The sequence below is a fragment of the Flavobacterium aquariorum genome (genome assembly GCF_003254745.1).
GTDB lineage: Bacteria > Bacteroidota > Bacteroidia > Flavobacteriales > Flavobacteriaceae > Flavobacterium > Flavobacterium aquariorum.
Genome location: NZ_QKXH01000006.1, coordinates 57,672 through 288,357 on the forward strand (window position 1 = coordinate 57,672; position 230,686 = coordinate 288,357).

Below are 230,686 nucleotides of genomic sequence, written 5' to 3' on the forward strand. Positions count from 1 at the left end.
TTTCATTTTGTATTATTTGTTAAAGTAAAAAATAATGGCAATACAACAAGTATTATCAATAATTTACAAAAACTATATTTTGACAACATGACATCGCGTTATGCGAGAGATAAAGGGATAACTCCTAAACAATTTATTGAAAAATTTGGAGAGGTTAAACCTCATTTAGAACGCTTATCGGATATACGCTTACATACCATAACGAGTGGTTTGATAGAAGAAAAAGGTAATTTTCAGTTTTTGCTGATTATGGTAGGACTATCTATTTTAATCTTAGTTCTTTCGATAGTAAATTATGTAAATTCCGCAACTGCAAATGCTATTAAAAGAGCAAAAGAAGTTGGTGTTCGTAAGATAGTTGGTGCTTTAAAAGTAAATATTATTCAGCAATTTATTTTTGAAACAACAATTTTAGCTCTCGTTTCGATTTTGCTTTCTCTTGTTATCATTGAGCTTTCATTGCCTTATTATAATGAATTTTTAGGAAAAACAATCACTATACAAGGAAGTCTATTTTACCTGCAATTAATTGCAATATTCCTTATTACCGTTTGTATGGCAGGGATTCTTCCGGCAGTGTACGTTTCTAATTTTGAAACCTTAAAAGTTCTGAAAGGCAATTTTGGACGAAGCAAAAATGGTGTATGGCTTCGCAACGGAATGCTAATCTTTCAATTTGCTGTAGCAACCTTTTTTATCATTGGTTCTTATATTGTTTATGAGCAGATTGAATATATGAATACGAAAGACTTAGGTTTTAAAGCCAATCAAATTTTAAATATATCTTATCGAAATGTATATGGAGAACAAATAACCGATAAATATAGATTCGATAGATATTCAACAATTAAAAATGAATTGTTGCACATAAAAGGAGTAAAAAAAGTAACTGCTGGTGGTTTTGTTTTTGGAAAAAATGCACCTATAACCACAACCTATTATTATAACGATTTAAGTGTTGACGGAAACAATGTTCCTGTCGATTTTGGAATGCTGGAAATGATGCAGATAAAAATGGTAAAAGGAAGATACTTTAATCCAAAATTTGCTCAGGATACCATCAATACGATGTTGATAAATGAGACGGCAATGAAATTATTAAAAGAGAAAAATCCAATTGGTAAAAAAGTCAAGTGGGATGACAAAGAAATTACAATTGTTGGCGTTGTCAAAGATTTTAACATGGGTAATCCGAGTGAAGTTATTCCGCCTATGTCCTTTTTTCACTTCAAAACATTTCCTTGGTTAATTGGTACGCTAAATAATATTTACATAGATACCGATTCAAAAACTATGGACCAAACTTTGGCTGATCTGGAAAATTTTTGGTTAAAAAAAGTGGATTCTGATTATCCGTTTGCATACGATTTTGTAGATAAAGAATATAAAAGATCGTATAGCAGTTATGTAAAGCAAAAAAATATGTTCTCGATATTAAATATTGTGGTGATACTGATTGCACTTTTTGGTTTATTCTGCCTAGCCTCATTTTCTATAGAAAGACGCATGAAAGAAATTGCCATAAGAAAAACTCTGGGAGCTGAAACCAATGTTTTACTGAAAGATTTGTCTTTACAATACATCGTTTTCTGCATAATTGGATTTTTAATTACCGTATTTCCAACTTATTATTTACTCAACAAATGGCTAGAGAATTTTGCCTATAGAATTGATATTTCGATCTATCCATTTCTTATTGGATTTATTGCTTTACTAGCCTTAACCTTAATAGTTGTGCTTTCTAGAGCATATCAAGCCACAAGAGTTGATGTTTTAAAATACTTAAAATACGAATAGAGATGCTAAAAAATTGGATAAATATATTTACATACCATATCAGAAACAATAAGCTTTTTACGGCTTTGAATATTTTGGGTTTGAGTATTGGAATAGCAGGATTGATTTTTGCTACTTTATATTGGAATGACGAACACAATTACAACGATTGGAATCCTGAAAAAGAAAATGTTTATCAGGCATTGAGCGTGGTTGGCAAGGATATGATTTGGCCGAATAACTTGTCTAGTTATGAGCCTTATTTCAAAAAGGAAATCAAGGAACTTGATTCGTACTGTTATTTTGAAAATTGGTATTCAAATAGAATCATTAAGTACAAAGACAAAAAAGGCATTTTTACGATAACCAATACCCAAAAAACCTTTTTTGATTTTTTTCCTTTCGAATTTATAAAAGGAAACAGTAAAACTGCTTTAAATGATGAAAACAGCATTGCGCTTTCCGAAGAGGCTGCAACCAAGCTTTTTGGTACAGAAAACCCACTGGGAAAGGAAGTTTTATATTCCGATAAGAAACTGATCGTTCGAGGTGTTTATACTATTCCAGGCAAATCATCCCTTGCTCCTCAAGCTTTAACTTGTTTATTAGATGCACGATTAAAAGACGACTACGACAAGTGGGGAAATTTCAATTATGGTTTAGTGCTCAAAATTAAAAATCCAAATAATAAAGCTGTTGTTATCCGAAAAATGGAACAGTTACTTTATCTGAACAGAACTGTAAAATGGGCCAAAGAAGAAGGTATTACTCCCAAAGAATGGAATGAGAAAAATGGTTCAGAAAACACAAAAATAATATTAGAACCATTAAAAGACGCAAGATTACATTCCATAGTTGACGGATACGCAGAAGGCAGAGGCAATTATCAGTTTTTGATGATTATGATGGGGTTATCGGTTTTAATATTAATCCTGTCTGTTTTTAATTATGTCAATTTGGCTACTGCCAATGCAATAAAAAGAGCCAAAGAAGTAGGTGTCCGAAAAATTTCAGGTGCATCAAAAAGCAATATTGTACTGCAGTTTCTTTTTGAAATTGTGCTGATTACTTTCTTTTCCTTACTCCTATCACTGGCAATTGTGGAATTATCGCTGCCTTATTACAATGAATTTTTAGAAAAGAAATTAGTAATCTACGGCAGTCAGTTTTATTATGAATTAGTGATTATTTTTATTGTGACAGTGATTATTGCGGGAATATTTCCGGCTATTTATGTTTCCAATTTTGAAGCTTTGAAAGTACTAAAAGGCAACTTTGGGCGAAGTAAAGGTGGCGTTTGGCTGCGCAACGGAATGCTGATTTTTCAATTTGCCATTGCTTCCTTTTTTATTATTGGATCTTATATTGTATATGAGCAAGTACATTTTTTGAGTACCCGAGAATTAGGATTTAAAGGAGAGCAAGTACTTCAAATAAAGTACAAGAAACCCGATTATGACTTTAACGATAAAAATTTCTCGAAAAAGTTATTCACCAGATACGAAACCCTCAAACAGGAAATTACCAAGATTAATGGCGTTACCCAAGTGGCCACAGGAGCTTTCTCATTTGGAAACAGTGATAATTCATCTTCCAGTTTTACTTATCATGATATCAATATTCAAGGTCAAAATATGGCTGTTGATTTTGGAATGCTCGAAATGTTAAAGATAAAAATGGCTCAAGGGCGTTATTTAGACAGCCGCATTTCATCAGATACTATTGATGCAGTAATGGTCAATGAAGCAGCTTTGAAATTGATGAAAGAAAAGAGTCCAATTGGAAAAATTGTCAATTGGAATGGCAACAAACTCAAGGTTATTGGGGTTGTGAAAGATTTCAATTTTTGGGGGCCAAAAGCTGAAATTCCCCCAATGGTTTTCTTCCATCTCAAAACAATAGATTGGATGAACTCGAATGTCAATAACATATTTGTGAAAGTGAATCCCAATGAAATGGAGAATACCATTCCGGCTCTCGAAAAATTCTGGGCTAAAAACATAGATTCTGATTATCCGTTCAATTATGACTTTGTTGATAAAGCTTATGCGCGGACATACAAGGAATTTGTAAATCAAAAAAACTTGTTTTCATTGCTGAATATTGTGGTTATTCTCATTGCCTTGTTCGGATTATTTGCCTTGGCCTCCTATTCAATAGAAAGACGAATGAAAGAAATTGCCATTAGAAAAACACTCGGAGCAGAAACCACTGTTTTGCTAAAAGAATTATCCAAACAATATATTGTTTTTTGTGTAATTGGATTTCTGATTGCAGTATTCCCAGGGTATTATTTACTCAACAAATGGCTGGAAAATTTTGTTTTTAGAATAGACATGACGGTATTCCCATTCGTTTTTGGGTTCATAATACTGTTAGTTTTAACACTGATAATTGTGCTATCCAGAGCGTATCAGGCAACAAAAACAGACGTTTTGAAATATTTGAAATACGAATAAACACAAAGAATTCACAACTGTTTACAATTAACCTATTAACTCAAACTATGTTATTAAACTATATAAAAATATTTATCTACCATTTAAAGCAAAACAAACTGTTTTCATTTCTGAATGTTTCGGGATTGGCGATAGGAATTGCAGGATTGATTTTCGCGTTGCTGTATTGGAATGACGAACAAAGCTATAACGATTGGAATCCTGAAAAAGAAAAAGTTTATCAAGTTTTAGTTCAATTGACTGATATGCCGGTTTTTTCAGATTGTTCTTTATTTCTAAAACCTGTTTTAGATAAAGACTCCAATGTCGAAACAGTATTGTATGCTGACAGTTGGTATCAAAAAGATAAAATTATTTACAATGGAAAGAAAGAATTAGTCGATAAAATCATCAATGTACAGCATAATTTCTTTTCTTTTTTTCCTTTCAAAATCATAAATGGAGATGCTATTTCGGCCATAAAAGATGATTCCAGCATTGCCATTTCTGATGTAATTGCCAAAAGAGTTTTTGGTAATGAAAACCCAATCGGAAAACAAATAAAATGTCTTGACCAAATGTTTATTGTGCGTGCGGTATATCACATACCAGGGAATTCATCAATCGCTCCAAATGCCATAATGAATAAAATGGAGAAATTGGTGACTTCAGGTATGACAGCTCCATTTGTTTTCAAATTATTACTAAAAATAAAAGATCCATCAAAAATTGAACATACGCGAAAGAGCCTTGAAAATATATATAATGGTGATTTCATTAAAAGAATCGCGAAGCAAGAAGGATTTACCCCCGAGGAAATGGCTAAAAAAATAGGCCATTTTACCGTTGTCATGGAACCACTCTCAAAAGCAAGATTGCATTCCATAACAGATGGTTATCCAGAAGGTCGGGGCAATTATCAATTTTTATTGATTATGGCTGGATTATCTGTTTTAATTCTCATTTTATCCATTGTTAATTATATAAATTTGGCTACAGCCAATGCCATAAAACGTGCTAAAGAAGTGGGAGTACGTAAAATCGTTGGCGCATCAAGAGGTAATATTATTACACAATTCATTTTTGAGACTATTCTCATAAGCTCACTTTCAATTTTATTGGCTTTAGTGATCGTAGAATTGACATTACCATATTATAATGACTTTTTAGGCAAAAATTTAATGATTATTGGTAGTCAATTTTATTTGCAATTAATTCTGATTTTCGTAATTACAGTTTTGGTTGCCGGAGTTTTTCCATCGATTTATGTTTCAAATTTCGAAGTTCTTAAAGTGTTAAAAGGCGATTTTGGAAGAAGTAAAAGCGGTGTTTGGCTGCGTAACGGAATGTTGATTTTTCAATTTGCAATAGCTACTTTTTTTATTGTCGGATCCCATATTGTTTATCAGCAAGTCAGCTATTTAACCAATAAAGATCTGGGATATAAAGGAGATCAGGTAATAGATGTATCGTTACACTTTCCATCATCCGACTATAAGGCAGAAAATATTGGCAAGAATATTTACAATAAATATTCAACCATAAGGCAAGAACTAGCCAAAATAAACGGGGTGGAACAAATTTCAACAGGTCTTGTTTGTTTTGATGGTTCAGATAATTCATTAGGAGGAGTATTGTATAAAGACGAGCTTTTTAAAGAACGAACAATGGCGGTAGATTATGGGATGCTCGAAATGATAAAAATAAAAGTCATAAATGGAAGAGGACTTGAACAAAAATATTCTTCTGACACTATTTCTTCGGTACTCATTAATGAAACAGCTCAAAAATTAATGAATATGGAAGAGCCAATTGGACAAGAAATCATTATTAAACAACGAAAGTTAAAAATAATAGGGGTAATTAAAGATTTTAATTTATTGAGTCCAGAAGCCGAAGTACCGCCAATGTGTTTCTATCATTTAAAAACTGTTGATATAGCTCAAAATATAGACAGAGTTTATATAAAGCTAAAATCTGGTGATGTAAAAAATACTATTACGGATATTGAAAAATTATGGGCAACGATAGACACCGAATATCCATTTAAATATGATTTTGTAGATAAACAGTATGCCAGAACTTATGAAAGTTACGTAAAACAGAAGAACCTTTTTTCATTGCTGAATGTAGTTGTAATTGGTATTGCGCTTTTTGGATTGTTTGCGTTGGCTTCCTATTCGATACAAAGGCGCATGAAAGAAATTGCCATTAGAAAAACGCTTGGCGCGGAAACGAATCTTTTGTTGAAAGAATTATCCAAACAGTACATTTTGTATTGCATAATTGGCTTCTTAGTTGCTTTATTACCAGTGTATTATTTATTGGATAAATGGCTCGAAAATTTCGCCTTTAGAATAGATATTACCTTATTCCCATTCGTTTTTGGGTTCCTAATACTGTTAGTTTTAACACTGATAATTGTGCTGTCAAGAGCGTATCAGGCAACCAAAACTGACGTTTTGAAATATTTAAAATATGAATAATAAAAACTTTTTGACGACAGTCTTCATACTATTTTGCGCTTTTGCAAGCGGTCAGGGAAACTCCTGGTCGCTCACAAAGTGCATAGATATGGCCTTGCAGAATAATATCGAAATAAAAATCAGACAGCTTGAAATAAAAAGAACTCAAAAATCACAAAATTCAGTTTTAAACCGAATGTTACCCGTTGTCAATTTCTACGGAGAACAAGGGTACAATTTTGGATCTAGTATTGACCCTTCGACTAACGGAAGGGTAAGCTCTAATTTTCAAAATGATAATTTCTATCTCAATGCCAAAACAAATCTGATTGATTTTAATGCTTTTGCAAATGCCAAAAAAGACAAAATCAATATTGAACTCGCCAAAGCAGAGAAGGAAGTTATAGAAAATGAATATAAACTGCAGCTTTTGGAAAGTTATTATCAGGCACTTTATACACAGGAATTATTAAAAATCCAAAAAGAACAACTCAAGCAGGCTTCGTTCAACTTAGAAAGAGTAACTAAAGAGGTCAACATTGGGAGTAAGCCCCAAAGTGATTTGTATGATATGCAGTTGAGCTTTTCGGAAGAAGAAAACCGTAATTTAGAAACCGAACAGTTATACGGAATAAAAAAAACACAATTGTTTCAACTGATGAATGTTATGGATGTTGTAACTGATGAAGTGATTTTGGAACCTTATCTAAAAGAAAGACCAACTTATATGGTTGAAAGTACATCCTACAATCCTAAAATAAAGTTTGCTGAACTAAATTATCAAAGCAGTCTAAAATTAATAGGTTTGGAAAGGGCCAATAATCTGCCCGTATTGTCAGCCTATTATGGATTTTCTACTTTCTATTATAAAACGTTAAGCCATACAAATGCTAGTTCTGATAGCTTCCAAAATCAATTAGCTGACAATAAAAGCCAGCAAGTAGGCATCCAGTTGAATGTTCCTATTTTTAACGGCTTTAGAAACAACAAAAAAATTGATGCATCGAAAATTGAAAGCGAAAAGACAAAATTAGTCATAGAACAGGAAAAGCAACAGCTGGACAAACAAGTGGCATTAGAAGAACAAAACAAAAAGAATTATTTGCAAATTCAGAATAAGTGGATGGAAAAGCTGCGATATGCCAAAGCCTCGCTAACCACTACTGAAGCCAAATTTGCCAGCGGAAAAATAGAAGCTATCGTATATTCTTCAGTGAAAAATCAATTTCTTTCTGCAGAATATGAAGTTTTAAAAAATAGCCTTCAGCTACAATATATCGACTTGAAAATAAATTTATTGATAAAGAATCATTTATAAAACGTAATACTCAAATTAAAAAGCATTTAAAGTTATTAATGTCAACTACTTTAAATTCTGAAAGAAATAGTTTGTAAATCGTACTGCATGACCCACTAAAATTTAAAAACCTCCAAAGTCATTTGATTTTGGAGTTTTTTTGGTCAAAAATTATTTCGGCTTTTCTTTAATATTGATAAATTCCATATTAACTGAAAACTTTTCTTTCTTTGGAAAAGTAATAAAATGGTGGAAAGAGGCTCTCTTGAAAAATTTTATTTCACAAAATTTACAGCACTTTTATAGGCGTTATTTTTTTGGTGCGCATATAAAGTTAATGATTCTCATTGATAAAACTCTTTAGGATACAAAGGAAACCATTTCAATACGGAGCGGATTTCAGTTTTAGAGTTCAGCTATATTTTCTTTAAAAAGCTTAGTTTTTAGGCATAAACAAAGGATAGTCACCACATTTAAAACTATTTGATTTTAAGGCATTTACAATTAACATAAGTTTAACTAAAAGAATAACGGAACGTTCGTTCCGTTATTATATCTTTGCTCCATCAAATATTTAAAAATACAATCATGAAAAAATTAATTAAAAAAGTAGCATTGTTTTCATTAGCTATTTTATTCGGTGTTTCAGCAGAAGCACAAAGCCAAAATGTTAAGGCTGCAAATCCGCCAGCAAACTTTAAGCATGCAACTGCAAATGTAAATGGTGTAAACATTCATTACGTAATTGGTGGAAAAGGAGAGCCATTAGTATTGGTTCATGGATTTGGCCAAAACTGGTATATGTGGAACAGACTGTTGCCTGAACTTTCAAAACACTTTACAGTAATTGCTCCAGATTTAAGGGGAGTGGGAGAGTCTGATAAGCCAGCTGACGGTTATGACAAAAAAACAATGGCTTCTGATATTCACGAACTGGTAAAAAAATTAGGCTACGAAAAAATCAATTTGGCTGGTCACGATATTGGACTGATGGTTGTATATGCTTATGCGGCGCAATATCCAAATGAAGTTAAAAAACTAGCCTTAATGGATGCTTTGCTTCCGGGAATTGAACCAGTTTGGTCTCAGGTTTCAGCTTCAGCGTGGTGGTTTGGATTTTTTGGATGGTCAGCTTCTGGCGATATAGTAGCAGGTAAAGAAAAAGAGTTTTTGACTAATTTTTGGCCAGTAGTTGCTTTTGCAAAAGATTCTTTCACAAAAGAAGAAACGACTGAATTTATCCGTGCTTATTCTGTTAAAGGTTCGACAACAGGGAGTTTTCATTGGTTTGGGGCTTTCAAGCAAGATGGAAAAGATAATGTTGAATTGATGAAACAAAAACTAACTATGCCTGTATTGACTATGGGGGGGCAGTATTTTGCCGCAGCATTTTTAAAAGATCACACAAAACTTGTGGCGAACGATGTTAGCGAAACAAATATCCCCAATTCAGGTCACTGGTTGGTTCAAGAGAATACAGCTGCCGTTCAAAAAGGTTTGTTGGACTTCTTCTTGGATAAAAAATAATTTAATAAATAAATCAATAATAATTTAAAAGTAAAAAAAATGTCAAAATTAGTAAACAAAGTAGCCCTAGTAACAGGAGGAAATAGTGGAATTGGGTATGCAGCTGCCGCAGAATTAGCAGCACAAGGTGCCAAAGTGATTGTCACCGGAAGAAACAAAGAAGCTTTGATAAAAGCTGAAACTGAATTGAACGTAACAGGAATTGTAGCAGATCAAGCAGATTTAAAATCAATTGATAATTTGGTTAGTGAAGTAAAATCTAAATTTGGGAAACTGGATATTATTTTCTTAAATGCAGGAACAGCTTCTTTTGCTCCGCTAGAATCCGCTTCAGAAGAGCATTATGACAGCATTATGAATGTAAATGTAAAAGGAGTGTATTTTACGGTTCAAAAATTACTTCCAATTTTGAATGACGGTGGTTCTATAATTTTTAATACTTCGATCAACGCCAATATTGGTATGCCAAATTCAAGTGTATATGCAGCAAGTAAAGGAGCTGTTTTGTCTTTCAATAGAGTATTAGCTACCGAACTTGCAACAAGAAACATAAGAGTCAATGCCATTTCTCCTGGTCCGGTTGAAACACCGATTTATGGAAAATTAGGATTAAGTAAAGAAGAAGTTGAAGGCTTTGGTTCAGTTTTGGGAGAGAAAATTCTTTTAAAACGTTTTGGTCAGCCTTCTGAAATTGCCAAAACAGTAAGTTTTTTAGCTTCAGATGACTCTTCATTTATAACTGGGACTGAAATAGTTGTTGATGGTGGACTTACTGTAAATTCAGTAGTTTAATTTTTTGCTTTAATTTCAGAATGAACGTTCCAATTTAATATCTTTGTACATCTATAAAAATTAAGTTTATGGCAAGATTAAAAGAATTCAATGAAGAAGATGCTTTGGATAAAGCAATAGAAATTTTTTGGAGCAAAGGGTACAACGGGACATCGGCACAAGATTTAGTGACACATTTAGGTCTAAGCAGATCCAGTCTTTACGATACTTTTGGAGATAAACATTCCTTATTCATTAAGGCTTTGCAACGATATCAAAAGAAATCTTATGACGATATAGCCGGTCTTTTACAAAAATCCACAAATATCAAAGAAACGATTAAAGAAATGTTTGCGCAGGCAATCCTTGAAAGTTTTGAAGATAAAATCACAAAAGGATGTTTTATGGTCAATAGCACTGTTGAATTGGCGATTCACGATGCTGAAATTGAAAAAGTTGTCAATGATAATCGGCTAAAAATGGAAGAAGTTTTTTTTCTGGCTGTCAAAAGGGGACAAGAATTAAATCAAATTTCATCGGCTACAGATCCAAGATTATTAGCCCGTTTTATATTCAATAATTATTCGGGAATAAGAGTTTTGGCTCGTTCAACTGGAACACCAAAACAGGTTTTCGATGATGTGTTGAAAGTTTTGTTATCAGTGTTATAGTATTCCAATATAATTGTAAACCACCCATTTTTGTGGGTGGTTTTTTTATGGATTAAATTGAAGAAAATCATTGGTCTAATAAAATCGTTTAAGACTCGATAGCGTGTTTTTGATAATGGAAATTTGGGAGAATGAGGTGTATCCACACTTTGCACTTGAGGAGAACTCAAATGTTAATTAATATTAATATTATCATAAATGTATTATGTTCTGGGAGTGTATTGAGAATAAAGGGGAAACAATAGCGTTCTTAAACAAAACGATATTATGGGTTTATTTGATTTTATGATAGTGGAAATCGCTATGGATTTGGGGACGGCTAATACTTTAATAATTCATGATGGAAAGATTGTTGTGGATAGCCCTTCTATTGTGGCGAGGGATATTAGAAACGGTAAGATAATAGCAGTAGGTAAAGAGGCCAGTTTGATGCAAGGTAAGACACACGAGAATATTAGAACAATCCGGCCTCTTAAAGACGGGGTTATTGCAGATTTTGATGCCTCTGAGAAAATGATTAGCTGGTTTATTAAAAATATACCTGATTTAAAGAAAAGCTTTTTTACTCCTGCACTACGAATGGTGGTATGTATTCCGAGTGGCATTACCACAGTGGAAAAAAGAGCGGTAAAAGAGTCCTGTGAACGAGTAAACGGAAAAGAAGTGTTTTTAATTCATGAGCCCATGGCTGCTGCTATAGGAATTGGTTTAGATGTGATGCAGCCTAAGGGGAATCTCATCGTGGATATTGGTGGAGGGACTACAGAAATAGCTGTTATTGCCCTAGGAGGAATAATTTGTGACAAATCTATAAAAATTGCTGGTGACGTTTTTACCAATGATATATTGTATTTTATGAGAACACATCATAATCTATATATTGGAGAAGCTTCCGCAGAAACGATAAAAATTGAAGTAGGCGCTGCAATGGAAGAACTTGAAGATGCTCCTGCTGATTTAACTGTTCGTGGAAGAGATATGCTTACCGGGAAGCCCAAAGAAGTTTTGGTTACCTTTAGGGAAATAGCAAGAGCTTTGGATAAATCAATACAAAGGATTGAAGATGCCATTATGGTAACGCTTTCACAGACACCACCCGAACTGGCTGCAGACATTTATCATACGGGTCTTTATCTCGCAGGAGGAGGAGCAATGCTTCGAGGTCTTGACAAAAGGATTTCACTGAAGACAGATTTACCGGTATATATTGCAGAAGATCCTTTAAGGGCCGTGGTTAGAGGTACAGGAATTGTTTTAAAAGACATGGATAAGTATAAAACTGTATTGATAAAATAAGTTCGTTTTTACTTCCGCAGAATTGAGTTTTTTGGAATTAATCACTTTATTTGTAATAGGATTTATTGCAAATGAGTTATCTATGGGGTCATCTTTTTTCGAACAAGATGCTAGAATAAGGACAGACCAATCGTCAATAGAATAATTACTTTTTTCATGGTTATCATTATTATTAAGTTTTATTAAGAACAGCTAGATATATGGATATAATTGTTGTTCAGATGCGAAAAACATACTTCCTGTTTTTGCAAACTTAAATTATATGTAAAAATTGCTACTTTACTTCTTTTTTATGTTGGGTTGTAATAGTCATTAGGTAAAAAAATATCTAGACAGAGGTTTATTTTTTTAGTTTTATTTCATGGATATCTCTTTTCAGTTCTAGAAACATTTCTTTTACTGAATCGGATTCTGTGGGCAGGAGTTTAGCGTCGTCTCTTCCAATATGGCATACATATTCCCAAATCTCCAAAATATCAGAAAGTTTGATTTCGTAAGGACTGTAGATAATATTGTCTGAAATTACGGTTACCGAATCATCGTTTTTATTTCCGAGCCGTTTATAGGTAATTCCCTCGCTGAAGGTAATGAATATATAGGTTTTGTTCTGTTTTATTTCCCCCAGATTGTCCACATATTTTCCGACTACAAAGGATTTATTAGTGTGTGGCGGCATAGAATCGCCATTAATCGGGAAAGCCCTCATTTTACCCAAACCCAAAAACGGTAGCGCTATCTGCTGTAGGTTTTCTATATATTCTGTTTCAGCATAACCACTAAGATAGCCAGCTTGTGCTTTGTGCGGAATAATTTCAATGAGGTTGTTGCCGTCTTGATCGACGGTTATGGGCAAAACAATTCGGTTGTCATCTAATTGCATTAAATTATCAATAGATATTTTTCGAAGATCAACCGTCAAAAGTAAATCGATGCTGATATGATAATACCGGGAAATAATCACCAGCGTTTCTGCAGGCGGCGTGTTTTTTCCGTATTCATATTTCTTGTAGCGATCAAGTGGCAGAGCCATTCCGTCTGCCACTTCTTGTTGGGACAAATTTCGTTTGCTTCTCAGCCATTTAAGATTGTCAGAAATATACAACATACGTTAAAGGGATTTTAAGTCACTACAAATATAGGTACTATAGTGATTTAACGTCCTAATTTTGCTAAATAATTTTGGATCAAAGCAGTTACAAGAACAAGAATAATATTCACGTTATATACTTTATGAAAAAGCAGGAATATGCCATAGTAGATATAGAAACTACAGGAGGCAATGCCAGAGGGAGCCGTATTACAGAAATAGCCATTGCTATTCATGACGGAACTAAGGTTATTGACCGTTGGGAAACACTTGTGAATCCGGAACAGGAAATACCGCTTGCCATTTTTGCGCTCACCGGAATTGATAACGGCATGGTGCGAAATGCTCCAATCTTTGATGATATTTCCGAAAAAGTTTTGGAGATGCTTACCGACCGTATTTTTGTGGCACATAATGTCAATTTCGATTATTCTTTCGTTCGACATCAATTGGAAAAGTCTGGATTTAAATGGAAAGCCAGAAAATTATGTACCGTTCGTGCCGCAAGAAAAATTAAACCCGGATTAGGCTCTTATAGTTTAGGAAATCTTTGCAATTCATTAGATATATGTATAGAAAACAGACATCGCGCAGGGGGTGATGCAGATGCGACCGCTATATTATTTTCCAAATTACTGGAATGGGACTGCGAGGGAGTGATGGATAAGATGATTAAGAAAACAGCACAGGATCAGCGCCTGCCACCTAATTTGCCTCAGCAGGACTTTGAGCAATTGCCTGAAAAAATAGGAGTATATTATTTTTATAATCAACAAAATAAGGTTGTTTATGTTGGAAAAGCGATTAATTTAAAAAAGCGTGTGGCTTCACATTTCAGCGGTCATAACGTAAATGCGCAAAGACAGAATTTCTTGAAGGATATCTACGGAATTTCATATGAAGTCTGTGCCACCGAACTTATGGCGCTGTTGTTGGAATGTGATGAGATTAAAAAGTTGTGGCCTGCTTATAACAGGGCATTAAAACGTTTTGAATCTAAATTCGGATTGTATCAATATGAAGCCCGAAATGGATATAAATATTTATCAATAGGAAAATTAACCAAGTTTCAGACCTGTATTCAGGAATTCAACAGCCAATACGAAGGAATAACTGTATTGCAAAACCTTGCGCAGCAGTTTAAAATTGATCACCGATTTTGCCAATACGGTGTGTCAATAGTTGGAGATTTTTTTCCAAAAAAAGACTTGACAAATTTGCCGGATGTTACCCATCATAACGAGACTATCGAAAACGCGATTGCCTTTTTGTTAGACAACAGGACAAGTTTTGCGATTATAGACAAAGGCAAAACAATAGAAGAAAAGAGCTGTATTTGGGTTGAAAATGGACATTTTTATGGGATGGGATATTTTCCGTCAGATATTGGATGTACTGAATTATCGGAGTTAAAAGATTATATAACACCCTACAGAAGTAATCAATACATTATGCATCTCATTTATGCTTATGCCGAGAAATACCCAGGAAAAGTAAAACGTCTCCAAATGATAGAAACATAAAAATAAAATTGCATACTTATGATTCTCTTTAACGACACCGAAATGTTTTCACAAGGAACAGCCGGCAAAATAATATTTGACGCAACTGATGCTGACGTAATGTTGATTGATAGTTTTTTTACCAAAGAAGAATCCGATAATTATTATAACATTTTATTAAACAGTACTCCATGGCGCGAATACGAAATGCCGATGTATGATAAAATAGTTACTGCTCCGCGTATGATTGCCTGGTATGATGAAAGTGAGGGTAATTTTGGTAAATCAAATTGGCCTAAGGAATTAATAGACATTAAAGCCAGGGTTGAAAATGAAACCAAAATAAATTTTAATGCTGTTTTACTGAACTTATATAGAAATGGAAAGGACGGAGTTTCTTGGCATAGCGATAAAACGCAAAGCGAGAATAAAAACATGAATATTGCATCTGTTACTTTTGGTGAAACCCGAATATTTAGGCTGCGTCATAAATTTCTAAAACATCTTCCACAGCTGGATATTCCTTTGCATCATGGGGCTTTCCTATTAATGGCAGGAAAAACAAATAGTTTCTGGGAACATCAAGTGCCTAAAACCACAAGAGATGTGCTTCCACGGATTAACCTTACTTTTAGGCAGGTGAGGATATAAAGCAGATAAATACTAATATCATGCCTCTGCAAAATTTCGTAATTTTTAATGCAGACAGATTAGAGAGATTCAACCTTGCGCAGACTTAATACTTTCTAGAGATACCGCAGTTTTTCTTCTTCAATATCCAAATAATGCATTTGTCTTCGTATAATTGACTCGTCAAGACTTTGATCTTCTCTGTTTTTATTGATGAGCCAATGCCTTTGCTGATTTAATAAATCCAGATAAATAACTTTCAGATCTTCACCAATTGATTCGTCATCGATTCCATTACTGTGCTGTTCCCATTTCAGAATAAGATGCTGTAATGGAGGATTACTTTCTACTTGATCACCATAATTGGTTTTTAAGTAATGTGTTGCAAATTCAGCTAATTCCTGTCGGATGTTATTATAGACTTCATTGCGGGATAAGGTATCGTCATCATTATCGGTTAGAATTTTTTTAATAAAATAGGGTAATGTTAATCCTTGAATTAATAAGGTCAAAAGAATAACAATGAAAGTGATAAACAGGATGAGATTACGCTGTGGGAATCCGTTGCCGTTATTGAGGTAAACAGGTATTGATAAAGCTGCAGCCAGTGAAACTACACCGCGCATTCCGGTCCAGCCAAGTATAAAAGGCACTTTATAACCCGGATTTTTGCTGTCTGCTACTTTGATGAAATTACGGGCAATGAGTGTTACAATTACAGCACCATAAGAAGACAGAATCCGGCTGACAATCAAAACAATCGTAATCATCACACCGTATCCAACTGCTGTAGGAATACTAATATTCACTTCCTCCAGTCCTTTGGTAATTTGAGGCAGATCTAATCCAATCAGCATGAAAACAAATCCATTAAGTATAAAACAAAAACTTTCCCAGACGTTTACCCCGCGAATGCGGGATCTGCTACTCAGAAAACGATGTCTGTTATTAGATAAAAGCAAGCCAGCACTTACAACTGCCAATACACCGGAACAGTGAACCTCTTCGGCAGCGAGATAGATAATGTAAGGAGTCAGCAATGTCAGCACGCTGTCTACATTCACATCAGTGGGCAGGTATTTATGAGCTTTCATAAAAATCCAACCAATGAGTAAACCAATTGACACACCACCAACAATCATCCAACTAAAACTCGCTGCCGCTTTGTGAAATATAAATTGCTCGGTTGCCACAGCAATCATCGCAAATCTAAAAATAATTAACGACGAAGCATCGTTCAATAGACTTTCACCTTCTAAAATAGACGAAATGGTTTTAGGGACTTTAACAAATTTTAAAATAGCACCGGCACTTACAGCATCTGGCGGTGAAACAATACCGCCTAGCACAAATCCTAATGCCAATGAAAATCCTGGAATAATATAATTGGCAACTAACGCTACCGAAAGCGCAGATACGAAAACGACCACAAAAGCAAAGCTTGTTATAATGCGTCTCCATCGCCACATTTCTTTCCACGAAACAGTCCATGCAGCTTCATAGAGTAACGGAGGCAGGAAAATAAAGAATATCAGATCGGGTTCTATGTTTATTACTGGTATGCCAGGAATAAAACTTATGATCAAACCTGCCAGAACTAATAGTATAGGGTAAGCTACTTTTATTTTATTAGCCAGCATAATAAGCAATAAAATAACAAGCAGTATACCAAGATAAAAAGGAAAATTTTCTAGCATTCGTTTGGTTTTTAAGAACAGTTTCTAGTTTAGACTTCTGTATTCGATTAGAATGTTGCGGCTATTTAAAATATGGTTCAAATGCTGTCTGAATAATGGACTTATCAGTATCAAAAAAATCATTCTTCGGCTAAATTAGTCAAATTAAATTGAATGTGGTTCTCAGCAGATGTGCTTGTCTTTTATTTTATTAAATCATCACATTTTAAAAGATTGAGTTAAAGAAAGTCATTAGTCAGATATAATTATTTAAGACTCAAAAGTAGATTCTATTTAGCGTTATATCGCAATTGTTTTATGGGCGAAAACGATATGTCGTAGTTTATTCACTTTGAAATAATATAGAAAGTCTTGATTTTAAAGGGATTGTATTGAAAGGCATGATTATAGACTATATGTCTGTGTAACAATAGAATAATTTAATTATGCAAACTGAAAATCAAAAATCAATTCTGTTTATCACTGGTGCTTTTGTAAGTAACGAATCTTGGAATGAGTGGAGCCATTTTTATGAAAGCAGAGGCTATAAAACGATTGCTCCCGCCTGGCCTTTTAAGGATGCCTCTCCGGCAGTTCTCCGCAGACGTCATCCAGATTCCCAGATAGCATCAATTCGGCTGGCACAACTTATAACGCATTTTGAAGAAATTGCAAGGTCATTCCCGGAAAGACCAATCATCATTGGTCATTCGATTGGAGGTTTAATTGCCCAAATTTTGAATCAGAAAGGTTTGGCATCAAAAGCTGTTGCTATTCACTCCGTTCCTCCGCAAGGTATTTTGACTTTTAAATTATCTTTTCTGAAAGCTGGTTGGGGACCTCTTGGTTTTTTTACCTCAGCTAAGAATACATTTTTAATGAGTTTTTCCCAATGGCGATATGCTTTTGCCAACGGAATGGAATTCGAATTACAAGAAAGAGGATATCTGCAATTAGCAATTCCCGAGTCAAAATTGGTAGTTCGAGATACAATTACTTCAGTGGCAAAAGTAGATTTTAAAAAACCGCACCATCCTTTATTATTAATTGCAGGCGATATGGATAATACAATCCCACATCAATTGAATTATGATAATTATAAAAAATACACCGATAAAAACTCGGTTACTGATTATAAAGTTTTCTCAGGCAGAAACCATTTTGTATTAGGTCAGCCGGGTTGGCAAGAAATTGCAATCTATATTTTGGAATGGCTTCAACAACACAAAAACGAATAATAACAACTTTTAAATTTTACAAATATGAAATCAACTATCAACCATAACGCATGGTACAAAACAGTAAAAGTTTTTTTAGGACTTGCAATGATTACTCTTTTTTTTCTAACTGCTTGTAAAAAAAGTGAAGAACCTTCAAATGCAGCTGTTCCAGAATCAACAGAAGAACCAGCGTCGCCAGATGTCAAGCCGGCTGATCCACCGACTAATTTTAAACACCAAACGGCTTTAGTCAATGGCGTAAATATTCATTATGTCATTGGTGGAACAGGAGAGCCTTTGGTACTTGTTCACGGATTTGGTCAAAACTGGTATATGTGGAACCGACTGCTGCCGGAGCTTTCAAAACATTTCACGGTTATCGCACCCGATTTGAGAGGTGTGGGTGAATCAGATAAACCTGAGTCGGGTTATGACAAAAAAACAATGGCCACAGATATTCATGAGTTAGTGAAGAAATTGGGCTACAGCAATATAAATCTTGCCGGACATGACATTGGACTTATGGTGGCTTATGCTTATGCGGCTCAATATCCAAATGAAGTTAAAAAACTGGCATTGATGGATGCTTTGCTTCCGGGTATAGAACCTGTTTGGTCGCAGGTTTCGGCTTCAGCCTGGTGGTTTGGATTTTTTGCCTGGCCTGCTTCCGGAGATATTGTTAAAGGAAAAGAGAAAGAGTTTTTAACCAATTTCTGGCCAATAGTTGGTCATGTGAAAAATCCTTTCAGCCCCGAAGAAACTGATGAATTTGTTAGGGCTTATGCCGTTAAAGATGGTGCGAAATCAAGTTTTAAATGGTTTGCCAACTTTCCGCAGGATGGAAAAGACAATATGGTATTCATGAAAACAAAACTTAAAATGCCTTTGTTGGCAATGGGTGGAGAATTTTTTGCGGCGGCGTTCCTTAAAGAGCATTCTAAACTTGTGGCAACAAATGTATCCGAATCAAAAATTGCGGGCTCCGGACATTGGTTGGTACAAGAAAATACGGCTCAGGTGCAAAAAGACCTATTGGCATTTTTTCTGGCAAAATAGGGTATTCAAAATAAAACTAACAGTATAATTAATTCGAACACGATGAAACGAATATTTTTAATACTACTATTTTTTTCCTGCCTGTTGATGCAATCTCAAGAAAAAGCAGACTTGATTATTTATAACGGAAAAATCGCCACGATGCAAAAAAACGGTGAATTTGTTCAGGCTGTTGCTGTAAAAGGAGGGGTTATTTTAGCCACTGGAACTTCAAAAAGTATTTTGGAAAGTTATAAAACTGCAAATACTCAAACAATTGATGCAAAAGGCAAAACGGTTATTCCGGGGTTAAATGACAGTCATATACATGTAATACGCGAAGGACTCAATTATAATGCAGAGTTGCGTTGGGATGGCGTGAAAACCCTCAAACGAGCAATGGAAATGCTCAAGGAACAGGCCGCACGAACTCCTCCTGGAGTTTGGATTAAGGTCATAGGTGGCTGGAATGAATATGGATTTGAAGAAAAAAGACAGCCGACGATTGATGAAATCAATGCTGCTGTTCCTGATAAACCTGTTTTTATAACCTATTTGTACGGCAAAGCTTTTTTGAACAAAAAAGGAATTGAGGTTTTGGGCTATACCAAAGACACGCATTACGAAGGTAGTATTTTGGAACAAGACAAAAACGGAAATCTAACTGGATTAATGTTTGCCAAAGAAACTCCAAAAGCAATTTATACTACTTTGGCTTTAACCACAAAATTAACTCCCGAAGAAAGAATTAATAGTTCGCTTCAGTTTAATCGAGAACTGAATCGGTTTGGTTTGACATCTGTGGTTGATGCTGCGGGCGGTGGACAAAATTTCCCTGCCGATTATGGAACTTCAATGGAATTGGCCAAACAAGGGAAATTAAATCTTCGCATCTCCTATTATTTATTTGCCCAGCAAAAAGGCAAAGAACTTCAGGATTATGAAAAATGGGTGGCCGAAACCGTGGTCAACAAAAATGATAATCTTCTGGTTGCAAATGGCTATACCGAAGAAGGAGCTGGAGAAAATATTGTGGCATCCGCTGCCGATTTTGAGAATTTCTTAGAACCTAGAATTGTTCTTTCGGATCAAATGGAAGGGGATCTGGAACCGATTATTCGTTTACTTGTCAAAAATAGATGGCCGTTTCGATTGCACGCTACTTATGGCGAATCTATTGACCGAATGCTGAACGTTTTTGAGAAAGTAAACAAAGAGATTCCGTTTAATGGTTTACGCTGGTTTTTTGACCATGCCGAAACCATTACGCCTCAGGAACTAGAAAGGGTTAAGAAACTCAATGGCGGAATCGCTGTTCAATTCAGAATGTATTTTCAAGGGGAGTTGTATGAAAAATTATATGGTGTTCCAAAAACACAATTGCCTCCAATAAAGAAAATGCTCGAAATGGGAATTCCTGTCGGAATGGGAACAGATGCTACCCGTATTTCAACTTATAATCCCTGGATGGCGATGCATTGGCTCATTACAGGTAAAACTTTAGGTGGAATGCAATTTTGGCCAAAGGATCAGGTTCTTGACAAATTTACGGCACTGAAATTATACACATCGGGAAGTGCGTGGTTTTCTGGTGAAGAAAAAGAAAAAGGAAAATTAGTAAAAGGAATGTATGCCGATATGTCGATTTTATCCGATGATTATTTTACGGTTTCTCTTGATAACGTTCGCAACATCGAATCGGATTTAACAATTGTGAATGGAAAAGTGGTTTATGGAACAAGAGATTTTAAAGCTCTGGATCCTGTAATTCCTCCAGTAATTCCAGATTGGTCACCTGTTAAGTATTTCGGTGGGTACCAAAAATAAACATTAAGTAAAACAATCTAATGAACATAAAATCATGAAATATCATAAATTAATTTTAGGAATTGCAATCGTATTGTGTTTGCTTATAAACACTGTTGGGTATGCACAATTTCCTATGCCGGATCATGTTCCGATTTGGGATGCCAATAAAGTAACCTTAAAACTATTTAAAATTACCGATAATGCGTACGCAGTTTTGCCCTCAACAGTAGAAAGTGAAACTACAAAAGGTATTCCACAGGCTACTTCGGCCGGGTTTATTGTTGGTAACAAAGGGGTTTTGGTTATAGAAACGATGCTCAGCAAAGTGCTGTACGATCAACTTTATAAATTGATTAGATCGGTAACCAATAAACCGATTGTGTATGCTGTAAACACAAGTGATCACGGAGATCATTGTTTTGGAAATTATTTACTTCCTAAGGAGACAATTATCATTCAGAACGAATTCTGCAAAGAAAACCTATCCAAAAATTATGAGAATATCAAGCAGTTTATGATTATGCTTTTTGGCAAAGGAAGAGGTATTGAAGAAAGTGTGTATCGAGCTGCAGACATTACAATTTCAAAAAATCAAAACCTCAAAATCGATATGGGCAATAACAATATTGTAGAGCTTATTAATGTTGGAACCGCCCAATCTCCCGCAGATCTTTTTGTGTTTTTAAAATCGCCTTCGAAAAATGTATTATGGGCAGGAAACCCATTTATAGCCGAAAGTCCAGCTATCCCGTGGTTGTTTGATGGCTACTTTTTGGAACCCGTAAATAACCTCAACGCCATTTACAATATGATTTCGGATAGTGATATTGTGATTCCAGGACACGGGCGCATTACCAACAAGGCGGGGATAAAATACACTATCGATTATGTTTCGACTCTGAAAACAAATGTTGAAAATGCGGTTAAAAAAGGACTTACTCTTGACGAAACCAAAGCGACTGTCGCGATGAAAGAGTTCAATAAAGGATACGAACTTTTTAACTGGTTGCATTTTAATTTCAATGTTCCCAACGCGTACAAGGATATCAAACAAAACGGTACCAAATAATCGTCTGAAGAACTGGTAACGATTTAAAAAAATAGATATGAAAAATAGAATGCAGTTACTGGTTTTATTGATTTCATTATCCTGTTTAGGGCAACAATATCCTGGATTTAAATCGCTTCGATTTGATGAAAATTACAGTTTTTTAAAAAAGGATACACTGCAACACGATTGGTATAGAACAATGAAATTTATACCGTTATCTTCTTCCAAAAACACCTACATCAGTTTTGGAGGAAGTATAAGATACCAATATTTCTATGCTAAAAACGAAAATTGGGGAGATGGACCGCAGGATAATGATGGGTATATATTGAGCAGGTATTTATTTCACGCCGATTTTCATGCCGGTAAATTTTTTAGAACATTCGTACAAACACAAAGCAGTTTGGCAGATGGAAGAATTGATCCGAGTCCGGTTGACCAAAATCCGCTTGAAGTACATCAGGTTTTTGCTGATTTTAATATTATAAATGATGCCAATAAAAGGTTGATTCTAAGAGTGGGAAGACAAGAAATGACCTATGGATCACAGCGTTTAGTCGCTTTGAGAGACGGACCTAATAATCGCCAGTCTTTTGATGGAATTAAAGTGATTGCCTCAAAAAACAACTATTCTGCCGATTTCTTTTACAGCCATTATGTTGTAGCGCACGATGGAATTTTTGATGATGATTCCAATAACGACAAACAGTTATGGGGAAGTTATCTGGTCATCAGCAAAGTTCCATTTTTCAAAAACATTGATGTTTATTATCTAGGTTACGAAAGAGCTCATGCCGTTTTTAATGACGGAGCAGGCAAGGAAAACCGACATTCCGTGGGAACCCGCATTTGGGGAAAATCTGAAAACTGGCGATACGATGGAGAAACACTTTATCAGTTTGGTGATTTTGATTCAAAAGACATTAATGCTTGGACTGCGTCGCTAAATTTAGGTTATCGCTTAAATATGGTAAAGTTTCATCCTGAAATTGGTTGCAAAGTGGAAGTGATAAGTGGTGATAGGGAAGTGGGCGATAATGGATTGGAAACTTTTAATCCGCTTTTCCCAAGAGGCTCTTATTTTGGACTCGCATCCGTAATTGGACTTTCGAACCTTATCGATTTTCATCCTTCTTTGAACTTCGAACTCGCCAAAAATATAGAATGGGGAATCGATTATGATATGTTTTGGAGATACAGCAGCAACGATGGTATCTATGCTCCAAATGTATCGCTGATTTATCCAGGAGATACAACAACAAGCAAGGAAATTGGTGGTCAGCTTGAAAGCGAAATAGTATGGCAACCCAATCAATATTTATATTTTCGGGTTGAAGCGACTTGGTTTAAAGCGGGGGAATATATCAAAGCTTCGGGAACGGGGAAAGATATTTTCTTTACGGGAATTACGATGCAGCTGAATTTTTAATTCCCAAATTGAATTGTATTAATTGATTTTTAAAAATAATTATTAACCATAAATTTATTTGCTATGAAAAATTTATCACTTGCGGCAGCTCTAATTTTATCTGCCATTTCAGGATTTGCACAAAAACCTGGACCAGCTTTATTAGATCCAACTAACCATGCATTAGTGTTAATCGATTATGAGGGGCAGATGGCTTTTGCTACCGCAAATATCCCCATCGATCAGTTAAGAAATAATACGGCAATAGTTGCAGGAGCTTCAAAAATTTTTGGTATTCCTACAGTGGTTACAACAGTAGCTGAAAAATCATTTAGTGGACCAGTATTTCCAGAAATTCTTGAACTGTATCCTGAATCGACTTATATAGATCGTACGACGATGAATACTTGGGAAGATGTGAATGCGTATAAAGCCATCGTTGGGAAGAACAAGAAAAAATTAGTTATGGGCGGATTATGGACAAGTGTTTGTATTGTCGGTCCAGTATTATCTGCAATTGCCGAAGGTTTTGATGTGTATGTGATTACGGATGCCTGTGGGGATGTGAGCAAAGAAGCACACGATCAAGCCATAACTCGCATGGTTCAGGCTGGTGCACATCCTATGACTTCGCTTCAATATCTTTTGGAACTTCAAAGGGACTGGGCAAGACAGGCGACTTATAAACCTGTAAATGATCTGGTGGTTAAGTATGCCGGCGGTTATGGTATAGGCGTACAATACGCACGTCAGATGCTGAAGCATTAAAATAAAGGGCACAATCGTGTTGATTTATTATAAAAGCAACAAGTAGCAGAAATAGTAATTAAATATTAAAATTATGAAACCAGCTAATATTTTTTTGACCGTAACAGCAGTGCAAACCGATGCAAACGATGCTGTCAATTCTAAAACTCAATTTGCGGAAACAAAAGGTAAAAAGATTGCTTATCGTTCCATTGGCAATGGCGATTCTATCATTTTGGTAAATCGTTTTCGCGGTACTTTAGACACTTGGGATCCTTTATTTCTGGATAGTCTTGCAGAAAATTTTAATTTGGTAACTTTTGATTATACTGGCATTGGTTCATCATCCGGGACTTTACCAACAGATATCGTGGATGTAGCGACAGATGTTAAGGATTTGGCCGAGTTTCTTAATCTAAAAAGCATCGCCATTTTGGGTTGGTCTTATGGCGGTTTGGTAGCTCAGATTGCTACACTGCAATATCCGGAATTGATTTCGCATGCCATATTAGTTGGTACAAATCCTCCTGGACATAATGAAATCCCTTTGGAACAAGCGTTCTTGGATTGTGCTTTAAAACCAATTAATGATTTTAATGATGAAGTCATTTTGTTTTTTGAACCCAATTCGGATGCCAGTGTAAAAGCAGCCAAATTATCACACGACAGGATTGCCAAAAGAATTGATGTTTCCAAAATCCCGAGTACGATGGATGTTTTTCAGCTTTATTTTGCCGGAGGGGCAGGTTTGAGAGAAGACAATTTAAAATTCAGGGATCAATTAAAAACAACCAAAACACCACTTTTGGTTATATCTGGCGATCACGATATTTCTTTTGCTGTCGAAAACTGGTTTGCATTGCTTCGAGAGTTGGCGACTACACAAATAATTGTGTTTCCTCATACAGGTCATGCGCCGCAACATCAGTTTCCTGAACTTTCAGCAAAATACATTTCCAACTTCATTCAGTTAACAGCAAAATAAAACCAGCCTGGAAGTTAGTATCAGCCTTATAGCAACTCCAAATTAATTTACATAATCAATATTCTCTTTAAAAATGGAAAATCAAGGAGCAACAGTTGTAATCACTCACAATGTTTTAGTAGGGAAAGAGCAAGAATATGAAAATTGGCTAAATGAAATTAGTCCGATCAGTAAAAAATCAACTGGATTCTTAGATTGGCAAATCATTCGCCCTATTCCTAATTTGACCTATACTTTTACGGTTATTCTTCGATTTGACACTATTGAAAATCTCAAAAATTGGATGGAATCGAAAGATCGAAAAAAACTGATTGAGAAAGCTTTGCCATTTTTTTCCAAAGAAGACAAATTCTATATAAAAAGCGGTTTGGATTTTCTTTTCCTATCAGAAAATGAGAATGTAAAAATACCGGTTCGTTGGAAACAATATTTAGTGACATGGTCGGCAATATTCCCATTGGCAACATTTATTCCAATGCTCGTATTACCTATAATGAGAAATTTTGCTTTCCTCCAAAATCGTTACATCGAGTCATTTTTTGTTTCGGGCATAATAGTATTCATTATGGTATATCTGTTAATGCCACGATATACAAGACTCATAAAAAAGTGGCTTTACAAATAATAATTTGAATTGATAAAAAGGCTGCTTTATATCAACAGATATACACTTCGTAAATGACTGTTAATCATTAAAATATTAAGCATTATGATAAAATCAAAATCCATCATTCTCATACACGGAAACTTTGTGAATAATACTAGTTGGGCAAAGTGGAAAAGCCGTTATGAAGAAAAGGGATATACCGTGTACACACCCGCAAACCCGGGTCACGATGGAATCCCAACAGATTTGAGAAACAAAGTCCATTCTAAGCTTGTGGAAACAGGATTTATTGACGTGGTTAAGAACATTGTAAAACTCATTGATATTTTACCTGAAAAACCATTAATTATTGGACATTCAATGGCAGGTATGGCAGCAATGAAATTGTTAGAATTGAACAAGGTAGCAGCCGCAGTAAGTATTGACGGAGCTCCGCCAAAGAATGTGTTTCCTCCATTTGCAACATTAAAATCAGTATTGCCTGCATTTGGCTTTTTTTCTTCCAATGACTATTTTATGGGCAGTCGTGATTGGTATGACAAATGTTTTTTCAATACAACACCTGTAGCTGAAAGAGCGGATGCTTTTAAAAGTTTTGCCGTACCCGAAAGCTATAAAGTAAGCCGTGAATTGGTGTTGAACTCTTTTTCAAACATCGATTTTGGTAAACCGCATGAGCCTATTTTATTTATTGGTGGTGGCAGTGACAATATTTTTCCTCCTTCACTTACAAGCACTTTGGCAAATAAATATAAAGACAAAAAGAGCCGAGTTGATTTGAAAATTTTTGAAGGTAAAAGTCATTTTATATGCGGAGAACCAGGCTGGGAAAAAGTTGCGGACTATATTTTGGACTGGTATGAGAATTTATGATTTTTTGTGAATGAAACTATTAATAACCATTAAAATAAACTAAAATGAGCAAGATTACAGTAAAAGACGGAACAGAAATCTATTACAAAGATTGGGGAACAGGTCAGCCTATTTTCTTTCATCACGGTTGGCCATTGTCTGCAGACGATTGGGATGCACAAATGTATTTTTTCTTAGATAAAGGATTTAGAGTAATTGCATATGACAGACGCGGCCACGGAAGATCTACGCAGACTTATAAAGGAAACGAAATGAATACTTATGCAGCAGATGTTGCAGAACTTACAGCATTTTTAGACTTAAAAGACGCCATACATATAGGGCATTCAACTGGCGGAGGTGAAGCTATACGGTATGTTGCAAAATATGGTAAAGATCGTGTATCAAAAGTGGTGCTTATAAGTGCAGTAACTCCCTATATGATCATGGACGAAAACAATCCAAACGGCGTTCCATTGGCAGTGTTTGATGATATTCGTTTTAATACCGCCAATAACAGACAGCAATTTTATCACGACATCACTTTTCCATTTTATGGGTACAATAGGGAAGGTGCCAATATAAAGAAAGGAATTCAGGATAATTGGTGGCGTCAGGGGATGATGGGGGGCATTAAGGCACATTATGACTGTATAAAAGCTTTCTCGGAAACCGATTTTACCGAAGACTTAAAAAGTGTTGATATGCCAGTACTCGTCCTGCACGGAGAAGATGATCAAATTGTTCCTTATGAAATTACCGCTTTAAGAGCAGCTAAGCTTTTGAAAAACGGAAAATTGATTACCTATCCAGGTTTATGCCACGGAATGCCAACAACAGATGCAGATACTGTTAATTTAGATATACTGGATTTTATTAAATCTTGATATAACTAACCTGAGGGCGATTATTTTTTGGAGCAGAAAGATTTGCTTCTTTAAGCAGCATTGGTCCCGCTATCCGTTGCAATCTCCCGAAAAAAATCGGGAGGATTTCCACTACTATCGGGGCTAAAGGAGACATTTTGTTTTTTAAATATAATAGTTTTTAACCGCAAGGGATGCAAAGATTTTATCGCTTTGTATATAATTCCGTAAGGGGAGCAAAGCTTTGCGTTCCTTGCGTTTTCAAAAAAGCAAATTTTTGCGTTCCTTGTGGTAAAAAAAGCAATAATAAAACTCAGGAATCTAACTAAAAAAATAATCAAAAATGGATGCAAGTACATACTCAAAAACGGCGTTGATATTGGTTGACCCGTTTAACGATTTTCTCTCTGAAGGAGGAAAACTATATCCTCTTACGAAAGAAACAGTTGAAGGCATTTCTTTGGTAGAAAACCTTAAAAAGTTGGTAGCGGCAGCCAGAGAACGAAAAATACAAATTATCTATGCTCCACACCATAACACAAGCGAAGGGGATTATTTAAACTGGCGATTTCTTTCACCATCACATATGGGGAGCAAGAACGTAGTTTTATTTGAAAGAGAAAGTTGGGGTGCCCAATTTCATCCAGAACTTCAACCAGAAATTGGAGATCTTATTGCCCAAAATCATTGGACGGGCAGCGGATTTGCCAATACCGATCTTGATTTTCTTCTTCGCATGCACAACATTGATCATATTATTCTTGCTGGTATGAGAGCAAATACCTGTATCGATTCAACCGCTAGATATGGTGTGGAATTGGGATATCATGTAACTTTGATTAAAGATGGTATTGCAGCATTCAATTGGGAAGAAATCAGAGTTACGGTTGAAATTACTTTTCCAAATTATGGACATGCAATGCTCTCAATAGAGGAATTTATAAATACTCCAAAATCGTAGGGTCATGAAAAAATATTTTGCTAAAACGGTACAAATACTAGTTCTTTCTTTGTTTGCAACCTTTTCCTTAATGGGGCAGTCATCGTCAATTTTTAAAAGAATGGATTCCTACCAGACACTCGATAAAATGTGGGAATTGGAGCCAGACAGCAATAGTGAAACCTTCTTATTAACGGCCTATAAGCCTATTTACATAATGCCATTCCGGTTTTCAAGCCATAGACGCGAGGTCCCTTTTGAAACAGCGCCGGTTGATCCTGCTGTAACTGATGAAGAAATCCAATTGGACAATGTAGAAGCTACCATGCAGTTCAGTTTCAAAACCAAATTAGCCCAAAGAATTTTTGGCAGAGGCGCATTATGGTTAGGTTATACTCAAAAATCGTATTGGCAAGTTTATAATGCGGAGTTTTCAAGGCCTTTTAGGGAAACCAATTATGAACCGGAAATTATATTTAACTATCCAGTAAAATTTGATTTTTTAAAGATGAAAATGCTTGGGTTTGCATTTAATCATCAGTCAAATGGAAGGGAGGGGCACAAATTTACCCGAAGTTGGAATCGATTTATTCTGCATGCCGGTTTTGAAAACAATCAGTGGAGTTTAATTGTGAGAACATGGTTTGCCACCGAAATTACAGAAAACCCGGATATCGAAGATTACATGGGCAGAGGAAGTATTCTTTTTAATTATAGATTAAAGAAACATTTATTGACATTGAAGGCACAGCATTCTTTGCGGTTTGGCGATGATAATCATGGCAGTGTTGAGTTCGATTGGACTTTCCCTATATATAAAAATCTAAAAGGGTATGGTCAGTTTTTTCATGGATATGGAGATGCCATGATTGACTACAATCAAATTCATACCATTGGAGGAATTGGGATTGTATTTGCAGGAACTTTATAAAAATTGGTTGTTTTTGTGAATATAAAAAAAAGCGCCGTACGTATTTGTTAAAATACTTACGGCGCTTTTCCAATAATTAATAAACCCCTTATTGTTTGATGAATTGTAATTCAAAATTTAATTTAATTTCTTCACCAACAAGAACTCCTCCAGTTTCTAAAGCAGAGTTCCAGTTTAAACCCCAATCTTTTCTATTGATTTTCCCAGTGAGAGAAAACCCAGCTTTGGTATTTCCCCAAGGATCTTTTGCCAAACCGCCAAATTCAGTATTCAATTGAACAGGTTTAGTGATTCCGTGAAGGGTTAAATCCCCGGTTAATTCAAATTCCCCTTCATTAATTTTTGAAAAACCAGTTGAGGTGAAGGTAATTTCAGGAAAAGTACCTGCATCAAAGAAATCTGGGCTCAATAAATGGGCATCACGATCTTTGTTTCCTGTAGTAATTGAATCTGTTACTCCTTTAAAACTGAATTTAGCATTGTCAAAACTATCTGATTCTGTTTCTACAGTTGCATCAAATTGTGTAAAATTTCCAGATACATTAGTAAACATCATGTGTTTTACTTTAAATCCAATTTCTGAATGTGCTGGGTCTATAGCCCAAGTTGTTTTTGTTGACATTTTATTTGTTTTTTTATTGTTATTATTTAATGTATTTATAATCTATATGCTTAATTTATGGTACAAATTTCGGTCGTTTTCAATTCCTATGCATTGAACTAGGACAAGAAATGATTGTTTGTAATTTTTTTAATAAAAAAAATGCTTTACAATAATTCCGATACAAAATTAGATCGGATAGTATTTTAAAGCATTGAACTAAGACAAGAAATGAAACTTACTGCTTGGCGAGTTTCGTTCTTACTTTGCTTAAAAATTCTGCAGAAATCCCAAGATAGGAAGCAATATGATGCTGCGCTACCCGTTGCGGTATTGTTGGGTAAAGTTTTATAAATTCTAAATATTTTTCCTGGGCCGATTTGGCAATGGTATCGATTAGTCTGTTCTGCATGGCAGAAAGGTTTCGTTGTATCAATAATCTGAAAATGCGTTCAAACTTAGGAACTTTTTGCAAAAGCATTTCTTTGGTTTCGGGGGTTAAGATCAATAGCTGACAATCTTCGAGAGTCTCTATGAATAATTTGCTAGGTTTTTTTTCATGAAAACTGGCAATATCACTTATCCACCAGTCTTCTATGGCAAATTGTATTATTACTTCAAAACCATTTTCATTAATGTAATATTTCCGAATACAGCCTTTTAGGATATAAGCTTCAAAATTGCAAATTTCGCCTTCCTGTAGCAATAATGTTTTTTTGGGTACTTCTTTATACTGCAATATCGTATTGAAATACTCGATTTCGTCGGGCGTAAATTCATTTTTTTTGCAAATATTAGCATTAATTGATTCAAACATATCAGGGAAAATTTATGGATTAGAATTTAAGCTTGATTCTGGGATAATTTTCTTTTTCGTCGCTTTTCCAAAACTTCAAGGATTTCACATTTTAGTAGCCCGCTTCCACCTCCGTAGTGCAATATGATTTCGATTTCGGGTTGTTCAGTCTTAAAAAACTCTTGCATTTTTTTTTCAGATGCTGCTTCAATGCCTGAACTGAATAAAACAATATCCAGAAGGTTTTGTTTAAAATAGTCTTTGGCTGTTTCTTCGTCACTAAAACCCACTGCGTGCCAATCTTCGTTTGCATTCACAAGGCGTAACAGGATTTCCAGAATAGGTTCGTTTTTTCCGAGTATTAAAAATTCTAGTTTCTTCATGGCTTCATAATTTAGAATACAAAACTAAAGCACAATTCTTTATTAAAACATAATCTAGGACAAGAAAGGCTTTGTCATTCCATTGTTTCAGAATTAATTATATTTTTCTCTTTTGCTTCTCCAAAATAACTTTTTCAAAGTTAAGTTTTAACAAAGTACCATTGTTGTTCTCGATAGAAAAAGTCCCATCTAAATCATCGCTTAATCCTTTGATTAAACTCATTCCAAATGAATTGTTTTTCTCTTTAAAGGCAACAGGAATCCCAATTCCATTGTCTTGAATAGTCAGTAGATATTGATTTGCATCAGTAGCAATCAGCGTAATGGAAATGATTCCGTCTTGATCATTCGGGAACGCATATTTTATGGAGTTAGTTATGGCTTCGTTTATAATTAATCCCAATGGAACGGCCTGTACTACGTCTAATTCCAGTTGTTCTATTTTTATTTCGAAACGAATGCGCTGTTTTAGTTGGAAAGAATCTTTTAAATATTCAACCAATTCCTTGATGTAAATTGGCATACTGATGGTTGAAATATTTTCGGACATGTATAGCTTTTGATGAATTAACGACATGGCATGAATTCGGTGCTGGCTGCTTTTTATTGTAGAAAGAGCCATATCATTGTCAACATAAGCAGATTGTGAGTTGAGCAAACTAATTACTGTTTGCAGGTTGTTTTTTACCCTATGATGAATTTCTTTCATCAGCCATTCTTTCTCATCGAGTAAATGCTGAAGATTTGTATTCTTAAGGCTAATTTCCTTTTCTTTAATTTTTAGTTTTTTATTACTTTTTTGTTTTACTCGATACAGCTTGTATAATAATCCAAGAATTATGAATAATAGCATAAGTAATCCAATCGACAAGTTGATTGCGAGTTTTGATTTTTCTAATTGGCTTTGCTGTAAGTCAGTTTGGGCTTGTAAGGTTTTAATGTTTTGCTCTTTCTGCGCAGTTTCATATTTAAATCGCAACTCTTCAATTTCTTTGCGTTTGGAATAGTTTATTATTGAATCATTACTTTCTTTAAATTTTTGATAATGTCCAATTGCAGATAAATAATTTCCGTCAAGGGAATCAATTTTGAATAATGAAAGATCTATAATATGGTAATTAACTTTAATTTTATAATTACGCTTAATGGCTAATGCTTTGTTTATGTAGGATTTAGCTTTAATTGCCTGACCTGTCTTAGCATAAAAAAAAGACATCTCGGAGTAGACTGTAGCTACATCAAAAGCGGTTTGTGGATTAATTAATTTTGATATGTACTTTTCAATAGCTACATAATTTTTTTCGGCATGTTTAGTATTACCTATTTTATCATAACATAATGCAGCGGTGCGGCCAACAAGCATTTTGTCCAATAAATTGTCAGGAGGAAATTTTTGAGTTGTCTTTTTTAAATAGTCTAGGGCTTCTTTATGTCTGCCTAGTTCAGACAAGGTTTGTAAGTAACTTAAAAAACTCTTATACCAACTTCGATTATTTGATTTTTTTTGACCAATCTCGATGCTTTTTTTATATAAATGAATCGCTTCTTCAAAATTTCCCATTTGACTGTAAATATCGGCTAATCGCATATAATATTTGTCTGCTACGGCAAAATCCTGGGTAGCCTCCATAGTTTTTACTCCATCTATTGCATAATAAAGTGATTCTTTTTGGTTTTTTAGGACTAGGTCTATATATGAAATGGTTGCTGCGTTGTAATGAGTATGTTTAAAGCCTATGTTTTTTAGAAAATTATACACCTGAATGGACTCTTTTTTGGCAAGAGGCAGGTTTCCAGTCCAGAAATGAACTGTTACAAGTTTCATTAAAGTTTCTACTTCTTTTTCCTTTTGTCCTGTTTCTTTATAAAGTTGCATTGCCTCGGTCAGGATTTTTTCTTTATCAGGATTGTTGTCCAAAAGAAAAGTTCCTTGATTTTCGAGTGCTTCTGCCAAAGCTTTTTTGTCATTTAGTTCTCGGCAGTTTTTTACAACAGTTGAAAAAGTGGCTTGGCTTTCCAGATTGCTGCCTGCCTGAAAATAATATTTGCCCAGCAGTATATTACTTTGTTGCTGCCATTTTGGTATTTTCAGCTGATTGCTTAATTCGACAGCCTGTTTTATATAAAATAAAGCATTTTGGAGGTCTTTTTTTTTGCTTCCTGGCTTAAAAAGGTAATGACCACCTAATTGCAATAATAACTTGACACGATCTGTTTTTTGTGATTTAGCAAGTATTTTTAATGCAGCCGTTATATTATTATTGTCCATCATTTTACTTCCCAACAAATAGTTTCCGTCATTATAGCCCTCATCATAGGATAATGATACAGGTGTTTTATTTGCAGCACAAGCCAGTACCATGGCACTGTCAATATCTATATTTCCTTGATTAATGGAATATATATAGACACCTGTTGTTTTGACCAATAATCGTTTTTTTTTGATATCGTAGATTTTGAATTGAGGAGTTTGGCAAAAACTACTTATAGATATGGCTAAAGACAAACACAGAAGAAATAATTTTCTCATAAAAAGGAATTTTAATTGTGTATATAATTAGCTGTAATTTAAATGGATATATAAAGTTAAGCTTTTTGTGTAATTAAAACTAGTATAAAAATAATGCCTTGGTATTCCTAAAAAAAAAAACAGTATTGTTATCGTTTTTATGGCTTTAGTTTTTTTTAAGTTTGATTTTTAATAACTAATTTTATATCAGCCATTTGTAATTATATGAATGAGCTTTCAGGTGATTGACTTTAATGAATCTAACTTTGATATTAATCTCTTGTTTTCTACTAATCAATAATAATGGCTTTATGAATGCAGTAACCAAAGATGTAAGCATAAAAGAAAGTTTATCTACTAACAAAAAAATATTAATAGTTGAGGATCAATTTATTGAAGCTCATGATTTGCAGCTGATTTTGGAAAAAGCAGGTTATGAAGTGATGGGAATAATGCGTTCGGTTGCTCAAGCATTGGAATGCATAGAAAAAGAAATACCAGACCTTGTTTTTTTGGATATTTTTCTCAAAGGAAAAGAAACGGGAATTGATTTGGCCAAAATACTGAAAGAAAGACATATTGGATTTATTTATCTCTCCGCCAACTCCAGTAAAAGTATATTGGAAGAAGCCAAAAAGACACAGCCATATGGATTTATAGTCAAACCATTTCGTGCTCAGGATGTCTTAATAACTCTGGATATTGCCTGCTATCGCCATAAACATAGTATAGAAAATCAGCTGTTAGAAGAAAAAATGCTGGAGAAAAGCATCAATGAAATTACTTTTTCTTCTTTAAAATGGGAACAGGCTTTATTACAGCTTGGTAAAACATTACAAACCTATATCCCTTTCGATTATATGGAAACGGGTTTTATTAATGAATTATCTAGTATTGTTGGAATGCTTAGAAGGAATTTTGATATTTATGAAATGATTAACATTGATAAATTTTCCAAAATAACAAATTTTAAAAAAGATGAGTTAATCGATCTAGATTCCAAGTCCTTAAAACTGGAAATTGCCCAAATTTATCAGGGAGAATCTTTTGAAAAAGTAAGTCAGGATTCAGTTATAAAGCGATTGGTGCTGCATACATTTGGAATCAAATCTTTTATAGTGATTCCGCTGACCATTGAAGAAAAAAAATTTAATTTTTCATTCCATAGCCGACATTTTGAAATATTTACAGATGAACATTTAAGATTGTTGATTAAACTTCAAGGTGTATTGACCAAGTTTGTTGGCGACATGTACATTAGTGATAAAAAAATCAACGGAAAAAATAAAGTAGTTTTGAATATCTCCAAAAATCTTCCACAAGGTTTTGAATCAATGATAGGAACCAGTAGAAAAATGATCACTGTTTTTGACTCCATAAAAAAAGTGGCTCCTTTTGAAACATCTGTATTAATATTGGGTGAAAGTGGAACCGGAAAAGAAAAAGTGGCTCAAAGTATTCACAACCTCTCCAGTCGAAAAGGAAAACCGTTAGTTATTATCAACTGCAGTACCATTCCTGAAAATTTAGCAGAATCCCTGCTTTTTGGTCACGAAAAAGGTGCTTTTACCGGAGCAGCAGACAAACGCGCAGGCAAATTTGAAATGGCCGATGGAGGAACTGTTTTTTTGGATGAAATAGGAGAAATGCCTATAGATCTTCAGGTGAAATTATTGAGGGTTTTGCAGGAAAAGGAAATTGAAAGGTTGGGGGGGCGCTTCCCAATAAAGATTGATGTTCGTATTATTGCCGCAACCAATCGAAATCTGGAGGAAGAAGTGGCTGCAGGACGATTTCGTTTGGATTTGTATTACAGACTTTATGTTTTTCCAATATTAGTACCTGCATTAAGGGAAAGAACGGAAGATATTCCTATTTTGGCTTCTCATTTTATTAATTTATTCAGTGAAAAAACGGGATTGAAGGCACCGATACTTCAGGAGGCAGTGCTTCATCAGTTGCTATCTTATGAGTGGCCTGGCAATATTCGAGAATTGGAACATGTTATAGAACGCAGTATTTTGATGAGCGATGGAAATATGATTAAAGAAATTCAGCTTCCTTTTGCAAAAAAACAAGAAGAGGGCGAAAAACAAGAGGAGTTCTCCATCAAAACCATTCATGACAATGAACGTGATTATATTATTTACATCCTAAAAAGATGTAAAGGAAAGGTTTCGGGAACGGGTGGAGCAGCCGAAATTTTGAATATTCCATCTTCGACACTCAATTCCAAAATCAAAAAGTTAGGTATAAAACACAGTCATTTTTCTTAAATAATAAAGACTTTTTTTAAGTAAATGCAACAACAATTATTTTGTAAACATAGGAAGTGGATTTTGGGGATGTTTAAGAAAACGTTTAAATATCTTATTGATGAGGAATATATGAAAACCAAGATTTGGAATTTTCTTCCTGAATTGTTTGATTTTTTGGCTGTCGTAACCAAAAGTGACTAGCCCTAATGATACATCAATCCAATCTGCTTTTCTGAAAAATTCTATAGTTTTGGAATGTTTTCCACGGTATTCGCTCATTTTATGGTGCCAATAAATCATCATTGTAATTTCCTCTATCCAATCTTGTTTTTCTGATTCTATCAAATAGATTTTAGCCTCTTCCATTGAAGGATCTAAGTAATCGATAGTGTTGTCAGTCCAGATTCCGATATCATGAAATACACTGGCAATAGCGTACTTATCTATATTATTTTCATCCGAATCCATTAATTGGCAATTTAAAAATACGCGATAGACATGATTTCTATATCGATCATAATCTTCGCCAAACATTGGTTTGTATTTTTGAAATAAGCCCTCAATAATTTGATTTGAATATTCCATCATAGAAGATTTTATTTTAAAGTAACAAAAATAGATGATCTAACGGCCTTTTTAAGGTTTCGGGTACGATGTCCTTTTCCAAAAGTATCTTCTACAAGTAAAACGTTTCCGGGTTCAAAAGTTCGTTTTTCTCCCAAAGAGGTCTCGATTTCAATCTCACCATCCTGCAAAATAATATATTGCCGAGTTGGAGCCTGATGAAAATCGAAATCATAATTTGGTTTTACCTTTCTGAAAATGATTCCAGAGACGGGTTGTGTTTCGGATAGAAAACCAATTTCACTACTTTCTTTGAGCGGGATTTTAATATCTTCAAAATGACTTTCTCCCACATCATCCGAAAATATTCGTGTTATTGTATAGTATTCCATCTTATCAAGTTATTTGTTTAGTACTTTGAATTTTAGAAACATATTTTTGTGATGAAAATTTTTAACCGCAAAGTTCACAGAGCTTTGAGTGCATAATGTCTCTTTTTGTGAACTTTGTGGTTAAATGTAAATATTTTAAAAGTTGTTTTTAAACCAATTAACAGACAGTTCTACATCTTCTTGGGTTAAATTATGTCCCGTATTTATTTCGTGAAAAGTGACATCCAAGTTGTTGTTGTTTAATATCTCAAGATACTCATTGGTGCTTTCAACTTTTACGGTTGGATCATTTTTTCCTGAAGAGAAAAACAGCGGTGTATGGCTTTTGCTTTTTACATTTTCCATTTTTCTGAAAGGCTGCATTGGTCGGTATAATATTGCCCCAGCTAAAAAATCTGGATGAAGCATTAAAGTGGCTCCTGCAATATTAGCCCCGTTGGAATAGCCCAAAGCAATGATTTTTGTACTGTCAAAACCTTCTTTTTCTGCAATTTCTTTTAGAAAATGAACCATTTCATGTGTTCTGAATTCTAAATCTTTTTCATCAAAAATGCCCATTCCCAGCCTTTTAAAAAATCTAGGCATTCCATTTTCATTTACGTTTCCGCGAAGGCTTAGAATATTGATATCATCACCAAAGTTTTTTGCCAATGGTACCAAATCATGCTCATTTCCGCCAGTTCCATGCAAGAGCAAAAGTGTTTTTGCGCTTGCATTTCCTGTGCCTTTAAAAATATAGTGCAACGGTTGAAAGTCCATAATTATAAATTAGTTAATTTTTGCCAAATGTTTTTCTATTTCCTCTCTGCGGCTTTCATATTGAGGAGGTAATTTTAAATCTTTCCCAAGATTTTCCAGTGTTTCGTCAACGGTGAATCCAGGATTATCGGTGGCTATTTCAAAAAGAACGCCCCCTGGTTCTCTAAAATAAAGAGAATGAAAATATTGTCGGTCAATTTGAGGTGTTATCCCTAATCCCAACGCTTCAATCTTTTCTCGGAAATACATCAGAATTGCATCATTTTTTACTCGGAAAGCAACATGATGAACAGAACCGTTGGCTATATGACCTTTCTTTTCCTCAGGTAATTCCACTAAGTCCACAATGGCAGCATTTTCGACGGCGGTAGTTGCATAACGGTAGCGATTCACATTTTGGTCGATTAATTCGTATCCAAATACATTGGTCAAAATTGATGCTGTTGGTTTGATCTCTTTAAGCGTCAATGTAATGTTATGAAAGCCTTTCACGGCATTTTCTGTTTTTATTTCGTCGGTTTCCCAAGATTTTCTGTTGTCTTCCGTTTTGGATTCTATTAATTCTAATTTTAAGCCATCTGGATCTAAAAAAGAAACATATCTCTCTCCAAATTTTTCCGAAGGCTTGTTGTAAATTACATTATATTTATCCAAACGCTTTACCCAGAATTCTAAACTGCCTTTTGGAACTGAATAACCAATTTCTGTAGCCATTCCTGATCCTTTTCTTCCTTGTTGGATTCCCTCTCCCCAGGGGAAAAAAGTCAGGATAGTTCCAGCGCTACCTATTTCGTCCCCAAAATAAAAATGATAAGTTCCAGGATCATCAAAATTTACCGTTTTTTTGATGAATCGCAATCCTAAAACATTAGAATAAAAATTGAAATTACGTTCGGCATCCCCTGCAATTGCTGTAATATGATGAAGCCCTAAAATTTTATTTTCCATGATATGAGTTTTAAATATTTATATAGCAAATTTATGTCGTTTAAAAAGTTAAGTCATTGAACTAGAACAAGAAAATGAAAATGCATTTTTTTGTTAATTGGCATTTAAGTTTTGTATAAGCTCTTTTCAAATGGTCGATAAGTTTTAGTTTGAAGGATTGAACATTATATTGCATTTAATAAAACTCAAGAATTATACCTTTTTAGTAAAGCCTCGTAATAGAGGTAATTGTTTGTTTGTTAAATCGAAATATTAGCGAAATACAGAAGTTTTAAGAATTTTCGGAACGATATATAGTAAATATAGATTATTTCGATTCGGATGTAAATCGTAAAATAATTAGTGGAAGTAGGAATATTATATAAAAAATTAAATCTGCGTAGTTATTTTATAACGAGACAAAGTGTATGATGCAAATTCCAGTGATATTGATCACCCAATTCCAATTTAAAGCTACCACCTGATTCTGTAGCAAAATAACCAGCTTCATTTTCATTAAAAGCTACTTTTTTTCATTAATATAAAAAGCATATTTGAAGGGACAATGGAGGCTGTGCATAACAACTACAATGGATTCGGGCGGCACTCCAAGACATTATACTTTATCTCCTGAACGATAGCGCTGATTTAAAATTAGATTTAAATCATATAGTTCTTGAACAGGTGCAGATTTGCAAATCCATGCTATCATAAAAAATCTGAATCGATAGAAAATAGAAAAAAATAACCTCATTTAAGCCATTTTAAACAAGGTTTTATTTTTAAGCAAAAAGAGAGCTTATAGAGTTTCTCATTTACTTTGTATTTTCGTTTAGCGGAAGGCAAGCTATAACAAATTCCGCAACCTCAACAAATGCTGCCAGAACACTGTCTATAACTTTAAAGCAGCATTATAAAATAAAACCAACAAATACATAACAACATATTTATGAAAAAAAATGGATTAGTGGGAGGAAAAAGTTGGTTATCTACAATGGAGTATCATAAGTTTATAAATGAAGATGTAAATTCAAAATTAGGTGGATTAAATTTTGCGGAATGCATTATTTATTTTTTAAACTTGGGAAAGATTCAAGCAGAAAGCTGGGACAATTCCTCTGAAGTATTATCGGATGCTTGTGAGAGCTTGAAAAAAAGTGGAGTAGATCGCATCGTTTTGTGTGCGAATGCAGTACTTCTTTTTGCGGGCGAACGCCTGTAACCTCAATTACGGAGATTTCGGTAGCCAGAAATTGTTAGTTCTCGAGAAAGTTTTATCTTGGCAGAGAGAACTCACTTCGCTTTGATTTGCAACTGCGGTTACAGGCGAAACTTTGAGGCTATGCTAATGAAGACCAAGGCAATTCAAAACTATTTTAAATTAAACTAAAATGAACATTAAATTATTTCTTTGGTTGTTATTAATAACTTTACCCAAAATGGTATTTTCTCAATCGGCCGATTTTACCATTCAAGATGTAAAGTTTGAAAGCCAAGGCATCACTCTTGCTGGCTCAATTTTAACGCCTAAAAAAACATTTGCAGCAGTTGTAATTGTTCATGGGTCTGATCTTGTAAAAAGAGAAATGGAGTTCGCTAAACGTCTTGCCAAAGAAGGCATTGCTGTATTGACATATGATAAACGTGGAGTTGGAGAATCAGGCGGTGTATATGTAGGACCATCTGTTGGAACGAATAATATTGACACTACTAATCTTAGTTTATTATCTCAGGATGCAAGTGCAGCAGTAAATACACTTCGAACCTATTTGAAAGATAAAAAAACACCAATTGGATTAGTTGGTTTCAGTCAAGCAGGATGGATAATCCCAATTGCTGCAAACAAAAGTCCACAAATAGAATTTATGGTTTTATTTAGTTGCCCTACAATTACAACCCTGGAACAACTTCGATTTCAGTTTTATACTAATGGAAATAATAATTTTTGGGAAAATCATACAGAATCAGATGCTCTTGAACATATCAAAAATGAGCCAGACAGGTATCAATTTACAGCTACTGATCCAAAAATTTCTTTGGATAATCTTTCAATTCCAGGACTTTGGCTTTTTGGTGAGAAAGATATCCAAATTCCAGTAAAAGTGTGCATAGAGCAATTAAATACATTTAAAGTTCAAGGCAAACCTTTCGAATATACTTTGTTTTCAACATTAGGACACAATACTTCTTCTGGCAATATTACAGTACCTGTTGATATTTCAATTCAGTGGATAAAACAGAAAGCCTTGGACATTAAGAAGTCTAAAGTATTAAAATAAAGCACTGCCTACAACAGCTACAACGGATTTGGGCAATAGACTTAAATGGAAGTTGGCTTTGCATTTGGTATCATTTGTCAAATCCGAAAATAGAGCTTAATTTAGTATACCACTTCTAGGAAGGAAACGAATATAGCGATCAGCCAAAACAACATCAGGGGCGATAATGAAAATAGAGAACATAAAACCATTTGACGGACAGCATTGCGAAACAACGGCGACAGGAACTTTGTTGCTACAACTGGATATTGAACTTTCCGAGCCAATGCTTTTTGGGTTGGGCGAAGGACTAGGATTCATTTTTTGGAATATGAAATCTATGGAATTCCCTTTCATTGGTGGACGAGTAAAACCAGACGCTCTAACTGAAAATATTGCGAGAAATTTAAACCTTGAATTGACAGTTAAGGAAACTTCATCAAAGCAAAAGGCTTGGGACAACGTAAAAGAATTAATTGATAATGGACAAGCAGTGGGCTTAAAATTAGACTGTTTTTATTTAGAATATTTTTCACGACCATTTCATTTTGCAGGACACTATACTGCAATTTATGGTTACGACAGTGAAAATGCTTTTTTGGTAGACACAAAACAACAAGGCGGACAAGTGAAAACAAGTTTGAAAAGTTTGTCATTAGCAAGAGCAGAAAAAGGTCCAATGTCATCAAAAAATTTGTATTACATTTTGCGTAAAACAGATCATAAATTTGACTTAAAAACTGCACTATTAAAAGCCATTAGAAATAACGCTACTGAATATTTAAATCCACCAATAACAAATATTGGGTATAAAGGAATTTTAAAAACAAGCACCGAAATAATTAAATGGTTTAAGACGAGTAAAGACATTGAAAACGACTTTAAAACTTCTGCAATGCTTATGGAAAAAGCTGGGACAGGCGGAGCATTATTTAGAAACTTGTACCGAGATTTTTTAAAGGAAAGTTACGACTTGCTTAGATTAGACAAACTGAAATCAGGACACGAGGCTTTTACAGAAATTGCAGAACTTTGGACTTCGGTTTCACAGTTATTTGAAAAAGTCAGCCAAACGAAAGACTTTAAGTATATTCAACAAGCATCAGACATTTTAAAAACCATATCAGACAAAGAAAAAAAGACAATGGAAATGTTAGCGACAATATAGCCGAATCGCAAACAACTGATTAGGGCAATTGGTCTAATGGGAAGTTGACTTTGTATTTAGAATTATTTGGCAAATCCGAATAATGGGCTTAATTTAGTCCCAAACCCGTAGTACCAGAACATTATACACAAGTATATAAAGCACAGGGGAAATAATTGAAAAAATGAAAGAGAAAAAAGAAGACTTCAACAGCTACTTTTACCAGCAGGCATCAAAACTGGCTAGAATTGGAAGTTGGGAATTTGATGTGGTAGGTGACAAAATTTACTGGTCAAATATTGTACATGAACTCCACGAAACAAACCCGAAAACTTTCATCCCTGATTTAGGAACATCTCTTAGTTTTTATAGGGTAGATTTTCGGTCAATGGTAAATGAAATTTTACAAAATTGTATTAAAACTGGTGTTGCATTTGACTTTGAAGCTGTAATAGTCACTAAAAAAAAGAAAGAACGATGGATTCGGGCTATTGGTAATGTAGAGATGGTTGAAGGGAAATGCCAGCGGATATATGGCAGTTTTCAGGATATTCATGTTTCCAAAATGCTGGAGCTTCAGATTCGGGAGATTTTGGGAAGTATATCTGATGCTTTTTATGCCGTTGACAAAAACTGGAAATTTACTTATTTCAACAAGGAAGCCGAGAACTTACTCTTAAAGAAGGCTGATGAAGTTTTGGGCAAGAATATTTGGGAATTATTTCCAGCAAGTGCAAATACCTCCATTCGGAAAATTTATCAAAGGGTCGCCCGTACAAAAAAACACGGAATCCTTTGAATACTATTACCCTGGAAATGGAAAATGGTATGAAATTAATGCCTATCCATCGCAGGGTGGCGTATCTGCATACTTCAAGAATATTGATGAACGCAAACAGGTGGCAGAAAAACTTGAAAAAGCCTATCAGGAGAAAATTAACATATTGGAAAGTATTGGAGATGCTTTTTTCTATGTGAATAAAGATTGGGTAGTAACCTATTGGAACAAAGAAACCGAAAAGCTTTTAGGTAGGAAAAGAGAAGCCATCATTGGTAAAAACCTTTGGGATGAATATCCTGACGTCGTTGGAACTGGTTTTTACCGCCAATATCACAAAGCCCTGGAAACTCAGGAAAACTTGGACTTTGAAGAGTTTTACCCAGCATTAAATATGTGGCTCGAAGTGACGGTATATCCCTCAACCACCGGACTATCTGTATATTTTAAAGATATTACTCTGAGAAAAGAGTCGGATATACGCCTTCTTCAATCCAATGAACGCTTTGAAAAAGTTGCAGAAGCGACCAATGATGCGATATGGGATTGGAATATCTTAGAAAATACGCTGTATTGGGGAGCTGGCTTCAAAAAACTGTTTGGATACCAAATTGAAAAAAACACCCCAACTTTAGAGTCCTGGACTAATCACATCCATCCTGAGGATCAAGAATGGGTATTGCAAAGTATTTATAGAGCACTCGAAAAACCTGACCAATCTAACTGGATTGCCGAGTATCGATATCAAAAAAATGACGGTACTTATGCTAATGTGATTGACAAGGGCATTGTAATCCGAGATGAAAAAGGAAATCCTATCCGCATGGTAGGAGCCATGAATGATATAACGGAGCGAAAGAATTTTGAAATAAGCAGAAGTAGATATGTGAGCCAAATTGAAATACAGAATGAAAAACTTAAAAATATTGCTTGGACTCAGTCACATATAGTACGGGCTCCTCTCGCAAGAATGTTGGGGATTATGAATGTTATTGAGGATAATGATAAAAATCTGGATGATACTTTAATGTGGCTAAAACATTTAAGAGATTCCGCAAATGAATTGGATGAAATTATAAAGGACATGGTCGATAAAGCACAACACTTAACCTGAAGAAATGAACAAAACAATACTTATAGTTGATGATGATCCAATTGTCAGGATGATTATCCAAAAAATGATTCATAATATGGACAGTTCAGTTAATTGTCATCAATGTGATAACGGAGAAGTTGCTTTGTCGGTATTAGAAACACTACGAGAGACAATCGATGATATTGTTGTACTTTTAGACATTAATATGCCTGTATTAAATGGATGGGGATTTTTAGACAACCTAAAAAAAATAAATCTCAATTCTTTTACCAAATTTCAACTGTACATTGTCACATCCTCAACAGATGAAAGCGATATGCTAAAAGCTCAATCATATCCTGTGATTAAGAAATTTTATCATAAACCACTTTCGAAACAAGATATCGGGGTAATTTTGAACTCCGATGAAATAACTTGAGTTTTAGATGGTCAAACCGTCGTAAATTTGACTTTAAATACTTTAATAAAACAGACAAGTACCTGTATCTAATTTAGATGACACAACTGATTTTGGCAATTGGCTTAATGGAAAGTTGGTCTTGTATCTGTGATGATTTACCCCGTCCTCAGGGTAGCTGCATAACTTTATGGACAATGGAGGGAACACCCTATCAAAACTCGATAGACAGACAAAAAATGAACAAAGACGACATTATACATTCACAAATCAAACCACTTCTGGACTACTTTCACAAAGTAATCCCTTTAAACAATGAAGAAAAACAATTGGTGACAGAATTATTCAGACCACGGCTTTACCGAAAAAGACAATATGTATTACAGGAAGGAGATGTTTGCAATCAGTTCAATTTTATTGTGCGTGGATGCCTAAGAATTTATAAAATTGATAACAAAGGAAATACACATATTTTACAATTTGCTGCCGAAAATTGGTGGTTGAGCGATATCGGCAGCTTTCACGAACGTAAACCATCTGAACTCAATATGGATGCTTTGGAAGATACAATGGTTTTACAGATTAGCCACGAAAATTTATTATTACTGTTTACAAAAGCACCAAAGTTCGATCGCATTTTTAGGGTGTTAATTGAAAATAGTTTTGTATCACTTCAAAAGCGATTATTACAAAACATTAGTTCTACTGCCGAGGAAAGATACAATTCATTTCTTGATAGTTATCCACATCTCACAAAAAGACTGCCACAAACACAAATCGCTTACTTCTTGGGCATTACGCCAGAGTTTTTAAGTCGCTTACGAAACAAGCAAACTAAAAAGTCTTAATCTACATCAATACTATTTCTTGACGCAGTTCATTGGAGAGAGCCTTCTTTCCAATGCATCTTTGTATTATTAAATTACCAATAAAATTTAAAAAGAAATAGTATGATAACAACTTCAAAAGTAGCCGTAATCGGCTTAGGAAACATCGGGAAAACAGTAGCCAAAAATTTTGTAAAAGGTAACAGACCCATAATTATTGCAAGCCGCAAATTGGAGGAAGCAAAAGCATTGGCACAAGAATTAGGAAGCCTTGCAACAGCATCTGAAACTGTCGAGGCCATTAAGAATGCCGACATAATTGTACTTTCAGTTTGGTTCAACACCATACAGGAATTTTTCAAACAATATGGTACTGAACTTCAGGGAAAAATCATCATAGATCCTTCCAATCCAATCGCGCCAGATGAAAATGGTGGCTTCAAAAAAATTATTAATGAAAACGAATCAGCGGGACAATTAAATGCAGCCCTATTGCCAAAAGGAGCAAAATTAGTAAAAGCATTCGGAACATTAGGTGCAGCTTCGTTGGCAGGTGCAGCTCATCAATCGCCTCAAAAATCGGTATTGTTTTATGCAACTGACGATACCACCATTAATGCAGCAGTTGAGCAGCTTATACACGACAATGGCTTTGACGCAGTAAAAGTAGGCGGCTTGGACCAATCTATTCGTATCGAAGTTTTTGGTGATTTACATGAATTTGGAGCAATTGGAAAACCTGTAAACGCAACTGAAGCAAAAGCAAAAATCTAATTAAAACTAAAAAAAGAAGTTCTATGAAAAAAATAATCATTCTAATAACATTTTTTTTATACTCAAATATTATTTTTAGCCAGCAACTTAAATTGGGTAAGCAATTTTTTGAGCTGCACAATGTTACAGGGTCTATGTGTTAATACATATCGTATTTTAGTGTAGAATAATTGAAGAATTAAGCAGCATCCCATCTGTATTTTGTTTTGTATATGCAAGGTGTTTACTTGTCCCATATTTTGTAAATATTTGTGACAAAACTTTTTCATATTTAATTTTCCTTTTACTGCAAAGTGTGTATTGTTCCGCAATTTGAATTTGATTATTTTATAAAATGAAATTGTGTCAAGTGTGTCAATTGTGTCAGGAGCCTTCAAAAGCATATTGAAAACAGTTTGAATCGGACAATTTGAATTCATAATCAATAAGTTAATTTGATTTTATAACTTTACAATGATTTGTCCAGATTATGTATTTAATTTTACAGTTTGAAAATTAAGTCAGTATTTATTCAAATTTAAGGATGGAAGCCAAATTATTATTACAAGATCATATAGCCAAAACGGCTTCAATTACAGACGAGCAATTCGATTATGTATATTCTCATTTTAAGCCCTTATTTTTCAAGAAAGGTCAGACTATCATTATTTCTGGCGATAAAGTAGATTGCGAATATTTTGTGGTTTCGGGTTGTTTAAAAGCTTTTTTTATCAATGATGAAATCAAAATGTATATACTGCAGTTTGCGATGCCTACATGGTGGACTTCAGATTATAGTGCGCTGTACAATCAAACCAAGGCAACAATAAATATTGACTGTATTACAGATGCCGAAGTGCTTTGTCTTTCTAACGATGATCGTGAAAAACTTTGCAAGGAGTTTCATCAGGTGGAGCATTTTTTTCGATGGAGGACCAATAAAGGATATATCGCCTCTCAAAAACGATTATTATCTTTTATGAATAATAATGTAAAAATTCGCTATGAAGAACTTTTGGCATTATATCCACAATTATACAATCTTGTTCCAAAGCATTTGATCGCGGCTTATTTAGGAGTATCGAGAGAAACCTTAAGTCGGCTTTATGCTTCACATTAACCCAAATCAGAATGTGATGTAGGTCACGTAACCAATTTCAATATCCAGCGTTCCTTTGCATTGTACTTTTAAATACAATAAAAATGGAAACAAAGAATTTTAAAATCGTCAGTTCAAACAGCAGTGTCGATTGGACCGGTCGAAAAGTGACCGGTGCACATAATGGTACAATTGGTATCAAAGAAGGTAATTTCGTCCTAAACGATGGAAAATTAAAAAGTGGAATTGTTGTTATTGATACGGCAACCATTAAAATATTGGATATAACAGATTCAGATACAAATGCGCAATTTGCAGGTCATCTTGCCTCTGATGATTTTTTCTCTATCGAAAAATTCCCTACGGCATCTTTTGATATTCTTACTGCAAAAGAGTTGTCAAACATCGCTTATTATCTTGAAGGAAATCTTACTATAAAAGGGATTACACATCTTGTTGGTTTTGAAGCAGCCGTAGAAAATAGTAGAAATGTAATTTCTCTTAATGGAAAACTAATTATTGATCGTACGAAATATGATATCAAATTCCGTTCCGGTAATTTCTTTAAAGATTTGGGGGATACATTGATTTACAACAACTTTGAGTTGGATTTTAATATTAATGCCGAAGCCATATTCTCAGAACAATCTAAAAACTAAAGCCATGCCTTACGTAAAAATAGAATTGACTCGTGAAGGGTTAACTTCTAAATAAGGCTGATTACCGATTCAATTATCAATGTCGATTAAGGCAGTGGTGCTGGGCATAATTTAAATTAAGATGAAAAAATTTGCAATACTAATAGCTTTAATGTTCTGTGTAACATCAGGACTTAAAGCACAAAATAATATCAAAATGGAAAATCAACAAGAAGATGTATTAGCCATCACAGACGCAGTAGAAAACTGTTATTTTAAAGGAATTTATGAAGGAGATGTAATACTGTTAGGGAGTATTTTTAATCCTGGAACATTGGTTTATGGAGATGTAAAAGGACAGCCGTATTTTAAGACAGTTGATTTGTATTTGGAGGGCGTAAAAAATAGACAGAGCCCAAAAGATTCTGGTAAACCTTTTAAAGGGGAAATTTTGAACATAAAAGTCGTAAATTCAATTGCGGTGGCGGAGATTAATGTCAAAATGTATGACTTTAATTATCGAGATTTTTTATCTTTTCATAAGATTAATGGCAAATGGCTCATTGTCAATAAAATGTTGACAGATTTAAGCAAATAAACTAAAATGATAATATCATGTGGTACAATACGAAAGCTTCAGCGTTGTTAGGAATAAAGTATCCAATACTTCAGGGACCATTTGGAGGTAATCTGTCATCGGTAGAATTAACAGCAGCGGTTTCCAATGCAGGAGGTCTTGGCGGTTATGGAGCGTATACAATGAGTCCGCAGGAAATTTATGAGGCAGACAGGCAAATAAAAGCAGCTACTAATAAACCTTATAATCTAAATCTTTGGGTATCTGATTCGGATATGCATTCAGACGGTATAACGGATGAGCAGTTCAACAAAGCTAAAGAGGCGTTTAAACCTTATTTTGATGAAGTGGGTATTCCTTTGCCGGAGAAACCAGCATCATTCCAATCCAGATTTGAAAATCAGTTGAAAGTGATTTTGGATGTTCGTCCAAAAGTGTTCAGTTTTATGTTTGGCGTTCCTTCTGCGGATGTTTTGGAGCAGTGCAAAAAAAATGGTATTGTGACCGTTGGTGCGGCAACAACTTTGGATGAAGCTATTTTTTTGGAAAATTCAGGAGTAGATATGATTATCGCGTCTGGTTTTGAAGCTGGTGGTCATCGACCTTCCTTTTTAGTTTCGGCAGAATCTTCTTTAACAGGGACTTTTGTTTTACTGCAATTAATTAGGGAAAAAGTAAAAATTCCGGTTATTGCAGCTGGCGGAATTGCGAATGGAAAAGGGGTTGCAGCAGCTTTAGCTTTGGGGGCTAGTGCAGCTCAAATAGGAACAGCTTTTTTAGCCTGTGATGAATCAAATGCTTTACCAATTCATAAACAAATGCTGTTTTCTGATGCAGCAAAATATACCACATTGTCACGGGCATACACAGGAAGACTCGGCCGGGGAATAATCAGCAGAATTGCTAAGGAAATGATAGGCAAGGAAGCTAATGTACTGCCATTCCCATTGCAGACGACTTTTATCTCGCCATTGCGAAAAGCAGCGCTTGATCAGCAAAAATGGGATATGATATTGTTTTGGGGCGGACAAATAGCGCCAATTTTGAAACACACAAAAGCTAATGAGTTAATGCGTTCTTTAATTGAGGAAACCTCAGCTTACTTTAATGATTTAAAGGCATAAGAACAAAAATCAAATATGGCTTTGTCATGTTGACATTTTAAAAAAAAGTTAAAATATTTGCAGTTAAGACCGAACGGTCTATATTTGTGCTTTAAACTAAAAGGCTATGAGTAAAGCAGAGCGCACCAGGCAATTTATAATTGAAACATCCGCTCCTATAATTAACAGAAAAGGGATGGCTGGAACTTCTTTGAGTGATATTATGGAGGCTACTAAGCTGGCTAAAGGCGGTATTTATGGGAACTTTGAGAACAAAGAAGAGATCTGTATGAAGTCATTTTTATATCTAAGATCTCAATTGGCCAATAAGTTAGATAAAGCTGTATTGGAAGGTAAATCGGCCAAGGCAAAGTTTTATAATTTATTGGATGTTTATGCAAATGATAAAAATACTATAGATGGTTGTCCTATTTTAAATTTTGGAGCGGAAGCAGATGATACAAACCCGGTTATGAAAGAACACGTAAAAAATGCTATTTGTTCCGCCCAAAAAAGATTTTGTAATATAATCGAGAATGGTATTGAGAGTCAGGAATTATCGCCAAAAGTAAATGCTGAACATTTTAGCATAAAAGTTTTCGCTACGATTGAAGGAGCTATTTTATGTAGAAAAGTTCTAGGAAATAATGACCAAATGAAAATTATTTTGGAGAGTATCAAAACTGAATTTGACACATATTTGCTGTAGTTTTTTTTTTTTTTTTGATTATTTTAAGACCAATCGGTCTATTTTGTTAATTGTTAATATAAAAATAAATGAAAAATTTAAAAGAAAATCATCAAGGTTTTAGTACCATATTGGCCTTGGCACTTATTCCGTTATCGGGATTTGCAACAGATATTTATTTGCCGTCACTTCCGTCCATGGCTAAGGATCTGCATGTTTCAGCATCTGCCATTCAACTTTCGCTTGTCTTCTTTATGTTCAGTTTAGGAGTTAGCCAGATTTTCATCGGGAGTATATTGGATAGCTTCGGACGCTTTAAAATTAGTATTGCGTCACTGGCGGTATTTTCGGTTACAAGCTTCATTATTGCTTTTGTTCCCAATATTTATGTGATATATGCTATGCGAATTATTCAAGGAATTGCAATTGCATTTATTGTAGTCGCTAAACGTGCTTATTTTGTTGATCTTTATTCGGGCGAAAAATTAAAAAGTTATATTAGTATATTCTCTATAATTTGGGCTTGCGCACCTATAATGGCGCCGTTTTTAGGAGGATACTTGCAAAGTAATTTTGACTGGAGATCGAACTTCTATTTCCTTGGCGGGTTATCATTACTTTTTCTGATTTTAGAACTTTTATATAGTGGCGAATCTATAAAGTATTATCATCCTTTTAAATTAAAATCTATAGCAAAAACCTACTCCGGTATGCTAAAATCTGGTGATTTTACGTTGGGATTATTAATTCTTGGTATATGCTTCGGTCTTGTTGTAGTTTATAGTCTATCAAGTCCTTTTATCGTAGAACGTGTATTTGGGTATTCAGCAATTACCACGGGCTATAGTTCTTTATTATCAGGTCTATCCGTTATGACTGGAGGGATTATTTCCAAATCTCTTATTCATAAACCTTTAGGGAAGAAAGTAACTATTGCGGTTTCTGTACAAGTTATTTTGGTTTTACTTATGATTTTTACAGCTTCGATAGAAAGTAATATTTATACTTTGATTGGCTTCACAATGGGAATTAACGTCTGTGGTGGTTTTATTTTTAATAACATTTATGGATATTGTCTAAGTCGTTTTTCTAAAAATGCAGGAGTGGCAAGTGGTCTTACTGGCGGTGGTACATATATGGTAAGCTCATTATTCAGCTATGGATTTGTAAATTTATATGCTGTAAAAAGCCAGTTATTACTAGGATTTGCAAATATTTCACTAATCATGCTTATCTGCCTTATTTTCATGGCTTTTAACAGATTTAGGTTACTTAATTTGGCTATTAGTGCTACCAAATAATAAATTATAAAGCCCAAATATTAGGGTTTTTATCTAGGTTTTAAATGAATACCAGTTTCCCCAAGACTGTTTGTCAAATTGATTGCTTTTTCTAGCTATTGATAAAAAACATTAAAACAAATAAAGAATTTTTCAGATTAAGGACATACAGAAAAATTTGACTTTCAACATTGTCTACTTCAGCTCCAATTTTGTCCTATTCCCTTATTTATTAGTAGCGTATACTTTGGTGGCGTATTAATTTTGACACATAATAAAATAAATCATTAAAAAAAGAAACAATGGAAAATATCAAAAAATCAGAAACTACTAGAGTGGTTAAAGTTGCCGCTGTACAAATCAGTCCAGTATTATACAGTAGAGAAGGTACTGTTGAAAAGGTGGTAAACAAGATTCGTGAATTAGGAAAAAAAGGAGTGCAATATGCCACTTTCCCTGAAACAATCATACCCTATTATCCTTATTTCTCTTTTGTTCAGGCTCCTTACGCAATGGCGAAAGAACATCTGCGATTATTGGAAGAATCAGTTACCGTACCATCTGCGGACACCGATGCTATTGGTAAGGCAGCTAAAGAAGCAAATATGGTGGTATCGATTGGTGTAAACGAACGTGACGGAGGAACAATTTATAACACACAACTACTATTTGATGCAGATGGAACACTTATTCAGCGTCGACGCAAATTAACACCAACCTATCACGAGAGAATGATCTGGGGACAGGGAGATGCATCTGGTCTACGTGCTGTTGACAGTACTGTAGGACGCATTGGACAATTGGCCTGTTGGGAACATTACAATCCATTATTCCGTTATGCACTTATCGCCGATGGTGAGCAGATTCACTCAGCGATGTATCCAGGGTCTTTTTTGGGTCCTTTGCACAGCGAGCAGACAGAAATTAACGTTCGTCAGCACGCTCTTGAATCAGCTTGTTTCGTGGTTGTCGCAACAGGTTGGTTGGATAAAGATCAATTGGCACAGATAGCATCAGATACTGGAGGCCCAATTGGCCCTATATCAGGAGGCTGTTTTACGGCAATTGTTGGTCCAGATGGTCAACTTATTGGAGAACCAATTAAAGATGGCGAAGGTGAAGTTATTGCCGATATTGATTTTGCACAGATAGATGCGCGTAAAAGATTAATGGATGCCAGCGGCCACTATAGTCGTCCTGAATTATTGAGTTTGCTTATAGACCGTACACCGACTGCTCACGTACACGAACGTGTAGTTTATACAGAGCCAGTCACAGTTCAAAGTCAAGTTTTGAAAGAGTAATAAAGAGGGCGAGAATAAAGAATAAAAATTAAAAGGAAAAGAAATAAAAAAATGAAAAATTCAAGAAATATTATGGGTCGTGCTTTATGGACTGGGGTGTTAGCATTACAGTTAACCGTTGCTGCGGCGCAAGGAGGATCAAAAAAAGCGGATGTAAAAAATGATGAGGCTATCCGCCCTTATCGGGTTGCTGTTTCTAATACAGATTTGAAAGATCTACGGGAACGGTTATTGGCTACAAAATGGCCTAGTAAAGAAACTGTTGCTGACCAATCACAAGGTGTACAACTTTCTAAATTGCAAGGTTTGGTGCAATATTGGGGCACCAATTATGATTGGAGAAAAGCAGAAGTAAAACTAAATGCATACCCTCAATTTATAACTAAGATAGACGGAGTGGATATTCACTTCATCCATGTTCGTTCTAAAGAGCGTGACGCTATGCCGCTTATATTAACGCATGGATGGCCGGGTTCAATATTTGAATTTGTTAAAGTCATTGGGCCACTAACTGATCCAGTAGCTTATGGTGGAAAAGCAGAAGATGCTTTTGATGTTATTATACCTTCATTGCCAGGTTTTGGTTTTTCAGGAAAACCAACTGAAGCAGGATGGGATGTGGACCGAATAGGAAAAGCTTGGGCAGTATTAGTAAATCGTCTTGGATATAAACATTACGTTGCTCAAGGTGGAGATTGGGGTGCTGGAGTAGTTAATTCAATGGCATTGCAGGCTCCTGAAGGATTATTGGGTATCCACAGCAACTTACCTGCAACATTACCTACAGAAGCAGGTAAAGCACTAGGAAGCGGAATAGCACCAGAAGGGTTTTCTCCTCAGGAAAAAGCAGCTTTCGATCACCTTAGTAAATCGATCAAAGAGGGAAATTTTACCTACAAATCAACAATGACTTCACGTCCACAAGCGATTGGTTACGGTATGAACGACTCTCCAGTTGCTCTTGCTTCATGGCTTCTTTTGCATCCTGGTTTTTCTAATTGGTCTTACGGAAATGATCCTAAACAGTCTCTAACAAAAGATGAGGTATTGGATGATATTACACTTTATTGGTTAACCAACTCTGGAACTTCCTCAGCTCGAATTTACTGGGAGAACAGAAACAAAGAAATTGTTAGCGCAGGTTCAATGAAAACCGATCAAATCAAGTTGCCGGTTGCTATTACAGTATTTCCTGAGGATGTATTTACATCTCCGCAATCATGGGCCCGTCGTGCTTTTAATAATCTGATTTACTTCCATGAAGTGGATAAAGGGGGGCATTTTGCAGCATGGGAGCAACCACAATTATTTACACAAGAATTGCGCCTGGCATTTAAATCACTGCGCTAATCCATACGAAGGGCAACACATATTAGTTGCCCTTCTATTACCACAATAAATGGAACATATGAAAAAGAGAAAAAAAATATTGCTGATTGCCATTATTATCATGGGTATTGGAGCACTACTGTTCCCAAATGATGCTTTAGCACAACAGTCTGGAATAAAACGGACAGAACTTCAACGACAAGATCTTAGCGTTTCCGGACGTGAGGCTATTCAAGTAAGGATTGACTTTGAAGCTGGTGCTGCCTTTGGAAAACACTCGCATCCTGGTGAAGAAATTATCTACGTCCTAGCAGGTTCGCTAGAATACGAAGTTGAAGGTTCACTACCCGTTACACTTAAAGCAGGGAATGTACTCTTTATTCCTGCAGGACAGATTCATGCAGCGAAGAATAATGGAAACGATAAGGCTGTCGAGTTGGCCACCTATATTGTTGAAAAAGGGAAGCCTGTACTAGTTATGAAAAAATAAAACAATTTATAAAACAAATATTAATTTTAATACACTTAAAAATGGAAACTAACATTGAAAAAGTACTTTACACAGCTGTAACACATACTACAGGTGGTAGAACAGGTGAATCTAAAAGTTCTGATGGTCAATTAGACATAATACTTTCATCTCCGGGGAGCAATAGACCCGGGACAAATCCGGAACAATTATTTGCTGCTGGTTGGTCAGCATGCTTTATTGGAGCAATGGGGAAAGCGGCTGCCAATTTAAATGTAAAACTTCCTGCGGACCATTCCGTAAGCGCTGAGGTTGACTTAGTATCAAGCGACGAAGGCTATTCGTTGCAGGCACGTTTAAATATAAGCTTACCCGGATTAGAGTCGGATGTTGCTAATAGCATTATTGAAGGCGCAGCACAAACCTGTCCATATTCAAAAGCGATACGCGGTAATGTTAAAACCGAGTATAATCTTATCTAATGATCTAAGATTGGTTTAATGATTGGTTTTGTTCCCTATTTCAGGGGGTAGAACCAGTTTTAAACATGCAATAAATTGCATTATAGCCTTAATTGATTAAATATTATAGTAATACAAAGTCATGAAACAAAGAATTGCAGCCGCTTTTATTATGGGCATTATTACCACTGGCCTTATTTCTTTTACGCTAATTAGCATAAATGTTGGTTTTACTGAAAAATTTTTAGCAAGATGGATCAAATCCTGGGGAATGGCTTACGTCCTAATTGTACCTGTCATTCTTTTTGTTGGGCCTAAAGTGCAACAATTGGTGTCCTATTTATTTAGAAATAAATGAGGCGCAAATTAGGTCTTGATCACGATTGAAAAGATTAAACGCTAACAATAAATATAGCTTATTTACAAAAAAAACATAATTAATTAAAAATAATCAAATAATTAAACACGATGAATGATTTATTAGAATTTACAATTAATGCTCATGGCGGTCTAGAGAACTTCAACAAGTTTGAAACTGTCACAGCAAGACTTATCTGCGACGGGGTACTTTGGTCAATGGTAGGACACCCAGGATCAGTCGATGACATTTATGTTACTTCTCACACAAATAAGCAATTTACTTCACACAGCCCTTTTCTTAATAAAGACTGGCATACTGCATTTACATCCAGACATGTTGCCATCAAGAATAGTAAAGGAGAGGTTGTTGAAGAACTGTCTAATCCCAGAGATTCATTTGCTGGTTACACTACAGAAACACCATGGAGTCAACTCCAGCTGGCGTATTTTACCGGATATGCTATGTGGACCTATTTTAATGCTCCCTTTAATTTTGGCGATGCAGGTTACAAACTAAAAGAATTAGAACCTTGGGAAGAAAACGGGGAAGTATTTCGAAGACTTCAGGTTATTTTTCCTGAGCAGGTAGCTACACACAGCCCCGTTCAAACCTTTTATATAGACAAAGACGGTCTTATAAAAAGACATGATTACAATGTAGATATTGCAGGAGGAGCCACTGCTGCGCATTATTTGTCGAATTATATAAACGTGCAAGGTATTAAAATAGCGACCAAAAGGGAAGTATATGTAAGACTGGAAGACAATACACCACTATTTCCTGAACCTTTGTTGGTATCAATTGATCTGAGTGAAATCAGCTTTAAATAAAAAGACTTACTTAATTGCATGAAAAAATATCGGAATTTTGTTCCGATATTTTTTTTGTGAAACATGTATGAATTGTATTAATGCAAATTCCAGTGATATTGAGCGCTATTTATATATTATTGTATTTGCATGCTTTTTATAATAAATACGTTGTTAAATATTATCTTATATTGATTGTAAATAACTGGATGCTATTAATATATAGTAACTTTGCTCTTTTGTAGTGTCTTTTTTAAAGACTAATAATATTGTTTTAGGAGTGTTGACTAAAGTATTTTGTTTTTCCAATAGTGATTGATGAAAACTTTGCAATAAGCTGCATCAGGAAGAATTTTTTTTTCGCTGGTGCTCTAATAAAGGATATCTTATTTATCAGAAAAGACTTTTATCCTTTATAAATAATGATACAATAAAGCGCTATGAGGAACTTTTGGCGCTGTATTCTAAATTGTATAAAATTGATTCTTAAATCCTAATTTGCATTATGTCTGGGTATTTCCAGAGAAACTTTGAGCAGGCTTTGTGTCGTTCATTAATACCCTTTTTTAGAATGTGATGTAGATCACGTAACCGACTTCTGTTTCTGTTTTTACTTTGTACTATAATTTAAAAACAAAAAAAATGAAAACAGAAAAATTTGAAATCGCAAGCGCACAAAGTCGTATCGATTGGATTGGAAGAAAAGTAACTGGAGCACATAACGGGACTATTGAAGTAAAGGAAGGTTCCTTCTTGCTTACCGATAAAGAAGTAACTGGAGGGCAAGTCATCATTGATATGTCCACACTCGTAATTTTGGATGTAACTGATTCGGCTACGAATACGCAATTTGCAGGTCACCTTGCCTCGGATGATTTTTTCTCAATTGAAAAATTCCCAACGGCTGCTTTTGAAATTGTATCAGCAAAACCACAATCGGGTAATCAATACCGTTTTGAAGGTAACTTGACTATCAAAGGGATTACCCACGCTGCAGGATTTGACGCAATTGTCAATAGCAGTGAAGACACTTTTAACTTAGTTGGTAAACTTATCGTTGACCGTACCAAGTATGACATTAAATTCCGTTCAGGTAATTTCTTTAAAGATTTAGGCGATACGCTAATCTATAATGATTTTGAACTTGATTTGAATGTAACTGCAAAAGTAGCATAAACAAAACTTTTTAAAAATTAAAGACATGCCATTTGTAAAAATTGATTTGACTCGCGAGGGAGTTACCCGAGAGCAAAAACAGCAATTAATCAGCGGGGTAACCAATCTGATTACTGAAGTATTGAACAAAGACCCACACTTGACCCATGTGGTGATCAACGAAATTGAATTAGACAATTGGGGTTACGCAGGAGAACAAGTATCAATATTAAGAGAAAAAGGCATTACAGCCGATAAAAAATAAATAATTATGAAAAAACAAACAATAATCGTTACTGGTGCAGCATCAGGTATCGGTAAAGGAATAGCCAAATATTTTTTGGACAGAGGTGATAATGTAGTAATCAATTCATTTACTCCAACTTCACTGGAAAAAGCATATAATGAATTTGGCGCAGGTGATAACCTGGCAATGCTTGCCGGTGATGTAAGCGATAAACGTACAGGGGAACAATTAGTTGCATTAGCTGTTGAAAGATTTGGTACTGTGGACGTACTTGTGAATAACGCTGGAATCTTTGACAGTAAACCATTTTTGGAAGTTGATGAGGCATACCTTGATAAATTTTTGACAACTAATTTAAAAGGAGTTTTTTTTACTACTCAAGCTGCAATCCCTCAAATGTTAAAACAAAAAGATGGTGTTGTAATTAATATCGGTACTCCACTTGTAAACCATGGATTGGGTGGATGGCCTGCTACTGCACCAGTTGCAAGTAAAGGGGCTATTCATGCACTAACAGTACAATTAGCGGCCGAATTTGGGAAACAAAATATAAGAGTAAATACCGTTGCTCCAGGTGTAATTCGTACTCCGATGCATGGGGATAAAGCAGATCAGAATGCCGGTTTACATTTATTAAATCGTGTAGGTGAAATTGATGATGTTGCAGAAATGGTATATACTGTTGCCAAAAGTAATTTCATTACCGGAACAGTTATCAATGTTGATGGAGGTAAAGCTGCCGGTCATAATCTTAATTAATTAAAATAATTGTAGTATAAGCTTCTTTGCCCGATACTTTATTGGGCAAAGAAGTACAAAAAATAAATAAAATGAAAAATATAATGAAATCATTGTTAATTGCAGTTTTTGCAATACTAAGTTTTGCAACATATGCACAAAAAAACACTAAAGCAAAAATCCTTTTTGTTTTAACATCCCACGATAAATTAGGTGACACAGGGAAACCGACCGGTTCATGGATAGAAGAATTTGCAACACCTTATTATTACTTTTTAGATAAAGGAATTGAAGTAGTAATTGCTACACCAAATGGAGGGCAGGCTCCTATTGATCCAAAAAGTACTGACCCATCATTTCAAACACCGTCAACTAAACGGTTCTATGCTGATATAAATGCACAAAAAGCATTGAGTACTACGGTGAAACTTGTGGGTGTGAAACAACAGGATTTTAAAGCGGTATTCTATCCAGGAGGACATGGCCCAATGTGGGATCTTGCAACAGATAAAAACTCAATAAAACTGATTCAAGGTTTTTACAATAATAGCAAACCGATTGCTTTTGTATGTCATGCTCCGGCAGCTTTGGTAAATGTTAAAGATAAAGAAGGGAAATACCTGATTGCAGGAAAAAAATTAACTGGTTTTAGTAACACTGAAGAACAAGCTGTTGAATTAACTAAAGTTGTTCCATTTTTATTAGAAGATAAATTAAAAGAGCATGGAGCAAACTATTCTAAAGGTGCTGATTGGAGTTCTTATGTAGTGGAGGATGGCTTATTACTTTCCGGTCAAAATCCACAGTCTTCAGAAGAAGTAGCATCTAAACTACTTTCTAAAATTAATTAATGCTATCAACAGTTATTATTTCAAGTTAATAAAATCATTACAGTGATATAAATTGATTGAAGCTTAATTCTAATTTTTGATTTGGTATAGTTTGAAACAACTATACCAAATCTTTGTTTTATGGTATTTAAGCGTATTGAACATGAGAAGCCATTTATATCTCACTTATTTTTTGTTTCATAAAAAACATATTCAAGGCTATAAAGTATTTGAAAAGGATAAAAGATTGCAGAATAAATCAGACCTTTAGCTAGGTCTTTTTAAAATTTAAATTAAGAATTTCTATGAACAACCAACCCTTTAAAGTATCACCCTGGCTTATTTGGAGCAGTTCTTTAGCTATTGGACTTTTGTCATCAGTTCCTAAAATAGCAGAACTACATATAAAACCTGAAGAAGCATTGGTTAACTCACTTATTACCTTTTTGTTTGCCATTTTTGTTTGGTACCTTAATATTTATATGCTTCCCAAAACATATAAAAGGAATGACTCAAAAGGAGTGTCAATTTTAAGACTTTTATGGAACTTAATCGTTGGGATTGGTGTTATGCTGGCACTATCCTATTTGCAACAGTTATTGCTTCCTTATTTGGAATTTGGCCCTGCCATGTTAATGTTTGAAGTTCGAGGGGTATTTATTAATCTTATATTCTACATGTTTTTGCAAATACTTTATCAAAGTCACTATAATCAACAAGTCGGAGTCGCCTTTGAACGCTCTAAATCCATTAATCTAGGCGCTCAATATGAGTTATTGAAGCAACAAATTAATCCACATTTTTTATTTAATAGTTTAAACACTTTAAAATCTATGGTGGAAACGAATGATGAACACTCGGTAGAGTTTATTTTAAAGCTTTCGGATTTTTATAGGTTTACCCTTGAAAGCCGAAAACTTGATTTGATTAGATTAGGTGAGGAATTACAGATTGTTAACGCTTATATGTTTTTACTTAAAAGCCGATTTGAAGCCGGTATTGATTTGACGATTGACGTTGAAGAAAAGTACATGAATTCATTGATTCCCCCTTTTACGTTACAATTATTAATTGAGAATTGTGTCAAACATAATGTGGTATCACTCGACAAACCATTGCTAATAAAAATATATAGCGAACGCGATTTTATTGTTATTGAAAATGGAATTCGGCTTAAAACCAATTCTGAAACTTCAACTGGTATTGGCATAGAAAATATAAATCAACGATACGTTCATTTGGCAAACAAAAAGATAGAAATAACTGATGCGAATAATACATTCGCTATAAAACTACCTATAATATATGAACATTTTAATCATTGAGGACGAACTGAAAGCTGCAAAGTCATTAACAACAATGATAGCCGCTGTAAGACCCAACGCAAAAATTTTGTATCAAATTCAAAGTGTGGAAAGTGCAATAAAGTTTCTTTCCGAAAATGAGATGCCCAATCTTATCTTTATGGATATTCAGTTGGCAGATGGACTTTCTTTTGACATTTTCAAAAGTGTAGCTATTAATTGTCCTGTTATTTTTTGTACAGCCTATAATGAATATTCTTTGGAAGCTTTTAAAGCTAACGGTATTGATTATATACTAAAACCTTTTTCAAAGGAAGATATAGAAGTCGCTTTTGAAAAAGTGGACCAACTTAAAAACTACTTTCAACAGAATCTTGTTCCTGATATCGGAACTTTATTGAGTAGATTGGAGCCGCAAGGAGGAAAGAAGAGTTTTTTGGTATTTAAGCATAACAAGTACGTTACCGTTCATACAGATACAATAGCTTATTTCTGTATCAAACATGAGATGGTACATATCGTTTGTCTTGATAAGCAGGAATACCCGCTTAACCAATCACTGGATCAAATTTATTCACTATTATCGTCTTCTATGTTTTACCGATTGAACCGACAGTACATTATTAATTTTAATGCGATTAAGGAAATAGAGCCTTATTTTGCTCGCAAATTGTACGTGAAGCTAATCATACCAACTGAAGAAAGACTTTTAATCAACAAGGAAAGATCAAGTAACTTTTTGCATTGGATGGAAAATAGATAGTATTATTTTCTGTCTGTAGTTTTTGTTTTGATTGTAGTACAATATTAAATTTTTAAAAGTATAATTTATTTCACAAACAAAAGCCGCTCTTATAAAGAGCGGCTTTCAACCTAAATAAACAAATTAAAAAACAATTATAAGTCCAACTTATTTTAGTAATGATGCCTTGATAATTACGTCGGCAACTGCTTTTGGTTGTGAAATATATGATACATATCCAGCTTTCAATTCTGTAACTTCGACTTTAGCATTTTTGTACATGCTTCTTTGAAGATCTGGATTAACAGTTCGGTCGTTTAGAGTCAAAATTCCATAACTTGGTTTTGTTCTCCACGCTGCAGAAGTTAGGGGAGTTTCAAAGCAATCTTTATGAATTGGTATTTGGGATGCATTCATAAAATCGGCATCCTCTTTACTTAAATCACCCGCCACACCAGCTCTAAAGGTGCTTCTGTCATAAAATACAAATCCGCCATTGTCAGGAGCTTCGGTTCTCATTTCAGGAGGTTTGGGAAATGTTTTTGCCAATTGTCTAGTGGTTTGGCCCTTATCCGGCATAAACCCGGTTACGTAGACTAAACCCGCTACTTTTGGATGCATGCCTGCTTCTGTAATCACGGTTCCGCCCCAAGAATGTCCAACTAGAATAGTTGGCCCATCCTGATTGTCTAAAATATTATTGGTTGCTGCTACATCATCTTTTAAGGATGTCAAAGGGTTTTGTACCAAAGTTACATGGTAACCTTTTTTGGTTAGTATGGAATAGACTCCTTTCCAACCCGAGGCGTCTAAATAGTGACCGTGTACAATCACAATATTCTTAACTAATTTTTCCTGTGCATCAATTTTTGTGGTTCCCGCAAATAAGGCTGCCGCTGCTAATGCAAAAGTTACATACTTTTTAAACCACAGTTGTTGTTTTTTTGAGGTCTTCATTTTTTAACTAATACTAAATTAAGTTAATTGTAACCTTGATGTTACCACGTGTAGCTTTTGAATAAGGACATACTTGGTGAGCACCATCAACGATACTTTGAGCCACTTCTGGATCTAATCCGGGTAAGCTTACATTCAAACGGGCTTGTAATTCATAACCATCATTGGTTAGTACTAAGTCAATCTCAGTGTTTACATAATGATCTGTTGGCAATTTTACATTTAAACTGGCTGCAGTTTTTCCCATAGCACCGATAAAACATGCTGACCAACCAGCTGCAAATAATTGCTCCGGATTTGTTCCTGGGCGATTGCTTCCTGGGGATGAAAGTATAATATCTAATTGACCGTCAGAACTTTTAGATTCACCTGTTCTACCGCCTGTTGTGTGAGTTACACCTGTGTAAATCACTTTTTCATTGTTTGTTTCCATTTTTTTTTTGATTTAATATTAAATTATTGGGGCAAATGTATATTGGTCGTAGACTGAACTCAACCTGTTTTTTATTTAAGAGGACAAACTTTACCTTGAAATAGACATTTTGATATCTGAGCATTCTATTGCTTTGTTTGAGTTACTGTTTGCGGCGTGTTTTGGCTTTTTTTATTCCAATGGAATTATAGAAAAATAATTTTAGCATATAGTAATGGCATCCTATCTGTTGTTCTTTGATTTGTCTTAGAATAAATTATAGTTGTAACTTCTTTGTTAACAAATAGATTACGTTATAATTGATTCAGATGAAAACAATCTGAATCAGTCTATAGGTTATGTATCTGATATAAAAGAATATAAAGTGTAGTTTCAAAGTGGTATTACAAAATAAATGGAGGCAGCTTTTGACTACTTTGAGTGGGAATTTGTCTATTTGGGCTAGTTTGTAGTGATTGGCCCGTTCTTTAACTGCTAATTTCGTTGAATAATTAAAAAAACACGTAACATGACACACATTAAATTAACATCCGTTTTATTTCTTTTAGCATTAGTTTGTAACATCTCAGCTTTTGGACAAAACAGTACCGACAAGATTACCAAAACAGGTTTTGCGGTCTTGGAACTGTTCACTTCGGAAGGATGTTCCAGTTGTCCTCCCGCAGATGACTTAATGGGCAAAATCCAAAATGAATATAAGGACAGACCTGTTTATGTTCTTTCCTATCACGTTGATTACTGGGATAATCTGGGCTGGAAAGATATTTTCAGCAATGCGGATTATACAAAGCGACAATATGACTATGGCAAGTGGCTTAAAAAGGAACCTGTTTATACTCCGCAATTGATTATCAACGGTAGAGCGGATTATATAGGCTCACAGGAAACCGTCGTTAGAGCAGGGATTACTAAGGCACTTTCAAAATCGACTGAAGTAAGCCTTGATTTTTCAGCCCAAAAAGAATCGGAGGGGCTAGTTGTTAACTATAAAGTTAATGGAAATTCAAAGAACACACGTTTAGTATTAGCGTTAGTGCAGAAATCAGTAAAAAGTAAAGTTAAGAGAGGTGAAAACGAGGGGAGATTACTCTCTCATTATCAAGTCGTGAGAAATTTGACTTTTCAAAAATTAGCAATTGACGAAAAAGGAAGCGCGAACATTTCTTTTCCTAAGAATTTTGATTCTCAAAATGGAGAGATAATAGGATTTATTCAAGATAATAGTACAGGAGCTATTTTAGGAGCTGCAAAATCCAGTTTTTGACATCTGTCTAATTAAAAAATACCGTAATGAAAAATAAAGATAAAGTGGTATGGATAACGGGAGCTTCTTCAGGTATTGGGAAAGCTACCGCTAAACTTTTGCTCGAATATGGCTATGTGGTTTACGCATCAGCGAAAAAGAAAGAAAAAATTATGGATCTGAAGCGACTAGGTGCCCATATAATGTCGACGGATATTAATAGGCATGGCGATGTTCAAAGTGGTTTAGCTGAGATAATTGCAAATGAAGGGCGAATAGATATTCTTATTAACAGTGCCCGATTTGAATTAATGGAAGCGATAAATGGCGCACCCATTTCGGAAGCCAAATCTCACTTAGATTCAAGCGTTTTTGGTTTGGCAAGATTATCACAATTGGTTTTGCCTTATATGAGAAGACAAAAGTCGGGTAAGATAGTTATGATGCCTTCTTTTTTAAACAAAAGGAATGGTAGATTATCGGATTGGTATAATGCCAGCAGATTTGCTTTAAAGGCTTTAAGCAGCAGCATTAGGAAGGAAGTACGACCATTTGGTATTGATATTATGCTTATCGAGCCAGATGATTTGAAATTGGATTTGAGTACAATTGCTGCAGAAAACTTAAATAAAATATCTGAAGGCAAGTCATACAGCAAACTGGTAGAACAATTTTGGCACCATCAAAGTAGACCTTCTCAAAAAATGTTAAGTCAGGGGTAGTATTTGTTCTTGTATATAGCCAAAATGCGGTATGACCGCTTTATATTAATTACAAATTAATAAAAGGTTCGATTAAAATTATCTACATTTTTATGCTGGATTTACTCATAAACCTTTAATTTTATGTTGCACTAATAGCTGATTCAATCAATTATCAAATTGAGTATGATGGAAATTCTTAATGATTTATTGCAGACTGATCCCAATTGGGTTTATACTTTATGTAGACTGGTAGCCGGAATTATTATTTTTCCTTATGGAATGCAAAAATTATTTGGTTGGTTTGATGATTTTGGAGGAGGAGTAGGAATCAAACAATCGCTGTTAAGTTTCAAAAGCAAAAAGATTCCAGCCGCTATAGCATGGTTAGTGATAATCGGACAGTCTTTTGGGAGTATAATGCTAATGGTTGGCTTTTTTGCAAGATTTGCGGCAATAGCTAATTTTATAATCTTTGTGGGAGCACTATTGAGTCATCGTGAGGATGGTTGGACTATGAATTGGGTTGGATCGAAGAAAGGTGAAGGTATTGAGTATTTTATATTATTACTAACTTTACTTATAGTTGTTATTTTTAAAGGAAGCGGAGTGTTTTCCGTCGATTTTTTATTGTGGAAATTACGGAAGTAGTGAAAAAAAACGGATCATTTCAATACTAGTATTGTTGTAATTCCAATATTACTATTAATTTAATAAATATTAAATATGGAAAATTTAAAAAAAGCGTACATCGCAGGAGGCTGTTTTTGGGGAATGGAAGACTTATTCCGCATGCGTCCGGGCGTAAAGGATACTGAAGTAGGCTATTTGGGAGGTCAGAATGAAAATCCGACCTATAACAATCATCCAGGGCATGCTGAAGCAATAGAAATTACATACAATCCAAATGAAACATCATATAAGGAGTTATTGGATTATTTTTTCAGAGTGCATGACCCAACAACAGTAGACAGTCAAGGGAACGACAGGGGCTCCAGTTACCGATCTGCAATATTTATCCAAAACGAGCAAGAGAGAGAAGTTGCCAACGAAGTCTTTAAGATTGTTGATGATTCAGGAAGGTGGCCAGGTAAAGTGGTTACGACATTGGAGCATTATACAAAATTCTGGCCTGCTGAAGAATATCACCAGGACTACCTTATAAAGAGTCCCAATGGATACACTTGTCATTTTGAGCGGTTTGGTACTTTTCTATAAAAATGGCTGCGGGGAGGCAATATCTTCAAAACTTTTTTTGATATTGCTAAACTTTTAGCTTCGGCTTTTGATTTTTTATTTTTAAAAGTGGATACAAATTTAATGTCATTCCCTAAAGGCTTATCGGCTTTTTTATATTGCATTAAATATTTTGAATAGTCCGTTTTACTAATTTCTTGTTTAGAATTATTTTGCTTGTACAATTCTCAAATAAAAATGAACTCTTGTCTGTAGACTTGTTTTTGTTCAAAATGATAAGTGATTTTTCTGACTGCATCAGGCATTTTGATTAGACTAAGGACTTCAGGAATCCAATGCTTATCAATTAAACTATTAATATTGATTGCTGTAGTTTTTTGATTTGTAATCTATGTAAAAACTAACTAATTTATCTTTTGACCAATAATAATCAGGCGCATTAGTTTTAATTATGATTTTGAAAAAAATAATGAAGTTTTCCAGTGTCTACATGTGCCATAATTTAGCCAAAAAAATATTTTTTCTGTCTCAATTTCGGGATACAATTCAGGTATAGATTCAAACAAAATATCACTTAGTATTCAAAAGAAAAAAGTAAGTAATAAACAAGTTAATTTGTTGTTTATTAATATGTTAACGTGTTTGTTTAGTGATGTTATGTTCTGCTGTTTTCGCAGATGGAAATTTAAAAACATCCATTCGCAATTGATGATTACCATTGATATCAAAATGAGGAATGCAGTAGCCACAAAGTAACGGTCATTTACAGGCATACAGATAGAATTATACCTAATTGTTTATTACAAGGCTACTGCAATCCTAAATTTTTAAACAACTCTTGATAATTTGGATTGTTTGGATCTAATTGTTTCAATTGAAAAGCAGTTTGTTGCGCTTTTGTCTGATTTCCGGTCTGGATGTACACAAAAGTAAGCGCATAATAAAGATCTGGTGTATCAGGGCTTATGGCAATTCCTTTTTGTAAAACAGCTTCGGCTTCTTTGAATTTTTTCTTGGCATTCAACATCAAACCATAATTATAATACACTCTAGGATTTTGTGATTTTAAGGCTATAGCTTTCGCAAAAGCGGATTCGGCTGCAGTTGTATTATTCAGTTCATTATAAAGCAAGGCTAAATTATAATAAATACGCTCGTTGTTTGGATCATTTTTTAAGGCACGTTGTAACATTTTTAATGAAGCATCATTTTTTCCAACAGTATTATACAATGAGGATAAATTAAGGAGCGCATAATTCATTTGGCTGTCTTTTTTTAGTCCTTTGAGGTAGAAAGACTCGGCATTTACATAATCCTGAATTTTGAGATAATAATCGGCAAGCATTATATTCCCTACCGAAAAATCGGTTTGATAGTGAAGGAAACTAACTAGTTCTATATTTGCAGATTCAAAAGCAGTTGTGTACAGACTTGGAATTTGATCTTTTGGCAGACTCACAAAAAGATCAGCAGCAGCAATACGAACCGCTCTCACTTTATCTGATAATAAAGGGCCAATATTTTCAATCCAACTGTTTGGTGAGAAACTTGATAAACTACGTAAAGCCCTATAACGAACTTGGGCATCGTTATGATTTAAACATGACAATATGGTATTTAAACTGGTTTGGGTATTGAAACTACCCAAGTAAAAAACAGCAGTTGCTTTAATGATATTTGGTGTGGTTTTGATATTGATCAATTGTATCAAATGAGGCTCACTGTTAGCGTCCAGTTTGCTTCCCGGAATCAAATCATCTGCAAAATGGTATTTACGATTTGGACCATACCATTTGATTACGGCATCGGCCAATATTTTTTCTGATTTGTCTTTATGGCAATTGCTACAGGCATTTGGTGTACCGTATTTGACCGAAAGATCGGGACGGGGAACTCTAAAACTATGGTCATGCCTTAAATCATTACCCATGTATAATTTTCCTGGCATGTGACAGTTTACGCAAAGCGAACCTTTGGATTCTGTTGTATGAAAAGTATGTTTTGGCGTGTCATATTTTTTTGGGATATGGCATTGTATACATGTTTGATTGTCTATATGTTTGAGTTTAATGCTGTGTGGATTATGGCAGTTACTGCATTTAACACCTTTGCTGTACATTTTGCTTTGTAAAAAAGAAGTGTAAATATAATCTTCATCCTTTACCTGTCCATCGGCTTGGAAAAATTCCGTATCGGGAATCTGCGGAATATAGTTATCCATTATTTCTTGGCTCTCGATATGCCTGGGGCTTATTTCAGAAACTCGGGCATGACATGGAGCACAGGTGTTGATCTGTTCCAGTTGCCCTGAAATTTTACCCAGTTTCATAAAACTGCCGGTTACCTTATCTCCAGATTTATAGTCAGAACTTTTTATATAATCCAAATGCTTTTGCCCAGCACCATGGCAGCTTTCACAGCTTACATTGATAATGCTGTAGCTGGTTTTGTACGTGTCTGTTTTGGTGTCGTAATTTTTATGAAGGTTAGTCGAATGGCAAGTGGCACACATAGTGTTCCAGTTTTGAGCATTGCCTGTCCAATGCAGCCAATCATGGGAAGGTATCTTTTGACCCGCATATTGATTGAACCATTTTTTTTTATTCACATCCCAACTCAAGCGGGGGACCTGCATTCTTCCTCCCGGAAAATGAACCAGATATTGCTGCAAGGGTTTGTAGCCAAAGATATATTTTACTTCAAAATCATGATTTTTGCCATCACTGCCTTCGGTATTAATGAAAAATTTAGAACCTTTTTTAAAGAATCTGCTTGTAACACCATCAGCAGTGAAAGTCACATTATTGAAATCACCACTTACTGTCGAATCATTGGCGGGAAGCATCGACATATAATGATCCGACTGTTTCCATTGATGATGTTCGGCAGTATGGCATTTTATACAGGATTTATCACCTACGTATGCATTATTTGAGGAAAGGGCTTCGGTATATGCAGCATCTTTTGAGCTGCAGCTGTCAACAATAAAAACCCTGAAAATTACAAAAAGAATAAGAAGGACTACAATGATAATTGATGACTTTTTGAGCATAAAACAAAGGTTTCTCAAAAATATAGAATTATCGAATAGAAACAAAAGAGTTATAAACAAATAATTTCAAGCTAGAATCTATACTCCTGTATCTATAGTTGTGGGCAAAGCGGATTTCCCAAAATTTTAGATTACATGTTGTAACATTATATAATATAATGTCAAAAAAAGTAATTATAATTCCAATGTCCTTACTATTTAATTGATTGTCTTATAATTTTAGCCACACAAAAGGTTCAAAAAATCTGTAGAATCTTGGTAATGAGTCTACAATAGTTCAAAAGAAAATTACCCCCTTGGAAAGCCTTGCCATTTAGATTAACTGTTAAGTAATTACTTTTTAACAATTGTCTAACAATCAACGAATAAAGTTTTTTTAAAATTAATTGTATGAATTTTATTAAAAAAAAGAATATCTTTGAGTACATGGGATCTTCTTATTACAGTATCATTTTTATTGATCTATAAATTGAAATGTCATGAAAGTTTGAGTAGCATGGAAACGGGTACTTTGTGAATAGGAGGCTACATTTAAAAATAGAATTAAAGAATTTACAAATAAAATAAAATAATGGAAAATTATATTTCATCTACTGACAACGTAAATATCCACTATACAGAAATAGGGAAAGGAAATACCTCCATAGTTTTTGTTCACGGTTGGCTTGGAAACATAAATTGGTGGAACAGTCAAGAGACTTTTTTAAAAGAAAAATATAAAATTATTAAAATTGACTTAGGTGGTCACGGAAAATCTGATAAAACAAGACAGAACTGGACTGGAGAACAATATGCAGACGATATAAAATCGGTTATAAATAAAATTGACACAACCGAAATAATCCTTGTTGGCCATTCAATGTCAGGTGCTTATGTGCTTGAAGCATCTATAGATTTGCCTAAAGTAAAAGCTATTATTTTGGTCGACACTTTAAAAGACTTAGACCAAGATTTTACTCCTGAACAAGCTGAACAGTTTATGGATAGTAATTATCGTAAAGATTTTAAATCAGCGGTAGAAAACATTCTACCTCAATACCTCTTCGTTCAAGAAACCCCAGCAATTGTAAAAAATCAACTTCAAAATGAATTCATTCAAAATGACTCTGAATTAGCTATAAATACACTTAAGCCTTTATACGAAATGGATATTCGCAAAATAGCAAAATTGGTAAATATTCCTGTGAGGGCAATTAATTCTGATGCTACGCCAACGAAAATAGAAAACAATCAAAAATATTTCAAGAATTATAATTACAGAACTATTGTAGGAACAGGACATTATCCAATGCTGGAAAAACCTGATGAGTTTAATAAAATATTGGCAGAATTAATTGAAGATTTAACTGCCTATAAATAAGACAAAAAACTGCTATTAACAGGTACTACAACGGATTAGGGGCAATTGACTTAATGGTAAGTTGGTTTTGTATTTGAAATTATTTACTTCGTCTGTTCGTTCCGCTAATTAGCGGGATTCGGGTGGCAAATCTGAAGATAAGGCTTCATTTAGTAGCAAATCCGCTATATAGTCCTAGAATGTTAGTGGTGAGGCTATGACAGAGAATCTTCCAACAAACTTAGAAAAAAAAATAAATATGAATCTCAAAAACAGAATTAGAATGAAAAAAACTTACGATAATCTTATTTGCAACTTTTGCATTCATTTCTTGTAACAATCAAAAAATAACAACTATAACAACAATTGAAAACGAAAAAATCGTAAGACAGTATTTTGAGTACTTCAGCAATCACGAATGGGCGAAAATGGCTAAAGTATATGGACTTGACGTGCCTTTTCATGGATTGGTTTATTCAAAGGATGGAAGTCTTTCTTATTTTATCAAACGGTTTGACAGATACAGCAAGGGGAAGAAATATGCCACTGAGGATTTTGCTCAATTAACAGGCAATTCAAGAGATACAAAGTATGATTACACCATGGAAAAATAGGTTAAAGTAATTGATGAGTATTGTACGTTTCCTGCGATAGAGAAAGCTGATTTCTTTAAACGGGTTTTGTTCTGTTTCATAACAGGTAATGAAGATATGCATTTAAAGAACTTTTCGGTAATTACAAAAGCAGGAAAAACTACTTTGTCGCCAGTGTATGATTTTTTAAATTCTTCGATTTCCATTAAAAATCCACAGGAGGAGTTAGCCTTATCTCTCAAAGGAAACAAAAGCAATTTTAAGTCAACGGAATTAGTAGATTATTTTGCAAAAGAGCAACTGGAACTTAATGACAAGACAATTGATGCCATTTTGTCTGCCATGAATAAAAACGTATCCAAATGGATTGAACTTGTAGAAATATCTTTTTTATCAGATGATATGAAAGAAAAGTATCTGAAGTTGATCGACAATAGGATTAGGAGATTTTAATAAAAAAAGCCCTTTTGTTTACAAAAGGGCTTTAAATTTAAATCTTATTTTTTTGATTCTTCAACAGAAACTTTTCTAAACTCTTTTAAAAGTTTTTCAAGTTCCAATGTTGATTTACGGGCTCTTGGTCCTGCAGCTTTCACACCTTTTTCAATAAGTGATTCTGATTCTGTTTTGAATGTTTCGAATTCGGCATTGATTTTTGCAACTAAATCTTTCATAATAGTATTGTATTAAATTAAGCCGCAAAAATAGAAGTTTACTAATGTGATAGGAATAATTTGTTGTTAAAATTACTGTAATTTAGTTACGATTGTATTTTCAATCGTATAAAAAATCATCTTTTTTTTGTAAATACTTGATACTATTAGGGTTGTTTTTTCTTAGTTCTTCCATAAAATAAGTTGTGGGTGTATGGATAAAGTATTAAAAACAGTGAAGTGCTATCGGAAGACACAACGGGGCATATATGCCATAGCAGTGTTATACTATTCTTTGTTTATAGGAGAATAAAAGAGTAGAGATGTGGCATATTTTTAGGTAAATTAGGATTGACCTAAAAAATATAAATTAAAATATAATAATGCTATAAATGCAATCTAGTTTAGCTGTTCAGTGCTTTTCATTCGTAAACAATGTTCAGTTCCTAAATAGAGGGGGTTTCCATGTTTTTCAGACCAAAAACCATCCAAAACATCTTTGGTTATGCATCGATAAACAGCTACTCCTTTGTAGATTTTGTTGTATTCCCCTTTATAGCTAAAATTAATTACCAGAATGTTGTCTTTAAAGAAACCGTAGCCTTTTTGTTCGTCTGTGCTGTTAATTAGCCATTTGGCTAATATTCGGTTGTTCTCATCTAAAGATAAATGCAAAACATCTTTGTAGGTTACTTCCCGGTTCTCGTCTTGATTACTTCCAGTAATTGAGTATTCGCCAATTAAATCTTGTATAGTCATTTATTTTCCAATACAGAAAATAACATTCCTTATTTTAATAGGGTTTTCAACTTTAGTGGTACAATTATGGTACAATTTAAAGCAAACTATCGCAAAACAAAACAAAGTATCCTTATCAAGATAACATAAACTCATAGGAGTTGTTTACACAAAAATAGTTATAAACTTTTAATATTGATTATATCATTGATATAAAAAAAGCTGAGTAATATATGATTAGAGTACTTACACATGAAGGTTAAAAAGTAAAAAGGTCAAAAATCTAAATATTAGATTTTTGACCTTTTTTCAATATCGTTTTGGATTTCTAAATAAGTTTTTACCCGACCAGACTTAATCCATTTCATTAACTCATGTCTATAAAAATAAATACGTTTACCTTGTTTATTAACTGGGATTTCCCTTTTACACACTTTACTATAAATTGTTGATACCGATAGATCCAAAAGTTTTGATGCTTCTTGAATGTTTAGAACTTCTTCTTTATTTTCTTCTACATTGGAAATTCTTACAATAAGTTTTTCTAAATGCTCTAATTTATCATGAATTTTGTTCATCATTATAGGTATTTGGTCAAAAGTAAATGGCTTCATGGTGATCGGTTATTTAAATCTCATGTAAAAGTATTTATTACCGACTTTGAAGATATAAGATGTCCTTAAAAAGGGGAGTTTGGCTTTTAATTTCTAATCATTATAGGTTATAGGACTATAAGAAATCTAATCCATTAAGGAGAAATGTTGGCTCTAATATTTGGTTTATTAGCCCCATCCGAATAAATTTGAACTATTGCATCGAAGATTTGTAAAAATTGAAAAATATTTCCAAGTAGTATTTGTTCTTATCTTTAGTTACTGTTAAGTTATCTTATTCAGTATTTTAAAATTTTTAATTTCAAAAGCATAAAATAAAAAAAAACTATTTTTACAGTCTTGAAACTTACAAACACCATATTGTCAATTATAATTCTGATTCTTTCCTGTATGCCTTGTGCAGATAAGGAACAAGATGTATCGTTTGAAAAAATGACTATAAACAATACTTCAAAGCAACATCACAATAAAGATATTTGCTCCCCTTTATGTGTTTGTAGTTGCTGTGGATGTCAAGGTTACGTTCACAACACTATTTGTTCTTATAATATCTTTTCGGTTAAAACTATAATTGATAAAAATCTTCCTGAATACAAATCAATTATTACTTCCAATTTCTTCGGGAGTATTTGGCTGCCCCCACAAATTATTGCTTAATTTTTTTGATGATTAAAAGAATACAATTCTACTTGATAGAGTTAGTTACAAAGTTTTCTTTATTTAAATTAATTACAGTTATAGATATAATAATGGCAATGCAAAAAACAAAAAGACCGAACAACCCTAAACCTAAATCCAAAAAGCCAATAACGGTTTACACTGTTATTCGTACTATAATGATAATACTACTTTTGTTGCTTTTGTTATTGGGAGTTGCTGCAAAATATTGGTACTACTACAATAAATATTACAAATAATTAATAATCATTATAAATAATTTATTAATTATAAAAATAAAAATCATATTTTTACAGTCTTGAAATTTACAAACATCATATTGTCAATTATCATCGTAGTACTTTCCTGTATGCCTTGTGCAGACAAGGAACAAGGCGTTTCGTCTGTAAAAGTAACTATAACCAATAGTTCAAAACAGCACCAAGATAAAGACAGCTGTTCTCCTTTATGCATTTGTAACTGTTGTGGCTGTCAAGGTTTCGCATACAATTCAATATGTAATTACAATTTTTTGGCCGTCAAAAACATAATTGACAAAAAACTACCTGCATACAAATCAATTTTCACTTCCAATTTCTACGGAAGCATTTGGCAACCGCCTCAAATTAATGCTTAATAATTTATCGATTAATGAATAAATAAAGTGAATAAATGCCATGCGCATTCATTTTGCTATTGTTTTACATTAATCATTTCGCAGTATTTGAATTTATCATTACCGTGAATTATAATTTATTATTAAACATTAATCATTACAAATAGTGTTAAACAAAATCATTCATTTTAGTATAAACAATAAATTCATCATTGGGTTGATGACTTTATTCTTGATCATTTGGGGAGGGTGGAGTGCTTCCAAATTACCTATTGATGCAGTACCGGATATTACAAACAATCAAGTACAAATTATTACGCTTTGCCCCACTTTGGCAGGGCAGGAAGTAGAACAATTGGTAACTTTCCCAATAGAACAAAGTATTGCAAATCTTCCCGATTTGGAAGAAACCCGAAGTATTTCACGCTTTGGTTTATCAGTAATCACAGTCGTTTTTGATGATGATGTCAATATTTATTTTGCACGACAACTTATTAGTGAACGCCTTAAAGAAGCGATTAGTCAAATACCACAAGGAATAGGAACACCCGAATTAGGTCCCGTTAGTACAGGACTTGGCGAAGTGTACCAATATATTTTACATCCAAAAAAAGGAAGTGAAAATAAATATTCGGCAATGGATTTGCGTTCTATGCAAGATTGGATAGTAGCAAGACAACTAAACGGAACTCCCGGAATTGCTGAAATAAATAGTTTTGGTGGTAAATTAAAACAATATGAAGTTGGGGTGAATCCAAATCGCTTAAAAGCAATGGGAGTAACTATTCCTGATATTTTCAACGCTTTAGAAAAAAACAATCAAAATACAGGTGGCGCATACATTGACAAAAAACCAAGTGCCTACTTTATTCGTGGTGTTGGATTAGTCACTTCTTTGGAAGATGTAAAAAATATTGTTGTAAAAAGCAATCCAAACAGCGTTCCGATTTTTATAAAAGATGTTGCCGATGTAAAGTTTGGCAGTGCTGTACGTTATGGAGCAATGACTTATAACGGAAAAGTTGATGCAGTTGGTGGTATTGTGATGATGCTAAAAGGGGCAAACAGTAATGAAGTCGTACAAAGAATAAAAGACAAAATGATTGTCATACAAAAATCATTACCTGATGATGTAATCGTTGAACCATTTATTGATCGAAGCACCTTTGTAAACCGTGCCATTTCTACGGTTGAAAAAAACCTAATCGAAGGAGCATTAATAGTAATTTTTGTATTGGTTTTATTTCTTGGAAATCTTCGTGCAGGACTTATAGTAGCTTCGGCTATACCGCTTTCTATGTTGTTTGCTTTGGGATTGATGAAAGTTTTTGGAGTAAGTGCAAACCTAATGAGTTTGGGAGCTATAGATTTTGGATTAATTGTAGATGGTGCCGTAATTATAGTGGAAGCTTCTCTCTATTTTTTAGAACACAATAAAACTAAGGTAAAGCTGACCCAACCACAAATGGATCACGCCGTAGAATATAGTGCTAAAAAAATGATGAGTAGTGCAGCTTTTGGTCAAATCATTATCATGATTGTTTATTTCCCTATTTTATCTTTAGTGGGAATTGAAGGGAAAATGTTTGGACCAATGGCAAAAACAGTTTCGTTTGCCATTATTGGAGCAATGATCCTTTCATTGACCTATATTCCTATGATGAGTGCCTTGTTTTTACCTAAGCTTATCAGTCATAAAAAAACATTTTCAGACAAGATGATGGACTTTTTGTATAAAAAATACGAGCCTCTTTTGGTAAAGGTTATTGAGATAAAATACAAAATAGTTGGAATTACTGTTGCATTACTATTAGTTACCTTTTTTATTTTCAGCAAAATGGGCGGAGAGTTTATCCCAAATTTAGCGGAAGGAGATTATGCGTTTGAATTTAAAATGCCTCTCGAAACTTCTTTATCCCAAAGTATTGAAACCTCGATGCAAGGCGCAAGAATTGCAAAACAATTCGACGAAGTAAAAATTGTAGTGGGAAAAACGGGAGCTGGTGAAGTACCTACTGACCCAATGCCACCTGGAGCAACAGATATGATGATTATTCTAAAGCCGCAAGACGAATGGAAATCAGGTAGAACTTATGATGAATTGGGTGATGCAATAGAAGAAAAATTAAGTGTGATACCTGGTGTTTTTATCGAAAAAAGTCAACCGATTCAAATGCGTTTCAATGAATTAATGACTGGAATCAAACAAGATGTCGCTATAAAAATATTTGGAGAAAACTTGGACAGCCTTTCCGTATATGCAAAAAAAGTCGAAAATGTGATTGTAAATGTAAAAGGGGTTTCATCTCCTCAAGTAGAACAAGTAGATGGTTTGCCACAAATCAATATAGAATATGACCGTTTGCGAATTGCTAATTATGGTCTAAATGTAGAAGACATAAATAGTATTGTAAGTACTGCTTTTGCAGGAAAAGCTGCAGGTGTAGTTTACGAAAACGAGCGAAAATTTGATTTAGTGGTGCGGTTGGACAGTACATCAAGAAGAAGTATTGAGGACGTGAATAATTTATTGATACCGACACCTTCAGGAAATCAAATACCATTATCACAAGTGGCAAAAGTTGATTTTAAATTAGGCCCTGCGCAAATTAGTAGAGAAGCTGGAAAACGTAGAATCGTTATTGGTTTCAATATACAGGATAGAGATGTACAAAGTGTTGTAAAAGAAATTCAAGACAAATTAGCAACAAAAGTAAAATTACCATCTGGTTATTATTTTACTTATGGAGGAACATTTGAGAACTTACAAAAAGCGTCTAATCGATTGATGATTGCAGTTCCTATTTCCCTATTATTGATTTTTATGCTTTTGTACTTTACATTCAATTCTATGAAACAAGCCAGTTTAATATTTTCTGCAATTCCAATGAGTGCAATTGGAGGAGTATTCGCATTAATCCTTCGCGGAATGCCTTTTAGTATTTCAGCAGGAATAGGTTTTATTGCATTGTTTGGAGTAGCTGTATTGAATGGAATTGTACTTATAGGTACATTCAACCAACTCGAAAAAGAGGGCTGGGATGACGTTATCAAACGCGTTATTGAAGGAACAAAAATCAGACTGCGCCCCGTTTTAATGACGGCTACCGTTGCCTCATTAGGTTTCTTACCAATGGCAATGTCACACAGTGCAGGTGCCGAGGTGCAAAAACCATTGGCAACTGTAGTAATTGGCGGACTGCTCTCAGCAACATTTTTGACTTTATTTGTGTTGCCTTTACTATATATCATATTCAATACAAAAATTAAAATAAAAGGAAAATCGATAACAACCATTTTAGTTGTCGGACTGTTTCTTTCATTCAGCAATGGTCAGGCACAATCACGCAAATCTATCGATGAAGTCTTGAATTTGGGTCTAAAGGATAATTTGCAATACAATATCAATCAGTCACAAATAACAAAAAACCAGCTTTTGATAAAAGGAAATAAGGAGTTTCCTAAAACTGGCATATTTGTCGAGAACGAAGATCTTCGCCCTTCGGATAAAACCGGTATTTGGAAAATTGGTTTACAACAAGCTTTCTATATGCCGCAAGTAAACCAAGCCAAGAAGAATTACTATAGTGAGCAAACCAAGTACTACGAGGTTAACAAAGAAGTAATCAATACAGAGCTGAAAAAAAACATCCGTTCTGTTTATTACCAATTATGGTATTTGCAAGACAAGGCAGCTTTATATCAGCAATTAGACACTATTTATGCAGGCTTACTAAAAACGACCACCATAAAAGTAAAAACTGGAGAAAGCGCTGGTATTGAGAAGATTTCAGCAAACGTGAAGTTGAAAGAAATTGAAACAAACATCACGCAGCTTCAAAAAGAAATGGTAGTGCAACAGCAAGTACTAATGCAATTATTAAATAGCTCAGAAGCCATTTTGCCTCTTTCAAAATCTTTAGAAAAGTTGGAATATGGTTTGCAGAATTCAACCGAAAATCATCCAAGTCTTCTGTTATTGCAACAAAACATAGCGATTGCCAATAGTGAAATTGCTATTCAAAAAAGCAATAATTTACCTGAATTTTCCGGTCGTATTTTTTCACAGAAATTATATGGTGTAGATGACCCGTATAGTGGTTTTTCATTTTCAACATTATTCCCAATATTCGGAAGCGGTGCCAATCATAATAAAATAAAAGCCGCCAGAACCGAAAAGGAAGTACAAGAACAACAACTGCAATACAAAACGCAAATACTTAAATCTGACCTGACTCAACGTCAAACCGAAGTGGAAAAAAGCTTATCTGGTTTACAATTTTATGAAACTTTGGGTTTGCAGCAAGCTGATGAAATTATCAAAGCCGCTAACCAATCCTACCGAGCTGGAGAAACAAGTTATGCTGATTTCTCATTGTATTTGAGTCAAGCCATCGAAATACGGAAAAATTATTTAGACAATCTAAATGCCTACAACCACGCCATAATTGAATTCAATTATTTCACAAATAAATAAATTAAAAAAAAAATGAAATCTTTAAAAGTATATAAGAATCCCCTTTTGTTATTTGCCTCTTGTCTTTTGCTTGTTTCTTGCGGTAAGACCGAAACTAAGCCAGAAGAAGAACAAAAAGCAACAACAGAAGAAGCTGCTCCTACAATCGCATCACTCACAGCCGAGCAAATAAAAACGGTAGACATACAATTCGGGACTATAGAACAAAAACAATTAACGGCAACACTCAGAGCCAATGGTGCATTGCGAGTGCCTAACAATAACAAAGCCAATGCAACTTCGCTGTACGGCGGTGTAATAAGAACCATTAATGTACAGTTAGGTGATTTTGTGAAAAAAGGTCAAGTAATTGCTACAATCGCCAATCCGCAATTTATACAACTACAGGAAGAATATTTGAGTACTTCCAGTAAAATAGTCTTTGCCGAACAAGAATTAGCGAGACAGAAAGAACTCAATGCAGGGAATGCGGGGGCACTAAAAAACTATCAAAATGCAGATGCAGAACTAAAATCAATTAGAACTCGCCGCGCTTCTTTACAACAACAAATCCAGTTAATGGGTATCAATCCAAATAGTTTAAATAATAGTAATTTGCGTTCTGCATTGTCAGTGACCAGTCCAATAACTGGCACCATCAGCAATGTGTTTTCTAAAATTGGAAGTTATGTTGATGTGTCTTCACCCGTTGCCGAAATTGTAGACAACTCACAATTGCATTTGGATTTGAATATTTTCGAAAAAGATTTACCTATGCTAAAGGTGGGGCAAATTATACATTTTAGAATTACCAATAACTCAGGACAAGATTACAATGCTAAAGTGTATTCAATAGGTGCAGCCTTTGAGAATGACAGTAAAAGTATTCCTGTGCACGCTACTGTTCAAGGGAATAAAACGGGACTGATAGACGGAATGAATATAACTGCAATTGTAAGTTTAAATAATGTTACTACTGACGCAGTCCCTACTGATGCCATTGTAAGTGCAGATGGAAAGGAATATATTTTCGTTGTAACCGATAAAAAAGCGGAAGAAGAACCACAAGAAGAAGAAAACAAATCCGAAGAACCAAAAAGCAAGGAACCGACAACAAATTTTGAAAAAATTGAAGTGGCAATAGGCGTTTCTAATATGGGATATACCGCTATAACATTGGTAAAAGAGATTCCTACTAATGCGAAAATTGTAACAAAAGGCGCATTCTTTGTAAATGCAAAATTGACCAACAAGGGAGAAGAATAAAGAGTAAACAACCCATTGGTGTAATTATTATAAATAGCAGTTCACTAAAATTTTAAAAACTAATTACCCTAATGGGTTAATAAATCAAAAAAAATGAAACACCAACACAAATACGATGCAAACGGCAAACAGCTTTGTTGCACATTGGAAGAAAAAATAAATCACAAAACCGACAAACGAACTGGCTGTTGTACAACTCACAATGAACCTGAAAATCATTCGGACGATGATGGACACGACCATGATCATTCAACCGAAGGAAAGTCTACTTTTCAATTGTTCTTGCCAGCAATAATAAGTTTTGCGTTATTACTCATTGCTATTGGTTTTGACAGCTATTTTCCTCAATCGTGGTTCACAGGATGGGTGCGTATTGCTTGGTATGGAGTAGCTTATGTACCTGTGGGTTTTCCTGTAATAAAAGAAGCTTTTGAAAGCATTCGTAATGGCGAAATATTTTCAGAATTTTTATTAATGGTAATTGCAACTATTGGAGCATTTGCCATTGGTGAATATCCCGAAGGTGTTGCTGTTATGTTATTTTATGCTGTTGGTGAAGTATTTCAAACATTAGCTGTTCAAAGAGCAAAAAGTAACATCAAATTATTATTGGATCAAAGACCTGATACCGCTACAGTAATCAAAGATGGAAATACTATTGATAAAAAAGCATCTGAAATTACTATCGGCGAAATCATCCAATTAAAACCTGGAGAAAAATTAGCTCTCGACGGAAAATTACTTTCTGACAATGCTTCCTTGAATACATCTGCTTTAACGGGTGAAAGTAAACCCGATACGAAACAAAAAGGAGAAACTGTTCTTGCCGGAATGATTAATCTAAATACTGTTGTTCAGGTGGAAGTTACAACTGCCTATTCTGATAGTAAGCTCTCAAAAATCTTGGAAATGGTTCAGGATGCAACAGCGAAAAAAGCACCAACAGAACTATTCATCCGAAAGTTTGCTAAAATTTATACGCCTATAGTTGTTTTTTTAGCAATTGCAATTTGTGTGTTACCTATGCTTTTTGTCGATAATTATGTGTTTAGAGAGTGGTTATACAGAGCATTAGTTTTCTTGGTTATTTCTTGTCCTTGTGCGTTAGTAATTTCGATTCCTTTAGGATACTTTGGTGGAATTGGTTCAGCCAGTAAAAACGGAATCTTATTCAAAGGTTCTACTTTTCTCGATATAATGGCATCCATTCAAGTAGTGGTAATGGATAAAACAGGAACGTTGACCAAAGGTGTTTTCAAAGTTCAAAAAGTAGTAGCCGTTGATATTCCCGAAGCCGATTTAGTAAAATATACATCGGCACTCGAAACCAAATCTACTCATCCTGTTGGAACTGCTATTATTGAATATGCAAAAGGTGCTGAAAAAAATGTAAACGTTACCGATGTGGAAGAAATCGCAGGACATGGACTAAAAGGGAAAGTAGATGGAAAAGAAATTCTAGCGGGAAATGTAAAATTGATGAAGAAATTCAACATCAGTTACGATGCAGAAATTGACAATACGCCATTTACAATAATCGTTATTGCCATCAATCAAAAATATGCAGGTTACTTTCTCATTGCTGATGAAATCAAAGAAGATGCTAAACAAGCTATCGAAAGTTTGCATAAAATAAATGTAAAAACAGTAATGCTTTCAGGTGATAAACAAGCTGTTGTTGATGCTGTGGCCAAAGAGTTAAATATAGATCAGGCTTATGGTGATTTATTGCCTGAAAACAAAGTCGAAAAAGTCGAGGAATTAAAATCTCAAAACTTAAAAATTGCCTTTGTGGGCGATGGTGTAAACGATGCCCCTGTCGTTGCTCTTGCTGATGCAGGAATTGCAATGGGAGGTTTAGGCAGTGATGCCACTATTGAGACCGCTGATATTGTAATACAAAATGACCAGCCTTATAAAATATTTACAGCGATAAATATTGGTAAAAAAACCAAACAAATAGTTTATCAAAACATTGGACTGGCATTTGCAGTAAAAGCGATTGTTCTTGTTCTTGGGGCTGGCGGTCTGGCAACAATGTGGGAAGCCGTTTTTGCAGATGTAGGTGTAGCATTGCTTGCCATTTTAAACGCAGTTAGAATACAACGAATGAAGTTTTAAAAATTCGATTAAAATAATGCTCTTTTCAACGAGAAGCATTCAATATTTCAAGAAAAGAACAAATCGAATAAAAAATAAAAGGATTCAAACTATAATTAATAAAAAATCAGATATAACGGTTCAAAAACTTACAAATTGAGTTGATCTATAATAGCATTCATATAAATACTTTTTCCTGCTCAAATAAATCTATTTAAGCAGGAAATTTTTATATGCTATTTGAAAGACGTCAAATCTGAGATATACACCTGATAACAATATTAAATAAAATATTTTTAACATTACCAATGATTCAAACAAAGAAAAATATTTACAGCTTACTTTTTACATTGATGGGAATTGCAACATTTGCACAACAAATCAGCACCAGTAGTACTAACCAATTCTCATTTGACAACTCTTTATTAACTTTTAATTCTAGTATTGATAAATTAGAAAATGACAATACTAACAGTTATCCTTTTGACAAAGAGGATTCATTTCAATTAGACTCTTCTTTTTATGTTAAAGATTCCCTTGTATATCCACCTACAACAAAAGATTATAGAAAATTAGGATATAATACCGCTCTTTTCGCAGGTACTACTGTTGTTATTTACGGTGTTTTATTGTTGCTTCCTGAAAGCGTAACGAAATGGGACAAAGAAGAAATGAGAAAAAACGGAATTACAACCAAATGGAAAGAGAATGTGAAAGCGGGTCCTGTAGTAGATAGTGACAACTTTTTTTTTAATTATGTTACCCATCCCTATGCTGGAGCGGTGTACTATATGACAGCTCGTAGTTGTGGCTTTAATATCTTTGAATCCTTTACTTATTCGGCTATAATGTCAACTTTCTTCTGGGAATACGGTGTTGAAGCTTTTGCAGAGATTCCTTCAGTGCAAGATTTAATTATTACGCCTATTGTTGGTTCTGCAATGGGTGAGGGATTTTTTTATGCGAAGAAAAGCATTCTTAAAAATGATTCCAGAGTTTTAAATTCGCGATTCTTAGGCAAAACGTCTTTATTTTTTATGGATCCGTTTAATACTATAATGGATAGTTTTGGCTACAAGCAGAAGATCAAAACAAAGCTAAATGTTGCCCCTGTAGGATTCAATCCATATACAAAAAATACCGCATGGGGACTTAGTTTTTCGGCAAGCTTTTAGTGTTCAAGTTGGCTGTTTTTTTTGAAGGTACTTAACATGACTGCAATATAATATATTATGCAAATTTTTCATGAAATATGTTATAAGTAAGAGCGCTAAATTTGAGCACTCTTTTAATTAATTAATTCTTTTTCGGAGCAGTTTTAGATCCTCTACAATAATATCCATATGGTTTGCAGGACTTGGGTAAAGCTTTAGATTTCGCTTTTTCATCTGTAGTGCAAAGCCTAATTTATATTAATAAATTGTTAAGTTATGAAATATTGTTTTTTTATAATTAATATATCGTAATATTGCAATATAAATATAATACTATGGGGGCAACAAAAACAGACAGCTTTACAGATAAACAAAATGAGTTGGCCATTTTAGCCAAAGCATTAGGACATCCTGCGCGTATCGCTATTATTGAATATTTACTCAAAGTGGACTCTTGTATCTGTGGAGATATTGTAAATGAGTTGCCATTGGCACAACCTACGGTTTCACAACACTTAAAAGAGCTAAAAAATGCTGGGATAATCAAGGGAAACTTTGAAGGAAATTCAATTTGCTATTGTATCAACGAACCGGGTTTTGAACAAATAAAAGGTTTCTTCCAAGACATCACAAAACATTTGGATAAAAAGAAAAACGACTGTTGTTAAATTTTTAAATTAAAATATTATGAAACTATCACAAGTAAAAAACATCTTGAAATCGGTTGAAGCTGTAAACTTCATCTTGGATGACGGAACTTCAGTACCGGAACATTTTCATGTAACCGAAGTAGGTTTAATTACCAAAAACTTTATTGATTGCGGAGGAACAGTTCGAAAAGAAACTGTGGTCAACTTCCAATTATGGGATGCCAACGATTTTGAACATCGATTGAAACCTCAAAAATTACTCAATATCATTGAGTTATCGGAGAAAGTGCTGGGGATAGAAGATTTTGAAATCGAAGTGGAATATCAGGCACAAACCATCGGTAAATACGATTTGGATTTCAACGGAAATGATTTTGTTTTATTAGACAAGAAAACGGCTTGTTTGGCTCAAGACCAATGTGGCATTCCATCAGAAAAGCCAAAAGTGAGATTATCCGATATGAATAATGAAGCTAGTTGTTGTACTCCCGGTGGAAGCTGTTGCTAATGTTAAACTATAAAAATTGATATAATAATGACCTTAACCAAAACAAACGTTTTTACTGAGATTGCAGCTGTGATCAATACTTTTAATTTCGAAAGCATTACTGCAGAACGTAAAATTATTTTGCAGCCACTTGTAGATTATATACAAGGTAAAGCGACTAATCAACAAGAAATAAGACTAAACTTAATTTGTACTCACAATTCAAGAAGAAGCCATTTGTCTCAAGTCTGGGCACAAACAGCTGCTGCATATTATGATATAAAAAATGTATTTTGTTATTCTGGCGGTACTGAAGCGACAGCTATGTTTCCTATGGTATCTAAAACACTTACTAAACAAGGGTTTGAAATAAAAACTATTGCAGAAGGAAGCAATCCAATATATACTATAAAATATGCTGAGAATGAGCATCCGATTATTGGCTTTTCTAAAACTTATGATGACGATTTTAATCCGCAAGATGAATTTGTTGCCATTATGACCTGTTCACAAGCCGATGGAGGTTGTCCTTTTATTGCCGGAGCTGAAAAGCGTATTCCAATCACTTTTGAAGATCCAAAAGCATTTGACAATACACCTCAACAAGAAGAAAAGTATGAAGAGAGAAGTTTGCAGATAGCAACCGAAATGTTTTACGTTTTTTCACAAATTAAATAATAAGTATGTCAGCAAATAATTGTGCTCCGGTTGTGGGGCGAAAAAAATTAAGTTTTTTAGATAGTTATCTTACGCTCTGGATATTCTTGGCAATGGCAATTGGAGTTTCAATAGGTTATTTAATTCCATCAAGTAGCGGTTTTATCAACTCCTTTTCAAGTGGTACGACTAATATTCCATTGGCCATCGGATTAATCCTGATGATGTATCCTCCATTAGCAAAGGTAAAATATGAGCAAATGGGAGAAGTATTCAAAAACACAAAAGTGTTGGGCGCCTCATTATTTCTAAATTGGATTGTTGGTCCAATATTAATGTTTTCTTTGGCATTATTGTTTCTTAACGGTTATCCGGAATATATGATTGGTGTTATCCTTATTGGATTGGCACGTTGTATCGCTATGGTTGTCGTTTGGAATGATTTAGCCGACGGAAATAGAGAATATGCAGCAGGTTTGATTGCCTTGAACAGTATTTTTCAGGTATTGCTTTACAGTGTTTATGCCTATGTTTTCATTACAATTTTGCCTCCTTATTTTGGATATACTGGTTTTGAAGTTAACATCAGCATTGGACAAATTGCTGAAAGTGTAGGTATTTATTTAGGAATCCCTTTTGCACTTGGAATTATAAGCCGTTACGCTTTAATTGCTCTTAAAGGAGCCGAATGGTTTGAGACCAAATATGTTCCTTTTATTTCGCCAATAACATTAATATCATTGTTGTTTACCATCATTTTAATGTTCAGCCTCAAGGGAGAATTGATTATACAAATACCTATGGATGTAGTGCGAATAGCCATTCCATTAGTTATCTATTTTGTAATAATGTTTGTCATTAGTTTTTTCATCGGGAAATATTTTGGTGCAGATTATTCAAAATCTACAGCTATTGCTTTTACCGCTACAGGAAACAACTTCGAATTGGCCATTGCAGTTGCAATCGGAGTTTTTGGAATTAATAGCGGTCAAGCCTTTGCTGGTGTAATTGGACCATTAGTTGAAGTGCCTGCACTTATTGCATTAGTAAATGTTGCTTTTTGGTTTAGAAGGAAATACTATACTGTAAAAGCATAATTTTTTTTAAAGTGAATAAATAATTGTCTTAACAGTATAACATGAGAATTGCAATAATATCAGATATTCATGCCAATTTCCCTGCATTGGAAGAAACATTAAAAAGCATAGAACAACAGAATATTGATGCAGTTTATTGCTTAGGGGATTTGGTCGGTTATAATTTATGGCCAAATGAGGTCATCAATGAAATCCGTAAGAGGCATATACCTACTCTGGAAGGCAATCATGACGTAAAAGCTGTGGATATACATAGTATGGCATCAAAAGATTCTGATAGTTATGCGTATCAAATCGTTGGTAAAGAGCAAATAGAGTACCTTTCAACGCTACCGGCACATATAAAATTGGAATATCAAGTTATTAATAAACTGATTATGATATTAATGGTGCATGGTAGTCCTTACAGCAATAGGGAATACTTACTTGAAGATAAGGATGAAAAAGACTTCACTGATATTTTCCTCGATAGTGGAGCTGATGTCATTCTTTGTGGACATTCCCACAAGCCCTATCATCGGGTAATGAAAAATCCCGATAAATTAGGCGGTTATTTTCATGCTATTAATGTTGGATCTGTGGGTAAGCCCAAAGATGGAAATCCAAAATGTTGCTATGCAGTAATCACCATAAATAAAGACAGTGATTTTTCAAAAAAAGAGAGCATAGAAGTAGAATTTGTCCGAGTGGCATATGATATTGAAAAAGTAGCTAAAGCCATTGAAGATAGTGAATTGCCAAATAGTTATGCGCAAATGTTAAGAGAGGCATACTAACTTTACCCATATAAAATTAGCATGGAAAGCTTAAAAATGTTTTTGCGTACTATTACCAATATTAGCGATGCTGACTTTGAAAATACAATTAAGTATTTTCAAAGTCAGCATTTAGCTAAAAACAGCTATTTTGTATTACCCGGAAAAATATGCCAACAGGTTGCTTTTATAAAGAAAGGAACGCTTAGAACATATTATTTAAATGAAAATGCCGAGGAGGTAACGTCTTGTTTTTGCATTGAGAATAGCTTGACGACTTCATATAAAAGTTTCATTTTACAACAACCTTCAGAACTTGCTATTCAAGCCATTGAAGATACTGAGCTTTTAGTTATTGATTACGCTGATTTACAGAATCTATACCAGCAAAGCGTGGTTTGGCAGAAAATCGGAAGAACAATAGCAGAAAGACAATATATTGTAATGGAACAATATGCTAGTGTTCTATGCAATGAAACGGCAAAAGAGAAGTATTTACGTCTGCTCAAAGAACAGCCATCTATTTTAAACAAAGCATCTATAGCGGATATTGCCACTTATCTTGGCGTAACCCGCAGAACACTCAGTCGGATTAGAAAAGAAGTTACACAATAACATTTGAGGACAAATGTCCTCAAAGATATAATCGCTGTCCATTACTTTTGCTTTATAATAAAATCAAAAACAAATGGAAACAGCAATTGTCATTACATCTATTTCACTAATACTATTTTCAATTCTGGCTCTCTATGACGGTTTTTATCTACATATTTTCAAGTATAAGCTTCACAATCAATCTGAAAGTAAAGCAGAACATTACACACATACCATAAGAGCAGTCTTATTTCCTGCAATTCTATATTTCTTATTCTTAAAACAGGACTGTATTATGAGTTTTATAATTGGTTTGACAATTGTAGCTCTTGATATTTTTGTTATGGCAGTTGATGCTTTTATAGAAAAAGACAGTAGGGAATTTATGGGAGGACTTCCACGCTGGGAATATATACTTCATCTATTTGTCAATGGATTCCATTTTGCTTCAATTGCAGTTTTTCTATCCATTAAGGTAAATGTTAAAAATGATAAAATAGCAATTTTATCTAATTTTGACCAATATCAAAACTATCAAATTTTTGATGCAATAGTAATTAATCTTTTGCCAGGTGCTATTCTAATTGCACTTCTACATCTATTTTTATGCATACCAAAAACAAGATATGTTTGGGATAACTTAAGAGCCAAAATTCAATGTTGTTGATCTTTTTAAAAGAGATAGCTCCTATACAATCACAGTCTGGAATGATTTAAGTATCATAAGTACTTCTCATCATTTAGCTCTTCTTCATCGGGTTTTTTAAAGTAGTTTAATTCCCGTTCCAATTTTTTTTCATCTTTTATGTTTTGCTTTATTAGTGCTATAATTAATAGAATAGCACCAATAAAGACTATCGATAATATTAGCCAGTTGATTTGCATAATATTTGTATTTAAGCGTAATAGTATATTTTGTCAAGTATTAAACGAAACTAAATAAGTTGTTTCGTTCTCAATTTAATAAAGCTCTTCATTTAGGAGTGTGGCTTGGGGAGCGGTCTTATTTTAGCGGTTACTTTTCATTTTTGAGTAGTATAGTTTTTTTATTCTTAGCAATCAGTAATCATGAGAATTTAGATGTCATAAAGATAAGTATAATAGTCAATGTTTAGTCATAATGTATTGATAATAAGATGTTTGTTGTGTGCTAATGATAAGTTAAAAATCAAAATTAATCTTTTGAGTAATAGAAGATTTGTATGCAGTAAATATGAAAACATTCATCTTCGATAGGTAAATTTGTATTCTTGATGGGTAATTATATTCTTCCGTGTATAATCTTAAAATAGAAGTTAAAAAGGAGTGACATTTTTTTGTAATTTGTAGTATATTTACCTTGATATAGGAGTTTTTTCAAAAGAACATTTTTAAAATAGTATAATATGTTATCAAGAACAATTGAAACGCTAAAATACATACTACAGGAATATCGTTTTTATTTCTGCATTATTATATTTTTATTATCTCTCTTAGTTTATAATCGATATGAGATTTTAATTGTAGAGAAAAAACGTCTTGAGATAGACAAAGAACTGTATCAGCTTGAAGTCAAGTCCGAAAGAAGACAAAAGGAATATGATGAAAAAATGAAACAGCAGCAGGCAGAAATTGAGCGTATGATTAAAGAGATCAAGTCGCATGAGTAGAACTTGTAATCGATTTCGTTCAACACAGATTTTTTGCCAGCTACACTCCATAATATGATAGATTACTAAAGCCTAAACTTTCGGTTAAACTATTTTCAAGTACAAAACCAATTTTTCATTAAGTCTACTGCTCAAATCCGTTATAACAGATATTGTGCATTATTGCTTTAATTATTCTATTTTTATAAGGCAATATTTAAAGTTTGTTTTCTCAACTATTGAAAAATTTTTCCAAGTTATTTTATAATCTTTTAATAAATCCAATTTATAAAAATGTTGTTTTTTGCATGTCCAGTGTTCTTTTGATTGAATGTTACACCAAATATTATTTTCGTTTAATGTGAATTTCGTTTTATCAATTTTACTATAATTCCAACTTGAATCAATACGATTAAGAAGAACCCCATTATGAAAGGAAAAATGTTTATCAATATTTTCTTTTTCAAAAACATTTTTTTCAAAATAGGATTTATCATTTGTTAAAATAAATACATACCCGCATTTATAATTCAAATTCTTTAACTTATAATTTTCAATTCTAAAGATATCTTTTCTAAAACTAAATCTTCCAACATCGGCAGCTCCATGCTCCGTTAAAATGTAATTTTCTTCATTAAACAAAGTGTTTGTTTTTTTCGTTTTGTATTTTAATTCGATAGGATAATAATTGCCATATGTATCGATAACTATTATATCTATTGGAGCCCTAACAGTTGTTTTCATACCATTTCTATTTACCATTTCTAATTCTACAGGTCTTTCGAGACGAATTTCAAACTCAGGATTAATTTCTTTAATTTTAAATGCTAAAGCTAATTTTAAATCATCTTCAGAATGAAATATTGGTCTCTGTTTTTGTAGTTCAATAACTGATTTTTCAAAAAAATCCATATTTATATTTTAGTTGTTTTTTTTGCAATTATACACAAAATCAGTCTGTTTTAAAAAAAAACACAAACCTCGTGAGAATACTATAATTGAGTTTTTTTCTTTGGTAGCTTTGCAAATACTTTCTGAATTTAAAGTTGATTTTTTACAGTCTGACTTTTAGCTGTAGGCTTTGGGACTAAAGTAAGCCCATTCGGTGTATTTTTCACCTGATCGCGAATTGAAGAAGCAAATCATTCCAAATACAGAACCAGCTTTACATTAAGTTAGCAGCTGTATGCACAGTTTTTTTTATTTCTTATTCAAATTAGGTTCCGTATTTGTTACTTCTTTTATATATGCTAATAAGTAATATTCTAATCGACATATATCTCCCATAATTCTTAAATCGTTCGGAGTTCGACTAAGTTTGTTCACATCACATTTAAAAGTTGAACTGATTATATAAAATTTTTCAAGATGATTACATTCTGAAAATGCAATCCCTTTTGAATTTTCTTTGTAAAAACGCATTCCAGCACTATGACTACCGTTTTTTTCTATACCATTAATAAATTGCTGAACTCGGCTTGTCAATCCTTTTCTAGCATTACTCATACCTACATAAAAAATGTCACTGGGTTTAACTACTTCTCCCTCAAGATTTCTGTCAGAAAATGCTAAAAGATATATTCCAGGATAATTTCCATCTTCAATATTTTTACAATTTTCAAGAAGTGGCTTCCATTTCTTACCTAAAATTTGTTGGATTTTCTCTTCCATAAATTAGGATCTCTTTTTTTAGTTTTTTTTATTGAAATTATATATTAGGTTCTGGTAATCAGTAAGTTTGTGTTAAAATAAGCCCATTCTTCGGATTTGCCCAATCATACCAAATACAAAACCAACACCTTATTAAGCCAAATGCCCAAATCCGTTGTAGCTGTTGTAGGATGTTTTATTTATGCGCAACAAATTTTTCACTCGTTGCAAATACAGGTTCAATATTAGCTCTATAAATTACTTTTTGATTACCGGTAACTTTTAGTTCAGAACTCTTCACCATAGATATATAATGAATTGAATAATCTTCGTTTAACGAAACAAAAACTAACAAGTCAAAATTGCAAGTCTTTACATTTCCTAAATGTGGCGCTCCTTTTTGCCAATAACGAGTTTTTACTTCTACACCAACAGATTTTGGTAATTCCCATTTGTTAGAAAACTCATCTTTCAATATTCCATTTAGATCGCACTCACTAACGCGATTTTTTGAAAATTCTAGTTTTTCAAAGAAATATTCTACGTTTTTCTTGGCATGATATTCTCCGAGATCTGCAATTAGTTTTTTGTAACTAAATCCCAAGTTTTCTTCTTTTATAATCTCCGTAATTTTTTTATCGATAGAAAGTTTTTGTTCTGCGAGAGCAATAATTTCATCATTGTCAACTTTCGGCTTTATAATCATTTAGTTTCTTTTTAAGCATTATTGTCACAAAATATCGCACGTCTTGGCACTAGCGGGTTTGGGACTAAATTAAGCCCATTCTTCGGATTTGCCAAATCATCCCAAATACAAGACCAACTTTCTATTAAGCCAAATGCCCAAATCATAGGAGTGGCTGTTGTGAGCTGGCTATTTTATGGACTGTAATTCAGTTAAATATTGTCTGCAGTATTTTCTTTCGTGATTGTTATTAATATTCTTAACTATGTTTTTTCCAGCACATATTACTAAACCTACTTCTAAAGCTTCTTTTATATATTCTAAGTTGGTTGCATTAGCATTTTCTAAAAGGATATATGCAGATAATCCACAAGCAACAGTTTCAATGCCATATTCTGTTAATTCTCCTGACCAATCCGCAAAGTTTTTTTTATAAGAATCACTAAACTCATTCGGACTTATACCTTTTCCAATTTTATCATATATTTTATCCAATTCACTTTGAAAAGTAGACCGTTTGACTTTAAAATCAGGTTTGTTTCTTATTTCAATTACTTTATCAATACTAATTTTAGAAAAGTCTAATGGTAAATTATATTGAATTATGCTTTTAGCAACTTCTATTTTATTGTCATTAGCGACATCTTTTGACCTTATTGTCATAGATAAATTATCTAAATATCTGTTGTCAGTTATTGGTGAAGCCTCTTTTTCGTAAGCTTCTTCTTGAGCTAAAAAAGTCATATATACTTCACCTAAACTTTTGGAAATATCAATTCCGTATTTAGAATCTTTTGCTAATCCGTTTTGTTGACAAAACCATTTCCAATTCGAAACATATTTTTCGTCAAATAGGGTATAGGTTTGTTGTTCTTTATTCATCCAATTTCTAACAATATTTGGTGAATGTAATTCATCAGCAAATGAATGAGGATTTTCCAAAACTTTAGTTACATAATCAATTGCTTTGTTTGTTGCTCTCATTCCAGCTCCAACGCCAAGTCTTTGTAAATTCAATAAATCTGTTTCAGATTGCAATTTTTTATATAATTCTGATAGAAAATCTATTCCAGTGTCTGGAATTATTGGACTAAAGTTGTCTATATACAAAAGTGCAAACTTGAGCCAATTTAAATCACTAGATTCAAAATTTGGATAATATATTAGGTTTTTCATTTATTAGTTAGGTTTTTCTTTAGCTTGCTCACAACGGTTTGAAGCTACCCGAAGGTGGCGATTACGAAGCACTTCACTGTCAGCCAAGCACAAACTTTGATAGATGCACAAAGCTTGATTTAACCACTGAACCGCCACTTTTGGGTAGGTGCTGTTAGGTGCTGCCCTTCTTTTCTGTCGTGTTGTTGTCTGCCTATTTTACTCCTGTCTTGGTGCGTTGGCTTGGTGGCTCTTTTGCAAAACTTGGCTTTAGTGGGGGGGTGTGCGGTTTTGCAAATGTGCCACCAAATGCGTTGGCTAAAATTAATGAACTATTGTTTGATTTTTACAACTCATATTGTACAAGATAGTTTAAAATATCAAATGCGTAAACAATTCTTTCTGCTCGTTCAGATGCTGATAATTTATTTTTTTAGTTTTCATTTTTTGTTCCATACTATCTAAATCTGAGCTGTGTTTTAATTCTACTCCAACTACCGCTGGGCCTTCTTCTCTATTATTTTTTTTGGTAAACTGGAAATAGGTAATATCATCATTTTCTCCTAAAACATCATTTACAAATTCTTTTAATGCTCCTGGTCGTTGTGGAAAGTTAATGATGAAATAATGCTTCAATCCTTCAAACATCAAGGATCGCTCTTTTATTTCTTCCATTCTTGTGATGTCATTGTTGCTTCCGCTAACAATGCACACCACATTTTTACCTTTGATTTGGTCTTTATACGAATCCAACGCTGCAATACTCAATGCACCGGCTGGTTCTACAACAATGGCTTCTTCGTTGTACAATTGCAAAATTGTGGTGCAAACTTTCCCTTCGGGGGCTAAAACGATATCATCTAAAGAGTTTTTACAGATTTCAAATGTTTTGTCGCCCACTCGTTTTACGGCTGCTCCATCTACAAATTTATCAATGTCCGTCAATGCAGTATTTTTACCGTTTTCCAACGATGTTTTCATAGAGGCTGCTCCTTGTGGTTCTACGCCGATAAGTTTAGTTTCTGGACTCAATTGTTTAAAAACCGAAACGACTCCTGCAGCCAAACCGCCACCACCAATTGGAAAGAATAAAAAATCAATCTTACATTTGCTGTCTTCCACAATTTCCAATCCTACAGTTCCTTGTCCGGAAATAACCAATTCATCATCAAACGGATGAACGAAAACCGCCTTATTCTTCTGGCTGAAAAGAAGGGCTTCATTGAAGGCATCGTCAAAAGTATCACCTTTCAACACAACCTCTACATTTTCTTTTCCAAAGAGTTTTACCTGCTTTATTTTTTGTGCAGGCGTAGTAATAGGCATATAAATAACGGCTTTTATGTTCAGTTTTCTACACGCAAAAGCCACTCCCTGAGCGTGATTTCCGGCACTTGCACATACCACGCCTAGTTTTATATCATTTTCGGAAAGCGAACTGATTTTATGATACGCACCACGCAATTTATAGGATCGTACAGGTTGTAAATCTTCCCGTTTCAAATAAACCTGAGCAGCAAATCGCTCGCTCAGGTTTTCGTTTTTTACAAGAGGCGTATGCACCGCCACACCTTTCAGATTTTCGGCTGCCTTTTGTATTTGTGCTAAATGTATCATTTGGTTTGAGGTCTTAATTTTCGTACTTGCATTCCAGTTTGCCACAACTCACTTTGTTGTATTTCTTTAAGTTCTGCGTTGAGTTTTTCTCTGTAATCAGGCTTGCTGTTGGCTTCGATAACGATGGCTGCTTCTTTACCTGAAAGCACGTCATCATACAGTTCATTAAAAACAGGCGTGGTAGCTTCTCTAAATTTACCTTTCCAATCCAATGCTCCTCGTTGTGCAGTGGTACTGCAATTGGCAAACATCCAATCCATTCCGTTTTCAGCTACCAAAGGCATTAAACTTTGGGTCAATTCTTCTACGGTTTCGTTAAACGCTTCACTTGGCGAATGTCCTCGCTGACGAAGCACATTGTATTGTGCTTCAAAAATACCTGCGATAGCTCCCATCAAAACGCCTCGTTCGCCAGTCAAATCGCTGTACACTTCTTTTTGAAATGTGGTTTCAAACAAATAGCCAGAACCGATAGCGATGCCTAATGCCAATGCTTTTTCTTCAGCTTTTCCGGTTGCATTTTGAAAAACGGCATAACTGGAATTTAAACCCTGCCCTTTTAAAAATAAGGTTCTTAACGAAGTTCCCGAACCTTTGGGAGCCACCAAAAACACATCTACATCTTTAGGTGGCACGATACCTGTTTTTTCATGAAAAGTAACGCCAAAACCATGTGAAAAATACAGGGCTTTTCCTGTTGTCAAATTTTTTTTCATCGTTTCCCATGCTTGTATTTGCCCTGCATCTGATAATAAATTCATGAGTAAAGTGCCTTTTTCGCAAGCGGTTTCCACTTCGAAAAGGGTTTCATTTTCTACCCAACCATCAGCAAGTGCTTTGTCCCAACTCTTTGTCCCTTTTCGTTGTCCTACAATTACTTTTACGCCATTATCTTTCAAATTTAAGGCTTGTCCCGGACCTTGCACGCCGTATCCAATGACTGCAACAGTTTCGTTTTTTAATATTTCTCTTGCTTTCTCTAATGAAAACTCTTCTCGTGTTACGACATTTTCCATTACGCCGCCAAAATTTAATTGTGCCATTTTTTATTGTATTATTTGTTTATTATTTTTTTTCAAATTCTTTTAAATAAGAAGTTAAGTCTTTCATAGGTTTGGTAACTGCCACTCGACCTGAACGGGCAAATTCCAGAATGCCAAATGTTTTCAGTTTTTCAAACAAAACTTGTATTTCTTCTTTGTGCCCTGTTTTTTCAATGACGATAAAGTCGGGATCTACGGTGAGAACTTTGGCACTATTTTCTCTAACCACTTGCTCTACATTGTTAGATTTAAGTTCTGTTGTTTTGATTTTATATAGCGCAATTTCCTGATGTACTACTTCATTATCTTCATGTACAAAGGCTTTCAGAACATCAATTAATTTATCGATTTGCCCAACAACTTTATCTATTTGTTCTCTGTTTGTTCTCAAAACGATAGTGTAACGATGCACATTTTTAACCTCTGTTTCAGAAGCTGTGATGCTGTCAATATTCAAATGTCGTCTTGTAAATATGATGGTGATGCGGTTGAGCATTCCGATTGTATTTTCCGTAAATATGGATACGGTAAATGTTGTGTCAATTGTTTTCATTTTTTATTTTTAATTATTGCAATCGTATTTCAGCTACCGAAGCTCCTGTGGGAATCATTGGGAATACATTGTCTTCTCTAGCCACTTTCACTTCCAACAGGTACGCATTTTCTGTGTTTAAAAGTTGGTCTAATGCGTTGTTCAACTCCTCCTGTCTTTCAACTTTTTGACCTTTGATATTGTAAGAGGCTGCTAATGCAACGAAATCAGGACTTTGTATGTCGGTAAACGAATATCTTTTTTCAAAGAACATTTGTTGCCATTGCCGCACCATTCCCAAGTAGCCATTGTTCAAAATAATGATTTTAACGCCAATGTTATTTTGCATCATCGTTCCCAATTCCTGCAAAGTCATTTGGAAACCACCATCGCCAATAATGGCCACCACTTGTTTTTCGGGATTAGCCATTTTCGCTCCAATTGCTGCCGGTAGCGCAAAGCCCATCGTTCCCAATCCACCAGAAGTAACATTGCTTTTGGTTTGGTTATACTGATAGAACTGTGCCGCCATCATTTGGTGTTGCCCCACATCGGTTACAACGATTGCATTGCCCTTGGTTTTTTGAGAAAGTAAATCGATCACCAAATCCATTCTAAGTTCATCTGAAAATTCTTTTTCTCTATTTTCTGAAAGTACCTTCAATTCATTTTGCTTAGCCTGATGAAATTCATCCAACCATTGTTGATGATTTTGTTTTTCTACCAAATCCGTTAAAACGGTTAGTGCTTCTTTGGCATCGGCTACAACAGGAGCATCGGCTTTTATGATTTTATTGATTTCGGCAGTGTCTATATCAACATGAACCACTTTTGCTTGTGTTGCATACCGGGAAACATCACCTGTAACACGGTCGTCAAAACGCATTCCCACGGCAAGCAACACATCGCACTCATTGGTTTTTACATTGGGTGCATAATTGCCATGCATGCCTACCATTCCAACAAATAAAGGGTGATGACTTGGAAAAGCTCCTAATCCCAAAAGCGTAGAAGCCACCGGAATACCCGTTTTTTCAACAAAATCCAATAGTTCTTCTTCCGCATTGGAAAGCATAATTCCTTGTCCGACAATCATCAAAGGTTTTTTTGCCTCGTTCAGTAAATTTGCAGCAACTTGCACTTGTTCTTCATTCAATTTTGGCCTTGGCTGATAACTTCTGACAGAGTTACATTTCTGATAAGAAAACTCAATCGCTTCAAACTGAGCATCTTTGGTGATGTCCACGAGTACTGGACCAGGACGACCGGATGAGGCAATGTAAAATGCTTTCGCCAATGTTGTTGCTATGTCTTCTGCTTTAGTTACCTGAAAATTCCATTTGGTTACTGGCATCGAAATACCCATGACATCGGTTTCCTGAAAAGCATCCGTTCCCAAGAGGTGAGAAGCCACTTGTCCGGTGATGCAAACCAGTGGTGTAGAATCGATTAAAGCATCGGCTAAACCTGTAATTAAATTGGTAGCTCCAGGGCCCGACGTAGCAAATACAACCCCTGTTTTCCCTGAGGTTCTGGCATAGCCTTGAGCTGCGTGTACAGCACCTTGCTCGTGTCGTGTCAAGATGTGATTTACTTCTTCAAGATGATGAAATAAGGCATCATAAATTGGCATGATAGCACCGCCTGGATAACCAAATATCGTTTTTACTCCTTCAGCTTTCAGGCTTTGTATCACCGCTTCTGCACCTGTTATTTTTAATTCCGTTGTTTTCATTTTTTAATTATTTATCGGTTACACACCCCAATGAAGCACTCGAAACGCATTGTGCATATTTGTACAAAACCCCTTTACTTGCTTTCAATGGAGGTTGTTTCCATTCTGCTTTTCGTTTTTCCAATTCCTGTTCAGATACTTTTAAATTGATCGTATTATTTTTTGTGTCAATCGCAATTAAATCTCCATCATTTACCAAGGCAATTGTTCCACCTACAAAAGCTTCCGGAGTGATGTGTCCTACCACAAAACCATGCGTTCCACCCGAAAATCTACCGTCGGTAATTAAAGCCACTGAATTTCCCAATCCTGCACCCATAATGGCGGAAGTAGGTTTTAGCATTTCGGGCATTCCCGGTCCGCCTTTTGGTCCGCAATAACGGATTACTACCACATTACCGGGTTTTACTTCTCCGTTTCTCACACCATCAATCACTGCATATTCATCGTCAAATACTTTGGCTGTTCCTTCAAAATAATCGCCCTCTTTGCCACTTATTTTAGCTACACTTCCCTCGGTAGCTAAATTTCCGTAGAGCATTTGCAGATGTCCATTTGCTTTCACTGGATTTTCCAATGGAAGAAATACTTCCTGACCTTCGGTTAAATCTTCCACAGCTTCCAAATTTTCAACAATTGTTTTTCCTGTAACAGTTAAACAATCTCTATGTAATAAGTTGTGTTTCAATAAATATTTCATTACTGCTGGAACACCACCTGCTTCGTGCAAATCTTCCATGAGGTATTTTCCACTCGGTTTTAAATCTGCTAACACTGGAACACGGTTACTTACCTTTTGGAAATCATCCAAAGTCAATTCCAAATCCACCGAATGTGCCATAGCTATCAGGTGCATTACGGCATTGGTAGAGCCGCCCAAAACCGTTACCATGGTCATGGCATTTTCAAAGGCTTTTCGGGTCATGATGTCTTTGGGTTTAATATCTTTTGCCAACAACACTTTGATGGCTTTTCCTGTATCAAAACATTCCATTTTTTTATTGCTGCTCAACGCAGGATTGGATGAACTGTAAGGTAAACTCATTCCCAAAGCTTCAATAGCCGAAGCCATCGTATTTGCTGTGTACATACCGCCACAAGCACCCGCGCCAGGACAAGCGTTTTTGATTATACCTTTGTAATCTTCATCGGAAATGGTGTTGCTGAATTTTTTACCTAAAGCTTCAAAAGCTGAAACGATATTGAGCGATTCTCCTTTCCATTTTCCAGAATGGATCGTTCCGCCATAAACCATGATTGCAGGACGATTTAATCTTCCCATGGCGATGATAGAACCAGGCATATTTTTATCGCAACCTACTACCGCCAATACTGCATCGTACCATTGGGCACTCACCACCGTTTCTATGGAATCGGCAATCACATCTCTGGAAACCAAAGAAAAACGCATACCGTCAGTTCCGTTTGATATACCGTCACTCACACCAATGGTGTTAAATATCAATCCTACTAAATCCTCTTGTTGCACACCAGCTTTTACTTCTTTAGCCAAATCGTTGAGGTGCATGTTGCAGGGATTTCCTTCGTAGCCCATACTCACAATTCCCACTTGTGCTTTTTGCAAATCGTCTTCGGTTAAACCTATTCCATAAAGCATGGCTTGTGCTGCAGGTTGGGTTTCATCTTGTGTGATGGTTCTACTGTATTTGTTGAGTGTTTTCATTAGTTTAAATTGAGCTGTTTTAAAGGTTCTCGTACCAAAAGTGAATAAGCATCTTGAAGTTTTTTACCTAAGGAATCATTCCATTTTTTTGGAAATTGATAAGTGTCCACCGATAATATACCCACTACCTCGGCAGCCGTTCCGCAGTAAAAGGCACTATCAGCTTGAAAAAGATCTTTTCTGGTAAATTTTCCTTGATGCAGTTCCAGACCTAATTGCTCGGCTAACTCCAAAACAGTGGCTCTGGTGATGCCCGGAAGGATGTTTCCTAATTGAGGCGTGAATAATTTTCCGTCTTTTTCAAAGAACAAATTCGCACCCGGACCTTCGGCTAAAAATCCATCGCTATCCAAAAGAAAGGCTTCGTCGAATCCATTGTCTTTTGCTTCGTTGGTTGCCAAAATCGAATTGACATAATGACCGCAGACTTTCGCTTCAATGTGGATGGATTTTGGATGTGGACGGCAATAGGAGGAAACCGTTAATCGTAGTAATTTTTCTCCCAAATACGCTCCCCAGTCCCAAGCGGCAATCATCACCGAAACGCTGGTAGGTTTTGACAAACTCATATTTTGTCCACAATACACCAATGGTCGGATGTAAGCATTTTTTAAATTGTTTTTTTCCAGTAACTCGTAAGTAGCTAGGACTAATTCTTGAACAGTGTAATCGAAAGGGATTTTTACCAATTCGCAGGATTTTTTCAAGCGTTCATAATGTTCTTCGGCTTTAAATACTTTAGTTCCATTTTTGGTTTCATAAGAACGAATACCTTCAAATGCACCGTAGCCATAATGAAGCGTTTGACTGTACAAATCGGTTGTAGATTCGTTAGCCTTTACAAATTTTCCGTCCAAAAAAAGGACTGTTTCGCTGTTTGAATACATATTTATATTTTTTATTGAGTTGATAATTGATTTTTGGGAATAAAAAAAGCCTTTCCCGAAATGAGAAAGGCTTACAATTTGGCATAAAGCAGCATCTCTCACGGTGGCGAGCTAATAATAATGCTGATAATAATAGTGTTGTTATATGATTTCATTTTGTTCTTTTTAGTTTAATGTCAATAAAAAAAGCCTCCTGATTTCTCGGGAGGCTTTCAAATATATCTTTTAGATTATATCAAAATTATTCCTCCCCAATATGTGAAATCACATCCGCAATAATAATAGAAGAAATAATAATTGAATTGTACATTTTTTTCTGTTTTCAGGTGCAAATTTAAGTGTTTTTTTTTGATTTGCAAATTTTTTATACCTTTTTTGAAAGTCGTTAAAATTCTGAAGTCAGATATAGGTGTGGGTGAGGTTGGGCAAAATAAAATGTGCTGTTTTGTGTAGGCTTATGGTTGGGGAAACAGCTCTTTTAATTTTGCGAAGCGTTGGCATTTTGTCTGTCGGTTTGTTGTCGGTTGAGTCTTCTTTTAGGGTTGCACCTAACTTGTATATACACGAAACAATACTTCGTATATACATCTCCATATTGAGTGGATTAGCGAAGGTTTTGCGTGTTTTTTTATACAAAATCAAACTTACAAAATAGATTCAATTATTCACTATCTTTTCTTGCATTACTATTATCATAAAATAAAAAAGACGCCATCACAGCATCTCCTTATTTCCAATTCCTCCAGCTTACATTATAACCTCTATTCTTCAATCTCTCATAAAACCTGCCTTTTACGTAAATTCCCTATAAACCATAATACAATAAACCCTACTATTTCATACCATTTCATCCCTCAAAGATAAAACGGCAACTCCAGTAATAATGTAGGCTAAATTCAAATACTCCTGAATTAACAACTTTTACTCCCAAATTGACAAGTCATTGTCATAAAACAAAAAAAGATGCTGTAAAGCATCTTCTTGGTGGTATTGGATTTAGGTCAAATCTTATTTTTGGTTATTTATCTTTATTTATCTATCAATTTAAAAAACTCTGAAAGTTTTACATTTCTAGATACACAAATTTTATTTAAAGTATAAAGAGTTATTGTGTAGTTTTTATCATTAGAAATTCTTCGAGCAGTTTTTTCGTCAATATTATGATTTAAAGCAAACTCCGTTTTAGGTTGAATATCTCCAATCCACTCAGTTGCTATATAGTCACATATTTTCCTATTTAAATCACTCATAGTAACAAATTAACATAGTAATAATTAAAATTAATCGGACAGCTATCCGATTGTAAAAAAAAATTCTTATATTTGTTTTGAATTTTTATATTTGCGATTCTTCATATTAAAATATTTGAAGCATTCGCTTAGAATCTAGCTCTTGAAAACTGGTAATTTTTGCAACTAGATAATAAGTATGATGCTCACGCCCCATGGCGTGGGCTCACTTATTGTTGCACGGTATACCAGTACCTCAAGGGCAGTAAGCTGAGTTCCATGCCATTTTTTTGTCCATTATTTAGGCAAAACTCAACTTCAATTCTTAGCACAGCTTCCTTTTTTAAGTTTCGCAATACCATTATTTATAATGAATTAGTTGGGAAAGGCACTGCCAGCGTCTGGCTGCAACAGGCAACGGCAGTAGGCTTTCCTGTTTAAAAATCTTTTAAAAAATTGCCAATGAATTAAAAAAAACACAAAAAAAACTTTGTGCCTTAGTGGCATTACAAAAAAAATGGCCCTCTAACTCGTCGGCAAAACTAGACTAGAGGACCGTAGCTAAATTAACTAACGTTTCACTTAACCAACCCAATATTATGAATAATTTTTCATTATCTATGGGTGGAAGGGCTTTTTGTTTCCTGTTTTTAATGGGTAACATCCTGTCTTTTTCCCCTATACAAGCCAAAAATTCACTACGCCATAATCTAAGAACTGCTCAACAGTTTCAAGTTCAGGGAACTGTCACAGATGGTGGCAATCCTTTAGCTGGTGTAAGCATTTCGATAAAAGGGAAATCAATTGCCACCGTAACGGATTATAATGGTCATTACACCCTTTCTGCCTCACCACAAGACATTTTAGTTTTTTCGTATATCGGATACCGAACACAACAGGTTTCCGTGCAAGGGCGAACCACAATCAACATCAGCTTACAGGAAAACACGACCAAACTTCAGGAGGTGAAGATTAATGCGGGATATTATTCGGTAAAGAACAGCGAACGAACTGGTAGCATTTCCAAAATAACTACCAAAGACATCGAGAAACAACCTGTTACCAATGTATTGGCCACGATGCAGGGGCGTATGGCGGGAGTAGATATCACGCAAGACACAGGAACTCCCGGCGGTGGGTTTCAAATAAAGATACGAGGACTCAACAGTCTTCGTGAAGAAGGCAATGAGCCACTGTATATTATTGATGGCGTGCCGTATTCGTCGGAAGTCATCGGATACAGCAATACTACTAGTGGAATACCTACACCCACCAGTCCGTTAAACAGTATTAATCCCAACGATATTGAGAGCATAGAAGTCCTCAAAGATGCCGATGCAACGGCTATCTACGGTTCACGCGGTGCCAATGGTGTGGTACTGATTACCACCAAAAAAGGTAAGGCAGGAAAAACCAATGTAACAGTTTCTGCCTCCTCAGGAATTGGAAAAGTTACCAAAATGATAGACCTGATGGATACCCAGCAGTATCTGGAAATGAGAAGACAGGGTTTTGCCAATGATGGTGTTACTACATATCCCGATTGGGCGTATGACATTAATGGAACCTGGGATCAAAACCGTTATACCGATTGGCAGAAAGAACTTTTGGGCGGAACTGCGGTAATTACCAATATGCAGGCGTCTGTATCGGGCGGTTCCGATTTAACTCAATACCTGTTGAGTGGTACGTATCACACTGAAACAACGGTACTCCCGGGAGATTTTGAGTACGATAAAGCGGCTGTCCATTTTAGCATGAACCATAGGAGTGAAGATAAAAAGTTTAAACTCACTTTTTCAACAGGCTATACCGCCCAAGACAATGTACAGCCTGAAACCGATATTAGCCGCACTGCACGAAATCTGGCTCCAAATGCCCCCGTTTTATATGATGCCGACGGTAACCTGAATTTTGAAAACAGTACCTTTAGAAATCCATTGGCAGCACTTCGCGCCATCACCACTGCAAAAACAAATGATCTTATTGCCAATACCGTACTTAGCTATCAAATATCCCCCAGTTGGGAACTCAAGGCTAACTTAGGCTTAACGGATTTAAAGAATGCAGAACAGCGACTATTGCCTTCGACGATGTATGATCCTGCCTATGGATTGGGAAGTAACCGCTCATCGATGTTTTCCAACAATACTCAAAGAAAATCATGGATTGTGGAACCACAACTCCGCTGGAACCATGATTTTGGAATAAGTAAAATTGACATACTGGTGGGGGGTACTGCGCAGCAGCAAACTTCTTCAAGGCTGTACCAGTTCGGATATGGTTTTGCCAGCAACAGCCAGATTACAGATATAGCTTCTGCCACGCAAAAATCCATTTATGTAAGCGATGAAACTCTGTATAAATATCAAGCCTTTTTTGGGCGGCTCAATTACAATTGGGATCAAAAATACATTGTGAATATAACAGGAAGAAGGGACGGCTCCAGCCGATTTGGTCCAGGTAAGCAGTTTGCCGCTTTTGGAGCTGTGGGAGCCGCATGGCTGTTCTCGAAGGAAAATTTCCTCAAGGAAAACACCGTTTTTAGTTTTGGAAAGCTTAGAGCGAGTTATGGGAGTTCGGGCAGTGATCAAATAGGGGATTATCAGTATTTGGATACTTATACATCCTCTGGTCTAAACTATAATGGTGCCATCGGTTTGGATCCTACACGACTCTACAATCCGGATTTTAGTTGGGAAATCAATAAAAAATTGGAAGCTGCATTGGAAATGGGGCTTCTAAGTGATCGCATATTCTTTACGCTGGCTTGGTATCGAAATCGATCGTCCAATCAGCTGGTGGGAATTCCTTTGCCTGGCACCACTGGATTCAGCTCTATTAATGCCAATTTAAACGCGACCGTCCAAAATATGGGTCTGGAATTTACACTGCGAACCTTAAATTTTGAAAGTAGCAATTTTAAATGGACAACTAACTTTAATATCTCGGCTTCCCACAACAAACTGCTTTCTTTTCCGGGACTCGAAGGATCTACTTATTCTAATCGCTATGTTATCGGAGAATCTACAAGCATTGTAAAGACATATCAGTTAAATGGGGTCAATCCGCAAACCGGACTCTATGAAGTGGAAGATATCAATAAAGATGGAATGATTACTTCTTTGGAAGACAAAAAAAATATTGAGGATCTCACTCCAAAATATTTCGGAGGTTTAGAAAACCAGTTTCAATATGGAAATTGGCAATTGGATTTTCTTTTTCAATTTGTAAAACAGAAAAATTATGACTACAGTCCCAGCGTTCCTGGAGGAAGTTTCTTTAATCAGCATTCGGATATGACCAATGCATGGCAACATGCAGGCGATCAAGTTCCCTTTCAAATGAATACATCAGGTGAAAATGGGGATGCCGTAAATGCCTATTATAATTATCTGGACAGTAATGCCTCCATTGTAGATGCCTCTTTTATTCGATTAAAAAATGTTGCACTAAGTTATGACTTGCCACAACAGGCCATCAAAGGGGTGCACTGCAAAATCTCACTGCTGGGACAGAATGTGTTAACATTTACCCCATACAAAGGCGGTGATCCCGAATTTAAATATACTGCCTACCTGCCTCCGTTAAGAATAATCACGGCTGGCGTACAGCTTACTTTTTAACCTTAATACATACAGCCATGATATATATACTTATTATTTTTAAAAAGCTACTTCATAAAAGTGCTAAAGAATTGACTGCTAATAGTTGTTTGCTTATAGCGGTATGTCTAACACTAGCTGGCTGCGACAGCTTTGTGGAAGTGGATCTTCCTGCTTCACAACTGACAGCCAAAACCGTGTTCGAAGATGCAGGAACTGCTAATGCCGCAATGGCGGGTTTGTATGCCAAAATGAGAGATGGCGGCTTGTTAAATGGAAATTCAAATGGTGTTTCCTGTAATCTTGGCCTCTACGCCGATGAATTTGACTACTACTACGCATATGACGTAAGCAATTTTTATACCAATTCGCTATTTCCTGGTGAACTAGGTGTAAACGATATCTGGAACAAGAGTTACAGCCAGATTTATAGCGCCAATGCAGTTCTTGAAGGATTGGATAATTCCATATCCATTGCCGAAGCCAATAAAAAACAGTTGCAAGGGGAAGCTATCTTTGTGAGGGCATTGCTTCATTTTTATCTGTTAAATCTCTATGGCGATATTCCTTATATCACCACAACGGATTATCTGCTGAACAGCAAAGTGTCCAGAATGCCAGCCGATAAAATCTACAGCCTAATTCTGATGGACCTGAACAAAGCTGTTGAATTACTATCAGAGGATTATGTTTCGCCTGAGCGCATTCTTCCCAACCGAAGTACTGCTAAAGCACTTTTGGCAAGGGTCTATTTGTATATGGGAATGTATCCTGAAGCATCCAATGCCGCCTCTTCTGTGATTAATAATCCACTCTATAGCTGGGAAACGGATTTGGATAAAATCTTTCTAAAAGGAAGCAGTACTACAATCTGGCAATTTATGCCTAACACCTCCGACAGTAATACTGCAGAGGGTAGTCTGTACATTTTTACTTCTGGTCCACCACCGGTCGTGGGACTTAAACCGGAGTTTGTAAATGCTTTTGAGCAGGGTGATCAGAGAAAAACGCATTGGACAACCGAAGTAACTGATGGAGTCTCCACGTGGTACCATGCCTCTAAATATAAACAACAATCGACGACCCCGAGTTCAGTGGAATATTCCATAGTGTTTCGTTTAGCGGAACTATATTTGATTCGAGCCGAGGCCAGAGTTTATCAGGGCGATCTGATTGGGGCGAAGGAGGATCTAAATCGGATTAGAACAACGGCAGGACTTAACCCTACAAATGCTGTGACAGCCGAGGATATTAAAACCGATATTCTTAATCAGAGGCGTTTTGAATTGTTTACTGAATTTGGGCAACGTTTTTTTGATTTAAAACGAACTGGAAAACTGGACGAAATACTATCTGTATCCAAACCGGGATGGAATACTACTGATAGTTTGTGGCCATTACCTGCTCTTGAATTGAATTCCAATCCAAATCTTAATCCACAAAACCCGGGATATTAAAATCATTATGAAAGCAATACTAATAATAAGAAAAAAAATTGACTTCGAAATTTTGAGTTTAGTATTGGCTACACTTCTTTTGTTACTGTCCTGTCCCTGTATGGGGCAGGTACAACGAAAGAAGGCATTAACCGAGAACGATTACCAGAGATGGGGAACACTAGAAGTAAAAGCCATTTCTGACCAAGGGAAATGGGCAAGTTATGCGATGCGTTACGAAAACCACAGTGATACTTTATTTGTGCAGAACATCGCTAAAAATAAAAGCTATGTTTTCCCAAAAGGAAATGACGGTCGTTTTGGAGGGGAACAACTCTTTGCTTTTCTAGCTCCCGATTCAAAACTAAAAGTAATGGAGCTGCCCACAGGCAAAATTGCGGTATATGATAATGTTAAGCGGTATGAGCTGGCAAAGGATGGCCAATATATAATCACCCTGAATAAAGGATACGGTGAAAGATGCCTGATGCAGATACGCAACTCTAACGGGAAGGTAATTGACAGTATCGAAGGTATCTCTGAATATGCGTTAAATGCAGATAAGGATGCAATTATGTATACTTCGAGTCAAAAGGATTATAGCGAGCTAGGGATTATTCATTTTGCTCGCTATTCACATACTGCTATTTCAAAAGCAAACGGCAGTCACTTTTTTAACTTGATGTGGGCTAAGGACTCTAAATCGGTGGCTTTTTTACGGGAGACAGATTCAGCTACTAAGGAAGTTACCGTGAATTATTATAGAATTGCTGATAAAAAGCTCTTCTCACTGGATTATGCCTCTAAAGCGGATTCAAAGAATATGGAAGTTTTTAAAAGGACCACATATGCCATTTCCGACGATGGAAAAAAAGTATTTTTTATGGTAGCCAAAAAGAAGGATCCTAATGCAGAAAAACCGGATGTGCCTGAAATTTGGCACGGCAACGACAAATGGCTTTATGCAGACAGACAACGGCAGCAGACTGAGGGTGATATTCCCAAAATAGCTCTCTGGTATCCTGATACGGGTTTGTATTTACAGATCAGCGATGACGAGCTGCCGTCCATTATGTTGAGCGGACAACAGGGGTATGCTGTTTTATACAATAAATTTTCCTATGGCCTGCAATCCAAGTATTATGAGGAAGCGGATTTTTACCTAACCGATCTAAAGAATGGTTCCAAAGAGCTGATACTGAAAAAGCAATCCGTTGATTTGAACCAGATGGGCTTTGATCCTTTCAGCAACAGAATACTGTATTATCGGGAAAGTAATTGGTGGATGTATGATCCTGTGGAAAAAACACATACCAACCTGACTAAAAAAGTTACAACTCACTGGGACAACTATAATACTTCTGATGCTCCCCATCAATTTGGAGCCTATGGCAATCCGGGCTGGACCAATGATGGAAAGAATGTTTTATTGTATGATGCCAATGATATCTGGCTGGTGGCTATCGATGGTTCTTCTTCCAAGCGATTAACCAGAGGATACGAGAAAAACATAGTTTACAGGATAACTCCCATTGAATATGACTGGCGATCACAGAGTAACTATGATGGAAGGAACCCCACCATTTTTGATCTATCCAAAGACCTGCTGCTCGAAGCCACCAATAGAGAAAACTGGTCAACGGGATATTTTATTTACAATGATAAATCGAAAGAACAACCCATAGTATATGAAGCTAGTAAAATAGATGAAATCCGTAAGAGTAAAAACAGTGCTTATATCTTCCAGACTCAAACTTTCAATCAGTCGCCGCGATTGGAATTCAGAAGGAAAAACCAGACCGCTTCCAAAATTTTATTTCAGTCCAACAAACAGCAAAAAGAGTATTCTTTTGGGAAATCAGAATTACTGTATTACTACAATAGTAAAGGTCAAAAACTAAAAGCGGCGCTGTTCTATCCTGCCCATTATAACCCAACAAAAAAATATCCAATGGTAGTCCATATCTATGATGTAATGTCTGATGAACTTCATCAGTATGTCAATCCCAGCTTCTTGAATCGGGAGGGTTTTAATGTAACCAATTATACGCTCAATGGTTATTTTGTGCTGATGCCCGATATCATCTACCAGATGGGTAATCCTGGAAGTTCGGCCGTTGATTGTGTAACAGCCGGAGTCAATGCGGTTACAGGCAAAGGATTGGTGGATAAAGATAAGATCGGTTTGTTCGGGCATTCTTTCGGGGGTTATGAAACCAATTTCATCATATCGCAGACCAATATTTTTAAAGCCGCCGTTTCCGGAGCCGGAGTGAGCGACATCATTTCTTATTACTTTAATATCAGCAGGAATGGTTATTTTCAGTCTGATATGTGGCGATTTGAAAATCAGCAGTTCCGCATTGGAAAATCGCTGTATGAAGATAAGGAAGCATATGTCAGCAACTCACCCATTATGCACGCCGAAAACGTAAAAATCCCGCTGTTGCTATGGGCAGGTAAAAATGACAGGATTATTCCGTGGAATCAAAGCATTGCCTTTTATCTAGCGCTTCGAAAATTGGGAGTTTCAACCCAGATGCTCGTTTATCCTGACGAAGACCATTCACTAGAGAATCCAGAAAACCAGAAGAATCTCAGTCAGCGAATGATGGAATGGTTTGATTATTGGATGAAAGGGGAAGCTGAATTTAAAGCAGTATCAAAAGAAACGGAATAGGGAATAAACATAAAAAAATAATGCAGTTTTTCAAAAAAAAACTGCATTATCTTCATTGAAAAATGATTTTACTAATTGCGGTGCAATTGTTGGTTACAAGAAGTTTTACTGCCACCATAGGCGATATTACCACCGCTGAGACAGGCAGGGCCATTACCTGGAGCACAGTTAACATCAGGAACTTCCTGACAGTCGTTCACTGATGGATTGTGAATAAAAGCCGGAATCAATACATCGGCTTTACTTACTTCTGAAGTGTTAGTACTTACTGCACCAGCACTGGCCAGAGCAAATGCTGCAATTGGCAGCACAAACGCTCTTAAAATGGTTGTTTTCATAATATTAAAATTTAAATTAATAGAATTTTGATCTACTCTTTTCTACAGGTTTTCGATCGTTACTCCTGTCACCGGCCGGTATCTTTCAATAATATTTATACTTTACTAAATTTTGGATTGGATTCTTTTCCCGTATCCGTATTTCAGTATATAATGTCCCGAAAGGATATACATCGCTGAATCGCCAGCGAAAAAGTTTTTCATTCGCCCCGCTTCTTCATCATACACGTAAAAACTCAAAAGATAAGTCTGTTTTGACAAATCATAAACGTCAACTACAGAAGCATACTTCCACACATCAATCTCTTCATATTTGCCTCGTAACAGGGAATTAACGAAAAGTAAGTTACCCCGTACTGTTGTGTGACGATTAACCATATACGGTGGTGCTGCCAATTTTATGTCCCCGGATTGTTTTATTTTTACCACTTCTAATTTTGCTTTAGTAGTAGTGTCAATGGTATTGGCGCGATGCTCAACGGTTAGGTTTTCCTTTGTAATAATATATTGGTTGCGATAGTAGTAAGTGTAAATCAGTTTATGCAATGTGGCGCTATATTGTAGTGTACCATCGGTATCAAAAATTCCTTCCATCTGTTTTTGCAACACCTGTGGATTGTATTTGATTTTTGGATTCTCATAGTTGTTGGCAATCCCCAGAATATTTTCTCCTGTTGGAGGTTTTTGGGTTCGAAAAGCCAGTTGCTTATCATTGATAAAGACTATATCTGAAAAATAGAATTGTTTTTCCATCATTACTTTGGCTTTCCAGTGGGAAATCAAACCTCTGTAAATGACAGGAACCGTCCCATCAATTACATAGAAATATGGAGCGTTAATCCGAATCTCGACTGCCTTAAAATTAAAATTCTCACGGTCAAGTTGTATAGTATGCTTCTTTTTACTTTTTAAATTGGAATCAATTTCAAGAATCTGTAAAGGAGCCAAACGATTGGCTAAATAAATTTTATTTTTATTAGTACCAGCAACATAATAAGATGTATTTCTTAAATCAATGCTGCCTACTTTGGCAGCCGTAGCCTGTGGAAAGCGTCTAATAAAAGGGTTTTCCTTTTGCATAATATCTTCTGAGAAGAGAAATAATCCTGTTATTACCAAAACGCTTCCTAAAACTAACAAGGATAGTCGAATCAGAATGCGGTTATTCATGGATCGCAATAAAATGGCGAATATTGCCAAAAACAGGAATGCCAGATTAAAAATAAGATGTTCTTTCCATCCTAACTTTTCCAAAATACCACCGCATGAACAGGGAATAAAATAACTGAAGTGCAGTATGATAACTATATAAGTAGTAAACATACTCATCAAGGCTACTGCAGCACATAAAGCAAAATATCTAAATCTAGGGACACTCAGTAGAACTGCTATAATCAGTTCCAGAACAATTACTGTAATAGACACAAAATCTGCAAAGGGACTTAAAAGGGGAGACTGTCCCAACTGAGCCTGAAAGTTTTCAAAATCCAATAGTTTACTGACTGCTGCATAGACAAAAAGTATAATATAGAGCAAACAAGTAAACTCTAAAAACAAGTTCTGTATTTTGATATTAAATCTCATAGCTTCATAGATTTTAGTTCTACAAAGCAAAATTCTGAATTCAAAAGCCAAAACACTTGTCTTATTGGGAGCAAAACTTGTCCAAAACGGATAAGGTTTGAAAAGCTAAAATTTAATCTTCCGGTACAGAAGTAGAACCGGTTTCATTTCGCTTTATTTCATATGGAGAAAAACCAAATCGTTTTTTAAAGGATTTTGAAAAATTGGGATAATCGTTAAAGCCATTCATCACCGATATATTTTTCAAAGGTATCGTAGTGTGTTCAATCATAAAATAAGCTCTTTTCAAACGCTCATCATTATAAAACTGGTAAATACTGGTCTTAAAAAAATGACGAAAGCCATCTTTTAATTTATGTTCATTAGTACCAAATTCAGATGAAAGCACTTTTAGCGATGGAAGCGGTTCTTCAAGGTGTGACAATATATAGTCATAAAGTTTTTGAATCAATAGTGCATCAGCTTTTCGAGTTTTAAAATATTTCTCGTTTTCATTTTCGTACATCAAAGGACGATAAGAATCTTTACGTGCAGGAGTAACAAAATTTAATATAATTTCCGAACTATTAACTAACCTTCCAATAGTACAGGAAACAGAAACAGGCAAATGTTCATTAGGTGTAAAATCTAAAGCAATAGTTGTAGGCAATGAAACATTTGCATCGAGTACATCATGAAGTTGTTGCAAAGAAACTGTAGTAATAATGCCCGCCAAAGGCAGGTCTATCAATTCGGATTCCGAATAACCTAAAAAATAAGCAATTTCAGGAGTAAAGCTCTTGATTGAAAAAGAGACATCTAAAACAAGTGTACTTTGAGCTATAAATTGAAGTTTTCTATGGGCATTAACATAGCCGACATTAAAAATCGACTCTTTCATTTCTTCCGCAACCATATTAATTAAAACAACAAGCGTTTCCAATTCTTCATCATTGGAACTTAAGGGAATGCGACTGTTAAAATTGCCACGTGCCATCTCAAATAGCATTTGATGAATGGTAACAATACGTTCTTCGTTGTATGCTTTTTTCATAAGATTCAACTCTTAATTCTTCTTTTAATAAACTAAATCCTAAACAAACCTTTTCAGATAAACCAAAGCATCATCTTCTTTAGTGAAAATTTGAGTAGGTACAGAAGGCTTACTAATCTCTACATAAAAAGTGCTAATAATTAAGGAAACTTTTTCATGTACAATAAGCGCTACTGCTTTTGTCAATATGGAGCCCGATTGTGCCAAATGATCTCTTCCAGCTTTCTCAGTTGCAACGATACCTCGAATATCACATAGAATAGGATAAGACCTTTCATTTTGAAAATGAATTCTATCAGTTACAACACACTGGGCTACCTTAAGATCAATAATAGTATTGGGCTTATATTCAAAAAAAAGAATACCATCGGTTATCCAAAACCGCGCAAAATCATTCTCATAAAAATCATGTGCTGCAATCATGTTCTATGAATTAAAGTTTTATAATTTAACAAAAATATAAACATTTATTAAAATGGTAGTTGTTCATTTGGGATTATTTGTTGCTTTTTGTAGTATTTGTTGTTAATTCGGGAATTTGACTTGTCAATTTGGGAGTATTGAAGAAGTAGTTGAAATAACTTTCATTTTTTTTATGAAATTTATGACTCTATTTTAATAAACCACCAAAAAAGAAGTAACCAATGGCAAAAATCAAACACAACAACTTTATCGATACTGTGGATGAAGTTTTTTCGGAAGCAAAGAAAGAAGGCATACTGCACTTATATGCAGAAGACAAGGTTTTAACGGGCAGGACAATCCAGATCAAGGGAAAGGAAATGTTACATTTCGGAACAACAGGATATCTGGGTTTGGAACAGGACGACAGACTTAAAGAAGCTGCTATTCAAGCCATACGTAATTATGGTACACAATTCCCTCTTTCAAAATCATATATTTCACATCCATTATATAGTGAATTGGAAAGTAAAATCGAACAAATGTATGGTATACCACCTATTATAACCAAGAACAGTACATTGGGGCATTTAGCTATTATCCCAACGCTCATTAGAGATGAGGATGCAGTAATAATAGATCACCAGGTCCACTGGAGTGTGCAAAATGCTTGTCAACTTTTAAAACTGCGAGGAATTCCGGTAGAAATGATCAGACACAGCAATTTGGATATGTTGGAAGATAAAATAAAACAACTAAGTACTAAATGCAACAAAATTTGGTATATGGCCGATGGAGTATATTCCATGTTTGGGGATTATGCACCCATACCTGAATTATTGGCTTTAACTCAAAAATATACACAGCTAAATCTTTATTTTGATGATGTTCATGGAATGAGTTGGAAAGGCAAAAACGGTACTGGTTTTATTTTTGATGCTATCAAAGAATTACCTGAAAATTGCATTGTAGTGAGTACACTAAGTAAAACCTTTGGAGCCAGTGGGGCAACATTATTTTGCAAGAATCAAAAATTGAGAGACAAAATCAAAAATTTTGGAGGACCCTTAACTTTTTCCGCTCAGTTAGAACCAGCGTCAGTTGCAGCAGCAATTGCCTCTGCAGACATACATTTATCTCCTGAAATACAATTGAAACAAAAAGATTTGGCGGATAAAATTTTCCACTTCAATCAATTATTGACATTAGGAAGTCTTCCAATAATTTCAAAAAATGATTCACCAGTTTTCTTTTTAGGAATGGGTACACCCGCAACTGCTTATAACTTTTCGAAACGTTTATTCAAGGAAGGATTTTTTCTAAATTTGGGGATTTATCCTGCCGTACCAATCAAGAATACCGGAATTAGAATTACGCTATCCAGTCACAATCAGCAACAGGACATTACAGCCTTGTCCGAAGCGTTGGAATTCCATTTTCCTAAAGCGTTGGAAGAAACAAACAACAGTGAAAACAAAATCAGACAGGCTTTTGGAATTGACAGTAAAAAAGTAGAAAAGATTGTCGACTCAAATAATCAGCAACTTTTTATTGAAGAAAAAAATACCATTCAAGATATCGAAAAATCAGAATGGAATCAATACATGGGAAAACAAAATATTTTCGATTGGGAAGGACTGGTTTATTTAGAGAATGCATTCAGCCAGCATCCAGACCCGACAAACCAATGGGATTTTTATTATTACACTATTAAAGATAATAAAGGTGATACAATACTTATGACCTTTTTTACTTATGCCCTTTGGAAAGACGATATGTTGGCAACTGAATCTGTCTCCATCCATTTGGAAGAAATTAGAAAAACCAATCCCTTATACCTCACTTCAAGAGTATTGAATATGGGGACTCTATTTACTGAAGGTAAACACTGTTTCATCAATCAGGAACATCCTTTAGCAGAAAAGGCATTGAAAGCACTATTGGATAAATTAGAAGAAAAATACAATGCCTTAAATGCCGACATGTTAGTATTGAGAGATTTCGAAAAAGACAATTGCTTCAACAAAACAATTGTAGATCAAGGATATTTTAAAATAGACATGCCTGAATCTTGTGTAGTTCAAAACCATGTTTGGCATACCTACGAAGAGTTTACAGAAACATTATCTCCGCGTTCCCGTAAACATTTTAGTAAAGAGATAGAACCTTATGAAAAGTACTATGATGTTACAATAAAAGATAAATTGAGCAAATCAGAAATAGAAAGAGCATACCAACTCTACAACAATGTAAAAGACAATAATTACGCTATCAATACATTTCGATATTCTCAAGAAGTTTTCGAAAACATGAATGAAAGTCCAAACTGGGAGTTCATATTATTAGCATTGAAAATAGATAATGAAAATCCATTTGTAGGAGTTATGTTTTGCTACAAAAATAATAATCACACCTATGTCCCGGAATTAATAGGGATGGACTATAAATGGGCTAAAGAATACCAACTCTACAGGCAACTGTTATTTCAAACCATAAAAAGAGCTAATGCACTGCAGTTTCAAAAAATAGATTTTGGAGTATCAGCTTCCTTTGAAAAAAGAAAATTAGGAGCCCAAATAATTCCAAAAGTAGCCTATGTTCAGGCAAGAGACAATTACGCGATGGAAGTTATGAATACTTTGCAAAATGATTACAAATCAATTGCAAAATGACGAAGGCATATTGACAACTAATATTAAAAAGATGTTTGAAAAAGCAATTGAATCATTTAATACTGTCTGTAATGAAATTTTAGAGGCAAACGAAACAATGCAAAATAAGGCTTGCAATGGAATTGTATTGTGTAATAAAACATTAACGAACTTAAAAGAGATAGTCGATAAAAATGACTTCAACACTGTTCCAGAGGAGATTGATTTTTTCAAAAATATCAAACCCGTTCCTATGAGTTTATTGATTTATTTCACCGAAGTACGCTCCTGTGAATTAAGAATGCCTAAGGCGGGCAACACTTATAAGGTCCAATTCCTCCAAAAAGAACTGCGAAAAATCAATAAGTTTTTTTACAGAAATGCCGATTTTGTGCATTATATGGAACAAGGATACTGTTACCTAGACCATCAATTCTTTACCAGAAACCATCGGGATAATTTTCCTTTTACCCCCATGACAGATTACTACCAGTTTCCCGAATTTTCAACATCACAAGACATGCTTTGGGCAAAAGTAAAGGCAATGTACCGATTCATTCACTACATCCGGCAAGCACTAAAAAGACTAAAAGTCGATGATTCCGAAATATTTGAAGAAAAAAAACACAAAGTATTGGTATGGACAGGGCCAAAAACAGCTTTAACAGAATTGATTTATGCATTGTTTTCTAATGGGACAATCAATCATGGTGCTGCAGATATTAATACGATAACAGCATCTTTTGAAGATTTTTTTAACATCAAACTAGATAACATCTATAAAACCTATACCGAAATCAAAGCCCGTAAAAGCAGTAAGACAAAATTTCTAGAAGAATTAACGCTAAACTTACAGCAAAAAATGTCGAGAGAAGACCAAGAGTAAAGTCGTAACTACGAAAGCGCACAAGCAGTAAATCCATATTTAAAAGGATATACTGCTTTTTTTTATGCTAGAACTAATCAAAGAATAATTCTCTATAAAAATAAGGTTTTTACCGATTTTGAATGTTAATTTTTTTCGTACTACGAAAGCCATTGGGATAAAATCCAATAATTACCACTAAATTTTGTGGAAATGAGACTGACCGGTATCGATCTAGGAGGGGATTCGTGGTTCACTCATTTTTCATGACAGAATCACTTAAATAATTGAGGCCTAAAAAGAGAATATTTTAAATCGAATAAGAAATCATCATTTTTTAGAGAATTATTTTTCAGTAAAACCAAGGCTTTAAGAATTTTAAATGTTAAAAATTTTCAGTACTACGAAAGCCATTGGGATAAAATCTAACAAAAGCTACTGAATTTTGTAAAAGCATATTAAACAGTATCTGTATCTGGAAGAATTGCTACATACTGCGTATTGAACCTAAAATATTGATTATGAATGTTGATAGAATAGAATTTATGGCTTGGATGGAGCGAATAATCGAGAGGTTCGACATCCTTATGGAATTGGTAAGCGGGGCTAAAAATCAAAGTACTATTATTGATGGAGAAGAGCTGCTGGACAATCAGGATATTTTGCAGATGTTGAAGATAAGTGCACGATCACTTCAGCGTTACCGCTCTTCTGGCAAGTTGCCCTATTATACAATTAGTGGAAAAATTTATTATAAGCTCTCAGATGTGCACCAGTTCATCAGAGAAAGCTTTACTGCTTCCATGCCCAAAGTAAAAGTCAATGGGTGACAAATAGTGCAAATAAATGACATTTAGTACAAAACAGTGGAAGGTTCTTTTACTTTCGATATCGAACTTAAATATTTCAAATTATGAGCGAACAAACTTTAGATAAACCGCAATCTCCCGAACAATTATCCGAGATATTACTGGTACTGGATAAAGAGAAAAAAAAAATTCAGGCTGTAAAGGGAATCGATGAAAATGGCAAGCTGGAAACCGTTGACCCTACAAAGAAGAACCAGAACCAGTTTATGCGGGTTGATAAGCAGGGTGATTTCTTTTCCAACTTCTTCTCTAATTTCTTCAGCCAGTTGAAGAACCCTACCAATTTCTCGTTCTTCAAAGTCCCTGTACCATTGGCTATTAATATGGCAAAAGAAATGCAAAAACAGTTAGATCATCCAACATTTGAAGGAGAACAACTAATGAAGCAACACGAAGTGAAAACTGAACTAGATAAAAATAATAAACAAGAAAATAAAAATAGTATGGAAACAAAACAGACAACATCGGAAACAAGCGAGTACCGCTATAAACCGGAACAGATTGATTGGGAAACAATGAACAATCTCGGACTGAACAAAGAAAAACTTGAAAAGATGAACCTCCTTGATCCTTTACTGAGAGGTTTTAAAACCAATGAGCTAGTGCCTGTAAGCCTTAATCTCGGCACAGCTGTTACCCGTATGGATGCACGGCTGTCTCTGCAACAAAATGATGAAGGGGCGGTTGTGGTTGCCATTCATGGTATCCGCAAAGAACCTAACCTGAATTTTCCTTTTTTCGGTCACGAGTTCACTAAGGAAGATAAAGACAACCTGCTTCAGGCAGGCAATATGGGTCGTGTAGTCAATCTGACCAATCCAAAAACGAATGAGAGCATTCCATCCATTGTCAGCGTGGACAGGCTTACCAATGAGCTTGTAGCACTGCGAACAGACAAAATCAAAATCCCTGATGAGATCAAAGGCGTGAAACTAGATGATGTACAAAAGCAAATCCTAATGGAAGGCAAACCACTTTATATAGAAGGAATGACTTCCAAAAAAGGAACTGCGTTTGATGCAACCGTACAATTCAATGCTGATAAACATTTTGTAGAGTTCCTGTTTGACAGGGGTAACTCCAATAAGCAGATGCAAGGTAATCAGCAAGCCCAATCGCAGGAAGTTCCGAAAACCTTTAGGGACAAAGAGCTGGATAAGGAGCAATATCAGAAATTCAAAGACGGACAAACTGTTTATGTCAGCGGATTGGTAGATAAGAAAGGTAAGGAATATAATGGTTACATCACCTTTAACAAGGAAACCAATAAAACAGATTTCTCTTTTCAAAATCCGAATAAGGTTAAAGAGCAGGCGAAGCCCACCGAAGCATACAAAACACAGACAGCTGTTAATTCAGAAGGTAAAACCAATGAAGCAACCAAGAATATCAAAGAGCCTTTGAAATCAGGCCAAAAAAATCCCGACAGTAAGGAACAGCAGGAACAACAAGAAGCAGCTCAAGCACCTGCCAAATCCAAAGGGCGTAAAATGTAATTACCTAAATACATTCATTGCGAAAAACTCTGGACTGCGTTACTTAATAAACTTAAAAAGCATTGATTATGAATAAACTAATGATAGATGGACAACAATCTGTGGAAAAAAACTCTAATCTACTATTATTAGTAGATATGGATAAAGTAGATAAGATAGTACTCGGAATGAAGGGAGTTGGAAAATATGATGAATATGAAACGGCAGAAGTAAAAAAGGAAAATCATAGAGAGTTTAAAAGGTTTGATAAGAATGATAATTTTCTTCTCTACTTTCTTATGGATTTTTTTGCAAATATGCATAATCCAACACGTTATAAACTTTTCATTGTGCCAGAATCAAAAGCAGTTGAATTAGCAAAGGAAATTCAAATTATTATCAATAATCCTTACAAGGAAGGTGGATTATTGTTGAAGAAATATGAGTTACAGACAGAACAATTACAAAAGCAATTGCTGTCTGAACAGGAAAAGCTACAGACACCAATGAAATCAAGTGGAAGAAAAATATAGTCACGTGAAATTTAAAAATGCCAAAGGTATTTTATGTGACAAATAGAATAAAAAGATACATATGAAAATAGTAATTGCAGAAAAACCAAGTGTAGCCAAGGAAATAGCAGGCCTGTTGGGAGCATCTGAAAAGAAGGATGGCTACCTGACAGGCAACGGCTATTATGTTACCTGGGCTTTTGGACATTTAGTAGGATTGGGTATGCCGGAAGATTACGGCATTTCTGGATTTCAGAAATCATGCCTGCCGATACTGCCCAATCCTTTTTTATTGACAATACGTAAAATAAAAAAAGATAAAGGCTATACGACAGATATAGGTGCATTAAAGCAACTGAAAGTAATAGAACAGCTCATTGGCCTTAGTGAAAAGATTATCGTAGCAACCGATGCCGGACGTGAGGGTGAATTAATATTCCGTTACATCTATGAATATCTGAAATGCAACAAACCGTTTGAACGCCTTTGGATTAGTTCGCTAACCGAAAAGGCAATCAAGCAGGGTTTTGACAACCTGAAACCCGGTAACGATTTTGATGGATTATTTCAAGCAGCGCAAGGCAGGAGCCGTGCTGATTGGCTGGTGGGCATCAATTCTTCGCAGGCACTGTCAATTGCCGCAGGCAACGGCATTTATTCGCTCGGAAGAGTGCAGACACCTACACTTGCTTTAATATGTAGGCGTTATCAGGAAAACAGAAATTTTTCGGTGCAACAATACTGGCAGATACAGTTGTCCCATACAAAAGAGTTCATAGATTTTAAAAGCCTTTCCAAAACCAAATGGGAAGACAAAAAACTGGCAGAAGATACGTTGAAGTCCATCCAAAGAAACAGCAATATTTCTACTGTTACGTCAGTAGAAATCAAAACTGTAACGGAGCAACCGCCTTTGTTGTTTGATCTGACAGGCTTGCAAAAAGAAGCTAACAAGACATTGAACCTGTCTGCTGAAGAAACTTTGAATATAGCCCAAAGCCTGTATGAAAAGAAATTTATTACTTACCCGCGTACCGGAAGTAAATACATTCCGGAAGATATGTGGGCAGAAATCCCTAATCTTATCAGGGCTTTGCAAGATATGGGAGTCTTCAAGCAAGCAGTAACCAAAGTGAAATGGGGACATTTCAATAAACGTATAGTGAATGATCTTCGTGTTACAGATCATCATGGTCTGCTGATTACGGACAAAATCCCTTCGGCTTTATCGGCAAGGGAAAATGCAGTTTACAATATGATTGCCTTTCGACTACTGGAAGCAATTTCACAAGCTTGTACAAAAGAGATTACCGATATTACTTTACAGGTTTTGCATTATGATTTTGGTCTGAAAGGTTGCAAGATATTGGAGCCAGGCTGGCATTTCATCAAAGGCAGTTTCTCTGATAATGATGCCGAACCTCTGCAGGAACTACCCGAACTGAAAAAAGGTGATGAACTCAAAATCAAAGATGCTTCGGTTCTGGAAAAGAAAACCAGACCACCTGTGCTTTATACTGAGGCCGGACTTTTATCGGCTATGGAAACTGCTGGAAAGGAGATTGAAAATGAAGAGGAACGAAAAGCAATGCAAAACATAGGTATTGGTACACCAGCCACAAGAGCCACCATTATTGAAACCCTGTTTAGCCGTAACTATATTCAAAGGGAAAATAAATCCCTGATACCTACCGGTAAAGGATTACAGGTCTATGAACTTATAAAAGATAAAAAGATTGCGGACGTAGCGATGACTGCAGAATGGGAGTTGACTTTGCAGAAAATTGAAAACAACGAAAGTAATGCAGATGATTTCCAAAAAGAAATGGAAAACTATGCAGCATTAATTACCAATGAATTATTGCAAACTGCCATTGCACAAGAAAATCGGGCTATGCTTGACTGTCCCAAATGCAAAAATAGGCAACTGATTATAAGGGATAAAATTGTCAAATGTCCTGATGAGAACTGTAATTGGGTACAATTTCGAAATGTGTGTGGTGTACAAATCAGTATAGCCGATATAGAATGCATTGTCAACAAAGGAAAAACTTCTCTCATCAAAGGGATGAAAAGCAAATCCGGAAAGAAATTCGATGCCTATATCGTATTAAATGAGAAAGCCGAAAGCTCTTTTGAATTTGAAAAATCTAAACTTCCGAAGAAATAATGAGTGATTCTATCATTACCCGTCAGGAAATTGAGAACCGAATTTATACTATAAGAGGACAACAGGTTATGCTCGACAGTGATCTCGCAAGGATTTATCAGGTAGAAACCAAAGTCTTTAATCAGACTGTAAAGCGTAATACAGACCGCTTTCCTGAATCCTTTTGTTTTCAATTGACACAGGATGAATTTGATGCAATTAACTTGAGGTCACAATTTGTGACCTCAAGTTTGAATTACGGGGGAAGACGTTATCTGCCTTATGTTTTTTCCGAACAAGGAATTGCGATGCTTTCAGCTGTACTCCGTAGCAATATTGCCATAAAAGTAAGCATCGAGATAATGAATGCCTTTGTGGAAATGCGCAAGATACTTGTTAATAACGCAGCCTTGTTTCATCGACTGAATAAGATAGAACTGAAACAGATAGATGCAGACCAGAAATTTGAAGAAATCTTTAAGGCACTGGAAAGCGGAAAGTTGTACAGTGAAAAGGGCATTTTCTATAATGGGCAAATTTTTGATGCCTATGCTTTTGTCTCTGATATTATTCGTAGTGCCCAAAGTTCCATTATCCTTATTGATAATTATGTGGACGATACTGTGCTAACCTTGTTGGGTAAGAGAAATAGTGATGTTACCGTAACAATCTATACTAAAAGCATAAGTAATCAGTTACTGATGGATGTGAAACGATACAACAGTCAATATCCCCCGGTTGAAGTTGAAATTTTTTCTAATGCGCATGACCGTTTTCTAATCATTGATAATACCGAACTCTATCATATCGGAGCATCATTAAAAGACTTGGGTAAAAAATGGTTTGCATTTTCAAGAATGGATATTGAGGTTGGCAGGATGCTCCAAATTTTGAATAAACAATAAACCCTCTGAAAAATTCAAAGGGCATATTTTATCAGATCAATCCCAGTGTTAAATCGGCATCAGATACAAACACGACTACAATCAAATATTATTTAATCCTAATTCTTTTAAAAATTCATTGTGTCGATCTGTACTCTTCTTTATGCTTTCATTAATTGAAGTCAATTTTTTGTTTACCTCTTTTAAATCAATTTTTATTTCGTCAAGTGATGTACTCACATATCTTGAAATATTCAGATTATACCCATTCTTTTCAATTTCTTCCATAGAAACCCTACGAGCATATCTTTCTATGTTTTCTGGACGATATTTATATGTATCTATGATATCTTGAATGTCATTGGGTTCATCACCATCTCCTTCTCTTAATGTATTTTGTCGCTTTCCTTTTTCATAACGTTCACTGGCATTGATGAATAAAACATCATCTTGTTTTTTGCATTTTTTCAATACTAAAATACAAACAGGAATGCCCGTTGAATAGAAGAGATTAGAAGGTAAACCAATTACGGTATCAATATGATTGTCTTTTAACAATTTAGTACGAATTCTTTCTTCTGCACCACCACGGAATAAAACACCGTGTGGTAATATGATTGCCATTGTGCCTTCTTTTCCTAAAAAGTGAAAACCGTGTAATAAAAATGCAAAATCTGCTGCTGATTTTGGGGCTAAACCATAACTTTTAAAACGGAAATCATCTGCTAAAGTATCGTTTGGTTCCCAACGCAAACTAAAGGGGGGATTGGCAACAATTGCATCAAACTCTATCTTTTTTGTTGGATTCATTTCATTTAGTAAATCCCATTGATTGAGTAACGTGTCCCCATGAAATATTTCAAACTCGGTATCTTTCATACCGTGCAATAACATATTCATTCTAGCAAGGTTGTAGGTGGTGATATTTTTTTCTTGTCCGAATATTTTACCAATACTACCACCGTTATCCTTAATTCTCGTTCTAACATTCAACAATAAAGAACCTGAACCACAAGCAAAATCCAATACTTTGTCCAATTTATTTTTCTTACCCATTGTTGGGTCTTGGCTGTCTAAGGTTACAATTTCAGATAAGATGGTTGAAATTTGTTGTGGCGTATAAAACTCTCCTGCTTTTTTACCTGAACCTGCTGCAAACTGACCAATCAAGTACTCATAAGCATCACCGAGAGTATCGGAATCAGCAGAAAAATCGGCTATTCCTTCTGAAATCTTCTGAATAATAGTACAGAGTTTTTTGTTTCTTTCATTAGAAGTCTTACCTAATTTTTCAGAATTCAAATTAATTTCAGAAAACAAACCTTGAAAAGCACTTTCAAACGATTCGTTTTCAATATATCTGAAACCATTCTCCAGAGTTACTAATAAATCTGCATTTTGTGTACGTGCCAATTCGGTGATGTTACTCCACAGATGATGAGGCTCAATAACATAATGCACTTTACGGCGCATTTGTTTTTCAAAGTCTTCAATATCATTAGGGTTTTCTTTATACCAAATTTCTAAAGGAGTATTAACTTTTAGCCTAGACATAACATCCTTTGGAGTATCGTCTGGGTAATCTTTTCCTAATTCCTTTTTTGCTGATTCTTCGTAATTGAAAGATAAATATCTAAGGAATAGAAATGAAAGCATATAATCACGGAAATCATCTGCATTCATCGCACCTCTTAAATTATCTGCTATATCCCAAAGGGTTTTACCTAGTTGCTGTTGTTCTTTTTGAGTCATTGACTTGTTTTTATATTATGCTAATATTTCAGGTAATTGGAATTCGAATTTCTCCAAAAACGCATTCAATATTCTATTAAATAATTCTTTGTTATCTTCATTCATTTCAACAGGTTGGTATATTGAATATTTTCCGTGGCTTAATAAATTTAAGGCACGTGAAAAAAGTACTTCATCTTCTATACCATATATACATTTGGAAAATTCATCATACCCAAAAAAAGTTGAAGTCTTTTCTAATATGCTACGTAACATATTAAAATGATATGTATTTACTTTTTGTGTAGTTGATACTTTTTTTAATTCAGTTAACAAAGCAACGTGATGAAAAAACGGGGTGTCATCAGTAGCCCTTAATATATAACCCTCTGAGCTATTTTTATGTAAAAAGTGACTTTTATGTTCAATATTTCTTAGTTCATTATACATTACATTAAAAAATAATGAATGGTGGGATGAAATTACAACTTTTACTTTGTCCTTTCCTTTTTTTAATAATTGAGCTAAATCGCTAGCTACAGCTATAGTGTTATTGTCATCCAATGAAGAAATTGGGTCATCAATATATATGTTTTTAACCCAACTATACGACTCAGCATCGTCAATGGTTAACTCACATATAGCAAGAAAAATGCACCAAATAAAAATATTTTCTTCTCCTCTTGATACTTTAATATGGTCTTGAATTATGTACTCTAATTCTTCTGTTTCAGGCTTGTATCTCGGATTTTTAACTTGCTTACTAAAAACAATAGTCCAATTTTCATAATCAATTCTAAAATCAAAATCAGCATATCGTTCCAGAAAAGCGAATATTTTTTCTTCGAGTGCTAATTCTCTGAATCCTTCAAAAAATCTTGAATTTCTATTAATCATCAAATGTCTTTCAGTATCGTTTTCAAGGTCATTATTCCAATGGAAAAGATCTTCTGTGAAAGCATTATAATAGAGTGTGTCAGTTACAGGGTTTTTCTTTCGCTTTTTACTTTGGTCTTTAAACTCCATTGACAGGCGAGTTTTACCCGTTCCATTGTAGGCAAATAACAATACAAAATGATGGTTGTTTAAATCATCTCTTAACCTAACCGCTACATTTCTTAATGTCTTGTATTTAAAAATTTTTATATTGCCACTCATATTTTAATCGTTAATTTTTGGAAATAAAACTTGTATCAAGCCTTTTTTATGTAACTTCAACTGTTCTATTTTCTCCACTTGTGTTGTGATTAATTCTTCTAAAGAAGAAAGACATGAGGCTATTTTTTGTTGCTCTAAAGGCTTAGGAATATTAATTATTAATGTTTTTAATTGATTAGGATAAAGGTGAACTACAGAAATACCTTGAGCCATTTGTGCGATATCCTTTCTCTTAACATTATTCAAGTAATAAGATAAAAAAACACCATTAATCTTTGTCCTAATAATATTTAGATCACCACCAAGGGCGATTCCTTTTTCTAAAACACAAGATGCTGTGGCAATATCAATTTGAGTTTCACCTGATGCAGGAATAATTACATCATTAGCTTTACTCAACACTAAATCGGTAGCATTTAAATTTGTATAAGATTTAACAACACTAACAGTCTCTTTGTAATGAGTATAAAGCTCTCCATATCTAATACAAGGTAAACTTCCGTTTTCAATTATATCAGCTTTGGATATTCCTTTTCCTTTTAAAAAGGTGGCTACTTCATCCAAATTATTCTGTACCCAACTCCCATCATTCACAAACTCAGGAAAACGATATTTAGGAACAGTTTCCCCTTCTTGCGGGAATAGTTTTTGCATTAAGCCTTTTTTATGTTCTTTTAAGGTATCTAATTTTTGGTTATGAGCTGTAATTAGTTGATCTAAGGAAGAAAGGCAAGAAGCTATTTTTTGTTGTTCCTCGAGTGATTTGGGAATGGTTAAAGAAATTCTTTTTAATTCATCTAAACCAATTCTTTTTCTTGTTGATCCTGTTGCTTTCTTATCGATTGCTTCTCTTACTTCCTTCGAATTTATTAAGGAGTAAATAAAATATTTAGAATACTTTTTCTCATCAACAACTAATCTTATTCCATCGGAAGCCATAACACATCTTTCTATGTTTAGAGGTATCATACAAGCTCGTCCAACAGGATCTCCCATCTTGGATATGATTATATCTCCGCAATAAATATTGCAACTCAATAATTCATTAGCCTTCTCTATCGATGTATATATTTTGTAATTATCCATAAATTCACCATCACCAATATTTTGAAGTTGAATTATTCTAATTCCGTTCGTAGTGTAGTCACTCGCCTTTAGATTTGAACCAAATGGACCGCCCGTAAAACTCCATTTAATTTTCTTGTCTGTGGTTTCTATTAATTCTTTTTCATTCCAATTTCCATCATTCATGAACTCGGGAAAGCGAATTTCAGGTATCAATATATTTATCTTCTTAGTCATAAGCTGTTAATCCTGATATTTCTCGCCCTTGGGCAATTTTATTTAAATGGGGTGCTAAGTCTTCCATCAAAGCCAGTTCTTTTAATCTACGTTCTTTCCAACTTAGTTCTAGTGGTTCTAAAAGGTCTGTCAGTTTCTCACCGTCAAAAATCATTCGGCTCATTATAGTATCTACAAAGGCTTTTAAGTCTGCTGTTTGTAAGCCGTGTTTGTTAGCAATGGTAGCTAATTCTTTTTCGTTTTTATCAAATTTAAAAGTTTCATAACCTTTGGTCAAAGTATGTACATCTTGCCCGCTATTCCAGTCTAAGTTATTAATATATTCCGCTAAATCTTCTTGTTCGTCCATCAGATTAGCATTTGCACTCAGTAAACTAATTACCTGTGCTTTGGTCATTTTTTGCTTGGCAGGTTTCTTTTGTGTACTGTCGGCAATCAAGCTCATTATGTAATCGTAATCAATAACAGCAGAGGCAAAGAGTACAAATTCAAAATCGAGTTGTTGCACTTCAGGAGGTGCATCATCGCCTTCATCTTGTTGTATTTTCCTTAACTTCTTAGCAGTTTCTATGTACGAACTTCTATACTCTTGCAGAGTCCCAGTTGGGAGAATGGTTTCAATTTTTAGCTTTTGTTCTTCGGTGATGTCTGTATATTGGTCTAATTCGACTTTTAATTTTTGAACCGCTTTAAACTTCTTTACAAAGTCAATTCGTGCAGCATCGCCTTTTAGGTTATATACTTCTTGGGGTTCGTTTACTAAATTGTTTTCCTGCATAAAAACATCCAGGGCTTCTACTGCTTTTTGGTAATTTTCAATTACCACAGGAGCAGGGTCAACCAACCATATTTCTTTTGCTTTTCCGCTATTTTCACCCGAGAAAAGTGCAATAGCTTGGTTTACTGCCTCTTGTTGAGATCGGAAGTCTAGAATATTGCCATAAGGCTTTGTATCGTTTAGCACTCGGTTGGTTCTAGAAAAAGCTTGTATCAAACCGTGGTATTTCAGGTTCTTATCTACATACAAGGTATTGAGGTACTTAGAATCAAAACCAGTGAGTAACATATCAACTACAATTGTAATGTCAATTTTATCTTTATGCGGAATTTCTTTATTGGTGTATTTTTGGTCTTTGATACGTCGTTGCACATCTTGGTAATATAAATCAAATTCATTTATAGAATGATTTGTACCAAACTGCATATTGTAGTCGCTAATAATTTCTATTAAAGCTCTTTTCTTTTCTTCAGGATTTTGTTTGTTGTCTTCTTTTTCCTGAGTTAAATCTTCTTGTAATTGTTTTATATCTGCTGCATTCTTTTGACTTTGTTGGTCCCCTTCTTTTGCTATTAGTTGAGAAGGAGGAGAAAATACACAAGCAATATTAAGTACCACATAATCCTCGTTTTCGGCTTTCTTTTGCTTTTGAATTGTTTTGAATAACTGATAATATTCTATAGCGTTATTTATTGAAGCCGTTGCCAATGTTGCATTGAAACGTCTTGAAGCCGTTGCTGCATTGTGTTTGTCGAGAATGGCTTCTACTACCGCTTGTTGTGCAATAGCTTCGCCTGGTTTGGCATTCAAATAGCCTTTACCTTTAAAATAGTCAATATGAAACTTCAATACGTTTCTATCATCTATGGCGTTGGTTATGGTATAAGCGTGTAATCTTTGTTGAAATATGTCTTCAGTGGTTTTATATGAAGCCTCTTCACCTTCTCTTATTTGATAGGAGGCATTTTCATCAAAAATAGGAGTACCCGTAAAACCAAATAATTGCGCATTTGGAAAAAACTCTTTTATGGCTTTGTGATTATCTCCAAACTGTGAACGGTGGCACTCGTCAAAGATGAAAACTACACGTTTATTGCGTAACGGCTCTAAACGTTCTTTATAGTTTTTTTTGTACGTACCGTCTAATGCCAATCCTAATTTTTGAATGGTAGTAACAATTACTTTGTCGGTATAGTCGGTAGATAATAAACGCCTTACCAATGTTTCGGTATTGGTATTTTCTTCTACACTACCTTCTTGAAATTTATTGAATTCCTCACGAGTTTGGCGGTCAAGGTCTTTACGATCCACCACAAAAAGGCATTTTTCAATATCCGGATTGTCTTTCAATAGCGTAGATGCCTTGAAAGAGGTTAAGGTTTTACCACTTCCCGTAGTGTGCCATATATAACCATTACCTCGGTTTTGGTGAATGCAATCAACAATAGCTTTTACTGCATATATTTGATAAGGTCGCATTACTAACAATTTCTGTTCGCTTTCTACTAAAACCATATACTTGCTTATCATTTCACCAAGTGTACATTTTTTAAGAAATTTATCGGCAAACTCTTCTAAGTAATTAATTTTTTTATTGCTTTCGTCTGCTAATTCATAAATCGGCAAAAACTGTTCATCAGCATTAAAACTGAAATGTTGATTTTTATTATTAGCAAAATAATAGGTTCTATTGCTGTTACTCACAATGAATAATTGCATAAAACACATTAATGTGTTGTTGTATCCGTTTCCAGAATCATTTTTGTAATCCACGATTTGCTGCATTGCTTTTCGTGGCGAAATTTCCAATTTTTTCAATTCAATTTGTACCACAGGCAAGCCATTAATCAACAAAATAATGTCGTAGCGGTGATTACTGTTCTCCGTATTGATGCGTAACTGATTTATAACCTCATAATCATTTTTACACCAGTCTCTTATATTTACTAATGTGTAATGTAGAGGAGTTCCATCTTCTCGTTGGAAGTAATTTTTTTCACGCAATAGTTTAGAAGCTGCAAATACATCAGGATTAATGATTTCCTCTCGTAAACGTATAAATTCACTTTCGGTTAAATGAACACGATTCAATGCTTCAAATTTGGTTTTGAAATTTTGTTCTAGTGTTTTTCTGTCAATAATATCTTTTCGATAATTATATTTCAGATCCGCTAGTTGCTTAATTAGATTTTCTTCTATTTGTGATTCTTTGGTCATTCTTCTTTCAATAGATCTTTAGTATTAACTTCCAGAATTTTTGCAATTCGTTACAAACATTTGATTCTAGGTTGTTTCACATTTCGGGCATACTCGTTAACTGCGTTATAATTTTTTCTAATTTTTTAGCAAGCCAAGTTTGTGAGATAGCTTTCTTTTTCAGAATGTATTCAGTCCAGTTTATTCAAAGCCTAGTTAGATTTGTAGCGTCAAATATAGTAAAAATGAACTAGCAAAGGGTGTAAATAATCATTGTATGTTTTGGATTGAAATAATAAATTATTGAGAAAAACACAGCGGTTGGGTGTCTTAAGCACCAGTAAAAATGATTTCCAGTTATTTAAGGTGTTGTGGAGCTCTTTGTGAACTTACTAAAAACTCTTAAGTCTACTTAATTCGAATTCGTACTGAAATTTTTATTGATATAAGTTAAATTCTGTGATTAATTTCCTAATTCCAAATTCTGCTTCTTAAAGCCAAACTGCGCCACATCTGCAAAAGCTTTTATTGCCTTCTTTAAATTTATCCATTAAGCAAATCATAAACATTTTATTGTATGGATACACAGCAAAAAGACCTGTCATATTTCAGGTTACGACTGCAAGAATTATTAACTATAAGCTTTCCCGAAAAAGCGTATGATGTTAAATTTATTGACCAGCGTTCAAGTTGGGCTTCCAATGCTTATGAAGATGCTTTTCGAGCAGGAAACCCAATAAACCAATGTGATCATATTGCCGATTATGTCTTATTTGAAGGATTGCACTTTTCAAAATTTGATACCCTTTTTCAAGTAGTCTGCAATGAGTTTGATGCGAGAATGGCAGATGAAGAATTACGACCGTTTGCCTTAAAGATGTTGCCTATTTGCTACCCTGTTTTTACAAACTACAAATTAACGGATGACTTCGCCTATACAACGGAGTTTGATTTGCTCTATACGGAACTGACAGGAACCATAGCAATATGGATAGAGGAACATGGGCTTCAGTAAACGTCAACATCTCCAATCGAATATTGATTCCCTGCGAATTGCTTTTAAACTGGAAAAGGAGAACAGAAAAGCCTCCGCAGGCGAAAGACTGCTAATGATGCAATACAGCGGATTTGGTGGTCTAAAATTTGTGTTGAATCCTGCCCAAAATCCGATAGACATTAACCATTGGAGAAAGACCGAACATGAACTTTTCCCAGTAACACAGGAACTCCATCAGCTACTAAAAGAAAATTCAACTGATGAAAAACAATACCGTAGATATGTGGACAGTATGCGGAGTTCTGTATTGACTGCATTTTACACACCACCTTTGGTTATTGATGCTATTTCCACCACATTAAAAGAAAATGGTGTAAGCATTCAAAAACTTTTAGAACCATCTGCCGGTAAAGGTTCTTTCATACAATCCTTTGCAGATAAAGATATGCCACAGGTTACCGCTTATGAAAAGGACTTGCTCACTGGAAAAATTTTAAAACAGCTCTATCCCGATAATACGATCCGCATTAGCGGCTTTGAAGAAATACCCGAAAAGGAAAAAAACAGCTATGATGTGGTAGCTAGCAATATCCCTTTCGGTGATACGTCCGTTTTTGACCTTTCCTATTCCAGAAGCACGGACACTGCAAAAGTACAGGCTGCCCGAAGCATACACAATTACTTCTTTATGAAGGGAGCCGACATGCTCCGTGAAGGTGGTGTGCTGGCTTTTATCACTTCACAAGGTGTGCTGAACAGCCAGAAGAATGAACCCATACGCAGGGCATTAATGCAGGATAACAACCTGGTTTCAGCAGTCAGATTGCCCAATAACCTCTTTACTGACTATGCAGGTACGGAAGTGGGAAGCGATTTGATAATTCTGCAAAAGAATACTGCAAAACAAAGTTTGACCGAATCGGAGGAACTGTTTTGTCAGAGCCAAATAACTCAATACAATACACCAAGCAATGCCTTGTTTCAGGATAGCGGAAGGATTATACATACTACACGTGTGTTAGATACCGATCCTTACGGTCAACCTGCATTTATCTATACGCACAGGGATGGCGTGGAAGGAATTGCCAGAGACCTTAAGCAAATGCTATCGGAAGATTTTGGAAAGCATCTGAATATTGGCTTGTATAAAGGCGAACGAAGCGATACGCCTGTCAAACAAATTCCTGCAACACCAAAGGTTGCACTTTCCACTTCTGAACCTATAAGCATTACAAAAGAAACACAGACATTATCTGCTCCAACAACAAATAAGGGCATTGTAAAAGGAGAAAGGCAACTGAGCATTTTTGACCTCTTTGAAAATTTAGAAGAGCCAGTGGCTGTTGTTACTCTTGTTAAAGCAGTCAGAGCAAAAAAACAGCCAGCCAAAATAAGAAGGGCGGAGAATGGGTATCAGCCAAACCTGTTCAGCGGTTTGATGCAGCAACCTCCTGTTTCTATTTCTCCTGTAAATAAAAATACCCCAAATCAAAGGAAAACACAGGAAGTTATCGGCGATTTGTTTTCAGGACTGAAAGGAAATAATCTCTCCGAAAAGATTACTGCAGGTAACACCATTCCCGAACCTGCAATTTATTCCAAAGTAATACAGTCTTTTCATCGTAACGATAGCCTTGCAGTGGATAACGGCTGGGTCGGCTATCTTAAAGATTTTGATAGCGATAAGAAACAGGCAATGTTTCATCCTTTGCAATTATCGTCCTTACAGAAAGGAAGAGCTGAAGCATATATTTCTGTACGAGATAACTACCTCGATTTATATCAGAAGGAAGCCAAACTGCAAACCGAACATAAAGAAGAGAGAGAAACATTTAATAAGGTTTACGATGCCTTCGTAAAAAGGTACGGCAACCTGAACAGTGCCGATAATATCAAGCTTATCAAAACAGACAGTTCCGGTAAGGAAATGCCTTATTTGGAACGTATTGTGGGCGGTGTGGTACATAAGGCGGATATCTTCCACCGTCCGGTAAGCTTCTCCATTACCACATTAGCTACCGATAATCCCGATGAGGCGTTAGCCGCATCGCTGAACAAATACGGGAACGTTGATCTAGGTTTTATGTCCCAAATCAGCGGTATATCATCCGATGATTTGAAAGAGGTATTACATGGACGCATCTTTTATAATCCTTTGGAAAAGGAATATGAAATAGCTGAAAGATGGGTAGCTGGCAATGTGGTGGAGAAAGCTAAAGCCTTAAAAAGCTATCTCGAAAGCAATCCCGATGATAGGCAGGCCAAAGAAAGCCTTACGTCTTTAGAAGAAGCCCGACCAAGACGTATCGAATTTGAAGAGCTGGATTTCAATCTTGGTGAACGCTGGATACCTACAGGGATCTATGCCCGTTTTGCTTCTTATCTTTTCGATACGGAGGTGCGTATCCAGTATTCTGAAACTTCCGATGACTTTTCTATAAAATGCGATCAGAAAAATATACATATATGGGATAAATATGCCGTCAAGTCTGATAGCCGAACATTTGACGGGATTGCTCTGCTGAAAAACGCATTAGTCAATACTACTCCTGATATTACCAAAAAAGTAATGATTGATGATAAGGAAGTAAAGGTACGGGATATGGAAGCTATACAGATGGCGAATACCAAGATTGATGAAATACGTACCGCCTTTACCGAATGGCTTCACACTCAAAACGATGAGTTTAAAAAAAGGATGACCGACCAGTATAACGATACCTTTAACTGTTTTGTGCGTCCGCAGTACGACGGAAGCCATCAGGAATTTCCAGGACTGGACAGAAAAGGCTTAGGCATTAACGATTTGTATTCGAGCCAAAAGGATACAGTATGGATGATCAAGCTGAACAACGGTGCGATTTGCGATCACGAAGTAGGAGCCGGTAAGACATTGGTGATGTGTACCGCAGCACAGGAGATGAAACGTTTGGGAATGGTACACAAACCTATGATAATAGGATTGAAAGCCAATGTTCATGAGATTGCAGAAACGTACCGTAAAGCCTACCCACATGCTAAAATTATGTATCCTGGCAAAGAAGATTTTACCCCACAGAAAAGGCAACGGATTTTCGGAGATATTAAAAACAACGATTGGGACTGCGTGATATTGACCCATGACCAGTTTGGCATGATACCCCAGTCGCCAGAAATGCAAAAGGAAATCCTACAAGTCGAACTGAACAGCGTGCAAGATAATCTTGCCGCTTTGGAAGCACAGGGCAAAGAGATTTCAAGGGGTATGCTCAAAGGTGTAATCATCAGGAAACAGAACCTTGAAGTTAGGCTGAAAACTTTGGAACATGACATCGAAAACCGAAAAGATGATGTAGTGGATTTTAAGATGATGGGCATCGACCACTTATTTGTTGATGAAAGCCACCAGTTCAAAAACCTGATGTTCAATACGCGTCATGACCGGGTTGCAGGTTTGGGCAATATGATGGGAAGCCAAAAGGCCATGAACCTGCTTTTTGCCATCCGCACCATTCAGGATCGCATACAAGACGATATGGGTGCTACCTTTCTTTCAGGTACAACTATCAGCAATTCCTTAACCGAGTTATATCTCTTGTTTAAATATCTCCGTCCAAGAGCATTGGAAAAACAAGGTATTAACTGTTTTGATGCCTGGGCGGCTATCTATGCAAGGAAAACGACTGATTATGAGTTTTCGGTAGCGAATAATATCGTGTCAAAAGAACGCTTCCGCTACTTTATCAAAGTGCCGGAACTGGCACAGTTCTATTCGGAAATCACGGACTACAGAACGGCTAAGGATATTGGTATAGATCGTCCGGAAAAGAACGAGGTGCTTTATAATATACCGCCTACACCAGATCAGGAAGTATTCATCCAGAAATTGATGGATTTTGCTAAATCAGGTAATGCTACCTTATTGGGAAGACCTCCGCTGACAGATAGGGAAGAAAAAGCAAAGATGCTGATTGCTACGGATTATGCCCGTAAGATGTCCCTCGATATGCGGATGGTAAGCAGTAAATATAATGACCACCCGGATAACAAAGCTTCCCATTGTGCAGCCAATATTGCAAAGTATTACCAAAAATTCCATGCACAGAAGGGAACGCAGTTTATCTTTTCTGATTTAGGTACTTACAAGTCTGGAGAATGGAACGTCTATGGGGAAATCAAGCGCAAACTTGTAGATGATTACGGTATACCGGCACATGAAGTCCGTTTTATACAGGAAGCTAAAAATGATAAGCAACGCAAGGAGCTTATAGGCGGTATGAATGAGGGGAAAATCCGTGTGTTGTTTGGTTCTACCGGCATGTTGGGAACTGGTGTAAATGCACAGAAAAGAGCTGTTGTCGTTCATCATTTGGATACCCCGTGGAGACCAAGCGATCTTGCTCAACGTGACGGAAGGGCTGTCCGAAAAGGCAATGAAATTGCCAAATTTTTCGCCGATAACAAGGTGGATGTAATTATCTATGCAGTCGAAAAATCGTTGGACAGCTACAAGTTCAATCTGCTCTACAATAAACAGCTTTTTATTGACCAGCTTAAAACCAATAATCTCGGAAAGCGAACCATTGATGAGGGTAGTATGGATGAAAAATCGGGAATGAATTTCTCTGAATACGTAGCTATACTTTCGGGCAATACCGACCTTTTGGAAAAAGCAAAGCTGGAAAAACAGGTTGCTGGATTGGAAAGTGAGAAGCAGGCATTCAATCGTTCCAAGTTCAGCTCCAAATACAAGCTGGAAGATATTTCTGCGACACTAGAGTCTGCCAAGTCACGATTGGAACGAATGAGTCACGATTGGGAAAATCTGCAACAGCGCTTACAAAAAGGGCAGGATGGAACGATACTGAACCTTGTACAGCTAGACGGATTGTCACCTAATGCCGATGTGAAACAGATTGGAACCAAACTTAACCAGATTGCGGATAAAGCCCGTACTGGAGGTCAGTATGACGAAATAGGCAGCCTGTATGGGTTTACATTATTGGTTAAAACTGAAATATCCGAAAAAGAGGGTGTTGATATAAAAGTCAATCGTTTTTTGGTACAGGGTGAAGGCAACATAAAATACACTTATAATAATGGCTTGATTGCTAATGACGCAAAGCTTGCATCAATGAATTTCCTTAGTGCTTTAGAAAAAATTCCCAGTTATATTGAGCAGGAACAAAAGAAGATTGCTGAGTTGCAAAAAGACTTGCCTGTACTTCAGGCAGTGGTCAATGGTATATGGACAAAGGAAAATAAGTTGAGCGAACTAAAAACCGAATTGGCAGCCATTGATAGGAAAATACAATTATCTATTGCTTCCGAGCCCAAAGAGCAGGAAGAAGCTATAAAAATCAGTGATATTAAGGAAAGGTCTTCTGTAGGTTTGAAAGCAATGTAATTTCATTGGTAAAAAAAAACATTCTTTTTTATTTGGTAGTAAATTTTGAAAAACACCTTAATTTTTTGTCTTCTGATGCGTAACTATGATAGCTAAATTGTTAAGAAAAGTGTAGCAAAAATGTGATTTTTAACACGTTGTTAGTAAAAAATCAATATAAATTGATTAATTTTGATTCAAATTAAACTACAATGAATAAATTTCACATTTTAGTAATAGTATTATTTGGTTTCTTATTGATACCAAGTAATTCTTTTGCCTGTGAAAATAATTCAACAAAACATTCTTCTACAAAAGAGACATCTTCAAATATGGATAAAGATGATTGTTGCAAAAATGACAATCATTCCAAAACGAAAAATCACGAAGGTTGTGGAGGAAAATGTAACCATTCTAGATGCAGTTGCGCTACTTCTTGCAACAGTAGTACTGTTGCTATTAATGAATTGAAATTTAATAGCAATCTTTTTAATTTCTCTTCTGAAAAACAAAAATTTTATAATTACAAAACCACTATTTCTTCTGGTTTTAATTCTCTATGGCTTATACCTAAAATAAGCTAAAATCTATAGTTGATAGCCATAATTATATCTTATTGATAACTATTATTGGTCTCCAAATCATTTATTTTATCGGTTAATTTCAATTTCAAGATGATGCGTATTCTATGATTTCATTTTTGTTATTGCTTAACTAATTCAATTTAACATTATTTACATACAATGAACTCATTAAAAAAAATAATGATAGCAATACTTCTATTGTTATCAGTAGTGGTATCCAACGCACAAATTAAAAATGCTAAAATAGAGTCCGTTAAAATTTACGGAAACTGCGGAATGTGCGAAGCCAAAATAGAAAAAGCAGGTAGTCTAAAAAATGTCGCAAACGTTGACTGGAACGCAGATACAAAAATGGCTGTCCTTAGTTATGATTCTAAAATAACCAGTCAAGACGAAATACTCAAACGTATTGCATTGTCAGGTTATGACAGTGATAAATTTCTTGCTCCAGATGATACATATTCAAAACTTGCAGGATGTTGTCAATATGATCGTGAGGCAAAAGTTCCTGTTAAAACAGAACCAAAAAGCGAAATGACAGGAATGGAAAGCAACAGACTTTCAACAACAGCTGAAAATCAAACCGTAAATCAACTACAGCCAGTTTTGGACAATTATTTTTTACTGAAAGATGCTTTAGTAAAAACAGATGCTAAAACAGCTTCTGAAAAAGCAGCAGCATTATTATCTTCGATTACTGCAGTGAAAATGGAAATATTAAAAATGGATGAACATGTGATTTGGATGAAAATCTTAAAAGATTTAACTGCCGATTCCAAAAGTATTTCTGAAACACAAGATATTAAGAAACAAAGAGATTTTTTCAAATCATTATCTAAAAACATTTATGAATTGATTAAAGTTTCCAAACCTACTGAAGCGATCTATTACCAATACTGCCCAATGCAAGATGCCAATTGGCTAAGCAAAGAAAATGCTGTTAAAAATCCTTACTATGGCTCACAAATGTTGAGTTGTGGTAAAACTATAGAAACAATAAAATACTAAAAAGATGAAAACACTAATTATTGTATTAAGTGCATTTTTTGCATTTAATTCAGCAGTAACAGCACAAACTGTTACAAAAAAGGAAGAACAAAAAACAATTTACGTTTGTCCTACACATCCTGACAAAACAAATTCAAGCTCAGGTAAATGCCCACAATGTGGGATGGATATGGTAAAAGTCACCGAAAAAATTGATTTGCACCCGCTAAAAGGAAGTCAGCCTCAAAGTAAAATTGTGACAAAATATGTTTGTCCTATGGATGGATCAACTTCTGATAAACCTGGTAAATGTTCTAAATGTGCAATGGCAATGGTAAAAACCACTGAAAAAATTGATTTGCACCCGCAAAAAGGAAGTCAGCCTACGAATAAAACTGTGACAAAATATGTTTGCTCGATGGACGGCACAACTTCTGATAAACCTGGTCAATGCGCTAAATGTGGAATGGGTTTGGTAAAAGTCACCGAAAAAGTTGATTTGCACCCTCAAAAAGGAAGTCAGCCTCAAAGTAAAATTGTGACAAAATATGTTTGTCCTATGGATGGTTCCACTTCAGATGTACCTGGAAAATGTCCTAAATGCGGTATGGATATGACGCAAACAGAAGACCATAAACACTAATCTAATCTTTCAATAACAAAAAAAATAAAAATGAAAAATATAATTCTTTCAGCAATAGCAGTAGCAATCACAATGGTTTCTTGTAATCAAAAAAATAAGCAAGAAGAAACAGTTAATTCAGAAACAAGTAAACCTGAAACTGCAACTGTAAAAGTCAATCCTACTTCTTTTTCCATTAAAGAAATTGTAACGAATTATTTGTCTTTAAAAAATGCTTTGACTAAAGACGATTCTAACGCTACTGCCGATGCAGGAAAAGCATTGGTGGAGACTTTGGGAAAAATCGATATGAAAAAATTATCTGGTGAACAGATGAAAACCTATATGGATATTGCCGATGATGTTAAAGAACACGCTGAACATATTGGGGATAATGCGGGGAATATAGCACACCAAAGAGAGCATTTTGTATTGATGAGCAAAGACATCAACGATTTGATAAAAACTTTTGGAACAGAACAAAAGCTGTATCAGGATTTTTGTCCAATGGCTGATGAAGGAAAAGGAGCCATTTGGATAAGCGAGCTGAAAGACATCAAAAACCCTTATTTTGGTTCAGAAATGCTTACTTGTGGTTCAGTGAGAAAAGAATTCTAAGATGAAAAGAATCTTCAAAAAAATACTTTTTATTGGATTAATTATTTTTTTGCTGATGCAGTTATATCAGCCTGCTCGTAATTTAGGTTATAGGCAGGATATAACTGCTAATTTCACAAAAGTATATAATGTGCCTAAAAATGTAAAAAACATTTTACGAACCTCTTGTTATGACTGCCATAGCAATTACACCAACTATCCTTGGTATTCAAACATTCAACCCGCTCGTTTTTTAATGGAGAGCCATATCAAAGAAGGAAAAGAAAATTTGAATTTTAATGAATGGGGAAACTATAGTAGCCGAAAGCAAAAGAATAAATTAGATAGAATTGTTAAAGAAATAAAATCTAATGAAATGCCTTTGGCTTCTTATACTTTAATCCATAAAAACGCAATACTTTCCAGTAGTCAAAAACAGGAAGTAATGAATTGGATTGAGAAAACTAGCGATAGTCTTTCATCTAAATACTAAACATTATGGTAGAAAAATTAATATCATTTTCATTAAAAAACAGATTACTCGTCTTGCTCGTTTCGGCCTGTTTATTTGCTTGGGGTGTTTATAGCGTGCAACAAAATCCCATTGATGCCATTCCTGATTTGTCCGAAAATCAAGTAATTGTATTTACGGAGTGGATGGGAAGAAGTCCACAGGTTATTGAATCACAGGTAACTTATCCTTTAGTTTCTAATCTTCAGGGAATTCCAAAAGTTAAGAATATTCGTGGTGCTTCTATGTTTGGAATGAGCTTCGTATACATTGTTTTTGAGGACAATGTTGATATTTATTGGGCAAGGACAAGGGTTTTGGAAAGACTTAATTACGCCCAACGTCTTTTGCCTCAAAATGTAGTTCCTACACTTGGACCTGACGGTACAGGTGTTGGTCACATTTTTTGGTATCATTTGGATGCTAATGGTATGGACTTGGGAGAACAAAGAGCCTTGCAGGATTGGTACGTGAAATTTGCATTGCAAACTGTTCCAGGGGTTGCTGAAGTGGCTTCTTTTGGAGGTTTTGAAAAACAATACCAATTGGTTTTGGATCCTTTGAAAATGCAATATTATAAAGTCACTATGATGGAAGTGATGAATGCCGTCAAAGCCAATAATAATGATGTGGGAGGACGGAAATTCGAAATGAGTGATATGTCATACATCATAAGGGGTTTGGGGTATATAAAAAACATAAAGGACGTAGAAGAAATTGCCATCAAAAATTACAATTCTATTCCGGTGCGGGTAAAAGATATCGGTTCCATTCAAATGGGAGGCGATTTGCGTTTGGGTATTTTTGATGAAAATGGCACAGGAGAAGTCGTTGGTGGTATCGTAGTTATGCGATACGGAGAAAATGCAGATAATGTCATAAAAGCGGTCAAAGCCAAAATGAAAGAAGTGGAGAAAGGACTACCCGAGGGCGTAACTTTTAAAACCTCTTATGACAGAAGCGAATTGATTGAGAAAGCAATTGAATCTGTCAAAGGAACGCTAATCGAAGAAATGATTGCCGTTTCAATAGTGGTGTTGCTTTTTCTTTTTCATTGGCGAAGCGCATTAATTATCTTGATACAAATACCAATTTCGGTGGCGGTTGCCTTTATCTTCCTGCAGGCTTTTGGAATTTCTTCAAATATTATGTCGCTCACGGGAATTGCTTTAGCAATTGGTGTTTTGGTTGATGACGGAATTGTAATGGTAGAGAATGCGTATAGGACAATTTCTGAGAAACAGGAAGAAATGGATAATAACCAATAAGTTACGTAAAATGAAAGATAAACTGAAAAATATATTCAAAAAAGAAAATGACCCGTTATCTTCCGATGAGAAACTGAAGCTAATTGAATCCTCTTCCAAATTGGTTGGACCGGGTGTTTTTTATTCGACAATAATAGTAATTGCTTCATTTTTACCCGTATTCCTGCTTACGGGAATGGAGGGTAAATTGTTTAGTCCATTGGCTTGGACAAAATCTTTTATACTAATTGTGGATGCGTTTTTTGCGATTACACTTACTCCTGTGCTGATTAGTTTTTTACTTAAAGGCAAACTTCGTACAGAAAATAAAAATCCGATAAACAGAAAATTGGAAAGCATTTATACTCCAATTTTGACGCTTTGTTTAAAATGGAGAAAAACAGTTTTGGCAGTCAATATTGTGGCGCTGTTAATTGGTGTGTTAATGTTTACAAGACTTGGTTCTGAATTTATGCCTCCGCTCGACGAAGGTTCTGTTTTATTTATGCCTGTAACATTGCCCGATGTGTCCAATTCTGAAGTGAAACGAATTTTACAGGTTCAGGACCGATTGATAAAATCAATTCCCGAAGTGGCTCACGTTTTAGGAAAAGCAGGAAGAGCCAATACAGCAACGGACAACAGCCCCATAAGTATGATTGAAACAATTATTTTGCTGAAGCCCCACAACGAATGGAGAGAAGGCAAAACAAAAGCGGATATTATAAATGATATAAACAATAAACTGCAAATACCGGGAGTAACTAATGGATTTACACAGCCTATTATCAATCGTATCAATATGCTTTCGACAGGTATCAGAACCGATGTGGGAATAAAAATCTACGGGGAAAATTTAGACACCATTAATGCTTTATCACAAAAAATAAAAATGGCATTGGATGGAACTTCGGGAGTAAAAGACTTGTACGCTGAACCTATTACGGGCGGAAAATACATTGATATTGAACCCAAAAGAGAAGTTATTGGCAGATACGGACTAAGCATCGATGATATTAACAATGTAGTGGAAGCTTCAATTGGAGGTATGAAACTCACCACAACCATCGAGGGAAGACAGCGTTTTTCGGTAAACGCACGATATGCACAAGAATATCGAAGTAGTATTGAAGCCTTGAAAAAGCTACAAGTACAAACAATGGATTTTGGCCCAATTCCTTTGGAAACGGTTGCCGATGTAAAAATAAGCGATGGCCCGCCAATGATAAACAGCGAAAATGCAATGCTTCGTGGAAGTGTATTGTTTAATGTTCGTGACCGTGATTTAGGAAGTACCGTCAAAGAAGCACAGAAAAAACTGAATGAAATGATAACCAAAATGCCCAAAGGGTATTATGTGGAATGGAGCGGTCAATGGGAAAACCAAATCAGAGCCAACAAAACATTGGGTTTAATTCTGCCAATTGTTGTCGTGATTATTTTCCTCATTCTCTATTTCACTTATCATTCTATGAAAGAGGCTTTGATTACAATGATAACGGTTCCGTTTGCATTAATCGGGGGAGTTTTTATGGTGTATTTCTATGGGATTAATTTATCGGTGGCTGTAGCAGTCGGTTTTATTGCTTTGTTTGGTTTGGCTGTCGAAACAGCTATGTTAATCACTATATATTTGAATGAAGCGATGAACAAAATGGTCGAAAAACACGGTAACAGCAAAGAAACCCTAACAGAAGAAATAGTGAGAGAGTATATTATTGATGGTTCTGCCAAACGATTACGTCCAAAACTGATGACAGTTTCTGTTTCATTATTTGGATTAATCCCCATTCTTTGGGCAACGGGAACAGGAGCAGATGTGATGCTCCCAATCACTGTTCCGCTCATAGGAGGAACAATTACTTCAACAATTTATGTATTATTAGTAACCCCGGTTGTTTTTGAGATGGTGAAACTTCACGAGTTAAGAACAAAAGGAAAAATTAGTCTCATAGATGCAAAACATTAAATTTTATATCGCCCTGAGTTGTTTGGTTTTAAGCTTTACAAATACTAAAGCCCAAACACTTACTTTGGATAATGTCTTGAGTACCATCAAGACAAATAATCCCCAACTGAAAATGTACGATGCCGATATTCAGAGTATGGATGCTTCGGCCAAAGGAGCCAGAAGTTGGATGCCACCGCAAGTGGAAACGGGTTTCTTTATGACTCCGTACAATTCCAATCTATGGAAAGCCGACGAAATGGGGCCAGGAATGGGGAGTTATATGTTGGGAGTAACTCAAATGATTCCGAATGCTTCTAAGCTAAATGCCAATGAAAATTTGATGAAAGCAATGTCATCAGTCGAAAGTGAAAATAAAAACTTCACGCTCAATCAATTAAATGCATTGGCCAAAACCTATTATTATGAATGGATTATCATTAAGAAAAAAATAAAAATTGCCCAAGACAATCTTTTGCTTTTAGATTATATGATTAAGAGTATGGAAATACGCTATCAATATAATATGGACAAATTGCCGTCCTATTACAAAGCGAAATCGCAATATGCCACTTTGCAAAGTATGATTGTGATGTTGGAAAATGATGTATCACAGCGAAAATATATGCTCAATACATTAATGGCTCGTAATAAAAACGAGGATTTAGAAATTGATTCCAATTACGAGATTAAAGATTTCAATCTCTTCGAAACCGATTTGTCTCCCTACATCAACAACCGTAGTGATATCAAAGCCATTGATAAAACCAAAGAAATCAACAACCTGAAAATAGAGGTTGAAAAAGTGGCAACCAGACCTGAATTTGGTGTAAAATACGACCATATGTTCGCTTTTGGCAATCAGCCACAACAATTTTCATTGATGGGAATGGTCACTATTCCAATGCCTTATTCAACCAAAATGAACAAAGCCAATATGGAAAGTTATCGCATCAAAAACGAAAGTTTGGATTGGCAAAAACAGATGATTGCGAACGAAGCAAGCGGTATGATAAAAGGAATGAATGCTGAGTTTTTGAACCTGAAAAAGCAATACCAAATTACGCAAGAAAATATTATTCCGGCTTTGAAACGAAATTATGATACAGCTATTTTAGCTTGGCAAAATAACACCGGAGATTTATTTGTGGCATTAGAAGCTTGGGAAGCTATGAATATGACTCAAATTGATGCTTTAGACAAATTAAAGTCGATTTTAGCTACACAAGTAGAAATAGAAAAACAACTTGAAATCGAAAAATTATGAACAGATATTTAAAATTTGCAATACTATTTTTGGTCGTAGTTTTTATTGGAATTGCAATCTATTTCTTTGCAACAAAATCAGGAAAACATTCTGAAATGGAACATCAAAATGAGGTTTACACTTGCTCGATGCACCCTGAAGTTATCAAAGACAAACCGGGCAGTTGTCCTATTTGCGGAATGACTTTAGTAAAAAAAGTAACCGAAGACCATTCTGAAAAAAATGACTCTATCAACGATCTTTTGAAACCTACTGATAGTTTTGTTGTGGGAAATTATCAAACCACAACGGTAAAAGACACAGTTATAAATAGCGAAATCAGTTTACCCGGAATAGTGAGTTACGATCCGAATTCATCTGTAAATATTTCAGCGAGAATAAGTGGTAGAATTGAAAAAATGTACGTCAACTATAAGTACCAAAAAGTAACCAAAGGACAAAAAATATTTGAAATATACAGCCCTGAATTATTGAACGAACAGCAAAATTTTATCTATTTGATTTCCAATGACAGTCAAAACACATCGATTATTAATTCCGCCAAGCAAAAATTATTACTTTATGGAATGTCCAATAATCAAGTTAACACATTGGCTTCCGCTAAAAAAGTGAATCCTGTAATCGTTATTTACAGTCCCGCTAACGGAATCATCACGGGAACCGAAAAGATGACTAGTTCTAGTGTTTCTCCTATGTCCAATACAAGTAGCAACACAGAAACTTTGGATATCAAACAGGGAAACTATATTAAAAAAGGGGAAGTTGTTTTCAAGTTAGCGAATACCGATAAAGTTTGGGGTATTTTCAATGTTTTGCAAGGTTACAATAGCCTTATTAAAATCAATCAGTCTATTGATATTTCTTCTGAATTGGATGAAAAGAATAGTATTTATTCAAAAATAAATTTTGTGGAAACACAGTTGAATCCAACTGATAAAACCAATAGGATTCGGGTGCATTTGAATAATTCAACTATAAAATTGCCCATTGGAACAAGATTACAGGGTGTTGTGCAATTAAATTCCACAAAGGGAATTTGGTTGCAAAAACAAACTTTGGTTAGTTTGGGCAACAAAAAAGTTGTTTTTATAAAATTGGACAATGGCTTCAAAGCAACAGCAATACAAACGGGTATTGAAATTGATGATTTTGTTCAAATTATTGGAGGCGTTTCTGTGGGAGATACAATTGCTAAAAACGCACAATATTTAATTGACAGCGAAAGCTTCATTAAAACCGAATAAAGATGAAGACATTAAAAATAATAACTTTACTATCAATACTACTTATGGTAATGATAGCTTGCAATTCGAAAAACAAGGAAGATCATAGTGGACATAAAATGACTGATGAAACAACTTTCTACACTTGCTCGATGGATCCTCAGATAAAAGAAGACAAACCAGGCAAATGTCCCATTTGTCATATGCATTTAACTCCCGTAAAACTCGATAAAACTAACTCAAATGAAATAAGTTTAAGCAAACAGCAAATCCGATTGGGTAATATTAGTCTTCAGTCTATTACAACATCCCAAAGTAGTGTAAACCAAAATTACACGGGTACTTTAGCTATAAATCAGGATAAAATCAATTCCGTTTCATCAAGAGCGATGGGGCGAATTGAAAAATTATTTTTCAAAACAGTTGGAGATTATGTTGCCAAAAACCAAGCGGTTTATCAATTATACAGTGAAGATATCGCCATAGCCAAACAGGATTATTTCACGGCATTCAAGCAACTGTCAATGCCAGGAGATTTTGGGAAAAACGCAAAAAACATGCTAGCCAGCGCGAAGCAAAAACTTCTTTTTTATGGTCTTACCAATGCCCAAATTGAAAACATTAAAACCAATAAAGAGGTTTCACCAAATACCATATTTTACAGTTCTCATAGCGGAACAATTTCTGAAATTGTAGCTACAGAAGGAAGTTATGTAATGGAAGGTTCGGGAATAATAAAAATCGCTGATTTAAACAGCCTTTGGTTAGAAACACAAGTAAACGTAAACTATGCCAAAAACCTTAAAATAGGTCAAAAAGCCAATGTTACTTTTAGTGATTTCCCAGATAAAACAATAAATACCCAAGTTGCCTTTATCAATCCTGAAATAAATCCAGATACCCGATTGCTGTTAATTCGAATGGAAATTCCAAATCAGGGTTTACAGTTAAAACCGGGAATGCAGGCGGTTGTAAAATTGACACAATCAAATGCTAAAGGACTTTTTATCCCGATTGATGCAGTTATTCGAGAAGAAAACGCTTCCTATATTTGGGTTGAAAAAAGACCGGGAATATTTGAAAATGTTATGGTAGAAACAGGAATAGAAACCAATGGAATGATTGAAATCAAATCCGATTTGGATCCGTCAAAAAAAGTAGTGATTACAGGTGCTTATGCCATAAACAGTGAATATAAATTCCGAAAAGGAAGTGACCCAATGGAGGGGATGAAAATGTAAAAATACTCATTGGGCATCGAAAATAATCAAGCTCTTAAAAAAGAGTAAAATGGTTGGGGAGAATTACATAAATCAAAAAAATAATAGTATAACAATTTACAAAACAGTAAACTATATATTTATATAACAGAAAGTAATCTGTAAATTAAAATCCGATAAAATGAAAAAAATAATCTTTTCAGCCATAGTAATGGTATTTGTATTGGTTTCCTGTAACCAAAAAAACAAAGAAGCTTCAACGGATCATTCTAATATGATGAGCAACGATAGTACAATGATGGATAATGACAGTATAACGATAAACGACAAAAACAGTACAATGAAAAATCATGAAAAAATGTATGCATGCCCAATGCACCCGGAAGTGCAAGGAAAACTGAATGACAAATGTTCAAAATGTGGGATGAAATTAACAGAACTTGTTCCTGAGAAAAAAGAAGAAAACAAATAACACCTAATTTGGGGAAGAAACTATAATTAACCTTGTTATGAACTTAGCAGGGTTAGTTTATATTAATTAAACCTGTTTACTATGAAAATTTATATCAAAAATATGGTATGCGGCCGTTGTAAAATGGTAGTAAAGTCTGTATTTGAAAGTATGGGAATTAATCCTTTTTCAGTTGAGTTAGGGGAAGTTGAATTGAAAAGTGATATTAACGAAAATCAAAAAAGCGAATTGTTAAAAAAACTTCGTGCAATTGGCTTTGATTTAATTGACAATAAGAAAAGTAAAACAATCGATAAGATTAAAACATTGATTATTGATTTGGTTCAAAATAAAAACAATGATTTGAAAAGTAACTTATCCAGTTATATTTCACAAGAACTCCATCAAGACTATAACACCTTGAGTAATCTGTTTTCGGAAGTTGAAAATACTACTATAGAGAAGTATTTCATCAATCAGAAAATTGAGAAAGTAAAAGAATTGATTATTTATGATGAATTATCTTTAAGCCAAATTGCCTACTCTTTAAATTATAGTACTGTTTCGCATTTGAGTAATCAATTCAAAAAAGTAACTGGCTTTTCGCCAACTTACTTCAAGAACATAAAAACCATTAAAAGAAAGCAAATAGAAGATTTGTAAATCTTGCATATCATACCCAAAATTGTGCAAATGCAAAAAACAATTATGATAGAAATTTGTATTAAAATAATATAGAAGATGATACATACTTACAGCATTACCGGTATGACTTGCGATGGTTGTCGCTCTAAAGTCGAAAAAGCATTGAATACTATTGAAGGAGTTGAGGCAAAAGTTGCATTAAATCCACCCATCGCAACTATAACTATGGAAAAACATATTCCAACAACACAGTTACAAGAAGCATTGACAGCAGTTGGGAAATACACCATAGAAATGAATAATGGCAAGATCCTAGTACAGGCACCAGCTAATGAAACTACAGCAAAATCCTGCTGCTCTACGCATTCTCATGAGCATAAAAAAGAAACTGTTATACCAAGCAATGCTCAGGGAAAATACTACTGTCCAATGCATTGTGAAGGCGAAAAACTATATGACAAAGCAGGCGACTGTCCTGTATGTGGAATGGATTTAGTAAAAGCACCCGATTTAACAGTTAATAAAGCCTTATATACTTGTCCGATGCATCCTGAAGTAATTAGTGAAATACCAGGTTCGTGTCCTATTTGCGGAATGGATTTGGTACCGATGGAACCTAGTGATAGTGAAGACCAAAAAACTTATAAAAATTTAGTCAAGAAAATGAAAGTGGCAGTAATTTTTACCGTTCCTGTTTTTGCTATCGCAATGATAGAAATGATGCCAAACAACCCATTACTTAAAATAATGGATGCTACAAAATGGAATTGGGTACAATTTATTCTGACACTTCCTGTTGTTTTTTATGCGTGTTGGATGTTCTTTGTTCGTGCCTTCAAATCTATTATTACTTGGAATTTGAATATGTTTACCCTTATCGGTATAGGAACTGGAGTTGCTTTTTTATTTAGTTTGGTCGGCATGTTTTTCCCAGACATTTTTCCTAGTGAATTTAAAACAGAACATGGGGCAGTATTACTGTACTTCGAGGCTACAACAGTTATTCTGACTTTAGTTTTATTGGGGCAACTACTCGAAGCCAGAGCACACAGCCAAACCAGCGGAGCTATTAAAGCATTACTTAAATTGGCACCAACTGAGGCTACTTTAGTAGCAGATGGAGGTGACAAAGTAATTTCTATTCATGATATCAAAAAAGGTGATTTACTGAGAGTAAAACCCGGAGATAAAATTCCAGTTGACGGAAAAATTACCGATGGAGAAAGTAGTATTGATGAAGCTATGATTACTGGCGAACCAATACCCGTTGACAAAAAGAAAGATGATAATGTTATTGCCGGAACCATAAACGGTAACAAGTCCTTTGTAATGATTGCCGAAAAAGTAGGTTCAGAAACTTTGCTTTCCCAAATAGTGCAGATGGTAAATGATGCCAGTCGTTCAAGAGCACCAATTCAAAAATTAGCCGACAGTATCGCTAAATATTTTGTGCCAGTAGTGGTGATTATCTCCGCAATAACATTTTTCGTTTGGGCAAAATTTGGCCCAGAACCAGCATTGGTTTATGGATTCATTAATGCAATTGCGGTATTAATTATTGCTTGTCCTTGTGCATTAGGATTAGCTACGCCAATGTCGGTAATGGTTGGTGTTGGTAAAGGTGCGCAATCTGGTGTACTTATAAAAAATGCTGAAGCTTTAGAAAACATGAATAAAGTTAATGTGTTAATTACTGACAAAACAGGAACAATAACCGAGGGGAAACCTTCTGTTGAGAAGATATTTTCTTCAAATAATGAAGAAAATAATTTGCTTAAAAACATAGCTTCATTAAACCAATACAGCGAACATCCATTAGCACAAGCTGTAGTCAATTATGCTAAATCAAAAACAGTTTCATTAATCGAGGTAAAAGATTTTGAAGCCATTGCAGGCAAAGGAGTTATTGGAACTGTTGACGCTAAAAAAGTAGTATTAGGAAATAAAAAACTAATGGAACAAGTCAAAGCAATCGTTTCAGATGATTTAGAAAATAAAATTATTGCTGAACAAAAATTAGGTAAAACGGTTTCATACATAGCTGTTGATGGTATTGCTGTTGGTTTTGTATCAATTTTCGATGCCATTAAAGAATCAAGTGCAGTAGCCATTAAAGAGTTAATGCGTCAGGGTGTTGAAGTAGTAATGCTTACTGGAGACAATGAAAACACAGCTAAATCGGTTGCTGATGAATTGGGGTTGACGTCATATAAAGCAGGATGCTTACCCGAAGACAAACTCAAAGAAATTAAAAAATTGCAAGCAGAAGGCAAAATTGTGGCGATGGCAGGCGATGGTATAAATGATGCTCCAGCATTGGCACAAGCAAATATTGGAATTGCAATGGGAACAGGAACAGACGTAGCTATAGAAAGTGCTAAAATAACTCTAGTAAAAGGCGATTTGCTAGGTATCGTAAAAGCCAAGAATTTGAGCCACGCTGTAATGCGAAACATCAAACAAAACTTATTTTTTGCTTTCTTCTATAATGTTTTAGGAGTTCCAATTGCAGCGGGAGTTTTGTATCCATTTTTTGGAGTTTTATTATCGCCAATGATTGCAGCTTTAGCAATGAGTTTTAGCTCGGTTTCTGTAATTGTAAATGCTTTGCGATTAAGAAGTTTGAAATTATAAAAAGCATTAGAAATAATTTATAGCTGTATAAAAAATGAACAACCTTACTCAAATAATCCAACAATACAAAGTTGATACCGAAAGTGTTTACAACACTTGGTTTGTAGATAACGACCAACGATTAAAAGCATTTAGGACTATTCGGCGAGGTGTTTTACAAGTTATTGAGGATATTAAAAACAAATCGTTTCCAAATGATTTTAAAGGCAGTAGTTTAGAATTTGTATTAAGTTGTATAGCAGAACAAAAACAAGTCTTTGTTGGCGTAGCACATCCTTTTTATTGGAAACCAAAATTAAGAATTCCAGATATTTACGAAAACCAAAACAATAAAATTGCTTTTGGTCAATTTCTCGAAAACTGCATTAATGCCAAAACGGAAGAACAAGTAGTAAAAGAAATTGTAAAATTGGATGAATTAAAAATAAAAGGTCTTGGCCCGGCTGTTGCAAGTATTTTATATTTTTTGCATCCAACTTGGTTTCCTCCATTCAATACGGCCATTCTTAATGGATTTAATTTTATATACAAAGACAAAAAGAAATTAGGCAGTTGGACAGAATATTTAAAAATAAGAGAAACTTTAATCGAAACTAACAGTAAACATAAATCTGAATTATCAAATGATTTAGGAGCCATTGCGGGATTATGTTTTGAAATTGGAACACAAAAAATGCTTATTGGGAACGATGAATATTTAAGCGAAGAAGAACGCAATAAATTTGAAAAGAACATCTTAAAACGCCAAAAAGAAATCCAAGAAGAAAAGTTAGCAGAAAATCTTCATAACGAAATGCAATATCATTTATTAAAAATTGGAGTTTCATTGGGTTTTGATGTAACACCAGCGAGTAATGATAAGAGCAAATCGTTTGGTGGACAAAGTTTTTCATTTATATCAATAAATAAATTTCCAGAACTTCACACAGATAAAGACACACAAAATACCATAAAACTAATCGATGTTTTATGGTTTCAAAAAGGAAGTAACAAAATTATTGGAGCATTTGAAGTCGAAAAAAGCACTAGTATCTATTCGGGAATATTACGTTTATCCGATTTGTATTTTAGTATTTCTAATGGAGAAGAAGTCTTTTATATTATTATTCCAGACAGTCGGGAGAAAGATGTTATTCAACAACTCAACCGACCAGTTATAAAAAACTCAAAAATGAACATCAAATACATACTGTTTTCAGAATTAAGGGCGAATTGTGATGCGATTTGCAAGTTTGGAACTGACCATTCTATTATGGAAAAAATCGCAAAATCAATTTAAAAAATAACTATGAAAAATAAAACACATTGGGAAAACGTGTACGATACGAAACTGCCTAACGAAGTAAGTTGGACTCAAGAAAAACCTGAAACTTCTTTGCAATTAATTGCAAATTGCAAATTACCCAAAACAGCCAAAATTATAGATATCGGAGGAGGAGACAGTAACTTGGTAGATTATCTTTTAGAACAAGGTTTTGAGAATATTACAGTTTTGGATATTTCTGAAAAAGCTATTGAAAAAGCCAAATTCCGATTAGGTAAATTATCCGAAAAAGTGAAATGGATTGTTTCCGATATTACAGAATTTCAACCCGAAGAAACGTATGATATTTGGCACGACAGAGCAACCTTTCATTTTCTCACTGAAAAGGAACAAATTGAAAAGTATAAAACACTTGTTCAAAACTATGCAAGTAATTATTTAATAATGGCTACTTTCTCTAATAATGGACCATTAAAATGCAGTGGATTAGAAATTAAACAATATACCATTCGAGATTTAGTTGGTTTATTTTCGGATAAATTTAAAATTATTGACAGCTTTTATCAAGACCATCAAACACCATTCAATACAGTGCAAAATTTTGTGTTTTGTATTTTTAAAAGAATTTAAAAAATCAAATAATGAAATTAAAATTATCAATTATACTATTATTTCTTGTGTTGAGTGCATCAGCCCAAAAAATCGTTCGCTACGATTTATATGTTCGAGATACAATTGTAAACTTTACAGGCAAACCAAAAAGAGCCATTGCCGTAAACGGACAAATACCAATGCCTACTTTAACATTTACTGAAGGCGACATTGCAGAAATTTATGTGCATAATGAGTTAAATGAAGATACTTCTTTACATTGGCACGGCTTATTTTTACCCAACAAAGAAGATGGTGTACCGAATTTGACACAAATGCCAATAAAACCTCATACTACACATTTGTATAAATTTCCAATAATACAACACGGCACACATTGGTATCACAGTCACACAGGATTACAAGAACAAATCGGAATGTATGGAAATTTTGTAATGCTCAAAATAACGACTGACCCAACTTTTAGAAATGGAATTGATGATTTACCAACCGTTCCAATTGTTTTGAGCGAATGGACGGATATTAAACCGGAAAACGTACACCGGATGTTGCATAACGCAAACGATTATCCAGCAATAAAAAAAGGAACAACCCAAAGTTACACAGAAGCTATAAAGCAAGGGTATTTTGGTGTAAAAGTAAAAAACGAGTGGAAGCGGATGAATGCAATGGATGTAAGCGATGTATTTTATGATAAAATCCTCATGAATGGTAAGCAAAGTACGGACGTTAAAAGTATTGATGGCAAACCTTTAAAAGGAGGTGATAAAGTTCGTTTGAGAATTTCCAACGGTGGGGCATCTTCCTATTTTTGGCTTACCTATGCAGGAGGTAAAATTACCGTTGTTGCAAACGATGGTAACGATGTCGAACCAGTAGAAGTCGATAGATTAATTGTTGGAGTTTCTGAAACTTACGATGTAGTTGTGACTATTCCTGCGGATAAAACGGCTTACGAATTTTTGGCTACCACCGAAGATAGATTATATTCAGCCTCTTATTTTATTGGCGATGGTATCAAACAACTTATAGAGCCTCTTCCTAAGCTTAAATATTTTGAAGGGATGAAAATGATGAACGGAATGATGAAAATGAACGGCGACCTTGACGATATGGGAATGCAAATGAGTCTCAATCAAATGGATATGAACGTGGTGATGTACCCGGAAATTACAGGTGAACAAAAAAAGAAAGCCGATAAAAAAATGGTGGATATGAAAATGACCGAAGCCGATTATAACAGTAATGCTCTTTCGGATATTACAACCTTAAATTATGCAATGCTGAAATCGCCAACTAAAACTACACTCCCAAAAGATGCTCCAGTAAAAGAGTTAAAATTTGAACTCACAGGAAATATGAACCGCTATGTTTGGAGTTTAGATAACAAAGTTGTCTCAGAAGCTGATAAAATTTTAATTAAAGAAGGTGAAAATGTCCGCATTACAATTTATAATAATTCGATGATGCGACACCCAATGCACTTACACGGGCACGATTTCAGATTATTGAATGGTCAAGGCGATTATGCACCATTAAAAAACATTGTGGACATTATGCCAATGGAAACCGATACCTTGGAATTTAATGCAAATGTAAAAGGTGATTGGTTTTTTCATTGTCATATCTTGTACCATATGATGAGCGGAATGGGCAGAGTTTTCAGTTATGAAAACCAAGCACCAAATCCCGAAATCCCAAACCCAAAACTTGCACAACGTAAATTGTTTGCAGACGACAGGAAATTTCATTTTATGGCAGAAAATGATTTTGCAACAAATGGTAACGATGGAGAAGCAATGTACCAAAGTACTCGTTGGAGCATTGGAACAGAATGGAGATTAGGATATAATGATATGCACGGTTACGAAACCGAAACCCATATTGGAAGATACATTGGCAAAATGCAATGGTTGATGCCGTTTGTTGGTTTTGATTGGCGTTACAGAGTAATGCCTGATGGTGAAGTTGAAAAAAATATGTTCGGACAAACAAATACAAAGGATAATCGGCATTTTTTAAGTGTTGGTGTAAATTATACTTTACCATTGTTAATTGTAGCACAAGCAGAAATATTTACGGGAGGTTATTTTAGAATACAATTTGAACGAAAAGATATTCCTATTTCAAAACGATTAAGAATGAATTTAATGTGGAATACGGATTATGAATATATGGCAGGTTTACGATATATTCTAGGAAAAAATATGGGACTGACAACACACTATGATAGCGACATGGGTTGGGGTATTGGAGTAAGTTTGAATTATTAATTCAATTAAGCATATAGAGCTTCTTAGTTTCTAGGATAATCAAATTGAAACTAGGATAACACGCCCAAATGGCGTCAAAATCTCGAAAATCTTATAATTTTCAGTTTTTTGTTTTGCGAATTGCTTGAATGGATATCTTTTTTTATTATCTCTTTTTAATCAGGTATTCTAAATCAGGATCATTTTTAATACGCTCCAATTCAGTTTCAATAATCTGAACAATATCCTGTTTTATCTGGCGGTAATTGGCCTCTATTTCCTGTTTCATATTGTCTTCTCCATTCTTCGTTACAAATGATAAAATCTCTGGTATCTTTTGATATGCTTTGGTTTCAGCAGCTACTTTTTCATTGTCGACAAGAATTTCAGCATGGAATATTTTCTGCTCGATACGTTCGTCAAAATTATCCGAAACTGCTCCCACAAAGATACCTTGTGTCAATGTAGATATTTTAGATGCAGGAATGAGGCTGTCCAATTGAGTAGAAATTGATGTCGAGGTATCATTACGGTTGATTGATAAACTTTGTCTTTTCTGCAATACTTTTCCAAAACGCTCCGAAAGGTTTTTGGCAGTTTCACCAACTACTTGACCACTGAAAATATTACCTACAGTATTCTGAATTACCTTGCTTTCTTTGTCGCCATAATCACGGGTTAATTGCGAAAAATCCTGAAAGCCGAGACATACTGCAACCTTATTGCTTCTTGCTGTTGCAATCAGATTATCCAGTCCTCTAAAGTAGATTGTGGGCAGCTCATCTATAATAACCGAACTCTTTAATTGTCCTTTTTTATTAATGAGTTTTACAATACGTGAATTGTACAATCCCAGCGCAGCAGAGTAAATATTTTGTCGATCTGGATTGTTTCCTACGCATAAAATTTTAGGTTCTTTAGGGTTGTTTATGTCTAGTGAAAAATCATCTCCAGTCATAACCCAATACAATTGTGGACTAATCATTCTTGATAAAGGGATTTTTGCTGATGCAATCTGTCCCTGCAATTGGTCTTGTGCTCCGCCTTGCCACGCGTCCATAAAGGGTGATAGATAGTTTTCCAGATCAGAATAGGAAGTTAGAATAGTGAATACGTCCGAATACTTTTTATTTAGTAATTCAATGGCGTGAGGAAACGTACAGTATTTGCCGTTTTCATAGATTTTCAGATACCAAATGATGGCAGCCAATAAAATAATTGGAGATTCTACAAAGAAATCTCCCTGTTTCTGTATCCAGCTTCTGTTAAGATTCAGCATAATAGTGTAAGCGGATTCATAAGCATCGGATATGTCTGTCATAAAATCAGGATTTATGGGGTTGCAACGGTGGCTTTTTCTTGGGTCGTCAAAGTTGATGATGTAGAATTTCGGTTTTACCTTGTATTTATTTGCATGTTTTAGCAAATGGTTATAGGCAATTGTAGAAAGGTCGTCGAATTTAAAATCATAGATATAGATTGAAAAACCTTTTTCAATATGCTGTTTGATATAGTTATTTACAACAGCATAGGATTTGCCTGAACCGGGTGTACCTAATACAATGGTTGCCCTAAAAGGGTTTACAATATTAATCCATCCATTATGCTGTTTTTTATTGTACCAGAACTTAGTCGGCAGATTCACGGAATACTCGTTTTCCATTAGTTTGGTTTCCTGCATAAAACTTTCGTTCTCATTATTGAATACATCGTCCATTAGGTTGGTACGGAGCAGCCGGCTAATCCAAACTCCTGTTACCATCAGCGAGATATAACCCAAACCTGTGGTAAGGATATAAAGAAATGTAGCGATGTTTAATGGCAGTTTTAATAAAGGTGTGTTCAGAAAAAACAGCACAAACCCAATTCCCAACGTCACATATATTTTAGACCATGTTATTTTTTCATTCTTGACACCTTTTGTTCCCAAACAACTCAAAGCCAGCAAGAGCAAAGCAAATATTTTGGTATAAAGCGTATGGGAAAACAGGCTCACCGTTCGATCAAAGTTTCTCAATATTTTATTGACTACCTCCAGTGTCCAGCTTCTTTCTAAAAAGAACCCATAACAGAACCAGTAAAAGTGCATCAGCACAATCAGTATACTTACCGCTCTCATAAATGCCATAATCTTGGCTAAACCTCTTAAATCGTCTTCTCCCTGCATTTTTCAAATATTAAATGTTCGGTCGTTAATTTAAAGGATGTGCAGAGTGGCTATAAAAAAGTGGCAGACATTAGCGGTGCGTGACAGTGTTTGGCGTTAATTGGTTCCAATCAAGTTCAGATTTTATAACGATTTTTTTATTAAATTTAAACTCTTGATTTTTTTGACTTACTCATCAATTTGATAATCAATATTAAAGGAAATAATATGAATTGGAATAATCCTGACGCTGATCCTGGAGAAAGTGAAGAGGACTATGAAGCCCGGAAAAGAGAAGAAAGTGAGGCTGCTACAGGGCTAATGTTTATGGTCGTTGAGGGTTTTATTTTTGTCTTAAAAATAACTGCTATTTTCGGTATGTTTTTTTATGTCGGATTTTTACTGTCTCAAAAGTTCTGGGGAGAGGAAACCGACAAATTTAAAATTTGGAGTTTCTCCTTATTATTTACCTACCTTATTTTCTGCATTATTTATTTCTTTAAAGGAACTATCATTGGCTTGCAGGCAAAGAAGAGGAAATTATGGATATTACCGTGGGTAATCTGTGTGTTAATATGCTGTATTATTCCCGCATTTATAGTAAAATCATTCGTTGCTGGTATGTTCAATCTAACAGAACGACAAGGTTTATTGTGTATTGGATTGAGTTGGGGAGCATTTATACTTTTTTCATTATATGTTTATGGTATTTATCAGTTCAAGACGCCAACTGTTCCGAAGATTTTGTACTGGAGCTATGCTTTGGGATTGAAAGTGTCTTTATAATCATGAGTTCAAAATAAACAACAAAACCTACTGACCTCTTTTACGTTTTCTCTTCTTTTTCATCTTATTGGCAAAATCCTGTTCTTCGTAATCTTCTCCCTTTGCTTCGGGAAGTAAGCCACTAAATGTTTCGATCAAACTGTCCTTGTGCTTATCAGTATCAAGGAAGTCGAACAAATGATGTGGTTGTTCTACAGGAAGATCTGTATCATTTGGTTTTGATATTTTAGATTGTAGTTCAACTGGCTTTTTAATGTCGGGTTTGATATTATGGTTCCAATAATCATTAAAGGTATTGGCAGAAAGTTCTTTGCCCAAACGTGAACCGTTCCAAATTGCTTTAGAATTATGGTCTATAAAAGTTATTCCGTAAATACGTCCTGTGTCATTTCTTCGTACCACTACGTTAATGCCCTGTTCGCCTAATCGCTTTTTAAAAGCCTGCTCATCACTTGTTGATTGCAGGGCAATGGTAACAGTAGCTTTAATGGTTGGCTTTGTCGGGTGGTCTTTCAAAGCCTCTTTGCTTTTTGCAAAATGTAATTCCAAAGTCGGTAGCCCTGCATTCTTTCCGAATAAGGAAGCCTTGAACGGATGTCCAGCTCTTTCTCCTTTTTCATTTAAAGGAATGTACAATAAGCCTTGGCGAATTTTCCCCTGCAATTCTCCCTCTACTTTTTCAATAGTAATATTAAAAAGGGAAAGCAGTGCATTGTATTCTCCCAGTGTCTGGAACTTATAATACTTAGTTAGGTGACGGACAACCGAAGCAATCTGGCTTTTTATATCTCCTATTTGGTAATTCACAGGATGGAAAATATTATCATTTTGCTTGTGCTCTTTCTCTGTAGCTGATAGAAGTCCGTATTTACTTTCGAGTTCACGACATACATTCATAGATCGTCTTTTTTCGAACTTATCCGAAATCTTTTTGCCTTCTTCATCCACACAAACTGATACAATATGAATATGGGTGCGATCAATATCCGTATGCTTGAATACTACAAAAGGTTGTTCCCCATAACCCATTTCCTGCATATACTCCTGAGCTATTAGTTTGAACTTTTCATCACTTACATTATCCTTTGGGTCAGGATTAAGAGAAATATGCAAAGTTTGCTTTTCGGTATTACGGTTGGCAATCAGATAAGGTTCAAAAGAGCGAACCAACTGAGCAACGGAATACTGTCCATTAGGTGTTTCTATTATTCTGTTAGTAAATAGAATTTGCCCGTTTTCTTTTTCCACTTTGAGTTGATTGTATGCCAATGCACCATATAAATTGCTTCCTCTTCCGATTTTTGCTATCATTTCAGTACTATTTTTTCAAATGTTTGGCTTCAAATTCTTCTGTGAGCTGGATTATTTTTTGACATAACACTGCCATTTCAGCCGTTTGCTTTTCCAATTTGTAGAGATAAGCTGCCGCTTTTTTCTCTGAAAAATTGCGATAAAGTAGTTTTACAATTTGATTGTAATTCACGCCAATAGAGCGGAACTGGTTGTGAAAAGAGGTTAGCCTCATATAAAAATCCAACACAGCTTTGTCTATTTTAACCGTTTTAATTTCCCTTCCAAACAATACGAAAATGATAAATTTTGCTTTATTGGTCATTCCCGATGCTTCAAAAAGAGATAATAATTTGATATTTTCTTCGTCCGTAAGACGAAAAACGTGGCGGTGAATACTCGGATCGTTCTTCGGAGTTCGTCCGCCTTTATTCTGTTTTTTATTACTGTTTTCGTTCATCACTAATCCATTTTTAACTTCAACAAAAATCCTGACTTCGGAAGGGTTTTCAGCTCCCGGCAGGGCAAGTTGTTTTGAGGCACGAACGGAGTTTGGAGTGCCTCAAAACACAACTTGCCGTGTTCTGGCGAACACAAAAATCCGCCCTGCGGGACGGATTAAATAAAGCAGGGAAAAACGGCTTCGGGTCGTTCACTTTATAATCTGATCTATCGAAGTGCTCTTGCATAAATCCATTAATAAAAATCATTTTACAAAGTAAACTTCTCTTAAGTAGAGTGTTGCACAGTGTCGTAGTGCCAAACAGTGTCAATGAGCGCCAATTCGTACCACTTTAAAATAAGGACGTATATATCTACATTTCTTTGTGCCTGCAAGCGGATGTAAACAGATAATTATGTTGGTACGTAGTTTCTCAATTATGTATTTAGTCGCCTATGTATATACAAGCGTAAGGGTGTGGATAGATGCAGATGAGGATATAAAATTACATAGTTGCATAAGTGCAGATTTACAGATCTGAGTTTGTACACAAATAGGTCTGATAATGCAAATTTATTTGTATACCTACCTAAAGACAGATGTACATATGTCAGTATTCAAGTAGTGTAATACGTGCTTAAGTGGCTATATAACTATCTACAAAATTACATATGTATGGGCGATAGTTGATAAGTATCTATCTATGTAGAGATATAAGTGAATAATTAAATAGAGTTAAAAATGAAAACAGAACACAAAACAGTATTCATTGCTTTTTCTTCCCAAAAGGGAGGTGTAGGCAAAACCACCTTTACGGCACTTGCGGCCAGTACACTACATTATCGTCTTGGCTACAATGTAGCCGTATTCGATGCTGATTTTCCACAACATAGTTTAATGAAAATGAAGACTCGTGATTTGGCTATGGTGATGGAAAATGAGTTTTTAAAACGGGTGGCATTCAAACAATTTACGACTATTAACAAAAAAGCTTATCCGATCATTCAGCATAAAGCAGAAGGTGTATTGGAGGCTGCGCATGATTTTTTAGAATCCACTTCCGTTCCGGTTGATTTTATCTTTTTTGACCTTCCGGGAACAGTAAACACTCCCGGTATTTTGAAAGCTCTGGCGGGGATGCACCATATTTTCACGCCTATTGTAGCAGATCGTGTAGTTATGGAAAGTACACTCATTTTTACCCAGCTGATGAAGGATGTTATTATGAAAAAAGGAGAAACCTCCATTGAAACCATTAATCTGTTTTGGAATCAGGTAGATGGTCGTGAACGCTCGCCCTTGTACGATGTTTATAATAAACTTATTGATGAGTTGGACTTAAGTCTAATGCAATGTCAGATTATGAACAGCACACGTTTCCGCAAGGAGAGTGAAGCCAATGCCAAAACTGTTTTTCGATCAACTTTAATGCCTCCCGATGAACGGTTGATGAATGCTTGCCGCTTAGACCAGTTTATGACGGAATTTTTAAGAATCGTTCAATTGTAATAGTATGGAAAAAGACAATAAGAAAAAAGCAATTCCCGAAATCAACGAAGAGTTAATGATGAATCTGATGGTAGATGGAGTAAAAAAGGAAGGATTGGAACTTCCGCTGGAAGAACGCAAAGCTCCGATAAAACCATTTCAGGAAAAGCCTTTAGCGAAGGAACGGAACAGAGGAAAAAAAATAAATGATCAGGATTATGAAAGCATATTTTTCAAAAGGCCAGACACCAATGCCCGTGATGGTAAAACGGTATATATCCGACCGGATTTCCATGAGAAACTCTCACGGATTGTACAGGTAATAGGCGAAGATAAAATAACCATTTATGCCTACTTAGACAATCTTCTTGAATATCATTTTCAGGAGTTTGGAGAGCAGATTATCACAACTTTTAATGATAAATACAAACCTATTTTATAATTATGGAAACACTAATTGTAATATGCCTGCTCATTGTTATTGTGCTACTCCTGGAGGATAAGATCGTTATCAGAAAAATGACAGAACAAAAAACAAAGCATGGAAAACCTAATCCGAAGTTACCCGATATTATGGGGCAGCCAAAGTCAATGAGGAGCCTTTCAGTGCCAAAAAGTGCTATCGAAAGCCAAAGTAAAAAGCGGAAACATGAAATGAATAATTTTGATATTGAAATCGACGAGGTAGATGTCGATATACAAATTCCGCAGGAAGAACTGGATGAAGTTTTTGGAAATATGCCTGATTTTGAGGAAGAGGAAGTAGAATGGAACAGGTACGGAATATCTGGTGGGAATAACGGTTTTGCCCAAGGGGTTACCTTTGAAGAATTAAGTTCCGTGGGGATGTTGCTGCAAAAAGAAAATTTGGAGCAATCTCAAAAGGAAACAGCGGTTGCTATAGTTCAGAAAATACAGGGAACCGAATTATTCAGCCTACTGGAAAATTCCATAGAAAATGCTTCCCGTAAAATAGCCGAGCTATTAGACAGTAGTCTTACTTCTGATGCGGATGCTGGTTCTTCCACTTTGCGGAAAAATGATTTGGAGGAGTTTGATATTGGGGAGTTTGTATGAAACTCGCTCATAAAACCCTCAAAAATTAAAACACCAAACGGTAAAAGTTTGGTGTTTTTTATGCATAAACACTCACTACAAACCACTCACTGCCAAATCATTCCTTTGAATGCCACTTTATTATAGCACCCTGATTTCTGAAACATCTTTGTCCCGAAAGTCCGCAAGGTGCGGGTTAACAATAACAAATTAATGTGTTTCAATTATGGAAAAACAGAGAAAAAAAGTTTTGCTGGCAGCCGTGGCAATGCTGCCAGGAATTGGTGTGTTCGCACAGGAAAACGGTTCGGCAGGTATCAAGTGGCTACCCAAATGGTGACGTCTTATTTCGACCCCACACATAGCTCATCTAAGCCATTGGAGCTGTGGTCGGTCTCTTCGAAACTGCAACCATTCTTCCTTTAATTCTTTGTCATATGACTAATTACAATATCAACAAAGGCATCGGAAAAACGGTGGAATTTGAAGGGCTGAAAACACAATATATATTTATTTTCGCTGGCGGACTACTAGGGACACATCCTGGTCATTTTAATTGGAGAGGCTATCTGAAAAGTCAAGACAGCCTCTCCTTATATTCGGGTAGATTATAAATACGTAAATCTTACAGTGCTATTTTTTTTTAGATATCAGACTTATATAAATATCAACTTGCACAACAACTCAACTTTGAAGCGTCTTTTCCGAATGTGATAGCTGCTAATTTTATTCCTTCTCCTAATGTCAAATATGGATAAAAACTCTCAGCTAAGTCCTTTACTGTTATTCCGTATTTTATAGCCATACTTAATTGTTGAATAAGTTCTCCGCCCTCTGGTGCTACTATTCTAGCTCCTATTAGTTTGTCTGTCTCGGTGTTGCGAATAAGTTTTATAAAACCTCTTGTGTCATTTGCTGCAATGGCTCTCGGCACATCTTTCAATTCTATTTTAGAAACTTCAAACGGAATATTTTGTTGTTCTGCTTGTACTTCATCCAAACCGGCACCTGCAACTTGTGGGTCGGTAAATACTACCCATGGCAAAGAAGTGTAATCTGCTTTATTTTCTGCTCCAGAAAAAGCATTTTCTACGGCAATTTTTCCTTCAAAAGCGGCTGTATAAACAAAAGCAGGTGTATTGGTTACATCGCCTACGGCATAAATGTTTTGCAAATTAGTTTCCATTTTTTCGTTTACCGAGATATGTCCCGTTTTGTTCAATGCTAAACCGATGTTTTGCAATCCTAGTTTTTGTGTATTGGGTTTTGTTCCTGACGCAACTACTATTTTTCCTTTTTCTATGATTTGTGTAAACGAACCGTCAGGACATTTACAATGAATAATCGTTTCGTTTCCTTGTTTCTCAAATTTAACAGCTCTGAAATTGGGTAAAATTTCAATGCCTTCATTTCGCATTTGGTTTTCCAATACTTCGCTGATGTCAGGTGTTTGTGTTCGCAAAACTCGGTCTGTAAATTCTATGATACGAACTTTAACGCCTAAACGATTATATGCCATAGCTATTTCCAAACCAATGTAACCTGCTCCCATAATAGTGATGCTTTCGGGCTTTTCTTCTAAATCAAAAAGCGAAACATTGGTCAAGTAGCCAATTTCATTTAATCCTTCAATGTTTGGAATATTGGTAGTAGCACCAGTTGCAATGATAAATTTCAAGGAAGTATATTCTGTTTTTCCATCAACAACAATTGTTTTGTTGTCCTTAAACTCCGCCCAACCTGTAATCATTTTTAGGTTTTCAAAATCGCTTACCACATCCATATATTTTTTTCCTTGAAGTGTGGCAACTAATTTTTTCTTGTCTTTAATAACTTGTGCAAAATCAATATCAACTCCTTTGGGTTTAATACCTTCAAAGTTGGAATGGGTAGCGTGATAAGCCGTTTCGCCTGCACGAATTAGGTTTTTAGAAGGCACGCAACCCACATTGACACAAGTACCGCCAAAGCCCAAACCACCGTTTACCATTAAGGTAGTCAGCCCCAAACTCTCTGCTTTGATAGCTGCCGAAAATGCAGCCGAACCACCACCAATAATTATTAAATCAAAGTGATTATTCCCACTGTTTCCATTTTCTGGGATTTCACCTTTTACACGATAGTTTTTTGTACCGTTGATGGTATTGATTATTTCTTCCCTGCTTGTTTTTGAAGGGTCAAAAGAACATTCACAAGTGGATTTTGGATAGCCTACCTTAGCTTCTGTTACTCCTTCATTTTTTGAAAGAAGTTTTTCAATTCCTGTGGCACAATGGTCGCAGGTCATCCCTACGATGTCAAGTTTTATGGTTTCTTTGTTCATTACGCTTTCTTTTTTTGAGTTTCTTTGATGATTTCAGCTTTATAGCCTATTTTTTCAACTATCCTAATGATAGTATCAGGATTTGTTTTCTTTGGGTCGTATTGGATGGTTGCCAAATCGCCCGGATATTTCACTTTGTGTTCAATAATGCCGTCCACTTCTTTGAGGGTATTTGAAATGTGGTTGGAACAACCTGTACAAGTCATTCCCGTGATTTTCAGTTTCACGGTTTTACCTTCTTGTTGTGTTGTGTTTTCCTTTTTTACTTTACTGTCAGTCGGTTTGCAACATTGGGCATTGACCTGAGTAATTCCAATTAGGAACAAAGCACTCAATAAAATCAAATTCTTTTTCATTGTGTAATTATTTAATTAAATTCTTAAATATGAAAAGCAAAAAAATACTATTTCTTGCCAACTACTTTGTAACCTGTACCGTTGATGGCTTCTTCAATTTGAGCCAAGCTCACTTTAGTTTGGTCAAATTTCACTTTGGCAGTTGCTTCTTCGTAACTCGCATCTACCTTAACAATACCTGGCAACTTATTTACGTCATTTTCTACGTGTGAAGCACAACCATTGCAAGTCATTCCTTTTACATCAAAAGCTACTGTTTGGATGTCCGAAGCATTGACGATTACAACTTCTTTTTTATCGTTTGAAGGGTATAAAATCTGTGCATAGTATGGAAAAGCAAGCATTAAAACAGCAAACACGGTTACAATTCCTAAAAATGTTTTGGTCTGCATAAAAGGTTTCTTTTCGTCTTCTTCGCAATCGCATTGGATTTCTTCGGCTGTTCTTGGTTTGAGTTTCTGATACCAAGCAAAGCCCAATACCAAAACAGTTATACCAATAAGATAAGGTCTTGCAGGTTCCATCCACGAAAAGGTAGCTGCCACTCCTGATGCTCCTGAAATAAGAGCCAATACAGGTGTTATGCAGCAAAGTGATGCTGCTATTGCCGAAAGCACTCCCGCTCCGGCAAGTTTGTTGTTTTTCTTGTTCATACTGTTTCCTTTTTTGAATTGTTAATGTGTTTAAAAAATGGTCGAAGTAAAGTCAGTTGCTCTTGTTTCAAAGAGTAGAAAATGGTCTGTCCTTCTCTTCTTCCTTCAATGACGTTTCCGTCTTTGAGTTTTCTAAGATGTTGGGAAACGGCTGGGATACTCATTCCGAGAATGTCTGAAAGGTCGCAAGGACAGAGTTCGTTTTCTTCTTCTAAGAGAAATAAGATTTTCAACCTTACTTCGTTTGCTGCCAATGCTAAAAGTCCACTCAGTTGACTGAATGCCTTGCCGTTGGCTTGAAGTATTTCCCGACAATTGTCTATTTGAACCTTGTCGGCAAACACTCTGATACACGATTGATTGTTTTCCATAATTTTCCTGTTTAGGATTTAATAACGCAGCAAAGATACAAATAGTTTTCTTATTTAAGCAAATGATTAAATGTATTTTTCAACAGCTCTTAATTTTTGTATTCAGTGAGTAATTTAGCTCATTTGGTCACACACCGCCAAACAATTCCACTTACTGTCACTTTGTTATAGCGCCTCGTTTTCCGAAACATCTTTGTTCCGAAAGCCCGTAAGGTGCGGGAAGACAATAACAATTTAAAATGTTAAAATCATGGAAAAACAAAGAAAAAAAATCCTGCTGGCAACAATGGCAATGCTGACAGGCTTCAGTGTGTTGGCACAGGGAGACGGTTCAGCTGGTATCACCGAAGCCACACAAATGGTTACGTCCTATTTCGATCCTGCCACACAACTCATCTACGCTATTGGAGCCGTGGTAGGTCTCATTGGAGGGGTTAAAGTGTACGGTAAGTTCAGTAGCGGAGATCCCGATACAAGCAAGACTGCAGCAAGTTGGTTTGGTGCGTGTATCTTCTTAATCGTAGCCGCTACCATTTTACGTTCATTCTTTCTTTAATCCCTTGCCTTATGAATTACAATATCAATAAAGGCATCGGAAGAACAGTAGAATTTAAGGGGTTGAAAGCACAATACTTGTTCATTTTCGCAGGCGGACTGCTTGGTACACTGATTCTTGTAATGATAATGTATATGGCTGGCGTAAACTCTTATATCTGCCTGTTGCTTGGAGCAGGCGGTGCTTCGCTGATTGTATGGCAGACCTTTTCATTGAACAAAAAGTATGGGGAACACGGGCTGATGAAAATTGGGGCAAGAAAAAGACACCCACGATATATCATCTGTCGCAAGCCGTTACACCGCTATTTACAGTTCACTTCTAAATCGAATGCCTTATGAGAAATGTAGCCAAGACCACTACGCTGGAAAATAAGTTTCCCTTACTTGCGGTAGAAAACAATTGTATTCTGTCAAAGGATGCAGACATTACCGCTTGTTTTGAAGTACGTTTGCCGGAACTCTTTACGGTGGCTTCTGCGGAATATGAAGCCATTCATTCCGCTTGGCACAAAGCAATCAAGACGTTGCCCGATTATACAGTTGTCCATAAACAGGACTGGTACATCAAGGAAAACTATGCGCCCGACATTGCGGATGATAGTTTGAGTTTTTTGGGTAAATCTTATCAGCAGCATTTTAATGAACGTCCTTTTCTTAATCATTACTGCTACCTGTTCCTAACCAAGACCACTAAGGAAAGAATGCGAATGCAGAGCAATTTTTCATCGCTTTGCAAAGGTGCTCTTATACCAAAAGAAATCAGGGACAAGGAAGTGATCCATCGTTTCATGGAAGCCGTTGGACAATTTGAACGTATTGCAAATGACAGCGGATTTATCGGTTTGCGACGTCTTACAGAAGAGGACATCATTGGTACGGATGAAAAACAGGGGTTATTGGAACAGTATCTAACGCTGTCGAGGGAGGTCGGGACACCAATGCAGGACATCGGATTGGGAGCTGAGGAAGTACGTGTTGGCAACAAAAGATTGTGTCTGCACACCTTATCCGATACAGACGACTTGCCCTCAACAGTATCAGCAGATACCCGTTACGAAAAACTATCTACCGACCGGAGCGACTGCCGTTTGTCGTTCGCTGCTCCAGTGGGCTTGCTATTAAGCTGTAATCACATCTACAACCAATATCTATTTTTGGATAACAGTGAAGACAATCTGGAAAAGTTTGAGAAGTCCGCAAGGAATATGCACTCATTGGCTCGTTACAGTCGTGCCAACCAAATCAATAAAGAATGGATAGAGCGTTACCTGAACGAAGCACACAGTTTTGGACTATCGTCCATCAGGGCACACTTCAACATTATGGCTTGGTCAGATGATCCCGTTGAATTTAAACAGTTAAAGAACGACTGCGGCAGTGCTTTGGCACTGATGGAATGTAAGCCCCGTCATAATACCACGGATGTGGCTACGCTCTACTGGGCAGGAATGCCAGGAAATGCTGGCGATTTTCCAAGTGAAGAAAGTTTTTATACGTTCATTGAGCCTGCTTTATGCTTATTCACAGAAGAAACCAACTATCACAATTCATCATCGCCATTTGGGATCAAGATGGCAGACCGTCTGACCGGAAAACCCATCCATTTGGATATTTCCGATTTGCCAATGAAGCGTGGCATTATCACGAACCGGAACAAGTTTATATTGGGTCCTTCAGGAAGTGGTAAGTCTTTTTTTACCAACCACATGGTTCGGCAATACTATGAGCAAGGTGCACACGTCCTGCTTGTGGATACGGGTAACTCGTATCAGGGGTTATGTGAACTTATTAAGGGGAAAACCAAAGGCGAAGACGGGGTTTACTTCACTTACACAGAAGACAATCCCATTGCCTTCAATCCTTTCTATACTGATGATGGTGTTTTTGATATTGAAAAGCGAGAAAGCATCAAAACGCTGATAGTGACCTTATGGAAGCGTGATGACGAACCGCCGACCCGTTCCGAAGAAGTAGCATTATCCAATGCGGTAAGCGGCTACATTGAACGTATCAAACAAGATGAGGTATATCCTTCTTTCAATGGATTCTATGAATATGTTCAGGGCAATTACCGTAAGGTATTGGAAGAAAAACAGGTTCGGGAAAAAGATTTTGATATTGCCAACTTCCTGAACGTACTGGAACCTTATTACAAAGGAGGCGAATACGATTACCTGCTCAATTCCGATAAACAGTTAGATCTGCTTTCCAAACGCTTCATTGTGTTTGAAATTGATGCAATCAAAGACCACAAAATCCTCTTCCCAATCGTGACCATCATCATCATGGAGGTGTTCATTAACAAGATGAGAAGACTCAAAGGTATCCGCAAACTCATACTGATTGAAGAGGCTTGGAAAGCGATTGCCAAGGAAGGTATGGCAGAATATATAAAGTATCTCTTTAAAACGGTTAGGAAGTTTTTCGGTGAAGCTATTGTAGTAACACAGGAAGTCGATGACATCATCCAATCGCCCATTGTCAAGGAAAGTATCATCAATAATTCCGATTGTAAAATCCTGCTCGACCAGCGCAAGTACATGAATAAGTTTGATGACATACAGGCTATGCTTGGACTTACAGACAAAGAAAAGGCACAGGTACTTTCCATCAACATGAATAATGATCCGTCACGGCTTTATAAGGAAGTGTGGATTGGCTTGGGTGGAACCCATTCGGCGGTATATGCCACAGAAGTGTCTGTTGAAGAATATCTTGCCTACACTACCGAAGAAACGGAGAAAATGGAAGTGATGCGGCTTGCCGGTGAACTGGGCGGGAATGTAGAGCAGGCTATCAAGCGGATAGCTCTGCAAAGAAGAGAAAAGTAAAACAATTAGTAATCATTTAAAAATCGAAGAACAATGAAAAAAATAATGTTCATGGTGTGTACAGTTCTAATGTTGGCTGTAGCACCGTACGCAAAAGCCCAATGGGTGGTTACCGATCCTGCAAATCTGGCTTCAGGCATTCTTAACAGTGCCAATGAAATTGTACAGACTTCAAACACGGTATCCAATGTTGTTAAAAATTTCAAGGAAGTGGAAAAAGTGTATAATCAAGGCAAAGAATACTATGATAAGCTGCAGGCCGTCAACAATCTAGTAAAAGATGCCCGTAAGGTACAGCAGACTGTACTGCTGGTTGGTGATGTTTCAGAAATGTATGTTCAGAATTTTGGCAAAATGATGAATGATCCCAATTTTTCTGCCCAAGAATTAATAGCTATTGCCAATGGTTATGCAGCACTGCTTAACGAAAGTACCGAACTGCTGAAAGAACTCAAACAGATCGTAAGTTCTTCCAGTTTGTCATTGAATGACAAAGAGCGTATGGATATTATTGACCGTGTGTACAAAGAAATTAAGGAATACCACAGCCTTGTACGCTATTATACGAACAAAAATATATCAGTAAGCTTTCTAAGGGCAAAAAAACAGAATAATAGTAAAAGAGTACTCGAACTCTACGGAACCGCTAACCAAAAATACTGGTAAGCTATGGAATTTAATAATCTTCACGAAGTCCTGCGTTCCTTGTATGATGAGATGCTGCCGCTGTCCGCCGATATGGCGGCAGTGGCTAAAGGAGTGGCTGGGTTGGGAGCCTTATTCTATGTAGCTATTAAAGTATGGCAAGCACTAAGCAGGGCAGAGCCGATTGATGTGTATCCTTTACTGCGTCCTTTTGCTTTAGGTCTTTGCATCATGTTTTTCCCATCCATGATACTTGGAACAATCAATGCAATCCTTAGCCCGATAGTGCAAGGGACGCATGCCATCCTCGTAAATCAGGTGCTTGACCTGAACGACCTACAGACCAAAAAAGACCTATTGGAACGGGAAGCTATGCTTCGAAATCCTGAAAACGCCTATTTGGTATCGAACGAAGAGTTCGATAAAAAGCTGGAAGAATTGGGCTGGTCGCCATCGGATCTAGCCACGATGTCTGGGATGTATATGGAAAGAGGGATGTACAGCATTGAGCAGTCTGTAAAAAACTGGTTCAGGGAATTGCTGGAAATTCTATTTCAGGCAGCTGCTTTGGTGATTGACACCATACGTACTTTCTTTTTGATTGTGTTGTCCATTTTGGGTCCGATAGCTTTTGCCATATCGGTCTGGGATGGATTTCAGTCCACGCTTACGCAATGGCTTACCCGATATGTCAGCGTGTATCTATGGCTGCCCGTAGCAGACCTGTTCAGTTCCATGCTTGCCAAGATACAATCCCTTATTATAGAAAGGGATATCGAAATGCTTGCTGACCCGACTTTTATTCCCGATACCTCAAATACTGTGTATGTGATTTTTATGATCATTGGCATCGTGGGGTACTTCACCATTCCGACTGTGACAGGCTGGATTATTCAGGCCGGCGGGGCTGGAAACTATATGAAGCAAATAGAGAGCTATGGAAAGAAAGCAGGAAACCTTGCAGGAGCGGGAGCCGGTTCAGCAATAGGAAATATCGGCGGCAGGCTAATGAGCAAATAAAACAATTAATTATTCAAGAAAATGGAATTTAAAACGCTAAGAAATATCGAAAACAGTTTCAGGCAGATAAGATTGTACGCTATCGTTTTTGCTATACTCTGCACAGGAGTGGCAGGATATACCATATGGCAGTCCTATCATTTTGCGGAGCAACAACGGCAGAAAATTTATGTATTGGACAATGGAAAATCGCTGATGCTCGCACTTGCACAGGATGCATCTATCAACCGTCCTGTCGAAGCAAGGGAACATGTAAGACGTTTTCACGAACTGTTCTTTACGCTGGCTCCCGATAAGAATGCTATCGAAAGTAATATGAGACGGGCGTTTAATCTTGCCGATAAAAGTGCCTTTGATTATTACAAAGACCTTTCGGAAAAGGGATATTACAACCGTATTATATCAGGTAATGTGCAGCAACGTATAGAAGTGGATAGTGTGGTCTGCAATTTCGACAGGTATCCCTATGCGGTTCGCACCTATGCCAAACAGTTCATCATCCGTTCCAGCAATGTGACTAAACGTAATCTGGTTACTTCCTGCTATCTGGTCAATTCCGTCCGTTCGGACAATAACCCGCAGGGCTTCAATATAGAAAAATTTTCGGTGGTCGAAAACAAGGACATTGAAGTCATCGAACGCTAAAAATAATCGTATGGAAACATTTTCAGATTTAAACACTTTCGCTATAAACCTTACCGAAAAAGGATATAGCGGTTATTTCCACACTCAGGGAGCGTATCCCGGAAAGCTAAAAGACAGTATCTGTGAATACCTCGAAAGTTGCCAAAAGGGTGCCGACAATTTGCCTAAACTGGAATTGTTGCTGACAAGCTATCTGCAATGGTCGGGAGAAGATAAGCCTCGTGTAGAATGCAGTATGTGGGTAAAATACCTGAACGGCAAATTCTCTCTCAACAGAATGGAGGTAGCAAAAAAAGATGGCTTCGGACAACTGATGAAAAAATCAGCTCTGACAGACCTTTCTATACTATCCGTACCCAAAGCGATTGCTTCAATCGCTTTGGTTAGTGAAGAACCGAAGCAAGAGGCAGAAAAAAGTCCAAAGCGTTTCAAGCTATAACAAAAGAAATTAGAAGGCTATGAAAAAATTAAGAGCAACTATGGAAAGGTACTTTGACAAGCTGGATGAACGTTGGCGGGTATTGCCAATACAAAAACAGCATCAATGTATGCTGTACTTCTTTGTGGGTTATCTGTTACTTACTGCGGGGGTCATTAGCAAAGTATGGTATGAAACTTCAAAGTCCCGTAACGATATAGGCATTGAGCATATCGAGAACCCCATCCACAATAAAAATGAAAGTCCTACAAAATTGCAGGATACATTAACAACAATTTATAAAAATAAGATTTATGAAAGTAAATGAGAACAAAAAAACGGTTGTTCGGGTAACGGAAGGTAACCCAGCAGCAACCGATGATGTACTGCAAGACAGTACACAGGACAAAATTCAAAAGCTTAAAAAGCCACTCATCTTTGGTTTGATGGGTATTGTGTTCCTCGGCTGTATGTACCTGATTTTTAAACCATCTTCCGAAAAAAAAGAAATGGAGAAAATCGGACTGAACGAAGTCGTACCTCAGGCTACGGATATAGGAATGCCTGCCGATAAGGGTAAGGCATATGAGGAGGAAATGCTGGAACGTAAGAACGAGGAAAAACGAAACGATCTCACATCTCTTTCTGATTACTGGAATACAGACGAAAAAGGTGAACTGGGAGAGGAGCTGGCTGAAGAGGAAGAAGGCTATAACAGTGTCAACGGATCTGGAAAACAAAGTAATCCAGTTTTGAACAGTTACCGCAACGTGCAAAGCACATTAGGCTCTTTCTATAAGGAGGATAATTCTGAAACGAAGGAACTCCGTAAGCAATTGGAAGAATTAAAGGAAAAACTGGCTGAGAAAGATGTTCCAGCCAGAGTAACAGTAGATGACCAATTGGCATTAATGGAGAAATCCTATCAGATGGCTGCAAAATATCTTCCTTCAGGCACAAATACGGGAGAAGCAGTACCTGCCAATGGTGTTGTTTCTAAGTCTTCTTCTTCTACTAAAAAAAAAGAGCAGTTTGTGGCATTCACTTCTACAAGAAAGAACACCGTATCCGCCTTGTACCGTGAGCCTACCGATAGTGTCTTTTTAGCTGATTGGAGTCAAAACAAGAACAGCCGTTTTTATACTGCAGGTGCTTTAGAGCAAGTGGTACAATCCAAAAACAGTATCAAAGCCTGTGTACAGGAAACGCAGACCATTATCGGTGAAAGCGGTGTACGCCTCCGCTTATTGGAACCGGCCCAAACGCCTAATCGTACCATTCCCAAGGGAACAATTTTAACGGCTAACGCCAAACTTGAGGGAGGACGTTTACAGATGAAGGTTACTTCCATAGAACTGGACGGAAACATCATCCTGGTTGATATTACTATTTATGATCTGGACGGCCAGCAGGGTTTGCATGTGCCGTATTCGCCCGAAATGAATGCCCTTAGCGAAATGGCAGGCAATATGAGCCAGCAATCCGGTACAAGCCTGATGCTTACCCAATCAGCAGGACAACAGGTTGCCGCTGATTTGAGCCGTGGGGTAGTACAGGGCATTTCGGGCTATTTCTCCAAAAAAGTGAAGACACCGAAAGTTACCTTAAAGGCAGGTCATCAACTGTTTCTTGTCTCCAAAAAATAATGTAAAACATAAATAGAATTAAACAATGAAAAATCATTTTAGAACCTTGTGGGCATTTGCCCTGATCATTGGCTTTGCCATTTCCTCTTTTGCACAGGACAGTGCAAAAACTTCTCTTACATTGGGCAAGATAGAACCGTTCTGTATGGAAGTTACTTATGACAAAACTTCACATCTGATTTTCCCAACTGCTATACGCTATGTAGATTTGGGCAGTGAATACCTTATTGCAGGAAAAGCACAAGATGCGGAAAATGTACTTCGTGTAAAAGCATCGATAAGAGAGTTTGCACCAGAGACAAATTTTTCTGTAATCACCAATGATGGCCGCTTTTACAGCTTCAATGTACATTATAATTCATGCCCAGAGGCATTGAGTTATGACCTGCTATCAATGCAAAAGGCAGTGGATAAAGCGGGCGGGAACGAAGTGCTTTTTGAAGAATTGGGAAACAATTCTCCATCTCTGGCAGGTTTGTTATTGGAAACCATTTACAAAAACGATAGGCGTATTGTAAAGCATATCGGGGCGAAAAGTTTCGGCATACAGTTTATCCTGAAAGGAATATACATCCACAACGGTAAATACTATTTCCATACGGAACTCGTAAATCGGACCAATGTTCCTTTTCAGATTGATTTTATCAATTTCAAGGTAGTGGATAAAAAGATTGCAAAGCGTACCGTGGTACAGGAAAGACCAATGATTCCACTACGCACTTATAAGCCACTGGGTGAAATTGACGGAAAAACAACGGAACAAAATGTATTTCTGTTGGACCAGTTTACCATTGCCGATGACAAGATGTTGTTGATTGAGATTTTCGAGAAGAACGGAGGAAGGCATCAAACCCTTCAAGTAGAAAATTCCGATTTGATTAAGGCTCGTTTGATTACCGATATGCACCTTAAATTTTAGTAATCTATTAAACGTAATAAAAAAATGAAAAAGTATATCTATACGGCGATGTTTATCCTTATAGGCTTCACTATCGCACAGGCACAACGAATGCTGCCTAAACAGAAAGGGCTGGAAGTAAACGCAGGAACCTTATCCGATGACCATTCAGGCAGGAACTACTACCTCAATATCGGTATGACCGTAAACGGTAAAAATGGCAATTGCCAACTTTGGGCTTTGGAATATACGCATCAGTATGGTGAGTATAAAGACTTCCGCTTACCACTGGAAACCTACTCGGCTGAAGGTGGATACAGTTTCTTCCTGCTGGGCGATGCCCGTAGGAACATTAGCCTGAATGCAGCAATAACAGGTGTGCTGGGGTATGAAAGCATTAACCGAGGCGAAACTCTGTTGTATGATGGGGCAAAAATACTGACTGAGGACAATTTTATCTATGGCGCAGGCGGACGGCTGTCTTTTGAAACATACCTGTCTGACCATTTAGTACTGATTCTTCAAGGACGTACAAAAGTTCTGTGGGGTACGGACTTAAAACAATTCCGACCTTCTGCTGGTGTGGGATTGAGAGTTAACTTTTAAAAGATAAAATTATGATAGCATTTTTTAATAAACTCAGACTTGGATTAATGCCAATAATATATGTATTGCTGGCAATTCTGACAAGCTCCGTTACATCCTGTAGCAAAGAAGAACTGGAAATACAAAATGATTTCCCTTTTGAGGTAAAAGTGATGCCCATACCCAAAGAAATTGCTAATGGCAATACTTTGGAAATCAGGCTGACAATACAGCCAACCGGCAATTGTAGTAACGCGCAATACTATCTTCGCTATTTTCAGTTTGATGGACAAGGAACTTTGCAGTATTATGAAGAACCGCCTTATCTGCCCAACGATTTGTATTCGTTGCAGGCGAAGCAATTTAGGCTCTATTATACTTCAAACTCCACTGTATCGCAATCCTTTGACGTATGGATTTCGGATAATTTCGGGAACGAAAAGCAGTTGAGTTTTGAGTTTAACAACAGTGACTAAGATGAAAACGAAATAAATCAAAACCGGCCTGCTGATTTTACGTGCAAGTCGGTTTTTTGATTTTCAACTTTTCTCATAAGATGATTTTGTTTAAATTTATTTGGATTATAATCTTTGTAATTATGGATGCAGTTACCTCTCAATTGGTACTGGGTATTATTTCCCTTGTTATAAGCATAGGACTTATTTACTGGATAAGCCGCAGAAAGTTTTACAGACGTAATATGGCTGGTTTGGAAGGTTTTTCGAGTTTTGAGGCATCTTTGTTTGTCCGCTTCTTGGAACGAATAGGCAAGTGGCTTGCATACGGCTTGATTGTTATTAGCATTCTTTTTTTGTGGTCATATTCAAGGATGAAAAAGGATAAGGAAAAACAACAGCAAGGAGTAAAAACAGAGCTGTCTGTGTAACGTTAATATTCAAAAGCGCAAAAAAAATTAGCTAAAAGATGGATATTAAATTGTTAAATACTTTGTTTAAATAAAAATATATAAAATATTGTTATTTAAATATTTAGGATATATTTGTAAATGTAATTCTATATTATCTATCATAGGCATAGGAACATTTGGTAATTCCGATGTAACTGTTTTTTTAAATTATAAATTTAAGGAATAAAACCTTAAACTGTAAAAGATTAAAATCCAACTCTAACCAAACGGCGTTCTTTTGCTTCTTTTCTTTGGCCGCTGATGTGGAAAGAAAAGAAGTCCCCAAAAACAACAAAAGGGATAATGAATATCCCTTATAAATCAGATTGCAGCCTGTTTGGTAAAATGTGAAGTGAGGAAGTTTGAGTGGGGGCATTTTTCCAAAGTGGCTGTACCGATTTGACGCAAAAAGACTTTCCCGACCATAGGAGGGAGTGTCTTTTTGCGCCCGATTCAGGCTTCTAGGCGACTTTTACGGGATGGGTACGAAAGTTCTTCAGATTGTGAAAAAAGCCCCTATACGGAGTCATACCGTAGCGAAACAAGCTCCATAAAAGCGAACAGCCCATCTGGGTTAAAGAGGAATTGATAAACAAATCCTGTTTCTCCAATGCTTCCGCCAAACTGCAACTCGGTGTGTCGTCCTCTTGTTCGGACTGCTTCAATAATTCTCCAAATTCTTCTGTAATCATTGGCAGGCTTGCCACCGTTTCGTATTTTTCCGAATCGGGTTGGTGAATGTTTCCTATGGTGGATAGCAAAACTTGCCCTGTATGCTGGCTGTTGCCAAAATCTAACCAATATTTCGGTTCGTCCCTGTGGTGTCTATGATTACTAATTTCTTTCAGTATCTCAGCAACCCCAAATCTCGCCTGTACATTGTCCACACAGGTAATGTATATAGTTGCCTGTGCATTTTCTGGTATTCTGCCCAAACTGTCCTTTTCAAACTTTGCGGTTTCGGCTTTCCAATTTGTCCCTGAAAAGCGATTTGCACGGTTGATGAGTGCAACGGATTTGTACAACCCTGTTTCACTTTCTGCAAAACGCTGTCTTCCTAAATTGGCATTGGTCACAGTATCATCATCCCACAAACGGACATTCAACCCTGCGTGTCCCAATTCGATTAAGCTATGGTTCATTTCCATTAAAGCGGTCAAAACCTTTGAGCCTGTGCCACCTGCACCGATTAGGTTTAGGGTAATGGGATTGGTGGGGCTTATCAGATAATTATCGCTAAAATGTATTTTTAGTTTCTCGGTATTCATCACAATAGATTTTTAATGGTTTTGTTGTTCTTTTTTAATACTTCTTTTGGGAAAGCTTCACCTGTTTCAATCAGCTTTTTCCAAAGGCTTACACAATTTCCTTTTATGGGATTTTGTTTTCCTAATAAATGGCTGAAGTAGCTGTTAAAAAAGTAGTCTTCCCATGCACTTATAAATTCCTCTACAGAAGCGGAATTTTTAATATCTATACTTACAGTTCCCATACACACTTTACCATCTTCGTAAATGTTGAAGAAAGGAGCAAAATTCAATGGTGTATTTTCTTTTGGTCTTCTGTCAGTTGCAAGAGCAAATACAGCAAGGCTGTTTTTACTGGCATACCAAAGCATTGGCGGTACATATGCTTTGCCGTTGGGTATGCCCAAACCGTCCACAAAATACAATTGCTGTTCCTGTGCTTTGGTGTACCAAAGCACCGTGCCTTTTTCACTCGGATTGATGTGCAGTATATTGGTCGGCAAAATTCCTTTTGGCTTTAAAAAGTCTTTCTCCTTTTCTTTATCAGTGTGTAAAGCCTTTGCCAATACTTTAGCTTCATTTACGGTTAGTGGATGTGCATTGACAGGATTTCCATTTTTGTCCATATCAAAATGCTCCACGTACATATCTGTATTCGTTCCTTTGGTTTGGTAAAAAACCAATGCGGATTTTGGATGGTAAAGCGTTCCAAAATTCTCGGTTATGTCGTTTACATTGTTCATTTTCTTGTTGTTTTATAATCATACAGTAGTGTGCAGATTTCGTCCAAAAGGGCAAACAGACGGTTCTCAAAATCAAGGTTGGTTTGAGTTATGTTGCTTCCGTCAAAGCGTTTGCAAATGGTCGGTTCTTCCATTGCTCCATACTCGTTAAACTCATTGTTTATACTGTCGGCAAGCCTTTCATACAACCAGCCTGTGGTATCTGCTATAAAGGAGATGTACTTTTCCATTCCAACGGTTTCGGAGTCGTTTTCATCATTATAGGGTTCTTCTTCGGGTCTTGGAGCGTTTCGAAAAATGCTCTCGTGTGGATATTGTGCATAAAGGGCAAAGGCATCGCAAGCCACTTTTTGGCATTCCAAGTCGAATGTGTCACGGGTTTTGAAGTTGTTTAAACGCTGTTTAAATACCTGTAAATTGATGCGATTGAATAGTTTCTGTTCTACTCGTTCGCCTATCCATTCTGCTTTTACAATCTCTGCAATATAGCTGTCCGTTTCTTCGGTATAATCATCCTGTTCGACCCAATCGTTCATCATTTCGTACATCCAATACAGATAGCTGTTTTCCTGTCTGTAATAGGGTATATCGGCAATATGGTACAGATAACTGCAAACCGAAATAAGCAATTGAGCCGTTTTTTTACGCTTTGGGTCATTGAGCATTTGAAAGAGTGGAACAATTGGAATATAGTACAGGGTTGTGCCTGTACTGTATCGTTCTTCGCTTGTAAAAAATGTTTTCTTACTGTCCTGTACCAAACGTAAAGTATCCCAATTGACATTGTTCTTTTTTAACTTGGTTTCAGCATCCCACATAGCCAAAGCCATATTGTAGGGGTAACCGTAATCCTGCGTTTGTAAAGGCTCAATGCCATAATGTTCTGCAAGTTGGGAAAGGGACTTGTAAAAATCCCTCTCCGTTTTTGCAGTTCTCTTACAAGCCTGTACGGATTGCACTGCTTTCAGTTTTGGCAGAAACGTACACTTTAGAAAAGCATTGGTAGCATAGCTATCGGTACAGATTTCTGCTTGTCTTTCCGTACTTCGTTTGTGTCTTTGGCTCTCTGCATCCAATTTGCGAACTCTCCCAATTGTCGGTGAAGTTGCCGTTGTATTTTCTGCTGGGGTATGCTGATAGTTCCCGATAGGATATTGTGCTGCATAGTTCATCATTTTTGATTTTTGGTTTAACCTTTTGTTCCCATTACGCTTTCCAATTTGTATTCTATCCTATCATCACGGATAATAGGGGCAGATACTTTTGCCGTGGTTAGTATGGGATACGTATTGGCGTAAAAATTCAATACCGCTTCCACACTCCAACGTGGTTCGGGGTCGGTCAGTCTGATGTCCTGTCCTTTATCTTTAAGTATAAATACTCTTTCTAACTGTGTTGCTAATAACATAACTCTTGGATTTTGTATTAAACACTAGGTTGTTCTGTTGCAAATAGACCTGTTGAAGAAAACTTGTCTGATAGTTCCGATTTGCGTTTTCGTATCTCGTCCGCTTTTTCGGGGTAGTCGGTAATTTCGGGTACTTTCATCCACGCTTCACGGAATTTGCCCTCTTTTTCCAATTCGTCTGCCTTTGCCATACCATCATTAAACCTCTTATCTTTGGATTCCTGTTCTTTTTTCTCTTTTTCGCCTTTTTCCTTTTCCATTGCCGATTGCTTTTTAGCTTCTTCCAATTGTTTCATAAAGGCTTCCATATTTACCATTAAACCTGAAGCGGTTTGCAAAGGAGCTGTTATCTGCTGAAAAAATCCCTCGTCCAATTCTTCTGCCGTTCCCCTAAGATTAAGTGGTGGTATCAGTTGTTTTGCGTTATCTCCACATTGCTCATTTAAAAGTATTATAGAAACAATAAGGTTGTTTTCTATGCCCTTTGAAATAGTGAGCTGTAAATCTCCTGTAATGCCCATTTGGGCTATCTGATTGAAAAAATTTGTGTTCATCGTTCTAAAATTTAATTGTTTTTACATGGCTCTTTTTTAAGACTATCTACGGTCAACGAACGACTCAATTTTCAAAGTTGCTCTTCTGTTTGCCCAATAAACATATTCAAGGGCTCCTTTCTTCGTTCTGAACCTTCTACCGTTTACGTTCCAACGTACTTTTATCCTGCGGATAGTTGATGGTGTTCTGAATGCATCATACGTAATTCCAGTAATTCCTGTCTCTTTTTTAATCTTGACAACTTCGATATATACCCCATTCTGTTCAACATTAGGATAGTATGATGACAGTAAGAGGTTGTTGTTTGGGTCAAAGATTTCAAAACGGACAAAATCTTTGTTATTCAACATAATGTGGAGCAGTTCTGATAAATTGAAATTCCAATTAAGCCCTATGTTTTTTACCTCGTATTCCTTATATGTTATAATTCCGATATTCATAGCTGTTGTTTTTAAGGGCTGTCACCATTTAAGGCGATAGCCCGTGATTATTTAATTAAGGTTTAAGATTTCCGCACCGTCTATTGCAAAGGCAGTGCATAATTCAAATGCTTTCTGTGATTTGATTTGAGCCGTTCCACCCATTACAATACTTTGTAACTTGGCTTCATCGTCTTTGTAATTGCGTACATTCTGATAGTAGCCTGTCACTGCATTGTACGCTCCGAACAAAGTTCCTTTGGTGGTGTCCATTTGTTGGGTGTCGCTTGTCATAGCGTAGGCAAAGGCATCCTGCACCACATTTTTGAACACGGTGGAAACTTCATCTTCCGCACCCTTTTTAAGCAAATCCAATGTTTCCTTATTCGGGCAAAGAGCTAATTGGATTAGTTTTTTTACTTCTCGGTCAGTTACCTTTACTTTAGCCCAATGGTTGAATATTCCCTCTAACTGTGTACTTAAGGTATCTGCCAAGCCCATAAGTTTGTGGGCATTTTCCAAATGCTGTTTTGCTCCCGAAGTATGTTTGATGCGTACCACGTTGCTCATATTACGAAGCGAGGCGTTAAGGGTATTTTGGCAAACAATGCGGATAGGGGTGAAGGCTGCTGTTATGCTTCCACTGCCATCATGCGAAGTGGTTAGGAAAATGTACTTTTCTGTAACGTCATCTCCATTGCCTACACGGATATAATCGGGCAGTTTAGCTGTGATAAATATGCGTTCGCCCTGTCCCAATGCTCCTGCGGTTTCATACATTATTCCCTCGCCACCGCCTACAATTGCATCAAAGAAATTGAACGCTTCACGGTTTTGTACGATGTGATAATCTTTACCTACTACACCCAATATGGCATTGTTATCGGTGCGCATATTGGCAAAGTAATTGGGAACGTGCAGTTCATTATTGCCTATCTCTATACCGTTTGCCGTTTCAATAATGCCCGAACCTTTTGTATAGAGGGGTGTTTTAATGACTTCATAGTCTAAGCCTGCGTGTTTTATGGCTTCTTCGCTTGTTGGGTATTGCTCTACAATTTGACCTAAATTGTGCCACGCCTTTTGCTGAACGCTGAAAAATGAATAACGCCCTGTACTCTCGTTGAAATTGATATTATGTGCCATGATAAAATGATTTAAAAAGTTTAAAAATTGTTTGAAAACCTGTAGTTAAAATGGGAGGTCGTCCTTTGTATCGTCATTGTTATTTACTGTAGGAGCTTGTACCGCATCTGCTTTTTTACCTCCCCCGTGCAGTTTGATTTGCGAGGTGTTGAAATTCAGTCCTGCGTGCGGTTGTCCGTCACTGCCTGTCCACGCTCTTGCGCTCACTTTGCCTGTAAGTTCTACCACCGTACCTTTTGTGAGTATCTGCGCTACTTTTGGACTAAGCCAGTATGCGCAGTCGAAATACGTTGTCTGCTCAATGCGTTCGCCCACTTTGTTTTTGTAGCTGTCATTGATGGCTACCGAAAAGTTTACTACTGTTTTGCTGTTCGACACGTTGCGTACCTGCGCATCCGCTGTCACTCTTCCTGTGATGTTCATAATTTCTACGATTTTTAGTGATTAATTTTTTTTTGAAATTTTATTCGGCAATGAGAGGAGGTGCTGTTTTGTTTCATCAAATCCATTTTTAATATTTTACTTTTCATTGCTGACATTTTTTTTATTCGTCTAAAGAGCCGGAGTATGCTATGTTTTGTTTCATGAGCATAAAAAGGTTAGTGTTTAGCAATAGCAAGGCTTTGACAAAAAATACAACCCGGATGGGTGGAGATTTTTTGTCAAATCCGCAGGACCCGGCCTTGCTATTGCGTTAAGAACACGGAATTACCTTTGCTCCTGAAATAAGACAAAAGCATACAGGTTCTTTGAATACAAAAATGAAGGGGAAGCAACGAAGAGATTGGGAAATGGTTCTAATGATCAGAAAATTTCATCAATATGACAAAATCTCTAAATCGATGTTTAAGATTTTTTTTAAAAACTACTGTTGATAGAGTTATTGATTAATAATATTAGATGCAGTTACAGCACAAGTAGTGGGTGCTGATGTTGTTATACGGCTAAATAACTACATAGTTGTTCACTAATATTAAGTGTTCGCGTTTTCGTGAACGTAAGCATAACGTGAACATGATGAATGAGCAGACAAATGCTATATCTCTGATGATGATTCAAAATCATCCTTCAGGAAACCTCACAATCATTATTGGTAAAATTATTGATTAATCTATTTATTATATTTTGCATGATAGGCTAATTCACGTGCGACACGATAGGCTAATTACAGTACAGCACAATAAGCTAGTTTATGTTTTACTTCATATTTGTGTACATACATCCCTATTATGGAAGGCAATGGCAGGATGGCAAGATTCCTAATGAATGTGATGTTGGCCTCTGGAGGATTCCCTTGGACTGCTATTCCTGTTCAAGAACATGATTCTTACATGGCAGCTCTTGAAAGCGCAAGTTTGGGAGTTGATATAGAGTTCTTTATAATATTTTTTTCAAGACTTGTAAGTGAAAGCTTAAAGGGGAAACCAGTCGCAAGAATATAAATAGTTATGCGTCATTATAATTCTCGAAAAAAAATCAGCTCTTGTTTGTAGACTTGTTTTTGTTCAAAATCATAAGTGATTTTTCTGAATGCATCAGGCATTTGATTAGACCAAGAACTTCACGAATCCAATGCCTATCTATTAAACTATTAATATCGATTGCAGCATTGTTTTTTGAATTGTAATCAATGGAAAAACTAACTATATATCTTTTGACCAATAATAGTCAGACGCTTTAGCTTTAATTATGATTTTTGAAAAAAATATTGAAGCATTCCAATTTATTTTAGCTTCTAACGCTTTAACATCTTAATGATTCTTCCATTTAGACTTAAATGGTTTAATTATGTTTTGGATTTCTTTGATGTTGTCTTGAATCATAATTACTCTTGTTAAATATCTAAACGTGGAATGCTTTCTCCATCAATTCTTGTTCGCTTCTGGGGATCCCTATCTCTTTAGCTATTGTTCTCCAGTTGCTTGTTACCTTCAGCACTTCCTGTATAATGGTTTCCATTTGTTGTTTGTTTAGACGAAAATATTCTCCGACTTTTTTTGCCAATTCAAAATCAAGATCATTGTTATCGGTGTCTATGTTTAAGGCTAAACCGTCTTTGTCGATAGAGGGATTCAGGTCATAGGCCGGGGATAGTATCCAGCCTTCCTTGGTTAGTATGAATCCGTGATTTCTTAAATGGTCATCTGTGTTAGAAATGGTAATATTGAAGATTATTCTGCGCCATAGCTGGTGTAGATTTGCTTCTATGTTTGTGCCATAATTGCTTATGAATTCAGCAATGTCCAGATAACTTGCGTGATTGTCACGAATTATATCTTCATTATTCGCTGTCATGGTCATTGCAGAAGCAAAGTGAATTCTTTCTCCGTTTTCCCGGTCAAAACGTTTTGTAAAAAAGGTGTGGTAGTTACCCATTATTTTTTCTATACGACAGGGAGCCATTTCTATTCCGGCATTTATTGCCAGTTGATAGGCTAGGAATTCCCAAGCTGCTTTATCTGTTGTATCTGTTTTAGATGGAAATTTGGCAATCCAAAGACTTTTATCGGCATCCAAGACATTGGCTTTTGGTCTTGCTCCACCTAATGATGAACCGGGTGCCATTAAAACGGATAACCATTTTTTTACTTCATCATTATCATCGTCATTTTCAAAATTAGCCGCTGCGTTTTGCAATTCACGAATGGATGACCATGGTGGAGTAGAAGCTGTTTTATTGTTGTCCAGAAAATCTCCTTCGGGGTTTGTTTTAAAACGCAATGCTCCCATACGGCTTTCATCGTATACTCCTAAAAGAAAATCAATATCGTATAGCGTTTTAGGTTTTTCATTATTTTCTCTTGCTAACTGAGCCTCTCTTCGTTTCATTAGTGTACGTCCCCAAGTATCGGGCATGCTGTCTAGGAATATTCCAAAGTTTTCTTTCTGGTTTGGGTATTGTGGACCACCATATAATTGAATGTCCGGGTCGAGTATAAATTTTTGTTCTGATTTAAGCCACTCGTTATCGTATTTAAAGCTGAATGTTTTTTTACTTTTGGCTTGTTGTGCCGATAGTATACCAATGATTTTTGGTTCAGACATTTCTTTCCAATGTGCGTAAACGTATATGTCGGTTTTGTTGGTGGACATTAGGAATGGTTTTGGTTTTTGATGGTTAGGGTTTAATTGACTGTACTCATTATGACACTATTATTTTAAGAGTTCAAGATCCTGGAGTTTTCTTCCCAGTTCATCATCTGCAGCGAGTTTTAAAAAATCATCCTGAAGCCCTAATACTCTTAGCACATTAAAATAAGCACCAATAGCAACGCTAGGATTACCTTTTTCTATTTGATATAAAGTAGTCCTAACAATATCTGCTCTTTCTGCTACCTGAACAGCAGTTAGCTTTCTTCTTTTCCTAGCTAGTTTTATGTTTTCTCCCATCTGCTCTAATGTCATTTGGTGCTTAGGAAAAACGGTTTGTTTTTTTCTGTTCATTGTTTTAAATGTTCATTATTATGAACAAAAATAGTATTTATGTTCATAATAACAAACATTTTTGTGTTTTTTTATCTTTAAAAGCTAGGACTGTTCGATTTTTTATGACTATTTGTTTTAATTGCTGTTTTTAAGAATTATTGGTTTAACTGTATATAATTATAATAGTACCTCCAATGATCATAACAACACCTATAATTCCAAGAGGACTTATCTTTTCATTCAAAAAAAATACTGATAAAATTATAGCGATTGCAACACTTATTTTATCAACTGGCGCTACCTGAGAAACTTTTCCAATTTGTAAAGCTCTGAAGTAAAATATCCACGAGAGTCCGGTTGCTATTCCTGATAAACATAAAAAAATCAGATTTTGCTTTGTTAATAAATGAATAGTATTGGTACCTCCTCTAAAAAAGGCAATTCCCCAGGCCAGGATTAGAATTATAACAGTTCTAATAGCAGTAGCTAAATCGGTATCAACTCCTTTGATTCCTATTTTAGCAAAGATCGCAGTGAGCGCCGCGAAGAAAGCAGAAAGTAAAGCAAATATCCACCACATAATTCTATTTTTAAATTTAACTTAACATCATAAAATGGTTGGCTAAATTTAAGACTAAGTTTTAGTTTTTTTACTAGGGTATTAAAATATTTGTAGTTTTCATGTTGTTAATCAAAAAAAAATAAATGGAATTTGAAATGATTCCATGCTATTTAAAATGTTATTTCAACATTGAATAAGTAAAAGGAGTTTACTTATTCAGGATAAATTCAGATTTACTGTATTATTTTGGCGTCATAAATTTTTGATATGCGTTATTTTATAATAAGCCTTTTTCTTTTGTTCTCATTTACAGCTGTTGCACAATTGTCTATTGTAAAAGGCAAAATCACCGGTAAAGTGATTGACTCCGAAACAAAATTACCTATAGAAATGGCAATAGTCAGTATTTATAGAATAGGAGAGACCAGCGCTTTTTATGATTTGAGCACAGATCGAAATGGTGTTTTTTCAATTGATAATCTTTTAAATGGCGACTATCGTATCACTATAGATTTTATAAGCTATCAAACGTTAGTCTTAAATTCTGTAATCATAAAATCTACAGCTATAGCAGTAAATCTTGGCAATGTTTTACTTGTCTCATCGTCCAATGAACTTGATGAAGTAAAAATAGTTGCAAAGACAGCAACGCTGCAAAATAAGATTGATAAAATGGTTTACAATACTTCCAATGATCTTACAAGTCAGGGGGGAATTGCCACTGATGTTTTGAAAAAGATTCCTATGGTCAGTATTGATATTGATGGCAATGTAGAATTACAAGGCAATACTAATATTCGTTTTTTAATTAACGGAAAGTCATCCAGTATATTTGGAGCGAGTGTTTCAGAAGCATTACAGTCCATACCTGCAAGTCAGATTAAAAGTGTAGAAGTTATTACAAGTCCAGGGGCCAAATATGATGCTTCGGGTACGGGAGGAATTATAAACATTGTTTTGAAGGAAAGTAAAATTCAAGGAATTAACAGTAGCATTAATTTATCAGCAGGTACGCGTTTGGAAAATGGTTCATTTAATTTAAATGCACGCAAAGGAAATTTTGGGGTTGGCATTTATTTTAGTGGCAACAAACAATTAAAGACAATAACAAAAAGTTCCAGCGACCGTGTATCATACAATATTGCTAAGGATAGTATTGACAGATTGTATCAAAATGGGGTGAGTCCTTTTACAAGAAGCGGGTATCAAACAGGGGTAAATTTTAATTGGAGCATAACTGAAAAAAATGAGTTAACGGCTACTTTGGGTTACAATTATTTTGCAAATAATACATCGGGAATGATATCGCAAAATCAAATATCATCTTTATCTGACGGAACAATTTTTTCAGAGATAATCAGTGAAAGAAATGCTACCAGTAATTTTAAAAATAAAGCAACCGACTGGAGTTTAGGTTATAAAAAAGCTTTTGAAAAAGAAGATCAGGAATTAAATGTATTAGTTACTTCCAGTTATGGCAGAAGTGCCAATGGTGCAGGACAACAAACCAGTTATCAAGACGCTGCTTATTCTACATCAGGACTGCAAAGCACTAATCCGGGCCAAGATCATCAAGTAGAGTTGTCTTTAGATTTTGTGCGACCTATTGTTAAAGGATTTACATTAGATATCGGATCCAAGATAGCATTAGAGGATATAAATAATAATGTGGTTACCGATACTTTAGCTGTTGATGGCTCTTATGTAAATAATCAGGGGCAAACTTATGGTTTTAAATATAAGCGCAATATTTATGCAGCTTATTTATCAAGCACTTTTTCTTTATTTAGTAATTTTTTATTGGGTAATGCGGGCTTGCGTTATGAGCGTACCAATACTACAGCTAATTTTGTTGGAGTTACTATACCTGATTATAATATTTTTGCTCCATCCTTTACTGTTCAACATCAGTTTAGTGATGATAACTCTATAAAGTTTGCTTATAATTATCGTATAGAAAGACCTGATTATGAAGAGCTTAATCCTTTTTTTAATATTAGTGACCCTCATAACATCAGTGTTGGGAACCCTTTTTTGAAACCTGAAATAAGTAACAGATATGAATTTGGATACAATAAAAATTTCAAAAACGGAGTAAATCTATATCTCTCAGGATATTATCGCTATAATACAGATGATATTCAGCCTCTGACAACATTTCATTCTACACTAACCATTAATGGAACTGATTATGCGGATGTAACACTGACACAACGTTATAATATTGGTTCTCAAACCAATATTGGAGCAAGTATTTTTGGGTCAATATCGGTATATGAAAAATTAAACTTAAGATCAACTATTGAATTTGGAGAACGAACCAATACAACACCCGGTCTTGGGAGTGTCAGTGGTTTTGCCTATAGGGCTAATTTAAATTTAAGCTATCAGTTTCAACCCACTATGATGGGGGAAATTTTTGGAAACTATCGGTCTTCTCAGAAAAATCTAAGAGGAGAACGCCCGGCATCTTTTCTTTACAATATAGCTATGAGAAAACAGTTTTTGAATAAAAATGCAAGCGTAGGAATCACAATGACTAATCCTTTTAGTAAATACCTGAATCAAAGATCAACCAGTTATGGAGAAAGTTTTAATCAATTAAATGTTAAGGAAGTGCCTGTTCAATCTTTCGGTATTTCCTTTAGTTATAAATTTGGAAAGCTTGAATTCAAAAAAGGAGAATCAAATGAAAGTAATGGACAGCCGGAACCGGCATTTTAAGGATAGAAAACGGTTTTAAATAAAATCAATTAGCACAAAATACAGAATTAATTCAGAATTGATTTTATACTTTGTGTTGATTTTAAAATTTTTATAATGAAATACTTGTGTGTACTCGCAGCATTGCTGTCAACTCATTTTTTAATAGCACAAAACAGTGTAACAGATACCATTGTGGTGAAAGACACAGTACAAAATTTGAAATTTAATTATAAACAATTAATTATTCCGGGTGTATTAATTGGGTATGGATTTATAGGTCTTAACAGTGATCAGCTCAAAAGTTTTAACTCTGAGATCCAAGAAGAAGTGAATGAGCATATCGATAACAAGGTTACGATTGATGACTTTGCACAATACGCGCCAGCGGCAGCTGTTTATGCACTAAACGCATTTGGAGATAAAGGAAAAAACAACCTTAAAGACCGATCAATTATTTTAGCAAGTTCGTATCTTATGATGAGTGTTACAGTTCTTGCTTTAAAAGATATTACCAAGGTAGAAAGACCAGATGGTTCTTCTAATAATTCGTTTCCTTCCGGGCATACTGCGACTGCTTTTGCCGGAGCTGAGTTTCTTTGGCAGGAATACAAAGATAAGTCCGTTTGGTATGGAATAAGCGGCTATATTGTGGCTACAGGGACGGGTATTTTTAGAATTGTCAATAATAGACACTGGCTGACCGATGTGGCTGCTGGAGCGGGGATAGGAATACTAAGTACGAAAGTGGCGTACTGGATTTATCCTTACGTCAATAGAAAACTTTTCAGAACTAAAGCTAAAGAAAACAAGGTTTCTTCGATGATAATGCCTTATTACAACGGAAAACAATTGGGTTGCGGTTTAGTGATGCAATTCTGATAACACTTATTTTAACAGTATCAATTTTATTTCCTTCTGGATCTTTACCGGATTGTAAAAACATTAGATTTTTTTATAATTATAAATTAATCTGAATCCTTTTATTTTGTGGATATTGAATTATCTTACATATTATAAGTGCTTTTCATTTTTAAAAACAAAGCACAATAAACTCGGTAATACTACTAAGAGCAAAGGCATAGCGAATATAAAACCGCCAATTACAGCAATAGCCAGTGGCTGATGCAATTCTGATCCTGTTCCAATTCCTATTGCCAAAGGTAATAAAGCGATAATAGCTCCTAAAGCAGTCATTAATTTTGGTCGTAATCTGGTTGAAATAGAATAAATTAATGATTGATTTACATTTGCGGTAATCACGAAAGTTTCCCGGAATTGTAAAAAAGTAAATATAGCATTTTCACTGATAATTCCAACAATCATAATAATTCCGGTGTAGCTTCCGACATTTAAAGCTGTTCCAGTTAAAAAAAGCAAAATATAGCTTCCGGAAATTCCTAAAACAGAGATCAAAACTATAATTATTGCTACTTTAAAATTTCTGAATAAAAATAAAATAACACCAAAAACCAATAAAGAGGAAGCTATTAAAATCATTAATAGTTCTTTGAAAGACTGTTGTTGTTCTTTGTAAGCTCCAGCATATTCGATATAATATCCATTGGGAAGATGAATACTATTTGACACTTTGGTTTTAATTTCCTGCATCACACTTCCTAAATCCCGATTATCTAATCTACCCGTTACAACACTCATTGTTTGAAGGTTCTCTCGTTCTATTTCGGCCACTCCCTTTTGCAGATTTATAGCTACAAGACTAGTAATGGGTACAGGTTGTCCTGTAGGTAAGAACAATTGCAGTTTTTTAATATCTTCTAGACTCCTTTTTTCAGAGTATGGATAAATTAATCGAATGGGAATTGTTTGTTCATTTTCTAATAAATTACCAATAACATTTCCTTCTAATGCGGTTTGCAGTTGAAATTGCAAATCAGTTGGCGATATTCCAAATTGTGCCAATTGGGAATATTTGGGCGTTATGTTTATCGATGGTCCTGCCAAAATAATTCCGTCAAAAACATCGGCAGTTCCTTTTACTTTCTCAACAATAGCAGTAACCTGTTTTGCTATTTTGTGCAATTCAGCTTGATTGTTTCCGTAAATTTTAACTTCTATCGGTGCCACTGAACTCATCAAATCGCCCAACATATCACCAATAACCTGACCAAAATCGATACGTAAAGCAGGTTGCGATGCTTCTACTTTTGCTCTAATTTCATCAATAACATCATTACTGGTTTTGTTCCTGTCTTTTTTTAACTGAATTAAATAATCACCAAAATTGGGTTCGGTAATAAAAAATCCCATTTGGGTACCTGTTCTTCGGCTGTAGGCTTCTACCTCCGGAATTTGAATTATAATTTTTTCTACTTCATTGAGCATTCTGTTCGTTTCTTCCAATGATGTGCCTGGAGGACTTTCATAATCAAGAACAATGCTGCCTTCATCCATTTCCGGTAAAAAACCAGTTTCTAAATTGGGTATTATAAGTATAATTGAAAGTAGTAAAACAACACAAAAAGCAATACTGATTATTGGTCTTTCAATGAAATAAGCCACCCAGTTTTGAGTTTTTACTTCGTGGATTTCGCTTGGTTTCTCAGTCACTGTTTTTACTTTTTCTTTTTTGGAAAGCAATAAATAAACTACAGGCAGTAACAACCATGTCACAAAAAAGGAACACACCAAAGTAATAATCATTGTATCTGTTAACACCTTAAAATAAGAGCCTGCCACGCCGCTCATTAATACAAATGGAAAAAAAATAACGATGGTACTTATCGATGAACCCACCATTGCAGGGAATAAATAGTGAATTGCTTTTTGCAAAAGAATAACAGTGGGTTCATCTGGATGTTCCTCATGAGTTCTATGAATTTGTTCGACAACTACAATTGCATCGTCAATAATCAAACCCAAAGCCGCAGCAATTGCTCCAAGTGTCATAATGTTGAAAGTTTGTCCCGTGAGATACAAAACAATCAGGGTGAGACCCAAAGTAACGGGAATAATTATCAGAATTGTGGCACTGGCTTTCACCGATTTTAAAAATAAAACGGCAACAATCATGGCTAAAAATAATCCAATGAGTAAACTATCTGTAACGCTTTTTACAGCATCATTTACAAAATTAGCTTGTTCATAAAAAGGCTTGATACTAATACCGCTTGGAAGGATTTTTTTTAAAGCTTGTACCTTATCATTCATAGCACTCGAAAGTGAAATCAAATTAGAATTGGGTTGTTTTATAACTGCTACAAGGACGCTTTCTTTACCATTGGCATTTACTTTTATATATTCTTTGGCTTCCCGAATTTCTACCGAGGCAATGTCCTTTAGAGTAACAATACCTTTTCCGTTGTTGCGAATAACCAGATTTTCTAATTCGTCTTTTTTATCGACTTGCGCATCAGTAATCGTTAGATAGAGAAAGCGGTAATCAGCCAAATATCCATTAGATTTAATAAAATTTGTCTCATTCATTACTTGAGTAATGGCATTTGGCGTAATGCCCAGAGCAGTCATTTTATCAAAATCTAAGGTTAACCAGTATTCTTTTTCTTTACCGCCAATAATTCTAATTTCAGAAACACCTTCTATTTGGGATAAAAAAGGTTTAATGGTCAAGTTGGCAATTTTTTTGAGTTCAATGGCCGATTTTCCTTTTCCTTCAATGGCATAGCCAATTACGGCAAGAATTGATGGGTTCATTTTCTCGACCGTAATTTGTGTATCCGGAGGAAGGTTATTTTTTATCTGATTGATTTGTGCTTCAATTCTTGTTTTGCTCAAATCTATATCAGATTTCCAATCCATAAAAGCCGAAATCTCGCAACTTCCTCTACTTGTTGTACTTCGAATGGTTTTTAAATCCTGGACTTTTTTTATAGCATTCTCCAGTGGTTTTGTAACGGTAATCATCATTTTGTCGATAGGCTGCTGGCCTGCATCGGCAATGATTTTTATTTTTGGAAAGGTAATCTCGGGAAATAAGCTGGTCTGCATTTTAGAATAAGCAAAAAAACCGCCCAAAATTATAAGGAAAATAATGGAACTCAGACCATTTTTATGTTTGACAAAAAAAGTATTCATCTTGATTCGTTTTTAACAATTTTGACTTTTATTGTATCTCCAACTCCATAATTACCCGTTAGCAGTATTTTATCTTTACTTGATAAATTCGGAGAAAGTATTCCTACTTTGTCTTCGGTTTCAATTCCTTTTTTTACAGGGATTTTTATAGCAGTGTTGTTGTTAATCATCTTCATTATCCAGAAATTGGTTTGAGTTTCATCACTCAAAACAGCTGCTTTAGGTACTGAAATACTTTTAGAATCAGACGCTTTATTTACCCGAACTTTTACAATTAAATTCTCTGGAATATCTTGTTTACCATTTATTTTCAAAATCACATTTTGGGTTTGCGAAGTGGCATCAACTGTAGGAGAAAATTTTTGCACTGTCGCCATTCTTGTAGAATCATCAGGTAAAACAACACTTAACTGCTGACCAACCGAAATGTATTTTTTTAACTCAAAAGGCAAACTCAAAACAATTGCAAAACTTTTAGAATCATTTATAGTCACTAAAGCATCACCATCCTGCACATAATCGCCTTGCTGCACATTGACCATCGTCACAATTCCACTGGTGTTCGAAAGTACTTTAATTGCTCCGCCAAAGCCCAAAGTTGGATCTATTTTATTAATGGAATTCCCTAGCACTTTGGCCTCACGTGATTTTATCGAAAATAATTCCTGACCATTGGCTACAAAATCATTGGTTGCCACATTTACAGAATTCAAATAGCCCGTTGTATTGGCTTTAATGACATTTTTCACCAAATAAGTAGCCGTTGCATTTAGGTCGATATAACTTTGCAGATCTGTGGTATCAATTGAGGTTAAAGTTACAGGAACGCGAACATCTGTTGGCGTTTCGACGGATGGATTATCTTTACAGGAAATAAAAAAAACTGTAATTAGCAGACAGATAGAAAATGTTTTTTTCATTATGTTAGTCATTAGAAATCCAATAATTGATTTCGTTAATAAGCAGCAGTTTGTTGATTCTGTTTTGGGAAACTAAATTATTGAGCGTTATAACATTTCCAATTGCAATAACAAAATCGGTGATTTGGGCATCACCGGACAGCAATAATTTCTTGTCCGCTTCTATAAGTGCATCGGTTATTTGAAGTTGAGATTGCAATTGGTTTCCGGTATCCACCGTTTGCTTCAATTTCTGATTAAGCATCAGCAATTGTTGTTGGTATTGCTTATTGAAATGGCTTTTATAAGCCAAATTAGTGGCTATGGCCTGTTCGTTTTTTTGATGTTGCAATGATCTTTGATTTCCATCATAAATGGGAATTGACAAACTTAATCCAACACTAAAACCAAAATTTTTATATGGCTGATACTCAAAACTGGATAAATAACCCGCGTCGCCAAGCAAGGCCAATGTTGGCCTATATACGTTATCAATTAGCTTACTTTGATTGACAATTTTCAGACTATCAACTTCAAATTGCTTGAAGAAAATAGTTCTTTCAGGATTTGAAATCGTTTTTAAGTTAATATCCGGTTTTGTCAAATTCACAAAAGTGGTATCGGTCTCGCCAGACAAATAATTCAGTATTCCTAAATCATTTTGATATTGTTGCTTGAGTTGCAAAACTTGTAATTCTTGTTGCTTTACCGTTGAAAGAAAAATTAAATAATCGGTTTGCTTATAAATAGAATTTTGGGTTAACTTTTTCAGTGTATTAGCACCGTTATTGAGCAGTGTAATCATTTTTTGATTATAGACTATTTGTTCGGCGCTTCCGTAAGCTGTAATATATTGGTCGATGATTACTTTATTCAAATCTTTGAGAGCGATTCTTTTATTTAAAATCAAACTCTCTTTTAAAATTTTGAAGCTTTCCGCCTGTGAGTTTGCAATATTCTTACCAATTATTTTTTGATTAATCCCTACCAAACCAGATACGGATTGTCCATTAGTTATAGCGGTATCATAACCATATCCGTTTATAACCGGAGCATAATTTGCATTTAGGTTTGCGGATATTTGAGGTTTATAGTTCGATCTGCTCAATAAACTATCTATAGCAGCAGAACTTATTTGGTTGTTGAAATCGGAAATTAAAGGCGAATTGGTTTGTGCCTTTTCAATAAAATAGCGTAAGTCTTTTTCTTGCGAAAAAGACCTTATACTTAGCAAAACAAAAATGAGGCAAATCATTAATTTCATAGAATAAGTTTGCATAATTTTTTTAAAACTATTTGGCATTATTTTCAACAACCAAAACCATAAAGGAATTAGGTATTAGACTTGCACGAGGCTGTGGATTCTCTTTTGTCGGTTCAGGTTTTATGCCAAAATCTGCAGTAGGCAAATACAATTGATGCGTAGTTTTGTTCAACGCAATTGTTCTGGCCCCTTTTTGCGTTTTTACTGTTTCAAGAACTGAAAAGGTATTCGCATTTTCTTCTTTTACAACTGTAATTGTTCCTTCGCCATTTGAACTAAAAATAAGTTTCTTTTCGGGATCAAATACAACACCATCACAACCTTCTCCAATGGGTAATGTTTTTATAATTTTCCCGTTTGATAGATTCACAATAACCATCAAATTATTGCTGCAAACCGAAAACAATCGGTTAGTTTCCGGATCTATTGCCAATCCGGAAGGCTCATCTCCCGGAGCAATACTCCAGGATGCTGTAACTTCTAATTTATTTGCGTCTATAGTTTTAATTTCGTTTTTATCTTCAATATTAACATAAATCAAACCTTTGGTGTCAGTTACCGAAAATTCAGGTTTCCCACCCAATGGAATAGTTTTTATAATCTTATTTGTATTAGCATCAATAACCGTTGCATCATTGCTTTTGGCATTGTAGGTTAACACTTTTTTAGAAAACTGATCATATAAAATTGCATCGGGTTTTTGGCCTTCGATGGCTACTTTATCGATTAATTTAAATGTTTTTAAATTGACAATGGTAACCGAATTGTCTTTTCCGTTGCTGATAAATGCTTTGTTCAAATCATTGGCAATTGCAATGCCGTGAACTCCTTTGGTATCTGGAATTGTATTTATGGTTTTATTGGATTTTAAATCGATAACATTGACAATGCTTCCGTGAGAAACAAATAAATGCTGATTCACCTGATCAACGGCCAGATAATCCCAGCCTTCATCACCTGAAACATTTATTTTTTGTGATACTTTATACGTTTGGCTATAACTATTAGAAATAAAAGCAATAATCAGAAACAATAATATTGTTTTTTTCATTTTAAAAAAATCAGAAGTTAATTATATTTAATTTTACACGAACGAGTTATCATCCTATTTTAAATCTACTTAAAATGGAAACATTACTGTACTGTAGTTAGATGCAAGATCAACTGTTTATGGGTATATTATTTCATTAAAAAAAAGGAAAAATTATTCTTTTATGGACATGCCGTTTTCTTTAAAAGCAAGGCTTTTACTTTTCATGCCTTTTTTTAAATCTACTTCATAAATAGTTCCGTTTTTAGAAGTTTCAGTTTTGTCCGCCTCAACAATTTTCCAATCACTATATTTTGATTTTACAGATTCTAAAACTGCTTTTGGTAAATCGACAGCTTTAATCTCTCTTTCCGTTTCCAGCCAGGTTCCATCGTCTGAAAAATTAGCAGAAATCTTGCTTCCTTCAAAGGTGAATTCTGCTTCCCATTCTTTTGGACCTTCAACTCCCCAACTCACTTTTGTTGCAGTAGGAAATTTTTTAGCGAAAGCTTTTTTTACTGAGTCAGGTGGAGTTTTTGCAAATGCACAACTGCAAACCAATACAATTGAGATAATCATTATTAATTTTTTCATCGCTGTTAATTTTAAATTTATAAAAATCAAAGTTGCAAACCGATTCTGTAGGAAGTTTGAATTTTTTAAAATTTAACGCTAAAGCTGTGTAATTGGTTCTCAAATGTATACTTGATTTCCCATTGATTGATTTCGACAATTTTTTTGATTATCGCAAGACCAAGGCCATTTCCTTGAGAGGAAGGATTTATTTTAGAAAAACGATTAAATAATTTCTCGATTGCCAATGGTGCAGATTGTCCTGTATTGAGGAATGTCAATTGGTTGTCTTGAGTACGAATGATTATTTTTCCATTTTTCTCATTGTGCCGAATAGCATTCAAAAATAAATTATTGATTAACACTTCTGACAAGGCAGGATTTCCTTTAATGGTAAGGGTAGAGGTGAATTCGGTTATAATGCGGAGGTTTTTTGCTTCAGCCTGTTCCGTGAAAAAATCCAGATGTCTTTCGATGTAGTCATTTAAAATAATGGTGCTTTTTCCAAGGTATCTTTCGTTATCAATTTTAGAAAGCAACAATAGGTTTTTGTTAAGTCTGTTAAGCCTGGAAACATCATTATTGAGTGAACTTACCACAGAAAGCTGTTCTTTATTCAGTTCCAATTGAAGCAAAGTGTCAATTTTGGTTTGAAACAGTGCTAACGGAGTTTGTAATTCATGTGCGGCATTTTCAACGAATTCTCTTTGGTTCTTATAAATGACTGTATTTTTTTCAATAAGTCTTTCAAGGCTTTTATTTAGTCGATCAAATTCATCGATATCGGTGGGTATAAAAAGAGGAGGATTGCTTTTATCGATTTCAAAATCCTCTATTTGAATTAGTGTGTTATAAAAAGGTTTCCAAATTTTTGCAGCAGTTATTTTGGATATTCCAATGATTCCGATAAGCAGCATAATAATCATAAACAGAAATATAACTGCTACATTTATCACCATTCCTTCCATTTCGACAAGATTAATCTTTTCTGTATAAGTATATCGTTTGCCATTGATATCCACCGGTGCATAAAGTACACGAAATGGTTCTTTGTCATTAGCAATAGAATCAAATAACATTTTGTCAACAATGGAATCTTTATTTACTCCCATATCAGCAAAAATCATTATATTATGATTGTATTTGTGCCAGGATTTAATATCTTTTTCTGTAAAATCGGCATGGATTTCTTTAACAAATGCGCCCTTGTGGAACTGCAATACTTCATCAGTTTCATGAATATAAAGCCTCTGGCTGATGAAATAAAATAATGGTGCTGCTATTAACAGCGTAATAACAGCAAAGATAAGAAAGCTGCCAGTTGTTTTTTGAAGTAGTTTTTTATTACTCATTTTCCCATTTGTATCCTAAACCGTAAATTGTTTTTATATAGTCGCCACTTCCGGCAGCATGGAGTTTCTTTTTTAGATTCTTTATATGGGCGTATATAAAATCATGATTGTCGAGCATGTCAGCCATATCGCCGGAAAGATGTTCTGCTATTGCACCTTTGGATAAAACCTTATTATGGTTGCCAATTAAAAACAGCAGTAAATCTATTTCTTTTTTGGTCAGATCCAGTTTTTGGTTATTGACAATTACTGTTTTAGATAAAATATCAACATTAATTTCATTGAAAATAATACTGTTATTTCCTTGAAAATTCTTGCGACGGATGAGTGCCTGCATTCGGACTAAAAGTTCTGAAAGATGAAATGGTTTTGTCAGAAAATCATCTGCGCCAAGATTAAAACCTTCAATGCGGGTGTCTAAAGTTTCTTTTGCTGATATAATGATAACACCTTCGGATTTGTTTTTGTTTTTTAATTCTCTCAAAATGTCAAATCCGTCGCCATCAGGAAGCATTAAATCCAACAATATACAATCGTAGTCATAATTCTCAATTTTTATAAGGGCTACGGCATAATTTTCAGCGGTTTCACAATGAATGCCATTAGTCTTAAAATAATTTTTAATACTTTGAGCAATTTCCTGCTCATCTTCTATAATTAGAATTTTCATAGTGCAATTTACAAATCAATTTTGAAGAAAAACTGAATATTGTTATAAATGAAATGCTTTGTTTAAATGTCTTTAAGAAATGTAAATTCAGTAAGAATTCAGAAAGAATTCAGAATTGAAGGTTTCTTTTGCAAGCAATTATAATGTCTTGCCAGGTATTCCCCAAATATGAAAAAAATTCAGTTCACAAAACCTCTTATTAATTTCCTTTTAATCGGTTTGCTAATTCTTACTGTCAGTCGGTTTATTTTGTTTTTTTTCTTTAGAAACCGTGTTGTAGAAACCCAAGATTACGGTTATATTTTCCCTATTGGATTGCGGATGGATCTCATCGTTTTGTGCTACCTTCTTTTTTTGCCTTTGGCTTTAATTGCTTTGGTGCCAGATTCTTTTTTGAAGAAAATTCAAGGTTTTTTGACTGTATATTTTATTCTGTTTTTGACACTTATTCTGTTTATGGAATTGTCAACGCTTGATTTTATTAATGAGTATGATACCAGACCCAACAAACTATTTATCGATTATCTGATTTATCCAAAGGAGGTTGTTGGAACATTATTGAAAAGTTATCTCTCGTCTATTTTTGTTACTGTAATTATCTTGGCGGGATTTTTTTATACTTTAATCCGTTACAGAAAACCGCTTTTTGGAATTAGAAATAACAAATATAAAACGAAGTTAGCACTGTTTCCTTTAGTTGCTTTTTTTGTGTTTTTTGGAGCAAGGTCCAGTCTTACTTCCAAACGACCTGTTAATGCCAGTAATGCAATTTTTTCTACAGACCATCTTACTAATTCTCTTGGTTTAAATTCGTTTTACACCGTTGCTTTTGCTTTATATTCAATAAAAAATGAAAGTAATACAGAGAAAATGTACGGGAAAATGAATTATGCCGAAGCCATTTCGAGGGTAAAAAAATATATGGATGTAAAACCAAATGAGTATACAGATGATTCTATTCCATTATTGCACATTCACAAAACAAATGAGGTTATAAATAGACCTTACAATATTGTAATTATTTTAGAAGAAAGCTTAGGTGCAGAATATGTAGGTTCATTAGGAGGATTACCATTGACGCCGGAATTTGACAAACTGACAAACGAAGGAACCTTATTTACCAATTTATTTTCAACAGGAACGCGCAGCGTACGTGGTATCGAGGCGGTTGTTACAGGTTTTTTGCCCTCTCCATCAGAAAGTGTCGTTAAACTTAACAATTCGCAAACCGATTTCTATACAATTGCTTCGTTGCTGAAACAAAAAGGATATGACACCAGTTTCATTTATGGCGGAATGGCCAATTTTGATAATATGGGTTCTTTTTTTAACGGGAATGGTTTCGATAAAATTATTGATGAGGATGATTTTGATCCAAATAAATCTGCATTTCTAGGAACTTGGGGCTGGTCAGACGAAGATGTAATGACAAAAGCCAATAAATATTTTAAAAGTCTGGGCAATAAACCCTTTGTTTCTTTAGTATTTTCATCTTCCAATCACGAGCCTTTTGAATATCCTGAGGGAAGAATTACCCCTTACGATAAGCAAAAGAATACGGTAAATAATGCGATGAAATATGCTGATTATTCGATTGGCCAATTTTTTAAACAAGCAAAAAAAGAAAAATATTATAAGAATACTATTTTTCTTGTAATTGCCGATCATAATACCAGAACCTATGGAAAACATCTTGTACCTATACATAAATTTCATATTCCGGCTTTGATTATTGGTCCGGGAGTTCCAAAAGGAGGAAAATACAATAAACTCTGCAGCCAGATTGATATACAGCCCACTGTATTGAGTAGAATTGGAATGGATACCGAAACACCAATGTCAGGAAGAAATTTGTTCGATTTATCTGATTCGTTTCAGGGACGTGCAATGATGCAATTTAATGATATTAATGCCTTCCGTGTGGGGAATGAAGTGGTTATTATGCAGCCAAATAAAAAACCTTTGCAATTTCATGTCGAAAATGACTCTGTCTTTACGCCGAAAAAGCTTAATGAAGATTTGGCCAAAGATGCACTGGCTCATGTAATAACCCCTTTCTATTTATACGAACAAAGAAAATACAGGCTTAAAAGTAAATAAGTCCAGCCTTTTTTCTCTTTGTAAAAAGAATTTTCGCTTAGTTACTATTATAAAACAGCATCAATAGACAAAATAATTTGATGACAGCAACCTTACTAATATTATTCATTTGCAGTTATTTAGCCTTTTCAATTAGCGCTATTTGCGGAGGCGGTGCAGGCTTAATGCTGATACCTATTTTGGGACAGCTTTTACCCGTGAGCAGCGTACCAGCAGCCCTTTCAATTGGTACGTTTACCAGTTCGGGCTCCCGATTAATTTTATTTCGAAAAAATATTTGCTGGCCTATCGTCAAATATTTTGTTCCAGCTGCTTTACCAGCTGTATGGTTGGGAGCTTGGTTGTTGAAATTTGTAAATCCTGTCTATTTAGAAATTGCAATGGGTCTTTTTCTAGTCAGTAATTTGACATTTTTGTTCCAAAAGAAAAAAGAATTAAATAAAACAGAACATCCGTCGAATTTTGTACTGGGTCTAATCGGTTTTTCAGCAGGTTTTTTATCGGGTCTTACAGGTGCTGTTGGATTGTTATTTAATCGTTTTTATTTGCGATACGGATTGACCAAAGAAGAAATTATAGCAACAAGAGCAGCAAACGAAATCATCTTGCATCTTGTAAAAATCGTGCTGTACTTTTTATTTGGCTTGATTTCTATGAAAGTAATTTACATTGGTGTAGTAGTCGCATTTTCTGCAGTTCTTTCCAGTTGGTCAATGAAATGGATTTTACCCAAATTAAGCGAGACTTCATTTAAAAAAATAGGATATTATGCCATGACACTTTCAGGTTTTGTGATGCTTTCGCAATCAAGTTCTGACTTATTAGCCGCCAATGACGGAAATTTAGCTACTAATTCTAAAAACAAAGGAATAGAAACCAAACTGAAATGGCAAGACTCTCATTTTGCTCTTGAATTTACGTATAATGAAGGTTTTGAATTTGAACAACTCATCCCAATTACCGACTTGACAAATGAGCAACAAAAAATAGTCTACAGTAAAAGGCAATCTGCGGATGAAATTGTAATAGAAGCAGTATATGTAATTGGTTCAAAATCCTATGAAGCCTACTTTTTTAAGAATAATCAATTGATTCAGAAAATAGATTTCAAATAGATTTGATCCGATATTTTTAAAATGAGCAGGTAACAGGAATTGTATCCAATATGCAATAAATAATCCTTTTAGTATAATAGCCTGATGAAAATTTCACAATCAAATTAATTGTAAAAAAAACAGAGCTTAATTTAGTGCAGAGTCTTATTTGTATATCCATTCTAAAGTCAGTGTCATCAAAAAAAGCGATTCTAAGCTGTTAATAATTAAAAATAAGCATTGACAGTAATAAAACAAACGCGTGTTCGCTTGTTTGAACTGCCCAAAGAGGCATGTTCTGGACAGGCGGGCATTCAGCCCACCGCTAATGGTTTCGCCCTAAAATCGACTTTAAAGAAATTGAGGTGTCCGCCTTAAATTAAAAGACAAAAAGTCATTTCCTGCTATACACGGAATTATATATTTCTCTATTTAAATGAAATTTTATTAGTTGTTTCTCTTTTTTTCTCGTCAATGATTTTCGTATATATCTGCGTTGTCTTTATGTTTTTGTGCCCCAACATTTTAGATACAGTAAAAATGTCGGTACCTGCTGCCATCTGTAATGTTGCATATGTATGGCGAAAGCAATGAAATGTAATGTGTTTTTCAATTGATGCGTCGTTAACCCATATAGGAAGCAACCGGTCTACATCCCATTTTTTTAAATCATAAAAGACTCTCTTAGTTTGTGCCTCTTTTTCACCTAAGTACTCGAACGCTTCCTGGGAAATAGGAAGAGTTACCGGTCTGTCCGTTTTTTGCTGCTTAAATCTAATGTAATATCCTTCGCTTTTACTGTACTGCACTTCTTCCCATGTAAGTTTTGCAATGTCGGAATAGCGTATTCCTGTTAGCAGAGAAAACATGCAGACGCGTTTAACAATCTCTTTTTTGCATGGTGTCCTAAACAGCCTTGAAGCTTCTTCCATAGTTAGGAAATTTCTTTGGGACTCCTGTTCCTTGATGCTATCAACCGCAGCATTAATATCAGTTTGCAGTAATCCTTTCTTATAAGCTTTTCGAAGGGTGGCCTTGATCTTGTTAAAATAGGATAATGCAGTGTTTTGAGCCAAAAACTGGTCTTTTTTCTTTAAACATTTTGCCTTCAAAATGTATTCCCTGAAGTCCTCAATAATTGTTACATCAATTTCCTGCATTAATATGTCCTCGTTCTTAAGAAACTTTTCAAAGTGGATAATTGCATATTTCCAGATTTCAGCGTTATTGCCAGTCTTGATTTCTGCTGTCTGTTTTAGATACTGTAGAAATGATTTTTCTCCTATTTCCTGCAGACGTAGCCGCTCTTGTTCAAATGGTGTATAGATTTGTTGTTTGTTCAATTCATTAAGTCTATTTGCACAAATCATCTCGGCTTTGTGTAAATTTTCTGAATTCATTGCTTTATCAATATTATTTTTTGGTTTTGAAACCAGATACAAACCTAAATACTCTCTGCGTGAAAATTCACGAGTTTTACCGTTATAGATTGGAGGAAAAAAATCTAGGTATAATGTAATCTTCCCACTTGGTAGCGTCCTTTTTCTAAGCGTAACATTTATATTTTTCATCTTCCCACAGCATTAAAAATTATATCAATATCCTGTTTGGCTACACAGGTGAATTTTCCAACGGAATATTTTACTATACCCTGCCGTTGAATCAATAGATAGAGTGCTCCTGAAGAAATATTGTACTTCTGCTGAATTTGCGTAATAGTATAGCAATTGTCAAAACCAGGAAATTGCTGTCCAGTCTTCAACGTAACATCCTGAATTGGAATAGCAAAGAAAGCTTCAAGGTCGCATCTGCGGATAACTGTTCGTTTGCCGAACTTTGCAATGTCCAGATGTCCATTGTTAACTAACCTGTAAATGGTACTCCTGCTGATCCCGAAAAGAAGGCTGGCCTGAGTAATTTTTAGAAACTCAAGCGGTTTTATTTTTTCCAAATCGGTATTCAAAAGCTGAACGGTTTCGTTATTGCTTTTTTCTACTTTTCCTTTACGCACCAGTGCTTTATAGCCTCTACTGTTGCAAATGGGTGAACAATACCGCGTTCGTGTTGTTCTGGCTGTGAACTGTTTTTTGCAGTGCTCACAAATTCTGATAACCTCAATTTTAGAACTCATAATGTGATCTATTTTGTATCCCATTGTGTCTATGTGTGTCAGATTGTGTCATCATCTCACCAAAAAAAAATCTTGATGCAGATTTTTTTTTCGTGGTACAATAATGGTACAAAAAGGAACAAACTATCTGTAAATAAAGCTAAATAAACAGAAAGAAGAATCCCAGTTAAAATGCCGTTTTATGACATTTTAACTGGGATTCTTTGTTTTATTTTGTGATGTTTTGTGAAACTTACTTCCCGATGCAGAAATTAGCAAAGATATTACCCAGTAATTCATCATTCGTGACTTGGCCAGTGATCATCCCAAATTGATACAACGCTTCTTTAATATCAAGAGCCATAAGGTCACTGGAAAGATTGGTTTCCAGTCCGAACTTCACTTTTTGAATTTCATTTAGTGCTTTGAGTAACGAATCGTAATGTCTGGTATTGGTAACGATAGTTTCGTTATTACGCAGAGCTCCAGTGTTTACAAAAGACAGGAGTTGGTTTTTAAGTTCATCAACTCCCAATTTTTCTTTGGCAGAAATTTTTAAAAGTTTCAGGTTTAAAGTTTCAAGTTTTCGATCGATTTTTCCGATTTCATTTTCACTTAATAAATCGACTTTATTTACAACAACTAATATTGGTTTAAGTGGATATTTATTTTTAACTTTTTCAATTTCGATGATATAGTCAGAACCTGAAACCTGGAACCTGAAACCATCAAACAAAAAGACAACAACCTGAGCTTGTTCTATTTTTTCAAACGTTTTTTTAATCCCGATACTTTCAACCACATCTGCAGTTTCGCGTATTCCAGCTGTATCGATGAATCGAAAACCAATTCCGCCAATGACTAACTCGTCCTCTATGGTATCACGGGTAGTTCCCGCAATTTCAGAAACAATGGCGCGCTCTTCATTCAGCAAAGCATTCAATAGCGTTGATTTCCCCACATTAGGTTCACCCACAATTGCCACCGGAATTCCGTTTTTTATAACATTCCCAACAGCAAATGAATCGATCAATCTCTTGAGAACAAATTCTATTCGGTTCAATAATTCGTGAAATTGGGTTCTGTCGGCAAATTCAACGTCTTCTTCCGCAAAATCCAATTCGAGTTCAATAAGTGATGCAAAATTCAACAGCTCCTCACGTAATTTGGCAATTTCATTGGAGAAACCACCACGCATTTGTTGCATCGCAATTTGGTGTGAAGCTTCATTATCGGAGGAAATCAAATCAGCTACGGCTTCGGCTTGTGATAGATCGAGCTTGCCGTTCAGGAAAGCTCTAAGGGTAAATTCACCCGGATCGGCCATTCTACAGCCTTTTCGTAATAATAGCTGAATAATTTGCTGCTGAATGTAAGTAGAACCGTGACATGAAATCTCAATCGTATTTTCTCCCGTATACGAATTAGGTCCTTTGAAAATAGAAACCAGAACCTCGTCCAGCGTTTTTTCTCCATCCACAATATGTCCCAAATGTAACGTATGCGTTTTTTGAAGTCTTAAATCTTTGTTTTTTATGGATCGAAAAACGGACTGTCCTATACCAATGGCGTCTTCGCCAGAAATTCGAATTACGGCAATGGCACCAGCTCCCGAAGGTGTGGCTAAGGCAACTATAGAATCGTTTTGAATCATAACTAAAAATTTATGCAAAAGTAAGCAAAACTTACTACTTTTTAGTCAGCAGTAATTAGTGTTTGGCAATAAGCAGATTTGATTACAAAGTGTTTTGGCTATTCACTATTCACTTTTTAATAATTTTTCATTAAAAAAAAATCAAAGTGACAATTATCATATTTTATTTTAAGAAGTTTTGTAACTTTAGATAAAATATTGATATTCAGTAAATTATTAAGGATATGAAAAAAATATTATTCCCTACAGATTTTTCAGAAGTTTCAAAAAATGCCTTTATTTACGCTTTAAAACTAGCCGATGCCATAGATGCCGAAATTATTACTTTGCATGTTTATGAATTGGATTCGCCTGCATATTTGGACGTTTCCATCTACCTGCAGGATATCTATGAGTACGAAGAGTTAAGTGATTTTGAAAATTATAAAGACGAAGTTCCGCTGTTGCGAAATATTGCCGAAGAAAATAATATGGGGCATATAAAAATTAGTAACGTTCTTATAAAAGGGTTTTTAGTGAAAGAAGTAGTCAAGCTTTCCAAAAAGGAAAGTATAGACTTTATTGTTATGGGAACCAAAGGAGTAACCCATTTGCGGGAGGTGTTTTTGGGAACGGTAGCTACAAAAATAATGAATGAATGCGATGCCACAGTTTTGGCTATTCCGGAAAAATGCAGTTATATGCCTATTGAAAAAATATTGTTCAACACAAGATACCATATGGATGATATTGAACCATTAAAGAAAGTAGTGACTTTGGCTAATGTATTTCACTCTCACATCGATTGTCTGAACATAAAGGCACCACATACAGTCTATAAAGATGATTTTGTGGTCGATTTCAAAAACATTTTCAAAGACCAGAATATTACTTTTCATTCCGTTTTAGCCAACGATATCGAAGGAGAAATTTTAAACTTTATTGAGAAAAATAAAATAAATATGGTAGCCATTCATGAACGACACCGAGGTTTCTTCGAGAAAATTTTCCAGGTAAGCCTTAGCAAAAAGCTGACGTTTCATATCAATATACCAATTTTGTCCGTTCATTAGAGCTATCAATTTTAAAATAATTTGGGCGTGCCCCAGTTGAGCAAAGGGGCTTATGCATAGAGTCGCTTATACGCCCCTTTGCTCAACTGGGTCGGGCTATCCGCGCTACTTCGGTAGCTAGCTTCTATCCCTCACGCACAACCCGCAAAACAACAAATAATCGTATAAAAGAAAAGAGCTTTCAGTTAGTTTTGTTAGAGTATTAAATTTGTAAGCAGAAACGTTTATCAAAAATTAAACCTAAATTATATAGCAATGAAAAAGATTTTATTTCCCACCGATTTTTCTAAAGTCGCGAATAATGCTTTTATCCATGCATTAGAATTTGCAAAAATTGTAAAAGGAGAACTGTTGTTGTTGCATACTTTTGAATTGCCCATTGTCGACAATCAATTTATTCCTGATAACTACTACAATATTTTTGATTCTTTGCAATTGGCACAATTTGACATGTTCAAAGAGGAAATTCCAAAACTAAGGGAACTGGCCAAGCAAAGAAACTTAGAGAATATTAAATTAAGCCATAAACTGATGGACGGTGATTTAATTTATGCCATCAAGAAAGTGGTCAAAGAAGAAAAGATAGATTTTGTCGTAATGGGAACTTCTGGCGCTACAGGTTGGGAATCTTTTTTCATTGGTTCCAATACTGGGGCAATTGTTACTGCTGTTGATGTTCCGGTACTTAGCGTACCTGCTGAAGCCCAATTTGAAAAGATTGAAACCATTGGTTTTACCACACGTTTTAGAGAAAAAGATAAAGCACCATTAAGACAAGTTATCAAAATAGCCAAAAAAACGCATGCAATCGTGAAATGTTTGTATGTAAAAACCAGTAAATCAGATGTTTCAGAAGAAACAATAAATCAATGGAAAACTGAATTTGAAAACGAACCAGTTAAGTTTTCTGTTGTAAAAAGTGATGCTGTTAAAGATACCATCTTGGATTTTGTTTCCCATAAAAATATTGACATTCTGGCAATGATAACTCATAAGCGCAATTTTTTCTCCGAGTTGTTTAAACCAAGTTTGACCCAAAAATTATCCAATGTTTCAATTGTGCCAGTATTGGCGATGCACGAAGAGTAGATTACAGATTACAGTCTACAGGTTTCAGATAGCAGAAGGCAAAAGCAGATTCACCGCCTTTTGCCTTCTGTCATCTGCTTTTTTACCAATGTTTTCTACCTTTTACTTTCTGCATTTCAGCCTTCTGCTTTCTGCTTTCTGCCTTCTGCCTTCTGCCTTCTGCCTTCTGCCTTCTTGCCATTGAATTTTCTATTCCCTACATTTGTCGATCATTAACACAAACGATGGAAATATATAAAGGCAATAGCCAAAACTATTCTAAGGAGTTAAAGTCAATTAATAAGAGATATAATAGTATAAGTTTTATAAGGCTTATAAGTGTTTTACTTTTTTTAGGAAGCTTATTTTATTACATAAAAACTAGCGAATCGGTATTTGTCTTCATGGCGGCTATACTGTTCACTGGTTTTATTATTTTGATGCGAATCCATTCGAAATTATCATTTCAAAAAAAGATAAAAAGTGCATTGGTTGATATCAACGAAAATGAAATTACCTATTTGGAACAAAAATCAATTCCTTTTGAAAATGGCATAGAATTCAATGATTTTCACCATCCTTATGCATATGATTTGGATATTTTTGGAGATCATTCATTATTTCAGAATCTAAACAGAACTGCAACTTTTATTGGCAAAAAAACTTTGGCTAAACAATTATTGACGCTTTTGCCAAATGATGAAATACTAAAGAATCACGAAGCAGTTCAGGAATTAAAAGAAAAGTTAGATTGGCGTCAGGAGTTTTTGGCTCTTGCCAAAGTTGGGCATGATAATGAAACTTTTTATAAAACATTATTGCGATGGAGTGTCTTTAATAGCGAACCATTGTCAAAAGGAGCCGTATTTATTTCCTATTTGTTTCCAGCACTGTTTTTAAGTTGCTTATTAGGTTATTTAGTAACTTCAAATATTGTTTTTCTTTCTTATTTATCGTTTTTGTTTGTTTGCAATTTGACCATTTTAGGTTATTTCGTAAAAAGAATTAAAGTGGAAATTGCTCAGGCCGATAATATCAATTTGATTATTAGTCAATACGGTTTACTGGTACAAAAAATTGAAAACGAAAGCTTCCAGTCCGAAAAACTAATCGCTTTACAGCAAAAACTTAAGTTCCAAAACGAGAAAGCAAGCGTTCATCTTGAGCAATTGGCCGAGTTATTTTCTAAAATGGATAGCATTGGAAATTTTGTGACCTCTATACTGTTCAATGGAACTTTCCTATTTAATGTGCACGTCTTAAAATCGATGATTGCTTGGAAAAAAGTACATGCTGAAGTTTTAGAAGAATGGCTAGAAGTTATAGGTGAATTTGAAATGCTTAACAGTTTGGCAAATTTCTCGTATAACAATCCCGAGTTTGTATATCCAACATTGAATACCAATTATGAGATTGGTTTTTCCAATTTAAGCCATCCTTTATTAAACCCAAAAACAAGAGTAGGGAATGAGGTTCTGTTTTATCCGCAGTCATTTATGATTTTGACAGGCTCGAATATGTCTGGTAAGAGTACTTTTCTACGTAGTTTGGGAGTGAATATGGTACTTACTGGAATGGGGTCTCCGGTTTGTGCGAGTCAGGCAAATGTGCATCCTTTACCTGTTTTAGTATCTATGAGGCTCTCAGATTCGTTATCTGACAGTGAATCATACTTCTTTGCCGAAATCAAGCGATTGAAGCAAATAATGGATGAATTGGAAGCAAATCCTGCTTTTGTCCTTTTGGATGAAATCTTGCGAGGCACCAACTCGGATGATAAGCGCAATGGAACAATCGAAGTAGTCAAAAAAGTAATTGCCAAAAAAGCAATCGGCGCCATAGCCACACACGATATCGAAGTTTGTTTAACTACAAATGAATTCCCGGACATTCTCACTAATAAATGCTTTGAAGTCGAAATCAGCAACAATGAACTGCATTTTGATTACACTCTTCGGGATGGTATTTGCAAAAATAAAAGTGCAACTTTCTTGATGAAAAAGATGGGTGTTATTTAACGAAGTAAGTGAGGGATAGAAGCAAGCTACCGAAATAGTGCGGAGAGCCCGACAGCATAAAGGAAATGGGCCGAATCACCGTTATATTGATTTGTCCCATTTTCTTTATGGTGGCACTCCCACACGAGCTTTTGCGAACTGACGAAGTAAATGAACATTATGAAATGGATATGGCAAAAAAAAACCAAAACTCTGGTTAGGAATTTCGGTCTTTTCAAATATAAAAGTGGTTTTGGTTAGTTTCGTATTTTGAGGTAACTAGCTGTTTAGCATTACTGGCATCACAAGCATTGTTACGGTTTCGCCTTCTTCTAGTCCATCAATTGGAGTTAGGATTCCGGCTCTGTTTGGTAATGACATTTCAAGCATAATCATATCAGATTGCAAGTTGTTCAACATTTCTGTCAAGAAACGGGAGTTGAAACCTATTTGCATATCGTCTCCTTGGTAATCACAAGTCAATCTTTCTTCGGCTTTGTTCGAGTAGTCAATATCTTCAGCAGAAATGTTTAATTCGGCTCCGGCTACTTTTAAACGAATTTGGTGTGTTGTTTTGTTAGAGAAAATTGCAACACGACGTACTGAACTCAAGAATTGAGAACGATCCATCATCAATTTGTTTGGATTTTCTTTTGGGATAACCGCTTCGTAATTCGGATATTTTCCATCGATTAAACGACATAATAAAATGTAGTTATCGAAAGAGAAAGTAGCATTCGAATCGTTGTATTCTATTTTTACTTCAGCATCTGAGGTGCTTAGGATACTTTTTAAGATGTTCAAAGGTTTCTTTGGCATAATAAACTCAGCCACTTGAGATGCTTTTACATCAGAGCGGGCATATTTTACCAATTTGTGGGCATCTGTTGCCACAAAAATCAAACCTTCAGGAGAAAATTGGAAGAAAACCCCTGACATTACAGGACGTAAATCGTCGTTTCCTGCCGCGAAGATAGTTTTGCTTACAGCTGTAGCTAAAACATCTGCAGGTACTAACGTCACTGATGGATCGTCTAAGTTTACTGATTTTGGAAATTCTTCTCCCGGAGCATACGCCAAAGCATATTTTCCTGAGTTTGAACTAATCTCTATAGTGCTGTTTTCTTCAACAGTGAAAGTTAAGGGTTGCTCCGGAAAGGTTTTTAGGATTTCCAATAATAACTTTGCAGGTACTGCAACACTTCCTTTACTTTTGGAGTCGATGGTCAATGTGGCTGACATAGTAGTCTCCAAATCGGACGCCGAAACAGTTAATTCGTTATTATTTAATTCAAATAAGAAGTTATCCAAGATTGGCAAAGTGTTGTTACTGTTGATAACGCTACCTAAAACTTGTAATTGTTTTAATAAGTACGAACTCGATACTATAAATTTCATCTGTATTGTTTTGTTTTTTATGGTGTGCTTTTTCTAAATTAAAATTTAGAATACACTTTACAAATATATTGTAAACTATTCTAGTATTGCAAATTTTTTATTAACATCTATTTACTGTATTTTCTTTTTCGGAGGAATGTAAATCCGAGGCCAAATAGAGACAAAATTAGAATTGGAAGCCCGATAGTTAGGAATTGTGTAAAGGTATAATTTTCATACACTTTTTCTTTATCCAACAATGGTAAATCAAGATCCTTGCTTCGAATGTTAATAAGTCCCGTATCGTCCAAAAGATAATTTACACAATTCATCATAAAATCTTTGTTGTCATATAAATTCCCAGATCGTTGGTCATATCCCAATTCTACTGGCTGTCCCGTTTTATCCAATTGATTTTTTATAATGTCACCATCTGAAATCACAATCATTTTACTTTCTTTTCCACCCGATTGGAACGATTTCTCTTCAAAAGGCAAAATGCGATTCTCAAACATGGAATGAAAAGAACCTTCCAATAAAACCGCCATTGGGATATTTCCTTTATTTAGGTAATCAGTTGGCGAAGTCTGTTCGGAAACCATATTCAGGCTGATTTCTACAGGAGTTCCTATTTTTTTGGAATATGCAGATGATTGTAATAGTACCGTTTTCTTAATTCCATTTTTCAAAGTATCCATCGCATTGGCAAAATCAAATTTGATACCTCCCAGATTTTTCACAATCGGATGTTTGCTGATTGGATACACCTGCGGAGCAAATTTCCAGTTAAAATCTTGGTATTGTGTTCCGCTTCCTTGTTCTCCACTAGCAAGTTTTATTGGACTTCCTTGTTCGTCTTTGACCAAGTCGGGATTAATGCGCACCCCATATTTGAAAAACATATCGTTTAGGTTCAAGTCTTTTGGGAATGCTAAAGTGGTTCCCGAAGGGTTATAAAGACTGTCCATTTCAGCATTGACTTGATCAATCAACCAAAGGGTTTTTCCGCCCTGAATGATGAATTGATCTAGAACTAGTTTTTCTTCATCAGTAAAAGCTTCGGTTGGTTTTGCAATGACAGCCAAATCATAATTTTGCAATGATTTTAATGTCCCTTCTGGATTTTTGGCAACCGAATCCAGTGTGAATGGTCCAATGAAATAACTTTCTCGCACTTGCATTAAGAACTTGGCAATGTGCCTTTCTTGAAGTTCTCCGTTCCCTTTTATAATAGCTACTTTCTTTTGTTTGTCTTTAGAAATTTTATTGATCCCGTCCGAAATCGAATATTCAAGATGCTGAACAGAACCAATGATTTTTTGTGTGGTAGAAGCTCCCATGATGTTTTTCAACAGCGGAATATTGACTTCTTTGTTATTATATACAGCAATTGCCCAAGGGAAAACCATAGATTGTGATTGTTTTCCTTTGTCGTCAACAGTTATGTTTATTGGCGTAAGCCCTTTTCGATACAATTCTTTTATGTTGTCCATACTTTCGTCTTTGTTCTCCAAAGGATCTACAAATTCGATAATGATATTAGAATTATAGGCTTGAAATTCTTCTAATAGCTGTTTGGATTCCAATTGCAGTCGTTTGAATTCAGCAGGCAGTTCGCCTTGCAGATAGACTTTGATAGATAAAGGATTTTTTACGTCTTTAAGAATTTTTAAAGTCGTAGGCGAAAGGGTATAACGATGATCTTGCGTTAAATCAAAACGGTGAAAAAAGAAATTACTAATGATATTCAAAAGCAAAACTATCGCAACAGTAATCAATAATGATTTGGCGTTTTTTATGTTAAATGCTCTCATTACGATTTAATGGATTTTAAATTAAAGACTGTGAAAGAAAGGAACAGCACGGCAACACTAACAAAATAGATTACATCACGAGTGTCTATAACACCTCGGCTCATACTCTTATAATGATCTTGCATTCCAAAATAAGAAATAAAAGATGAAAAACTAGGTAAAATAGAAGCCAATCCTTGAAATCCAAAATAGAAAAAGAAGCACAGGAAAACAGCAATGATAAAAGATACAATCTGATTCTCGGAAACAGATGAAGTAAATATCCCAATTGCAGAATAAGCGGCTATTAAAAACAATAAACCGAAATACGAACCTAAAGTACTTCCTAAGTCAAGATTTCCTTCGGGTGAACCCAAATTCCAAACCACTTCCACATAAATAAAAGTAGGGATAATAGCCATTACTATTAAGAGAAAAGCGCCCAAGAATTTTCCGTTTACGATTTCCCAAAGACTAATAGGTTTTGTAAGTAATAATTCAAGTGTTCCCTGTTTTTTTTCGTCTGAGAAACTACGCATGGTTACCGCAGGAATCAAGAAGATTAAGATCCACGGAGCTAGGGTGAAAAATGGTGTTAAATCGGCAAAACCGGTATTTAAAATATTATAATCTCCTTCAAAAACCCAAAGGAATAACCCATTGCCAATTAAGAAAAGGGCAATTACTAAATACCCAATTGGTGAACCAAAAAAGGATTTTATTTCGCGAAATACGATTGACTTCATTTATTTTCTGTTTAATCATTTATTTGTCACAAAGGCGCAAATATACTAAGTTTTTTAATCTGAAACGTGCAGCCTAAAAACTGCAATCTAAAATCTGCTTACTGTAAACTTACTAATTTATCTACGCTCCAAGCTTCTGGTTTTGCATTGAATAATTGTTTGGTAAATGTCCAAATGCTACTGAAAAGCTCTGAATTTCGATAGTTTTCCAAATCAGTTTCGGTTTCCCAATAACTATAGGTAAAGAAAATACTTTTGTTGTTTTTATCTTGATAGAGCTCGAGGAAGCGATTTCCGGGAGCATTTCGTATTTTATCTTTCATTAATTCAAAGTTTTCCAAAAAGGCAGGAATATTTTCCTCGTGAAAACTCAGTTTTACTATTCGTACAAACATGCTTATAATTTATTTAATGCAAAAGCAATTTCAATGACAATGTCAATTTCAAAAAAAAAAATTAGGGTCAATTCTTAAATTGTATCGAAATCACATCTCTATAATTAAGTCCAAGCAATGTACTCGCCGAACCAACGGTTAATGGATTGCTCCTAAAAATGGCAATTTCGAGAAAACCAGCCTCATTGAAGATGGCTAATCTTTGACCTTCATAATATTTTACTGGATATTTATCCGAACTGGCAATGGCAGAATAATAAGGTAAAATAGTTTTGATGGATTGGTTTCTATATATAATTTCATAGTCTCTTCCTTTTACACAGTCCAAAAATTGCTTTTTGGAAATATTGGTCACCACATTCCCAAAATGATCGATGTAAATGACATTTCCTTTTAATTGATTTCCATCGTCTGTAAGGACTACTTGTAAATCGGTTACTTGTTTCAGGCTTTTAATTTCTTTCCCAATTACGTTAAGAACACCACCTTTGGCAATATGACAAGCTACTTTGACAAAAACATCCAAATCGGTAGCATCGTTATGAAGTCGATCGTGAATAGTTATTGCGACTATTTTTTGAGGAATAATTTTTTGAGAAAGCATACTTAAGATACCATTATCCGCGGCAATAAAAAAATGATCATTCCATTGCATGGCAATATGTTGATTTTCTTTATTGGATTCTAAATCGACTCCTATAATATGAACAGTCCCTTTTGGGAAGCTGTCATAGGAGGCAGAAATAATATAACTGGCTTCAACTGTGTTGAACGGATCGATGTAATGTGAAATGTCAATAATTGTAGCATCAGAATACTCGGATAATATTTTCCCTTTCAAAGCACCAACAAAGTGGTCTTTCAAGCCATAATCGGTAGTAAGGGTAATTATTGACATAAAATTGTTTATAACTATTGGGTTTTGTAGCGACCGAAACTTATTTTTTCTTAAATTTGAGAAATGCAAAGCTAAAGTATTTTATACTTTATTTGAACAGAATTTAATTAGAATTAAAAACAAAAATTTATGCCTAAGTTTATTGTTATTTTATTTCTTTTCTTTTGTAGTCTGCATTGTTTTAGCCAAAACGGTTTGTCAAATACCACAGTAGATAAATCGAATTTTTCTGGTGAATCAGACAAAATAGAAAAAGAAAAAATAGAAGCTGTTACAGTTAGAGACATGAACGGAACTGAGATTGAATTACTCTTTAAAGACAATCTTTGTGAAATTTTATCTATTAAAGCTTCTGATTTTTTGAATGAAGCTATGTTGAAAAAATTAAAAGCTAACGTATAATTTAGAACTAGAATGACCCACATTCTAGAAAGATGTTTTTTAGTGTTATTTACTGGTTTAGAAATTAAAAACTGTAATGGAAATATTGCAGCGTAAATATTGAAATTGATTTAACTCAATTTATTAACTTAAAAACTTCTTATTTTGAACGAAAGAATAATCGAGCTCATCGACATTGCTCCAAAAGATTTTTGGGGCACTCACGACTCACACCTAGAGTCAATTAAGAAATATTATCCAAAACTAAAAATTGTCGCAAGAGGCACTACTCTTAAAGCTTTTGGAGATAAAGATGTTTTAGACGAATTTGAAAAGCGGTTTCAACGCCTGATGCTGCATTTCACCCGATACAATACTATTGACGATAATGTAATCGAAAGAGTGATTCAAAGTGACGATCAGGAGGAGAGAAAAGCTTTTGGTCATGACAAAATTTTGGTTCATGGTGTAGGTGGAAAAATCATTAAACCTATGACTCCCAATCAACAGTTGTTGGTGGATACAATGGAAAAAAATGATATGGTTTTTGCTGTTGGACCCGCTGGTACCGGAAAGACCTACACTGGTGTTGCCATGGCTGTAAAAGCATTGAAAGAAAAACAAGTCAAGCGCATTATTCTGACCCGTCCTGCAGTAGAAGCTGGAGAAAATCTGGGTTTTCTTCCAGGTGATATGAAAGAAAAGCTGGATCCTTACATGCAACCTTTATATGATGCGTTGCGTGATATGTTGCCCAATGAGAAATTAGAAGATTATATTTTAAAGGGAATTATTCAAATTGCACCCTTGGCTTTCATGCGCGGACGAACTTTAGATCATGCCTTTGTAATTTTGGATGAAGCACAAAATACAACGCATTCGCAAATGAAAATGTTTCTGACCCGTATGGGAAAAAGTGCCAAGTTTATGATTACCGGTGATCCTGGTCAGGTAGATTTGCCTCGAAGAACAATTTCAGGACTGAAAGAAGCTATATTGGTTTTAAAAGACGTCGATGGAATTGGAATCATTTATCTTGATGATAAAGATATTGTACGTCACCGATTGGTTAAAAAAGTGATTGATGCTTACAAACAAATTGAAAATAATGATTATTAAGGATTATATTTATTGTATCAAGATTTGATGATAAAAAACAATAATCAAATTAGAAAAAGGAGAATCTCGATTATAGAGTTTCTCCTTTTTCATTGTAAAATATAGAAGATTCTTAGTTCTGCATTTGATTTCCCAATTAAAGTTAACATATCGATATAATTAAGTTAAAAGCGGTTTATATATGGGTAACTTTTTGGGTATCTTCTTGAAATGCAATAAATTTGGAATATGTTAAAAATGAAAATGAAATTTAAAATGTCGAAACAAAAAATTAAAGTAGTAATTAGCGATTTAGACGGAACATTACTCAACTCAGACCATACAATATCAGCCTATACCAAATCTGTTTTTCAAGAACTGCATGAACAAGATTATTTAATTATTGTGGCAACAGGCCGACATCACATGGATGCTATGGCAATAATTAGTTGTTTGGAACTTCCTGTTTATTTGGTAACTTCAAATGGGGCAAGAATCCATTCACCGAAAAAAGAGCTTTTGTATTCTTTTAATTTAGAAGGAGATGCAGTTAAATCGATTTTATCATTGGATATAGATCCAGAAATTACAACGGTTTTATTCAAGGAGAAAGTTTGGCAAACCTCAAAAACGAATAAAAAGCTGAATGCCTTTCAAAAAGACTTGGCTTATCCACCAGAAGTGGTGGACTTTGCAGCATTGGATGATTATAGTGCTATAAAAATATTTTTCACCCATGATGATCATGAAAAATTAGTAAATTTAAGAGATAAAATTCTTGAGCACCACTCAGACGTTTTTAGTCATGCTTTTAGTTTACCTATTTGTCTGGAGTTTATGGATAAATCAGTGGATAAAAGTGTTGCGATTGCCAAGATTCTCGAAAAAGAAGGCTATTCTTTTGATCAAGCCATTTCTTTCGGTGATGGTTTTAATGATGAGAGAATGCTAGACGCAGCTGGAATAGGATTAATTATGGGGAATGCACCAGAAAATTTAAAAAGTAAATTACCTCATTTAGAAGTGATTTCAACCAATAATGAAGACGGCGTTGCCAAATATTTGACTGCAATTTTAGAAGGATTTAGTGTTTCATCTTAAGTTAATGTTTTAAGAAGGAAATTAGCTTGTATCAAAGCATAGAGAAACTGACTTTTGGCTTGCAAATAGAACTTTTGGTTTTCCTTGCGTCCTCTATTAATTAGTTTTAAATTTGCATCCATAAAAATAACAACAACACATTACTAATGAGCAATACAATTACCACTACCAATTTTAATTTTCCGAATCAAAAATCAGTGTATCGCGGAAAAGTAAGGGAAGTTTACAATATCAATGACGATTTACTTGTAATGATAGCTACTGATAGACTATCTGCATTTGATGTAGTTTTGCCAAAAGGGATTCCATACAAAGGTCAGATTTTGAATCAAATTGCCACAAAATTTATGGAATTGACTCAAGATATTGTGCCAAACTGGTTAATTGCCACGCCAGATCCAAGTGTTGCTGTTGGTCATTTGTGTGAGCCGTTTAAAGTTGAAATGGTGATTCGCGGATATCTTTCAGGTCATGCTGCTCGTGAATATGCTCTTGGAAAAAGACAAATTTGCGGAGTGACAATGGCTGAAGGCTTAAAAGAGAATGATAAGTTTCCTGAACCGATTATCACACCAACTACAAAAGCGGATAATGGAGAACATGATGCCGATATTTCCAGAGAAGATATCCTTGCGAAAGGAATCGTTACTGAAGAAGATTATTTGGTTTTAGAAAAATATACTCGTGCTTTATTTCAAAGAGGTACTGAAATCGCTGCAAGTCGTGGTTTGATTTTGGTGGATACTAAATACGAATTTGGAAAAACAAAAGACGGAGTTATTGTATTGATTGATGAAATTCACACTCCAGATTCTTCTCGTTATTTCTATTCTGAAGGATACCAAGAAAGACAAGATAAAGGAGAAGAACAAAAGCAATTGTCAAAAGAATTCGTAAGACGCTGGTTGATCCAAAATGGTTTTCAAGGTTTGGAAGGACAACAAATTCCTGATATGACAGATGAATATATTGAAACCGTTTCGGATAGATATATCGAATTATATGAAAATATTCTTGGCGAAAAATTTGTAAAAGCGGACATCTCGAATATTAATGAACGGATTGAGAAAAACGTTTTGGCTTATTTGGCACAAAGATAGTTAGACTCAAATCGCTAAATAGCGATAGATATATAAACCATAATTCAGATTTTGAATTATGGTTTTTTTATAGATGAAAGTTTTTGTGGGGGATGTTTTTAAAAATTGACTTTGTAGGCTATTTAGCCCTGATGGAAGTGGCATTCCATCTCATTTTTTCTACGAGATGGAATATAGCGGACGGTAGGAACTATGTTTCTTGATAAAGCCTATTGATTCGCTCCTGACTATTTTTGGGATAAAAAAAACTCTTCGAGAGGAAGAGTTTGATATGCTTATTTTTTATTGATGTCTTCAAGAACAGCTTTGTTCTCGTAGTTAATTACTTTGATTATGATTTGTTGATTTTTTCTCGTTTTACCTTCAATAACGTATAATTTTCCTTTTTTGTAAGGAATATTACTTTGGTCAAAATCGACGTCTCCAAGTTTAAGGGTGTTTTTAATATCGGTAGTGTCAATCCATTTCTGGGATAAAATAAGTGAAGCTTTATCAGAATAGAAAAATGGTTTAGTGCTTAAATCCTTCAAAACTCTGGCATTTGGAAAATAATTACAACGAGTATCTTTTCCGCTGAATATAGCTGCAACTACAAATAAACCCATTATCAAACCTACTAGATAGTAAGCAAAACGTTGTATGAAATTCATATTTTAATTTTTGCGCAAAGGTATGGGAAAGTTTAGTTAAAAAACAATTAAATTAATATCGTTATCGGGTAAATCAAACCAGTCACCGATGGCTTTGTTGGTAAGTATGCCATGATACAAATAAATACCGTTTTTTAGGCCTGCATTACAGCGTATGGCACTTTCGATACCGCCATCTTCTGCAATTTGCAATAAATAAGGAGTTATTATGTTACTAATGGAAAGTGAAGCTGTTTTGGAGTAACGGGAAGGAATATTGGGTACACAATAGTGCAAAACATTATTCTTGATAAAAGTTGGTTTTTCGTGCGTTGTAACTTCGGATGTCTCGAAACAGCCTCCTGTGTCAATACTAATATCAACAATTACGGCGCCTTTTTTCATGTGTTCCACCATCGTTTCGGTGACAACAACAGGGCAACGCTCTTGTCCTCTCATAGCACCAATGGCCACATCACAACGTCTTAGGGCTTTAAGTAATGATTTTTGTTGAATTGTGGAAGTAAAAATTCGTTGGTTTAGGTTGTTTTGTAAACGACGTAGTTTGGTTATCGAATTATCAAAAACTTTTACGCTGGCTCCCAGTCCGATGGCTGTTCTTGCGGCAAATTCCCCAGCAGTACCGGCTCCAAGTATCACAACTTCGGTTGGGGCAACTCCTGTAATATTGCCAAATAATAATCCTTTACCAAAATCATTGGTGATCATCAACTCTGCTGCGATGAGTATGGATGCAGTTCCTGCAATTTCGCTCAATGATTTTACAGCAGGGTAGGACCCATCAGTATCTTTTAAATATTCAAAAGCGAGTGCGGTAATTTTTTTTCGCGATAAAGCTTCGAAGTATGTTTTTTTTCTGGTTTTTAATTGAATGGCCGATATCACAATGGTTTTTGGGTTCATCATCTCAATTTCGGCAACTGTTGGTGGCTCAACTTTTAAAATCATAGGGCAGCCAAAAACTTTTTTGGTGTCTTGGGTAATTTCAGCACCGGCTTCACTATATTCTTTGTCAGTGTAACTGGAACTAACACCAGCTCCAGATTCGATCATTACTCTATGTCCTTGATAGGTAAGGGAATTCACTGCATCAGGTGTAAGGCAAATGCGTCTTTCTTGATAACTGGTCTCTTTTGGAATTCCTATAAAAAGTTGGCTTTTATGTCTAGCTATTTCTAGTTTTTCTTCCTGAGGCAGTAATTGTTCTTTTGTGAATGGACTTATAGACATTGATGGCATGAAATTAGTGGTACAATTTACAAAAAAGATTCAAAGTATTTTTATTTAAATGCGGCCTATTTGGATTATCAAAATTCGTTTGTCAAAAAAAACATTGTAATTAATGGAGTAATTTCTCCATTTTAATATCGGCTCTCTCATAAATACCTTTTTCGACAGGAATTTCAGTGAAGCCAAAACTTTCATATAAATGTATCGCTGAAAATAATTTTCGGTTCGAATATAGAATCAACTTATAAATTCCTTTGTCTTTAGCCTCATTCAAACAATGTTCCATCAGTTTTTTACCGATGCCCAATCCTTGGTTTGCATCAGATACTGCCATTTTTGTTAATTCAAATGTAGCATCGTCAATTTTTAATAATGAAACAGTACCCACAATTTTATCGTTGTATCGGGCATAAAAAATCATTCCACCTTTGTCTATTATTTCGCCTTGAGGGTCAGATAATACTTTTTCATCTTTGGGTTCCACCTTAAAATATTTATGAAGCCATTCTAAATTTAAGGTTTTGATTGGCTCCTTCAATTCAATTGAAAAAGGGATAATTTCGACTTTATTGGTGTCTAAGCTCATGATTCAATTACTTTAATTCTAATAAGCGTTCCCCATTTGGCAGTAATTCGATTATAATTTCGGTATGTTGTTGTGGAATCAAATTTGCAATTTTTTCAGACCATTCGATAAAACACCAATTTCCAGAGTATAAATAATCATCAACACCCATATCCAGTGCTTCCGTCTCTTTGTTTAACCTGTAAAAATCAAAATGATATACGGTTTGATTATTATCTGTTTGGTATTCATTCACCAAAGAAAACGTAGGACTGCTGGTTGCGTCATTTACGCCCAATGTTTTGCAAAGCTGTTTGATTAATGTCGTTTTACCAACGCCCATATCTCCATTGAAAAGGATTACTTTATTTGGATTTTGATCTAAAATTTGTTGAGCAACCTCTGCAAGTTGTTCTATAGAAAATGTGATAGTCATTCTTTTGTATTCAGTTATGAATTATAGTTTTAAATGCAGTTTTCAATTTTTCCATCAGCATAATTACTGCTAACTAAAAACTGAATACTGCCTTCTTTTTTTATTTCGGATTAAAAACCAGAAAAGGAATAATCATTTCTTCCAATGAGATTCCACCGTGCTGATAGGTGTTTTTGTAATAACTCACGTAATGATTGTAGTTGTTTACATAAGCCAAAAACAAATCATTTTTTGCAAAAATATACGAACTACTCATATTTATGGCAGGCAAACCGATATTTTTCGGTTCTTTTACCGCATAGACATCTTTATGTTCGTATGTCAAACTGCGCCCTGTTTTGTAACGTAAATTTAAACTTGTGTTTTTATCTCCAACGACTTTTGATGGATTCTTTACATTAATGGTACCGTGATCGGTAGTCAAAATTAATTTGAATCCCAGTTTTTGAGCTTGCTGAATAATTTCCAGTAATGGAGAATTTTTAAACCAACTCAACGTCAAGGAACGATATGCTTTATCATCAGAAGCCAGTTCTTTGACCACATCCATTTCTGTTTTGGCGTGGGAAAGCATGTCAACAAAATTATAAACCACAGTTACAAGGTCGTTGTCTTTTAGAGATTTAAAGCTTTCTGCCAGTTTTTTTCCTCCAGCCAAATTGGTGATTTTGAAATAATCTTCTTTTAGGTCGAGTCTTAAACGCTTAATTTGAGCAGTTAGAAACTCGGCTTCATACAAGTTTTTACCTCCTTCTTCTGGGTCATTTTTCCAATATTGTGGAAATTGTTTTTCCATTTCAAGGGGCGTTAATCCAGAGAAAATAGCATTTCTCGCATATTGTGTTGCGGTAGGAAGTATCGAAAAATAAGGAACTTCTTTTTCGAGTTTATAATAGTTTCCTACTACACTCTCAAATGCTTTCCATTGGTCGTAACGTAAATTGTCAATTACAACAAAAAGTACGGGTTTGTCTTTTTTCAGAATTTCAGGAACGACCAATTCTTTGAATAAATTATGGGATTGAATCGGTTTGTCCGCTTTTGGTGCAAACCAATCTTCATAATTGCGTTCAATGTATTTTCCAAATTGTGAATTGGCTTCTACTTTTTGGGATTCCAGAATTTCGATCATTCCCTGATCATCGATATTTTCCAGTTCAAGTTCCCAAAAAATAAGTTTTTTGTACAATTCAACCCAGTCTTCATAAGAGTTGACCATTGCCATTTCCATCGTAATTTTTCGAAACTCCTTTTGGTAATCCAAAGTTGTTTTTTGTGAAATCAATCGAGAATGGTCTAGGTTTTTCTTCAAACTCAATAAAATCTGATTAGGATTTACAGGTTTGATAAGATAATCAGCGATTTTGGAACCAATGGCTTCTTCCATTATATATTCCTCTTCGCTTTTGGTAATCATTATCATCGGAATAGAAGATTTTTTCTCCTTCATTTCAGACAATGTTTCCAAACCACTCATTCCGGGCATATTTTCGTCAAGAAAAACAATGTCAAAATTGTTTTCGTCAAAAATATCTATGGCATCACGACCATTATTGCAAGTAGTAACACTATAGTTTTTTTTCTCCAGAAATAATATATGTGGTTTGAGCAAATCGATTTCATCATCAACCCAAAGTATTTTTATGTTCTCCATATTCAATTTATTTTAGTGCAATTTAGTTTTATAGAACTTAAATAATATTAAAAATAGTATAAAATTGATTAAAAATAAATGGAGTCAATCGTATTTGTAATTGTTGGCACCAAAATTTAATCCGCATTCTAGATTTGAATAATGCATAAGATATTTTTTATAACACATAGAAGCATAGATTTTGTAAGCTCAAAAAAAAGGCGTTTCACTTAATTATAGGCATGCATAGTCAGCTATGTGAAGAAATATATTTCTTTTTATATTCTTTCAATTTACATATAAAATCTATGTTTCTATGTGTTAAATTAAGCTTTTATTAATTGTACTCAAGAGGTTTTAAATAGTATTTTTGCACGAATAAAAATCGAACTATGTTATTTCTTATTCTAAGCGTTATTTGCAGTGTGACAGTGGGAGTGATTTTCAAAATTGCTCGCAAATATAACGTATCTGCCACGCAAATTGTGGCTTATAATTATGTATTCGCCTTAGCGTTGTGTTATTTGTTCTTTAGCCCTGATTTAACGGTTTTGGACGCTTCTTCGCCTTGGGGAATCCTTATTCCATTAGGTGTTTTGTTGCCTGTTGTGTTTCTTTTTCTAGCGACTTCCATAAAACATATGGGTATTGTAAAAACTGATGTTGCCCAACGATTATCGCTAATTATCTCCATTTTGGGAGCTTGGTTGTTTTTTGGGGAGCAATTCAGTGGACTTAAATTGACGGCTCTTTTGTTCGGATTTCCGGCAATCATACTTATTTTGGATAAACCCAACGACAACAAGGAGAATAAATGGATTTACCCAACCCTTGTATTGCTAGGTTTTGGAGTGATAGATATTTTTTTTAAGCAAATTGCGTTGACTTCAACACTGCCTTTTACGACTTCGTTATTTGTTCTTTTCTCTATAGCACTTGTAATAATGATACTTTTCAATGTCTATGAAATACTTTTCAGAAAGAATAAAATGGATTCCAAGAGCATCCTTTTTGGAGGTTTGGTAGGGATTTTCAATTTTGGGAACATCCTATTTTATCTAAAGGCACATCAGGCATTTGCCCAAAATCCCTCTACCGTTTTTGCCGGGATGAATATGGGAGTTATTATGATTGGCAGTCTTGTTGGGATTTTTATTTTCAAGGAAAAAGTTACCAAGCTGAATGTAACAGGTCTTTTCCTAGCCTTACTTGCAGTGGTTTTTATTGTGATTTCCCAGTTGAATTAATCAAAGTTTTAGGAGCGAAAGAATTGGCTTTATTAGGATGGATGGATTCCTGCTGTCCGCTATATTCCTCGCAAAAAAAAGCTCGGGATGCCACTTCCATCAGGGCTAAAGAGCTGGTATTTTGGATTTTTTTGAACAAGCCCCAAAAAGAAAAATAACAAAAAAATAAGTTGGAGAGGTCACGGATTGCGCTATCTGGATTTTGTTATAAATCACGTTTCGCTTTCGCTTTAATTATGTTACTATTTATTTTGTCAAAATATGACAAACGAACGAAACAATGACTTACGCTTTCGTGTTCAATTGACAATTGAATTTCTCCTTTATCTGTTTTCCAAATTGAATAGTATTTACAATTGTCAAATTTAACTTTATACATTTTATCATTATCGTCACGTGGTTGTGAATAAGAAGGCACATCAAATTTTTCAATATCATCAGAAGGTTTTCCATATTTTTCGATTAGCATTTCTTTCAAATCGAAGTAATTTCCTGAGAGAGTTGACCAAGTTTCTTTGTCGGGAAATAAAACTCCTATTTTGTATACCAAATCTTTCTGTTTTAATATAGAAACACCAACAATACAGTCTTTATAACCGGCAAAATCACCATTTAACAATGCTGTGCCATTTTCAGTTTTTATATGGCTAAAACCCTCTTCTTTCATTTTGGAAACATATTCGTCAAGTGTTCCATCAATAGGGACACCTTTAAATACTAGGTGATCTGATCCTTGAGAATAAGTAAAACTAATGCTGGTCAAAAAAAACACAAACGATAAAATAATTTTTGTCTTCATATTCCAAAGTTTTAAAAGTTTCTGCTTTTAAGTGTGGTGCTGTATGCTGACACACAACTTGTAAATACTCGCTATAAATTAACGCCAATAAACCCAAAAATGGATTTATTGGTTAGGATTTGCCTCTTTTTATTCTTTCTCTCAAAGATAAAAAATAATACTCACAATCCTGCAAAGGCTGAATTTTGGTTATTTCAACTGTTTTTATGCTCCGCTCAGTGAAATTGGGCATCCGAAGAGAAAAAAATGCCCTGATACGAGCTTCGGAATGCCTGATACGGTCTTCGGACAGCCTGATACGAGCTTCGGACTCCCTGTTATATGCTTCGGACTGCCTGATTCGATCTTCGGACTGCATCAAATGGTCTTCGGACAGCGTCAAACGAGCTTCGGACTGCTTCTTGCGAGCTTCGGACAACCATTTTTAGTTTTTTTTCCTTTTTTGAATGATGGCAAAAAAGCAAAATATCTCCTTTTAGCCCCGATAGTAGTGGAAATCCTTGTATGCCGGTGTTCGGCATATAAGATTGTAACGGATGGCGGGACCAATGCCGACAAAAAAGCGAAATGTTTCTGCTCCAGGTTTATAATAGAACTCGATTGCAAAAACGATTGAATTGAAATTGTAATTTTTTTCATTCCGCATTTTTATTATATATTTGACGAATGTTATCAACCTTAATTTGCGTCAGATTGCAAAGGATAACAGCCTAATAAAATAAATATTAAGTGAATATGAAATCGCTATTAATGAGTAGTTTGCATAGCAAACACCAATAAATAACAAGCGATAACATATATGACATCTAATAAATAATTTTTACATATATGAAATTACTAGAAGGAAAAGTAGCCATTATTACTGGCGCAAGTCGTGGAATTGGAAAAGGGATAGCCGAAGTTTTTGCAAAAAACGGAGCAAATGTTGCCTTTACTTATAGCTCATCAGTAGAATCTGCACAAGCTTTAGAGAATGAATTGAATGCTTTGGGAATTAAAGCCAAAGGATACAAATCCAATGCGGCCGATTTTAATGAATCACAAACTTTTGTTGATGCTGTTTTGGCTGATTTTGGAACAGTCGATATTTTGATAAACAACGCTGGAATCACTAAGGATAATTTATTAATGAGAATGTCTGAAGCTGATTTTGATCAAGTTATCAATGTTAACTTGAAATCGGTTTTCAATATGACCAAAGCGATCCAAAAAACATTTTTGAAGCAACGTTCGGGTTCTATTATTAATATTAGTTCTGTTGTTGGTGTTTCTGGAAATGCTGGTCAAACTAATTATGCTGCTTCGAAAGCAGGTGCTATTGGGTTTACCAAATCTGTAGCTTTGGAGTTGGGTTCGCGTAACATTCGTTGTAACGCGATTGCTCCAGGTTTTATTGAAACTGAAATGACTGCAAAATTAAGCGAGGATGTCGTAAAAGGCTGGAGAGAAGGTATTCCTTTGAAACGCGGAGGTTCTACAGAAGACGTTGCCAATGCTTGCTTGTTCTTGGCCTCTGATATGAGTGCTTATATTACAGGACAAGTTTTGAATGTTTGCGGAGGAATGTTGACTTAAAAGTTGGCAGTAATCAGTATTTAGTTTGCAGTAACTGAATGCTAATTAGAAATCATTGAACACTAAAAAAAATATGACAGCAAGCACGATTCTATTACTTCTACTTTCATTATTAATAGCTGGTGGCTTGTCGTTTTTTCAATATTTATACAAAGTCAAAAACAAATCGAATGTGTATTTGTTTTTGACTTTTTTGCGTTTTCTAAGTATTTTTTCGATTTTGTTGCTTTTGATAAATCCAATTATCACAACCAATAAACTGGAAATTATTAAAACGCCATTACCTATTGTTGTTGATAATTCAAGCTCAATTTCTTTTTTGAATGCTAAAGAGAAAGCAACAGAATTGGCCCAAAAATTAACTTCAAATAGTGCTATTCAAGAAAAATTTGAAGTACAATCGTATCTTTTTGATACTGATTTTCGACAATCGGATAGTTTGACTTTTAAAGGAAATCAAACCAATTTGGATTTGGTGGCCAAAAACTTGAAGAGTATCTATAAAAATGCATTTTATCCAACCGTAATTATAACAGATGGAAATCAAACTTCTGGTAATGATTACGTTTATAGTTTTGACGAAAACAATAAAGTTTATCCTTTGGTTTTGGGCGATACCACCAAAGTTTTGGATTTAAAAATCAATCAGCTGAATGTTAATAGATATGCATTCTTGAAGAATAAATTTCCTGTTGAAGTGTTTTTGCAGTATTCGGGAGATAAAAATGTGACAGCTAATTTTAGTATTGCACAAGGAAATGAAGTGTTGCATAAAGAAAGTATTTCATTCTCGCCATCAAAGAAAACAGTTGTCGTAAATGTGCTTTTGCCTGCTAATAAAGTGGGATTACAGGTTTGCAGAGCCAAAATTGAATCGAAAGAAAGCGAAAAAAACAGCTTCAATAACATCAAGAATTTTGCAGTTGAAGTGATTGACCAAAAAACGACTGTTACTATCGTTTCGGCTATAGATCATCCGGATATTGGGGCTTTAAAAAGATCGATTGAATCCAATTTGCAACATAAAGTAGTATTGTTGAAGCCGAACGAAGTGAAGTCGCTGGAGGATTACAACGTTCTTATTTTGTATCAGCCAACGACGGCTTTCAAATCGGTTTTTGATGCGAATAAGAAAGCCAACTTGAATACATTTATCATTACGGGAACCGCCACCGATTTTACATTTTTGAACCAACAGCAAAACAATTTTGTTTTTAAAATGAGCGGTCAGGAGGAAGATTATTTGGCTGATTTTGATTCTCAGTTTAATCTTTTTGCAGTGGATAATTTAGGTTTTGAGAATTTACCGCCTTTGCAGAATAATTACGGTTCTATTGCCACTAATGGGGAAGTCTATGTATTGCTTTCCGCCAAAATCAGAAATATTGACACCAAAGCGCCTTTGTTGTCATTTACGGAAAATCAAGGGAAAAGAGCGGCGTATTTGTTTGGGGAAAACAGTTGGAAATGGCGTTTGCAAAGCCATACCGATAATCAGTCTTTTGAAAAATATGATGTTTTCATCAATAAGATAATACAGTATTTGGCTTCCAATAATGCCAAAAAATCATTGGTTGTCAATCATGAAAGTTTTTACAACTCGGGTGAAGGTATTGAAATCACAGCTCAATATTTCAACAAGAATTATGATTTTGATGAAAAAGCGCGTTTGACAATTGCTGTAACCAACGTTAAAACAAAACAAACCAAAAACTTCGACCTTTTAAAAGGAAACAATACTTATAAAGTAAATCTTGACGGACTTGTAGCAGGAAGTTATAATTTCTCTGTAAAGGAACTGAATTCCAAAACATCCTATTCTGGTCATTTTGAGATTCTTGATTTTGATATCGAAAAGCAGTTCGTAAACCCTGATGTTCAAAAATTGAAACAATTGGCGGTTCAAACCAAAGGAAAGGATTTTTATCCGAATCAAATTGATGTACTGATAAAAACGCTGCTGGATACTGAGGAATACAAAGCCGTTCAGAAAGACGTTGTAACCAAATCTCCTTTGATTGATTGGAAATGGTTATTGATTTTGATTGCTGTTTTTCTTTCTACCGAATGGTTTGTTCGGAAGTATAATGGTATGTTGTAATTATTAATTTTGACAAAAATACGATTATGGATTTTAGACTAAAAGTATTTTACACCGTGGCTACGCGATTGAGCTTTACTAAAGCCGCTGCCGAATTATTCATCACACAACCCGCTATTTCCAAGCATATCCAGGAATTGGAAGAAGAATACAAAATCAAACTTTTTGAAAGAAACGGCCCGAAAATAGCACTCACCAACGCGGGGGAAGTGTTGCTGAAACATACCAAAAGCCTCTTTGAAATTTACAGGGAAATCGACTTTGATATGAGTACATTTATCAATGAACGCAAAGGCCTGTTGCGATTAGGTGCGAGTACTACGATTTCACAATATATTATTCCGCCGCTATTGGCTCGTTTTCATCAAAAATTGGAAGCTGTCAAGATAAATTTACTTAACGGAAATACGGAGCAGATTGAAAATGCTTTACTGAGCAAAGAAATTGAAATTGGAATTGTGGAAGGACAATCGAAAAATCAATCCATAAAATACACGCAATTCATGAGAGATGAGTTGGTTTTGGTTTGCAATTCCAATAATTCATTGGTTAAAAGAAAAGAAATCGATCCAGTCGATCTTAAATCGTTGCGATTTCTTGTGCGGGAACAAGGTTCTGGAACACTTGAAGTTATTGAATATGCTTTAAAACCTTTCCATATCAAAATTGATCAATTACAGATTGAAATGCAATTGGGTAGCACCGAAAGTATAAAATCGTATTTAATGAATTCTAATTGTGTTGCTTTTATGTCGATACATGCTATTGAAAAAGAGTTGAAATATAAGGAATTGCAAATTATAGATGTTGATAATTTGACGATTGAGCGTTATTTTTACATTATTACCCTACAAGGAAAATCAGATTCTCTTTCTGAATTATTCATAAAAAACATTTCAAGTTATTATAACCTAAAGTTATAGTAGATTATTATTTGCGATTGGCAACGCTGTATATTTATCGTGACCTTTGTAGTGTTATAAAAGGCAATACAAATGAAAACGGCTATAGTTAATATCCAACAATTATTGAGAATGAATGCTGCAGTACAGCAAGTCATTTTCGTTTTAATACTTCTTCTTTGTTTATTTCCCATTATTTCTCCACCTGTTGCTTTAGTATTAGGTTTGGTTATAGCCAATGTATCTGGGCATCCTTTTTTACATTTAAATCATAAAGCGACCAATGTATTACTGCAAGTTTCGGTAGTGGGGTTGGGGTTTGGTATGAATGTTCATAGCGCAGTTGCTGCCGGAAAGGAAGGTTTTGTTTTTACAATCGGTTCCATTATAGCAACAATAACTTTGGGTACTTTATTTGGGAAATGGTTTAAAGTTCAAAAGAAAACTTCTCATCTCATTTCTTGTGGAACTGCAATTTGTGGAGGAAGTGCCATTGCCGCCATAGCTCCCGTAATTCAATCTGATGAAAAGCAGACTTCGGTGGCGTTGGGAGTTATATTCATTCTTAATTCAATTGCTTTGTTTGCATTTCCATTGGTGGGGCACTGGTTGAATATGTCTCAAAACGATTTTGGTATGTGGTGTGCGATTGCAATTCACGATACTAGTTCAGTGGTTGGTGCTGCCAATAAGTATGGCGCAGAAGCCTTGCAAGTAGCCACAACGGTGAAATTAGCCAGAGCTTTGTGGATTATTCCTGTGGCTTTGATTACAGCAGTGGTTTTTAAAAATAAAAAGAGCAAAGTGAAGATTCCATATTTTATTGGATTGTTTATTTTGGCTATGGTTTGCAATACCTATTTTTCTCCTGTTGCGAGTGTAGCACCTCATTTGGTTTCAATTGCAAAAATTGGACTTACTGTTACTATGTTTTTGATAGGAGCAGGGCTTAATAGTACAGTTTTGAAATCTGTTGGGATGTTTCCTTTGTTGCAAGGTGTATTGCTTTGGGTAAGTATTGCTGTTGGAACTTTATTAGCTATTTTATATTTCTAAAAAGGTTTTTTCTTGCGTTTAATGGCAATTAAATGCAATCGAATATAATCATAATAAAGAGCAATCAATAGAAAAATAGCCGCAATCAATAAGGTTTGAATCGCTAAATATCCATATATAAATCCACCAATAAAACATCCTAGAAAGAAGAAAGAAATAATGGACAATCTTAAATAAATACTGGTCCTTAACGTTTTCCTCTCCTCTGGTTTTTTATAAAAAAACAATTGAGACAATTCAATTCCTAAATCGGTAAAGAGTCCCGTTAGATGCGTTGTTCTGACGGTTGATTGCGAAATTTTTGTAACCAATGCATTTTGGATTCCCATAGCAAAAAGAAGACCGAAGGCAATCCATTTTCCATTCAATAAATAAAAATTTGAATGTGTGCCCAAAAGTCCTAAACTAACCAAAATAAGAAATTCAATTGTTATTGAGGGTAAATGGGAAAGTTCTTGTTTCTTTTTGGAAATCAATTCGGCTAAAAAATTGGATGTGAATGCCCCAGCCAAAAAGAATAGCGTATAGATTAAAAACACAATGGCAGCTTGGTAATCATGTTTTGTCACTTCTTCGGCAAAATAGGCAAAATGTCCAGTAACATTGGTAGTCAATGTTTTTACGGATAAAACTCCGGTTATATTCACGATACCAGCTACAAATGATAATAATGTAGCGAGACGTAAATTATGTTTAGAAGTTCTGCTTTTGCCTTGATGTCTAAACATTTTAATTTATTTTCTTTGGATTAACATAAATTTAAACCTGATTTGTTTAAATTATCTTTAAAAAAAATACTTTTGTATTTCAATTAAATAAATATAATGAAAAATTTTAAATTAAAACGGTCAGTCCTTACTTTTTCAGCAATTGGTATTGCTTTTATTACTTTATCTTGGGGTATTTTTGGTCATGAGCATATTAATAATGCAGCAGTTATGGCCTTGCCAAAGCCAATGCAGACTTTTTTTTATAACCATCTTGATTTTATAACACAGGAATCAACTGTTCCGGATTTGCGTAAATATACTTTACGTGATAAAGCCGAAAATCCACGTCATTTTATGGATTTAGAGAATTTTGGCGATGTAGAATCTATTCCGTTGCCTTTTGAAGAAGCAAAGAAAAAGTATGATGAGAAATTTTTAGCCGATAATGGTATTCTTCCGTGGTATATTCAAGAAGTAATGACCAAATTGACAAAAGCAATGAAAGACAAAAGAAAAACTGAAATTTTGTTTTTGGCTGCTGATTTGGCCCATTACATAGGTGATGCAAATATGCCATTGCATACTTCTGCCAATCATGACGGACAGCTTACCAATCAAAAAGGAATTCATTCTATGTTTGAATCTCGTATTCCAGAAATGTTTGGTAAAAACTATAATTACTACACGGGAGAAGCCAAGTATATTGAGAATGTTGAAAAAGCAACTTGGGACATGCTAAAAGACTCCCACAATCAAGTAGAGCCTCTTTTGTTAATTGACAGAAAACTTCGCGCAACTTTTACTCCAGAGACCTTGTATAACAAGGATGAGAAAGGGAATATTGCCAAAAACAAGTTTGGAGATTTAATCTATTCTAAAGAATATGTAACTCAATTCCACACTGCTTTGAATGGAATGGTGGAAAGCCAAATGAGAAAGGCAATTATTGCAACGACTAATTTTTGGTACACAGCATGGGTAAATGCAGGAAAACCAGATTTGGATGGTTTAGATTCTAAAGAAATGACAAACCGCAAGAAAAAGAATTTGAAAAATGATTTGAAACTTTGGAAAACCGGAAAGCTTTTTGGTTTGGAAAGTGAGAATGATTTTTAATTAGACTGTATTCTGAAATAAATAGAAAAGCCTGTAAATGTTTAATTTTACAGGCTTTTTTATTTATTTAATGATTGAAATTTAATCAACAATCACTTGATATTTCTTTTTCTTCAATATGTCTGAAGCCGTTTGATAGTAAGATATGGTTTCGTTTATAAGATCGGTTCTTTTATTGTTTAAAGGAACTTGATCGTAATAGATTTGAAAATCCGCTGCCGTTTTTTGATCCGGTTTTAAAGTCAATTGAAACTGTTTAACGGTTTGTTTTGGAGAAAGTATAGTCAAAACATTGTCTTTTATTAATCCCAAATCCTGATAAGTAGCAATCAATGCTCTTGGTCTATAATCGGATTTCATAACATCCTGCCCGTAAAATTTACTTTGGTAATCAAAATGCAATAATCCAAAAAGTGTTGGCATAACGTCGATTTGCGACATTACATTTGTATATTTTTGAGGCTCAATAAAACCTGGGCTATAAATCATGG

Annotated in this window: 210 protein-coding genes and 2 pseudogenes (2 of these 212 only partly in view); 133 read left to right on the top strand and 79 right to left on the bottom strand. The window is 35.3% G+C overall.

Annotated features, from left to right (window positions below):
- The 8 genes from DOS84_RS10375 to DOS84_RS10410 form a co-directional block, all read left to right on the top strand.
- Positions 1-1,797, top strand: partial view of an ABC transporter permease gene (locus DOS84_RS10375; RefSeq protein ID WP_111410060.1) — the 3' portion only. It extends 627 nt beyond the left edge of the window; only the last 1,797 of its 2,424 coding nucleotides appear in the window; the start codon falls outside the window, past its left edge; it ends in the stop codon at positions 1,795-1,797.
- A gap of 2 nt (positions 1,798-1,799) precedes the next feature.
- The gene (locus tag DOS84_RS10380; protein WP_111410061.1) at positions 1,800-4,235 is read left to right on the top strand and encodes an ABC transporter permease; all 2,436 of its coding nucleotides are present in this window, start codon (positions 1,800-1,802) and stop codon (positions 4,233-4,235) included.
- 47 nt (positions 4,236-4,282) lie between these two features.
- Positions 4,283-6,700 carry an ABC transporter permease gene (locus DOS84_RS10385; RefSeq protein ID WP_111410062.1) on the top strand — a complete coding sequence of 806 codons (2,418 nt, stop codon included), beginning with the start codon at positions 4,283-4,285 and terminating at the stop codon, positions 6,698-6,700.
- Positions 6,693-7,997, top strand: coding sequence for a TolC family protein (locus DOS84_RS10390; RefSeq protein WP_111410063.1), 1,305 nt, complete (start codon positions 6,693-6,695; stop codon positions 7,995-7,997). The genes DOS84_RS10385 and DOS84_RS10390 overlap by 8 nt, the downstream gene beginning before the upstream one ends.
- A 567-nt stretch (positions 7,998-8,564) precedes the next feature.
- The gene (locus DOS84_RS10395; protein ID WP_111410064.1) at positions 8,565-9,503 is read left to right on the top strand and encodes an alpha/beta fold hydrolase; all 939 of its coding nucleotides are present in this window, start codon (positions 8,565-8,567) and stop codon (positions 9,501-9,503) included.
- A 39-nt stretch (positions 9,504-9,542) separates the two neighbouring features.
- Positions 9,543-10,295 (top strand): SDR family oxidoreductase, encoded by a 753-nt coding sequence (locus DOS84_RS10400; protein WP_111410065.1) that lies wholly within the window; start codon positions 9,543-9,545, stop codon positions 10,293-10,295.
- Positions 10,296-10,363: 68 nt separating this feature from the next.
- Entirely contained in the window at positions 10,364-10,945 is a 582-nt protein-coding gene (locus tag DOS84_RS10405) for a TetR/AcrR family transcriptional regulator (RefSeq protein WP_111410066.1), read from the top strand.
- A gap of 267 nt (positions 10,946-11,212) precedes the next feature.
- Positions 11,213-12,241 carry a rod shape-determining protein gene (locus DOS84_RS10410; protein ID WP_111410067.1) on the top strand — a complete coding sequence of 343 codons (1,029 nt, stop codon included), beginning with the start codon at positions 11,213-11,215 and terminating at the stop codon, positions 12,239-12,241.
- A 340-nt stretch (positions 12,242-12,581) separates the two neighbouring features.
- On the opposite strand, the gene DOS84_RS10415 is transcribed toward DOS84_RS10410, so the two are convergent.
- Entirely contained in the window at positions 12,582-13,346 is a 765-nt protein-coding gene (locus DOS84_RS10415; RefSeq protein WP_111410068.1) for an XRE family transcriptional regulator, read from the bottom strand.
- Positions 13,347-13,471: 125 nt separating this feature from the next.
- Between DOS84_RS10415 and DOS84_RS10420 the strand changes: the two genes are divergently transcribed.
- Entirely contained in the window at positions 13,472-14,851 is a 1,380-nt protein-coding gene (locus tag DOS84_RS10420; RefSeq protein ID WP_111410069.1) for an exonuclease domain-containing protein, read from the top strand.
- 18 nt (positions 14,852-14,869) lie between these two features.
- Positions 14,870-15,481 (top strand): alpha-ketoglutarate-dependent dioxygenase AlkB family protein, encoded by a 612-nt coding sequence (locus DOS84_RS10425; RefSeq protein ID WP_111410070.1) that lies wholly within the window; start codon positions 14,870-14,872, stop codon positions 15,479-15,481.
- Between the two features lie 95 nt (positions 15,482-15,576).
- On the opposite strand, the gene DOS84_RS10430 is transcribed toward DOS84_RS10425, so the two are convergent.
- Complete coding sequence (locus tag DOS84_RS10430) at positions 15,577-17,157, bottom strand: Na+/H+ antiporter (RefSeq protein ID WP_111410071.1); 1,581 nt, start codon at positions 17,155-17,157, stop codon at positions 15,577-15,579.
- Positions 17,158-17,582: 425 nt separating this feature from the next.
- Here DOS84_RS10430 and DOS84_RS10435 point away from each other — a divergent pair, with 425 nt between their 5' ends.
- The 12 genes from DOS84_RS10435 to DOS84_RS10490 all read left to right on the top strand — a co-directional run bounded on the left by DOS84_RS10435 (position 17,583) and on the right by DOS84_RS10490 (position 29,587).
- Positions 17,583-18,374 carry an alpha/beta hydrolase gene (locus DOS84_RS10435; RefSeq protein ID WP_111410072.1) on the top strand — a complete coding sequence of 264 codons (792 nt, stop codon included), beginning with the start codon at positions 17,583-17,585 and terminating at the stop codon, positions 18,372-18,374.
- Positions 18,375-18,398: 24 nt separating this feature from the next.
- Positions 18,399-19,412: an alpha/beta fold hydrolase gene (locus tag DOS84_RS10440; protein WP_207802049.1), complete on the top strand. Its 1,014-nt coding sequence runs from the start codon at positions 18,399-18,401 to the stop codon at positions 19,410-19,412.
- A gap of 42 nt (positions 19,413-19,454) precedes the next feature.
- Positions 19,455-21,218: an amidohydrolase gene (locus DOS84_RS10445; RefSeq protein ID WP_111410073.1), complete on the top strand. Its 1,764-nt coding sequence runs from the start codon at positions 19,455-19,457 to the stop codon at positions 21,216-21,218.
- A 34-nt stretch (positions 21,219-21,252) separates the two neighbouring features.
- Entirely contained in the window at positions 21,253-22,269 is a 1,017-nt protein-coding gene (locus tag DOS84_RS10450) for an MBL fold metallo-hydrolase (protein WP_111410074.1), read from the top strand.
- A gap of 37 nt (positions 22,270-22,306) precedes the next feature.
- Positions 22,307-23,680, top strand: a complete 1,374-nt coding sequence (locus DOS84_RS10455; RefSeq protein WP_111410075.1) for an alginate export family protein — start codon at positions 22,307-22,309, stop codon at positions 23,678-23,680.
- 63 nt (positions 23,681-23,743) lie between these two features.
- The gene (locus tag DOS84_RS10460; RefSeq protein WP_111410076.1) at positions 23,744-24,427 is read left to right on the top strand and encodes a hydrolase; all 684 of its coding nucleotides are present in this window, start codon (positions 23,744-23,746) and stop codon (positions 24,425-24,427) included.
- A gap of 73 nt (positions 24,428-24,500) precedes the next feature.
- Positions 24,501-25,391 carry an alpha/beta fold hydrolase gene (locus tag DOS84_RS10465; protein WP_111410077.1) on the top strand — a complete coding sequence of 297 codons (891 nt, stop codon included), beginning with the start codon at positions 24,501-24,503 and terminating at the stop codon, positions 25,389-25,391.
- 73 nt (positions 25,392-25,464) lie between these two features.
- Positions 25,465-26,016 carry a putative antibiotic biosynthesis monooxygenase gene (locus DOS84_RS10470; protein ID WP_111410078.1) on the top strand — a complete coding sequence of 184 codons (552 nt, stop codon included), beginning with the start codon at positions 25,465-25,467 and terminating at the stop codon, positions 26,014-26,016.
- An 84-nt stretch (positions 26,017-26,100) separates the two neighbouring features.
- Positions 26,101-26,871 carry an alpha/beta hydrolase gene (locus DOS84_RS10475; RefSeq protein WP_111410079.1) on the top strand — a complete coding sequence of 257 codons (771 nt, stop codon included), beginning with the start codon at positions 26,101-26,103 and terminating at the stop codon, positions 26,869-26,871.
- A 44-nt stretch (positions 26,872-26,915) separates the two neighbouring features.
- On the top strand, positions 26,916-27,737 hold the full coding sequence (locus DOS84_RS10480) for an alpha/beta fold hydrolase (protein WP_111410080.1): 822 nt from the start codon (positions 26,916-26,918) through the stop codon (positions 27,735-27,737).
- Between the two features lie 322 nt (positions 27,738-28,059).
- Complete coding sequence (locus tag DOS84_RS10485; RefSeq protein WP_111410081.1) at positions 28,060-28,677, top strand: cysteine hydrolase family protein; 618 nt, start codon at positions 28,060-28,062, stop codon at positions 28,675-28,677.
- 4 nt (positions 28,678-28,681) lie between these two features.
- The gene (locus tag DOS84_RS10490; protein WP_111410082.1) at positions 28,682-29,587 is read left to right on the top strand and encodes a phospholipase A; all 906 of its coding nucleotides are present in this window, start codon (positions 28,682-28,684) and stop codon (positions 29,585-29,587) included.
- Positions 29,588-29,675: 88 nt separating this feature from the next.
- Here the strand turns inward: DOS84_RS10490 and DOS84_RS10495 are convergent, their stop codons facing one another.
- The 4 genes from DOS84_RS10495 to DOS84_RS10510 form a co-directional block, all read right to left on the bottom strand.
- Positions 29,676-30,209: a YceI family protein gene (locus DOS84_RS10495; RefSeq protein ID WP_111410083.1), complete on the bottom strand. Its 534-nt coding sequence runs from the start codon at positions 30,207-30,209 to the stop codon at positions 29,676-29,678.
- A 217-nt stretch (positions 30,210-30,426) separates the two neighbouring features.
- Positions 30,427-31,005, bottom strand: coding sequence for a Crp/Fnr family transcriptional regulator (locus tag DOS84_RS10500; RefSeq protein WP_111410084.1), 579 nt, complete (start codon positions 31,003-31,005; stop codon positions 30,427-30,429).
- Between the two features lie 26 nt (positions 31,006-31,031).
- Positions 31,032-31,367: a hypothetical protein gene (locus DOS84_RS10505; RefSeq protein WP_111410085.1), complete on the bottom strand. Its 336-nt coding sequence runs from the start codon at positions 31,365-31,367 to the stop codon at positions 31,032-31,034.
- Between the two features lie 97 nt (positions 31,368-31,464).
- Entirely contained in the window at positions 31,465-33,897 is a 2,433-nt protein-coding gene (locus tag DOS84_RS10510) for a histidine kinase dimerization/phosphoacceptor domain -containing protein (protein ID WP_111410086.1), read from the bottom strand.
- A 290-nt stretch (positions 33,898-34,187) separates the two neighbouring features.
- On the opposite strand from DOS84_RS10510, the gene DOS84_RS10515 reads away from it, so the two are divergent.
- A complete protein-coding gene (locus DOS84_RS10515; protein ID WP_111410087.1) occupies positions 34,188-36,152 on the top strand; it encodes a sigma 54-interacting response regulator in 1,965 nt (654 codons plus the stop codon).
- A 36-nt stretch (positions 36,153-36,188) separates the two neighbouring features.
- On the opposite strand, the gene DOS84_RS10520 is transcribed toward DOS84_RS10515, so the two are convergent.
- The 4 genes from DOS84_RS10520 to DOS84_RS10535 all read right to left on the bottom strand — a co-directional run bounded on the left by DOS84_RS10520 (position 36,189) and on the right by DOS84_RS10535 (position 38,797).
- Positions 36,189-36,722 (bottom strand): HD domain-containing protein, encoded by a 534-nt coding sequence (locus DOS84_RS10520; protein WP_111410088.1) that lies wholly within the window; start codon positions 36,720-36,722, stop codon positions 36,189-36,191.
- Positions 36,723-36,730: 8 nt separating this feature from the next.
- Entirely contained in the window at positions 36,731-37,090 is a 360-nt protein-coding gene (locus DOS84_RS10525) for a cupin domain-containing protein (protein ID WP_111410089.1), read from the bottom strand.
- Between the two features lie 135 nt (positions 37,091-37,225).
- Positions 37,226-37,849, bottom strand: a complete 624-nt coding sequence (locus tag DOS84_RS10530; protein WP_207802050.1) for an alpha/beta hydrolase — start codon at positions 37,847-37,849, stop codon at positions 37,226-37,228.
- A gap of 9 nt (positions 37,850-37,858) precedes the next feature.
- Positions 37,859-38,797 carry a ring-cleaving dioxygenase gene (locus DOS84_RS10535; protein ID WP_111410090.1) on the bottom strand — a complete coding sequence of 313 codons (939 nt, stop codon included), beginning with the start codon at positions 38,795-38,797 and terminating at the stop codon, positions 37,859-37,861.
- Between the two features lie 928 nt (positions 38,798-39,725).
- Here DOS84_RS10535 and DOS84_RS10540 point away from each other — a divergent pair.
- The 26 genes from DOS84_RS10540 to DOS84_RS10670 all read left to right on the top strand — a co-directional run bounded on the left by DOS84_RS10540 (position 39,726) and on the right by DOS84_RS10670 (position 61,187).
- Positions 39,726-39,998, top strand: a complete 273-nt coding sequence (locus tag DOS84_RS10540; RefSeq protein WP_111410091.1) for a hypothetical protein — start codon at positions 39,726-39,728, stop codon at positions 39,996-39,998.
- A 169-nt stretch (positions 39,999-40,167) separates the two neighbouring features.
- On the top strand, positions 40,168-41,055 hold the full coding sequence (locus DOS84_RS10545) for an alpha/beta hydrolase family protein (RefSeq protein WP_111410092.1): 888 nt from the start codon (positions 40,168-40,170) through the stop codon (positions 41,053-41,055).
- A gap of 166 nt (positions 41,056-41,221) precedes the next feature.
- Complete coding sequence (locus DOS84_RS10550; RefSeq protein WP_111410093.1) at positions 41,222-42,202, top strand: BtrH N-terminal domain-containing protein; 981 nt, start codon at positions 41,222-41,224, stop codon at positions 42,200-42,202.
- Positions 42,203-42,365: 163 nt separating this feature from the next.
- Positions 42,366-42,980, top strand: a complete 615-nt coding sequence (locus DOS84_RS10555; RefSeq protein WP_111410094.1) for a PAS domain-containing protein — start codon at positions 42,366-42,368, stop codon at positions 42,978-42,980.
- Positions 42,871-44,073 carry a PAS domain-containing protein gene (locus DOS84_RS10560; protein ID WP_111410095.1) on the top strand — a complete coding sequence of 401 codons (1,203 nt, stop codon included), beginning with the start codon at positions 42,871-42,873 and terminating at the stop codon, positions 44,071-44,073. Before DOS84_RS10555 ends, DOS84_RS10560 begins: the two co-directional genes overlap by 110 nt.
- A 4-nt stretch (positions 44,074-44,077) precedes the next feature.
- A complete protein-coding gene (locus DOS84_RS10565; RefSeq protein WP_111410096.1) occupies positions 44,078-44,473 on the top strand; it encodes a response regulator in 396 nt (131 codons plus the stop codon).
- Between the two features lie 77 nt (positions 44,474-44,550).
- Positions 44,551-45,300, top strand: coding sequence for a Crp/Fnr family transcriptional regulator (locus DOS84_RS10570; RefSeq protein ID WP_243636364.1), 750 nt, complete (start codon positions 44,551-44,553; stop codon positions 45,298-45,300).
- Positions 45,301-45,402: 102 nt separating this feature from the next.
- Positions 45,403-46,053, top strand: coding sequence for an NADPH-dependent F420 reductase (locus DOS84_RS10575; RefSeq protein ID WP_111410097.1), 651 nt, complete (start codon positions 45,403-45,405; stop codon positions 46,051-46,053).
- A 523-nt stretch (positions 46,054-46,576) separates the two neighbouring features.
- A complete protein-coding gene (locus DOS84_RS10585) occupies positions 46,577-47,152 on the top strand; it encodes a Crp/Fnr family transcriptional regulator (RefSeq protein WP_111410099.1) in 576 nt (191 codons plus the stop codon).
- An 83-nt stretch (positions 47,153-47,235) separates the two neighbouring features.
- Positions 47,236-47,790 carry a YceI family protein gene (locus tag DOS84_RS10590; protein ID WP_111410100.1) on the top strand — a complete coding sequence of 185 codons (555 nt, stop codon included), beginning with the start codon at positions 47,236-47,238 and terminating at the stop codon, positions 47,788-47,790.
- Positions 47,791-47,986: 196 nt separating this feature from the next.
- Positions 47,987-48,367, top strand: coding sequence for a nuclear transport factor 2 family protein (locus DOS84_RS10595; protein WP_243636365.1), 381 nt, complete (start codon positions 47,987-47,989; stop codon positions 48,365-48,367).
- A 17-nt stretch (positions 48,368-48,384) separates the two neighbouring features.
- Positions 48,385-49,470: an NAD(P)H-dependent flavin oxidoreductase gene (locus DOS84_RS10600; protein WP_111410102.1), complete on the top strand. Its 1,086-nt coding sequence runs from the start codon at positions 48,385-48,387 to the stop codon at positions 49,468-49,470.
- Positions 49,471-49,576: 106 nt separating this feature from the next.
- Complete coding sequence (locus tag DOS84_RS10605; protein WP_111410103.1) at positions 49,577-50,158, top strand: TetR/AcrR family transcriptional regulator; 582 nt, start codon at positions 49,577-49,579, stop codon at positions 50,156-50,158.
- Positions 50,159-50,226: 68 nt separating this feature from the next.
- A complete protein-coding gene (locus DOS84_RS10610; protein WP_111410104.1) occupies positions 50,227-51,438 on the top strand; it encodes an MFS transporter in 1,212 nt (403 codons plus the stop codon).
- Positions 51,439-51,719: 281 nt separating this feature from the next.
- Positions 51,720-52,721: a nitrilase-related carbon-nitrogen hydrolase gene (locus DOS84_RS10615; RefSeq protein ID WP_111410105.1), complete on the top strand. Its 1,002-nt coding sequence runs from the start codon at positions 51,720-51,722 to the stop codon at positions 52,719-52,721.
- 72 nt (positions 52,722-52,793) lie between these two features.
- Positions 52,794-54,071, top strand: coding sequence for an epoxide hydrolase family protein (locus DOS84_RS10620; protein ID WP_279386391.1), 1,278 nt, complete (start codon positions 52,794-52,796; stop codon positions 54,069-54,071).
- 58 nt (positions 54,072-54,129) lie between these two features.
- Positions 54,130-54,540 carry a cupin domain-containing protein gene (locus DOS84_RS10625; protein ID WP_243636367.1) on the top strand — a complete coding sequence of 137 codons (411 nt, stop codon included), beginning with the start codon at positions 54,130-54,132 and terminating at the stop codon, positions 54,538-54,540.
- Positions 54,541-54,581: 41 nt separating this feature from the next.
- On the top strand, positions 54,582-55,001 hold the full coding sequence (locus tag DOS84_RS10630; protein WP_111410108.1) for an organic hydroperoxide resistance protein: 420 nt from the start codon (positions 54,582-54,584) through the stop codon (positions 54,999-55,001).
- A 121-nt stretch (positions 55,002-55,122) separates the two neighbouring features.
- On the top strand, positions 55,123-55,338 hold the full coding sequence (locus DOS84_RS10635; RefSeq protein WP_111410109.1) for a DUF2798 domain-containing protein: 216 nt from the start codon (positions 55,123-55,125) through the stop codon (positions 55,336-55,338).
- A gap of 110 nt (positions 55,339-55,448) precedes the next feature.
- Positions 55,449-56,171 (top strand): hypothetical protein, encoded by a 723-nt coding sequence (locus tag DOS84_RS10640; RefSeq protein WP_111410110.1) that lies wholly within the window; start codon positions 55,449-55,451, stop codon positions 56,169-56,171.
- Positions 56,172-56,792: 621 nt separating this feature from the next.
- Positions 56,793-57,326 carry a YceI family protein gene (locus DOS84_RS10645; RefSeq protein ID WP_111410111.1) on the top strand — a complete coding sequence of 178 codons (534 nt, stop codon included), beginning with the start codon at positions 56,793-56,795 and terminating at the stop codon, positions 57,324-57,326.
- 25 nt (positions 57,327-57,351) lie between these two features.
- Entirely contained in the window at positions 57,352-57,570 is a 219-nt protein-coding gene (locus tag DOS84_RS10650) for a tautomerase family protein (protein ID WP_111410112.1), read from the top strand.
- Between the two features lie 6 nt (positions 57,571-57,576).
- Positions 57,577-58,311, top strand: a complete 735-nt coding sequence (locus DOS84_RS10655) for an SDR family NAD(P)-dependent oxidoreductase (RefSeq protein WP_111410113.1) — start codon at positions 57,577-57,579, stop codon at positions 58,309-58,311.
- A gap of 71 nt (positions 58,312-58,382) precedes the next feature.
- Positions 58,383-59,141 (top strand): type 1 glutamine amidotransferase domain-containing protein, encoded by a 759-nt coding sequence (locus DOS84_RS10660; protein WP_111410281.1) that lies wholly within the window; start codon positions 58,383-58,385, stop codon positions 59,139-59,141.
- Positions 59,142-59,425: 284 nt separating this feature from the next.
- Positions 59,426-60,445: a sensor histidine kinase gene (locus DOS84_RS10665; RefSeq protein WP_111410114.1), complete on the top strand. Its 1,020-nt coding sequence runs from the start codon at positions 59,426-59,428 to the stop codon at positions 60,443-60,445.
- Positions 60,426-61,187 (top strand): LytR/AlgR family response regulator transcription factor, encoded by a 762-nt coding sequence (locus DOS84_RS10670; protein WP_111410115.1) that lies wholly within the window; start codon positions 60,426-60,428, stop codon positions 61,185-61,187. The genes DOS84_RS10665 and DOS84_RS10670 overlap by 20 nt, the downstream gene beginning before the upstream one ends.
- Before the next feature lie 147 nt (positions 61,188-61,334).
- Here DOS84_RS10670 and DOS84_RS10675 read toward each other — a convergent pair whose 3' ends face one another.
- Both DOS84_RS10675 and DOS84_RS10680 read right to left on the bottom strand, forming a co-directional pair.
- Complete coding sequence (locus tag DOS84_RS10675; protein WP_111410116.1) at positions 61,335-62,123, bottom strand: alpha/beta hydrolase; 789 nt, start codon at positions 62,121-62,123, stop codon at positions 61,335-61,337.
- A 13-nt stretch (positions 62,124-62,136) separates the two neighbouring features.
- Positions 62,137-62,556 carry an organic hydroperoxide resistance protein gene (locus DOS84_RS10680; protein WP_111410117.1) on the bottom strand — a complete coding sequence of 140 codons (420 nt, stop codon included), beginning with the start codon at positions 62,554-62,556 and terminating at the stop codon, positions 62,137-62,139.
- A 508-nt stretch (positions 62,557-63,064) separates the two neighbouring features.
- Between DOS84_RS10680 and DOS84_RS10685 the strand changes: the two genes are divergently transcribed.
- From DOS84_RS10685 to msrA, 4 genes are all read left to right on the top strand, one after another.
- A complete protein-coding gene (locus DOS84_RS10685) occupies positions 63,065-63,820 on the top strand; it encodes a DUF1223 domain-containing protein (RefSeq protein ID WP_111410118.1) in 756 nt (251 codons plus the stop codon).
- 26 nt (positions 63,821-63,846) lie between these two features.
- Positions 63,847-64,521: an SDR family NAD(P)-dependent oxidoreductase gene (locus DOS84_RS10690; protein WP_111410119.1), complete on the top strand. Its 675-nt coding sequence runs from the start codon at positions 63,847-63,849 to the stop codon at positions 64,519-64,521.
- Between the two features lie 165 nt (positions 64,522-64,686).
- Positions 64,687-65,151, top strand: coding sequence for a DoxX family protein (locus tag DOS84_RS10695; protein WP_111410120.1), 465 nt, complete (start codon positions 64,687-64,689; stop codon positions 65,149-65,151).
- 75 nt (positions 65,152-65,226) lie between these two features.
- Complete coding sequence (gene msrA, locus DOS84_RS10700) at positions 65,227-65,718, top strand: peptide-methionine (S)-S-oxide reductase MsrA (RefSeq protein ID WP_111410121.1); 492 nt, start codon at positions 65,227-65,229, stop codon at positions 65,716-65,718.
- 787 nt (positions 65,719-66,505) lie between these two features.
- Here msrA and DOS84_RS10710 read toward each other — a convergent pair.
- Positions 66,506-68,749, bottom strand: a complete 2,244-nt coding sequence (locus DOS84_RS10710) for a HEAT repeat domain-containing protein (protein ID WP_207802051.1) — start codon at positions 68,747-68,749, stop codon at positions 66,506-66,508.
- A 571-nt stretch (positions 68,750-69,320) separates the two neighbouring features.
- Between DOS84_RS10710 and DOS84_RS10715 the strand changes: the two genes are divergently transcribed.
- Complete coding sequence (locus DOS84_RS10715) at positions 69,321-70,109, top strand: alpha/beta fold hydrolase (protein WP_111410123.1); 789 nt, start codon at positions 69,321-69,323, stop codon at positions 70,107-70,109.
- 359 nt (positions 70,110-70,468) lie between these two features.
- A pseudogene (locus DOS84_RS10720) lies at positions 70,469-71,134 on the top strand (HipA domain-containing protein).
- Between the two features lie 44 nt (positions 71,135-71,178).
- On the opposite strand, the gene DOS84_RS10725 reads toward DOS84_RS10720, so the two are convergent.
- The 3 genes from DOS84_RS10725 to DOS84_RS10735 form a co-directional block, all read right to left on the bottom strand.
- Complete coding sequence (locus tag DOS84_RS10725; RefSeq protein WP_077375025.1) at positions 71,179-71,355, bottom strand: histone H1; 177 nt, start codon at positions 71,353-71,355, stop codon at positions 71,179-71,181.
- A gap of 378 nt (positions 71,356-71,733) precedes the next feature.
- A complete protein-coding gene (locus DOS84_RS10730; protein WP_111410124.1) occupies positions 71,734-72,093 on the bottom strand; it encodes a hypothetical protein in 360 nt (119 codons plus the stop codon).
- Positions 72,094-72,362: 269 nt separating this feature from the next.
- On the bottom strand, positions 72,363-72,686 hold the full coding sequence (locus DOS84_RS10735; protein ID WP_100844376.1) for a helix-turn-helix domain-containing protein: 324 nt from the start codon (positions 72,684-72,686) through the stop codon (positions 72,363-72,365).
- Positions 72,687-73,025: 339 nt separating this feature from the next.
- Between DOS84_RS10735 and DOS84_RS18990 the strand changes: the two genes are divergently transcribed.
- The 13 genes from DOS84_RS18990 (at position 73,026) to DOS84_RS10795 (ending at position 87,842) form a co-directional block, all read left to right on the top strand.
- A complete protein-coding gene (locus DOS84_RS18990; protein WP_165830421.1) occupies positions 73,026-73,343 on the top strand; it encodes a hypothetical protein in 318 nt (105 codons plus the stop codon).
- A 319-nt stretch (positions 73,344-73,662) separates the two neighbouring features.
- Entirely contained in the window at positions 73,663-73,980 is a 318-nt protein-coding gene (locus DOS84_RS10740; RefSeq protein ID WP_165818130.1) for a DUF6660 family protein, read from the top strand.
- Positions 73,981-74,125: 145 nt separating this feature from the next.
- Positions 74,126-78,436 carry a CusA/CzcA family heavy metal efflux RND transporter gene (locus tag DOS84_RS10745; protein ID WP_111410125.1) on the top strand — a complete coding sequence of 1,437 codons (4,311 nt, stop codon included), beginning with the start codon at positions 74,126-74,128 and terminating at the stop codon, positions 78,434-78,436.
- A 12-nt stretch (positions 78,437-78,448) separates the two neighbouring features.
- Positions 78,449-79,681, top strand: a complete 1,233-nt coding sequence (locus DOS84_RS10750; RefSeq protein WP_111410126.1) for an efflux RND transporter periplasmic adaptor subunit — start codon at positions 78,449-78,451, stop codon at positions 79,679-79,681.
- A gap of 93 nt (positions 79,682-79,774) precedes the next feature.
- On the top strand, positions 79,775-81,802 hold the full coding sequence (locus tag DOS84_RS10755; RefSeq protein WP_111410127.1) for a heavy metal translocating P-type ATPase: 2,028 nt from the start codon (positions 79,775-79,777) through the stop codon (positions 81,800-81,802).
- 287 nt (positions 81,803-82,089) lie between these two features.
- Positions 82,090-82,956, top strand: coding sequence for a DUF3943 domain-containing protein (locus tag DOS84_RS10760; RefSeq protein ID WP_111410128.1), 867 nt, complete (start codon positions 82,090-82,092; stop codon positions 82,954-82,956).
- A gap of 314 nt (positions 82,957-83,270) precedes the next feature.
- Positions 83,271-83,603: an ArsR/SmtB family transcription factor gene (locus DOS84_RS10765; RefSeq protein ID WP_111410129.1), complete on the top strand. Its 333-nt coding sequence runs from the start codon at positions 83,271-83,273 to the stop codon at positions 83,601-83,603.
- A gap of 19 nt (positions 83,604-83,622) precedes the next feature.
- On the top strand, positions 83,623-84,093 hold the full coding sequence (locus DOS84_RS10770; RefSeq protein WP_111410130.1) for a DUF6428 family protein: 471 nt from the start codon (positions 83,623-83,625) through the stop codon (positions 84,091-84,093).
- A 27-nt stretch (positions 84,094-84,120) separates the two neighbouring features.
- On the top strand, positions 84,121-84,750 hold the full coding sequence (locus DOS84_RS10775; protein ID WP_111410131.1) for an arsenate-mycothiol transferase ArsC: 630 nt from the start codon (positions 84,121-84,123) through the stop codon (positions 84,748-84,750).
- 5 nt (positions 84,751-84,755) lie between these two features.
- A complete protein-coding gene (arsB, locus tag DOS84_RS10780) occupies positions 84,756-85,826 on the top strand; it encodes an ACR3 family arsenite efflux transporter (RefSeq protein ID WP_111410132.1) in 1,071 nt (356 codons plus the stop codon).
- 41 nt (positions 85,827-85,867) lie between these two features.
- The gene (locus tag DOS84_RS10785; protein WP_111410133.1) at positions 85,868-86,602 is read left to right on the top strand and encodes a metallophosphoesterase family protein; all 735 of its coding nucleotides are present in this window, start codon (positions 85,868-85,870) and stop codon (positions 86,600-86,602) included.
- 21 nt (positions 86,603-86,623) lie between these two features.
- Positions 86,624-87,196: a Crp/Fnr family transcriptional regulator gene (locus DOS84_RS10790; protein ID WP_111410134.1), complete on the top strand. Its 573-nt coding sequence runs from the start codon at positions 86,624-86,626 to the stop codon at positions 87,194-87,196.
- Positions 87,197-87,269: 73 nt separating this feature from the next.
- Positions 87,270-87,842 (top strand): hypothetical protein, encoded by a 573-nt coding sequence (locus DOS84_RS10795; RefSeq protein ID WP_111410135.1) that lies wholly within the window; start codon positions 87,270-87,272, stop codon positions 87,840-87,842.
- Positions 87,843-87,895: 53 nt separating this feature from the next.
- Here the strand turns inward: DOS84_RS10795 and DOS84_RS19085 are convergent, their stop codons facing one another.
- Positions 87,896-88,060 carry a hypothetical protein gene (locus tag DOS84_RS19085; RefSeq protein WP_165818131.1) on the bottom strand — a complete coding sequence of 55 codons (165 nt, stop codon included), beginning with the start codon at positions 88,058-88,060 and terminating at the stop codon, positions 87,896-87,898.
- A 500-nt stretch (positions 88,061-88,560) separates the two neighbouring features.
- On the opposite strand from DOS84_RS19085, the gene DOS84_RS10800 reads away from it, so the two are divergent.
- Entirely contained in the window at positions 88,561-88,824 is a 264-nt protein-coding gene (locus DOS84_RS10800; protein WP_111410136.1) for a hypothetical protein, read from the top strand.
- Between the two features lie 171 nt (positions 88,825-88,995).
- Here DOS84_RS10800 and DOS84_RS10805 read toward each other — a convergent pair whose 3' ends face one another.
- The 12 genes from DOS84_RS10805 to DOS84_RS10855 all read right to left on the bottom strand — a co-directional run bounded on the left by DOS84_RS10805 (position 88,996) and on the right by DOS84_RS10855 (position 101,041).
- Entirely contained in the window at positions 88,996-89,715 is a 720-nt protein-coding gene (locus DOS84_RS10805; protein ID WP_111410137.1) for a hypothetical protein, read from the bottom strand.
- Positions 89,716-90,003: 288 nt separating this feature from the next.
- Positions 90,004-90,474: a hypothetical protein gene (locus tag DOS84_RS10810; RefSeq protein WP_111410138.1), complete on the bottom strand. Its 471-nt coding sequence runs from the start codon at positions 90,472-90,474 to the stop codon at positions 90,004-90,006.
- A gap of 175 nt (positions 90,475-90,649) precedes the next feature.
- Complete coding sequence (locus DOS84_RS10815; protein WP_111410139.1) at positions 90,650-91,159, bottom strand: hypothetical protein; 510 nt, start codon at positions 91,157-91,159, stop codon at positions 90,650-90,652.
- Positions 91,160-91,327: 168 nt separating this feature from the next.
- Positions 91,328-92,314: a hypothetical protein gene (locus tag DOS84_RS10820; RefSeq protein ID WP_111410140.1), complete on the bottom strand. Its 987-nt coding sequence runs from the start codon at positions 92,312-92,314 to the stop codon at positions 91,328-91,330.
- Positions 92,315-92,665: 351 nt separating this feature from the next.
- Entirely contained in the window at positions 92,666-93,910 is a 1,245-nt protein-coding gene (ilvA, locus tag DOS84_RS10825; protein WP_111410141.1) for a threonine ammonia-lyase IlvA, read from the bottom strand.
- The gene (ilvC, locus tag DOS84_RS10830; protein ID WP_111410142.1) at positions 93,907-94,953 is read right to left on the bottom strand and encodes a ketol-acid reductoisomerase; all 1,047 of its coding nucleotides are present in this window, start codon (positions 94,951-94,953) and stop codon (positions 93,907-93,909) included. Before ilvC ends, ilvA begins: the two co-directional genes overlap by 4 nt.
- Before the next feature lie 22 nt (positions 94,954-94,975).
- Positions 94,976-95,506, bottom strand: coding sequence for an acetolactate synthase small subunit (gene ilvN / locus DOS84_RS10835; protein WP_111410143.1), 531 nt, complete (start codon positions 95,504-95,506; stop codon positions 94,976-94,978).
- Between the two features lie 13 nt (positions 95,507-95,519).
- Positions 95,520-97,220: a biosynthetic-type acetolactate synthase large subunit gene (gene ilvB, locus DOS84_RS10840; RefSeq protein WP_111410144.1), complete on the bottom strand. Its 1,701-nt coding sequence runs from the start codon at positions 97,218-97,220 to the stop codon at positions 95,520-95,522.
- Positions 97,221-97,227: 7 nt separating this feature from the next.
- Complete coding sequence (gene ilvD, locus DOS84_RS10845; RefSeq protein ID WP_111410145.1) at positions 97,228-98,904, bottom strand: dihydroxy-acid dehydratase; 1,677 nt, start codon at positions 98,902-98,904, stop codon at positions 97,228-97,230.
- The gene (locus DOS84_RS10850) at positions 98,904-99,791 is read right to left on the bottom strand and encodes a branched-chain amino acid transaminase (RefSeq protein ID WP_111410146.1); all 888 of its coding nucleotides are present in this window, start codon (positions 99,789-99,791) and stop codon (positions 98,904-98,906) included. Before DOS84_RS10850 ends, ilvD begins: the two co-directional genes overlap by 1 nt.
- Positions 99,792-100,190: 399 nt before the next feature.
- Positions 100,191-100,385 carry a hypothetical protein gene (locus tag DOS84_RS18995; RefSeq protein ID WP_124020634.1) on the bottom strand — a complete coding sequence of 65 codons (195 nt, stop codon included), beginning with the start codon at positions 100,383-100,385 and terminating at the stop codon, positions 100,191-100,193.
- A gap of 434 nt (positions 100,386-100,819) precedes the next feature.
- Positions 100,820-101,041 carry a helix-turn-helix domain-containing protein gene (locus tag DOS84_RS10855; RefSeq protein WP_111410147.1) on the bottom strand — a complete coding sequence of 74 codons (222 nt, stop codon included), beginning with the start codon at positions 101,039-101,041 and terminating at the stop codon, positions 100,820-100,822.
- Positions 101,042-101,619: 578 nt separating this feature from the next.
- Here DOS84_RS10855 and DOS84_RS10860 point away from each other — a divergent pair.
- The 3 genes from DOS84_RS10860 (at position 101,620) to DOS84_RS10870 (ending at position 108,741) form a co-directional block, all read left to right on the top strand.
- Positions 101,620-104,646 (top strand): SusC/RagA family TonB-linked outer membrane protein, encoded by a 3,027-nt coding sequence (locus DOS84_RS10860; RefSeq protein ID WP_111410148.1) that lies wholly within the window; start codon positions 101,620-101,622, stop codon positions 104,644-104,646.
- A gap of 17 nt (positions 104,647-104,663) precedes the next feature.
- Positions 104,664-106,082 carry a RagB/SusD family nutrient uptake outer membrane protein gene (locus DOS84_RS10865; protein ID WP_111410149.1) on the top strand — a complete coding sequence of 473 codons (1,419 nt, stop codon included), beginning with the start codon at positions 104,664-104,666 and terminating at the stop codon, positions 106,080-106,082.
- A 661-nt stretch (positions 106,083-106,743) separates the two neighbouring features.
- Complete coding sequence (locus DOS84_RS10870) at positions 106,744-108,741, top strand: alpha/beta hydrolase family protein (protein ID WP_165830422.1); 1,998 nt, start codon at positions 106,744-106,746, stop codon at positions 108,739-108,741.
- Between the two features lie 71 nt (positions 108,742-108,812).
- Here the strand turns inward: DOS84_RS10870 and DOS84_RS10875 are convergent, their stop codons facing one another.
- The 4 genes from DOS84_RS10875 to DOS84_RS10890 all read right to left on the bottom strand — a co-directional run bounded on the left by DOS84_RS10875 (position 108,813) and on the right by DOS84_RS10890 (position 112,119).
- On the bottom strand, positions 108,813-109,052 hold the full coding sequence (locus DOS84_RS10875) for a hypothetical protein (RefSeq protein ID WP_124020635.1): 240 nt from the start codon (positions 109,050-109,052) through the stop codon (positions 108,813-108,815).
- A 132-nt stretch (positions 109,053-109,184) separates the two neighbouring features.
- On the bottom strand, positions 109,185-110,663 hold the full coding sequence (locus tag DOS84_RS10880; protein ID WP_124020636.1) for a MauE/DoxX family redox-associated membrane protein: 1,479 nt from the start codon (positions 110,661-110,663) through the stop codon (positions 109,185-109,187).
- 112 nt (positions 110,664-110,775) lie between these two features.
- The gene (locus tag DOS84_RS10885; RefSeq protein WP_111410152.1) at positions 110,776-111,696 is read right to left on the bottom strand and encodes a helix-turn-helix domain-containing protein; all 921 of its coding nucleotides are present in this window, start codon (positions 111,694-111,696) and stop codon (positions 110,776-110,778) included.
- A gap of 39 nt (positions 111,697-111,735) precedes the next feature.
- The gene (locus tag DOS84_RS10890) at positions 111,736-112,119 is read right to left on the bottom strand and encodes a DUF7793 family protein (protein ID WP_111410153.1); all 384 of its coding nucleotides are present in this window, start codon (positions 112,117-112,119) and stop codon (positions 111,736-111,738) included.
- 221 nt (positions 112,120-112,340) lie between these two features.
- Here DOS84_RS10890 and DOS84_RS10895 point away from each other — a divergent pair, with 221 nt between their 5' ends.
- From DOS84_RS10895 to DOS84_RS10925, 7 genes are all read left to right on the top strand, one after another.
- The gene (locus DOS84_RS10895; RefSeq protein WP_111410154.1) at positions 112,341-114,770 is read left to right on the top strand and encodes an aminotransferase class I/II-fold pyridoxal phosphate-dependent enzyme; all 2,430 of its coding nucleotides are present in this window, start codon (positions 112,341-112,343) and stop codon (positions 114,768-114,770) included.
- On the top strand, positions 114,745-115,635 hold the full coding sequence (locus tag DOS84_RS10900; protein WP_243412124.1) for an RteC domain-containing protein: 891 nt from the start codon (positions 114,745-114,747) through the stop codon (positions 115,633-115,635). The genes DOS84_RS10895 and DOS84_RS10900 overlap by 26 nt, the downstream gene beginning before the upstream one ends.
- A 500-nt stretch (positions 115,636-116,135) precedes the next feature.
- Entirely contained in the window at positions 116,136-116,444 is a 309-nt protein-coding gene (locus tag DOS84_RS10905; RefSeq protein WP_111410155.1) for a helix-turn-helix domain-containing protein, read from the top strand.
- A gap of 83 nt (positions 116,445-116,527) precedes the next feature.
- On the top strand, positions 116,528-117,979 hold the full coding sequence (locus DOS84_RS10910) for a DUF3945 domain-containing protein (RefSeq protein WP_111410156.1): 1,452 nt from the start codon (positions 116,528-116,530) through the stop codon (positions 117,977-117,979).
- 68 nt (positions 117,980-118,047) lie between these two features.
- Positions 118,048-118,491 carry a hypothetical protein gene (locus tag DOS84_RS10915; protein ID WP_111410157.1) on the top strand — a complete coding sequence of 148 codons (444 nt, stop codon included), beginning with the start codon at positions 118,048-118,050 and terminating at the stop codon, positions 118,489-118,491.
- Positions 118,492-118,552: 61 nt separating this feature from the next.
- Positions 118,553-120,640 (top strand): type IA DNA topoisomerase, encoded by a 2,088-nt coding sequence (locus tag DOS84_RS10920; protein WP_111410158.1) that lies wholly within the window; start codon positions 118,553-118,555, stop codon positions 120,638-120,640.
- The gene (locus tag DOS84_RS10925) at positions 120,640-121,524 is read left to right on the top strand and encodes an ORF6N domain-containing protein (RefSeq protein ID WP_111410159.1); all 885 of its coding nucleotides are present in this window, start codon (positions 120,640-120,642) and stop codon (positions 121,522-121,524) included. The genes DOS84_RS10920 and DOS84_RS10925 overlap by 1 nt, the downstream gene beginning before the upstream one ends.
- Positions 121,525-121,605: 81 nt before the next feature.
- On the opposite strand, the gene DOS84_RS10930 is transcribed toward DOS84_RS10925, so the two are convergent.
- The 4 genes from DOS84_RS10930 to DOS84_RS10945 are packed head-to-tail and all read right to left on the bottom strand — an operon-like array spanning position 121,606 to position 128,689.
- Complete coding sequence (locus DOS84_RS10930) at positions 121,606-123,255, bottom strand: type I restriction-modification system subunit M (protein WP_111410160.1); 1,650 nt, start codon at positions 123,253-123,255, stop codon at positions 121,606-121,608.
- A 15-nt stretch (positions 123,256-123,270) separates the two neighbouring features.
- A complete protein-coding gene (locus DOS84_RS10935; protein WP_111410161.1) occupies positions 123,271-124,392 on the bottom strand; it encodes an AAA family ATPase in 1,122 nt (373 codons plus the stop codon).
- A 3-nt stretch (positions 124,393-124,395) separates the two neighbouring features.
- Positions 124,396-125,694 (bottom strand): restriction endonuclease subunit S, encoded by a 1,299-nt coding sequence (locus DOS84_RS10940; protein WP_111410162.1) that lies wholly within the window; start codon positions 125,692-125,694, stop codon positions 124,396-124,398.
- Positions 125,687-128,689 (bottom strand): type I restriction endonuclease subunit R, encoded by a 3,003-nt coding sequence (locus DOS84_RS10945; RefSeq protein ID WP_111410163.1) that lies wholly within the window; start codon positions 128,687-128,689, stop codon positions 125,687-125,689. The genes DOS84_RS10940 and DOS84_RS10945 overlap by 8 nt, the downstream gene beginning before the upstream one ends.
- Positions 128,690-129,245: 556 nt before the next feature.
- On the opposite strand from DOS84_RS10945, the gene DOS84_RS10950 reads away from it, so the two are divergent.
- The 18 genes from DOS84_RS10950 (at position 129,246) to DOS84_RS11035 (ending at position 153,115) form a co-directional block, all read left to right on the top strand.
- The gene (locus DOS84_RS10950) at positions 129,246-129,683 is read left to right on the top strand and encodes a DUF1896 domain-containing protein (RefSeq protein ID WP_111410164.1); all 438 of its coding nucleotides are present in this window, start codon (positions 129,246-129,248) and stop codon (positions 129,681-129,683) included.
- Positions 129,670-135,051 carry an N-6 DNA methylase gene (locus DOS84_RS10955; RefSeq protein ID WP_111410165.1) on the top strand — a complete coding sequence of 1,794 codons (5,382 nt, stop codon included), beginning with the start codon at positions 129,670-129,672 and terminating at the stop codon, positions 135,049-135,051. The genes DOS84_RS10950 and DOS84_RS10955 overlap by 14 nt, the downstream gene beginning before the upstream one ends.
- A 191-nt stretch (positions 135,052-135,242) precedes the next feature.
- Positions 135,243-135,614, top strand: a complete 372-nt coding sequence (locus DOS84_RS10960) for a hypothetical protein (RefSeq protein ID WP_024981686.1) — start codon at positions 135,243-135,245, stop codon at positions 135,612-135,614.
- 159 nt (positions 135,615-135,773) lie between these two features.
- Positions 135,774-136,622, top strand: coding sequence for a DUF3347 domain-containing protein (locus DOS84_RS10965; protein WP_111410166.1), 849 nt, complete (start codon positions 135,774-135,776; stop codon positions 136,620-136,622).
- 4 nt (positions 136,623-136,626) lie between these two features.
- A complete protein-coding gene (locus DOS84_RS10970) occupies positions 136,627-137,244 on the top strand; it encodes a heavy metal-binding domain-containing protein (RefSeq protein WP_111410167.1) in 618 nt (205 codons plus the stop codon).
- A gap of 30 nt (positions 137,245-137,274) precedes the next feature.
- Positions 137,275-137,841, top strand: coding sequence for a DUF3347 domain-containing protein (locus DOS84_RS10975; RefSeq protein WP_111410168.1), 567 nt, complete (start codon positions 137,275-137,277; stop codon positions 137,839-137,841).
- Position 137,842: 1 nt separating this feature from the next.
- Positions 137,843-138,313, top strand: a complete 471-nt coding sequence (locus DOS84_RS10980) for a heme-binding domain-containing protein (RefSeq protein WP_111410169.1) — start codon at positions 137,843-137,845, stop codon at positions 138,311-138,313.
- A 5-nt stretch (positions 138,314-138,318) separates the two neighbouring features.
- Positions 138,319-139,599: an efflux RND transporter permease subunit gene (locus DOS84_RS19385; protein WP_111410170.1), complete on the top strand. Its 1,281-nt coding sequence runs from the start codon at positions 138,319-138,321 to the stop codon at positions 139,597-139,599.
- A gap of 10 nt (positions 139,600-139,609) precedes the next feature.
- Positions 139,610-141,547: an efflux RND transporter permease subunit gene (locus DOS84_RS19390; RefSeq protein WP_024981693.1), complete on the top strand. Its 1,938-nt coding sequence runs from the start codon at positions 139,610-139,612 to the stop codon at positions 141,545-141,547.
- Positions 141,534-142,793, top strand: a complete 1,260-nt coding sequence (locus DOS84_RS10995) for a TolC family protein (protein WP_111410171.1) — start codon at positions 141,534-141,536, stop codon at positions 142,791-142,793. The genes DOS84_RS19390 and DOS84_RS10995 overlap by 14 nt, the downstream gene beginning before the upstream one ends.
- A complete protein-coding gene (locus DOS84_RS11000; protein WP_111410172.1) occupies positions 142,790-144,037 on the top strand; it encodes a heavy metal-binding domain-containing protein in 1,248 nt (415 codons plus the stop codon). The genes DOS84_RS10995 and DOS84_RS11000 overlap by 4 nt, the downstream gene beginning before the upstream one ends.
- A gap of 2 nt (positions 144,038-144,039) precedes the next feature.
- Complete coding sequence (locus tag DOS84_RS11005; protein WP_111410173.1) at positions 144,040-145,257, top strand: efflux RND transporter periplasmic adaptor subunit; 1,218 nt, start codon at positions 144,040-144,042, stop codon at positions 145,255-145,257.
- Positions 145,258-145,417: 160 nt separating this feature from the next.
- On the top strand, positions 145,418-145,708 hold the full coding sequence (locus tag DOS84_RS11010; protein WP_111410174.1) for a heavy metal-binding domain-containing protein: 291 nt from the start codon (positions 145,418-145,420) through the stop codon (positions 145,706-145,708).
- Positions 145,709-145,789: 81 nt separating this feature from the next.
- On the top strand, positions 145,790-146,350 hold the full coding sequence (locus DOS84_RS11015) for a helix-turn-helix domain-containing protein (RefSeq protein ID WP_100844404.1): 561 nt from the start codon (positions 145,790-145,792) through the stop codon (positions 146,348-146,350).
- A 78-nt stretch (positions 146,351-146,428) separates the two neighbouring features.
- Positions 146,429-148,966, top strand: a complete 2,538-nt coding sequence (locus DOS84_RS11020; RefSeq protein ID WP_111410175.1) for a heavy metal translocating P-type ATPase — start codon at positions 146,429-146,431, stop codon at positions 148,964-148,966.
- Positions 148,967-149,000: 34 nt separating this feature from the next.
- Positions 149,001-150,245, top strand: coding sequence for a hypothetical protein (locus DOS84_RS11025; RefSeq protein ID WP_111410176.1), 1,245 nt, complete (start codon positions 149,001-149,003; stop codon positions 150,243-150,245).
- Positions 150,246-150,254: 9 nt separating this feature from the next.
- A complete protein-coding gene (locus DOS84_RS11030) occupies positions 150,255-150,860 on the top strand; it encodes a class I SAM-dependent methyltransferase (protein WP_111410177.1) in 606 nt (201 codons plus the stop codon).
- Positions 150,861-150,871: 11 nt separating this feature from the next.
- A complete protein-coding gene (locus DOS84_RS11035; protein WP_111410178.1) occupies positions 150,872-153,115 on the top strand; it encodes a multicopper oxidase domain-containing protein in 2,244 nt (747 codons plus the stop codon).
- Between the two features lie 145 nt (positions 153,116-153,260).
- Here the strand turns inward: DOS84_RS11035 and mobC are convergent, their stop codons facing one another.
- Positions 153,261-155,261 (bottom strand): conjugal transfer protein MobC, encoded by a 2,001-nt coding sequence (gene mobC, locus DOS84_RS11040; protein ID WP_111410179.1) that lies wholly within the window; start codon positions 155,259-155,261, stop codon positions 153,261-153,263.
- A 207-nt stretch (positions 155,262-155,468) separates the two neighbouring features.
- Between mobC and DOS84_RS11045 the strand changes: the two genes are divergently transcribed.
- Positions 155,469-156,026, top strand: a complete 558-nt coding sequence (locus DOS84_RS11045; RefSeq protein WP_111410180.1) for a hypothetical protein — start codon at positions 155,469-155,471, stop codon at positions 156,024-156,026.
- Between the two features lie 27 nt (positions 156,027-156,053).
- On the opposite strand, the gene mobB is transcribed toward DOS84_RS11045, so the two are convergent.
- A complete protein-coding gene (gene mobB, locus DOS84_RS11050; RefSeq protein WP_111410181.1) occupies positions 156,054-157,337 on the bottom strand; it encodes a conjugal transfer protein MobB in 1,284 nt (427 codons plus the stop codon).
- Positions 157,338-157,344: 7 nt separating this feature from the next.
- Entirely contained in the window at positions 157,345-157,776 is a 432-nt protein-coding gene (gene mobA, locus DOS84_RS11055) for a conjugal transfer protein MobA (protein WP_100844412.1), read from the bottom strand.
- A gap of 723 nt (positions 157,777-158,499) precedes the next feature.
- Here mobA and DOS84_RS11060 point away from each other — a divergent pair.
- The 4 genes and pseudogenes from DOS84_RS11060 to DOS84_RS19315 form a co-directional block, all read left to right on the top strand.
- A complete protein-coding gene (locus DOS84_RS11060) occupies positions 158,500-159,267 on the top strand; it encodes a ParA family protein (RefSeq protein WP_111410182.1) in 768 nt (255 codons plus the stop codon).
- A gap of 4 nt (positions 159,268-159,271) precedes the next feature.
- Complete coding sequence (locus DOS84_RS11065) at positions 159,272-159,688, top strand: DUF3408 domain-containing protein (RefSeq protein ID WP_024981707.1); 417 nt, start codon at positions 159,272-159,274, stop codon at positions 159,686-159,688.
- Between the two features lie 77 nt (positions 159,689-159,765).
- Positions 159,766-160,323 (top strand): conjugal transfer protein TraD, encoded by a 558-nt coding sequence (locus DOS84_RS11070; RefSeq protein ID WP_481249176.1) that lies wholly within the window; start codon positions 159,766-159,768, stop codon positions 160,321-160,323.
- Positions 160,324-160,739: 416 nt separating this feature from the next.
- Positions 160,740-160,838: pseudogene (locus tag DOS84_RS19315) on the top strand (DUF4133 domain-containing protein); the annotation flags it as partial.
- 131 nt (positions 160,839-160,969) lie between these two features.
- On the opposite strand, the gene merA reads toward DOS84_RS19315, so the two are convergent.
- The 4 genes from merA to DOS84_RS11100 are packed head-to-tail and all read right to left on the bottom strand — an operon-like array spanning position 160,970 to position 164,005.
- Entirely contained in the window at positions 160,970-162,625 is a 1,656-nt protein-coding gene (merA, locus tag DOS84_RS11085) for a mercury(II) reductase (protein ID WP_111410185.1), read from the bottom strand.
- The gene (locus DOS84_RS11090) at positions 162,625-162,981 is read right to left on the bottom strand and encodes a heavy-metal-associated domain-containing protein (RefSeq protein WP_111410186.1); all 357 of its coding nucleotides are present in this window, start codon (positions 162,979-162,981) and stop codon (positions 162,625-162,627) included. The genes merA and DOS84_RS11090 overlap by 1 nt, the downstream gene beginning before the upstream one ends.
- Positions 162,982-163,028: 47 nt before the next feature.
- Positions 163,029-163,634, bottom strand: a complete 606-nt coding sequence (merTP, locus tag DOS84_RS11095; RefSeq protein ID WP_111410187.1) for a mercuric transport protein MerTP — start codon at positions 163,632-163,634, stop codon at positions 163,029-163,031.
- Positions 163,631-164,005 carry an ArsR/SmtB family transcription factor gene (locus DOS84_RS11100; RefSeq protein ID WP_111410188.1) on the bottom strand — a complete coding sequence of 125 codons (375 nt, stop codon included), beginning with the start codon at positions 164,003-164,005 and terminating at the stop codon, positions 163,631-163,633. The genes merTP and DOS84_RS11100 overlap by 4 nt, the downstream gene beginning before the upstream one ends.
- A gap of 250 nt (positions 164,006-164,255) precedes the next feature.
- Here DOS84_RS11100 and DOS84_RS11105 point away from each other — a divergent pair, with 250 nt between their 5' ends.
- The 13 genes from DOS84_RS11105 (at position 164,256) to DOS84_RS11165 (ending at position 174,137) form a co-directional block, all read left to right on the top strand.
- The gene (locus DOS84_RS11105; protein ID WP_024981713.1) at positions 164,256-164,561 is read left to right on the top strand and encodes a DUF4134 domain-containing protein; all 306 of its coding nucleotides are present in this window, start codon (positions 164,256-164,258) and stop codon (positions 164,559-164,561) included.
- Positions 164,562-164,572: 11 nt separating this feature from the next.
- On the top strand, positions 164,573-164,902 hold the full coding sequence (locus tag DOS84_RS11110; RefSeq protein WP_111410189.1) for a DUF4133 domain-containing protein: 330 nt from the start codon (positions 164,573-164,575) through the stop codon (positions 164,900-164,902).
- Entirely contained in the window at positions 164,899-167,394 is a 2,496-nt protein-coding gene (locus tag DOS84_RS11115) for a TraG family conjugative transposon ATPase (RefSeq protein WP_111410190.1), read from the top strand. Before DOS84_RS11110 ends, DOS84_RS11115 begins: the two co-directional genes overlap by 4 nt.
- Before the next feature lie 33 nt (positions 167,395-167,427).
- Positions 167,428-168,060 (top strand): DUF4141 domain-containing protein, encoded by a 633-nt coding sequence (locus DOS84_RS11120; protein WP_111410191.1) that lies wholly within the window; start codon positions 167,428-167,430, stop codon positions 168,058-168,060.
- 3 nt (positions 168,061-168,063) lie between these two features.
- Positions 168,064-169,059 (top strand): conjugative transposon protein TraJ, encoded by a 996-nt coding sequence (traJ, locus tag DOS84_RS11125; protein WP_111410192.1) that lies wholly within the window; start codon positions 168,064-168,066, stop codon positions 169,057-169,059.
- A 21-nt stretch (positions 169,060-169,080) separates the two neighbouring features.
- Positions 169,081-169,704: a conjugative transposon protein TraK gene (gene traK / locus DOS84_RS11130; RefSeq protein ID WP_111410193.1), complete on the top strand. Its 624-nt coding sequence runs from the start codon at positions 169,081-169,083 to the stop codon at positions 169,702-169,704.
- A 10-nt stretch (positions 169,705-169,714) separates the two neighbouring features.
- Entirely contained in the window at positions 169,715-170,143 is a 429-nt protein-coding gene (locus DOS84_RS11135) for a hypothetical protein (RefSeq protein ID WP_111410194.1), read from the top strand.
- Positions 170,144-170,183: 40 nt separating this feature from the next.
- The gene (locus DOS84_RS11140) at positions 170,184-170,450 is read left to right on the top strand and encodes a nitrogen regulatory IIA protein (protein ID WP_243636368.1); all 267 of its coding nucleotides are present in this window, start codon (positions 170,184-170,186) and stop codon (positions 170,448-170,450) included.
- The gene (gene traM / locus DOS84_RS11145; RefSeq protein ID WP_111410196.1) at positions 170,437-171,768 is read left to right on the top strand and encodes a conjugative transposon protein TraM; all 1,332 of its coding nucleotides are present in this window, start codon (positions 170,437-170,439) and stop codon (positions 171,766-171,768) included. The genes DOS84_RS11140 and traM overlap by 14 nt, the downstream gene beginning before the upstream one ends.
- A 25-nt stretch (positions 171,769-171,793) precedes the next feature.
- The gene (gene traN, locus DOS84_RS11150; RefSeq protein WP_111410197.1) at positions 171,794-172,687 is read left to right on the top strand and encodes a conjugative transposon protein TraN; all 894 of its coding nucleotides are present in this window, start codon (positions 171,794-171,796) and stop codon (positions 172,685-172,687) included.
- 24 nt (positions 172,688-172,711) lie between these two features.
- A complete protein-coding gene (locus tag DOS84_RS11155; RefSeq protein ID WP_111410198.1) occupies positions 172,712-173,272 on the top strand; it encodes a conjugal transfer protein TraO in 561 nt (186 codons plus the stop codon).
- Between the two features lie 11 nt (positions 173,273-173,283).
- Positions 173,284-173,727, top strand: coding sequence for a DUF3872 domain-containing protein (locus tag DOS84_RS11160; protein WP_111410199.1), 444 nt, complete (start codon positions 173,284-173,286; stop codon positions 173,725-173,727).
- A 122-nt stretch (positions 173,728-173,849) separates the two neighbouring features.
- A complete protein-coding gene (locus DOS84_RS11165) occupies positions 173,850-174,137 on the top strand; it encodes a molybdenum ABC transporter permease (RefSeq protein WP_111410285.1) in 288 nt (95 codons plus the stop codon).
- Between the two features lie 482 nt (positions 174,138-174,619).
- On the opposite strand, the gene DOS84_RS11175 is transcribed toward DOS84_RS11165, so the two are convergent.
- Genes DOS84_RS11175 through DOS84_RS11210 form a run of 8 tightly spaced genes read right to left on the bottom strand, consistent with a single transcriptional unit; the run spans position 174,620 to position 180,099 of the window.
- Positions 174,620-175,426: a PRTRC system ThiF family protein gene (locus DOS84_RS11175; RefSeq protein WP_111410201.1), complete on the bottom strand. Its 807-nt coding sequence runs from the start codon at positions 175,424-175,426 to the stop codon at positions 174,620-174,622.
- Positions 175,426-176,148: a PRTRC system protein B gene (locus DOS84_RS11180; protein WP_111410202.1), complete on the bottom strand. Its 723-nt coding sequence runs from the start codon at positions 176,146-176,148 to the stop codon at positions 175,426-175,428. The genes DOS84_RS11175 and DOS84_RS11180 overlap by 1 nt, the downstream gene beginning before the upstream one ends.
- Positions 176,145-177,323, bottom strand: coding sequence for a hypothetical protein (locus DOS84_RS11185; RefSeq protein WP_341537930.1), 1,179 nt, complete (start codon positions 177,321-177,323; stop codon positions 176,145-176,147). The genes DOS84_RS11180 and DOS84_RS11185 overlap by 4 nt, the downstream gene beginning before the upstream one ends.
- Positions 177,324-177,337: 14 nt before the next feature.
- The gene (locus DOS84_RS11190; RefSeq protein WP_099715392.1) at positions 177,338-177,556 is read right to left on the bottom strand and encodes a PRTRC system protein C; all 219 of its coding nucleotides are present in this window, start codon (positions 177,554-177,556) and stop codon (positions 177,338-177,340) included.
- A 17-nt stretch (positions 177,557-177,573) separates the two neighbouring features.
- Positions 177,574-178,110, bottom strand: a complete 537-nt coding sequence (locus DOS84_RS11195; protein ID WP_111410204.1) for a PRTRC system protein E — start codon at positions 178,108-178,110, stop codon at positions 177,574-177,576.
- Between the two features lie 42 nt (positions 178,111-178,152).
- Positions 178,153-178,551: a hypothetical protein gene (locus DOS84_RS11200; RefSeq protein ID WP_124020637.1), complete on the bottom strand. Its 399-nt coding sequence runs from the start codon at positions 178,549-178,551 to the stop codon at positions 178,153-178,155.
- Between the two features lie 51 nt (positions 178,552-178,602).
- The gene (locus DOS84_RS11205) at positions 178,603-179,676 is read right to left on the bottom strand and encodes a DUF932 domain-containing protein (protein ID WP_111410206.1); all 1,074 of its coding nucleotides are present in this window, start codon (positions 179,674-179,676) and stop codon (positions 178,603-178,605) included.
- 45 nt (positions 179,677-179,721) lie between these two features.
- Positions 179,722-180,099: a single-stranded DNA-binding protein gene (locus tag DOS84_RS11210; protein ID WP_111410207.1), complete on the bottom strand. Its 378-nt coding sequence runs from the start codon at positions 180,097-180,099 to the stop codon at positions 179,722-179,724.
- 785 nt (positions 180,100-180,884) lie between these two features.
- Here DOS84_RS11210 and DOS84_RS11215 point away from each other — a divergent pair.
- Complete coding sequence (locus DOS84_RS11215; RefSeq protein ID WP_207802052.1) at positions 180,885-181,118, top strand: hypothetical protein; 234 nt, start codon at positions 180,885-180,887, stop codon at positions 181,116-181,118.
- Positions 181,119-181,518: 400 nt separating this feature from the next.
- Here the strand turns inward: DOS84_RS11215 and DOS84_RS11220 are convergent, their stop codons facing one another.
- From DOS84_RS11220 to DOS84_RS11230, 3 genes are all read right to left on the bottom strand, one after another.
- On the bottom strand, positions 181,519-182,769 hold the full coding sequence (locus DOS84_RS11220) for a type II toxin-antitoxin system HipA family toxin (RefSeq protein ID WP_111410208.1): 1,251 nt from the start codon (positions 182,767-182,769) through the stop codon (positions 181,519-181,521).
- A gap of 60 nt (positions 182,770-182,829) precedes the next feature.
- Entirely contained in the window at positions 182,830-183,120 is a 291-nt protein-coding gene (locus tag DOS84_RS11225) for a helix-turn-helix domain-containing protein (RefSeq protein ID WP_111410209.1), read from the bottom strand.
- Between the two features lie 145 nt (positions 183,121-183,265).
- Positions 183,266-183,682 (bottom strand): EamA family transporter, encoded by a 417-nt coding sequence (locus DOS84_RS11230; protein WP_100844436.1) that lies wholly within the window; start codon positions 183,680-183,682, stop codon positions 183,266-183,268.
- Between the two features lie 249 nt (positions 183,683-183,931).
- Between DOS84_RS11230 and DOS84_RS11235 the strand changes: the two genes are divergently transcribed.
- Entirely contained in the window at positions 183,932-186,388 is a 2,457-nt protein-coding gene (locus DOS84_RS11235) for a TonB-dependent receptor (RefSeq protein WP_111410210.1), read from the top strand.
- A 96-nt stretch (positions 186,389-186,484) separates the two neighbouring features.
- A complete protein-coding gene (locus DOS84_RS11240) occupies positions 186,485-187,249 on the top strand; it encodes a phosphatase PAP2 family protein (RefSeq protein ID WP_111410211.1) in 765 nt (254 codons plus the stop codon).
- A gap of 132 nt (positions 187,250-187,381) precedes the next feature.
- Here DOS84_RS11240 and DOS84_RS11245 read toward each other — a convergent pair whose 3' ends face one another.
- The 7 genes from DOS84_RS11245 to DOS84_RS11275 form a co-directional block, all read right to left on the bottom strand.
- Complete coding sequence (locus tag DOS84_RS11245) at positions 187,382-190,423, bottom strand: efflux RND transporter permease subunit (RefSeq protein ID WP_111410212.1); 3,042 nt, start codon at positions 190,421-190,423, stop codon at positions 187,382-187,384.
- Positions 190,420-191,343 (bottom strand): efflux RND transporter periplasmic adaptor subunit, encoded by a 924-nt coding sequence (locus tag DOS84_RS11250; RefSeq protein WP_165830423.1) that lies wholly within the window; start codon positions 191,341-191,343, stop codon positions 190,420-190,422. Before DOS84_RS11250 ends, DOS84_RS11245 begins: the two co-directional genes overlap by 4 nt.
- Positions 191,344-191,347: 4 nt before the next feature.
- A complete protein-coding gene (locus DOS84_RS11255) occupies positions 191,348-192,586 on the bottom strand; it encodes a TolC family protein (RefSeq protein ID WP_165830424.1) in 1,239 nt (412 codons plus the stop codon).
- A gap of 28 nt (positions 192,587-192,614) precedes the next feature.
- Positions 192,615-193,637, bottom strand: coding sequence for a YncE family protein (locus tag DOS84_RS11260; RefSeq protein ID WP_111410215.1), 1,023 nt, complete (start codon positions 193,635-193,637; stop codon positions 192,615-192,617).
- A gap of 153 nt (positions 193,638-193,790) precedes the next feature.
- Positions 193,791-194,210, bottom strand: coding sequence for a PepSY-like domain-containing protein (locus DOS84_RS11265; RefSeq protein WP_111410216.1), 420 nt, complete (start codon positions 194,208-194,210; stop codon positions 193,791-193,793).
- Positions 194,211-194,275: 65 nt separating this feature from the next.
- Positions 194,276-195,541, bottom strand: a complete 1,266-nt coding sequence (locus DOS84_RS11270; RefSeq protein WP_111410217.1) for a sensor histidine kinase — start codon at positions 195,539-195,541, stop codon at positions 194,276-194,278.
- A complete protein-coding gene (locus tag DOS84_RS11275) occupies positions 195,534-196,211 on the bottom strand; it encodes a response regulator transcription factor (protein ID WP_111410218.1) in 678 nt (225 codons plus the stop codon). Before DOS84_RS11275 ends, DOS84_RS11270 begins: the two co-directional genes overlap by 8 nt.
- Positions 196,212-196,379: 168 nt before the next feature.
- Here DOS84_RS11275 and DOS84_RS11280 point away from each other — a divergent pair, with 168 nt between their 5' ends.
- Both DOS84_RS11280 and DOS84_RS11285 read left to right on the top strand, forming a co-directional pair.
- The gene (locus DOS84_RS11280) at positions 196,380-198,311 is read left to right on the top strand and encodes an LTA synthase family protein (RefSeq protein WP_111410219.1); all 1,932 of its coding nucleotides are present in this window, start codon (positions 196,380-196,382) and stop codon (positions 198,309-198,311) included.
- Positions 198,312-198,391: 80 nt separating this feature from the next.
- Complete coding sequence (locus tag DOS84_RS11285; protein WP_111410220.1) at positions 198,392-199,426, top strand: sulfite exporter TauE/SafE family protein; 1,035 nt, start codon at positions 198,392-198,394, stop codon at positions 199,424-199,426.
- Positions 199,427-199,833: 407 nt separating this feature from the next.
- Here the strand turns inward: DOS84_RS11285 and DOS84_RS11290 are convergent, their stop codons facing one another.
- The 3 genes from DOS84_RS11290 to mnmE all read right to left on the bottom strand — a co-directional run bounded on the left by DOS84_RS11290 (position 199,834) and on the right by mnmE (position 203,169).
- Positions 199,834-200,976 (bottom strand): tyrosine-type recombinase/integrase, encoded by a 1,143-nt coding sequence (locus tag DOS84_RS11290; RefSeq protein ID WP_111410221.1) that lies wholly within the window; start codon positions 200,974-200,976, stop codon positions 199,834-199,836.
- On the bottom strand, positions 200,973-201,536 hold the full coding sequence (locus tag DOS84_RS11295) for a helix-turn-helix domain-containing protein (protein WP_243636369.1): 564 nt from the start codon (positions 201,534-201,536) through the stop codon (positions 200,973-200,975). The genes DOS84_RS11290 and DOS84_RS11295 overlap by 4 nt, the downstream gene beginning before the upstream one ends.
- A 232-nt stretch (positions 201,537-201,768) precedes the next feature.
- Positions 201,769-203,169, bottom strand: a complete 1,401-nt coding sequence (gene mnmE, locus DOS84_RS11300) for a tRNA uridine-5-carboxymethylaminomethyl(34) synthesis GTPase MnmE (protein ID WP_111410223.1) — start codon at positions 203,167-203,169, stop codon at positions 201,769-201,771.
- Positions 203,170-203,393: 224 nt separating this feature from the next.
- Between mnmE and DOS84_RS11305 the strand changes: the two genes are divergently transcribed.
- From DOS84_RS11305 to DOS84_RS11315, 3 genes are all read left to right on the top strand, one after another.
- Positions 203,394-204,221, top strand: a complete 828-nt coding sequence (locus DOS84_RS11305; protein ID WP_111410224.1) for a universal stress protein — start codon at positions 203,394-203,396, stop codon at positions 204,219-204,221.
- 255 nt (positions 204,222-204,476) lie between these two features.
- Positions 204,477-205,310 (top strand): universal stress protein, encoded by an 834-nt coding sequence (locus DOS84_RS11310; protein WP_111410225.1) that lies wholly within the window; start codon positions 204,477-204,479, stop codon positions 205,308-205,310.
- 224 nt (positions 205,311-205,534) lie between these two features.
- Positions 205,535-207,307 carry a MutS-related protein gene (locus DOS84_RS11315; RefSeq protein WP_111410226.1) on the top strand — a complete coding sequence of 591 codons (1,773 nt, stop codon included), beginning with the start codon at positions 205,535-205,537 and terminating at the stop codon, positions 207,305-207,307.
- A 258-nt stretch (positions 207,308-207,565) separates the two neighbouring features.
- Here DOS84_RS11315 and dnaN read toward each other — a convergent pair whose 3' ends face one another.
- From dnaN to DOS84_RS11340, 5 genes are all read right to left on the bottom strand, one after another.
- Positions 207,566-208,684, bottom strand: a complete 1,119-nt coding sequence (gene dnaN, locus DOS84_RS11320; RefSeq protein WP_111410227.1) for a DNA polymerase III subunit beta — start codon at positions 208,682-208,684, stop codon at positions 207,566-207,568.
- A gap of 107 nt (positions 208,685-208,791) precedes the next feature.
- A complete protein-coding gene (gene gldG, locus DOS84_RS11325; RefSeq protein ID WP_111410228.1) occupies positions 208,792-210,477 on the bottom strand; it encodes a gliding motility-associated ABC transporter substrate-binding protein GldG in 1,686 nt (561 codons plus the stop codon).
- On the bottom strand, positions 210,477-211,202 hold the full coding sequence (gene gldF, locus DOS84_RS11330) for a gliding motility-associated ABC transporter permease subunit GldF (protein WP_111410229.1): 726 nt from the start codon (positions 211,200-211,202) through the stop codon (positions 210,477-210,479). The genes gldG and gldF overlap by 1 nt, the downstream gene beginning before the upstream one ends.
- 98 nt (positions 211,203-211,300) lie before the next feature.
- A complete protein-coding gene (locus DOS84_RS11335; protein WP_111410230.1) occupies positions 211,301-211,597 on the bottom strand; it encodes a putative quinol monooxygenase in 297 nt (98 codons plus the stop codon).
- 67 nt (positions 211,598-211,664) lie between these two features.
- A complete protein-coding gene (locus DOS84_RS11340) occupies positions 211,665-212,495 on the bottom strand; it encodes an SAM hydrolase/SAM-dependent halogenase family protein (RefSeq protein ID WP_111410231.1) in 831 nt (276 codons plus the stop codon).
- Positions 212,496-212,624: 129 nt separating this feature from the next.
- Between DOS84_RS11340 and DOS84_RS11345 the strand changes: the two genes are divergently transcribed.
- From DOS84_RS11345 to DOS84_RS11360, 4 genes are all read left to right on the top strand, one after another.
- Complete coding sequence (locus tag DOS84_RS11345; RefSeq protein ID WP_111410232.1) at positions 212,625-212,897, top strand: hypothetical protein; 273 nt, start codon at positions 212,625-212,627, stop codon at positions 212,895-212,897.
- Positions 212,898-213,041: 144 nt separating this feature from the next.
- Positions 213,042-213,995, top strand: a complete 954-nt coding sequence (locus DOS84_RS11350) for a PhoH family protein (protein WP_111410233.1) — start codon at positions 213,042-213,044, stop codon at positions 213,993-213,995.
- A 237-nt stretch (positions 213,996-214,232) separates the two neighbouring features.
- Positions 214,233-215,075 (top strand): Cof-type HAD-IIB family hydrolase, encoded by an 843-nt coding sequence (locus DOS84_RS11355; RefSeq protein WP_243636370.1) that lies wholly within the window; start codon positions 214,233-214,235, stop codon positions 215,073-215,075.
- Positions 215,076-215,221: 146 nt separating this feature from the next.
- On the top strand, positions 215,222-216,175 hold the full coding sequence (locus DOS84_RS11360) for a phosphoribosylaminoimidazolesuccinocarboxamide synthase (protein ID WP_111410234.1): 954 nt from the start codon (positions 215,222-215,224) through the stop codon (positions 216,173-216,175).
- Between the two features lie 275 nt (positions 216,176-216,450).
- Here DOS84_RS11360 and DOS84_RS11365 read toward each other — a convergent pair whose 3' ends face one another.
- The 5 genes from DOS84_RS11365 to porX form a co-directional block, all read right to left on the bottom strand.
- Positions 216,451-216,825, bottom strand: a complete 375-nt coding sequence (locus tag DOS84_RS11365; RefSeq protein ID WP_111410235.1) for a DUF4258 domain-containing protein — start codon at positions 216,823-216,825, stop codon at positions 216,451-216,453.
- 36 nt (positions 216,826-216,861) lie between these two features.
- Complete coding sequence (locus DOS84_RS11370) at positions 216,862-218,055, bottom strand: alanine dehydrogenase (RefSeq protein WP_111410236.1); 1,194 nt, start codon at positions 218,053-218,055, stop codon at positions 216,862-216,864.
- 109 nt (positions 218,056-218,164) lie between these two features.
- Positions 218,165-218,641 (bottom strand): GNAT family N-acetyltransferase, encoded by a 477-nt coding sequence (locus DOS84_RS11375; protein ID WP_111410237.1) that lies wholly within the window; start codon positions 218,639-218,641, stop codon positions 218,165-218,167.
- A 7-nt stretch (positions 218,642-218,648) separates the two neighbouring features.
- Complete coding sequence (gene tsaE, locus DOS84_RS11380) at positions 218,649-219,056, bottom strand: tRNA (adenosine(37)-N6)-threonylcarbamoyltransferase complex ATPase subunit type 1 TsaE (RefSeq protein ID WP_111410238.1); 408 nt, start codon at positions 219,054-219,056, stop codon at positions 218,649-218,651.
- Positions 219,057-219,156: 100 nt separating this feature from the next.
- Positions 219,157-220,710, bottom strand: coding sequence for a T9SS response regulator signal transducer PorX (gene porX / locus DOS84_RS11385; protein ID WP_111410239.1), 1,554 nt, complete (start codon positions 220,708-220,710; stop codon positions 219,157-219,159).
- A gap of 371 nt (positions 220,711-221,081) precedes the next feature.
- Here porX and DOS84_RS11390 point away from each other — a divergent pair, with 371 nt between their 5' ends.
- Positions 221,082-221,936, top strand: a complete 855-nt coding sequence (locus DOS84_RS11390; RefSeq protein WP_111410240.1) for an EamA family transporter — start codon at positions 221,082-221,084, stop codon at positions 221,934-221,936.
- Between the two features lie 205 nt (positions 221,937-222,141).
- Here DOS84_RS11390 and DOS84_RS11395 read toward each other — a convergent pair whose 3' ends face one another.
- On the bottom strand, positions 222,142-222,735 hold the full coding sequence (locus tag DOS84_RS11395; RefSeq protein ID WP_111410241.1) for a hypothetical protein: 594 nt from the start codon (positions 222,733-222,735) through the stop codon (positions 222,142-222,144).
- Between the two features lie 112 nt (positions 222,736-222,847).
- Positions 222,848-223,153 (bottom strand): hypothetical protein, encoded by a 306-nt coding sequence (locus tag DOS84_RS19000; RefSeq protein WP_124020638.1) that lies wholly within the window; start codon positions 223,151-223,153, stop codon positions 222,848-222,850.
- A 410-nt stretch (positions 223,154-223,563) separates the two neighbouring features.
- On the opposite strand from DOS84_RS19000, the gene fabG reads away from it, so the two are divergent.
- The 4 genes from fabG to DOS84_RS11420 all read left to right on the top strand — a co-directional run bounded on the left by fabG (position 223,564) and on the right by DOS84_RS11420 (position 228,369).
- Positions 223,564-224,310, top strand: a complete 747-nt coding sequence (gene fabG, locus DOS84_RS11405) for a 3-oxoacyl-[acyl-carrier-protein] reductase (protein ID WP_111410243.1) — start codon at positions 223,564-223,566, stop codon at positions 224,308-224,310.
- 73 nt (positions 224,311-224,383) lie between these two features.
- Positions 224,384-226,411 carry a hypothetical protein gene (locus DOS84_RS11410; protein WP_111410287.1) on the top strand — a complete coding sequence of 676 codons (2,028 nt, stop codon included), beginning with the start codon at positions 224,384-224,386 and terminating at the stop codon, positions 226,409-226,411.
- A gap of 26 nt (positions 226,412-226,437) precedes the next feature.
- Entirely contained in the window at positions 226,438-227,334 is an 897-nt protein-coding gene (locus DOS84_RS11415) for a LysR family transcriptional regulator (RefSeq protein WP_111410244.1), read from the top strand.
- A gap of 72 nt (positions 227,335-227,406) precedes the next feature.
- Entirely contained in the window at positions 227,407-228,369 is a 963-nt protein-coding gene (locus tag DOS84_RS11420; protein WP_111410245.1) for a YeiH family protein, read from the top strand.
- Here the strand turns inward: DOS84_RS11420 and DOS84_RS11425 are convergent.
- Complete coding sequence (locus tag DOS84_RS11425; protein WP_111410246.1) at positions 228,366-229,097, bottom strand: YoaK family protein; 732 nt, start codon at positions 229,095-229,097, stop codon at positions 228,366-228,368. The genes DOS84_RS11420 and DOS84_RS11425 overlap by 4 nt on opposite strands.
- A gap of 96 nt (positions 229,098-229,193) precedes the next feature.
- Here DOS84_RS11425 and DOS84_RS11430 point away from each other — a divergent pair, with 96 nt between their 5' ends.
- Positions 229,194-230,195, top strand: a complete 1,002-nt coding sequence (locus DOS84_RS11430; RefSeq protein ID WP_111410247.1) for a zinc dependent phospholipase C family protein — start codon at positions 229,194-229,196, stop codon at positions 230,193-230,195.
- Positions 230,196-230,276: 81 nt separating this feature from the next.
- Here DOS84_RS11430 and DOS84_RS11435 read toward each other — a convergent pair whose 3' ends face one another.
- Positions 230,277-230,686 carry the 3' end of an LTA synthase family protein gene (locus DOS84_RS11435; protein ID WP_111410248.1) on the bottom strand. 1,693 nt of this gene lie beyond the right edge of the window, so only the last 410 of its 2,103 coding nucleotides appear in the window; the start codon falls outside the window, past its right edge — the gene reads right to left on this strand; the stop codon is at positions 230,277-230,279.

Excerpts from the sequence above, each read along its gene's own strand:
- DOS84_RS10380 (WP_111410061.1), top strand. The coding sequence starts at position 1,800 with ATGCTAAAAAATTGGATAAATATATTTACATACCATATCAGAAACAAT.
- DOS84_RS10385 (WP_111410062.1), top strand. The coding sequence starts at position 4,283 with ATGTTATTAAACTATATAAAAATATTTATCTACCATTTAAAGCAAAAC.
- DOS84_RS10390 (WP_111410063.1), top strand. The coding sequence starts at position 6,693 with ATGAATAATAAAAACTTTTTGACGACAGTCTTCATACTATTTTGCGCT.
- DOS84_RS10395 (WP_111410064.1), top strand. The coding sequence starts at position 8,565 with ATGAAAAAATTAATTAAAAAAGTAGCATTGTTTTCATTAGCTATTTTA.
- DOS84_RS10400 (WP_111410065.1), top strand. The coding sequence starts at position 9,543 with ATGTCAAAATTAGTAAACAAAGTAGCCCTAGTAACAGGAGGAAATAGT.
- DOS84_RS10405 (WP_111410066.1), top strand. The coding sequence starts at position 10,364 with ATGGCAAGATTAAAAGAATTCAATGAAGAAGATGCTTTGGATAAAGCA.
- DOS84_RS10410 (WP_111410067.1), top strand. The coding sequence starts at position 11,213 with ATGGGTTTATTTGATTTTATGATAGTGGAAATCGCTATGGATTTGGGG.
- DOS84_RS10415 (WP_111410068.1), bottom strand. The coding sequence starts at position 13,346 with ATGTTGTATATTTCTGACAATCTTAAATGGCTGAGAAGCAAACGAAAT.
- DOS84_RS10420 (WP_111410069.1), top strand. The coding sequence starts at position 13,472 with ATGAAAAAGCAGGAATATGCCATAGTAGATATAGAAACTACAGGAGGC.
- DOS84_RS10425 (WP_111410070.1), top strand. The coding sequence starts at position 14,870 with ATGATTCTCTTTAACGACACCGAAATGTTTTCACAAGGAACAGCCGGC.
- DOS84_RS10430 (WP_111410071.1), bottom strand. The coding sequence starts at position 17,157 with ATGCTAGAAAATTTTCCTTTTTATCTTGGTATACTGCTTGTTATTTTA.
- DOS84_RS10435 (WP_111410072.1), top strand. The coding sequence starts at position 17,583 with ATGCAAACTGAAAATCAAAAATCAATTCTGTTTATCACTGGTGCTTTT.
- DOS84_RS10440 (WP_207802049.1), top strand. The coding sequence starts at position 18,399 with ATGAAATCAACTATCAACCATAACGCATGGTACAAAACAGTAAAAGTT.
- DOS84_RS10445 (WP_111410073.1), top strand. The coding sequence starts at position 19,455 with ATGAAACGAATATTTTTAATACTACTATTTTTTTCCTGCCTGTTGATG.
- DOS84_RS10450 (WP_111410074.1), top strand. The coding sequence starts at position 21,253 with ATGAAATATCATAAATTAATTTTAGGAATTGCAATCGTATTGTGTTTG.
- DOS84_RS10455 (WP_111410075.1), top strand. The coding sequence starts at position 22,307 with ATGAAAAATAGAATGCAGTTACTGGTTTTATTGATTTCATTATCCTGT.
- DOS84_RS10460 (WP_111410076.1), top strand. The coding sequence starts at position 23,744 with ATGAAAAATTTATCACTTGCGGCAGCTCTAATTTTATCTGCCATTTCA.
- DOS84_RS10465 (WP_111410077.1), top strand. The coding sequence starts at position 24,501 with ATGAAACCAGCTAATATTTTTTTGACCGTAACAGCAGTGCAAACCGAT.
- DOS84_RS10470 (WP_111410078.1), top strand. The coding sequence starts at position 25,465 with ATGGAAAATCAAGGAGCAACAGTTGTAATCACTCACAATGTTTTAGTA.
- DOS84_RS10475 (WP_111410079.1), top strand. The coding sequence starts at position 26,101 with ATGATAAAATCAAAATCCATCATTCTCATACACGGAAACTTTGTGAAT.
- DOS84_RS10480 (WP_111410080.1), top strand. The coding sequence starts at position 26,916 with ATGAGCAAGATTACAGTAAAAGACGGAACAGAAATCTATTACAAAGAT.
- DOS84_RS10485 (WP_111410081.1), top strand. The coding sequence starts at position 28,060 with ATGGATGCAAGTACATACTCAAAAACGGCGTTGATATTGGTTGACCCG.
- DOS84_RS10490 (WP_111410082.1), top strand. The coding sequence starts at position 28,682 with ATGAAAAAATATTTTGCTAAAACGGTACAAATACTAGTTCTTTCTTTG.
- DOS84_RS10495 (WP_111410083.1), bottom strand. The coding sequence starts at position 30,209 with ATGTCAACAAAAACAACTTGGGCTATAGACCCAGCACATTCAGAAATT.
- DOS84_RS10500 (WP_111410084.1), bottom strand. The coding sequence starts at position 31,005 with ATGTTTGAATCAATTAATGCTAATATTTGCAAAAAAAATGAATTTACG.
- DOS84_RS10505 (WP_111410085.1), bottom strand. The coding sequence starts at position 31,367 with ATGAAGAAACTAGAATTTTTAATACTCGGAAAAAACGAACCTATTCTG.
- DOS84_RS10510 (WP_111410086.1), bottom strand. The coding sequence starts at position 33,897 with ATGAGAAAATTATTTCTTCTGTGTTTGTCTTTAGCCATATCTATAAGT.
- DOS84_RS10515 (WP_111410087.1), top strand. The coding sequence starts at position 34,188 with ATGAATGCAGTAACCAAAGATGTAAGCATAAAAGAAAGTTTATCTACT.
- DOS84_RS10520 (WP_111410088.1), bottom strand. The coding sequence starts at position 36,722 with ATGATGGAATATTCAAATCAAATTATTGAGGGCTTATTTCAAAAATAC.
- DOS84_RS10525 (WP_111410089.1), bottom strand. The coding sequence starts at position 37,090 with ATGGAATACTATACAATAACACGAATATTTTCGGATGATGTGGGAGAA.
- DOS84_RS10530 (WP_207802050.1), bottom strand. The coding sequence starts at position 37,849 with ATGGACTTTCAACCGTTGCACTATATTTTTAAAGGCACAGGAAATGCA.
- DOS84_RS10535 (WP_111410090.1), bottom strand. The coding sequence starts at position 38,797 with ATGGAAAATAAAATTTTAGGGCTTCATCATATTACAGCAATTGCAGGG.
- DOS84_RS10540 (WP_111410091.1), top strand. The coding sequence starts at position 39,726 with ATGAAAAAAAATGGATTAGTGGGAGGAAAAAGTTGGTTATCTACAATG.
- DOS84_RS10545 (WP_111410092.1), top strand. The coding sequence starts at position 40,168 with ATGAACATTAAATTATTTCTTTGGTTGTTATTAATAACTTTACCCAAA.
- DOS84_RS10550 (WP_111410093.1), top strand. The coding sequence starts at position 41,222 with ATGAAAATAGAGAACATAAAACCATTTGACGGACAGCATTGCGAAACA.
- DOS84_RS10555 (WP_111410094.1), top strand. The coding sequence starts at position 42,366 with ATGAAAGAGAAAAAAGAAGACTTCAACAGCTACTTTTACCAGCAGGCA.
- DOS84_RS10560 (WP_111410095.1), top strand. The coding sequence starts at position 42,871 with ATGAAGTTTTGGGCAAGAATATTTGGGAATTATTTCCAGCAAGTGCAA.
- DOS84_RS10565 (WP_111410096.1), top strand. The coding sequence starts at position 44,078 with ATGAACAAAACAATACTTATAGTTGATGATGATCCAATTGTCAGGATG.
- DOS84_RS10570 (WP_243636364.1), top strand. The coding sequence starts at position 44,551 with ATGACACAACTGATTTTGGCAATTGGCTTAATGGAAAGTTGGTCTTGT.
- DOS84_RS10575 (WP_111410097.1), top strand. The coding sequence starts at position 45,403 with ATGATAACAACTTCAAAAGTAGCCGTAATCGGCTTAGGAAACATCGGG.
- DOS84_RS10585 (WP_111410099.1), top strand. The coding sequence starts at position 46,577 with ATGGAAGCCAAATTATTATTACAAGATCATATAGCCAAAACGGCTTCA.
- DOS84_RS10590 (WP_111410100.1), top strand. The coding sequence starts at position 47,236 with ATGGAAACAAAGAATTTTAAAATCGTCAGTTCAAACAGCAGTGTCGAT.
- DOS84_RS10595 (WP_243636365.1), top strand. The coding sequence starts at position 47,987 with ATGGAAAATCAACAAGAAGATGTATTAGCCATCACAGACGCAGTAGAA.
- DOS84_RS10600 (WP_111410102.1), top strand. The coding sequence starts at position 48,385 with ATGTGGTACAATACGAAAGCTTCAGCGTTGTTAGGAATAAAGTATCCA.
- DOS84_RS10605 (WP_111410103.1), top strand. The coding sequence starts at position 49,577 with ATGAGTAAAGCAGAGCGCACCAGGCAATTTATAATTGAAACATCCGCT.
- DOS84_RS10610 (WP_111410104.1), top strand. The coding sequence starts at position 50,227 with ATGAAAAATTTAAAAGAAAATCATCAAGGTTTTAGTACCATATTGGCC.
- DOS84_RS10615 (WP_111410105.1), top strand. The coding sequence starts at position 51,720 with ATGGAAAATATCAAAAAATCAGAAACTACTAGAGTGGTTAAAGTTGCC.
- DOS84_RS10620 (WP_279386391.1), top strand. The coding sequence starts at position 52,794 with ATGGGTCGTGCTTTATGGACTGGGGTGTTAGCATTACAGTTAACCGTT.
- DOS84_RS10625 (WP_243636367.1), top strand. The coding sequence starts at position 54,130 with ATGAAAAAGAGAAAAAAAATATTGCTGATTGCCATTATTATCATGGGT.
- DOS84_RS10630 (WP_111410108.1), top strand. The coding sequence starts at position 54,582 with ATGGAAACTAACATTGAAAAAGTACTTTACACAGCTGTAACACATACT.
- DOS84_RS10635 (WP_111410109.1), top strand. The coding sequence starts at position 55,123 with ATGAAACAAAGAATTGCAGCCGCTTTTATTATGGGCATTATTACCACT.
- DOS84_RS10640 (WP_111410110.1), top strand. The coding sequence starts at position 55,449 with ATGAATGATTTATTAGAATTTACAATTAATGCTCATGGCGGTCTAGAG.
- DOS84_RS10645 (WP_111410111.1), top strand. The coding sequence starts at position 56,793 with ATGAAAACAGAAAAATTTGAAATCGCAAGCGCACAAAGTCGTATCGAT.
- DOS84_RS10650 (WP_111410112.1), top strand. The coding sequence starts at position 57,352 with ATGCCATTTGTAAAAATTGATTTGACTCGCGAGGGAGTTACCCGAGAG.
- DOS84_RS10655 (WP_111410113.1), top strand. The coding sequence starts at position 57,577 with ATGAAAAAACAAACAATAATCGTTACTGGTGCAGCATCAGGTATCGGT.
- DOS84_RS10660 (WP_111410281.1), top strand. The coding sequence starts at position 58,383 with ATGAAAAATATAATGAAATCATTGTTAATTGCAGTTTTTGCAATACTA.
- DOS84_RS10665 (WP_111410114.1), top strand. The coding sequence starts at position 59,426 with ATGAACAACCAACCCTTTAAAGTATCACCCTGGCTTATTTGGAGCAGT.
- DOS84_RS10670 (WP_111410115.1), top strand. The coding sequence starts at position 60,426 with ATGAACATTTTAATCATTGAGGACGAACTGAAAGCTGCAAAGTCATTA.
- DOS84_RS10675 (WP_111410116.1), bottom strand. The coding sequence starts at position 62,123 with ATGAAGACCTCAAAAAAACAACAACTGTGGTTTAAAAAGTATGTAACT.
- DOS84_RS10680 (WP_111410117.1), bottom strand. The coding sequence starts at position 62,556 with ATGGAAACAAACAATGAAAAAGTGATTTACACAGGTGTAACTCACACA.
- DOS84_RS10685 (WP_111410118.1), top strand. The coding sequence starts at position 63,065 with ATGACACACATTAAATTAACATCCGTTTTATTTCTTTTAGCATTAGTT.
- DOS84_RS10690 (WP_111410119.1), top strand. The coding sequence starts at position 63,847 with ATGAAAAATAAAGATAAAGTGGTATGGATAACGGGAGCTTCTTCAGGT.
- DOS84_RS10695 (WP_111410120.1), top strand. The coding sequence starts at position 64,687 with ATGATGGAAATTCTTAATGATTTATTGCAGACTGATCCCAATTGGGTT.
- msrA (WP_111410121.1), top strand. The coding sequence starts at position 65,227 with ATGGAAAATTTAAAAAAAGCGTACATCGCAGGAGGCTGTTTTTGGGGA.
- DOS84_RS10710 (WP_207802051.1), bottom strand. The coding sequence starts at position 68,749 with ATGCTCAAAAAGTCATCAATTATCATTGTAGTCCTTCTTATTCTTTTT.
- DOS84_RS10715 (WP_111410123.1), top strand. The coding sequence starts at position 69,321 with ATGGAAAATTATATTTCATCTACTGACAACGTAAATATCCACTATACA.
- DOS84_RS10725 (WP_077375025.1), bottom strand. The coding sequence starts at position 71,355 with ATGAAAGATTTAGTTGCAAAAATCAATGCCGAATTCGAAACATTCAAA.
- DOS84_RS10730 (WP_111410124.1), bottom strand. The coding sequence starts at position 72,093 with ATGACTATACAAGATTTAATTGGCGAATACTCAATTACTGGAAGTAAT.
- DOS84_RS10735 (WP_100844376.1), bottom strand. The coding sequence starts at position 72,686 with ATGAAGCCATTTACTTTTGACCAAATACCTATAATGATGAACAAAATT.
- DOS84_RS10750 (WP_111410126.1), top strand. The coding sequence starts at position 78,449 with ATGAAATCTTTAAAAGTATATAAGAATCCCCTTTTGTTATTTGCCTCT.
- DOS84_RS10755 (WP_111410127.1), top strand. The coding sequence starts at position 79,775 with ATGAAACACCAACACAAATACGATGCAAACGGCAAACAGCTTTGTTGC.
- DOS84_RS10760 (WP_111410128.1), top strand. The coding sequence starts at position 82,090 with ATGATTCAAACAAAGAAAAATATTTACAGCTTACTTTTTACATTGATG.
- DOS84_RS10765 (WP_111410129.1), top strand. The coding sequence starts at position 83,271 with ATGGGGGCAACAAAAACAGACAGCTTTACAGATAAACAAAATGAGTTG.
- DOS84_RS10770 (WP_111410130.1), top strand. The coding sequence starts at position 83,623 with ATGAAACTATCACAAGTAAAAAACATCTTGAAATCGGTTGAAGCTGTA.
- DOS84_RS10775 (WP_111410131.1), top strand. The coding sequence starts at position 84,121 with ATGACCTTAACCAAAACAAACGTTTTTACTGAGATTGCAGCTGTGATC.
- arsB (WP_111410132.1), top strand. The coding sequence starts at position 84,756 with ATGTCAGCAAATAATTGTGCTCCGGTTGTGGGGCGAAAAAAATTAAGT.
- DOS84_RS10785 (WP_111410133.1), top strand. The coding sequence starts at position 85,868 with ATGAGAATTGCAATAATATCAGATATTCATGCCAATTTCCCTGCATTG.
- DOS84_RS10790 (WP_111410134.1), top strand. The coding sequence starts at position 86,624 with ATGGAAAGCTTAAAAATGTTTTTGCGTACTATTACCAATATTAGCGAT.
- DOS84_RS10795 (WP_111410135.1), top strand. The coding sequence starts at position 87,270 with ATGGAAACAGCAATTGTCATTACATCTATTTCACTAATACTATTTTCA.
- DOS84_RS19085 (WP_165818131.1), bottom strand. The coding sequence starts at position 88,060 with ATGCAAATCAACTGGCTAATATTATCGATAGTCTTTATTGGTGCTATT.
- DOS84_RS10800 (WP_111410136.1), top strand. The coding sequence starts at position 88,561 with ATGTTATCAAGAACAATTGAAACGCTAAAATACATACTACAGGAATAT.
- DOS84_RS10805 (WP_111410137.1), bottom strand. The coding sequence starts at position 89,715 with ATGGATTTTTTTGAAAAATCAGTTATTGAACTACAAAAACAGAGACCA.
- DOS84_RS10810 (WP_111410138.1), bottom strand. The coding sequence starts at position 90,474 with ATGGAAGAGAAAATCCAACAAATTTTAGGTAAGAAATGGAAGCCACTT.
- DOS84_RS10815 (WP_111410139.1), bottom strand. The coding sequence starts at position 91,159 with ATGATTATAAAGCCGAAAGTTGACAATGATGAAATTATTGCTCTCGCA.
- DOS84_RS10820 (WP_111410140.1), bottom strand. The coding sequence starts at position 92,314 with ATGAAAAACCTAATATATTATCCAAATTTTGAATCTAGTGATTTAAAT.
- ilvA (WP_111410141.1), bottom strand. The coding sequence starts at position 93,910 with ATGATACATTTAGCACAAATACAAAAGGCAGCCGAAAATCTGAAAGGT.
- ilvC (WP_111410142.1), bottom strand. The coding sequence starts at position 94,953 with ATGGCACAATTAAATTTTGGCGGCGTAATGGAAAATGTCGTAACACGA.
- ilvN (WP_111410143.1), bottom strand. The coding sequence starts at position 95,506 with ATGAAAACAATTGACACAACATTTACCGTATCCATATTTACGGAAAAT.
- ilvB (WP_111410144.1), bottom strand. The coding sequence starts at position 97,220 with ATGAAAACAACGGAATTAAAAATAACAGGTGCAGAAGCGGTGATACAA.
- ilvD (WP_111410145.1), bottom strand. The coding sequence starts at position 98,904 with ATGAAAACACTCAACAAATACAGTAGAACCATCACACAAGATGAAACC.
- DOS84_RS10850 (WP_111410146.1), bottom strand. The coding sequence starts at position 99,791 with ATGTATTCAAACAGCGAAACAGTCCTTTTTTTGGACGGAAAATTTGTA.
- DOS84_RS18995 (WP_124020634.1), bottom strand. The coding sequence starts at position 100,385 with ATGGAGATGTATATACGAAGTATTGTTTCGTGTATATACAAGTTAGGT.
- DOS84_RS10855 (WP_111410147.1), bottom strand. The coding sequence starts at position 101,041 with ATGAGTGATTTAAATAGGAAAATATGTGACTATATAGCAACTGAGTGG.
- DOS84_RS10860 (WP_111410148.1), top strand. The coding sequence starts at position 101,620 with ATGAATAATTTTTCATTATCTATGGGTGGAAGGGCTTTTTGTTTCCTG.
- DOS84_RS10865 (WP_111410149.1), top strand. The coding sequence starts at position 104,664 with ATGATATATATACTTATTATTTTTAAAAAGCTACTTCATAAAAGTGCT.
- DOS84_RS10870 (WP_165830422.1), top strand. The coding sequence starts at position 106,744 with ATGTGGGCTAAGGACTCTAAATCGGTGGCTTTTTTACGGGAGACAGAT.
- DOS84_RS10880 (WP_124020636.1), bottom strand. The coding sequence starts at position 110,663 with ATGAGATTTAATATCAAAATACAGAACTTGTTTTTAGAGTTTACTTGT.
- DOS84_RS10885 (WP_111410152.1), bottom strand. The coding sequence starts at position 111,696 with ATGAAAAAAGCATACAACGAAGAACGTATTGTTACCATTCATCAAATG.
- DOS84_RS10890 (WP_111410153.1), bottom strand. The coding sequence starts at position 112,119 with ATGATTGCAGCACATGATTTTTATGAGAATGATTTTGCGCGGTTTTGG.
- DOS84_RS10895 (WP_111410154.1), top strand. The coding sequence starts at position 112,341 with ATGGCAAAAATCAAACACAACAACTTTATCGATACTGTGGATGAAGTT.
- DOS84_RS10900 (WP_243412124.1), top strand. The coding sequence starts at position 114,745 with ATGATTACAAATCAATTGCAAAATGACGAAGGCATATTGACAACTAAT.
- DOS84_RS10905 (WP_111410155.1), top strand. The coding sequence starts at position 116,136 with ATGAATGTTGATAGAATAGAATTTATGGCTTGGATGGAGCGAATAATC.
- DOS84_RS10910 (WP_111410156.1), top strand. The coding sequence starts at position 116,528 with ATGAGCGAACAAACTTTAGATAAACCGCAATCTCCCGAACAATTATCC.
- DOS84_RS10915 (WP_111410157.1), top strand. The coding sequence starts at position 118,048 with ATGAATAAACTAATGATAGATGGACAACAATCTGTGGAAAAAAACTCT.
- DOS84_RS10920 (WP_111410158.1), top strand. The coding sequence starts at position 118,553 with ATGAAAATAGTAATTGCAGAAAAACCAAGTGTAGCCAAGGAAATAGCA.
- DOS84_RS10925 (WP_111410159.1), top strand. The coding sequence starts at position 120,640 with ATGAGTGATTCTATCATTACCCGTCAGGAAATTGAGAACCGAATTTAT.
- DOS84_RS10930 (WP_111410160.1), bottom strand. The coding sequence starts at position 123,255 with ATGACTCAAAAAGAACAACAGCAACTAGGTAAAACCCTTTGGGATATA.
- DOS84_RS10935 (WP_111410161.1), bottom strand. The coding sequence starts at position 124,392 with ATGAGTGGCAATATAAAAATTTTTAAATACAAGACATTAAGAAATGTA.
- DOS84_RS10940 (WP_111410162.1), bottom strand. The coding sequence starts at position 125,694 with ATGACTAAGAAGATAAATATATTGATACCTGAAATTCGCTTTCCCGAG.
- DOS84_RS10945 (WP_111410163.1), bottom strand. The coding sequence starts at position 128,689 with ATGACCAAAGAATCACAAATAGAAGAAAATCTAATTAAGCAACTAGCG.
- DOS84_RS10950 (WP_111410164.1), top strand. The coding sequence starts at position 129,246 with ATGGATACACAGCAAAAAGACCTGTCATATTTCAGGTTACGACTGCAA.
- DOS84_RS10955 (WP_111410165.1), top strand. The coding sequence starts at position 129,670 with ATGGGCTTCAGTAAACGTCAACATCTCCAATCGAATATTGATTCCCTG.
- DOS84_RS10960 (WP_024981686.1), top strand. The coding sequence starts at position 135,243 with ATGAATAAATTTCACATTTTAGTAATAGTATTATTTGGTTTCTTATTG.
- DOS84_RS10965 (WP_111410166.1), top strand. The coding sequence starts at position 135,774 with ATGAACTCATTAAAAAAAATAATGATAGCAATACTTCTATTGTTATCA.
- DOS84_RS10970 (WP_111410167.1), top strand. The coding sequence starts at position 136,627 with ATGAAAACACTAATTATTGTATTAAGTGCATTTTTTGCATTTAATTCA.
- DOS84_RS10975 (WP_111410168.1), top strand. The coding sequence starts at position 137,275 with ATGAAAAATATAATTCTTTCAGCAATAGCAGTAGCAATCACAATGGTT.
- DOS84_RS10980 (WP_111410169.1), top strand. The coding sequence starts at position 137,843 with ATGAAAAGAATCTTCAAAAAAATACTTTTTATTGGATTAATTATTTTT.
- DOS84_RS19385 (WP_111410170.1), top strand. The coding sequence starts at position 138,319 with ATGGTAGAAAAATTAATATCATTTTCATTAAAAAACAGATTACTCGTC.
- DOS84_RS19390 (WP_024981693.1), top strand. The coding sequence starts at position 139,610 with ATGAAAGATAAACTGAAAAATATATTCAAAAAAGAAAATGACCCGTTA.
- DOS84_RS10995 (WP_111410171.1), top strand. The coding sequence starts at position 141,534 with ATGCAAAACATTAAATTTTATATCGCCCTGAGTTGTTTGGTTTTAAGC.
- DOS84_RS11000 (WP_111410172.1), top strand. The coding sequence starts at position 142,790 with ATGAACAGATATTTAAAATTTGCAATACTATTTTTGGTCGTAGTTTTT.
- DOS84_RS11005 (WP_111410173.1), top strand. The coding sequence starts at position 144,040 with ATGAAGACATTAAAAATAATAACTTTACTATCAATACTACTTATGGTA.
- DOS84_RS11010 (WP_111410174.1), top strand. The coding sequence starts at position 145,418 with ATGAAAAAAATAATCTTTTCAGCCATAGTAATGGTATTTGTATTGGTT.
- DOS84_RS11015 (WP_100844404.1), top strand. The coding sequence starts at position 145,790 with ATGAAAATTTATATCAAAAATATGGTATGCGGCCGTTGTAAAATGGTA.
- DOS84_RS11020 (WP_111410175.1), top strand. The coding sequence starts at position 146,429 with ATGATACATACTTACAGCATTACCGGTATGACTTGCGATGGTTGTCGC.
- DOS84_RS11025 (WP_111410176.1), top strand. The coding sequence starts at position 149,001 with ATGAACAACCTTACTCAAATAATCCAACAATACAAAGTTGATACCGAA.
- DOS84_RS11030 (WP_111410177.1), top strand. The coding sequence starts at position 150,255 with ATGAAAAATAAAACACATTGGGAAAACGTGTACGATACGAAACTGCCT.
- DOS84_RS11035 (WP_111410178.1), top strand. The coding sequence starts at position 150,872 with ATGAAATTAAAATTATCAATTATACTATTATTTCTTGTGTTGAGTGCA.
- mobC (WP_111410179.1), bottom strand. The coding sequence starts at position 155,261 with ATGCAGGGAGAAGACGATTTAAGAGGTTTAGCCAAGATTATGGCATTT.
- DOS84_RS11045 (WP_111410180.1), top strand. The coding sequence starts at position 155,469 with ATGAATTGGAATAATCCTGACGCTGATCCTGGAGAAAGTGAAGAGGAC.
- mobB (WP_111410181.1), bottom strand. The coding sequence starts at position 157,337 with ATGATAGCAAAAATCGGAAGAGGAAGCAATTTATATGGTGCATTGGCA.
- mobA (WP_100844412.1), bottom strand. The coding sequence starts at position 157,776 with ATGAACGAAAACAGTAATAAAAAACAGAATAAAGGCGGACGAACTCCG.
- DOS84_RS11060 (WP_111410182.1), top strand. The coding sequence starts at position 158,500 with ATGAAAACAGAACACAAAACAGTATTCATTGCTTTTTCTTCCCAAAAG.
- DOS84_RS11065 (WP_024981707.1), top strand. The coding sequence starts at position 159,272 with ATGGAAAAAGACAATAAGAAAAAAGCAATTCCCGAAATCAACGAAGAG.
- DOS84_RS11070 (WP_481249176.1), top strand. The coding sequence starts at position 159,766 with ATGACAGAACAAAAAACAAAGCATGGAAAACCTAATCCGAAGTTACCC.
- merA (WP_111410185.1), bottom strand. The coding sequence starts at position 162,625 with ATGAACAAAGAAACCATAAAACTTGACATCGTAGGGATGACCTGCGAC.
- DOS84_RS11090 (WP_111410186.1), bottom strand. The coding sequence starts at position 162,981 with ATGAAAAAGAATTTGATTTTATTGAGTGCTTTGTTCCTAATTGGAATT.
- merTP (WP_111410187.1), bottom strand. The coding sequence starts at position 163,634 with ATGAACAAGAAAAACAACAAACTTGCCGGAGCGGGAGTGCTTTCGGCA.
- DOS84_RS11100 (WP_111410188.1), bottom strand. The coding sequence starts at position 164,005 with ATGGAAAACAATCAATCGTGTATCAGAGTGTTTGCCGACAAGGTTCAA.
- DOS84_RS11105 (WP_024981713.1), top strand. The coding sequence starts at position 164,256 with ATGGAAAAACAAAGAAAAAAAATCCTGCTGGCAACAATGGCAATGCTG.
- DOS84_RS11110 (WP_111410189.1), top strand. The coding sequence starts at position 164,573 with ATGAATTACAATATCAATAAAGGCATCGGAAGAACAGTAGAATTTAAG.
- DOS84_RS11115 (WP_111410190.1), top strand. The coding sequence starts at position 164,899 with ATGAGAAATGTAGCCAAGACCACTACGCTGGAAAATAAGTTTCCCTTA.
- DOS84_RS11120 (WP_111410191.1), top strand. The coding sequence starts at position 167,428 with ATGAAAAAAATAATGTTCATGGTGTGTACAGTTCTAATGTTGGCTGTA.
- traJ (WP_111410192.1), top strand. The coding sequence starts at position 168,064 with ATGGAATTTAATAATCTTCACGAAGTCCTGCGTTCCTTGTATGATGAG.
- traK (WP_111410193.1), top strand. The coding sequence starts at position 169,081 with ATGGAATTTAAAACGCTAAGAAATATCGAAAACAGTTTCAGGCAGATA.
- DOS84_RS11135 (WP_111410194.1), top strand. The coding sequence starts at position 169,715 with ATGGAAACATTTTCAGATTTAAACACTTTCGCTATAAACCTTACCGAA.
- DOS84_RS11140 (WP_243636368.1), top strand. The coding sequence starts at position 170,184 with ATGGAAAGGTACTTTGACAAGCTGGATGAACGTTGGCGGGTATTGCCA.
- traM (WP_111410196.1), top strand. The coding sequence starts at position 170,437 with ATGAAAGTAAATGAGAACAAAAAAACGGTTGTTCGGGTAACGGAAGGT.
- traN (WP_111410197.1), top strand. The coding sequence starts at position 171,794 with ATGAAAAATCATTTTAGAACCTTGTGGGCATTTGCCCTGATCATTGGC.
- DOS84_RS11155 (WP_111410198.1), top strand. The coding sequence starts at position 172,712 with ATGAAAAAGTATATCTATACGGCGATGTTTATCCTTATAGGCTTCACT.
- DOS84_RS11160 (WP_111410199.1), top strand. The coding sequence starts at position 173,284 with ATGATAGCATTTTTTAATAAACTCAGACTTGGATTAATGCCAATAATA.
- DOS84_RS11165 (WP_111410285.1), top strand. The coding sequence starts at position 173,850 with ATGGATGCAGTTACCTCTCAATTGGTACTGGGTATTATTTCCCTTGTT.
- DOS84_RS11175 (WP_111410201.1), bottom strand. The coding sequence starts at position 175,426 with ATGAATACCGAGAAACTAAAAATACATTTTAGCGATAATTATCTGATA.
- DOS84_RS11180 (WP_111410202.1), bottom strand. The coding sequence starts at position 176,148 with ATGAACAATGTAAACGACATAACCGAGAATTTTGGAACGCTTTACCAT.
- DOS84_RS11185 (WP_341537930.1), bottom strand. The coding sequence starts at position 177,323 with ATGATGAACTATGCAGCACAATATCCTATCGGGAACTATCAGCATACC.
- DOS84_RS11190 (WP_099715392.1), bottom strand. The coding sequence starts at position 177,556 with ATGTTATTAGCAACACAGTTAGAAAGAGTATTTATACTTAAAGATAAA.
- DOS84_RS11195 (WP_111410204.1), bottom strand. The coding sequence starts at position 178,110 with ATGAACACAAATTTTTTCAATCAGATAGCCCAAATGGGCATTACAGGA.
- DOS84_RS11200 (WP_124020637.1), bottom strand. The coding sequence starts at position 178,551 with ATGAATATCGGAATTATAACATATAAGGAATACGAGGTAAAAAACATA.
- DOS84_RS11205 (WP_111410206.1), bottom strand. The coding sequence starts at position 179,676 with ATGGCACATAATATCAATTTCAACGAGAGTACAGGGCGTTATTCATTT.
- DOS84_RS11210 (WP_111410207.1), bottom strand. The coding sequence starts at position 180,099 with ATGAACATCACAGGAAGAGTGACAGCGGATGCGCAGGTACGCAACGTG.
- DOS84_RS11220 (WP_111410208.1), bottom strand. The coding sequence starts at position 182,769 with ATGTCCACCAACAAAACCGACATATACGTTTACGCACATTGGAAAGAA.
- DOS84_RS11225 (WP_111410209.1), bottom strand. The coding sequence starts at position 183,120 with ATGAACAGAAAAAAACAAACCGTTTTTCCTAAGCACCAAATGACATTA.
- DOS84_RS11230 (WP_100844436.1), bottom strand. The coding sequence starts at position 183,682 with ATGTGGTGGATATTTGCTTTACTTTCTGCTTTCTTCGCGGCGCTCACT.
- DOS84_RS11235 (WP_111410210.1), top strand. The coding sequence starts at position 183,932 with ATGCGTTATTTTATAATAAGCCTTTTTCTTTTGTTCTCATTTACAGCT.
- DOS84_RS11240 (WP_111410211.1), top strand. The coding sequence starts at position 186,485 with ATGAAATACTTGTGTGTACTCGCAGCATTGCTGTCAACTCATTTTTTA.
- DOS84_RS11245 (WP_111410212.1), bottom strand. The coding sequence starts at position 190,423 with ATGAATACTTTTTTTGTCAAACATAAAAATGGTCTGAGTTCCATTATT.
- DOS84_RS11250 (WP_165830423.1), bottom strand. The coding sequence starts at position 191,343 with ATGAAAAAAACATTTTCTATCTGTCTGCTAATTACAGTTTTTTTTATT.
- DOS84_RS11255 (WP_165830424.1), bottom strand. The coding sequence starts at position 192,586 with ATGAAATTAATGATTTGCCTCATTTTTGTTTTGCTAAGTATAAGGTCT.
- DOS84_RS11260 (WP_111410215.1), bottom strand. The coding sequence starts at position 193,637 with ATGAAAAAAACAATATTATTGTTTCTGATTATTGCTTTTATTTCTAAT.
- DOS84_RS11265 (WP_111410216.1), bottom strand. The coding sequence starts at position 194,210 with ATGAAAAAATTAATAATGATTATCTCAATTGTATTGGTTTGCAGTTGT.
- DOS84_RS11270 (WP_111410217.1), bottom strand. The coding sequence starts at position 195,541 with ATGAGTAATAAAAAACTACTTCAAAAAACAACTGGCAGCTTTCTTATC.
- DOS84_RS11275 (WP_111410218.1), bottom strand. The coding sequence starts at position 196,211 with ATGAAAATTCTAATTATAGAAGATGAGCAGGAAATTGCTCAAAGTATT.
- DOS84_RS11280 (WP_111410219.1), top strand. The coding sequence starts at position 196,380 with ATGAAAAAAATTCAGTTCACAAAACCTCTTATTAATTTCCTTTTAATC.
- DOS84_RS11285 (WP_111410220.1), top strand. The coding sequence starts at position 198,392 with ATGACAGCAACCTTACTAATATTATTCATTTGCAGTTATTTAGCCTTT.
- DOS84_RS11290 (WP_111410221.1), bottom strand. The coding sequence starts at position 200,976 with ATGAAAAATATAAATGTTACGCTTAGAAAAAGGACGCTACCAAGTGGG.
- DOS84_RS11295 (WP_243636369.1), bottom strand. The coding sequence starts at position 201,536 with ATGAGTTCTAAAATTGAGGTTATCAGAATTTGTGAGCACTGCAAAAAA.
- mnmE (WP_111410223.1), bottom strand. The coding sequence starts at position 203,169 with ATGATTCAAAACGATTCTATAGTTGCCTTAGCCACACCTTCGGGAGCT.
- DOS84_RS11305 (WP_111410224.1), top strand. The coding sequence starts at position 203,394 with ATGAAAAAAATATTATTCCCTACAGATTTTTCAGAAGTTTCAAAAAAT.
- DOS84_RS11310 (WP_111410225.1), top strand. The coding sequence starts at position 204,477 with ATGAAAAAGATTTTATTTCCCACCGATTTTTCTAAAGTCGCGAATAAT.
- DOS84_RS11315 (WP_111410226.1), top strand. The coding sequence starts at position 205,535 with ATGGAAATATATAAAGGCAATAGCCAAAACTATTCTAAGGAGTTAAAG.
- dnaN (WP_111410227.1), bottom strand. The coding sequence starts at position 208,684 with ATGAAATTTATAGTATCGAGTTCGTACTTATTAAAACAATTACAAGTT.
- gldG (WP_111410228.1), bottom strand. The coding sequence starts at position 210,477 with ATGAGAGCATTTAACATAAAAAACGCCAAATCATTATTGATTACTGTT.
- gldF (WP_111410229.1), bottom strand. The coding sequence starts at position 211,202 with ATGAAGTCAATCGTATTTCGCGAAATAAAATCCTTTTTTGGTTCACCA.
- DOS84_RS11335 (WP_111410230.1), bottom strand. The coding sequence starts at position 211,597 with ATGTTTGTACGAATAGTAAAACTGAGTTTTCACGAGGAAAATATTCCT.
- DOS84_RS11340 (WP_111410231.1), bottom strand. The coding sequence starts at position 212,495 with ATGTCAATAATTACCCTTACTACCGATTATGGCTTGAAAGACCACTTT.
- DOS84_RS11345 (WP_111410232.1), top strand. The coding sequence starts at position 212,625 with ATGCCTAAGTTTATTGTTATTTTATTTCTTTTCTTTTGTAGTCTGCAT.
- DOS84_RS11355 (WP_243636370.1), top strand. The coding sequence starts at position 214,233 with ATGAAAATGAAATTTAAAATGTCGAAACAAAAAATTAAAGTAGTAATT.
- DOS84_RS11360 (WP_111410234.1), top strand. The coding sequence starts at position 215,222 with ATGAGCAATACAATTACCACTACCAATTTTAATTTTCCGAATCAAAAA.
- DOS84_RS11365 (WP_111410235.1), bottom strand. The coding sequence starts at position 216,825 with ATGAATTTCATACAACGTTTTGCTTACTATCTAGTAGGTTTGATAATG.
- DOS84_RS11370 (WP_111410236.1), bottom strand. The coding sequence starts at position 218,055 with ATGTCTATAAGTCCATTCACAAAAGAACAATTACTGCCTCAGGAAGAA.
- DOS84_RS11375 (WP_111410237.1), bottom strand. The coding sequence starts at position 218,641 with ATGAGCTTAGACACCAATAAAGTCGAAATTATCCCTTTTTCAATTGAA.
- tsaE (WP_111410238.1), bottom strand. The coding sequence starts at position 219,056 with ATGACTATCACATTTTCTATAGAACAACTTGCAGAGGTTGCTCAACAA.
- porX (WP_111410239.1), bottom strand. The coding sequence starts at position 220,710 with ATGGAGAACATAAAAATACTTTGGGTTGATGATGAAATCGATTTGCTC.
- DOS84_RS11390 (WP_111410240.1), top strand. The coding sequence starts at position 221,082 with ATGTTATTTCTTATTCTAAGCGTTATTTGCAGTGTGACAGTGGGAGTG.
- DOS84_RS11395 (WP_111410241.1), bottom strand. The coding sequence starts at position 222,735 with ATGAAGACAAAAATTATTTTATCGTTTGTGTTTTTTTTGACCAGCATT.
- fabG (WP_111410243.1), top strand. The coding sequence starts at position 223,564 with ATGAAATTACTAGAAGGAAAAGTAGCCATTATTACTGGCGCAAGTCGT.
- DOS84_RS11410 (WP_111410287.1), top strand. The coding sequence starts at position 224,384 with ATGACAGCAAGCACGATTCTATTACTTCTACTTTCATTATTAATAGCT.
- DOS84_RS11415 (WP_111410244.1), top strand. The coding sequence starts at position 226,438 with ATGGATTTTAGACTAAAAGTATTTTACACCGTGGCTACGCGATTGAGC.
- DOS84_RS11420 (WP_111410245.1), top strand. The coding sequence starts at position 227,407 with ATGAAAACGGCTATAGTTAATATCCAACAATTATTGAGAATGAATGCT.
- DOS84_RS11425 (WP_111410246.1), bottom strand. The coding sequence starts at position 229,097 with ATGTTTAGACATCAAGGCAAAAGCAGAACTTCTAAACATAATTTACGT.
- DOS84_RS11430 (WP_111410247.1), top strand. The coding sequence starts at position 229,194 with ATGAAAAATTTTAAATTAAAACGGTCAGTCCTTACTTTTTCAGCAATT.